General features: G+C 67.4%; 158 protein-coding genes and 3 pseudogenes (1 of these 161 cut by a window edge). 95 read left to right on the forward strand and 66 right to left on the reverse strand.

Annotation, left to right across the window (positions count from 1 at the left end; translation table 11 throughout):
* From LK542_RS18215 to LK542_RS18230, 4 genes are all read left to right on the forward strand, one after another.
* On the forward strand, window positions 1-295 hold the 3' portion of the coding sequence (locus LK542_RS18215) for a winged helix-turn-helix domain-containing protein (RefSeq protein WP_227813012.1). The gene continues 2537 nt to the left of window position 1, outside the view; only the last 295 of its 2832 coding nucleotides appear in the window; the start codon falls outside the window, past its left edge; its stop codon occupies window positions 293-295.
* A 6-nt stretch (window positions 296-301) separates the two neighbouring features.
* The gene (locus tag LK542_RS18220) at window positions 302-3124 is read left to right on the forward strand and encodes an AAA family ATPase (protein WP_227813013.1); all 2823 of its coding nucleotides are present in this window, start codon (window positions 302-304) and stop codon (window positions 3122-3124) included.
* A gap of 71 nt (window positions 3125-3195) precedes the next feature.
* Window positions 3196-6018 (forward strand): winged helix-turn-helix domain-containing protein, encoded by a 2823-nt coding sequence (locus LK542_RS18225; RefSeq protein ID WP_227813014.1) that lies wholly within the window; start codon window positions 3196-3198, stop codon window positions 6016-6018.
* An 81-nt stretch (window positions 6019-6099) separates the two neighbouring features.
* The gene (locus tag LK542_RS18230) at window positions 6100-8292 is read left to right on the forward strand and encodes a TonB-dependent receptor (RefSeq protein WP_227813015.1); all 2193 of its coding nucleotides are present in this window, start codon (window positions 6100-6102) and stop codon (window positions 8290-8292) included.
* Between the two features lie 36 nt (window positions 8293-8328).
* Here the strand turns inward: LK542_RS18230 and LK542_RS18235 are convergent, their stop codons facing one another.
* On the reverse strand, window positions 8329-8877 hold the full coding sequence (locus LK542_RS18235) for a cysteine hydrolase family protein (RefSeq protein WP_227813016.1): 549 nt from the start codon (window positions 8875-8877) through the stop codon (window positions 8329-8331).
* Window positions 8878-8972: 95 nt separating this feature from the next.
* The gene (locus LK542_RS18240) at window positions 8973-9725 is read right to left on the reverse strand and encodes a hypothetical protein (RefSeq protein ID WP_227813017.1); all 753 of its coding nucleotides are present in this window, start codon (window positions 9723-9725) and stop codon (window positions 8973-8975) included.
* Window positions 9726-10031: 306 nt separating this feature from the next.
* On the opposite strand from LK542_RS18240, the gene LK542_RS18245 reads away from it, so the two are divergent.
* The 6 genes from LK542_RS18245 to LK542_RS18270 all read left to right on the forward strand — a co-directional run bounded on the left by LK542_RS18245 (window position 10032) and on the right by LK542_RS18270 (window position 15257).
* Window positions 10032-10736, forward strand: coding sequence for an SDR family oxidoreductase (locus LK542_RS18245; RefSeq protein ID WP_227813018.1), 705 nt, complete (start codon window positions 10032-10034; stop codon window positions 10734-10736).
* A 36-nt stretch (window positions 10737-10772) separates the two neighbouring features.
* The gene (locus tag LK542_RS18250; RefSeq protein WP_227813019.1) at window positions 10773-11738 is read left to right on the forward strand and encodes an alpha/beta fold hydrolase; all 966 of its coding nucleotides are present in this window, start codon (window positions 10773-10775) and stop codon (window positions 11736-11738) included.
* A 25-nt stretch (window positions 11739-11763) separates the two neighbouring features.
* Window positions 11764-13413, forward strand: a complete 1650-nt coding sequence (locus LK542_RS18255; protein WP_227813020.1) for a GGDEF domain-containing protein — start codon at window positions 11764-11766, stop codon at window positions 13411-13413.
* A gap of 93 nt (window positions 13414-13506) precedes the next feature.
* Complete coding sequence (locus tag LK542_RS18260; protein WP_227813021.1) at window positions 13507-14358, forward strand: alpha/beta fold hydrolase; 852 nt, start codon at window positions 13507-13509, stop codon at window positions 14356-14358.
* 159 nt (window positions 14359-14517) lie between these two features.
* A complete protein-coding gene (locus tag LK542_RS18265) occupies window positions 14518-14907 on the forward strand; it encodes a transcriptional regulator (protein ID WP_227813022.1) in 390 nt (129 codons plus the stop codon).
* Window positions 14904-15257, forward strand: coding sequence for a winged helix-turn-helix domain-containing protein (locus tag LK542_RS18270; protein ID WP_227813023.1), 354 nt, complete (start codon window positions 14904-14906; stop codon window positions 15255-15257). The genes LK542_RS18265 and LK542_RS18270 overlap by 4 nt, the downstream gene beginning before the upstream one ends.
* A gap of 10 nt (window positions 15258-15267) precedes the next feature.
* Here LK542_RS18270 and ptsJ read toward each other — a convergent pair whose 3' ends face one another.
* The 4 genes and pseudogenes from ptsJ to LK542_RS18290 all read right to left on the reverse strand — a co-directional run bounded on the left by ptsJ (window position 15268) and on the right by LK542_RS18290 (window position 18770).
* Window positions 15268-16563 carry a transcriptional regulator PtsJ gene (ptsJ, locus tag LK542_RS18275; protein WP_227813024.1) on the reverse strand — a complete coding sequence of 432 codons (1296 nt, stop codon included), beginning with the start codon at window positions 16561-16563 and terminating at the stop codon, window positions 15268-15270.
* A gap of 55 nt (window positions 16564-16618) precedes the next feature.
* Window positions 16619-17786, reverse strand: a pseudogene (locus tag LK542_RS18280) (aspartate aminotransferase family protein).
* Complete coding sequence (locus LK542_RS18285; RefSeq protein WP_227813025.1) at window positions 17783-18028, reverse strand: cytoplasmic protein; 246 nt, start codon at window positions 18026-18028, stop codon at window positions 17783-17785. The pseudogene LK542_RS18280 and the gene LK542_RS18285 overlap by 4 nt, the downstream one beginning before the upstream one ends.
* A 37-nt stretch (window positions 18029-18065) precedes the next feature.
* Window positions 18066-18770: a glutamine amidotransferase gene (locus LK542_RS18290; protein WP_227813026.1), complete on the reverse strand. Its 705-nt coding sequence runs from the start codon at window positions 18768-18770 to the stop codon at window positions 18066-18068.
* Between the two features lie 249 nt (window positions 18771-19019).
* Between LK542_RS18290 and LK542_RS18295 the strand changes: the two genes are divergently transcribed.
* The 7 genes from LK542_RS18295 (at window position 19020) to LK542_RS18325 (ending at window position 24414) form a co-directional block, all read left to right on the forward strand.
* Window positions 19020-19208 carry a hypothetical protein gene (locus LK542_RS18295; protein WP_227813027.1) on the forward strand — a complete coding sequence of 63 codons (189 nt, stop codon included), beginning with the start codon at window positions 19020-19022 and terminating at the stop codon, window positions 19206-19208.
* A 120-nt stretch (window positions 19209-19328) separates the two neighbouring features.
* The gene (locus LK542_RS18300; RefSeq protein ID WP_227813028.1) at window positions 19329-19958 is read left to right on the forward strand and encodes a c-type cytochrome; all 630 of its coding nucleotides are present in this window, start codon (window positions 19329-19331) and stop codon (window positions 19956-19958) included.
* Window positions 19959-20020: 62 nt separating this feature from the next.
* Complete coding sequence (locus LK542_RS18305) at window positions 20021-21235, forward strand: c-type cytochrome (protein WP_227813151.1); 1215 nt, start codon at window positions 20021-20023, stop codon at window positions 21233-21235.
* A gap of 31 nt (window positions 21236-21266) precedes the next feature.
* Window positions 21267-21440 carry a hypothetical protein gene (locus LK542_RS18310; RefSeq protein WP_227813029.1) on the forward strand — a complete coding sequence of 58 codons (174 nt, stop codon included), beginning with the start codon at window positions 21267-21269 and terminating at the stop codon, window positions 21438-21440.
* Window position 21441: 1 nt separating this feature from the next.
* On the forward strand, window positions 21442-22017 hold the full coding sequence (locus LK542_RS18315; protein ID WP_227813030.1) for a cytochrome C oxidase subunit II: 576 nt from the start codon (window positions 21442-21444) through the stop codon (window positions 22015-22017).
* 13 nt (window positions 22018-22030) lie between these two features.
* Entirely contained in the window at window positions 22031-23632 is a 1602-nt protein-coding gene (locus LK542_RS18320; protein ID WP_227813152.1) for a cbb3-type cytochrome c oxidase subunit I, read from the forward strand.
* Complete coding sequence (locus LK542_RS18325) at window positions 23629-24414, forward strand: c-type cytochrome (RefSeq protein ID WP_227813031.1); 786 nt, start codon at window positions 23629-23631, stop codon at window positions 24412-24414. The genes LK542_RS18320 and LK542_RS18325 overlap by 4 nt, the downstream gene beginning before the upstream one ends.
* A gap of 18 nt (window positions 24415-24432) precedes the next feature.
* Here the strand turns inward: LK542_RS18325 and LK542_RS18330 are convergent, their stop codons facing one another.
* From LK542_RS18330 to LK542_RS18365, 8 genes are all read right to left on the reverse strand, one after another.
* On the reverse strand, window positions 24433-25005 hold the full coding sequence (locus tag LK542_RS18330) for a cytochrome b (RefSeq protein WP_227813032.1): 573 nt from the start codon (window positions 25003-25005) through the stop codon (window positions 24433-24435).
* Between the two features lie 77 nt (window positions 25006-25082).
* The gene (locus tag LK542_RS18335) at window positions 25083-25649 is read right to left on the reverse strand and encodes a YceI family protein (protein ID WP_227813033.1); all 567 of its coding nucleotides are present in this window, start codon (window positions 25647-25649) and stop codon (window positions 25083-25085) included.
* A 177-nt stretch (window positions 25650-25826) separates the two neighbouring features.
* The gene (locus tag LK542_RS18340; protein WP_227813034.1) at window positions 25827-26555 is read right to left on the reverse strand and encodes a sensor histidine kinase; all 729 of its coding nucleotides are present in this window, start codon (window positions 26553-26555) and stop codon (window positions 25827-25829) included.
* Between the two features lie 212 nt (window positions 26556-26767).
* Entirely contained in the window at window positions 26768-27394 is a 627-nt protein-coding gene (locus LK542_RS18345; RefSeq protein ID WP_227813035.1) for a response regulator transcription factor, read from the reverse strand.
* A 253-nt stretch (window positions 27395-27647) separates the two neighbouring features.
* Window positions 27648-28247, reverse strand: coding sequence for an NAD(P)H:quinone oxidoreductase (gene wrbA / locus LK542_RS18350; protein WP_227813036.1), 600 nt, complete (start codon window positions 28245-28247; stop codon window positions 27648-27650).
* Between the two features lie 145 nt (window positions 28248-28392).
* Complete coding sequence (locus LK542_RS18355; RefSeq protein ID WP_227813037.1) at window positions 28393-31344, reverse strand: sensor histidine kinase; 2952 nt, start codon at window positions 31342-31344, stop codon at window positions 28393-28395.
* Between the two features lie 300 nt (window positions 31345-31644).
* Complete coding sequence (locus LK542_RS18360) at window positions 31645-33576, reverse strand: EAL domain-containing protein (protein ID WP_227813038.1); 1932 nt, start codon at window positions 33574-33576, stop codon at window positions 31645-31647.
* 117 nt (window positions 33577-33693) lie between these two features.
* On the reverse strand, window positions 33694-34857 hold the full coding sequence (locus LK542_RS18365) for a glycerate kinase (protein WP_227813039.1): 1164 nt from the start codon (window positions 34855-34857) through the stop codon (window positions 33694-33696).
* A gap of 397 nt (window positions 34858-35254) precedes the next feature.
* On the opposite strand from LK542_RS18365, the gene LK542_RS18370 reads away from it, so the two are divergent.
* The 5 genes from LK542_RS18370 (at window position 35255) to LK542_RS18390 (ending at window position 43496) form a co-directional block, all read left to right on the forward strand.
* Entirely contained in the window at window positions 35255-37294 is a 2040-nt protein-coding gene (locus LK542_RS18370) for a PAS domain-containing methyl-accepting chemotaxis protein (protein ID WP_227813040.1), read from the forward strand.
* Between the two features lie 17 nt (window positions 37295-37311).
* Window positions 37312-38643, forward strand: coding sequence for a chemotaxis protein CheW (locus LK542_RS18375; protein WP_227813041.1), 1332 nt, complete (start codon window positions 37312-37314; stop codon window positions 38641-38643).
* Between the two features lie 162 nt (window positions 38644-38805).
* The gene (locus tag LK542_RS18380) at window positions 38806-39633 is read left to right on the forward strand and encodes an SMP-30/gluconolactonase/LRE family protein (protein WP_227813042.1); all 828 of its coding nucleotides are present in this window, start codon (window positions 38806-38808) and stop codon (window positions 39631-39633) included.
* A 142-nt stretch (window positions 39634-39775) separates the two neighbouring features.
* On the forward strand, window positions 39776-41128 hold the full coding sequence (locus tag LK542_RS18385; RefSeq protein WP_227813043.1) for a glycoside-pentoside-hexuronide (GPH):cation symporter: 1353 nt from the start codon (window positions 39776-39778) through the stop codon (window positions 41126-41128).
* A gap of 16 nt (window positions 41129-41144) precedes the next feature.
* Window positions 41145-43496 (forward strand): GH36-type glycosyl hydrolase domain-containing protein, encoded by a 2352-nt coding sequence (locus LK542_RS18390; protein WP_227813044.1) that lies wholly within the window; start codon window positions 41145-41147, stop codon window positions 43494-43496.
* Window positions 43497-43506: 10 nt separating this feature from the next.
* Here the strand turns inward: LK542_RS18390 and LK542_RS18395 are convergent, their stop codons facing one another.
* The gene (locus LK542_RS18395) at window positions 43507-44532 is read right to left on the reverse strand and encodes a LacI family DNA-binding transcriptional regulator (protein ID WP_227813045.1); all 1026 of its coding nucleotides are present in this window, start codon (window positions 44530-44532) and stop codon (window positions 43507-43509) included.
* A gap of 242 nt (window positions 44533-44774) precedes the next feature.
* On the opposite strand from LK542_RS18395, the gene LK542_RS18400 reads away from it, so the two are divergent.
* The 6 genes from LK542_RS18400 to LK542_RS18425 all read left to right on the forward strand — a co-directional run bounded on the left by LK542_RS18400 (window position 44775) and on the right by LK542_RS18425 (window position 54890).
* A complete protein-coding gene (locus LK542_RS18400; protein WP_227813046.1) occupies window positions 44775-45305 on the forward strand; it encodes a gluconokinase in 531 nt (176 codons plus the stop codon).
* 136 nt (window positions 45306-45441) lie between these two features.
* Window positions 45442-48366 (forward strand): TonB-dependent siderophore receptor, encoded by a 2925-nt coding sequence (locus LK542_RS18405; RefSeq protein ID WP_227813047.1) that lies wholly within the window; start codon window positions 45442-45444, stop codon window positions 48364-48366.
* A gap of 114 nt (window positions 48367-48480) precedes the next feature.
* Window positions 48481-49788, forward strand: coding sequence for a GntP family permease (locus LK542_RS18410; protein ID WP_227813048.1), 1308 nt, complete (start codon window positions 48481-48483; stop codon window positions 49786-49788).
* 17 nt (window positions 49789-49805) lie between these two features.
* Window positions 49806-52832 (forward strand): glycosyl hydrolase family 28-related protein, encoded by a 3027-nt coding sequence (locus tag LK542_RS18415; RefSeq protein ID WP_227813049.1) that lies wholly within the window; start codon window positions 49806-49808, stop codon window positions 52830-52832.
* A 249-nt stretch (window positions 52833-53081) separates the two neighbouring features.
* Window positions 53082-53789, forward strand: a complete 708-nt coding sequence (locus LK542_RS18420; RefSeq protein WP_227813050.1) for an SDR family NAD(P)-dependent oxidoreductase — start codon at window positions 53082-53084, stop codon at window positions 53787-53789.
* Window positions 53790-53963: 174 nt separating this feature from the next.
* Window positions 53964-54890, forward strand: a complete 927-nt coding sequence (locus LK542_RS18425; protein ID WP_227813051.1) for a LysR family transcriptional regulator — start codon at window positions 53964-53966, stop codon at window positions 54888-54890.
* 27 nt (window positions 54891-54917) lie between these two features.
* Here the strand turns inward: LK542_RS18425 and LK542_RS18430 are convergent, their stop codons facing one another.
* From LK542_RS18430 to LK542_RS18440, 3 genes are all read right to left on the reverse strand, one after another.
* Window positions 54918-55637: a carboxymuconolactone decarboxylase family protein gene (locus LK542_RS18430; protein ID WP_227813052.1), complete on the reverse strand. Its 720-nt coding sequence runs from the start codon at window positions 55635-55637 to the stop codon at window positions 54918-54920.
* Window positions 55638-55713: 76 nt separating this feature from the next.
* Window positions 55714-56115: a nuclear transport factor 2 family protein gene (locus LK542_RS18435; RefSeq protein ID WP_227813053.1), complete on the reverse strand. Its 402-nt coding sequence runs from the start codon at window positions 56113-56115 to the stop codon at window positions 55714-55716.
* Between the two features lie 160 nt (window positions 56116-56275).
* The gene (locus LK542_RS18440; protein ID WP_227813054.1) at window positions 56276-56962 is read right to left on the reverse strand and encodes a M24 family metallopeptidase; all 687 of its coding nucleotides are present in this window, start codon (window positions 56960-56962) and stop codon (window positions 56276-56278) included.
* A gap of 177 nt (window positions 56963-57139) precedes the next feature.
* Between LK542_RS18440 and LK542_RS18445 the strand changes: the two genes are divergently transcribed.
* Window positions 57140-58216: a DJ-1/PfpI family protein gene (locus tag LK542_RS18445; RefSeq protein WP_227813055.1), complete on the forward strand. Its 1077-nt coding sequence runs from the start codon at window positions 57140-57142 to the stop codon at window positions 58214-58216.
* Here the strand turns inward: LK542_RS18445 and LK542_RS18450 are convergent.
* From LK542_RS18450 to LK542_RS18465, 4 genes are read right to left on the reverse strand one after another with little or no spacing between them, the layout of a single operon-like run.
* Window positions 58102-59457, reverse strand: a complete 1356-nt coding sequence (locus LK542_RS18450) for a DUF3526 domain-containing protein (RefSeq protein WP_227813056.1) — start codon at window positions 59455-59457, stop codon at window positions 58102-58104. The genes LK542_RS18445 and LK542_RS18450 overlap by 115 nt on opposite strands.
* Window positions 59454-60890 (reverse strand): DUF3526 domain-containing protein, encoded by a 1437-nt coding sequence (locus tag LK542_RS18455; protein WP_227813057.1) that lies wholly within the window; start codon window positions 60888-60890, stop codon window positions 59454-59456. The genes LK542_RS18450 and LK542_RS18455 overlap by 4 nt, the downstream gene beginning before the upstream one ends.
* Window positions 60887-61636, reverse strand: a complete 750-nt coding sequence (locus LK542_RS18460; RefSeq protein ID WP_307728982.1) for an ABC transporter ATP-binding protein — start codon at window positions 61634-61636, stop codon at window positions 60887-60889. Before LK542_RS18460 ends, LK542_RS18455 begins: the two co-directional genes overlap by 4 nt.
* Window positions 61637-61647: 11 nt before the next feature.
* Complete coding sequence (locus LK542_RS18465) at window positions 61648-63702, reverse strand: TonB-dependent receptor (RefSeq protein WP_227813058.1); 2055 nt, start codon at window positions 63700-63702, stop codon at window positions 61648-61650.
* Window positions 63703-63908: 206 nt separating this feature from the next.
* Between LK542_RS18465 and LK542_RS18470 the strand changes: the two genes are divergently transcribed.
* Window positions 63909-65153 carry an endonuclease/exonuclease/phosphatase family protein gene (locus LK542_RS18470; RefSeq protein WP_227813059.1) on the forward strand — a complete coding sequence of 415 codons (1245 nt, stop codon included), beginning with the start codon at window positions 63909-63911 and terminating at the stop codon, window positions 65151-65153.
* Between the two features lie 7 nt (window positions 65154-65160).
* Here the strand turns inward: LK542_RS18470 and fliD are convergent, their stop codons facing one another.
* Entirely contained in the window at window positions 65161-66483 is a 1323-nt protein-coding gene (gene fliD, locus LK542_RS18475) for a flagellar filament capping protein FliD (protein ID WP_227813060.1), read from the reverse strand.
* A gap of 125 nt (window positions 66484-66608) precedes the next feature.
* Here fliD and LK542_RS18480 point away from each other — a divergent pair, with 125 nt between their 5' ends.
* Window positions 66609-68546 carry a TonB-dependent receptor domain-containing protein gene (locus LK542_RS18480; RefSeq protein ID WP_227813061.1) on the forward strand — a complete coding sequence of 646 codons (1938 nt, stop codon included), beginning with the start codon at window positions 66609-66611 and terminating at the stop codon, window positions 68544-68546.
* Between the two features lie 45 nt (window positions 68547-68591).
* Here the strand turns inward: LK542_RS18480 and LK542_RS18485 are convergent, their stop codons facing one another.
* Window positions 68592-70040, reverse strand: coding sequence for a Gfo/Idh/MocA family oxidoreductase (locus LK542_RS18485; RefSeq protein ID WP_227813062.1), 1449 nt, complete (start codon window positions 70038-70040; stop codon window positions 68592-68594).
* A 386-nt stretch (window positions 70041-70426) separates the two neighbouring features.
* On the opposite strand from LK542_RS18485, the gene LK542_RS18490 reads away from it, so the two are divergent.
* The 6 genes from LK542_RS18490 (at window position 70427) to LK542_RS18515 (ending at window position 81585) form a co-directional block, all read left to right on the forward strand.
* Complete coding sequence (locus LK542_RS18490) at window positions 70427-73345, forward strand: TonB-dependent receptor domain-containing protein (protein WP_227813063.1); 2919 nt, start codon at window positions 70427-70429, stop codon at window positions 73343-73345.
* A 70-nt stretch (window positions 73346-73415) separates the two neighbouring features.
* Window positions 73416-75236: a glycoside hydrolase family 28 protein gene (locus LK542_RS18495; RefSeq protein ID WP_227813064.1), complete on the forward strand. Its 1821-nt coding sequence runs from the start codon at window positions 73416-73418 to the stop codon at window positions 75234-75236.
* A gap of 15 nt (window positions 75237-75251) precedes the next feature.
* Window positions 75252-77144, forward strand: a complete 1893-nt coding sequence (gene pelA, locus LK542_RS18500) for a pectate lyase (protein WP_227813065.1) — start codon at window positions 75252-75254, stop codon at window positions 77142-77144.
* An 11-nt stretch (window positions 77145-77155) separates the two neighbouring features.
* A complete protein-coding gene (locus tag LK542_RS18505; RefSeq protein ID WP_227813066.1) occupies window positions 77156-78439 on the forward strand; it encodes a DUF1593 domain-containing protein in 1284 nt (427 codons plus the stop codon).
* Window positions 78440-78450: 11 nt separating this feature from the next.
* The gene (locus LK542_RS18510; protein WP_227813067.1) at window positions 78451-79878 is read left to right on the forward strand and encodes a nucleoside hydrolase-like domain-containing protein; all 1428 of its coding nucleotides are present in this window, start codon (window positions 78451-78453) and stop codon (window positions 79876-79878) included.
* Window positions 79879-79998: 120 nt separating this feature from the next.
* The gene (locus tag LK542_RS18515) at window positions 79999-81585 is read left to right on the forward strand and encodes an EAL domain-containing protein (protein WP_227813068.1); all 1587 of its coding nucleotides are present in this window, start codon (window positions 79999-80001) and stop codon (window positions 81583-81585) included.
* On the opposite strand, the gene LK542_RS18520 is transcribed toward LK542_RS18515, so the two are convergent.
* Window positions 81582-82049, reverse strand: a complete 468-nt coding sequence (locus tag LK542_RS18520; protein WP_227802252.1) for an Lrp/AsnC family transcriptional regulator — start codon at window positions 82047-82049, stop codon at window positions 81582-81584. The genes LK542_RS18515 and LK542_RS18520 overlap by 4 nt on opposite strands.
* 142 nt (window positions 82050-82191) lie before the next feature.
* On the opposite strand from LK542_RS18520, the gene LK542_RS18525 reads away from it, so the two are divergent.
* The 3 genes from LK542_RS18525 (at window position 82192) to LK542_RS18535 (ending at window position 86607) form a co-directional block, all read left to right on the forward strand.
* Entirely contained in the window at window positions 82192-85719 is a 3528-nt protein-coding gene (locus LK542_RS18525) for an indolepyruvate ferredoxin oxidoreductase family protein (protein WP_374040175.1), read from the forward strand.
* Between the two features lie 181 nt (window positions 85720-85900).
* Window positions 85901-86152 carry a hypothetical protein gene (locus LK542_RS18530; RefSeq protein WP_227813070.1) on the forward strand — a complete coding sequence of 84 codons (252 nt, stop codon included), beginning with the start codon at window positions 85901-85903 and terminating at the stop codon, window positions 86150-86152.
* Between the two features lie 89 nt (window positions 86153-86241).
* Entirely contained in the window at window positions 86242-86607 is a 366-nt protein-coding gene (locus LK542_RS18535; RefSeq protein ID WP_227802255.1) for a DUF1622 domain-containing protein, read from the forward strand.
* A 7-nt stretch (window positions 86608-86614) separates the two neighbouring features.
* On the opposite strand, the gene LK542_RS18540 is transcribed toward LK542_RS18535, so the two are convergent.
* The 9 genes from LK542_RS18540 to LK542_RS18580 all read right to left on the reverse strand — a co-directional run bounded on the left by LK542_RS18540 (window position 86615) and on the right by LK542_RS18580 (window position 99953).
* A complete protein-coding gene (locus LK542_RS18540; protein WP_227813071.1) occupies window positions 86615-87514 on the reverse strand; it encodes an alpha/beta fold hydrolase in 900 nt (299 codons plus the stop codon).
* Window positions 87515-87602: 88 nt separating this feature from the next.
* Window positions 87603-88208: a redoxin domain-containing protein gene (locus LK542_RS18545; protein WP_227813072.1), complete on the reverse strand. Its 606-nt coding sequence runs from the start codon at window positions 88206-88208 to the stop codon at window positions 87603-87605.
* A 46-nt stretch (window positions 88209-88254) separates the two neighbouring features.
* Window positions 88255-90360: a protein-disulfide reductase DsbD gene (locus LK542_RS18550; protein ID WP_227813073.1), complete on the reverse strand. Its 2106-nt coding sequence runs from the start codon at window positions 90358-90360 to the stop codon at window positions 88255-88257.
* A 117-nt stretch (window positions 90361-90477) separates the two neighbouring features.
* The gene (locus LK542_RS18555; RefSeq protein WP_227813074.1) at window positions 90478-92475 is read right to left on the reverse strand and encodes an LTA synthase family protein; all 1998 of its coding nucleotides are present in this window, start codon (window positions 92473-92475) and stop codon (window positions 90478-90480) included.
* A 194-nt stretch (window positions 92476-92669) separates the two neighbouring features.
* Window positions 92670-93008, reverse strand: a complete 339-nt coding sequence (locus LK542_RS18560; protein WP_227802260.1) for a four-helix bundle copper-binding protein — start codon at window positions 93006-93008, stop codon at window positions 92670-92672.
* A gap of 75 nt (window positions 93009-93083) precedes the next feature.
* The gene (locus tag LK542_RS18565; protein ID WP_227813075.1) at window positions 93084-94319 is read right to left on the reverse strand and encodes an AGE family epimerase/isomerase; all 1236 of its coding nucleotides are present in this window, start codon (window positions 94317-94319) and stop codon (window positions 93084-93086) included.
* A gap of 7 nt (window positions 94320-94326) precedes the next feature.
* Window positions 94327-95310 (reverse strand): LacI family DNA-binding transcriptional regulator, encoded by a 984-nt coding sequence (locus LK542_RS18570; protein WP_227802262.1) that lies wholly within the window; start codon window positions 95308-95310, stop codon window positions 94327-94329.
* Window positions 95311-95319: 9 nt separating this feature from the next.
* A complete protein-coding gene (locus LK542_RS18575) occupies window positions 95320-97623 on the reverse strand; it encodes a GH92 family glycosyl hydrolase (RefSeq protein WP_227813076.1) in 2304 nt (767 codons plus the stop codon).
* Entirely contained in the window at window positions 97620-99953 is a 2334-nt protein-coding gene (locus LK542_RS18580) for a GH92 family glycosyl hydrolase (protein WP_227813077.1), read from the reverse strand. The genes LK542_RS18575 and LK542_RS18580 overlap by 4 nt, the downstream gene beginning before the upstream one ends.
* A gap of 198 nt (window positions 99954-100151) precedes the next feature.
* Between LK542_RS18580 and LK542_RS18585 the strand changes: the two are divergent.
* Window positions 100152-101131, forward strand: a pseudogene (locus tag LK542_RS18585) (IS1595 family transposase).
* Window positions 101132-101184: 53 nt separating this feature from the next.
* Here LK542_RS18585 and LK542_RS18590 read toward each other — a convergent pair.
* From LK542_RS18590 to LK542_RS18610, 5 genes are all read right to left on the reverse strand, one after another.
* Window positions 101185-107340 carry an SdrD B-like domain-containing protein gene (locus LK542_RS18590; protein ID WP_227813078.1) on the reverse strand — a complete coding sequence of 2052 codons (6156 nt, stop codon included), beginning with the start codon at window positions 107338-107340 and terminating at the stop codon, window positions 101185-101187.
* A gap of 120 nt (window positions 107341-107460) precedes the next feature.
* Complete coding sequence (locus LK542_RS18595; protein WP_227813079.1) at window positions 107461-107646, reverse strand: PEP-CTERM sorting domain-containing protein; 186 nt, start codon at window positions 107644-107646, stop codon at window positions 107461-107463.
* A gap of 368 nt (window positions 107647-108014) precedes the next feature.
* Window positions 108015-110441: an ABC transporter permease gene (locus tag LK542_RS18600; RefSeq protein WP_227813080.1), complete on the reverse strand. Its 2427-nt coding sequence runs from the start codon at window positions 110439-110441 to the stop codon at window positions 108015-108017.
* A gap of 10 nt (window positions 110442-110451) precedes the next feature.
* Window positions 110452-111132 carry an ABC transporter ATP-binding protein gene (locus tag LK542_RS18605; RefSeq protein ID WP_227813081.1) on the reverse strand — a complete coding sequence of 227 codons (681 nt, stop codon included), beginning with the start codon at window positions 111130-111132 and terminating at the stop codon, window positions 110452-110454.
* Window positions 111133-111159: 27 nt separating this feature from the next.
* The gene (locus LK542_RS18610) at window positions 111160-112440 is read right to left on the reverse strand and encodes an efflux RND transporter periplasmic adaptor subunit (RefSeq protein ID WP_227813082.1); all 1281 of its coding nucleotides are present in this window, start codon (window positions 112438-112440) and stop codon (window positions 111160-111162) included.
* 230 nt (window positions 112441-112670) lie between these two features.
* Between LK542_RS18610 and LK542_RS18615 the strand changes: the two genes are divergently transcribed.
* Both LK542_RS18615 and LK542_RS18620 read left to right on the forward strand, forming a co-directional pair.
* Complete coding sequence (locus tag LK542_RS18615) at window positions 112671-114014, forward strand: sigma-54 dependent transcriptional regulator (protein ID WP_227813083.1); 1344 nt, start codon at window positions 112671-112673, stop codon at window positions 114012-114014.
* Entirely contained in the window at window positions 114004-115239 is a 1236-nt protein-coding gene (locus LK542_RS18620; RefSeq protein WP_227813084.1) for a PAS domain-containing sensor histidine kinase, read from the forward strand. The genes LK542_RS18615 and LK542_RS18620 overlap by 11 nt, the downstream gene beginning before the upstream one ends.
* Here LK542_RS18620 and LK542_RS18625 read toward each other — a convergent pair.
* On the reverse strand, window positions 115236-116033 hold the full coding sequence (locus LK542_RS18625) for a helix-turn-helix transcriptional regulator (protein ID WP_227813085.1): 798 nt from the start codon (window positions 116031-116033) through the stop codon (window positions 115236-115238). The genes LK542_RS18620 and LK542_RS18625 overlap by 4 nt on opposite strands.
* Before the next feature lie 87 nt (window positions 116034-116120).
* Between LK542_RS18625 and LK542_RS18630 the strand changes: the two genes are divergently transcribed.
* Entirely contained in the window at window positions 116121-117344 is a 1224-nt protein-coding gene (locus tag LK542_RS18630) for an MFS transporter (protein WP_227813086.1), read from the forward strand.
* On the opposite strand, the gene LK542_RS18635 is transcribed toward LK542_RS18630, so the two are convergent.
* From LK542_RS18635 to LK542_RS18645, 3 genes are read right to left on the reverse strand one after another with little or no spacing between them, the layout of a single operon-like run.
* On the reverse strand, window positions 117325-118179 hold the full coding sequence (locus LK542_RS18635) for a hypothetical protein (protein WP_227813087.1): 855 nt from the start codon (window positions 118177-118179) through the stop codon (window positions 117325-117327). The two genes, LK542_RS18630 and LK542_RS18635, sit on opposite strands and share 20 nt — an antisense overlap.
* A 59-nt stretch (window positions 118180-118238) precedes the next feature.
* On the reverse strand, window positions 118239-118607 hold the full coding sequence (locus tag LK542_RS18640) for a hypothetical protein (protein WP_227802275.1): 369 nt from the start codon (window positions 118605-118607) through the stop codon (window positions 118239-118241).
* Between the two features lie 28 nt (window positions 118608-118635).
* The gene (locus LK542_RS18645) at window positions 118636-119028 is read right to left on the reverse strand and encodes a hypothetical protein (RefSeq protein WP_227813088.1); all 393 of its coding nucleotides are present in this window, start codon (window positions 119026-119028) and stop codon (window positions 118636-118638) included.
* A gap of 182 nt (window positions 119029-119210) precedes the next feature.
* Here LK542_RS18645 and LK542_RS18650 point away from each other — a divergent pair, with 182 nt between their 5' ends.
* Both LK542_RS18650 and LK542_RS18655 read left to right on the forward strand, forming a co-directional pair.
* A complete protein-coding gene (locus tag LK542_RS18650) occupies window positions 119211-122990 on the forward strand; it encodes a PAS domain S-box protein (RefSeq protein ID WP_227813089.1) in 3780 nt (1259 codons plus the stop codon).
* Window positions 122991-123077: 87 nt separating this feature from the next.
* On the forward strand, window positions 123078-123476 hold the full coding sequence (locus LK542_RS18655) for a VOC family protein (protein ID WP_227813090.1): 399 nt from the start codon (window positions 123078-123080) through the stop codon (window positions 123474-123476).
* Between the two features lie 12 nt (window positions 123477-123488).
* Here LK542_RS18655 and LK542_RS18660 read toward each other — a convergent pair whose 3' ends face one another.
* From LK542_RS18660 to LK542_RS18675, 4 genes are read right to left on the reverse strand one after another with little or no spacing between them, the layout of a single operon-like run.
* Entirely contained in the window at window positions 123489-124622 is a 1134-nt protein-coding gene (locus tag LK542_RS18660; RefSeq protein WP_227813091.1) for an acyltransferase, read from the reverse strand.
* Window positions 124619-127471, reverse strand: a complete 2853-nt coding sequence (locus LK542_RS18665) for a PAS domain S-box protein (RefSeq protein ID WP_227813092.1) — start codon at window positions 127469-127471, stop codon at window positions 124619-124621. Before LK542_RS18665 ends, LK542_RS18660 begins: the two co-directional genes overlap by 4 nt.
* The gene (locus tag LK542_RS18670; protein WP_227802281.1) at window positions 127458-127940 is read right to left on the reverse strand and encodes a MarR family winged helix-turn-helix transcriptional regulator; all 483 of its coding nucleotides are present in this window, start codon (window positions 127938-127940) and stop codon (window positions 127458-127460) included. The genes LK542_RS18665 and LK542_RS18670 overlap by 14 nt, the downstream gene beginning before the upstream one ends.
* A 55-nt stretch (window positions 127941-127995) precedes the next feature.
* The gene (locus tag LK542_RS18675) at window positions 127996-128391 is read right to left on the reverse strand and encodes an MAPEG family protein (protein ID WP_227813093.1); all 396 of its coding nucleotides are present in this window, start codon (window positions 128389-128391) and stop codon (window positions 127996-127998) included.
* A 148-nt stretch (window positions 128392-128539) separates the two neighbouring features.
* Here LK542_RS18675 and LK542_RS18680 point away from each other — a divergent pair, with 148 nt between their 5' ends.
* Entirely contained in the window at window positions 128540-130453 is a 1914-nt protein-coding gene (locus LK542_RS18680) for a glycosyltransferase (RefSeq protein WP_227813094.1), read from the forward strand.
* Window positions 130454-130455: 2 nt separating this feature from the next.
* On the opposite strand, the gene LK542_RS18685 is transcribed toward LK542_RS18680, so the two are convergent.
* A complete protein-coding gene (locus LK542_RS18685) occupies window positions 130456-131667 on the reverse strand; it encodes a metal-dependent hydrolase (protein WP_227813095.1) in 1212 nt (403 codons plus the stop codon).
* Window positions 131668-131839: 172 nt separating this feature from the next.
* Between LK542_RS18685 and LK542_RS18690 the strand changes: the two genes are divergently transcribed.
* The 6 genes and pseudogenes from LK542_RS18690 to ccoS all read left to right on the forward strand — a co-directional run.
* Window positions 131840-133402, forward strand: coding sequence for a PAS domain-containing methyl-accepting chemotaxis protein (locus LK542_RS18690; protein WP_227813096.1), 1563 nt, complete (start codon window positions 131840-131842; stop codon window positions 133400-133402).
* Between the two features lie 123 nt (window positions 133403-133525).
* Entirely contained in the window at window positions 133526-134518 is a 993-nt protein-coding gene (locus tag LK542_RS18695; RefSeq protein WP_227813097.1) for a hypothetical protein, read from the forward strand.
* A gap of 62 nt (window positions 134519-134580) precedes the next feature.
* Window positions 134581-136062, forward strand: coding sequence for an oxygen-independent coproporphyrinogen III oxidase (gene hemN / locus LK542_RS18700; RefSeq protein WP_227813098.1), 1482 nt, complete (start codon window positions 134581-134583; stop codon window positions 136060-136062).
* Window position 136063: 1 nt separating this feature from the next.
* Window positions 136064-136831 (forward strand): sulfite exporter TauE/SafE family protein, encoded by a 768-nt coding sequence (locus tag LK542_RS18705; protein WP_227813099.1) that lies wholly within the window; start codon window positions 136064-136066, stop codon window positions 136829-136831.
* Window positions 136828-139257, forward strand: coding sequence for a heavy metal translocating P-type ATPase (locus tag LK542_RS18710; RefSeq protein WP_374040173.1), 2430 nt, complete (start codon window positions 136828-136830; stop codon window positions 139255-139257). Before LK542_RS18705 ends, LK542_RS18710 begins: the two co-directional genes overlap by 4 nt.
* 2 nt (window positions 139258-139259) lie before the next feature.
* Window positions 139260-139388 (forward strand): annotated as a pseudogene (gene ccoS / locus LK542_RS18715) (cbb3-type cytochrome oxidase assembly protein CcoS); the annotation flags it as partial.
* A gap of 70 nt (window positions 139389-139458) precedes the next feature.
* Here ccoS and LK542_RS18720 read toward each other — a convergent pair.
* On the reverse strand, window positions 139459-139857 hold the full coding sequence (locus tag LK542_RS18720) for a TraR/DksA family transcriptional regulator (RefSeq protein ID WP_227813100.1): 399 nt from the start codon (window positions 139855-139857) through the stop codon (window positions 139459-139461).
* Window positions 139858-140083: 226 nt separating this feature from the next.
* On the opposite strand from LK542_RS18720, the gene ccoN reads away from it, so the two are divergent.
* From ccoN to LK542_RS18750, 6 genes are read left to right on the forward strand one after another with little or no spacing between them, the layout of a single operon-like run.
* A complete protein-coding gene (gene ccoN / locus LK542_RS18725; protein WP_227813101.1) occupies window positions 140084-141544 on the forward strand; it encodes a cytochrome-c oxidase, cbb3-type subunit I in 1461 nt (486 codons plus the stop codon).
* Window positions 141545-141558: 14 nt separating this feature from the next.
* Complete coding sequence (ccoO, locus tag LK542_RS18730) at window positions 141559-142173, forward strand: cytochrome-c oxidase, cbb3-type subunit II (RefSeq protein ID WP_227813102.1); 615 nt, start codon at window positions 141559-141561, stop codon at window positions 142171-142173.
* A gap of 2 nt (window positions 142174-142175) precedes the next feature.
* A complete protein-coding gene (locus LK542_RS18735; RefSeq protein WP_227813103.1) occupies window positions 142176-142346 on the forward strand; it encodes a CcoQ/FixQ family Cbb3-type cytochrome c oxidase assembly chaperone in 171 nt (56 codons plus the stop codon).
* Entirely contained in the window at window positions 142339-143274 is a 936-nt protein-coding gene (ccoP, locus tag LK542_RS18740; protein ID WP_227813104.1) for a cytochrome-c oxidase, cbb3-type subunit III, read from the forward strand. The genes LK542_RS18735 and ccoP overlap by 8 nt, the downstream gene beginning before the upstream one ends.
* Window positions 143271-144650 carry a cytochrome c oxidase accessory protein CcoG gene (ccoG, locus tag LK542_RS18745; RefSeq protein WP_227813105.1) on the forward strand — a complete coding sequence of 460 codons (1380 nt, stop codon included), beginning with the start codon at window positions 143271-143273 and terminating at the stop codon, window positions 144648-144650. Before ccoP ends, ccoG begins: the two co-directional genes overlap by 4 nt.
* Before the next feature lie 17 nt (window positions 144651-144667).
* Window positions 144668-145186 carry a FixH family protein gene (locus tag LK542_RS18750; protein WP_227813106.1) on the forward strand — a complete coding sequence of 173 codons (519 nt, stop codon included), beginning with the start codon at window positions 144668-144670 and terminating at the stop codon, window positions 145184-145186.
* A 6-nt stretch (window positions 145187-145192) separates the two neighbouring features.
* Here LK542_RS18750 and LK542_RS18755 read toward each other — a convergent pair whose 3' ends face one another.
* Both LK542_RS18755 and LK542_RS18760 read right to left on the reverse strand, forming a co-directional pair.
* Window positions 145193-145924, reverse strand: a complete 732-nt coding sequence (locus LK542_RS18755; protein ID WP_227813107.1) for a ThuA domain-containing protein — start codon at window positions 145922-145924, stop codon at window positions 145193-145195.
* Between the two features lie 68 nt (window positions 145925-145992).
* Complete coding sequence (locus tag LK542_RS18760; protein WP_227813108.1) at window positions 145993-146448, reverse strand: hypothetical protein; 456 nt, start codon at window positions 146446-146448, stop codon at window positions 145993-145995.
* Between the two features lie 169 nt (window positions 146449-146617).
* Between LK542_RS18760 and LK542_RS18765 the strand changes: the two genes are divergently transcribed.
* The 5 genes from LK542_RS18765 to LK542_RS18785 all read left to right on the forward strand — a co-directional run bounded on the left by LK542_RS18765 (window position 146618) and on the right by LK542_RS18785 (window position 152047).
* Window positions 146618-148450, forward strand: a complete 1833-nt coding sequence (locus tag LK542_RS18765) for a DUF885 family protein (protein ID WP_227813109.1) — start codon at window positions 146618-146620, stop codon at window positions 148448-148450.
* Window positions 148451-148458: 8 nt separating this feature from the next.
* Entirely contained in the window at window positions 148459-149835 is a 1377-nt protein-coding gene (locus LK542_RS18770; RefSeq protein ID WP_227813110.1) for a serine hydrolase, read from the forward strand.
* A 91-nt stretch (window positions 149836-149926) separates the two neighbouring features.
* Window positions 149927-150355, forward strand: coding sequence for a VOC family protein (locus LK542_RS18775; protein WP_227813111.1), 429 nt, complete (start codon window positions 149927-149929; stop codon window positions 150353-150355).
* Window positions 150356-150402: 47 nt separating this feature from the next.
* Window positions 150403-151236 carry a metallophosphoesterase gene (locus LK542_RS18780; RefSeq protein ID WP_227813112.1) on the forward strand — a complete coding sequence of 278 codons (834 nt, stop codon included), beginning with the start codon at window positions 150403-150405 and terminating at the stop codon, window positions 151234-151236.
* Window positions 151237-151351: 115 nt separating this feature from the next.
* Complete coding sequence (locus tag LK542_RS18785) at window positions 151352-152047, forward strand: hypothetical protein (RefSeq protein WP_227813113.1); 696 nt, start codon at window positions 151352-151354, stop codon at window positions 152045-152047.
* Here the strand turns inward: LK542_RS18785 and LK542_RS18790 are convergent.
* The 4 genes from LK542_RS18790 to LK542_RS18805 form a co-directional block, all read right to left on the reverse strand.
* The gene (locus LK542_RS18790) at window positions 152044-152967 is read right to left on the reverse strand and encodes a DMT family transporter (protein WP_227813114.1); all 924 of its coding nucleotides are present in this window, start codon (window positions 152965-152967) and stop codon (window positions 152044-152046) included. The genes LK542_RS18785 and LK542_RS18790 overlap by 4 nt on opposite strands.
* Window positions 152968-153025: 58 nt before the next feature.
* Window positions 153026-153784: an AraC family transcriptional regulator gene (locus LK542_RS18795; RefSeq protein ID WP_227813115.1), complete on the reverse strand. Its 759-nt coding sequence runs from the start codon at window positions 153782-153784 to the stop codon at window positions 153026-153028.
* 10 nt (window positions 153785-153794) lie between these two features.
* Window positions 153795-154559, reverse strand: a complete 765-nt coding sequence (fnr, locus tag LK542_RS18800; protein ID WP_227813116.1) for a fumarate/nitrate reduction transcriptional regulator Fnr — start codon at window positions 154557-154559, stop codon at window positions 153795-153797.
* 115 nt (window positions 154560-154674) lie between these two features.
* The gene (locus LK542_RS18805; RefSeq protein WP_227813117.1) at window positions 154675-156330 is read right to left on the reverse strand and encodes a hypothetical protein; all 1656 of its coding nucleotides are present in this window, start codon (window positions 156328-156330) and stop codon (window positions 154675-154677) included.
* 351 nt (window positions 156331-156681) lie between these two features.
* On the opposite strand from LK542_RS18805, the gene LK542_RS18810 reads away from it, so the two are divergent.
* From LK542_RS18810 to pncB, 19 genes are all read left to right on the forward strand, one after another.
* Entirely contained in the window at window positions 156682-158151 is a 1470-nt protein-coding gene (locus LK542_RS18810; protein ID WP_227813118.1) for a cytochrome ubiquinol oxidase subunit I, read from the forward strand.
* A gap of 3 nt (window positions 158152-158154) precedes the next feature.
* Complete coding sequence (gene cydB, locus LK542_RS18815; RefSeq protein WP_227813119.1) at window positions 158155-159162, forward strand: cytochrome d ubiquinol oxidase subunit II; 1008 nt, start codon at window positions 158155-158157, stop codon at window positions 159160-159162.
* On the forward strand, window positions 159146-159307 hold the full coding sequence (locus LK542_RS18820) for a DUF2474 domain-containing protein (RefSeq protein ID WP_227813120.1): 162 nt from the start codon (window positions 159146-159148) through the stop codon (window positions 159305-159307). The genes cydB and LK542_RS18820 overlap by 17 nt, the downstream gene beginning before the upstream one ends.
* A 96-nt stretch (window positions 159308-159403) precedes the next feature.
* Window positions 159404-160093, forward strand: a complete 690-nt coding sequence (locus LK542_RS18825) for a molecular chaperone TorD family protein (protein ID WP_227813121.1) — start codon at window positions 159404-159406, stop codon at window positions 160091-160093.
* A 55-nt stretch (window positions 160094-160148) separates the two neighbouring features.
* Window positions 160149-160352 (forward strand): twin-arginine translocation signal domain-containing protein, encoded by a 204-nt coding sequence (locus LK542_RS18830; protein WP_227813122.1) that lies wholly within the window; start codon window positions 160149-160151, stop codon window positions 160350-160352.
* Between the two features lie 31 nt (window positions 160353-160383).
* Window positions 160384-163203, forward strand: coding sequence for a formate dehydrogenase subunit alpha (locus LK542_RS18835; protein WP_227813123.1), 2820 nt, complete (start codon window positions 160384-160386; stop codon window positions 163201-163203).
* 44 nt (window positions 163204-163247) lie between these two features.
* A complete protein-coding gene (fdh3B, locus tag LK542_RS18840; RefSeq protein WP_229521310.1) occupies window positions 163248-163919 on the forward strand; it encodes a formate dehydrogenase FDH3 subunit beta in 672 nt (223 codons plus the stop codon).
* Entirely contained in the window at window positions 163916-164143 is a 228-nt protein-coding gene (locus tag LK542_RS18845; protein WP_227802314.1) for a hypothetical protein, read from the forward strand. Before fdh3B ends, LK542_RS18845 begins: the two co-directional genes overlap by 4 nt.
* 10 nt (window positions 164144-164153) lie before the next feature.
* Window positions 164154-165245 (forward strand): formate dehydrogenase subunit gamma, encoded by a 1092-nt coding sequence (locus tag LK542_RS18850; protein ID WP_227813124.1) that lies wholly within the window; start codon window positions 164154-164156, stop codon window positions 165243-165245.
* Between the two features lie 8 nt (window positions 165246-165253).
* Window positions 165254-165700: a hypothetical protein gene (locus tag LK542_RS18855; RefSeq protein WP_227802316.1), complete on the forward strand. Its 447-nt coding sequence runs from the start codon at window positions 165254-165256 to the stop codon at window positions 165698-165700.
* A complete protein-coding gene (locus LK542_RS18860; protein WP_227813125.1) occupies window positions 165697-166398 on the forward strand; it encodes a hypothetical protein in 702 nt (233 codons plus the stop codon). Before LK542_RS18855 ends, LK542_RS18860 begins: the two co-directional genes overlap by 4 nt.
* Window positions 166395-166841 (forward strand): DUF3305 domain-containing protein, encoded by a 447-nt coding sequence (locus tag LK542_RS18865; protein WP_227813126.1) that lies wholly within the window; start codon window positions 166395-166397, stop codon window positions 166839-166841. The genes LK542_RS18860 and LK542_RS18865 overlap by 4 nt, the downstream gene beginning before the upstream one ends.
* An 11-nt stretch (window positions 166842-166852) precedes the next feature.
* Window positions 166853-167383, forward strand: coding sequence for a DUF3306 domain-containing protein (locus LK542_RS18870; protein ID WP_227813127.1), 531 nt, complete (start codon window positions 166853-166855; stop codon window positions 167381-167383).
* Complete coding sequence (locus LK542_RS18875) at window positions 167380-169047, forward strand: 4Fe-4S binding protein (RefSeq protein ID WP_227813128.1); 1668 nt, start codon at window positions 167380-167382, stop codon at window positions 169045-169047. The genes LK542_RS18870 and LK542_RS18875 overlap by 4 nt, the downstream gene beginning before the upstream one ends.
* Before the next feature lie 105 nt (window positions 169048-169152).
* On the forward strand, window positions 169153-170832 hold the full coding sequence (locus tag LK542_RS18880; protein ID WP_227813129.1) for an AMP-binding protein: 1680 nt from the start codon (window positions 169153-169155) through the stop codon (window positions 170830-170832).
* Between the two features lie 511 nt (window positions 170833-171343).
* Complete coding sequence (locus LK542_RS18885) at window positions 171344-171556, forward strand: hypothetical protein (RefSeq protein ID WP_227813130.1); 213 nt, start codon at window positions 171344-171346, stop codon at window positions 171554-171556.
* 18 nt (window positions 171557-171574) lie between these two features.
* On the forward strand, window positions 171575-172195 hold the full coding sequence (locus LK542_RS18890) for a hypothetical protein (protein WP_227813131.1): 621 nt from the start codon (window positions 171575-171577) through the stop codon (window positions 172193-172195).
* Between the two features lie 104 nt (window positions 172196-172299).
* Complete coding sequence (locus LK542_RS18895) at window positions 172300-172806, forward strand: SET domain-containing protein (RefSeq protein WP_227813132.1); 507 nt, start codon at window positions 172300-172302, stop codon at window positions 172804-172806.
* Between the two features lie 9 nt (window positions 172807-172815).
* The gene (gene pncB, locus LK542_RS18900; protein WP_227802325.1) at window positions 172816-174009 is read left to right on the forward strand and encodes a nicotinate phosphoribosyltransferase; all 1194 of its coding nucleotides are present in this window, start codon (window positions 172816-172818) and stop codon (window positions 174007-174009) included.
* A 27-nt stretch (window positions 174010-174036) separates the two neighbouring features.
* On the opposite strand, the gene LK542_RS24905 is transcribed toward pncB, so the two are convergent.
* The gene (locus tag LK542_RS24905) at window positions 174037-175623 is read right to left on the reverse strand and encodes a methyl-accepting chemotaxis protein (protein WP_307728984.1); all 1587 of its coding nucleotides are present in this window, start codon (window positions 175621-175623) and stop codon (window positions 174037-174039) included.
* 307 nt (window positions 175624-175930) lie between these two features.
* Between LK542_RS24905 and LK542_RS18910 the strand changes: the two genes are divergently transcribed.
* A complete protein-coding gene (locus LK542_RS18910) occupies window positions 175931-176680 on the forward strand; it encodes a GAF domain-containing protein (RefSeq protein ID WP_227802326.1) in 750 nt (249 codons plus the stop codon).
* An 82-nt stretch (window positions 176681-176762) separates the two neighbouring features.
* Entirely contained in the window at window positions 176763-177179 is a 417-nt protein-coding gene (locus LK542_RS18915) for a DUF4019 domain-containing protein (RefSeq protein ID WP_227813133.1), read from the forward strand.
* Between the two features lie 3 nt (window positions 177180-177182).
* On the opposite strand, the gene LK542_RS18920 is transcribed toward LK542_RS18915, so the two are convergent.
* The 4 genes from LK542_RS18920 to LK542_RS18935 all read right to left on the reverse strand — a co-directional run bounded on the left by LK542_RS18920 (window position 177183) and on the right by LK542_RS18935 (window position 183509).
* Window positions 177183-178253: a major royal jelly family protein gene (locus LK542_RS18920; protein WP_227813134.1), complete on the reverse strand. Its 1071-nt coding sequence runs from the start codon at window positions 178251-178253 to the stop codon at window positions 177183-177185.
* A complete protein-coding gene (locus LK542_RS18925; protein WP_227813135.1) occupies window positions 178250-179476 on the reverse strand; it encodes a DNA topoisomerase IB in 1227 nt (408 codons plus the stop codon). The genes LK542_RS18920 and LK542_RS18925 overlap by 4 nt, the downstream gene beginning before the upstream one ends.
* A gap of 79 nt (window positions 179477-179555) precedes the next feature.
* Complete coding sequence (locus LK542_RS18930; protein ID WP_227813136.1) at window positions 179556-181202, reverse strand: Na+/H+ antiporter; 1647 nt, start codon at window positions 181200-181202, stop codon at window positions 179556-179558.
* A 60-nt stretch (window positions 181203-181262) separates the two neighbouring features.
* Window positions 181263-183509, reverse strand: coding sequence for an ATP-binding protein (locus LK542_RS18935; RefSeq protein ID WP_227813155.1), 2247 nt, complete (start codon window positions 183507-183509; stop codon window positions 181263-181265).
* A gap of 162 nt (window positions 183510-183671) precedes the next feature.
* Between LK542_RS18935 and LK542_RS18940 the strand changes: the two genes are divergently transcribed.
* The 8 genes from LK542_RS18940 to LK542_RS18975 all read left to right on the forward strand — a co-directional run bounded on the left by LK542_RS18940 (window position 183672) and on the right by LK542_RS18975 (window position 192924).
* Entirely contained in the window at window positions 183672-186056 is a 2385-nt protein-coding gene (locus LK542_RS18940; protein WP_227813137.1) for a bifunctional salicylyl-CoA 5-hydroxylase/oxidoreductase, read from the forward strand.
* 23 nt (window positions 186057-186079) lie between these two features.
* A complete protein-coding gene (locus tag LK542_RS18945) occupies window positions 186080-186934 on the forward strand; it encodes an enoyl-CoA hydratase family protein (RefSeq protein ID WP_227813138.1) in 855 nt (284 codons plus the stop codon).
* Window positions 186935-186936: 2 nt separating this feature from the next.
* Window positions 186937-188103 carry an acyl-CoA dehydrogenase family protein gene (locus LK542_RS18950; RefSeq protein ID WP_227813139.1) on the forward strand — a complete coding sequence of 389 codons (1167 nt, stop codon included), beginning with the start codon at window positions 186937-186939 and terminating at the stop codon, window positions 188101-188103.
* On the forward strand, window positions 188103-188495 hold the full coding sequence (locus LK542_RS18955) for a RidA family protein (protein WP_227813140.1): 393 nt from the start codon (window positions 188103-188105) through the stop codon (window positions 188493-188495). Before LK542_RS18950 ends, LK542_RS18955 begins: the two co-directional genes overlap by 1 nt.
* Window positions 188496-188509: 14 nt before the next feature.
* Window positions 188510-189067, forward strand: coding sequence for a lipid IV(A) palmitoyltransferase PagP (pagP, locus tag LK542_RS18960; protein ID WP_227813141.1), 558 nt, complete (start codon window positions 188510-188512; stop codon window positions 189065-189067).
* 141 nt (window positions 189068-189208) lie between these two features.
* Window positions 189209-192052 (forward strand): pitrilysin family protein, encoded by a 2844-nt coding sequence (locus tag LK542_RS18965; protein ID WP_227813142.1) that lies wholly within the window; start codon window positions 189209-189211, stop codon window positions 192050-192052.
* A gap of 11 nt (window positions 192053-192063) precedes the next feature.
* Window positions 192064-192678: a pyridoxamine 5'-phosphate oxidase family protein gene (locus LK542_RS18970; protein WP_227813143.1), complete on the forward strand. Its 615-nt coding sequence runs from the start codon at window positions 192064-192066 to the stop codon at window positions 192676-192678.
* Between the two features lie 30 nt (window positions 192679-192708).
* Window positions 192709-192924, forward strand: a complete 216-nt coding sequence (locus LK542_RS18975) for a hypothetical protein (RefSeq protein WP_227813144.1) — start codon at window positions 192709-192711, stop codon at window positions 192922-192924.
* A gap of 27 nt (window positions 192925-192951) precedes the next feature.
* Here the strand turns inward: LK542_RS18975 and LK542_RS18980 are convergent, their stop codons facing one another.
* The 3 genes from LK542_RS18980 to LK542_RS18990 are packed head-to-tail and all read right to left on the reverse strand — an operon-like array spanning window position 192952 to window position 196728.
* Complete coding sequence (locus LK542_RS18980; protein ID WP_227813145.1) at window positions 192952-194244, reverse strand: sorbosone dehydrogenase family protein; 1293 nt, start codon at window positions 194242-194244, stop codon at window positions 192952-192954.
* The gene (locus LK542_RS18985) at window positions 194241-194804 is read right to left on the reverse strand and encodes a DUF2231 domain-containing protein (RefSeq protein ID WP_227813146.1); all 564 of its coding nucleotides are present in this window, start codon (window positions 194802-194804) and stop codon (window positions 194241-194243) included. Before LK542_RS18985 ends, LK542_RS18980 begins: the two co-directional genes overlap by 4 nt.
* A complete protein-coding gene (locus LK542_RS18990) occupies window positions 194767-196728 on the reverse strand; it encodes an alkaline phosphatase family protein (protein ID WP_227813147.1) in 1962 nt (653 codons plus the stop codon). Before LK542_RS18990 ends, LK542_RS18985 begins: the two co-directional genes overlap by 38 nt.
* Before the next feature lie 171 nt (window positions 196729-196899).
* Here LK542_RS18990 and LK542_RS18995 point away from each other — a divergent pair, with 171 nt between their 5' ends.
* Complete coding sequence (locus LK542_RS18995) at window positions 196900-197223, forward strand: hypothetical protein (protein ID WP_227802341.1); 324 nt, start codon at window positions 196900-196902, stop codon at window positions 197221-197223.
* Window positions 197224-197259: 36 nt separating this feature from the next.
* Here the strand turns inward: LK542_RS18995 and LK542_RS19000 are convergent, their stop codons facing one another.
* Together LK542_RS19000 and LK542_RS19005 are read right to left on the reverse strand one after the other, a co-directional pair.
* Complete coding sequence (locus tag LK542_RS19000) at window positions 197260-199491, reverse strand: xanthine dehydrogenase family protein molybdopterin-binding subunit (RefSeq protein ID WP_227813148.1); 2232 nt, start codon at window positions 199489-199491, stop codon at window positions 197260-197262.
* Window positions 199488-199979: a (2Fe-2S)-binding protein gene (locus LK542_RS19005; protein ID WP_227802343.1), complete on the reverse strand. Its 492-nt coding sequence runs from the start codon at window positions 199977-199979 to the stop codon at window positions 199488-199490. The genes LK542_RS19000 and LK542_RS19005 overlap by 4 nt, the downstream gene beginning before the upstream one ends.
* A 150-nt stretch (window positions 199980-200129) precedes the next feature.
* Here LK542_RS19005 and LK542_RS19010 point away from each other — a divergent pair, with 150 nt between their 5' ends.
* A complete protein-coding gene (locus LK542_RS19010) occupies window positions 200130-202115 on the forward strand; it encodes a diguanylate cyclase domain-containing protein (RefSeq protein ID WP_227813149.1) in 1986 nt (661 codons plus the stop codon).
* 114 nt (window positions 202116-202229) lie between these two features.
* Here the strand turns inward: LK542_RS19010 and LK542_RS19015 are convergent.
* Window positions 202230-202416 (reverse strand): zinc ribbon domain-containing protein (locus LK542_RS19015; protein ID WP_227813150.1); only part of this gene is annotated, 187 nt, incomplete at its 5' end.

A 202416-nucleotide genomic window follows, 5' to 3' on the forward strand; every position in this document is an offset into this window, starting at 1 on the left:
CAGCGGTGAACAGCTGCTCGTGCGCGCGGCTGCCGGGCCCGGGCTGGATGCGCGCGAGGGGGACGAAACCGCCGCCGGCGCCCAAGCCGAAGAACTGTTCCTGCGCGGCCTGGCCCTGGCGCGCCAGCAGGCGGCGCGGGCCTGGGAACTTCGCTGCGCCACCAGCCTGGGGCGCCTGTGGCAAGCGCGTGGGCAGGCAGGCAGGGCACAAGCCTTGCTGGAGCCTATCGTGGGCGCCTATCGCGAGGACCTGTCCAGCGCGGACATGCGCGCTGCCATGCAACTACTGGGGTGAGATGCGATGACGACTGCAAGCCTTGAACGCGATGGGAACCCGGCCGCCGGCGAAGATGAGCGCGAACACCTGGTGATCGGACCCTTCGTCCTGGCGCCCGGGGAGGGCAGCGCGCGCTTCAGGGGGAGGGCGCTGTCCCTGACCCGCGACGAATTCGCGCTGTTCAGGATCCTGCTCGAGCACGCGGGATCGGTCGTGGCCGAGCGCCTGCTGCACGACTGCTGCGCGGATGGCGGCGATTCCAGCCTCCTGTTCGAACGGGTCGCCGGCCTGAATTGCGCGCTGGCGCGCCATGCTCCCGACCTGTACGTGATGCAGGTCGCCAAGGGCTACACGCTGGTACTCCCGGCCGAGCCGGTCCAGGCACCACCAGGGCAAGCACTGATCGGCCGCGAGACAGCGCTGGCCGCGCTCGGCGGCATGCTGGCGAGCCACCGCTTCGTGTCGATCGTCGGTCCTGGCGGAATCGGCAAGACCAGCGTCGCACGCGCGCTCCTTGCAGGACTCGGGGAGCGCTATGCGGACGGCATCCTGACGCTCGACCTGGCTGCAATGTTCGACCCGCGCCAGCTGCTGCCGGCGCTGGCCCAGGCGCTGGGGGTGCCGACCATGGCCAATAGCGAGGCGGGCGACCTGGCGGAGCGCTTCGCCATCCTGCTGGCCCGGCGCAGGCTGTTGGTCCTGCTCGACAGCTGCGAGCACATGATCGAGGCGGCCGGGCAGATGGCCGAAGCCCTGCTTGCCGCACCCGGGGTGTCGGTGCTGGCGACGAGCCGGGAGCCGCTGCGCGCGGATGGCGAGCGGGTCTACCGCCTGGAGCCGATGGCCTTGCCGGCTCGGGGAACGGCGGACGTGCCCAGTGCCCTGGCCTCGGCTGCCGTCAGGCTGTTCGTCGCCCACGCCTTCGGCGCGCGCGGGCTGCAGGCGCAGGATGTCGCCGCAGTGACGCGCCTGTGTCGCGACCTGGATGGCTTGCCGCTTGCCCTGGAGCTCGCAGGCTCGATGAGCGCCAGGTTCGGCCTGGAGCAGCTGGCGTCCCAGGCCGGGCAGCGCCTGCTGGCCGACGGGACTGCGTCCACCGGGGCGCGCGAACGCCACCTGAGCCTAAGTGCGATGCTGGCCTGGAGCTACGACGTGCTGTCCGAGGACGAAAAGACGGTGTTTCGCAGGCTGTCCGTGTTCCGCGGCGGCTTCACCCTCGAGGCTGCTGCCGTGGTGGCCGCCGACACCAGCTTGACCGGCGCCGACGTCAAGGAGATCGTGATCGGCCTGATGGGGAAGTCGCTGGTCAGTGCTGCGCGCGAGCCGGACGGGCGCCACCGGCTGCTCGACACCACCCGCGCCTATGCTGCGCACCTGCATGCGCAGGACGCGGACTGCCTGCAGGTGGTGACGCGCCATGCCGGTTTCCTGTGCGGCCTGCTGGAAGAAGCACAGGTCGCCTGGCTGCACATGCCGCGACGCCCCTGGCTGGCCCTGTATGCGCCCTGGCTCGACGACGTGCGCGCGGCGCTCGACTGGGCCTACGCCGACGGCGAGGGCCGGATCGACAACGGGGTCCTCGGCGCGCACCTGACCGTATTGAGCTTCCCCCTGGCCGATCAGGCCGGCGCGGTACTCGAATTCAGCCGCCACGTGAGGCAGGGTCTGGCAGTACTGGCGCGGATGGACAATCCCCCCCAGATCCTGCGGATGCGCCTGGCGGCCTATGCCCGCGACAATATCGACGAGCCCTTCGGCGACGAGGTGGTCACGATGGCCCAGCTCGACGACGGAATCCGCAAGGCCGAGCTGGCGGGCAATCCGCAATCGATCGTGGCGCCGCTAATGGGTTACTGGTGTTTTTGCTTCGGCGCCGCGAAGTTTTCCCACGCGCTCGAGACTGCCCACCGCCTCTCCGCGACCGCGCGCAGGCTGGATGACGCGACGCTGGCGCTGATCGGCAGGAAGACCACTGCACAGGCACTGCACTTCATGGGCAGGCACCAGGAAGCGATGGGATCGGCAGCCGAGGCGCTGGCCCTCAGCTGGCGCAAGATTCCGTTGAGCTATTCATCGGCCCCTGTCGACATCGCGACCGCGATGCGGCTCCTGATGTCCCGCATCCTGTGGATCCGCGGCGAGTTCGGGCGTGCCTCCGACCTGTGCGCCCAGGCATGCCTGGAAGCCCAGGATGACCGACCGATGGCGCTGTGCCATGCCCTTGCCCTGGCGGCGATCCCGCTGGCCTTGTGGAATCGTGACTTTGGCTCGGCGGAGACGCTGCTGGCGACGCTCGAGCGGCACGTGCAGCGCTATTCCATTGGCCTGTGGCAGACCTGGGCCAGGAACTACCGCGAGGTGCTGGCAGTGCTGGCCGCGGGAGGGGCGATCGCGCCGGAGCGCGCCCTGCGCGTGGCGGCCGGCGTCGCAGGCAGCAGCTGCATGCAGTCCGACCACCTTGCGAGCTTCGACGTCCGCCTGCTTGCGGCGGGGGCGGTCGAGCGTGCCCACAAGGGCGTGGTTGGATGGTGCGTGCCCGAAACCTTGCGTGCGCAGGCGGAAGCCTTGATGGCCTCGGGCGACAGGGATGCGCTCCATGCCGCCGCAGTCCTTCTGGTCAGGGCGCGCACGCTTGCGCATGAGCAGGACGCACGCTTGTGGGAGCTGCGCACTGTCTGTTCGCAGGTGCGGCTGGCCGAACGCCTCGGCAGGCCCGAAGCATTCGTCGCCGACCTCGGCACGCTGGTGGCGCGACTGGGGGAGGGGCGTGAGGTCGCCGACCTGCGCATGGCGCGCGCACTGCTGGCGCGCGACAAGGCGGAGCGTGCAAGCGGTTCACAACATTAAACGTTTTCCTTCCGCGTGTTGCCTATGATGGAAAGATCGACAAGGGTCAAGCACAGCGGTGGAGAGACGGAATGGGCAAGCAAGAGGGACCGGCGTTTTGTGAAACGGGGGGCGAAACGAATGATGGTTCGATCCAGTTCGGTCCCTTCGAGTTGTGGCCGGAGCAGCGCGAGCTGCGGCGTGACGGCGTACTCGTCCAGCTGAGCGCCCGTGCAATCCAGCTCCTGACCATCCTGGTGCAGCGGGCTGGCGAGGTCATCGGACGCCGCGAGCTGGCGGGCCAGCTGTGGCCGGACGGCGGCGTCGACGACAGCAGCCTTCGGGCCCACGTCGCGGCGCTGCGCCGGACCCTGGGCCACGAACGCTACATCCTGAACGTGCTGGGACGCGGCTATACCTTCGTGGGACGCTGCCGGCGGCGCGCCGCCGCGCCGCCGGCGGCGGTGCACGGCCAGCTGTTCCCGGGCGGGGCGCTGCCCGGCGCCGGCACGGTGCTCGGGCGCGACGAGACGATCGCACTGCTGAGCGGGCAGGTACTGCGCCAACGCCTGGTCTCGGTGGTCGGCGCGGGCGGCGTGGGCAAGAGCATGGTCGCGCGGGCGGTGGCACACCGGCTGGCCCAGGACTTTGCCGACGGCGTGTGCCTGGCGGATTTCGCCGCCGTCGTCGACGCCGAGGACGTCGCCCGCACATTGGCGTGCGCGCTCGGCATTGCGACAGTCCGAGGAGATCCGATGCGCGCCGTCTGCGAGGCCCTTGACGGTGCCCGCCTGCTGGTGGTCATGGACAATTGCAGCCATTTGGCGGATGCGGTAGCGGTGCTGGTCGAACACCTGCTGGCGCAAACCCGCGCGCCCCACCTTCTGGTGACCAGCCGGGAAGCCTTGTGCCTGCAGGACGAACGCGTTCATCGCCTGGCCCCGCTGGACACTTCGGATGGGAAGACAGGGCTGGGCTCGGCGGCGGTGCAGCTGTTCCGCCGGCGCGCCGGCGACCTGGGCGTGCGGTTCGATGTGGATGATGAGGCCCGAATCGATCGGATGTGCCAGCATCTGGAAGGCAACCCGCTGGCGATCGAACTGGCGGCCGTCCACGCTTGCGAGCGCGGCCTCGATAGTATCGAAGCGGGCTTCGACTGGCTGTTTACCCCGTCGGAGCGGTGGCGCGGCGGGGATGCTCGTCACCGCAGCTTCGGAAACATGCTCGACTGGAGCGTGGAAATGCTGCCGCCGCAGGAGCGCACGGTGCTGCGCCGGCTTGCCGTGTTCCACGGCAGGTTCACCATGGACTGGGCGGCCGAGGTGTGTTCGTGTACGCACATCAGCCCGGCGCAAGTCGTCGAATGCACGCTGGCGCTCGGCGCCAAGTCCCTGGTCAACGTGGTGTACGATGGCGCAGCCCCGCACTATCGCTTGTCGAACACGACGCGCCTGTACGTGCGGCGGCGCCTGATGCGCAACCTGGAGGCGGCCGACCTGCAGCGACGGCACGCCGCCAGCGTCACGGCGCTGTGTCGACGGGCCCATGCCGAGTTGCTGCACTTGCCTGCTTCGCAGTGGCGCGCCCGCCATACCAGCATCCCCGGCGAACTCGGCGTTGCCCTCGACTGGTGCTTTTCGCCGTCGGGCGACCCGATGCTGGGCATCGAGCTGGCTGCTGCCGCGCGTTTCGTGATGTGTGAACTGGGCAGGGGAGACGAGCATCGGGGCCGCATCCTGCAGGCGCTGCGGATGCTGGACGGCCTGCCTGGCGTGGACGCCAGGCTCGAGCAGCGCCTGCTGATTGCGCTGACCTTGCTCGACTCCCTCTTTCTCGACGATGGTGGACAGGAAGATGCCGAGTGGGCACGCGTACGCCTGCTTGAACTCGCGAGCCGGGATGGCGCCGACGAGCCGCTGGTGTCGTTCCAGGCCATCGCCGGCTGGGGCCTGGGCCAGGGATGCTATCGCGTGGTACTGGAGATGGCCGAGCGCATCGCTGCATGCGCCGGCCGCACGGCGGAGCCGGATGCGGTGGTGCTGGCGACCCGTTTGCGCGCCCAGGGACTGCACTTTCTCGGCAGGCATGAAGAGGCGCAGGCCCAGGCGCGGGCGGCGCTGGATAACGCGCCGACACGGCGTACCGTGCACTACCTGTCGAAGGTCCCGGTACCGGTGTCGATGGGCGTGCTGCAGGCGCGCACGCTGTGGATCCGGGGGCGCCCGGACAGCGCGCTGCACGCGGCGGATGAGGCCCTGGCGCGGGCGGAAGGGCATCATCCGCATGCCCTCTGCATGGCCCTGGGCCTGGCGGCCATCCCGATTGCCCTGTGGCGGGGAGACAGTGGCCTTGCGCAGGTGCTGGCCCAGCGTTTTGCCGGACTGGTCGAGCATGCCGGGATCGCGTTCTGGCAGCCCTGGAGCGACTGCTTCCGCTACCTGCTGGAGCCGGGCCATGCCGCATCCGGACATGCTCCCCTGCCATCGAACAGCGTGCTGCGCGACATGCTGGCGACCTTCGACAGCAGGCTGGTGGACGCTGGCTGCCTGGGGCGCGTGCGCGAGGGACTGGTCGGCTGGAACGCCCCCGAGGTGCTGCGTGCCGATGGGGTGCGGCGCCTTGCCGACCATGGCGCACGCGGCGCGGCGGAGGCGGCGGGCCTGTTCCTGCGCGCCCGGAGCCTGGCGCGCGCGCAGGGAGCGCTCGGCTGGGAGCTGCGCGCCGCCGTGTCGCTGGCGGAGTTGTGGACCAGCGGGGAGCGGGGAGAGGACACACGGCGGGCGCTCGCCGAGTTGTTGGCCCGCTTCGACGAGGGACTGGGGACGGGTGACCTGGTCCGCGCGCGGACGCTGCTGGCCCGCACCCCGCAGCGCCAGCCCGCCGGCGCGCTCTGGTGCTCCACCTTGCTGGACTGAAGCGGGCGGCTTCACAAGTCTTCACAAGCGGCGCGCCTGCGCTCGGCTAGGATGCACATATCGCCCTTCACGCCGAGTCCCATGCTCCCCATCCATGCATATTGCCGCGTCATGCGGCCCGCCAGCCTGGCCGGCGCAACCCTTGCCTGGGCCGCGCTGGCCCCGGCCGCACTGGCCCAGGCCAGCGCCGCAGGCCACGACGAACAGGACGCGCCAGCCATTCCGGAGGTGGTGGTCAGCGCCGAACGCTTCACGTCGCTGGCGCGCACCACCCCGGTATCGGTCGGCGTGATCGAAGCGCGCGAGATCGAGGCCAAGGGCATCGTCGACCTGCACGGCCTGGTCGGCGTGATCGCCGGCGTGGCGGTGCCGAACGGCTTCTCCAACATGCCGCAGGCGGTGGCGATCCGCGGCGTCGGCGCCTCGCTGCCGGCCATGAGCCAGGCGGTCGGGATCTACCTCGACGACGTGCCGCTGCTGCGCGGCTATGCCACTGCGCTCTGGGATTTCCCCGATATCGAACGCATCGAGGTCCTGCGCGGACCCCAGGGCAGCCTGTACGGCCAGAATTCCTCCGGCGGCGCCGTCAAGTTCGTGACCCGCGCGCCCACGCCCGAGCGCCAGGCCTGGTTCGCGCTGGCGGGCGGCAACCGCGGCGCGCGCGAACTACGCGGCTACGTCAACGGCGCGCTGGCCCCCGGATTGTCCGGCAGCCTGGGCTTTTCCCGGCGCTTCAACGACGGCTTCGGCTACAACGCCACCCGCGGCGAGCGCGTCAACCGGCTCGACGTGGCCCAGTTCCAGGGCAAGCTGCGCTGGACCGGCAGGCGCGGGCTCGAGGTGGTGCTGGCGGTCGACGGTGTCGCCGACCGCTCGGACACGCATACCCTGAACTATCCGCTGAACCACCCGCGTGCGGCGCCGCGCATCAGCTTCACCCCGCATGGACCGGGCGCCTTCGAACGGCTCGGCGGCGGCGGTTCGCTGCGCCTGGTCAAAGCGCTCGGCGAAGGACTCGAGCTGCGTGCGATCACGGGCTACCGGCGCTACCGGGACGATCCCTCCGTGGCCGACTTCGGCGGCCTGGAAACCACGCGCATGGTCATCAGCCAGGTGGTCGAACAGAAGGCCTTCTCGCAGGAGCTTCAGCTGCAGGGCAGGGGGGAAGGCCTGGACTGGACCGCCGGTCTGATGCTCGTGCGCGACGAATTCGATTTCCGGCGCCTGACGATGGTCCAGCCTCCGGGGGCGCCGGCGCCGGCCTGGAGCGACGCCCAGACCAGGCAGGAAACGCGCGACCTGGGCCTGTACGCCCAGGGCCGCTACCGGCTCGACGCCGCCACTGGCCTGACCCTGGGATTGCGCGCCTACCAGACGCGCCAGAAAGGCAGGAACGAATTCTGGCGCGCCAGCAGCGCTGGCCTGCGCACTGCCAACGTCTACCTGGCGCCCGGGCTGGAAACGGAAAGTTCCGGCGTGCTCCCGCGCATCGCCCTCGACCGCCAGTGGTCGCCGGCGACCTATTTGTACGCCAGTTATGCGCGCGGCGAGAAATTCGGAGGCTTCAACCGGGCCGCCGAATCGCTGGCCTCGGCGCGCCAGGCGAGCGATCCGGAACGGGTTGCGACGTTCGAGGCGGGACTCAAGGGCCGCTACGCCGGCGGCGCCCTGACCGCCAACCTGGCGCTGTTCCACAACGACTACGACGATTACCTCGCTTCCCTGACCGGCACGCGGATCGGCGGCGTCCAGGTCAACGATTCGGTGCTGATCAACGCGGCGCGGGCCCGCAGCTACGGGATCGACGCCGATCTGGCCCTGGCGCTCGGCCAGCGCACCCGCTGGACGGTGACGCTCGAGGCGTTGCGCTCGCGCTTCGACGATTTCGTCAACCCGAGCGGCGCCGACGCCGCCAACTTCGTCGGCAAGGAATTGCCGAACGCGCCGCGCCTGAGTGCAGGCACCAGCCTGGTACACCTGCTGCCCCTGCGGAGCGGGGCCTCGCTCGGGCTCGATCTCTCGGCCAGCTACATGCGCCGCCATTTCTCGGATGTGTCGAACAACGCAGCGCTGGCGATTCCCAGCCAGGCCTACCTGCACGCGGCGCTGGTCTACCGCAGCCCTTCGCGCAAGTGGAGCCTGTCGCTGCGGGGGCGGAACCTGACCGACAAGGCCTACCCGACCTTGCGTACCCGGATCGCACCGCTCGGCGTCGACACGGCCTACTACAACCCGCCCCGCACCCTCCTGCTGACCCTGCGCTACGATCATTGACCGGGCCGCCGCGGACGCGCGCGGCAGCCCGTCCCGTCAACGCATCACCAGCTGGTCGGTCGAACGCATGTCGGCGTAGGCGAAACCGAGGGCCGCCATGAAAGCCGCATGCGCATGCGCCGCGGGCACCCTGACCCCGTTGAATTCGAGCTCGCGCGAGGCGCAGGCATCGTGCGCCACCGTCACCTTGAAGCCGAAATCGTTGGCGGCCCGGGTGCAGGCATCGACGCACATATGGCTCATGGCGCCGCAGATCAGCACTTCGTCCACCCGTTCGCCCTGGAGCATCGACAGCAAGGGCGTATCGCGGAAGGAGTTGATGTGGTGCTTCAGGACCACCGGCTCGCCCGCGACAGGCGCGGCGGAAGGGTGGATGGCGGCGCCGGGCGACCCGGGCGCGAAGAAGGGCGCGTCCGCTCCCCCGAACTCATGGCGGATGTGGACCACCGGCATGTCGCGCTCCCGCGCATGGCGCAGCAGCCGGCCCACATTGGCGGCTGCCGCATCCATGCCGGACAGCTCCCATTTACCGTCCGGGAAATAGTCGTTCTGGACGTCGATCACAATCAGGGCTTGCTTGCTCATCATGACTCCTTGGTCTGGTGAAGTGTTGCCGGGCTGCGGATGCCGCCCGTGCACTGGCAGCCTGCCGGCGCCGCCCGGGGCGGCGCACGGTGCGGCTACTGGTTGACCTTCCCGGGCAGCGTCAGCTTGCCCGAGGCGATCTTGAAGACGTCGGCCACGCACAGCAGCGGATTGTGGACGCTGGCGTTCACGCGCAACACCGCGGTGACACCGTCGAAGGACGCGCCCTCGACCGCGCCGATGTCGTCGAAGGGCACGCGCACTTCGAGCGACTGTCCCTTGAAGACCGGACTCCAGGCCGGGCTGTCGATCAGGATCGGCAGCCCGGGCCAGGTCTTGGGCAGCCGCGGCTTGGTCCCGGGCGGAATGTCGACGACCTTGAGCGCGTCCTTGCCGCAGGCGTCATCCTTGGTCAGCACCACCCAGTGCGAATGCCACAGGTTGCCGTCGTTGGCGCGGTCGCCATCGCCGTTTTCGTCGTACAGCGGGGTGTCGTCGAAATCGGGGTGGGAAGTCACCGCGAAGGCAAGGATGCCGCTCTTCTGTTCGAAGCCGACCACGTAGGGATCGATGGTGGTCGGCCAGACGTAGGAAAACACGGCGCTGCCGCCCAGCTTGCCGACCTTGGTCGGATAGGACTTGCCCGCCTTCCCGGACACGGCAACGTGGAAGATGGCGACATTGCCCTCGGTCGTGATCTTTGTGTGGAACAGGTCGAAATCGGCTTTCACATGCCTGGTGGCCGGGGTCAGTATGCCGCCCTTGTGTCCTTCGTGCGCTGTCGCGGCAGGCACGAAGGCGGCGGAGGCGGCCGCCAGGGCGATGCAAAGGGTGGTGTGCGCTTTCATGGATTCTCCTGTTGTGGGTGCTGTCGCCATGGACATCGAGGGCAAGCTTAGGCGCGTCGGCGCCGGGTGGATGTGAAGACATGTGAGGAAATGTGCCGCCCGGCCGCTCCCTGGCGCGCGCCGCGCCCGCGGGACCCTGTTCACCGGGCCAGCCGCCTGCTTGACGGGGGCGGACGGCAGCAGCACATGCCAGTCCCTGCAAATCACCAGGCTTCACAAGGATTCACTCACCCTTGTCCGGCAGGGGCCCTAGTATCGAAGCCAGGGCCGGATGTGCCGGCCACCAGCCGATGCGAAGGAGAGCCGATGAACATCAAGGATGCAGTCGTGGTCGTGACGGGAGCGAACCGGGGACTCGGCCTGGCGTGGAGCCGGCTGCTGCTGGAAGCGGGCGTGCGCAAGGTCTACGCCTGCGCACGCGATCCCGGCAGCGTGTTGCAGGCTGGCGCCATTCCGGTAGAACTCGACATCACCCGGCCCGGGCAGGTGGCGCGTGCGGCACAGACATGCGCGGACGCCACCATCCTCGTCAATAACGCCGGCATCGTCAGGGGAGGTGCGCTATTCGGCGGCAATGCCACGGTCAGCCTGCGCCAGGAACTGGACACCAACCTGTTCGGCACGCTGGCGATGTGCGAGGCCTTCGCGCCGGTGCTGGCTGCCAACGGCGGCGGCGCCATCGTCAACGTGCTCTCGGTGCTGAGCTGGATCAGTATTCCGGGCGGCGAGACCTATGCCATGTCCAAGGCGGCTACCTGGTCCATGACCAACGGCGTGCGCAACGCCTTGCGCGCGCAGGGCACCCAGGTGCTCGGCCTGCATGTCGCCTTCATGGATACCGACATGACCGCAGGTATCGACGCACCCAAGGCCTCGCCCGAAGACGTCGTCGCACAGGCGATTCAGGCGCTGGAAGCGGGACGCGAGGAAGTGCTGGCGGACCTGCCGACCCGCCAGGTGAAACAGGGGCTGTCGCTCGACCCGGGCATCTACCTCCAGACCCCGGGATGAGCGGCGCGCACACAACATTTTCATAAGGAGAACATCATGCAGACTGACAGCCCATTCCTCGCCAATCCCATGCGGCGCCAGATCGTGGTCGGCGGCGCCGTCGCCATCGCTTTGCCCCTACTTGGGCTGGGCGGCTGCGCCGCCGTGAACCAGGGCCAAGGGGCTTCCAGGCGCGAAGCGGCCAGCTTCACCACGCGCGACGGTGTGTCGATCTACTACAAGGACTGGGGCAGCGGCCAGCCGATCGTGTTCTCGCACGGCTGGCCGCTCAGTTCCGACAGCTGGGAATCGCAGATGATCTTCTTCGCCAACCAGGGCTACCGCTGCATCGCCCACGACCGGCGCGGCCATGGGCGCTCCAGCCAGCCCTGGGACGGCAACGACATGGACCACTACGCCGACGACCTGGCCCAGCTGCTCGAGCACCTGGACGTCAAGAACGCCGTGCTGTTCGGCTTTTCCACCGGCGGCGGAGAGGTGGCGCGCTACATCGGCCGCCATGGCACCAAGCGGGTGGCCAAGGCCGGCCTGATCTCGGCCGTGCCGCCGCTGATGGTCAAGACCGAGAGCAACCCGGGCGGCCTGCCGATCTCGGTCTTCGACGGCATCCGCGCCGGCCAGATCGCCGACCGCTCCCAGCTCTACCTCGACATCCCCAGCGGCCCCTTCTTCGGCTTCAACCGCCCCGGCGCCAAGGTCTCGCAGGGCCTGATCCAGTCCTGGTGGATGCAGGGCATGATGGGCGGGCACAAGAACACCTACGACTCGATCAAGGCTTTTTCCGAGACCGACTTCCGCGACGACCTGAAGAAGTTCACCATCCCGACCCTGATCATCCATGGCGACGACGACCAGATCGTGCCGATCGATGCGGCGGGCCGTGCTTCGGCCAGGCTGATCCCGCATGCGAAGCTGATCGTCTACCCGGGCGCCCCGCACGGACTGACCGACACCCACAAGGACAAGGTCAACGCCGACATGCTGGCTTTCGTCAGGGGCTGAAGCCTTCCGCACCAAGGCGCCCGCCATGCCAGAGACGGCCCACACCTCCAGCCTGTCGTTCCGGATCACCCGGCTCGTGGTGCTGCTGGCGCTCGCCTCGGCCGCGCTGGCTGCCACAGCCGTGCTGTATCTACTGGACCAGCGCATGCGAAGCGCAGCCGGCGAACAGCAGCTCGCGCTGTTGAAAACGGTCGTGGCCTCGATCGACCTGCAGCTGGAAGCCAGGCGCTCGCTCCTGCGGGTAGTCGCCGAGCGGGTGGCGGCGGATGGCGCGCGCTCGCAGGACAGGGCCGACCTGCTGAAAGACTACCACTCCTTGAGGAGCGAATTTTCCAGCGTGCTGCTGTTCGACGGCGGCGGGCGTGTGCTGTCCAGCCTCGCGCATCCGGATGCCGTCGGACAGCGCGCTACCGGGATGGACAGCCAGCTGCGCGAGCTGTTCAGCAGCGGGACGGGAGCGGCGTCGCGCGTACAGCTGAACGGGAGCGTACGCATGCCTGCGCTGCTGATCCTGGAACCGGTGCGCGGCGCCGGCGGCGCGGTTCGCTACGCGCTGGCCGGCAGCGTCGACCCGCAGGGCGCCCGCATCGGCGGGCAGCTGGACGCACTTGCCCCCGGCCAGCGTGGCTATTTCTTCATTATCGACCTGGCCGGCACGATCTTGCATCACCCCGACAAGCGCCGCATCCTGACGCAAGCGAGCGATGCCTGGCTGCGGGGGGCGTTGACGGGCTTCGAGGGCAGGCGGGAAGGTGTCGACGAGCGCGGCGAGCCGGCACTGCTCGCCTACAAGCGCCTGCGCGACCTGCCATGGATCGTCGGCGCCGTCCATCCGCTCGACGATGCGCTTGCCGGTGCGGTTGAAGCCAGGACCAGCGCCTGGTTCGCGGCAATGCTGGTCGCCATCGGCTCCGGCATCGCAGGCCTGGCCATGGCACTGCGCATTCTGCGCCCGTTCGACGAACTGCACCAGCAGGTCAGCGACATCGAGCGGGGCACGGCCGACGTCGACGAGCTCGACACCCGTCGCCAGGACGAGATAGGAACGCTGGGCCGGGCCTTACATGCGGTCGCGCGCAAATGCGCCGCGGCCGAGGACAAGCTGGCCAGGCTGGCCTTCACGGATGCGCTGACCGGCATTGCCAACCGCCGCATGCTCGAAGAAGCGCTCTCGCATGCGCTGGCCCGAAGCCGCCGCGCCGGGCGGATGGTGGCGGTAGCCTACCTGGACATCGATCACTTCAAATCCATCAACGACACCATGGGCCACCAGGCGGGTGACGCGGTACTGGTCGAATTTGCTGCGCGCCTGACGACCGCCGTCCGGGCCCACGACACGGTGGCCCGGCTCGCGGGCGACGAATTCATGGTCGTGTTCGATGGTGTGGCAGGCGTGGCGGAGGCGGAAGAAGCGGCCAGGCGCATCCTGGACTGCGTCCGGGGGAGCTTCGCCTACGGCAGCCGGAAGCTTCATGTGACTACCAGCATCGGTGTGGCGCTTCAACTGCCCGATGCGGCGCAGGGGGCGATGGAACTGATCGGGCGGGCCGATGCCGCCCTCTACCGTGCCAAGCGCAACGGCCGTAACCGGTACATGATCGACGCGGCAGAGGAAATCGCACCGGCGATCCCACATGCCGCGAGCTCGCGCAAGGTAGCGATGTCGTCGACTTAAGGAATCTGATCGATCAATTTGATCGATACGGGCCCGCATCCTAGCTTTTACCTATGTGCTGCACTCCGCAGCCCTTCACTGAAAGGAAGCATCATGGCCATCTACCAGGCAGACCAGGCGGCAAGCTGTTTCGTTACCGTAGGCGGCGACAGCATCGCTTACCGCAAGATCGGCGCCGGCAGCCCGCTGCTGCTCACCAACCGCCTGCGCGGCACGCTCGATACCTGGGATCCGCTGTTTCTGGAAGGCCTCGCGCAAGAGCACACCGTCATCACTTTCGACTACCCCGGCGTCGGCTATTCCGGCGGCGTCCTGCCGACCGATCTCGACGCGCTCGGCCGCCTGGTCATCGGCCTTGCCGACGCGCTCGGCCTGGACCGCTTCGCCATCGGCGGCTGGTCCTGGGGCGGCATTGTCGCGCAGGTCGTCGTGACCGACCACCCCGAACGCCTGACGCAAGCCGTTATCATGGGCGCCAACCCGCCCGGCAAGAACGAGATCCCGATCCAGCAGGCCTTTCTCGATCGCGCCCTGAAACCGGTGAACGACCTGGCCGACGAGGAAGTGCTGTTCTTCGTTCCGGATTCGCCGCGCAGCGTGGCGGCTGCCCGCGCATCGCACGAGCGCATCCATGCCCGTCCCGGCGTGGTCGACCGGATCCCGTCGACCATGCCCGAGTTCATGCGCTATTTCAAGGCGGTCGAAGGCTTCCGCAGCGATGAGGAAGACCGGCGCGGGGCACTTGCCGGCACGAGCGTTCCCATCCTGCTTCTGTGCGGCGACCATGACATCAGCGCGGCAGCGGGCAACTGGTACCCGATGATCGGAGCGTTCCCCAGAGCCCAGTTGCTCGTGCTGGGGGATGCCGGCCACGCCCCGCAGCATGAATACCCGGAGCTCGCGGCACGCTATATCAACACCTTCCTGGACGCCGGCACCAGCTGAGAACAGGCAAGCCGCGCTGCCAGTGCACGGCCATCACCCATACGCCACCCCCGATCGAGCCTAGCGCGGGTCCGATCCGGCCGCTAAGCTGGTCTTCGAGCCCTCCTTCAATGCCGGCGCTTGCGATGCACCGGCGGGACGGGTGCTTCTAGACGGGGGATGATCATGGCAAGCGGCATGCAACTACAGGGAAGCTACGCCTTCCTGGATTTCGAACTGGTTCCGGCCCGGCGCCGGCTGCTCAAGGGAGAGCTGGCGGTCGCAATCGGCGACCGTGCGTTTGATCTGCTGGTGCTCTTCGCCAGCCGGCCGGGCGAGGTATTGAGCAGCGAAACGCTGATGCGGGCGGTATGGCCGAATTCCGTGGTGGAGGAGGTCAACCTGCGGGTCCAGGTCGCCGGGCTACGTCGACTGCTCGGCGGCGAAGCCCGGCCCTGCATCGCCACCGTTCCGGGACGTGGCTACTGCTTTACGGCGCCGGTACGGCGCCTCGAACCCATGCTTCTGCCCGAAGCGGTGTGCCGGTGGCGGCATGAGGCTCTGGCATGAATGCGGCGGGCATCGAGGCGGTTCCGGACAAGGCGCCGCTGCTCACCTTCGGTCGCTTCCGCCTCGACACCGCGCGCGGACTGCTGTACCGTGACGATGCGCCGCTGGCGCCGGGAGGCCGCGCGCTCGAGCTCTTGCTGGTGCTGACGCAGCGCGCCGGCGAAGTACTCGGCCACCGTGAACTCGAACGCGCAATCTGGGCGCAGGAGGTCGACGCCAGCAACCTGCGCGCGCAGGTGGTCCGGCTCCGCAGGGCGCTCGACGACGGCGCGGAGGGACGGCACTACATCGCCAACGTGGCCGGACGCGGCTACGCCTTTGTCGGCCCGATCGAACGCATTTCCGCCTGAACCAGGCGGTTCAGGCAAGGATGCGCGCCAGATCGGCTGCCAGGCGGCGGCACTGCTCCGGCTCGATCCGGGCGGTGGTGATACGCAAGCCGCCCGCCGGCGCGCCGAGCGCGAACGCATCGCCATGGCGCACCAGCCAGCCCACCCGGGCCAGGGCCTGGGCTGCTTCGCGGTCGCCCGCAGGCATGGGAACCCAGAGGTTCAGCCCATCGCCGTCCCCGGCGCAAGCGATGCCCTCGGCGAGCAAGGCGGCTTCCAGCGCCTGGCGCCGCCGCACGTAGTCGGCGCGCGCGCCTTCCAGCAGGCGGATGTTGTCCGGATCAGTGACGGCCGCTTCCACCACGTCCTGCAGCAAATGGCTGACCCAGTTCGTGCCCGGCGCCAGGCGCTGGCGCAGCTGGCGCGCGCTCGAGGCGTCGCTGGCGACCGCGGCCACCCGGATGTCCGGCCCCAGCAGCTTGGAGAACGAGCGCACCAGTGCCCAGCGGCCCGCATTGCGCGGAAGGACCGAATGGTAGTCGTGCTTCGACAGCAGCGAGAAATGGTCGTCGACGATGACCAGCACGTTCGGATGCCTGGCCAGCACCCGGGACAGGGCCCGCGCACGTTTGCCGCTCAGGCTGCAGCCGGTCGGGTTGTGCGCGCGCGGCGTGAGGATCACCGCCCGCGCCCCTTGCGCAAGAGCGGCTTCCAGCGCCTCCACCTGCATGCCTTCGCCGTCCACGGGTACGCCCAGCGCCCGCAGTCGCGCGTTGCGCAGCAGGTTGATGCTGCTGAGAAAGCACGGGGTTTCGACGGCCACGGGATCGCCCGCCATCAGCTCGAGGGCCAACAGGCGCTCGATGGCATCGACCGCGCCGTGGGTCAGGTCGACCTCGAAAGGCGTGGGACAATCCGGGGCGAACCAGCGGCGGACATGGCTTTCCAGCGTGGGGTTGACGGTCGGGGCGCCATACAGGCGCGGCTGGTAAGGCCGGGCCCCGAGGGCTGCACCGAGGTCGGGCAGCCAGGCCGGGTTCGGATTGCCGTCGGCCAGGTCGACCAGCGGTGTTTCCGCCGCCGCCCCTTCCTGTTCGCCGCCGCGCCACGGATCGCGGATGATGGTGCCGAGCCGCCCCTGGGTGAAGGCGATGCCCGAGGTCACCAGGCGCCGGTAGGCGCTCGCCACCGTATTGCGGTTGACGCCCAGCGCGACGGCCAGCTCGCGCACGGGCGGCAAGGAGTCGCCGGCGCGCAGTTGGCGCGCCTGGATCATGCTGCGCACGCATTCGAAAATTTCTGAGGCAGTCTTGCCTTGGATGTTCATACGCTCCTGTGGCGGGGTGGCTGGGCAGCGCGCATTCTGCCACAGCAGTCCAGGCTCAGCGCAGCAATCGCACCACCCGGCAGCCGATTTCGTCGATTTCCGCCTCGCTGCAGACCAGCGGCGGAAGCAGGCGGATCGTGCTGCCCCGGCTGACGGTGATGAGCAGGCGCTCCTCGTGCAGCGCGCGTTCGACCAGTTCGCTGCAGTTCCGGTCGAGCTCGACCGCGACCATCAGGCCCTGGCCGCGGATGGCGACCAGGCCCGGCGCCTGCGCCAGGCCTTCGCGCAGCCGGGCCAGCAGGCGCTCGCCCAACAGCGCGGCGCGGCAGGTCTTCGCGTTCCATGATATCGATGACCGTGCAGGCAACACGGCTGGCAAGCGGGTTGCCGCCAAAGGTGGAACCATGGGTCCCCGGCGAGAACAGCGCCGCCGCCTCATCCCGCGCCAGGCAGGCCCCGATCGGGATGCCGTTGCCAAGCCCTTTCGCCAGGGTGATCACATCCGGAACGATGCTGGCATGCTGGAAGCCGAACCAGGCCCCGGTGCGGCCCATGCCGGTCTGGACTTCGTCGATCATCAGGAGCCAGCCATGCCGGTCGCACTCCTCGCGCAAGGCGCGCAGATAGTCGGGCGAGGCCGCGCGCACGCCGCCTTCGCCCTGGACCGGTTCGACCAGCACCGCCACGATGTCGGGCGTAGCCTGCGCGGCCGCGCGCACTGCGGCGATATCGTCGTAGGGCACTCTGGTGAAGCCGGGCATCAGCGGCTCGAAACCGCGCTGGACCGCCGGATTGCCCGTGGCCGCCAATGTCGCCAGCGTGCGGCCGTGGAAGCTGTTTTCCATGACCAGCACCTGCGGCTGGGCGATCCCGCGCCGCCCCGCGTGCAGGCGCGCCAGCTTGAGCGCAGCTTCGTTGGCTTCCGCGCCGGAATTGCAGAAGAAGGCGCGTTGCATCCCCGAGATCCGGCACAGGCGGGCGCCGAGACGCTCCTGCCAGCCGATGCCGAACAGGTTGGAAGTATGTAACAGCAGCCAGGCCTGCTCGGCGATCACGGTCGCGATCTCGGGGTGGGCGTGCCCAAGGTTGGTCACCGCGACGCCCGAGATGGCGTCCAGGTATTCGGTGTCGTCTTCGTCCCAGAGCCGCGCCCCGGCGCCGCGTGCGAAGGATACCGCCTGGCGCGCATAGGTCTGCATCAGGTAATGGTCCTGCTTGCTCATCCGAGGTCCTCCAGCGTCGCCGCTTCGAACACCGGCTCGCTGCTGACCAGGCGCATGCCGGCCGGGCCGCTCTCGATCAGGCGGCGTTCGTCGCGGGCAGCGAGATACTCCAGACGGTACTCCCGGGCCGCGCCGAGCAGGGCGGCGAGCTCCCTGGCAGCGTCCCGCGCCCACGGTGTGGCCGATTCGAAATGCCCCAGCAGCTTGCCGTGGCGCCAGATATTGATGCGGTAGACAGACATGATGATTCCTTAAATGAAGAAAAAGTGGCGACTGGGCTCAAGCGGTTTCTGCTTGGTCGAGCCATGCGCTGAAGACGGCACTGGAGCCGGCCGCCAGTCGCGCCTGCGCTGCCTGCGCCGCCTCGCGCAGTGCGCTTGGTGCGATGCCCGCCTGGCCGAGTTCGCAGGCGTGGCCGAGCAGCCAGCGTTCGATGCGGGCGGCGTCCGCCTCGAGGTGGAACTGCAGGCCGAGTACCTGCTTGCCGAGAGCGAAAGCCTGGTTCGGGCAAGTAGCGGTGGCGGCGAGGCGCACAGCGCCTGGCGGAATGTCGAACTGGTCGCCATGCCAGTGGAGCACCGGACAGTCCCCAAGCAAGGCCAGGGGCGAATTCTCGCTTTCCGGCATCAGGGCCAGCGGCGCGAATCCGATTTCCTTGACCCCCATCGGATACACAGGTGCACCGCAGGCGCGCGCAATCAGTTGCGCACCCAGGCAGATCCCGAGCAGGGGACGGCCGCTTGCCAGGCGCGCGCGTACCAGGGCGAGCTCGCCTTCCAGGAACGGATAAGCGTCGTCGTCAAAGGCGCCGATCGGACCGCCGAGGACCACCACCAGCTCGGGTGCGGCCGCTTGCGCTAGCGGCATGGCGTCCACGGCCGGATCGAGGTAGCGCACGGCATAACCGCGCTGCGCAAGCAGCGGCTCGAGCGTGCCGAGGTCTTCGAAATGAAGGTGGCGGATGACGAGTGCGGTCTTGTTCATGGTAGGGCTCCTGGAAGAGGGGGGCGGCGCTGCGGCAAGCAGCAAGGTGCGTTTCGCGAACGGTCTGTAAATGTCCTAGGACAAAAATTATCGCACAGCTTTTCCGATGCTGCTGGCGCAGCTCCATCCGCTAAATGGTGTGAAGAGTGTGCATGGAAGCGTTGCCGGGTGAGCATGGCCCGGCACGTCTGGACTATGCTGCAAGGACAGGCGGCGATCGGCCTGGGGTACAGGATCAGGAGAACCGTGATGAAAAATCTTCAAACAGCCTCACCGGACGACGTCCGCTGGGTTCCTGCGCTGTTGCGCAACAGGGATCAAGGCGAGGACGCCCTCGACGAAGCCCTGAGCGATTCCTTTCCAGCGAGCGACCCGGTCGCACTGTCCATTACGGCGATCGACGTGCGTGCGACGGCCTGCGCGCCACTGGAGGATTGAAGCATGGCCGGTGCCGGCACAGCGGTGCGCGTCGTGCTGTGCGGCTGCGCGCTGGCATGCGCGCTCGCGCCGCCGGTTCGCGCCGCCAGCCAGTCCGCGTCGTCGCGGCTGCCGGATACGATGGAGGCGCGAGTCGCGGCCTGCATTGGATGCCACGGCAAGGCCGGGCGCGGGGTGGCGAACGTCTATTTCCCGCGCCTGGCGGGCAAGCCGGCCGGCTACCTGTATCACCAGTTGCTGGCCTTCCGCGACGGGCGCCGCAAGTACGTGCCGATGAACTACCTGCTCGCCTATCTGCCGGACGCCTATCTCTACAAGATGGCGCAATACTTCGCAGCCCAGGATCCGGGTGCGTTTCCACAGGCCGCACCGGCGCCGTCCGGGCAGGCGCTGGAGGCCGGACGACGCATCGCCACGGGGGGCATTCCCGAGCGCGGCGTACCGGCCTGCGCCAGTTGCCACGGCGACGAGCTGGCGGGACGCGAGCCCGGCATTCCCGGCCTGCTCGGCCTGCGCGCCGACTACCTGAGCGCGCAGCTGGGCGCCTGGCGCTACGGAGTGCGCACCGCGCTCGCGCCCGACTGCATGCAGCTGGTCGCTGCGCGCCTGGACGAGGCGGAAGTGGCAGCCGTATCGGCGTGGCTCGCCTCGCGTCCCGTGACGCGGACGCGCCCGACGCCGCGCACCGGCCGGGCCCTGCCTCTGCCCTGCGGCGGCCAGGACGCGCCGCTGCCGGTGCCGCGGCCGTGACGCGCGTGCGCGGCGCGCTGCGCGCCAGCGTCCCGCTGCTGGCGTTCGCGGTCCTGGCCCCGATCCAGGCGCAGGCGCCGGCGCAGGTCTCGCAAGCCGGGCGGGCGAGCGCCGCCTTGGTCGAGCGCGGCAAATACCTGGCCCAGGCGGGCGACTGCATTGCCTGTCATACGGCGCCGGGCGGCAAAGTGTTTGCGGGTAACCGCGCCATGCCCACGCCCTTCGGCACCTTGTATGCGCCGAACATCACGCCCGACCCGGCGACCGGGATCGGCAGCTGGAGCGCGGACGACTTTTTCAGGATGATGCGCAGCGGCCGCTCGCGCAATGGCGAGCTGCTGTACCCGGCAATGCCCTTCGCCAGCTACACCAAGGTGACGCGCGCGGACAGCGACGCGATCTTTGCCTACCTGCGCTCGGTGCCCCCGGTGCGCCTGAAGTCCCGCGGGCACGAGCTGCGCTTCCCCTATAACAACCGCTCGCTCCTGATCGGCTGGCGCACCCTGTACTTCAAGGAAGGCGAGTACGTCCCGGACAGGACCAGGTCGACCGAGTGGAACCGCGGCGCCTACCTGGTGCAGGGACTCGGCCACTGCGCGATGTGCCACACCCCGATCAACGCCCTGGGCGGCTCGTCCCAGGAGCGCGCCTTCCAGGGCGGGCTGATCCCGATGCAGAACTGGTATGCGCCGTCGCTCACCTCGAACAAGGAAGCGGGGCTGGGCACCTGGGAGATCCAGGACATCGTCGACTTGCTGCAGAAGGGGATCTCCAGGCGCGGCACGGTGTACGGCCCGATGGCCGAGGTCACCTATAACAGCCTGCAGTACATGAGCGATGCCGACGTGCGCGCGATGGCCGTGTACCTGAAGAGTCTGCCTGCCGACCGGCCGGTCAATGCCGACCCGGCCGCGGCGCCGACGCGCGCCAATGTCGCCCAGCAGTTCAGCCGGGGACGCCGGGTCTACGCGGCGCAATGCGCCAGCTGCCACGGCGCCGATGGCCGCGGCATGCCGCCGCACTACCCGCCGCTGGCGGACAACCAGTCGATCACCATGCGCTCGGCCGTCAACCCGATCCGCATGGTGCTCAATGGCGGCTACCCGCCCGGGACGCGGCGCAACCCGATGCCCTATGGGATGCCGCCTTTTGCCCACGAGATGTCGAACGGCGACGTGGCGGCGGTCGTGACCTATATCCGCACGGCCTGGGGCAACCGCGGCGCGGCGGTGACGGCGCAGGAAGTGGATGCGCTGCGCGCCGCCACCGTCGAATGAGATCGAAACACATGGCCTTGGGAGAGACTGCATGATCGTCGAATCGTTGGACAGCGATGGCAGCGCCGACCAGGCGCGCGTGGACGCAGTCGTGGCGCAGGGGCCCTACGGCGCCTTCGCCGTGGCCGGGGCGGCGGTCGTGATCGTGCTGGCGATCTGGCTGGCCTTCTACGTGCTCGTGTTCCTGGCACGGATGGGTGGCTGAGATGGCGGATACGCTGGATCCGGCGCGGCCTGCCGCCGGCGAGACGGTCGCCCACGCCGCCGAGGTGCGCTGGGCCCTGCTGGTGGGGGCGATCATCGCCTTCCTGCTCGGGATGATCGTCTACATGAGCCTGCACTGGGCCGCCATGCCGCCGGTGCGCACCGAAACCATCGATCCCGCCACCCTCCACCTCTCGGGCGAGTTCGTTGAAGCAAACCTGGGAGCGGCGCTGGAGGATGACGGCAGCGTGACGGTCCGCCTGCTGGCCAACCAGTATTCGTTCACGCCATCTTGCCTGCTGCTGCCCGCCGATACGCCGGTGCGGATCCGGGGCACCTCGGCCGACGTGGTGCACGGCTTTTCCATCTCCGAGGGCAACGTCAATGTGATGCTGGTGCCGGGCTACGTGTCGAACTTCGAAGCGCGCTTCGCCCGCACCGGCGAGCACCTCATGCCATGCCACGAATACTGCGGGACCGGCCATGCCGCCATGTGGGCGCGCGTGCGTATCGTCGGCAAGGCGGACTTCGCGCAGCGCGCGCATGGCGGAAGGAGGGTGAGCTGTGTCGGGCAATGAGACGAGAAGGCTGGTGCTGGCCCACTTCTGGGTCGCTTTTGCTGCATTCCTCGGCGCCCTGGTGCTGGGCGAATGGCAGATGTATATCCGCAGCCCGCTGCGCGCATGGATCGGCGCCCCGGAGTTGTACTACCGCGCCGTCACCGCGCACGGCTCGGCGATGGGCTACGTGTTCCCGACCCTGGTGGCCATGGGCTTCGGCTATGCCATCGTCGAGCTGGCGCTGAAGCAGCCGCTGGCGGGGCGGCGCTGGGCCTGGACGGGTTTCTTCCTGGTGGTGCTGGGCACGGTGACGGCCATGGTGCCGGTGTCGCTGGGCCTGGCGACGGTGCTGTACACCTTTTATCCGCCGCTGGTCGGCAATGCCTTCTATTACATCGGGCTGGTGCTGGTGGTGGCCGGGTCCTGGATCTGGGTGGCCTTGATGTCCTTCAACCTCAGGCTGTGGCGCCGGGAGAACCCGGGCGCGACCGTGCCCCTGCCCATGTTCGCCAACCTGGCCGGGGCCTACCTGTGGGCATGGACCTCGCTCGGCGCGGCGATCGAGATCCTGTTCCTGATCCTTCCGGTCGCGCTGGGCTTCAAGGCCAGCATCGACGCCGGCCTCGCGCGTGTGTTCTTTTCCTGGACACTGCACGCGATCGTCTACTTCTGGCTGATGCCGGCCTACATCGCCTATTACACCCTGGTGCCGCGCGCGATCGGCGGGCGCCTCTACAGCGACAAGATGGCGCGCATCTCCTTCGTGCTCTTCCTCGTATTCTCGATGCCGATCGGCGTGCACCACCTGTTCCAGGACCCGCAGGTCGGCGCCGGCATGAAGTTCCTGCACGCGGTCTTCACCGGCATGGTCTCGGTGCCGACGCTGCTGACGATCTTCACGATCACGGCCTCGGTCGAGATTGCGGGAAGGCTGCGCGGCGGCACTGGAGTCGTTGGCTGGGTCAAGCGCCTGCCCTGGAAAAACCCGATGATGCTGGCCATTGCCTTTTCCTTTGTCCTGCTCGGCTTTGGCGGAGCGGGCGGCCTGATCAACATGAGCTATCAGCTCGATTTCGCCGTTCACAATACCCAGTGGATTACCGGACACTTCCACCTGATTTTCGGCGGCGCCATCGTCATCATGTATTTTGCCCTGGCCTATGACCTGTGGCCGCACCTGACCGGCAGGCCGCTGGCGGCGAGCCGCCTGATGCGCATCCAGCTGTGGCTTTGGTTCACGGGAATGATCGTACTGACATTCCCCTGGCACCTCACCGGCATCCTGGGCATGCCGCGCCGGATGGCCTATTTCGACTACGCCCACCCGGCGCTCGCGCCGCAGGCGCTGCCGGTCATCCTCAGCGTCTGCGGCGGCTTGGTGCTGGTGGTCTCGGGCTTCCTGTTCATCCTGATCCTGTTGCGCGGCCATCGCGGCGCGCAGGTCGCGCCACCGGCGTTTCGCTTCAGCCTGCCGGTGCACGCCGCCGGCGTGCTGCCGCCGGCCTTGAACGGCTTCCGCCTGTGGCTGGCGCTGATGGTCGGGCTGTCGCTGGTGAACTACGGCTACCCGATCGCGCAGTTGATGATGCTGGAGCAGACCTCGGTGCCCGCCGTCCCGGTGGGGGCGCCATGAACACCTTCTCCTTGCGCAACCCATGGTTCGTGTGGAGCGTGGCGATCGTGGCGGCCATCGCCTGCGCCGCCGCGCTCGTGGGCATGGTCTGGGTGCCGCGCGCGCATGCGCGCGCCGCCATGGAGAGCTTGTGGGAATCGGTCTGCCGGGCAGCCGGTGTGCCGGCAGCCTACCGTCCGGCTGCGCTGCCGGAGACCGCGCACGGCTACCCTAGCGGCGTCATCGTGCATGCGGCCATGATGGCGGGGCCGCAGGGTGCGTCAAGGGGCAGGGGGGCGACCCTGGCGATGGGCTGCACCATGTGCCATGGTGCGCGCGGCACGGGTTCGGGCGGTGCTCCGCATCTTGCCGGGCAGGCGGCATCGAGCACCTACAAGCAGTTGCGCGACTTCGCATCCGGCCATCGACCCAGCGCCGTCATGGGGCCGCTGGTCCTGGACTTGAGCGACCAGGACATGCGCGACCTGGCCGCATACTATGCATCCCTGGATCGCGAGCATGCCGCGAGGCCGCATGCGGGAGCAGGCGACAGCCCGCGCCTGGTGAAGAACGGCGACCCGATGCGGGCGATCGGCGCCTGTGCCTCCTGCCATGCCGTGAGCGCGGCGCGTCCGGCCACCCCGGTGCTCGACGGCATGCCCGAAACCTACCTGGCCGCCCAGCTGCGCGCATTCCGCGACGGCAGGCGTGGCAACGATCTGCACCGCCAGATGCGCAATGCCGCCCACGGGCTGAGCGACGGAGAGATCGTGGCGCTCAGCCGCTACTACGCTGGCAGGTAGGCGCTGCGTGCGGCGGGATCAGTCGGCCGCGTTACGGGTGGGCAGCATACTTTGCAGAACGCCGTCGCGGTCCACCAGATGGTGCTTCACCGCCGCCGCCACGTGTCCCACGACCAGCAGGCCGATCGTCCATGACAGCCACTGGTGCACCATCTTGGCCAGGCCGTAGAATTCCGGCGCCGGCGCCACCAGGGGCGGTAGCTTGAACAGGCCGAGCAGCATGATCGGCTTGTCGGCCACCGAACTCCACATCCAGCCCGACAGCGGCAACGCGACCAGCGCGAACGCGTACAGCGCGATGTGGGCGGCGTGCGCCGCCTTCCGCATGCCCGGCGACATCGAAGAGGGCAGGGGCGGCGCGGGATGCTTCCAGCGCCACACGATACGCAGCAGCGTCAGGAACACGACCGTGCTGGCAAGCGCCTTGTGCACGATGGTCAGCTCGTGGTGCGCATTGAGCGTGTCGCGGAAATGCACGGCGACGAAGCCGATGATCCAGGCCGCGATCCAGATCAGGGCCATCAGCCAGTGCTGGAACTTGGATACAGGATGGTAGCCTTGGGTGGCAATGCGGCGGGCGGGATGGGACATGGCTGGCGGTTTCGTTCGGAATGCGGGACGGGCCGATGCCGGCGCCCGGTCGCGGCGCCGCGGCATCGGCTGCGGGATTACTGCTTGACGGCTTCGACGGCGATGGTCAGGGTGACTTCGTCCCCGACGTAGGGCGCGTACTTGCCGTTGTTGAATTCGCTGCGCTTGATCTTGGCGATCGCATTCGCGCCGCAGGCGTCCTTCTTCAGCATCGGATGCGGCATGCAGTGGAAGGAGCTGACTTCCAGGCGGACCGGCTTGGCGACGCCCTTGATGGTCAGCGTGCCGTCGACCGAGGCCAGCTTGTCGCCGGCGAAGTTCAGCTTGCTCGACTTGTAGGTGATGGTCGGGTACTTCTTGGTATCGAAGAAGTCCGCCGCCTGCAGGTGCTCGTTGAAGACCGGGAAGCCGGTATTCACGCTGGTGGTGTCGATGGTGACGTCGATCGCGCCGGACTTGGCGGCGCGGTCAATGACGATGGTGCCGCTGGTCTTGTCGAAACGGCTGACCTGGTTCGAGTAGCCGAAGTGGCTGTATTCGAAGCGCGGGAAGGTGTGCGAGCCGTCGATGATGTAGGTTTCCGGCGCGGCCAGGGCAGTCGCGGACATGGCAGCGGTCAGCAGCAGAAGAGCGATTTTTTTCATGATGGGTCCTCGGTGTCGATAGGTGAAGCCGGCGTGTGGTACAAGTTGACCGGGCAAGGACCGCAGTATGCCTTGATTGCTAAGCAGAAAAAAAGCGGAAAATTTACCGTTATATGTTCGAAATTTTCGATTGTTGTTTCGCAGCCAAGCTCAGGGACCCATCGGTGGATCGGCCGTTCATTCATAGGCAAGGTCTGCCGTCAGCCGCAGGCGCCAGCGGGTACCTTGGCCTGGCGCCGTGACCAATAGCAGGATGGCGCCCAGTTCGGCCGCACGCGCGCGCATGCCGGGGATACCCCAATGGCCCGGGCGGCCGTTCTGCAGGCTGGCGCCGATGCCCGCGCCGTCGTCGGCAAGATCCAGTTCAAACTCCTGCTCGCCGTAGCGCAGTAGGACATCGATATGGCAGGCCCCGGCGTGCTGGAACGCGTTGCGTACCGCTTCGCGTCCGATCGCCAGGACTTCGTCCAGCACCGGTGCCCGCAGCTTGCGCGGCTGCCCCTCCACTTTCAGGGAGAACGCACTGGTGTGATGGACGGACAGGCGCCGCGCATGGGAACCCAGCAGGGCGGCCAGGTCCATGTTTTCAACGGAAGAGCGCATGTCGCCGGCCTTGTCCCGGCTTTCTTCCAGCACCTCGGTCGCCAGCGCCAGCGCTTCCTGCATCAGGGGACGGGTCGGGGCATCGTCGGGCGTGCGGAGCGCGATGCGGTGGAAATGCATGATCAGGCCCTGGACCGACTGCAGCACGCTGTCGTGCAGGTCGCGCGCGATACGCTCGCGTTCGGCAAGGCGCGCTTCGAACACGCGCTCGCGGCGCCGCAGCGCAACACGCAGGCAATATCGGTGCAGCGCGACGGCGCCCAGCAATGCAGCCCCAGCCAGGATCCATGCGCTCGCTCTCATGACATGCCTTTCGGGAGGGATCAGGAAGTGCCACCCGGGAAGTCTGGCACATGCGCGGGCATTCTTTGTTAAAGCTTGTGAACTCGCCGGCGCCGCCGACCAGCGCCTTAGAGCGCCTAACAACTCCCCCGATGGCCGCGTTGCATCGTCTCGCCGTACTAGCGTACTGTCTTCGACGATGCGCCTTGCCCTCGGGGTTTTGTTAGGCGCTCTTAGTCGAGTATGCCGCGGCGCAGCGCGATCACCACTGCATGGGTGCGGTCGCTGGCCTGCAGCTTCTGCAACACGTTGCTGAGATAGCTCTTCACAGTCTCCTCTGCGATGCCGAGTTCCTGGGCGACACCGCGGTTGCTGCGCCCCTTGGCCACCAGTGTCAGCACGTCGCGTTCGCGCGGAGTCAGTTGCTCCAGCCGCGAGGCATTCAGCACGTGGGCCAGTTCAGGGGACAGCACCCGGCGACCGTGCAGGGCCGAACGCACGGTGTCGGCGACGCCCGCACACAGCGTACTCTTGAGAACGTAACCGCAGGCGCCGGCTTCCAGTGCGCGCTGCACCTGGCCGTCGCCGGCGTAGGTGCTCAGCGCCAGGATGCAGGCCTGCGGATCGGCCTTGCGGATCGCCTGTATCGCATCGATGCCTCCGCAGCGCGGCATCGCCAGGTCCATCAGGGTCACGTCGGGCCGGTGCTGCCGATATTGCTCCTGGGCGGCAAAGCCGTCGTCCGCCTCGGCCACGACGAGGATGTCGGGCGCCTCCTCCAGCACGCCGACAATGCCGCGGCGCATGAGCGGATGGTCGTCGACGACCAGCACCCTGATCTGCGCAGGCGAGTCGGTCATCGCTCCTCCTTGCCGCTGGATGCGGTCGACACTGTAAAAGCGAAAAAGCTGTTCATGGCAGGGCAGGGCCGAGGATCCCGTGCAGGTTGGCGGTCATCCCTGCATTATGCAGAAACGGCACGGCAAATCAATCCGCCGCCGTCGACACCAGGCATGAAACGGATTGCCTTGGTAAGGAAAAAAACCTGGCCGCGCGAACGTGGCCAGGAAACGCCAACCCAGGAGATCGGCGGGAGACACGATGATCTTGCCGCTAAGCGGACAGGCGCGCTGCGGTCCTGGCGACCAGCTCGCCCTGGTGGCGCGCTCCTTCCAGTTCGTTGCTGCTCGGCTGGCGCTGGCCCTGGCCACCGGCGATGGTGCTGGCGCCGTAGGGGCTGCCGCCGCTGATCTCGTCCAGCGTCATCTGTCCGCCGAAGCTGTAGGGCAGGCCGACCACGACCATGCCGAAATGCAGCAGGTTGGTGATGATCGAGAACTGCGTCGTCTCCTGTCCGCCATGCTGGGTCGCGGTCGAGGTGAAGGCCGCGCCTACCTTGCCGTGCAGGGCGCCGCGCGCCCACAGCGAACCGGTCTGGTCGAGAAAAGCCGCCAGTTGCGCCGGCATGCGTCCGTAGCGGGTCGGCGCGCCGATCACGATCGCGTCGTAGTCAGGCAGTTCGTCGACCGTTGCGACAGGCGCCTGCTGGTCCAGCTTGAAGTGCGCGTTCCTGGCGACGTTCTCCGGGACCGTCTCGGGAACGCGCTTGATGTCGACGCTGGCGCCGCCGGCGCGCGCGCCTTCCGCGATCGCCTGCGCCATCTGCTCGATGTGACCGTAGCTCGAGTAATACAGAACCAGTACCTTCGCCATGCCCGCCTCCTGGAAATGCTGTTGAACACCATGGTTGCCATGCCCAGGCCGCCATGCACTTGTACAGGTGGCGATTGTAGGCAGGCCGACGGAGCCGGGCGAGTGAATGAGTGTGAAGCGGCGTGAATGCTTCCGAGCGTTCTAGTCAGCTGTCGTTCCGAAGCAGCGGCACCTCGAGGGTGACAGTCGTGCCTCCGGCGGCCCCACCCTGGATCTCCAGGCGTGCACCGATGTGGGCGGCACGCTCGCGCATGCCCACTATGCCCCAGTGGCCATCGCGCCGCCCGCTCTGCGCCACCTCGTCAGGCAATCCACGGCCGTCATCACTGACCGTCACGACCAGTGCGTGCCCGGAACAGGAGATCTCGACGAGGATGCGATGGGCCTGCGCATGCGTGAACGCGTTGCGGACTGCTTCGCAAGCGATCGCACCGGCTTCATCGCCGATCGACCGGGGAAGGCCGGAGGTCGTGCCCTTGCTGCGCAAGTCGAATTCCACTTTGGCGTGGAGCGGCAGCAGGCGGTCGGCACAATCGCGCACCGTCTCTTCCAGCGTCCGGGCCGCGTCCGTGCGCAGATCGTGGACCTGGTCGCGCCCTTCGTCCATGACACGCTGGGCCTCGCCCAGGATGCTGCGCAGCTCCTGGCGCGCTTCTTCGTGTTCGGGAAGCTTCCCCTCGAATTTCTTCAGGCGAAGCAGGAGCAGGTAGACCGTCTGCAGGAACGTGTCGTGCAGGGTACGTGCGATGCGCTCGCGCTCGGCCATCTTGATTTCGACGCGTTCGGTGATGCGGCGGGTCAGGTGACGAATGCGCAGGCGGTACAGCAGTCCGAGCAGCGCCACGAGTGCGATCGCCAGGGACAGCTTGAACGGAAGGCTCTGCACCCAGGTCGGCTCGATGGTGATGGGAACGACGGCGTCTTCCTGGCTCATCACGCCATCTTCGTTGAATGCGCGCACCCGGAACACATAGTTGCCTGGGGCGACGTTGGTATAGGAGGTGGTGCGCCGCGTTCCGGCATCGCGCCAGCCGCTGTCGACGCCATCCAGGCGAAATTCGAAACGCGTGCGCCCGGGCTGGCGCAAGGACGGCGCGGTGAAGCGGACCCGGAAGCTCTGCGAGCCCGGAGGCAGCTGCAGCCGCCTGACTGCCTCGTAGCGGGTCTCGTCCGTTGCGATTTCCAGGACCACTGGTCTGGGCGGCGCGGCGTTGCGGCGAAGGTCGGCACTGTCCAGGCCCACGATGCCCCGGGTCGCGATGAACCACATATGGCGGCCATCCGGGCTGAAGGCCGTGGGCCGCCGTCTCCCGATACTGGAACGGCCGGGGTAGCCGTCGGTCACCCCGAATAGTTCATAACGCAGCGGTTCTTCGGGTTGGGCGAGTGCCCGCTGCCAGTCCGCCGCGCGCACACGCACCACGCCGCTGACGCCGTTCAGCCAACGGTCGCCGTCGGCGGTCACGGCGATTCCGGACACGCCGCGCAGCGCATCCGCAGTGGCGCCATGCAGCAGCCGCAGCTTGCCGTTCTTGAGTACTCCCAGGCCGTCCGTGCCGCCAAGCACCAGTTGCTGATCGGGGAAGATGCCAGTGACGACACCGACACCTGAAGCATCGTAACGGGTCGACTTGCCGTCATCGAGGAAAAGCAGTTCGCCGTTGATCAGGGACACCCATAATTGTCCGGGGCCGGCCGCTTCCGAGATGTTGATTCCACTTGGCATACCAAGTTCCCTGGACGATCGCCATTTGCCGTCCGACCATGCGATCAAGCCTGTGTCCGATGCCGCCGTCCAGATCCTTTTTCCATCGTCGAGCATTCCCCACAATTCCCTGTCGACCGGTTTGCCGTCGCGCCCTGGGGGCAAGGGAATCGTTTCGACGATATCGCCGGCCACACGGGTAATGCTGCGTTTGTCCGCCTTCAGCAGGGTGCCGTTACGGTTTCCGGCAACAAGGTGCACCGGGGGGCCTGGTTCGAGCACCGGCACGCCGTCCTCGCCCAACCGCCATAGTTTGCCGCTGAGCGGTTCGGCGATCCACATCCGGCCCGCGCGATCCGCGCCGGCCGTGTAGAAGAAGTCGTCCAGTTCGAGTGCTGGTGACGGAACCAGGAAACGCTTGGGCCGGAACTGGTTCAGGCCGTTGTGGGCACGGATCCAGACATTGCCTTCGCGGTCTTCGAGGATGCTCACCGTTTCCTGCCCGGCGGCGCCTTCGGCGCTGGGCACGCGTTCGTTCGCGACTTCCCCTGTGCGTAGCGGCGTGCCCTGCCATACAGGCTGGTGGACCAGGCAAGCCGTCTCGGGGCAGGCCAACGACCACAGTGTTCCGTCAGCTGTGAACTGGCCAGCCCGACGTGACGTGACTGCCCCTGCCCGGGCAGGCCGTGCTTTGGTCTGGGACTCGGCGAGGCGGATGGAAAGCCCGCCGTCGATCCCGAGCAGCCAGACCTCGCCCGTTGGCCTTACTGCGAGTCCGCCACCGTGTTCGGATACCTTGGTGAAGCGGCCGCGCGCACGATCAAGGAGCCAGACGCCGGTAGGAGCGGCAGCCCATAAGCGATTGTCCTGATCAACGAGCATGCTATAGAAGGCAGCCTTGCTCCAATCGGGGCCAGTCTCCACCTTGGTCCAGCTGCCGTTCGCAAAACGACGAATGCCGTCACCGATCGTCCAAAGCGTATTGTCATGGTCGACGACCATCGAGACAGGAGGCGTGCGCAGGTGTTCCCTGGGCTGGGGAAGCGGCGTGAAGCTACCGTCGCGACGAACGACCGCGACCCCGGCGGGGAAGTAACTGACATAAAGGTCGCCATTGTCGGCAGCATACATTTCGACCACGCGCAGGTGGGCGTATTTGGCGCCGCCAGGCGGGGTGTAAGGCTCGAAGCTCACGCCGTCGAAGCGGAGCAGGCCATCGCCGCTCCCGATCCAGAGCCAGCCGTCCCTTGTCTGCGCCATGCCCGTGATGTCGGTCGGCGCTCCCTGTTGCTGTGTCCAGACGGTGCGCTGGTAGTCCTTCAGGCCACGCGCACTTGCCGGGCCAACCAGGAATGCGCTCGTTATCGCCAGGATGGGCAACAGGCGCAGCATAGTCGAAAGCGATAACATCGGCACACCGGATCGGAATGTAAATACTCGACATTATGTGGCAAGTTAATGTCGCCGTAAAACATCCGAAGGTGCCGATCGCATGCACCAGGTACGCGCGGTGATTGCCGGTCAATAGTCAGAGGAATCCAGAGAGACGATGCGTGAGCGCGTGATTCTCCGGTGGGACCGAACTTTATCGACGTCTGTACTGTGTGCCTGACCGGGTGACGCGCGTACAAGGGGCCCGGGATATGTGGAACTGGATCCCGGTATCTACCGCCTGCTCCCTCCGGGTTGACGTCACCCGCCAGCAGTCTTGCAGATGACCGCCGACGAAAGCGCAAAGGGGTTCGGCACGACCCTGCGGTCCAGCAGTGCGAGCAGCTCCGGCATCGGCATCGGCTTCGCGAACAGGTAACCCTGCATGCCGTCCACGCCACTGGAAGCGAGCAGCGCGGCCTGCTCGCTGGTCTCCACCCCTTCGGCAATCACGCGCAAGCCGAGATGCCCGGCCATCGCCAGGATCGACTGGACGATGGCGGTGGCGCCCGCGTCGCCGGGGGTGTCGCGGATGAAGCTCTTGTCGATCTTGAGCTCGTACAGCGGCAGGCGCTTGAGATAGCCGAGGTTCGAATAGCCGGTACCGAAGTCGTCGATCGACAGCCGGATGCCCAGCGCGGCCAGCTGGTGCATCCGGTCGATCGTCTCCTTGTCATCGACCAGCACGCCTTCGGTCACTTCCAGCACCAGCTGGCTTGCCGGTGCGCCGGTCTCGGCCAGGATCGCCTGCACCTGGTCGACGAAGTCCGGCTGGCGGAACTGCGACGGGCTGACGTTGACCGACAGCGGCAGCGGATGGCCGGCGCGGCCCAGGCGTACCACGCAATCGCAGGCCTGGCGCAAGGCCCACTGGCCCATCCGCAGGATCAGGCCGCATTCTTCGGCGACGGGAATGAACTGGTCGGGCGGCACCATGCTGCCGTCGGCGCGGCGCCAGCGCATCAGCATTTCCGCGCCTGCCGGCATGCCGTGGCGGTCGACCTGCAGCTGCAGGTGCATCGCCAGCTCGCCGCGATCGAGCGCGGCGGCCAGGTCGCGTTCGAGAGACAGGCGCTGTTCGACCTCGGCCTGCATGGCCGTCTCGAACACCGCCACCCGGTTGCGGCCGGCCAGCTTCGCGCGGTACATGGCGGTGTCGGCCTCGCGCAGCAGGTCGTCGGCGCCCTGTCCGGGACCGCGCAGGAAGGCCACGCCGATGCTGGCCGAGGCCATGTAGGACTGGCCGTCGATCTCGAACAGTGTGTCCATGGCGTTCCGGATGTTCTCGGCAGTGGCCAGGGCCCGGGCGTGGACGTTGGCGCTGCCGCGGCCGAGGTCCGCCAGCAGCACCACGAACTCGTCGCCGCCGATGCGGGCCACCATGTCGCCATCGCCGACGATGCTGGAGAGGCGCGCAGTCACGCTTTTGAGCAGGGCGTCGCCGGTCGCGTGGCCGCGCCCGTCGTTGATCTGCTTGAAGCGGTCCAGGTCGATGAACATGAGCGCGGCGCCGCGCCCGCCCTGGCGCGCCTGGCCGACCACTTCGTCGAGGCGCTGCATCAGGAGGCGGCGGTTGGGCAGGCCGGTGAGCACGTCGTAGAAGGCGAGGCGGTGCAGGTCGTCCAGCGATTTGGCCAGGCGCCTGAGCAGGAAGGCGCAGGAAAGCGTCAGGACCGCGCCCACGAACAGGAAGTTCAGGGCCACCGACAGCGCGGCGAACAGCTCGGTGGCGGGCATGCCCACGATCTTCTGGTCCACGTAACCTGTATAACACAGGAGGAACAGGGCAAGGCCGCTGCCGGCCAGGATCCACACCGCCGGCCAGGTGCCGAGCAGGATCGCGGCGAGCACCGGGGCCGCGAACAGGTAGATTTCGCTGATCGGGCCCACCACGACCATCAGCGCGACGCCGATCAAGAGGTTGATGGCGAGGAAGTTGAGTACCCGGACCGTGTAGGACAGGCGACGCCACCACCACAGCACGCCAATCCAGCCCAGCGCGGCGCTGTTAATTGCCGCGACATCCCACATACGCTGGTACAGCAGGATGCCGGTGGTCGGCAGCCAGAGCACCACGCCCAGCACGAGCACGATGGACAGCAGCGAAGCGAAGAGGCGGGCGCGCCAGTGCGCGATGGTGTCGAGCGTTTCCAGGATGTGCCTTTGTCGGTCGCGCCCGGGATACAGTCCCACAGAAGCGCCACGATGAATGGTGCGGCGCACCAATAGATAGACACTATACCACGCCTTACTTGCTCAAGGGCATTATTTGTTTCATTTTTGAAACCTGCAGCGGACCATGTGCTCCGATCAGGAAGCGCTTGCCTTCCCCTGTGCCATGTCGATGCCGATCTTGAGCGCCGCAGCGACGTTGCGCGCCGCCGCCTGCAGGTTCGGCGCGGCTTCCTTCAAGGCCTCGGCCAGCGTGCATGCTCTGGTGACGCTGGCGAAGGCGGCGTCGATGCCGTGGGCGTGCACCTGAGCCGTGTCCGGCGCCAGGCTGCCGCCGATGGCGATTACCGGAACGCCATGGCGGCGGGCGACGCGCGCCACCCCGATCGGGGTCTTGCCATGCACCGTCTGGCCGTCGATACGGCCTTCGCCGGTCACTACCAGGTCGGCTCCCGCCAGCGCCGCATCCAGGCCCACGGCCTCGGCCACGATCTCGCTGCCGGGGCGCAGGCGCCCGTTGAGGAACACTTTCATGGCCGCGGCAATGCCGCCGCCGGCGCCGGCGCCGGGCAGGTCGGCGACGTCCTGCCCAAGGCGACGGGCAATCACCGCGGCGTAGTGGCGCAGGTTGTCGTCGAGCTGGCGCACCATGTCGGGCGTTGCGCCTTTCTGCGGCCCGAACACGGCGGACGCGCCTTGCGGGCCCACCAGCGGATTGGTGACGTCGCAGGCGATGTCGAACACGCAGTCGGGCAGGCGCGGGTCGAGGCCCGCAAGGCCGATGTCGTGCAGGCGGCCGAGCTGGCCGCCGCCGGGGTCGAGCTCAGCGCCCCCTTCATCCAGCAGGCGCACGCCGAGCGCCTGCAGCATGCCGGCGCCGCCATCGTTGGTGGCGCTGCCGCCCACCCCGAGGACGAAACGGCGCGCCCCGGCGTCCAGCGCGGCCTTGATTAGCTCGCCGGTGCCGCGGCTGCTGGTGTACAAGGGATTGCGGAGCAGGGGGGGCAGCTGTTCTAGCCCGCTGGCCGCGGCCATTTCAATGACGGCGGTGGCGCCGTCTCCCATCAGGCCGTAGAAGGCCCGCACCGGTTCGCCCAATGGGCCGCTCACCTCGAGCTCGACCAGCCGTCCGGCGCTGGCGTCGATCAGTGCCTGCACCGTGCCTTCACCGCCATCCGCCATGGGAAGCTTCCGATAGCGGCCCTCCGGAAAGATTTCCCTGAAACCGGCCTCGATCGCATCTGCGACCGCAAGTGCCGACAGGCTCTCCTTGAAGGAGTCTGGTGCGATGACAATGTTCATGAAGCGTTCCTTTCCCGTATCGACGCGCTGCGCTAGCCAGCTGGCAGGCAGGCGCAGCGCCGGCATGATGCTCAACAGTATACAGAGAGCGATGTGCGCGCTGTTGGCCGCACTCTGGCTGCCGTCTGTGTGAGCAGTGTATGCGGCACAAATGAGCCTTCTGTCGAATTTGATGAAATTGCTGCGCACGATTGATAAATACTATCAACTTCTGCGTGAAGTTTAGGTATTCTCTTGGTCTTAATGTTTCCGTACGGAATCAAAGTTAAATTCCAGGCAAGGTGGTCCCTCGTACATCCTTGCTCGTCAATCACCCAAAGCACGCCATTTTCCTCTTCAACCAATGCGAACTCCAATCGACCTCGAATTCCCCCAGACGTCCGAATCACGGCATGACATGGCGCATGCTGCCCTCGATGCGATCCATCGCATCCAGGCCGTCGTCGAATTCGACCTCGCTGGCCACGTTCTGCACGCCAACCAGAATTTCCTGGACGTGATGGGGTACGAGCGGAGTGAAGTGGTAGGGCTGCACCACCGCATGTTCTGCCTGCCCGAATTTGCGGAATCTGAGGCATACCAGGCCTTGTGGCAAGGGCTGTCGAGCGGCCACCCGAGCAGCGGTGAATTCAGGCGTGTCGGAAAAAATGGCCGTCCGGTCTGGTTGCAAGCTTCGTACAACCCGGTCTTCGACATCGAAGGCAAACCGGTCAAGATCATCAAATTCGCCACCGACATCTCCGAGGCGACCTTGCGCAACGCCGAATTCGAGGGCCGCATGGTGGCCCTCGACCGCGCCCAGGCTGTTATCGAGTTCGATCTGGAAGGACGCATCCTGCACGCCAACCAGAACTTCCTCGACACGCTGGGCTACAGCCTCAGCGAAGTCGTCGGCCAGCATCATTCCCTGTTCTGCGACCCGACCTACGGGCGTTCGCACGAGTACCGGGCATTCTGGAAGCATCTCGCGAGCGGCGAATTCCACAGTGGCGAATTCAAGCGCATCGCCAAGGATGGTCATCCGGTCTGGATCCAGGCCACCTACAACCCGATCCTGAACGCGGAAGGCAAGCCCTACAAGGTCATCAAGTTCGCCACCGACGTCACGGGCGCGCGCGCCCGCAATGCCGACTTCGAAGGCAAGATGCAGGCAATCGACCGGGTCCAGGCGGTGATCGAGTTCGACCTGCAGGGCAGGGTGCTGCACGCCAACCAGAACTTCCTGAGCGTGATGGGTTACGCGCTGGACGAGGTGCGCGGACAGCATCACCGGATGTTCTGCGACCCCGCATTTGCGCGTTCGTCCGAATATCTCGCCTTCTGGGAGCGTCTCGGCCGCGGCGAATTCAATGCCGGCGAATACCGTCGCATCGACAAGTCGGGCAAGGAGGTATGGATCCTGGCCTCCTACAATCCCATCCTCGATGCCGAAGGCAAGCCGATCAAGATCGTCAAGTTCGCAACCGACATCACGCGCCAAAAAGCCGCGGATGTCGAGACCCGCGGCAAGCTCGATGCGATCGGCCGCTCGCAGGCCGTCATCGAATTCGACCTGCGCGGCAACGTGCTGTCGGTGAACGACAATTTCCTGCGCACGATGGGCTATGCGGAGGACGAAGTGCTCGGGCAGCACCACAGCATGTTCTGCGATGGCGATCACATCAAGAGTTCGGCCTACCGCCATTTCTGGGCAAACCTGGCCCAGGGGCAGTTCCAGTCGGGCCGCTTCCAGCGTCGGGGCAAGCACGATGCCGAGATCTGGATTCTCGCCACCTACAACCCGATCTTCGACGTCCACGGCAGGCCCTACAAGGTAGTGAAGTTCGCAATGGACATCACCGAGCAGGTACGCCGCGAGGAATCCATTACCGACAAGGTCAAGGCCATTTCGACGGTCCTCGCGGAACTGTCGCAGTCGATCGCTGTCATTGCCCAGGGTTCGCAACAGTCCGCAGGTATCGCAGTCCAGACCCAGTCGGAAGCGGCGGAAGGTAGCAAGCTGCTGGCGCGTTCGAAGCTGGCGATGGAGTCGATCGAGAAGGCGTCGGGCGACGTGCACGAGATCATCGAGACCATCGGCGACATCGCCGGTCAAACGCACCTGCTTGCCTTTAACGCCGCAATCGAGGCCGCCCGCGCCGGCGAACACGGCAAGGGATTCTCGGTCGTTGCCAATGAAGTGCGCAAGCTCGCCGAGAAGTCGGCCCAGGCGGCGCGCGAAATCTCCAAGCTGATCAACGAAACGGTCAGCCGGGTGGGAGAGGGCACCCGCCTGACCGTGGATGTGGAGGATGCCTTCGGCCGCATCGTCCAGTCGGTATCCCGCACCAGCGAATCGATCGGCCAGATCCACGCCTCGACCAGCGCCCAGGCCACCGCCACGCGCGACGTCTCGGCGCTGCTCACCGAACTGGAACGCATCGCGACGGAGCGCTGATCGTGGGGGCTTCCAGCATGGCCAGCGTCCGTCTGGCCGAGGCGCGGATCGGCATGGTCTCCTTAGGGGTACCGATCGAGCATGTCGTCCAGGCGATCGCACCGCCGGCAACCGTGCCCTTGCTGCCGCGGCGCCAGGGCGCCCTGTGGGGCGTGATCGAGCATCTCGGCTCGCCCGTCCCCGTCGTCGAGCTGGGGCGCTGGGTCGACGTCGGCGTACGCCCCGAGAGCGGGGACGATGCACGCATCCTGATCCTGCGCGAGGGTCCGCGCACGATCGGTCTGCGGGTCGATGCGGTCGGCGGCATGGTCGACGTCGCGGCGCATTCGGTGACACGCCTGCACCATGACGACGATCCGGACGAGGTGTTTCAATGCGTGGCGCCGGGCGCCGGCAAGGTGCTGAGCGTGCTGGAAGTGGGAAGGCTGGCGGACCTGGCGGCCGCGTGGACCGCTTGCCAGCCCGAGACGGGCGGACACGCCGCCTCCGGTTCCACTACGCCCGCCGACGCGCCGCCTTCCGGAGGCGCGGATGCGTATGCTGTGCTGCAGGTCGGCGCTGCGCGGCTCGCGCTGCCGTCCGGCAGCCTGGCCGAAGTGATCCCCATGCCGGCGCTCGCGAGCTTTGGCGTGGGCATCGAGGCGAAGTATTGCTGTTGGCGCGGTCGCCACCTGCCGGTACTGGCTACCGGCGTCCTGCAAGACATTGCGTTCGATGCGACGGCCGGCCTGCTGGCCGTGATCGAGCACGAGGGACTTGCCCTCGGCCTGCCGGTAGACGCGGCGCTCGAGCTGCGGAGCTTCGGCGGCCCGGGCCTGGCCATGCCGGACGGATGCACGGCAAAGGTCCTCGACGCGCAAGGGAACGCGGTCTATCTGCTCGATATCGCGACCCTGTTCGCCCGTGTTCCCGAAGCGACGCTCAGCATGCGCGCGGACGATGCCGCCGCGGCGGAGCCTTCGGCTGGCGGACGGGTCGCCGCCACCGAGGCCTACATCGTGTTCGAGGCCAGCGGCCACGCGGCGACGCCGATTTCGGCAGTCCAGCAGGTGCTCGATGCGCGTGCGGATACGGCGGCCAGCGCAAGTATCGAATGGAACGGCGGGGTGATATCGGTGATCGACCTGCGTGCCGGGGCGCAGGTGGAACAGCACGCCCACGGCGTCGTGCTGGTGGTGCAGGGGCCGCGGGGAGCGGTCGGCTTCCTGGTCACGCGTGTGCACACGATGGTGCCGGCCGCTGCCGGCAGCCTGTATCAGGCGGGGACGGTCGCGTTCATCCATACCGGCAATGGCAGCGAGCAGGCCAGCTACCGCATTGCGGATCTCGCGAGCCTGGCGGCCGCATAGCAGGCAAAACGAAATACTTGGCCTTATTTCAAGTATCATGTTTGCATGCCGACCCCATCCAAACCAATGTCTGCCGCCGTAAGGCGCCTCGCTTGCACCTCGCTGGCTTTGTTCGCGACCAATACATTCGCGGCGAGCTGCGGTGCCCCTCCTGCGGGCGAATTGAAGGCCGAGCGCGTCGCCTCGGTGACGCCCTCGCGCACCGAGCCGGGCTTGTACGAAGGCCCGGTGTGGGTCGGGGACGCCCTCTACTTTTCCGACTTCAGCTTCGCCAAGGGCTTCCCCTCGCGCGTGCGCAAGCTGGCGGCCGACGGCACGGTCAGCACGCTGATCGAGGACAGCGGCAGCAACGGCCTGGCCGTGGACGGCAGGGGAGAACTGGTGCTCGCCAGCCACAAGGACAAGGCGCTCGTGCGTCATGACCGGCATGGCAAGCGGGTCACGCTCGCCGGCAGCTTCAAGGGGAATGTCTTCAATTCGCCCAACGATATCGCCATCGCGCGCGACGGCGCCATCTACTTTACCGATCCGGACTGGCAAAAGGCGGCGGCGCCCGGCGGGCAGCCGGTGACCGGCATCTACCGGGTCGGCACGGATGGCGTCGTGACGCTGGTGGACGGTACGCGCCGCAATCCCAACGGGATCGCGCTGTCGCCCGCGGGAGATGTCCTGTACGTGAATGCCAGCGATGGCTTGCTGATGGCCTATCCAATCGTGAAAGGCGAGCCGCAGGCTGGCCGCGCGCTGGTGCGCGACCTGCAGGAAGCGGACGGCATGACGCTCGATTGCCACGGCAATCTGTACGTAACCGAGCATGGATCGAAGCGCGTACGCGTGTTTTCGCCGCAGGGCAGGCAGCTGGCGACCATCCGGGTCGACGCCAATATCACCAACGCGGCCTTCGGCGGCAAGGATGGCAAGACCCTGTACATGACCGGCGCCGGTGCACTCTGGCGCCTGCCGCTGGACGTGAGCGGCATGCCTTACTGAGCCTGGCGGGGACGCCAAAAAATTGTTTGACAAGAATTCGTTGTCGCCCTCATACTGTTTCTACAAATGTTAGCGCTAACAGACTGGCGTCCCTCGTTTCCATGGAACGCTATCGCGGCATAACAATGACAACGGAGACACTGTGACAGCAACTGTTTTGCCTTGGCGCGAAAAGCTGAGCTATGGCGTGGCCGACATGGGGTTCAACTTTTTCTGGACCAATGTCTCGACTTTCCTCCTCATCTTCTACACCGACACCTTTGGTTTGAGCGCCGCCGCGGCGGCGTCGATGATGTTCATCGTGAAGATCATCAATGCCTTCACCGATCCCATCATCGGCACGGCGGCCGACCGCACTACGACGCGCTGGGGCAAGTTCCGTCCTTATCTGCTGTGGGGAGCGCTGCCGCTGGCCGGCGCCGCCGTGCTGACCTACACCACCCCCGACCTGTCCGAGTCCGGCAAGCTGGTCTGGGCCTATGGCACCTACCTCCTGATGATGGTGTGCTACACCTGCATCAATATTCCCTACAACGCGCTCTCCGGGGTCATGTCGAGCGATCCCCAGGAGCGTTCGTCGGTCAACGGCCTGCGCTTCATCTTCGCGTTTGCGGGAAGCACCCTGGTCACCGCCGCCACCCCCTGGCTGGTGCGCACGCTCGGCGCCGGCGATGCGAAGCAGGGCTGGCAGTGGACGATGGTGGTCTGGGGCATCGCCGCCGCCTGCCTGTTCGTGGTCACCTTCTTCAACACGCGCGAGCGCATCGCACCGCCGCCCGGGCAAAAGAACGACTTCGTGCAGGACGTGCGCGACCTCACGCGCAACGGTCCCTGGGTCGTGCTGTTCTTCCTCGCGCTGATCATCATGGTCACCATCACCCTGCGCGGCACCACGGCGGCCTACTACTTCAAGTACTACGTCGGGCGGCCGGAGCTGATCGCCTCGTTCATTCCGGCCTACATGATCGCCGCCAGCGTGGGCGCCGCACTGACCCCGGTGATGACGCGCTTCGTCGACAAGAAGCGCCTGATGATCATCCTGATGAGCCTGACGACCCTGATCTCGTGCGCTTTTTTCTTCATCCCGCCCGACCAGGTGGCGCTGATGTACGTGCTGCAGGTGGCGATGGGCTTCGTGCTCGGTCCGAAGTCGCCGCTGGCCTTCTCGATGTATGCGGATACGGCCGACTACAACGAATGGCGCACCGGCCGGCGCGCGACCGGCATCACCTTCGCCGCGGCCACCTTCTCCCAAAAGCTGGGTACGGCGGTGGCGGTGGCCGTGATCGGATCGCTGTTCACGGCCCTCGGCTACGTGCCGAACGCCGCCCAGAGCGCCGGTTCGCAGGAAGGCATTGTCTGGCTGATGTCCTTCGTGCCGGCCGTGTTTTCCTTCCTGGCCGTGATCTGCATGCTGTTCTACGACCTCGATCAACACAAGCTGGCGCAGGTGCAAACCGAACTGCTGGCCCGCAAATCGGCACATGGTGCCTGACAATGGAGAAAATGAAGTGCTAGGTCCTACCGAAGGCGGCGAACGCTTCGACTTGTACAGCCCGACCGCCATGCCGAATGCCGCCGGCTTCCTGTGGAACCGGAAAATGATGATCCAGGCGACCTGCCGCGGTTATGCGGTCGCCCAGTTCATGCAGCCGGAGCCCGCGAAGTACGCGCATGCCCCCAACCTGCAGGCCAAGTCCTTCATGCAGCCGGAGCAGGCGTACTATGCCCACCATCCGGGACGCTTCGTCTACGTCAAGGACGAAGAGGCGGGGCAGCTGTTCTCGGTGCCGCACGAGCCGGTACGGGCCCAGGCCGAGCGCTTCGTGTTCTCGGTCGGGAAGTCCGACCTGCTGTGGAGTGTCGAGCACCTGGGCCTGCGCGTCGAGCTGCGCCTGAGCCTTTCCCGCGAGGACGTGGCCGAGCTGTGGTCATTGAAAGTCACGGAACTGAGCGGCCGGCCGCGCCGGATCAGCGTCACGCCCTATTTTCCGATCGGGTACATGTCGTGGATGAACCAGTCGGGCGAATACCGCGCCGACCTGGGCGGCATCGTCGCCAGCAGCGTTACTCCCTACCAGAAGGTCGAAGACTATTTCAAGAACCGGCACCTCAAGGACAAGACCTATTTCCTGTGCGAGCACGCGCCGGACAGCTGGGAAGCGAACCAGGCGGTCTTCGAGGGCGAGGGCGGCCTGCACGACCCGAGCGCATTGCAAGCGGAAAGCCTCGGCAATGGCGACGCGCGCTACGAGACACCGGCCGCCATCGTGCAGTACAAGCTGGCGCTGGCGCCGGGCGAAACGGTTGAACGGCGCTTCCTGTTCGGACCAGCGCTGGACGACGCCGAGATCGCGGCGATGCGCGCGCGCTACCTGTCGGCCGAGGCCTTCGCACGCACTGCCCGGGATTACCGCGCCTACATCGCGGAAGGGGAGGGCTGCCTGCGCATCAGCAGTCCGGACAAGGAATTCGACAACTTCGTCAACCACTGGCTGCCGCGCCAGATCTTCTATCACGGCGACGTCAACCGCCTGACCACCGACCCGCAGACCCGCAACTACCTGCAGGACAACATGGGCATGTGCTACGTGAAGCCCGAGACGGCGCGCGGCGCCTTCCTGACGGCGCTGGCGCAGCAGGAGCCGAGCGGCGCCATGCCGGACGGGATCCTGCTGGTCGAGGGGGCGGAGCTCAAGTACATCAACCAGGTGCCGCACACCGACCACTGCGTGTGGCTGCCGGTGGCGCTGCGCGCCTATCTCGATGAAACGGCCGACTGGTCGCTGCTGGACGAGCTCGTGCTTGACCACAGCGGGCAACGGGGCACTGTGGCCGCGCGCATCGGGCGCGCCATGGACTGGCTGCTGGAGGCGCGCGACGCGCGCGGCCTCTCCTTCATCGCGCAGGGCGACTGGTGCGACCCGATGAACATGGTGGGCTACAAGGGCCGCGGCGTGTCCGGCTGGCTGACCGTCGCCGCCGCCCATGCGCTCGGGCTGTGGGCAGGCATCTGCGCAGAACGCGGCGACGACGCGGCGGCGCGCCATTTCGAAGCGGGCGCCGCCGCCATGAACCGGGCCGCCAATGAGCACCTGTGGGACGGGCGCTGGTTTGCGCGCGGCATCACCGACGACGACGTCAAGTTCGGCGTCAAGGAAGACAAGGAAGGGCGGATCTACCTGAACCCGCAGGCCTGGGCGATCCTGTCGGGCGCCGCCGACGCCTCCCAGCGCGCGGCGATGTTCGAAGAGATCGAGGCCCAGCTGCATTCGCCGTATGGCGTCACCATGTTCGCGCCGCCGTACAGCAAGATGCGCGACGATGTCGGGCGCGTGACGCAGAAGCATCCGGGGTCGGCCGAGAACGGCGCCGTGTACAACCACGCGGCCATCTTCTACATCTTCAGCCTGTACACGATCGGGGAGGGCGAGCGCGCTTTCCAGGCGCTGCGCCAGATGCTCCCGGGCCCCGACATGGCCGACTATCTCCAGCGCGGCCAGCTGCCGGTCTTCATCCCGAATTACTACCGTGGCGCGCACCGCGAGTATCCGCGCACGGCGGGCCGCTCCAGCCAGCTGTTCAACACCGGCACCGTGTCCTGGGCCTACCGCTCCGTGATCGAGGGTCTGTGCGGCCTGAAGGGCGATGCCAAGGGCCTGGCCATTGCGCCCCATCTGCCGCGCGGCTGGGACGGCATGCAGGTCGAGCGCCAGTTCCGCGGCGCGCAATTCAGGGTATCGATCCGGCGCGCCGGCGTGGCGGAGGTCCAGGTCTGGCAGAACGGCCGCCAGCTGCCGCAGGCGCGGATTGATGCGGTGCGGGCGGGCGACACCTACGAGCTCGAGGTGCTGGTGCCGTGAGGCCGGCGGCCTAGGCGCTTTCGCGCGGCATCAGGGTAAAGCCCAGGTCGATGTGGCCGACCTGCGGCTGCCGTCCCTCGATCACGTTGCGCAGCAGGGTGGCGGCTTCGAAGCCGACCCGGTAGCGCGGGGTGCTGATCGTGGTCACCGAGGGAATCATCCAGGCCGAGGCCGGAAGGTCGTTGAAGCCGCAGATCGCCAGCTGCTCCGGGACCGCGATGCCGCGCCGCTGGCACTGGTAGATGGCGCCATGCGCCAGGTCGTCGTTGCAGCAGAAGATGGCGTCGCAATCCGGCACCTGGGCCAGCATCCGTCCCAGCAGTTCGGCGCCCAGGCCGATGCTCGACGCATCCGGCACCATCAATTCCAGGCGTTCGTCCGCCAGGCCCGCCTCGACCATGGCGCTGCGATAGCCCGCCGCGCGGGTCAGGGTACGCTCGTCGAGCTGGGCGCCAATGAAGCCGATCCGCTTGTGGCCCTTGTCGATCAGGTAGCGGGTCATCGTGCGGCCCGCTTCGTGCTGCGAGAATCCCACCGACAGCTGCTGGGGATCGGAGGCCAGGTCCATCATCGACACCACCGGCACGCCGGACGACGCCAGCAACTGTTCCACACGCGGACTGTGCGTCAGGCCCGACAACAGGATGCCCATCGGATTGGACTCCAGGTAGATCTTCAGCAGCTTCTCTTCTTCGGCGTCGGAGTAGCGCGTATTGCCGATCAGGAGCTGGTAGTTGGCCGCATCCACCACCTGCTGGATGCCGTCGATGACGGCGTTGAACACGAAGTTCGACAGCGAAGGCACCAGCACCACGATCACGTTGGAATGGCGCGAAGCGAGGGCGCGCGCCGCGCGATTCGGGACATAGCCCAGTGCGGCCACGGCCTGTTCCACACGCAGCCGGACTTCGTCGGACACGAGCTCCGGCTGGTTCAGTGCGCGCGAGGCCGTCATGGCCGAGACGCCCGCGTGCGCGGCGACCGCGGTCAGGGTAGTGCGGCCGCTTGCGCGGCTCTTGTTGGGGCTTTTTGTCATGGTGTGAGTAGGGTTCGGGTGCCGAGATTCTGCCACGGCCGCTTGTCGATTGTCTCAATGCTGCAAAGCAGCACCGATATATATTTACACGCCCTTGATTCTGTGTAGAATGAGTCATGTTAGCGCTAACTAGTCATTCCAGCAACGCACTTGCTGTAATGTCGCACGCGCTCGCGAGTAGAGAGATCGGTTCCCGATATTTTTTTGCCTTGGAATGTTAGCGCTAACTAATGGAAAGCGAGATGAAGCAAACGAGCAAGACAGGGCCCGCCATCCGCTGGGTGGTCATGGGGGTATGTGGATCCGGGAAGAGCACCATCGGTCAACAACTGGCCGACGCCTGCGGTGATGCCTATGTCGAGGGCGATGCCTTTCATCCGCAGGCGAACGTCGACAAGATGTCCGCCGGCCAGCCCCTGGACGACGATGACCGGCGCGACTGGCTGCGTGCGCTGCGCGAACAGATCGTCCGCGCGCGCGAACAGGGGAAGGGACTGGTCGTCTCGTGTTCGGCGCTCAAGCGCAGCTACCGCGACCTGCTGCGCGAAGGCGATCCGGCCTTGCGCTTCGTCCACCTGGATGGGCCGCGCGCGCTCATCGCCGAACGCCTGGCGGCGCGCCGCAACCATTACATGCCGCCCCATCTGCTCGACAGCCAGCTGGCTGCACTCGAGCCCCTGGATGGCGAAGAGGACGGACTGCGGCTGGACATCCGCCAGGCCCCGGTGCAGCTGGTGAACGCCATCCTGGCGAGCAGGGAGGATGCCGCGTAAGCGGACAAGGCACGGACAACCGGTTTCAACAACAGCAGCACTCGCCGGGCTTGACGGAGCCGGCATGGCATCACGGCACGCGCCCCGTCGCAAACCATCGCGTGACCGATAAAACATAACAGACTGGAGACAAGCCATGAATATTCCGCTTCGCAGAAATGTGATGTACTTCGCCGTTGCCAGCGCGTGCTGCTGGATTGCCTCGCCCGGATACGCCCAGGAGCAGGCCGACCCCGCAATCCCGGCTACCCAGCCCGACGGGGACAAGGCGCCTGGCCGGGTCGAAACGGTGACCGTGTCGGGCTCGCGGCTCCCGGCGCGCGGCTTCAGCCAGCCGACGCCGACCACCACGCTGTCCTCCGCCGACCTGGAAAAAAGCGCCAAGCCGAACGTCTTCAACACCCTGGTCGAGCTGCCGGCGCTGCAGGGCAGCACCGGCCGCACCACCGGCGCCTTCAGCACCAGCAGCGGGACGCAGGGTCTGTCCTCGCTGTCCCTGCGCGGCCTGACGCCGATCCGTACCCTGACCCTGCTCGACGGCCAGCGGGTGGTGGGCGCGAATGTCAGCGGCGTGACCGATGTCAGCCAGTTTCCCCAGCTCCTGATCAAGCGCGTGGACGTCGTCACCGGCGGCGCGTCCGCGTCCTATGGTTCGGACGCGGTCGGCGGGGTGGTCAACTTCATCACCGACAAGCACTTCCAGGGTTTCAAGGCGAACCTGGAAGGCGGCCAGACGACATACCGCGACGACGAGCACGGCACCGTGCAGACCGCCTTCGGCAAGGCCTTCATGAACGACCGCCTGCACCTGGTGGGCAGTGCCGAATACGGCCGCGAGAAGGGTGTGCCGAATCCCGGTTTCGGCGGCAAGGCGGCCAATGGCCGTGACTGGTACCGGAGCACCGTGATCACCAACCGCGGCTTCGGTCCCACCACGGACGGCGCGCCGCAGCTGAAGGTGATCGACAATGCGCAGCAGATCCAGTACGGCAAGTACGGCCTGATCACCGAAGGCCCGCTGCGCGGCACCGCCTTCGGCGAGAACGGCGCGCCGACCCAGTTCCAGTACGGGACCAACTGCGTCGGCTCGTTCTGCGAAGGCGGCGACCTGTCGGGCAACGTGGGCGCCGGCACATCGCTCGGCATGAACCTGTCGCGCAAGGTGCTGTATGGCCGCGCCGGCTTCCAGCTCGACGACAACAACGAGATCTACATGACGGCTACCTGGAGCGAGGTCGATGCGACGTTCTCGCCGAACCCGGGCGCGGCCAAGCAGGGCAACCTCACCATGCGCTGCGATAATCCCTACCTGCCGCAGTCGGTGCGCGACCGCTGCGCCCAGGCCGGCATCACCACCTTCCGCTATGGCACCGCGAACGCCAACTTCCCGGAATTCATCGACGTCAACCCGAACCGCAAGATGCAGCGCCTGGTGGCCGGCGCCGAAGGCAAGTTCACGCTGGGCGGCAAGGAATGGGGCTACAACGCCTACCTCACGCACGGCGAAAACGAAATCGAGATCAACGTCGAGAACATGACGCTGAACCGCCGCTACGACCAGGCGATCCAGGCGGTACGCGCGCCGGACGGCTCGATCCAGTGTGCCAATCCGGTGGCCGTGGCCAGCGGCTGCAAGCCGATCAACATCTTCGGCAATGTGCCGATAGACGCTGCCGCCTGGGCCTATATCGCCCCGGCCAACGGGCCGCGCCAGTATTCGAAACAGAAGCAGGACGTTGCCAGCTTCAACATCACGGGCGAGCCTTTCAGCTCCTGGGCCGGCCCGGTGGCAATGGCGGCCGGCGCCGAGTGGCGCAAGGAGCAGTACTACGTGACGGGCGACCCCTACGGCAATGGCGTGTTCGCCGACAGCCCGAACACGCCGGCCTATCCGGCCGACCCGATCCTGAGCCAGCCGGAAGGCAACCACTGGTACGCCGGTAACTATCACAACGGACGTGGCTCCTATACCGTCCGCGAAGCCTACCTGGAAGCCAACATCCCGGTGCTCAAGTCGGCCGGGCTCGGCGAGGTGAACCTGAACCTGGCCGGCCGCAAGACCGACTACAGCACCTCGGGCGGCGTCAAGGCCTGGAAGGTCGGCGCCACCTGGAACACCGGCTTCGACGGCTGGCGTGTGCGCGCCGTGACTTCGCAGGACGTGCGCGCCCCGAACCTGTCGGAACTGTTTGCCGCGCCGGTCGTGGTCAACGCCGCCGTCACCTACAACGGCCAGTCGGTCCAGATCCAGCAGCGCACCATCGGCAATACCAACCTGCGTCCGGAAATCGCACGCAATACGGTGCTGGGCCTGGTGCTGGCCCAGCCATCCTGGCTGCCCGGCTTCTCGGCTTCGCTCGACTACTTCGACGTCAAGGTCGAGGACGTGATTTCGAGCCTGCCGAACCAGACCCTGGTCGACCTGTGCGTGGCCGGCAACCAGGAGATCTGCGCCACCCAGCAGCTGACCGGCCCCGCCGGCAGCAACTTCGTGACCGCCCAGGCGTTCAACCTGGCTTCGCTGCGCAGCAAGGGCTACGACCTGGAACTGGCCTACCGCACCCAGCCGAATCCGCTGGGGATCCCGGGCCGCCTGACCTTCCGCGCCCTGGCCACCCACATGAAGAGCTTCGAGACCCGTTCGGGCATCCCCAACACGATCCCGAGCGAAGGCGCGGGCGTCAACCTGGGCAACACCCCGGACTGGAAAGTGATGGCCTCGCAATCCTGGGACTGGAACAAGTGGAGCGTGAACCTGACCGAACGCTGGATCAGCGATGGGGTGTACAGCCACGAGTTCATCGAATGCCAGACCGGCTGCCCGGTATCGACGCCGAACAACCGCACCATCTTCAACAACCAGATGAAGGGTGCGTTCTACGTCGACATCGGCGCGTCGTACAAGCTGACCAACCAGGTCACCCTGTACGCCAAGATCGACAACGCGGGCAACCGCGACCCGGTCGCCGCGCCGCAGGAAAACCCGAGCTACGCGCTCAATCCCGCACTGTATGACGTGCTGGGACGCATCTACCGCGTCGGCCTGCGCTACCAGTTCTAAGGCAGCCATGCCCGCCAGCGGGCACGGTCGGGATGGGTGTTCGGGCGCGAGGTTCACATGAGTTTCTCTGGTGTTTCGACGGCGTCTTTCGGTGTGGGTCCAGTTGCCTGGTCCATGCTGGCCGTCTTTTTTTCCGTCTTTGTGCTGACCGTCAGCATCGCCTGGGGCAAGGTCCAGCCCCTGATCGCCTTCGTGCTGGTCTCGATGCTGGCCGCGCTGCTGCTCGGCATGCCGTTAGAGGCGATACCGAAGGCGATCGAGAAGGGCATCGGCGACCTGCTGGGCTCACTGACCGTGATCATCTGCGTCGGCGCCGTGTTCGGCAAGCTGATCGCCGACAGCGGCGCGGCCCAGCGCATCGCCGGCTTCCTGATTTCGCTGTTCGGCCAGCGCCGCATGCCGCTGGCCCTGATGATCACCGGCTTCGTGGCCGGCATCCCGCTGTACTACAACGTCGGCTTCGTCCTGCTGGTGCCCCTGGTGTTTTCGCTGGTGTACCAGACCGGCCGGCCCGCGGTGGCGCTGGCGATTCCGCTGGTTTGCGGTCTCTCAATCGCACATGGCTTCCTGCCGCCGCATCCATCGCCGACGGCGCTGGCCGGGCAGTTCGGGGCCGACATCGGGCGCACCCTGCTGCTGGGGATCGTGGTGGGGATCCCGACCCTGCTCATCGCCGGGCCGCTGTTCGCCATGAGCCTGAAGAACATCAAGGGTGTTAGTTCGGCGCTGTTCAAGGCGGAACTGAAGCCTGAAGCCGAACTGCCGGGCGCCTTCAACAGCTTCGCCACGGCCCTGCTGCCGGTCTGGCTGCTGGGCGGCTTCACGGTGCTGATCCTCCATCCGAGCGACAGCGCCGCCGTCAACCGGGTGGTTGCCTTCTTCGCCAACCCCTTGATCATCATGCTGGTGGCACTGGGGGCGGCGGTGGTCACGCTGGGCCTGGCGCGCGGTCGCAGCCTGTCGTCGATCATGGGCGGGGCGGGCGACGCGCTGCGCGATGTAGCGCCGATCCTCCTGGTGATCGCGGGTGCCGGCGCGCTCAAGCAAGTGCTGGTGGAGACCGGCGTCAGCGCGGAACTGGGCCGCTCGCTGGCCAGCCTGCCGGTTCCGCCCCTGGTGCTGGGCTGGCTGATCGCCCTGGTGCTGCGCGTCTGCCTCGGCTCCGCCACCGTGGCCGGGCTGACCGCCGCCGGCATCGTGGCGCCGCTGGTGAACGGCACCGGGCTTGATCCCAGCCTGATGGTGCTGGCCGTCGGTGCGGGCAGCCTGATGTGCAGCCACGTCAACGATTCCGGCTTCTGGATGTTCAAGGAATACATGGGCCTGTCGCTGCGGGACACCTTCCGTTCCTGGACGCTGATGGAAACCCTGGTCGGCCTGTTCGGCCTCTTGTTCGTCATGCTCCTTTCGATCTTCGTTTAACCGCTCGAGGACACATCATGAAACTACGATTGACGCCGGCGCTGCTGGCGGTGGGATTCCTTTGCCCGGCGCTCGCCGCAGCTGCTGCGGCGGCGCCGGCATCCGTGTCGGCCTACCAGAGCATGCCGGACGATCCGCGCGCCATCCAGGTCCGGGCACCAGGCGACGGCAGGACCGACGCGACGGCCGTCATCCAGGCAGCCATCGACGCGGCCGCGAACAAGGGCAGCGGGGGCGTGGTGTTCCTGCCCTCGGGCCGCTACCGCATCACCCGCTCAATCCTGATTCCGCTGGCGGTGCGCGTGTATGGCGTGGGGCCGACCCGGCCGGTGCTGGTGCTGGCCAGGGATACGCCGGGCTTCCAGAAAGGGGTGGGCACGATGGTGGTGTTCATGGGCGGCGACCAGTACAACACCGGCAAGGTGCCGGTACCGGTGGCCAGTGCCGTGCCCTACAGCGAGAAGGTGCGCGACGCCAATTCGTCGACCTTCTATTCGGCGCTGTCGAATGTCGACTTCGAGATCGGCGAGGGCAACCCGGGCGCCGCCGCCGTGCGCCAGCGCACCGCCCAGCACTCGAACCTGTCGCACATCGACTTTCGCATCGGCTCCGGCTTCGCCGGCATCTACAATGTCGGCAACGTCGGCTACAACCTGAAGTTCTACGGCGGCCGTTACGGGATCGTGTCCGAAAAGACCTCGCCGGCCTGGCAATACACGCTGATGGACGCCACCTTCGACGGCCAGCGCGATGCGGCTATCCGCGAACACGAGGCCGGTCTCACGCTGGCGAACACCACCATCCGCAACACCCCGGTCGGGGTCGAGATCGACCGCGGCTACGGCGACTGGCTGTGGGGTTCGGATGTGCGCTTCGAGAACGTGTCCAAGGCCGCGCTGGTCATCAGCAACGAAGACAATGTCTACACCCAGGTCGGCTTCCAGAACGCGATCGCGCGCAATGTGCCGACCTTCGCGCGCTTCCGCGACAGCGGCAGGACCATCGCGGGCGTCGGTGCGAGCTACCGGGTGAGCGAATTCAACTACGGCCTGATGCTGCCCGGTCTTTCCAGCATCGGCAAGTTCGGGACCAAGATGCAGGCAACGCCTCTGGACAGGCTGCCGGAATCGGGCTTGACGGTCATGCGTGCGCTGCCGCCAACCAAGGAATGGGCCAATGTGCGCAGCTTCGGCGCCAGGGGCGACGGCCGCACCGACGACACGGCGGCGCTGCAGAAGGCGATCGACAGTCGGCGTGTGGTCTACCTGCCGCTCGGCTTCTACATCATCAACGACACCATCCGGATGAAGCCCGACACCGTGATCGTCGGCCTGCACCCGGGCCTGACCCAGCTGGTGCTGCCCAACGGTTCGCCAAAGTACGCCGGCGTCGACACGCCGAGGGCAATGCTGGAAAGCGCGCAGGGTGGCGACGCCATCGTGTCCGGCATCGGCCTGGCCAGCGGCGAAGTCAATCCACGCGCGGTGGCACTGCTGTGGAAGGCCGGTGCGAACTCGCTGGTCGACGACGTGCGCATCCAGGGCGGCCATGGCACCGTGCTGTACGACGGCAGCCGCAAGGATCCGTACCAGAAGTCGCCTGACTTCGACCCCACCGCGCACTGGGATCGCCAGTATCCGAGCGTGTGGGTCACCGACGGCGGCGGCGGTACTTTTGTGGGCGTCTGGTCGCCCAGCACCTTCGCCCAGGCCGGCTTCTATGTCAGTAACACCAAGACGCCGGGCAAGGTCTACGAGCTCTCGGCCGAGCACCACATCCGCGCCGAGATCGTGCTCGACAAGGTGGAAAACTGGGAATTTCTGGCGCCCCAGACCGAGCAGGAGGTACGCGACGGCATGGACGCGATCTCGCTCGAAGTGCGCAATTCGCGCAACATCCTGTTCGCGAACTACCACGGCTACCGCGTGACGCGCTCGATCAAGCCGGCCGTCACCGCGGTCAAGCTGCACAATTCGAGCAATATCCGCTTCCGCAACGTGCACGTGAACGGCGAGAGCGGCTTCGCCGGCTGCGACGAGAAGGGCTGCGGCACCTTCCTGCGCGCCAGCAAATTCCCGTTCGAGAACGCGATCGAGGACGTCACCAACGGCGCCTTCGTGCGCGAACGCGAGTTCGCGGTGCTGGACATCGGCGCCAAGCCCGTCATCGGCGCCCCCAGCCCGCTGCAGGCGCGCAAACTCGCGGATGGCTTCTTCTCGATCGCCGGCGCTGTCGCCGACTCCAAGGGCAAGCTGTATTTCGTCGAGCGCAAGTTCAACCGCATCTACAGCTGGACCGAGGGACGCGGGCTCGAGGTGGTGCGCGATGCGCCGCTTGATCCGGTCAACCTGGCGATCGACGCCAGCGGTGCGCTGTTCGTGCAGTCCTCGTTCGGGCCGGAGACCACCGTCTATTCGTTCCGGCCCGAGGCGCCGCATGAACAGCTGACGGTGGTCAAGCCGACGCCGGCGCAGGCGCGCCCCAATGCCCGCACCGTGCTGCCGGTGAACTGGTGGGTGAACGGCGAGTTCCGCGACCAGCTCAATCCCGACACCTACGAGTTCAACACCCTGGCCGAGCTGTTCGTCCGCGAGCTCGGGCAGCCGAAGACCCACGAATACGTGTCGCCGGACGGCAGCCTGGTCATGCCGGCGTTCCGCATCTGGCGCCAGGGACCGCCAGACCACCTGGGCTGGCGCTGGACCGATACGGTGCAGACCCACGGTTTTGTCACCGGCAAGCCGGGCGAGCGCGTGGTCTTCACCAACGGGTCGGAAAACCGCACATTCAGCGGCGTGGTGGGGCAGGGCGGCACCATCAGGGACCTGAAGCTGCTGGCCAACCGGGGCGGCGAAAGCGCGGCGCTGGGGCGCGACGGCAATACCTACGTGGCGAACGGCCAGGTGTTCGTCTACGCGCCGGACGGCAGGGAAGTGGCTCGCATCGACGTGCCCGAGCGTCCGCTGCAGCTGGTGTTCGGCGGCGCGGATGGCCGCACCCTGTTCATCCTGGCGCACCGCGCGCTGTATGCGGTTCAGCGCTAGCGGCCAGGTTCAGGACACGCTGGGCACCAGGTTCTTGCCACCGGACACTTCGGGCTGAACATACGCTCGACGAGCTCAGCGTTTCGCCGAGGCGGCGGGTTCGACAGGGACCAGGCGTATATCCGTCGCCAAATGCTGTTTCAGCAAATATGAATTGCGAGACGGGCGGATTGTTCGCCAAGCTCATGGAACCTACCATTTCTCCTGTCGAGTTTCTTTCGATACCCACATTGTCCTAAGGAGAAAAACATGAGTACGTCCCAAAAAGTAGCCATCGTTACCGGCGCATCCCAAGGCATCGGTGCCGCAATCGTCCAGGCATATCGCAGGCTCGGCTTTCGCGTGCTTGCCACCTCGCGCAGCATCAAGCCTTCCGACGACGCGGACATCGCGACCGTGGCCGGCGACATTGGCGAGCGCGACACTGCGCAGCGCGTCGTCGCCGAGGCGCTGGCGCGCTTCGGCCGCATTGACACCCTGGTCAACAATGCCGGTATCTTCATCGGCAAGCCATTCACCGAATACACGGTCGAGGACTACGACGCCAAGATGAACGTGAACATGGCGGGCTTCTTCCACATCACGCAGCTGGCGCTGAAAGAAATCGAGAAGCAGGGCGCTGGCCACGTGGTCACGGTCAGCGGCAGTATCGATAATGGCGTCAAGGGCTCGTACACGGCGCTGGCGGCGTTGTCCAAGGGCGGCCTGAATGCCGCCACCCGGGCCCTGGCAATCGAGTACGCGGAAAAGCGCATCCGCTTCAATGCTGTCGCGCCTGGCGTGACCAGGACGCCGATGCATGCGCAAGAACGTCACGCATTCCTGGGCAGCTTCCACCCGCTGGGCCGGATCGGCGAGCCGGACGAAGTGGCCGACGCCATCACCTTCCTGGAGAACGCGGGCTTCGTGACAGGAGAAGTTATTCATGTCGACGGCGGCCAGCACGCTGGCCGCTGAACCGGCCGGCAGCGCCGGTTTCTTTGGACGTCATAAAATGATATCCTCGCGGAAATACGAGCGTTGCTCGCCGAACCATTCTGCAGACAAGCTCTGTGCAAAGGAACGCCGTGCACTTGATGTCAACGGTCGTGAACCCAGACTCAACCTACCCATTGGCACCCCACGACCGGTATGCACGTTCAAGCACTGCGCTATTTCCTCACGGTCGCGACGACCGGTAGCTTCCTTGCAACGGCGCGCCATTTCGACGTGCCGGCATCATCGGTGTCACGCTTCATCGCAGCATTGGAGAAGGAAGTCGGGCAGCAGCTCTTTTACCGGAGCACGCGTGCGGTACGCTTGACGGAGCAGGGGCAGCGCTACTATACGCAAGTGCGCGCCGCGGTCGAACTCCTGGACAGCGCCGCGGAGCAGCTCGATCATCGGGCGGTCGGCACACGGGGCCTGGTCAGGATCAATGCGCCCGACTCCCTGGGCAGGCTGCATATCGCCCACCTGGTCAACCAGATGCAGCTCAAGTATCCCGAGCTGCTGGTTGAGCTCACGCTGAACAATACCTACATCGACCCCGTCAACGAGGGTACGGATGTCATTCTCCGGGTCGGACGCCTGGTGGACTCCGGCTTGATCGGCAAGGTCGTCTGCAGCCAGAAATATGTGCTTGCCGCCAGTCCGACCTACCTGGCCGCGCGCGGCACGCCCGAGAATCCTGAAGACCTGCTGCAGCACAGCTGTCTCTTGTATAAAGGACTCACGGAATCGCAGCGATGGCATTTCCGCCGCTCCGCAAACGAAACGTACGAACCCCTGGTGGTCAGTGGTCCATTGCGGAGCAATAATTCCGAAGTACTGATCAACGCAGCCATTGCAGGGCGAGGCATCGTGTTGTTTCCGACCTGGCTCTTCCCTCCTGCGAGCTTCAAGGACGGGCGGCTTGTCAAGCTCCTGGGCGACTGGGACATGTCCGCATATGCCGACGAGCGCTATATCCAGATCCTGTCGCCGGAGAACAGGTTGAGGTCCCAGAAAGTGCGCGATGTGTCGACTTTCCTCGTCGAAGCCATCGGCTCACCGCCTTACTGGGACCAGTGGATCTGACCCGCCGGGGCGCATCGGCTGGTGCGTTCAGTCGGGACGACCTTCGAACACGTCCTTGACGACGCCGAGCGCCGTGAAGACGCTCGACCATCCGGAATAGAAAGCAATATGGGTCATGAGCTCGGACAGCTCTGCCCGCGTGACGCCATGGTCCAGTGCCCGATTCAGGTAAAAGGCCAATTGGGCAGTCTGCGCCGTCGCGATCACAGAACTGATCGTCACCAGACAGCGGTCCCTCGGCGTCAGTTCTGGTTGCAGCCACAGGTCCTGGAACAGTACCTCGTGCGTCAGCTGAACAAGTCCGGGCGCGAGCTCGCCGAATTTGCGCGAGGTGACCGTGTGGCGCCTTTGTTCGCCGGTCTGGTCCAACGGGAAGGGCTCGGCATCGGGCGTCGCCAGGGCTGCCGCTCCGATGCCGCGCCTCGCGAACACGGGCTGTACGATTTCCGTGGCTGCGATCGCGTTCGCCCAGCCTGAGTAAAAAGCGAGGTGGGTGATCAAGCCGGACAGCTCGCTGGCCTTGACGTCGTTATCGAGCGCCATGTCGACGTAATACGGCAGACGTTCACTCTGGTTGCGCGCGACCAGGACCGACAATGTGATGAGGCTGCGGTCCCGTACGGATAGTTGTGGACGCTTCCATACCCCGCCCAGCAAGACGCGGTCGGTATACGCTTCGAGCGAAGGCGCCACCAGGCGCACACTGTCCGGGAGTCCGTTGGGCGAAGGGCAATCCGTATGATCCATCGTGGATGTCACCAGGTGTTGTTTCGCAGGGCGGGCGAATAGCGAAACAGCCAGCCCTGCCTTGGGGGAAACGGCCTCAGGCCGCCACGAGGCGCATCGCCTGGAAGCCGAGCTTTTTCGCGAAGATCTCCTGTACCTGCACGGCAGCCGGCAGCGAACGCCATGCCACTTCGATGTGATCGATCCGGCCGTTTTCATCCAAGTGCAGATGTTCGTTTCCCTTGACGGTGATCCCCTGGCACGAGAAGCTGAAGAAGACGGCGACGTCGCGGCCTGAGGCGAAGCTGAGATTTACTTCGAGCGAGTCGATCGTATCGAGAAAGCCTGCCAGGACCTGGACGACCGCTTCCTTTCCTTCAGTCGGTTCTGGAAAAATGGGACCGAGCAGGACGATGTCGTCGGCGAGGTGCGGGATGATGCCTTGTTTATCTTTGTTGCTCAGTGCCTTGAAATAGGCGTCTACGTGCTTGGTATCCATTGCTTGCTCCTTGAAGTGGTTGATATCGATAAGAACTCGACTGGAGAAATCATAGGTTTGTCTGGCCACCGGAACAATCCATCGGGACGGCAATTCATTTTTGCTGAAACAGCATGCGAGCGCGGTATCCATTTGCCGCGGACAGTGCGGTGCCGGGCCTTCACGCTTCATCCCTGACGTAGTGCTGATCGTCCAGGAGCATGTCTTCGAAGAATGCGCCAAAGCGCCCTTGCGGATCGGTGAGGTGGATCTCCAGGATCCAGCGCATGCTGGATGGATGCGCCGTGTAGTCCGCAAGCGACCCGGTATGGATCGCGGCGTGTGGGAAATCGGATACGCGATGACCGGGAAGATCGGGATTGAGACGCCATCCCATCTCACCTGCGCGTTGCGCGGCGAAGTCGTACAGCTGCTGGCCGGTCCAGGCGTGGGCACGCCACATCGCGCGCACTTCATGAAACAGGCGCTCCGCGTCCGCGGCGCAGCGGGCATACTCGGACGCATGACCGACAACGAAGGCAGCGCCGCCGTCGCCTTCCCAATCGTCCACGCGTGGCGCGATGTCGATGAAGAAAATGTCGTTCTCGCCCAATACGATGCCGGGCGCCGAAGCCTGTTTCATCGGCTTCATCGTATTCGCGCCAAAGCGTACCCGGGTCGGGTGCCAGCTCAGTGCGTGCCCTTGGGCGCGGATGATCTCCTTCGCCATGTCCACCGCATCCTCCTCGATCATGCCTGGCCGGATACGGGCCGCGATTTCCTTGATCGCCTTGCGGGTCTCTGCGCGTGCGCGCATCATGCCGTCTACCGAAAATGCCGGGCCAACGCGTTCTGCCGTGTTGCTCATTCCTGTTCCTTTCACATCGCGAGCGGGACGATTCCCGTGTCCAGATTGTGCAGGCAGGGTGTCCCGGCGGGCATGCGGTCAGCGGCGGGAATCTGCCAATAACGTGCGAAATTCGGCCATGTCGCTGTCTAGAGCATCACGTCGCGCTATAGTGGGAACTCGTCTTCAGGAGTCTTTGTGCCAATCGTCGCCATCCTTGCCTTTCCCGGAATGCAGTGCCTTGATCTCACGGGGCCGATGGATGTCTTTGCCGAAGCCAACAGGTTTCTGGAGCCTCCGCAACACTACGTGCTGAACGTGATCGGCCAGCAAGCCGTGCCGATGCAGTGCTCAAATGGTCTTACGGTTCAGCCGCATCACGCCTGCCCGGAATGGAAGGGCCCCATGGACCTGTTGATCGTTCCTGGCGGTCCGGGCCTGGCCAACCAGGCCCGGGACGAGACGCTGAGCCGATGGTTGAAGGCAGCGGCGGCGCAGTCGGCAAAGCTCGCATCGATCTGCAACGGCGCCTTCCTCCTGGCGCATGCTGGACTGCTGGACGGTTTGCGGGTGACGACGCACTGGAACGACGCGTCGAAACTGGCCGCGCGATTTCCGCAGCTGCAGGTCGAGCCGGACCGCATCTTCCTGCGTCAGGGGCAGGTGTACACGTCGGCAGGCGTCACCGCAGGGATCGACCTGGCCTTGCATCTCGTATTCGAAGACCATGGACCCGAAGTCTCCCTGAACGTCGCCAAGCGACTGGTGGTCTTCAGCCAGCGCAATGGCGGACAATCCCAGTTCAGTCCCTACCTGACGCCGTACGTAGGAAATGCGTCAGCGGTCGATACGGTGCGCGAGTATGTGCGCGGGCACATCGGCGAGGACCTCAGCGTTGAATGCCTGGCGGGCATCGTCTCGATGAGCGTTCGGAACTTCGCGCGTGTGTTTGCCAGGGAGGCACAAATCACGCCCGCGGAGTTTGTGGAGCGGTGCAGGGTGGATGCGGCGCGCGTGCTGCTGGAATCGGAAGCCCTGCCGCTGAAGACGATCGCGCACCGCAGCGGATTTGGCACAGCCCTTCGTATGCGCGCCGCGTTTGCCAGACACCTCGGCGTGACCGCCCAGCAGTATCGGCAGAACTTCGGCGCGTTCGCGACTCAGGACACCGTGCCGAGCCTGCGCAGCCCGAGCGCGGCCGCAGCAAACGCAAGCACGGCCAGTGCGGCGAGCGAGCCGGCCGGCAGGGTGCCCGGGGCAGCCCGCGACTGGTAGGCTGGCATGCGCGCGAAATCCTCTTTCCCGAACGGACGCTCGTTGAAGAAATAGGGATAGAAGAAACGCCGCAGTTCGCCATGGAAGTGCGCGATGCGCTGCTGATAGTCGAGCTGGGCGCGCAGGTCGGTGTCCGCCAGACGGTGCAGCATCACCTGTACATTGACCGGCGCGAGCAGCAGGCCGGCGCTCGCGGTCCACGCTTCGCGCGCCAGCAGACTGGCGCGGTACTGCGCCACTTGCGCCGCCACGGCCTCGTCACCGACCTGGTGCATCGCGTAATACCACTTCCAGTGGAAGCGTCCGGTGACGGGCGGGGTGTCCTTCCACTCTGGATGCGTGCGGAAGAACTTCTGGAAGGTGGCGGGCTTGGGCAGGTCCCAGCCGCCGTGTACGGCCTGGCGCTGGGCCAGCGATAGTTCCACGCCTTTCGACACCGGCACCGCACGGCCGATGGCAGCGTCGATTGCGGTCGGCAGGATGATGGCGAGGCCGACCAGGCAAGCCAGCAGGATCGCGGCGCTGCTGCTCGAGGTGAGCGCGCGGCCTGCCACCCAGGCGGCCAGGCCGAACCAGAATAGAAGATAGAGCGACGCCACCAGGGCCACCTGTCCGAGGGCGAGCACACCGGCGCTGGCCAGCGCAGCGCCGGCGGCGAAGGGCAGGAGCAGGGCAAGCCAAACCAGCGCGTAGCGCAGGCCGACGCGGCGCCGCCACAGCGCGCCGCTGCGCTCCGGGAGGGACGATAGCAGGCGCAGGCGGCCCGCTTCGCGTTCGCCGGTCACCAGGTCGTGCATCAGGGCGATGATGAACAGCGGCGCCAGGTAGACCAACAGGAAGGAAAAGTCGAAGCGGCCGGCCATCGCCAGTTCCGGATTGATGGTCTCGGACTCGTACAGTTGCGAATGCAGGCCGAGCAGGCGCACCCGCAGCGCGGCCGGCTGCAGGTCGCGCTGGCCGATGGCGGCAAAGGCCAGGGGCGAGGGCGGGTTCACCGTCAGGTGCGGCAGGTAATAGGCAACCGAGCCGGCGTCGGCGCCGCTCGCGTACTTGTCGCGCATGGCCGCCACTTCGGCGTGGTGGCTGGCGGCCACCCTCGCCAGCGCGTCCCTCTGGGCGGCGACGGCCTGCAGGCCGCTCCACACCGCCAGCGAGGACAGGACCAGCAGCAGGGCGAGCGCGCCCAGCGCCAGGCGCGATTGCAGCACCAGGCGCAGTTCGAACTTCAGATTCTTGATCATTTGCCAGTCCTTTCGAGGCGTCGGGCGATCGGGCGGGCCGCGATGCACAGCGCCAGCAGCCAGCCGCCCAGCAGGCCCAGCGCCGGCCAGGCGTGGCGCGCCGCTACCGCGTCGAACGGTTCCGGCGCATAGCCGAAGCGCGGCGTGTCGTCCCAATGGCTGCGGTCGACGCGCTGGTCGCGGTCGTTCTCGTACTTGACCGCGGTGGCGTGCAGGCGGTTGAGCGACTGCACGAAGGCGTAGCGGTACTTCTCGCCTTCGAACAGAAAGCGCGCGTGGCTGTCGAGATTCGTGCCGGCCAGCGCGGTCGACATGCGGCGCAGTGCAATCACCGGGCTGGCCAGCGCGGCGCGCTGGACGACGGCATTCTCGGCCAGCTGGCGCTCGTAATCGGCCTGCATGAACTGCGCGAACAGTTCGCTGGTCAGGCGCTCGCCCTCCTGCATCACGAGGCCGCCGTAGTTGACGGGCAGGTCTTCGACGCGGCTTACCCCGTACTGGGCCAACACGCGCTGCTTGAAGTGCTTGAAATAGGGGTCGTCCGGATTGTGGCTGTCGCCCAAGGCCTTCAGGCGCTCGTGGATCGCGACTTCAGTCTCGATCCGGGTCGGACGTGCGGTGCCGGCCAGGGCCAGGTCGGGCATCACGCGCGGCAGCAGGATGGTCGTGACGATCCAGGCCCCCACCAGCACCAGGAGGGCGTCGCGTGCGCGCGGCAGCATGGCCGAGACCAGCACCGCGCCGACGGCCCACAGCAGCAGGTAGAGCACATAGGCCAGCAGCAGCGCCAGCGCTTCGGCGGCGACGGCGCCGTGCAGCGCGGCGATGAGGCCGAGCGCCACAAAAGCGGGGGCGGCCAGCAGCAAGGCGATCGCGGCGTGCGCCGCCAGCTTGCCGGCCAACAGGGTGCCTCCCCGGACGCCCTGCGTGAGCTGCAGGCGCAACTGGCCGCGCTCGCGTTCGCGCGCCACGCTGCCGAAGGCCAGGAACACGATCAATAGCGGGGTAAGCACCTGCAGCACGAAGGCCGGCGTCAGCTGGCCGAAACGCAGCAGCACCGAAGACTGGGCGGCATCGCTGAAGTTGGCGCTGTTCTGGCGGTGGCCTTCGAGGAACAGCGTGTTGCCGGTGAAAGGATCGACACCGAAATCGAAGAAGGCGAGGGGACTCAGCGGCCGGAACACGTAATGCCCGTAGTGGACCACGCGGTGAGGGTGGCGGTCCGGCTGGTCCTGCCACTGGGTGTCGGCGCTGGCCTGGAAACCTGCGCGCTCTGCGTTCACCGCGCGCACCCGTTCATGGCTCACGAGGATGGCGGCCAGCGTCAGGCCCAGCATGAGCAGGGCGGCGGCGAGCGCCACCTGGTTACGCAGCAGGGCGCGCCACTCAGTCGCGGCAATGGCGGTGACGGTGCGGCGAAAGCGGACGCTCATGTGGCCACCCCGGCCGCCTCGCGCGCCCCGGCATAGCGCCGGTACAGCTCGCGTACGTCGAAGCGTTCCTCGCCACTGGCGGAAAACTCGTGCGTAATGCGGCCGCGGTCGAGGAAGCCGATGCGGTCCGCCACCTCGGCTGCTCCCAGCAGGTCGTGGGTCACCATGAAGATCGCAGTTCCGTCGGCGCGCAGGTTCTGCAGCAGGGTGTTGAATTCGGCGGTCGCATGCGGGTCCAGGCCGCTGGTCGGTTCGTCCAGCAGCAGCACCGGCACCGCGCGCGCCACGGCCAGGGCGATCGCCACCTTCTGGCGCATGCCTTTCGAGTAGGCGCCGAGGCGGCGCGCCCACGCCACCTCGTCGAGGAGAACGGCGTGCAGGGCGTCCGAAATCGACTCGGCGCTCCAGGCGCTGCCCGCCAGGCGCAGGAAGTACTCGATGTTTTCGCGGGCGTCGAGATGGTCGTACAGGGCCACGTTCTCCGGCACATAAGCCATCTGCGCGCGTGCGCCCAGCACGTCGGCGCCGACGTCGATGCCGCAGACACGCACGCTGCCGGCGTCGGGACGGGCAAAGCCCAGGAAGGTGTTCAGCGTGGTCGACTTGCCCGCGCCGTTCCCGCCCAGCAGGGCATAGATTTCGCCGCGCCGCACCTGCACGCTCAAGCCGCGCAGGACCGGATTGCCGTGATAGGCGACGCAGACGCCGTCCACTTCGAGCGCCAGGGTGGATGCTTGCATGTTCATGTGCGTGGGCCTCAGAGTTTGACGTTGAGCGAGAGGTAGGCCGCGCGCCCGGTGCCGGGCGAGAAGCTGGCTTGGGCCTGGGCCGCTGGCCAGAAGAAGTTGTCATACCAGACATACTCGTACTTGCGGTCGGCGAGGTTCTTGACCTGGAAGTCGATGCTGGTGCGCGGCGACAGCTGGTAGCGGACATTCGCGTCGAACAGCACGAAGCCGCCGTACTTGCCCTGGCTATTCGCGTTGTCGATGTAGTAGTTGCCCTGCGCACGGCCCTGGAGGCCGAAGCGCCAGCTGCTTGATGCGCGGTACTCGACACCGGCGTTCGAGATATGACGCGGCGTGGAAAACACCTCCTTGCCGGCCAGCGATTCGCCGCTGGCGCTGAAGGCCTTGACCACCTCGGCCTTCTGCAGCGAGTGCGCGGCCCACAGCTGCAGCCTTTCGGTGAGGCGGGTCGATACCTGCAGGTCGAGGCCCTCGCGGCGCGTCTCGCCCAGGCCGACCGTGGTGCCAGTCGCGGGCATGTTTGCCACCTCGTCGGTCGCGTCCTGCCGCCACACTGCCAGCCGTACATCGGTACGCGCGCCCGGCTTGAACTTCACGCCCAGCTCCTTGCCGGTATTGATCGACGGTTGGAAGGCGGTCTGGCCCGGCATCAGGTAGGCCGGTGCGCCCGAGCCGGTCAGGACCTGGAAGGTCCGGCCCCAGTTGGCGTACACGCTCAGGTTCTGGGTCGGGCTGTAGACCATGCTCAGCTTGGGCTGCTCGATCCAGCCCGTGTCCTGCAGGCCGGCGCTGATCCCGGTGAGTCCGTTGCGATTGCTGCCGGTGAAGCGGTCCACCCGGAAGCCGGGCACGATCCTGAGCGCCTCGAAGGGCTTGAAGATCGCCTGGACGTAGGTGCCGACGTTGTTGAAATCGTAGTCCTCGTCATTCTGGGTAAAGGCAGGGCGGCTGAAGTCGGTGGGGAGCGCGTAAGTGAAGCGGTAGCGGCGGTAGCGGTTGTCCTGGCGCTCCGTATTGGCGCCCGCCTCGAACGTGAACCGGTCGTCCATGCGCCAGGTGAGGGTGCTGAGGAAACCGATCTGGTCTTCGTTCCACAGGCGGCGCTGGCGCGGCGCGTGGCCGGCCGGATTGCTGGTGAAGCTCACGCGGCGATCGTCGTCGTAGCTGTTGAAGTACAGCTTGTTGCTCCAGAACGTGTTCGGGTTGATCTGCCAGTCGAGATGGGCGCTCGCGTGCTGCATATCGCGGTCGCTGGCGTCGTTGGCATTCTTCGCTGGCGACTGGCGGCGGTCGGCGCGCAGCTCGTCGGCCGTCAGGAAGCCCGGTTCGCCAGCCTCGTGCCGGTAGGCGCGCAGCACCAGGCCGCCCCTGAGCGAGTTATCGGCCGAGCTGAGGAACCATTTCGCGCCGAGCGAATACTTGTCCGAGCCGCTGCCGCGGTATTCGTCGGAATCCTGTTTCGCCACAAAATAGTTCTGGGCGAAGCCGTTCGCTTCGCGCCCCATCGCCAGCTGCACTTCGCGGGTATCGAAGCTGCCGTAGGTGAAGCGCCCGTCGAGGTAGTTGCCGCCCTGGCGGGTGCCGAAGTTGATGTTGCCGCCGATGTTGTGCAGGCCGTAGCGCGGGTCGTTGGTGCCCCGTACGACTTCGATGTAGTCGACCTCGAGCGGGAAAACCATGTCGATGAAGCGCTGGTTGCCGCTGTTGACGTTGCTCGGAATGCCATCGATCAGCACCTTGATGCCGTTGATGTAGCCTTCGCCATTGAAGGCGCGGAAGGTCGCCTTCCCGGATTCGGCGCCCATGCGGGTTTCGGTGAGCTGGATGCCCGGCAGCTGGCCGATCAGCTCCCAGCTGTTCATCACGTTCTTGTCCTCGACCTTGTCAGCGCCCAGTACATCGACCGAGGTCAGGATGCGGTTGCTGACCAGAGGACCGGCGCTGCGCGCCGCATTGACACGCACCTCACCCATGACGATCACGGGATCCTCGTCGGCATGCACATGCTGGCTTGCCAGGGACGTGGCCGCGGCGACCGAGGCAGTCAACAACGTTCGTTTCATTTTTCTGAACCTTTCCGAGTACTTGTGACGACATGAGGATGGACTTGCACTTTGATAATGATAACGCGTTATCATTTGGAATCGCAAGTGGCCAGTCGATGCCGCCCGCTACCGGCATTGCCGCGATGGCCAGACTCCGCGATAATCCGCTTGCTGTTTCGGCCGCTCCCTCTCAACAGCCCAGTCGCCCGTCGACAGGCTCAACCATGAAAGACCCGATGTTTACCTCGAAGCCCCTGTCGATCGCCATGCTGGCAACGCTGTTCGCCGCGCCGGCCGTCCATGCGCAAGCTCCTGCGCAGCCGTCCCCGACCCAGTTCGGCGTCGCCTCCTTCAACATGGCCTGGGCCGGTTCGCAGCAGGACTTCGACCGCCAGAACGCCGTCTGCAAGACCGTGTCCTGGTGCGATACCCGCCCGCGCCGCGAGCCGGGCCAGGCATCGATCACCGAGGAAGCGAATCGCGTGGCGCGCCAGTGCGCGGCCGATACCGAGCGCCTGGCCGGCGGCCCCGCGCAGCAGGCCATGATGGCGCCCTGTAATGCCTACCAGGGCCGCGGCGCACCGGTCGAGCTGACCAGCGCCGATTACGCCGCCAAGCTGGCCGGCCTGCAGGCCACCATCGACGGCCTGGTCGACAAGCATGGCGTGCGCGTGCTCGCCTTCCAGGAAGTGCGCTCGGCGGAGGTGATCAAGCAGGTGCTCGGCAAGCATGCCGGCCGTTTCGGCGTATGCGACGCCGCGCACGAGGGCTTCCAGACCTTGGCTTTCGCCTGGGACCGCAGCCTGAGCGCGAAACCCGCCGTCTGCAGCGTGGAGCGCGGCCTGGAAGTGACCGATAACCCGGCCGACCCGCTGGCGCGCAAGGTGCGTCCGGGCCTGGCGCTCGAGCTGGAGCTGCCGGGACGGCGCGTCGCTTTCCTTAACGTGCACCTGAAATCGGGTTGCGCCAACATCGTGCCGACGCCGACCTACCAGGCGCGCCTGCTCGACGACCGTGCCGGCGCCTGCCAGACACTGAACCGCCAGGTGGCGCCGCTCGAGCGCTGGCTCGACAGCGTGGGCAAGCAGAGCCCCGAGTACGTCCTGCTGGGCGACTTCAACCGCCGCATCGACGAAGAAGCCGCGGCCGCGATCAAGCCGGAACAGGTGCGCACGGACGGCAGCAACCCGGCCGGCGTGCCGGTCGCGAACGCGGACGGGAAGGTGGCGACGCGCTACCTGTGGCAGGAGCTGAACGACGGTTCGCGCACCCTGCAGCAGGTGCCCTTGAGCAGCGTCGAAGCGGGTTGCCGCGGCTTCACGGGCCTGGACCACATCGTGCTGAGCGGGGCGCTCGCGGCGCTCCAGCCGGCGAACCTCGGTTCGCGCAAGACGGCGGTGGTACAGCTGCCAGGCCAGCGCATCGAGACCAGCGACCACTGCCCGCGCAGCGTGACGCTGAGCTTCTGAGCCTGCCTCAGGCCATGAAGTCGAACAGCGACAGCGGCTTGTTACCGGTGAGGCCGAACAGCGAGCTGCCACCGGTGCCGCCCAGCGCGTACTGCTGCGCGAGCAGGGCGGCCTGGCGCTCGATGATCGCGCTCACCTCGACCTTCTGGGCGCTCAGTTTGTCGACATGAGCCTGCACCACGGCGGCCTGGTCGGCCAGGATGCCGCCTTGCGACATCTGCCGGGTGACGGCCTTGGCGAAGCCGCCGGCCAGGCCGGTGTCGGGCTTGCCGATCAAATCGGTGACTTTGCCGGGATCGGCCGCGATGGCAGCGTCCAGCTTCTTCGTGTCGAGCACCAGCTTGCCGTCCTTGCGCGCGATGCCGATGTCGGCCAGCGCCTTCGGGTCGGCGCTGTCGAGGACGCGGGCGAGCTCGCTCCTGACGCGGGAGAGCAGGGCATCCTGGGCGGGGTCACCGGTCTTGAGGCCGTCCAGGCTAGAGCCCAGCACGTTGAAGGCTTCCACCAGCTGCTTGACGTTGCCCGCCACGGCGGCCGGGTCGCGCGCGAGCTTGATCTCGCTTTTGCCCAAGGCGTCCAGGCTGAGGGACAGGCCGGGGATGGCCTTGTCCAGGGTATTGGTCGATGAGGTGACGGCCTTACCGTCCACAAGCGCACGCGCATCCTGGGCGGCGGCCTGCTGGACCATGCCGCCGGCGGCGCCGCTGCCGTAGGAGAGCAGGGCGCCCAGCGCCGCGTCGCCCTCGACCGTGATGCGCATCGCGTTGGCGGCGCCCGGCTTGCCGTTGAGACTCAGGGCGTATCCCTTGCCGTCGTCGAGCACCTTCGCATCCAGACCGGCGTCGCGCATCGCCTTGGCGATGCCCTCCAGCGTATTGTTGCCCTGCTCGATGCGCACGGTGACGCTGCTGGCGTCCTTGCCGCTGCCGGTCTCGATGCGCACCAGCGCCGGCGCCCCGCTGCCGATCGCTGTGTCCTCGTACGCCAGCGCGCGCGTGGCCAGCTTCTGTGCCTGCGCCAGCTGCTGGACCTCGACCGTGTGCGTCCCCGTGGCCGGACCCGTCAACTGGGCGCTGACGGCCTTGCCGGTCACGTTCAGGGCGGTGCCGAGATTCTCGCCCGCCAGGCCGTTGGCCCGGGCGCGGAAGGCGTCGAGCGCCAGCGCCATGCGGCCGATGGCGGACAGGCGCGCCGTATCGCGGCTCAGCTGCGCATCGAGCGTCTTCAGGCCCGGGTGACGGGCCAGCAGCGACTGCGTCGCCGATGTGGTCAAATCCGGCTGGCCGAGGAGGCCCGCCAACTGGGTGGAAGAAGAGATGGATGTGCTCATGCCGAAATTATGCCCGCACAAATCTCCGGGATTGTCATCAATTGTCGCCGCTGCCCGAGATCCTCATTGATCGTGCTCTATCAATACCGGATAATGCCGGGCTTTCCCGACCTGCGAACACCTTCATGCTGAAACTCCCCGGTTCGACCATCCTGCTGGCCATGCTGGCTGCCCCCGCTGTCGCGCAGACCCTGGTCCCCGCGCAGGGGAGGACCGACGAAAACGCGGTGCGCCAGGCCGAGGATGCCTTCGGCACCAGCGTCGGCCGCGAGACCATCGGCCTGTACAACGCGTCGAGCGTGCGCGGGTTTTCGCCGATCGCGGCCGGCAATGCCCGCATCGACGGGCTGTACTTCGACCAGGCCTGGGGACCGTCGGCGCGCATCCGGCGCTCGACCACGATCCGGGTCGGCATCTCGGCCCAGGGCTATCCCTTCCCGGCGCCGACCGGCATCGTCGACTACAGCCTGCGCAAACCGGGCGAGGCCAGGAAACTGGCCGTGCTGGCGGGCGGCGACAGTTACGGCGCGGCCTATCTGGAAGCCGACGGCGAACTGCCCCTCGGCGAACGGGCGCTCAGCCTCGGCATCGGCGCCGCCCTGGGGACCAACGAGTACCCCAACGGTACCGATTCGCGCTACCGCAACGCCGCCCTCAGCCTGCGCTGGCGCCCGCTGGCGGCGCTCGAGATCGTCCCGTTCTGGAACCGGATGGAGACCTACGACGACGAGAAGGCGCCCAGCTACCTGCCGGCCGGCCCGGTGCTGCCGCCGCGGATCACGCGCCGGCGCTTCCTGGGCCCGGACTGGGCCGACTACCGCAGCACCGGGATGAATGTCGGGATGCTGGCTACTAGGCAGGCGGGCGCCGGCTGGACGCTGCGCGCGGGCCTGTTCCGTTCGCAGTACGAGGACCACAGCGCCTTCACCCACCTGCTCACCGAACTCACGCCGGACGGCCGCGGCAGGCGCCGCCTGATCGCCGACCCGCCCTCCGGGACCATGTCCACGAGCGGTGAGCTGCGCGCGACGAAAGTGCTCGCGGAAGGTCCGCGCCTGCACAGCCTGCACCTCAGCCTGCGCGGGCGCGACCGCGAACGCCACTACGATGGTTCGCAGGCCTTCGACCTGGGCCCGAGCGCGATGGATGCTCCGGTCTCCCTGCCGAAACCGGAATTCCGCTTCGGTCCCCAGACGCGCGACCGCACTCGCCAGACCACGACCGGCGTGGCCTACGAGGGCCGCTGGCGCGACCTGGGCGAGATCGGTTTTGGCCTGCAGAAGACCGACTACCGCAAGGCGCTGCACAAGCCCGGCCTGGCGGGAGCGACGGCGCGCGACCAGCCCTGGCTGTACAACGCGACCGCGGCGCTGCCGTTCGGCAGCGGCCTGGTCGCCTTCGGCAGCTTCACGCGCGGGCTGGAAGAGAGCGGGGTCGCGCCCAGCAATGCGGTCAATCGCAACGAGCTGCTGCCGGCGATCCGCACCACCCAGGGCGACCTCGGGCTGCGCTATGCGCTCACGCGCGACATGAAGCTGGTGGGCACCGTGTTCGACCTGCGCAAGCCCTACTTCAACTTCGACGCGGCAAACCGCTACGCGCAGCTGGGCGACGTGCAGAACCGCGGGCTGGAGCTGTCGCTGGCGGGGCCGCTCACGCCGCGCCTGAACCTGGTGGCCGGCGCCGTGCTGTCGCGGCCGCGCGCCACGGGCGAGGGCGTGCGGCTGGGGCGGGTGGGACAGCAACCAGTGGGCATGAGCCGGCGCAGCGTCGAACTCAATCTCGACTGGCGCACGCCCTGGCTGGAAGGCCTGTCGCTCGACATGAGCGCGTCGCACAGCGGCGCCCTCATGGCCACGGTCGACAACCGCGTTGCGATTCCCGCCCGCACCCTGGTGTCGCTCAGTAGCCGCTATCGATTCAGGCTGCTCGAACGTCCGGCATCGCTGCGAGTGGCGCTCAGCAACCTGTTCGACACCTACGGCCTGGAACTGCGCGGGGCAGGGGCCTATGACGTCATCAACGGGCGGCTCGTTCAAGCCTACCTGTCGGTCGACATCTAAAAAAGCCGTAGGGTGGGCGGGTGTTCCCGCCCACGCGGTCAAGTATCAGGGAATCTTGATCCGGATCGGCATCGGTACCGGCGCGCGGCGGTCCGGCATGGGTGCACGGTCCGGCGCGGTCAAGCCGGTGACCAGGTCGGGCACGCGCACCGTCTGGCCGGTCTCGAAGCATTTGTTGGCCGCGATGCCGACCAGCGCCGACCAGGCGCCGGCGCGCTCGTCCGACTTGCGCATGTACTTGTCGCCCGGGTCGGTGCCGAAGATCTCGTTGAGCATGACGTCGTCACCGCCGCCATGGCTGCCCTTGCCGATGATCGGGGCGATGTCGCGCGGCTGGCCGCGCATCGGGACCACGCGGATCGACACGTTCTCGCTGCCGCTTTGCACCTTGGCCGCGCCGGCCGCGCCGCCCGATTCGACGATGCGGTGCTCGATGCGGCCCTTGGTGCCGTTGAAGGCGATGTGGTAACCCTCCCAGGCGTCATAGGCCGACAGCGCATAGTTCAGGTGCGCGCCGTTGTTGTAGCGGACCATCACGTTCATGGTGTCCTCGATGTTGATCTCGGGGCGCCACACGCACTGGTCGCGGAAGTAGCCGTCGTATTTCTCGTTGTCGAGGTACAGGGCCTTCAGGCCCGGGTCGGAAGCCAGGTCGAAGTAGAAGTTGCACTTCTGTTTTTCCGGGCAGGTCAGGCAGCGCTCGTGCGGGCCGGACAAGCCCATGCGGCGCGCCGTCTCCGGCGTGTAGAACTGGCGCGAGCCGAAGGCGTGCACGGTTTCCGGCTCGGCGCCCAGCCACCAGTTGACCAGGTCGAAGTGGTGGGTCGACTTGTGCACCATCAGGCCGCCCGAATTGGCCTTGTTGCTGTGCCAGCGGCGGAAGTAGTCGGCGCCGTGCACGGTATTGAGCAGCCAGGTGAAGTCGACCGAGATCACATCGCCGATTTCGCCCGACATCAGGAGTTCCTTGATCTGGGTGCGCGGCGGCGAATAGCGGTAGTTGAAGGTCACGCGGATGTGGCGCCCGCTGCGCTTGACGGCGTCGAGGATGCGCTGGGCCTTCTCGGCGGTGGTGGTCATCGGCTTTTCGGTGATCACGTCGCAGCCCGCGTCGAGCGCGCGCACGATGTAGTCATCGTGGCTGGCGTCGGTGGTGGTGACGATCACGTACTGCGGCTTGGTCTCGCGCAGCATGCGGTCGAAATCGGCGGCGCTGTAGGCGCGCGGCTGGCTGGCGCCGGTGTCGCTGATGACCTTCACGGCGCGCGCCAGGCGGCCGGCATTCCTGTCGCAGACCGCCACCACTTCGCTGGTCTCGCGGAAGGGGCCGGTCATGGCATTGGTGAACATGCGGGCGCGCGAACCGACGCCGACCACCGCATAGGTTTTACGCGGCGTGGCCGCCCAGGCTCCCGTTGCGGCCATCAGGCCTGCCGCACCGGCGGCCTTCAGTACCGTGCGGCGATCGAATCCCCCACCATGTTTATCGTTCATTCTGTGTCTCCATGCTTGTTGTGGTGTGCCTATGGTGGCGTGAAGCAGAGCAATTGGCAAGACCAATTTACCGATTGGTTGGACTGCGTCGATGGAGGGAATATCGCGAAAAGATGGCAGTCCTGCATTTGCAAGTCTCCCTGAAACGTCGAAAAGATTACCCGATCCGGGTGGATTTCAGGGGCGCAAACGATTGACTGATGTATTACGGGAACATTTCTGCACTTTTTTCCAAAAAAGTGGACAGACCAGTTTATGATGTGGTCATATCAATTCTTGCAATGCTTTACTGAAAGAGTAGGAGTTGAAGGGAGGGCCGGGAAGAGTGGCCTGACCAAATAGTAGTGTGGTCATATCAATTCTTACAAAAATATTAAGGAGACAGAATGAACCCGTACTTTGTTCAAACCCCACGCCGCGCCACCATCGCCAGTGCGGTCAGCCTGGCGCTGTTCCAGCTGGCGGCCCAGGCCCAGGCACAGACCTCGGATGCACCGCAAGCGACCGCCGCTCCCCAGGCGGTGGTGGTGACCGGCTCGCTGATCCGCCGTGTCGCCGACGAGGGCACTACCCCCGTCACCACGGTCAAGGCGGCAGAGCTGGAAGCGCGCGGCCACACCGAACTGAAAGACTTCGTGCTCGAGCAGCCGCAGTCGCTGTCGTTGGGCACCAACACCGGCGCCGCCGGTCCGGTGACCAACCTGCGCGGCCTCGGCCCGATGCGCACGCTGTCGCTGCTCAACGGCCGCCGCCTCGCCAACGAGCCGCTGCAGGACCAGTACATCTCGGTCAACGTGATCCCGCGCATGGCCCTCGACCGCGTCGAGACCCTGAACGGCGGCGGCGCCTCGATCTACGGCGCCGACGCTATCGGCGGCGTGCAGAACTACTGGACCAAGCGCGGCTACAAGGGCGCCTCGATCAAGGCCGAATACGCGCGCCCGGAAATGAGCGGCGGCGGCACCACCAAGAGCATCGGCGCGATCGCCGGCTTCGGCGACCTGGGTCAGGATGGCTGGAACGCCTACATCGCGGTCGACCACCAGAAGAAGGATGCGCTGTTCCAGGGCGACCGTCCGGAACAGCATGACCCGGCCGTGCTGCGCAGCCTGGGCCTGGGCATCACGCCGGACGCGCGCAACCCGAACCCGCTGGCCAACTTCGGCTTCGCCCGCAACGCCAACTCGAACTACAACCCGAACTTCGCCACCGGCTGCGCCTCGCCGTACTCGCTGCCGACCCTCGGCAACAACAGCCTGGCCAACCCGCCGGTCTACGCGCCGGGCTGCATCCGCAATCCGCTGTTCTGGACCGCCGTGACCGACGGCAGCGAGATCACCACCGTCAGCGGCCGCGCCAGCTGGAACATCGCCGGCGGCCACAAGATCGACCTCGACGTGCTGCACTCGGAATTCACCGTGCAGAAGTTCCGCGGCATGCAGGTGCCGGGCGCGAGCCAGCCCTTCACCACTTATTCGCTGGCATCGACCAGCAAGTTCTACCCGGGCAAGGGCATCACGCCGGTGCCGAAGGTCGTCGGCAGCAACACCGGCGCCAACACGCCGACGATGTACATCGACCCGACCAAGACCCCGGGCGCAGTCAGCGACCTGAACCTGAACAACCGCACCATCTACTTCCAGTGGGGCCCGGGCGAACTCGGACCGGCCTACCGCAACGACGAACAGAGCAACGACCGCATCGTGCTGTCGGCCGAGGGCGAAGTGGCGGGCTGGGACTACCGCGCCGGCTTGAACTACGGCGAATCGAAGCGCGACACCCGCGCCGGCGAAGGCTACATCCTGTACTCGAAGGCCCAGGAAGGCTTCGACAAGGGCATCCTGAACCCGTTCGGCCCGCAGGACGCGGCAGGCATCGAATACCTGCGCAGCATCCAGGCCGAGGACTACACCTATCGCCTGAACAAGGCCTTCAACAAGAGCGTCGACCTGACCATCACCCGTCCGGTGTGGGACCTGGGCGGCGGCGAGCTGGTGCTCGCGATCTCGGGCGAACTGCGCGAAGACTCGGCCCGTACCTTCAACGCGCCGCTCGACTACGTGCTCAAGAAGGCCGACGGCAGCTATAACATCGACGCTTCCGGCAACGTGGTGCAGACCGACCTGGTGGGCGAAGTGCCGCAGGGCGTGGCCAAGAAGCTCAAGCGCCAGATTTCCTCGCTGGTGCTGGAAGCCGACGCGCCGCTCACCAAGACCTTCACCGTCAACGGCTCGGTGCGCGCCGACCATTACGACGACCTGAAGCAGACCACGGTGAACCCGGCGCTGGCGACCCGCTGGACCCCGAACGACATGCTGCTGCTGCGCGCCTCGGTCTCGAGCGGCTTCCGCGCGCCGTCGATCATGGACATCCAGAACCCGACGCCGGAAGTGCGCACCCAGGTGATGGACGATCCGCAGCTGTGCCGCAGCTCGCAGCCGCTGGTGGCCGGCACCGGCACGCCTTCGAACGGCTTCACCGCCGACCAGGTCTGCAACGTGCTGACTTCGTACTGGACCAAGTCGCCGAACAACACCTTCCTGAAACCGGAACGTTCGCGCGGCTTCAACTTCGGCGTGGGCTTCGAGCCGGTCAAGAACCTGTCGCTGACCGTCGACTACTGGGGCCTGAAGCTGAAGGACGTGCTGGGCGCGGTCTCGATCGCCGAGATCCAGCAGAACCCGGAGAAGTACAACGACTTCATCCTGCGTCGTGCGGACGGCACCATCGACCACATCGTGGCGAGCCAGGCCAACCGTGGCCAGACCCGTATCCGCGGCGCCGACTTCTCGGCCAGCTACCGCTTCCCGAAGACCAGCATCGGCACCTTCGACGCGAAACTGGATGCGACCTGGTACCACAAGTACGAGTTCCAGAGCGAGCGTAACGGCCCGTGGATGAGCAACGTCGGCATCATCACCAACGACGGGCGCTTCGGCCAGACCGGTCCGAACTCGGGCCTGGCGGGTGCGCCGCAGGTCAACCCGCGCTGGAAGTACACGGCGCAGGTGAGCTACAGCACCGGCGACTGGAGGGCGACCCTGTCGCAGCGCTTCAACACCGCGCTGACCGACCTGACGCCGCGCGCCGGCTCGACCCTGACCAAGGTGGAGGAGTACAGCCAGTTCAACCTGAACGTCCGCTACACCGGGATCAAGAACACCACGATCTCGCTGGGCGTGAACAACATCACGGAAGAATGGCCGCCGCTCACCGCCAACTCCACCTACGGCGGCGGTTACCTGACCAGCCTCGCCGACATGATGGGCCGGGTGTACCGCGCATCGGTCGAGTACAAGTTCTAAACATACTCGCCATGTGAACGCAGGCGGAAGCCACGCTCCGCCTGCCGTTTTTCACCTGCATGGAAAACGTATGAAGAATCCGCAGTCCTTCAGCGCGCGACGCCGCGCGCTGATGCAGCACATGGCGGCCGCCGGCACCCTGGCGGCCACCAATCTCCCCGGCCTGTCGTTCGCCGCCTCTTCCCCCGATCCCTGGCGCCATGCCCGCCGCATCGACGAGCAGCTGTCGCGTCCGATGCGCTTCCCCGAGCGCGATTTCCCCATCACCGGATTCGGCGCCAGGCCCTGCGCGCTGGTGCAGGTCGAGGGTTGGGTCGAGATCACGGTCAGGGGCAAGCTGCCGACCCCGGCGCCCGATTCTCCCGACAGCTATCCCGCAATCGGCGCGGCGATTGCCGCCGCCCATGCGGCAGGAGGAGGGCGGGTGCTAATCCCGGCCGGGAACTGGTATTGCAAAGGCCCGATCGTGCTGCGCTCGAACGTGCACGTGCACCTGGCCTCAAACGCCCATGTCTTTTTCAGTGCCGATCCGCGCGACTTCGCGCGCGACGGGGACTTCGACTGCGGCGCGAACGGCAAGCTGGTGCTGTCGCGCTGGCAGGGCAACGACTGCCTGAATTTCTCGCCGATGGTGTACGCGCGCGGCCAGAAGAACATCGCGCTCACCGGCGCCGACTGGACCAGCATCCTCAACGGCCAGGCCGGCGTGCCCTTCGAGGACGGCAGCGGCAGGACCTGGTGGGGCATGAACCGCAAGGGTGCGCGGCCGGGCGAGCTGCACCAGGACCTGCCGAATCCGGCCAACGCGCCGCTGGAAACGGTCGCGCCGGAGTTGGACGCGGCAAGCCGCGCGCGCATCCAGGGCGAGGGCGACAAATGGCGCAGCGATGCGCGCTACCTGCCGGCCCTGTCCGAGGCGGGCGTGCCGCCTGAGCGCCGGGTGTTCGGCCTGGGCCACTTCCTGCGTCCGTCGATGATCGAGTTCGTCGACTGCAGCGACGTGCTGATGCAGGGCTACCAGGTGACGCACACGCCGTTCTGGATCCATCACCCGGTCAATTCGCGCAACATCAGGTTCTCGAAGGTGCGCATGGACAGCATGGGGCCGAACTCCGACGGCTTCGACCCCGAGTCCTGCGACACGATCCTGGTCGACGGCTGCCTGTTCAATACCGGCGACGACTGCATCGCCATCAAGTCAGGCAAGAACCGCGACAGCCAGTACGGCCCGACCAGGAATGTCGTGATCCGCGACTGCATCATGAATTCGGGCCACGGCGGCATCACCCTCGGCAGCGAGATGTCGGGTGGGATCGAGCACGTCTACGCGGAACGTATCGAATTCCGCAATGCCTTCTGGGCCACGAATCCGCTCGGCACCGCGATCCGCATGAAGACCAACATGAACCGCGGCGGCTTCCTGCGCCACTTCTACGTGCGCGACGTGCAGCTGCCGAACGGCGTCAAGACCCAGCTCGGACGCTACAAGCCGATGCCGGGCACCGGCATGGAAGGGAAGGTCGCATCGACCAACGGCGGCGCGATCGTCACCATCGACTGCGACTACGCCCCCTCCGACGACAGCGTGCGTTCGCGCCCGCCCGTGGTCGAACACGTGCACATCTCGAACCTGCGCGCCGCCAACGTGAAGACGGCGGATGGCGAGTTCTCCTGCTACCAGGCGGTCGTCGTGCTGGGGCCGGTGGCGGGCAGCTTCAACGGCGCGCCCGGCACGCCGATCCCGCCGCTGTCGAACATCACGATCAGCGATTCCGACTTCGGCCGTCCGCGCGCCGCGGACGGGCCCTGGTTCGCCCACCATGTGCGCGGACTGAAGCTGAGCAATGTGCGCGTCGCGGGCAAGCTGGTCACGACCAGCATCGACGCCTAGCGGGAAAGGCGACCCATGCGACACTTCGTACTTTCCTGTGGCGCCCTATGGCTCGCGCTGCCCGCCATCAGCCTGGCCGCGGTCCTGGGCAGCATGACCCCGGCCCAGCCTGTGAGCGAGGCCCGGATTGCGGCGCTGCCCCTTGAACAGCGCGCCCCGTGGCTGGCCTACCTGGCGCGCTCGCGCGCGCTGATGGAGGCCGACAAGGGCGCCCTGGCGGCGGAGCAGCTTGACCCCGCCGCCGCGGCAGGGCGGCCGCATGTCAGCGGAGACGGCGGCATGCCGCTGCGCAAAGCGGCGGCCTGGTACGGCACGCCCGAGGCGCTGAGGGTCGCGGACACGATCCTCAGCTTCCAGACGCCGGCCGGCGGCTGGGGCAAGAATGCCGACCGCAGCGGTCCGCCGCGCCGGTCGGGCGAGTCCTGGTCGCCCCCGGACGGCCCGCAGCGGAAAAGCGCCTGGAGCTACGTCGGCACCATCGACAACGGCGCCACCACCTCCGAGATGCGCTTCCTGGCGCTGGCAGCAGCGCAGCTGGGAGAGCGGGGCGAAGTGTATCGCGCCGCCTTCCTCAAGGGCCTGCGCTATCTCCTGAATGCGCAATATCCGAACGGTGGCTTCCCCCAGATCTATCCGCTGCAGGGCGGCTACCACGATGCCGTGACCCTGAATGACGACGCGATGGTGAAGGTCCTCGACCTCCTGCTGGACGTCGGGCAGGGGCGCACCGGCTATGGCTTCGTGCCGCCCGCAGAGAAACAGGAAGCGCTGGCCGCCGTGCGGCGCGCCACCGCAATGCTGGTAGCGACACAGCAGAAGAGCGGCGGCAGGCGCACCGGATGGGGCCAGCAGTACGACGCCCTGAGCCTGGAGCTCGCCGGGGCGCGCAACTTCGAGCCGGCCGCCCTGGCAAGTAGCGAGAGCGCGGGCGTGCTGCTGTTCCTGATGCGCCTGCCCGATCCTTCACCGGAAGTCAGGGAGGCGGTGCATGCGGGCGTGGCATGGCTGCGTGCGACGGCGCTGCGCGATGTCGCCTGGGCCGGCGATGGGCCCGAGGGCAGGCGCCTGCAGCCGGCGCCCGGCGCGCCTGCGCTCTGGTCGCGCTACTACGATGCGCGCACCGGCAAGCCGGTGTTCGGCGATCGCGATCGCAGCATTCATGACGACGTCAAGGAGATCGACCCGGAGCGCCGCAACGGCTACGCGTGGTACGGCGCCGTTCCGGCGCGAGCGATCGCACGTTACGAGGCCTGGTCGCAGCCGGTCAAACCAGCGCGCGTGATCCTCGTCGGCGACTCGACCATGGCGCCGAACGGCGGCTACGGCGACGCCCTGTGCCGGCGCCTGGCGCCGCGTGTCGCCTGCGTCAACAAGGGGCGCGCCGGCCGCAGCACCAGCAGCTACCGCGCGGACGGGTATTGGGAAGAAGTCCGCAGCCTGCTGGACGACAAGCGCGATTTCAGCCAGACCTATGTGCTGATCGGGTTCGGCCACAACGACCAGCCGGGCAAACCGGGGCGCTCGACCGACCTGAAGACCGAGTTCCCCGCGAATATGGGACGCTACGCCATCGAGGCCGCTGCCGCGGGCGCAGTGCCGGTCCTGGTCACGCCGCTGGCGCGTCGCACTTTCGAGAACGGCAAGCCCGCCGATACGCTGGCGCCCTGGGCCGCCGCCACCCGCGCGCTCGCGCGCGAGCGCCAGCTGCCGCTGGTCGACCTGCACCCCGCGAGCATGGCGGCCTTCGCCGCGCTGGGCGAGGCCGAGTCCCGTACCCTCGGCCCCGTACCGAAGCCGGACGCCAAGGGCCCGGACCTGACCCACCTGAACGACAAGGGCGCGGAGATCGTCGCGCCGATCGCGCTGAAGGAACTCGCCAGCGCAATTCCATCGCTGACCTCACCATGAAGAACATCGCCATGAAGCGACGCCGCCTGCTTGCCCTGCTCGCCATCTCCCTGCCGCTGTCCGCCGCCGCGTTCGCGCCGCCGGCCGCGGGATCCAAGCCCCGTGTCATCGTCTCCACTGACATCGGCGGCACCGACTACGACGACTTCCAGTCGCTGGTGCACCTGCTGCTGTATGCGGACATGATCGAGCTGGAAGGCATGATCGCCTCGCCCTGGGGCGAGGGACGCGACCGCAAGCGCCATCTGCTGAGCATCATCGATGCCTACGAAAAGGACTATCCGAACCTGAAGACCTGGTCGAAGGACTACCCGACCCCGGCCCGCCTGCGCAGCATCTCGAAGCAGGGCGGCCTGGACCTGGCCGTGCCGCCGGGCTGGGGCCGGCCGACCGAGGGCTCGAACTGGATCGTCGAGCGCGCCCGCCAGCCGGACGCGCGTCCGCTCTGGGTCCTGCTGTGGGGCGGTTTCGAGGACCTGGCCCAGGCCCTGCACGACGCGCCTGACATCAAGCCGAAGCTGCGCGTGTACATGATCGGCGGTCCCAATAAGAAGTGGTCGAACGCCGCCTACGATTACCTGGCGCGCGAACATGCGGACCTCTGGATGATCGAGAACAATTCGACCTACCGCGGCTGGTTCAGCGGCGGCGACCAGGCGGGCGACCTGGGCAACGCCGCCTTCGTGGAGCGCCACATCAAGGGTGCCGGCGCACTGGGAGCCTACTTTGCCGGCATTGCGCCCAAGATCAAGATGGGCGACACGCCTTCGCTCACCTATGTGCTGGGCGCGAACCCCGAGAACCCCGCCGCCGGCGGCTGGGGCGGGCGCTTCGTGCGGGCCTGGGAGCGGCCGCGACACGTGTTCGACGCGCCGCCGCCGCCCGACACCGTGGTCGAGGCCTTCGCCATCATGGAACTGGTCTACCGTCCTGCCGGCACGGCGCCGGCCAGCCCGCGCGCCAGCCTGGTGGTCGACAAACAGGAATTCCCGGGCGATCCGCAGCCCGACGGTTCGTGGCGCTTCCGCTTCTCGCCGAAGGAAGCCAAGGCCTGGAGCTACCGCATTGCCAGCAACCATCCGGGACTGGACGGGCAGCAGGGGAGCTTCAGCTCGCGCAATCCGGCGCCGGAACGCGCGCGCCAGCCGTCGAGCCGCTATCCGAACTGGTGGACCGACGACCCCGATCCGGCCCTGAGCGAGGGCCCGGACCAGGGCGCCAGGACGGTAAGCCGCTGGCGCGAAGCCTTCCTGCGCGACTTTGCCGCCCGCCTGCGCAGGACCCAGCCGCGATGAGGACGCGCGGCGTGAAACTGGCAAAAGGGGCCATCCGCGTCCTCGCCCTGAGCCTGGCCTGCATGGGCTTGGCCCAGGCTGCGGACAAGCCGCGTGTGATGGTCCTGACCGACATCGAGAACGAGCCGGACGATGCGATGTCGCTGGTGCGCTTCCTCACCTATGCCAACCAGTTCGAGATCGAAGGCCTGGCCGCCACCACCTCGACCCACCAGAAGGCGCGCGTCGCGCCCGAGCGCATCCGCAGGATCGTGGGCGCCTACGCCAGGGTGCGCAACAAACTGGAATTGCACGAGCCGGGCTTCCCGGCGGGCGATACGCTGCTGGCGCGCGTCACCGAAGGCCTGCCCGTGTACGGCATGCAGGGTGTCGGCGCCGGCAAGGATTCGCCCGCCTCCGAGCAGCTGATCCGCGCGGTCGACCGCGACGACCCGCGTCCCCTGTGGGTGCCGGTCTGGGGCGGCTCCAACGTGCTGGCCCAGGCCCTGTGGAAGGTGAAGGCGACACGCTCGGCAAAAGAGCTGGAGCGCTTCGTGGCCCGCCTGCGCGTACATGCGATCTCGGACCAGGACGACAGCGGACCCTGGATCCGCCAGAACTTCCCGAACCTGTTCTACATCGTCAGCCCCGGCATCAATGCCAGCGGCGGCTACCACCACGCGACCTGGGCCGGCATCGCGGGCGACAACTTCCATGGCCGCTTCGCCGGCGCCGACAGCACGCTGGTGTCGAACGAATGGCTGGAGCAGAACGTACGCAAGAAGGGGCCGCTGGGCCTTGAATACCCGCACTGGGAATTCATGATGGAAGGCGACACGCCATCCTTCCTGAACCTGGTGAATAACGGCCTGGGCGAGCCGGAACGTCCGGACTGGGGCGGCTGGGGCGGGCGCTACGAGCTGTACACGCCGCGCAAGGAGCGCTGGTTCGTGCAGGAAGAGACGCGGCCGATCTGGACCAATGCCCAGGATGAGGTGCCGGGCGTCGACGGCAAGTGGCACACCAGCAACCACGCGACGATCTGGCGCTGGCGTAGCGCCATGCAGAACGACTTCGCGGCGCGCATGGACTGGACCGTCAAGCCCTACGCGCAAGCCAACCACCCGCCGGTGCCACGGGTCGCGCAGGCGAGCATCACGGCGCGGCCCGGCCAGCGTGTCGACCTGAATGCGGAGGGCAGCCTCGATCCCGACGGCGACGCGCTGAGCTACCAGTGGTTCTGCTACTGCGAGGCCGGCACGCTGGTGGCATCGAGCGGCAAGTCGGGCCAGCCGCTGGACATCACGGGCGCCGACCAGAAGCAGGCCTGGTTCACCGTACCGACCACGCGCGTGCTGCCGCCAGGTCTCGGCACCATGCACATCATTCTGGCCGTGACCGACCACGGCACGCCGCGCCTGACCCGCTACAAGCGGGTGATCGTGGACGTCGTCCGCTGAAGAGCGTGACCCGGAGCTGACCCGCGTTGCGGCGAGCTGCGCCACCGTGGGATGGGTCTATACTGGCGACACCGGGCGCTGCCGTGTTCGATGCTGCGCCGGCTCCTGCCAGGAATACGCATGCGCATTCGGCTCATCCTCGGGACCTCGATCCTCGTCGCGCTGGCAGCGGCCATGCTGCTGCCCTGGCTCGCCTGGCGCGAAGCGCAGCGCCAGGCCTTCGAGGCGGCGGCCGACATGACCCGGTCCTATGCGCGCGCCGTCCTGCATCGGGCCGACAAGACGAGCATGCAGGGCGCGGTCGCGATCCGTGAACTGGTCCGCCAGCCGCATGCGCCATGTTCGCCCGACTCGCTGGCGCTGATGCGGCGGCTCGACCTGAGTTCCACTTATATCCAGGCTGTTGGCTTCGTCCGTGGCGGGGTGGTGGTGTGCTCGTCGATGGGGACGGATCCGCTCCCCCTCGGCAGGCCTTCGCTGCGTACCTCGACAGGCTATGCCATCTATCCCCGTGTCCCGATCGCAGTGCTGGGCCCCTCGCCCTTGATGGCGCTGGAGCGCGCCGGCTTCGTCGTGCTGGTGCACCGCGACCTGCCGCTCGACATCTCCACCGCGATTCCGGGTGCCGCGCTGGCGGTGCTGCACCTGGAGGCGGCTCCCGGCAGCGCTCCCGAACTGGCCAGGGGCCTTGTCGAGCGCGGCTGGCTGGCGAGACTGGGGGCGCAGCGCGAAACCAGTTTCAGCGACGGGAAGCGCCTGATCGTCCTGAGCCGCTCGCGCCAGTTCCTCACGGTCGCGGTCGCGGCGGTGCCGATCGCCTATGTGCAGGAGCGCGCCGCCGCCATCGCCTGGCGGCTGGTGCCGGCGGCCGCCGTGGCCGGGCTGCTGGTGGCGGCCGCCGTGCTGACGCTCGCACGGCAGCAGCGCTCGATCCCGGCCGCGCTGCGCCACGCCTTGCGCCACAACGAGTTCTACCTGCACTACCAGCCCATCGTCGAGCTGGCGAGCGGGCGCTGCGTCGGCGTTGAGGCGCTGCTGCGCTGGAAGCGCGCCACGGGCGAACAGATCGGCCCCGACCTGTTCATCCAGGTGGCAGAGCAATCGGGCATCATCACCCGGCTGACCGAACGGGTGTTCGCGCTGGTCGAGGCCGATGCGGGCGCCTACCTCGGAGCGCACTCGGATTTTCACGTGGCCATCAACCTGTCGGCCGCCGACCTGCAATCGTCCGCCATCGTCGACCTGGTCGACCGTTTCCTGCACAAGAGCGGCGCGCGGCCTTCCAACCTGATCCTCGAGATCACGGAACGCGGCTTCCTCGACATGGACAACGCGCTGCGCATCCTGGCGGCGCTGCGCGCGCGCGGCATCGAGGTGGCGATCGACGATTTCGGCACCGGCTATTCGAGCCTGTCCTACCTGGAAGCGCTCGAGCTGGACTTCCTGAAGATCGACCGTTCCTTCATCGAGGCGATCGGCACGAAAGCGCCGACCAGCCAGGTGGTCGGGCATATCATCGCCATGGCGCGCACCATGGGACTGCGCATGATCGCCGAGGGTGTCGAGAGCCAGGTCCAGGCCGACTTCCTGAAGGGGCAGGCGGTCCAGTATGCGCAGGGCTGGCTGTTCGGCCGGCCGATGTCGTTCGCGGAGGCGGTCCGGCTGGCGGCGGCGCACCAGGAGCGTGCGGCCGGCGTCCATGCCTAGAGCGGCAGCGCGGTCTCGTACTTCACTTCGCGCAGCGCCACGCTGGTGTTCAGCTGCGAGACGCCGGGCAGCTTGAGCAGCACGTTGTGCAGCAGGTCGTGGTAGGCGTCCATGTTGGCGACCATTACCTTGACGATGTAGTCCGAGGTGCCGGTCACCTCATAGCATTCCATCACTTCGGAGCAGGCCTTCATCTGGGCCTCGAAGGTCTCCACCACGCCCGCTTCGTGGCGGGTGAGGGAGACGTGCAGCACGCACACCAGGCCGAGGTCGAGCTTGCGCCGTTCGAGGATGGCGGCGTAGCGGCGGATGTAGCCGTTCTCCTCCAGCTCCTTCTGGCGCCGCCAGCAGGGCGAGGCCGACATGCCGACCCGCTCGGCCAGCTCGTTGACCGACAGCCGGGCGTCCTGCTGCAGTTCGCGCAGGATGCGCATTGACGCAGCGTCAAGGTTAAATTTTTCCATCCAAGTATCAAAAGAGAAATAATTTACCTATTCTGCCTCAAGCCTCGGCAAGTTAGGCAAGTTATTTCTTGAGCCGAGACCTATCATTTCGCTATTAACAAGCCCTGCAGGGCTGGCATAGCGGAGACAGCAGATGGGAACGATGCACGAGAAGGTGGGAACGGCGCTGGTCGATCCCGCCTATCGCCTGGACGACAACCTGACGCGGCAGCAGGGCCGGGTATTCCTGACCGGGACCCAGGCCCTGATCCGCCTCACCGTGATGCAAAAAGCGCTCGACGAGCGCGCCGGCCTGAACACGGCCGGCTTCATCTCGGGCTACCGCGGCTCGCCGCTGGGCGCGGTCGACCAGGAAGTCTGGCGCGCATCGACCATCCTGAAGCAGAACGCGATCGAATTCCTCCCCGCGATCAACGAGGAACTGGGCGCCACCGCCGTCCTCGGCACCCAGCAGGTCGGGGGCGATCCGAACCGCCTGGTGGATGGCGTATTCGCCATGTGGTACGGCAAGGGCCCGGGCGTGGACCGCGCCGGCGACGCCCTCAAGCACGGCAACGCCTATGGCTCCTCGCCCCTGGGCGGGGTGCTGGTGATTGCGGGCGACGACCATGGCTGCGTGTCCTCCTCGATGCCGCACCAGAGCGACCACGCCTTCATGGCCTGGGGCATGCCGGTGCTGAACCCGGCCAACATCGAGGAATACCTGGAATTCGGCCTGTATGGCTGGGCCCTGTCGCGCTTCTCGGGCGCCTGGGTCGGCTTCAAGGCGATCTCGGAAACCGTGGAAGGCGGCGCCGTGGTGGAGCTGCCGGAGCCGCCCGTGTTCCAGGCGCCGCAAGGCTATGTTCCACCCGCCGACGGCCTGCATTACCGTTGGCCCGACCTGCCCAGCCTGGCGATCGAGCAGCGCGTCGCCGACAAGCTGCAGGCCGTGCACGCCTTCGCCGGCGTGAATTCGATCGACCGCCTGGTGGTTGCGGCGCCGGGCGCAAAGCTGGGCATCATCGCCGCCGGCAAGGCCTACCTCGACCTGCTGGAGGCGCTCGAACGGCTCGGCATCGGCGTGGACAAACTGGAGCAACTCGGCGTGCGCCTGTACAAGCCGGGTTTGACTTACCCACTGGAGCGCACCCGCCTGCAGGCCTTTGCCGCGGGCCTGGCGCAAGTGCTGGTGGTGGAAGAGAAGGGCGACGTGATGGAAGGGCAGCTGAAAAGCCTGCTCTACAACCTGGCGCCGCAGCAGCGTCCACAGGTACTCGGCAAGACTGACCTGGAAGGCAATCCGCTGCTGTCGCAGCTGGGCGAACTGCGTCCCTCGCGCATTGCGCCAGTGCTGGTGCGCTGGCTGGCGCCCGCCTTCCCACAGTTGCGCCTCGAAGAATTCCTGCCGCAATTCTGCCGCGCCGACGCCCTGTCCAACGGCGCCGATGCCATCAAGCGCACGCCGTACTTCTGTTCCGGCTGCCCGCACAATACCTCGACCCGGGTGCCGGAAGGCAGCCGCGCGCTGGCCGGCATCGGTTGCCACTTCATGGCCAGCTGGATGAAGCGCGATACCGTCACGCTCACGCAAATGGGCGGCGAGGGCGTGCCCTGGGTCGCGGCCTCGCGCTTCACGCGCGAAAAGCACGTGTTCCAGAACCTGGGCGACGGCACCTATTACCACTCGGGCTACCTGGCGATCCGCCAGGCGATCGCGGCGCGCACCAACATCACCTACAAGATCCTGTACAACGATGCGGTAGCCATGACCGGCGGCCAGCCGGTGGACGGCACGCTTACCGTGCCGCAGATCCTGCAACAGGTGCTGAGCGAAGGCGCGGCGCTGGCGGTGGTCGTCACCGACCAGCCGGAGAATTATCAGGGCATCACCCTGCCGGCGGGCGTCACGGTGCACCACCGCAGCGAGCTCGATGCGGTGCAGCGCCGCCTGCGCGACATCCCGGGCGTGACGGTGCTGGTGTACGACCAGACCTGCGCCGCCGAGAAGCGCCGCCGCCGCAAGAAGAACAAGCCGGACAACATCGTCTTCCCCGACCCGCCGCGCCGCATGGTGATCAATCCGGCCGTGTGCGAGGGTTGCGGCGATTGCGGCGTGCAGTCGAACTGCCTGTCGATCCTGCCGCTGGAAACCCCGCTGGGCCGCAAGCGGCAGATCGACCAGGCTTCCTGCAACAAGGATTACTCCTGCGCTGAAGGCTTTTGCCCGAGCTTCGTGTCGGTCATCGGCGGGCGCCTCAAGAAGCCGGCCGCCGCCACCCTCGAGCTGCGCCAGCTGGAAGAGATGCTGGCGGCCTACCCGCTGCCGCCCGAATACGGTTTCGCCAAGCCCTTCGAGATGCTGGTGGCGGGCGTGGGCGGCACCGGCGTGGTGACGGTCGGCGCCCTGATCACGATGGCCGCCCACCTGGAGGGCAAGGGCGCTTCGACCCTGGACTTCATGGGCTTTGCCCAGAAGGGCGGGGCGGTGATGTCGCACGTGCGGGTGGCGCCGTCGCCGAAGGATTTGCACCAGGTGCGCATCGACCTGCAGCAGGCCGACGCCCTGCTGGCCTGCGACCTGGTGGTGGCCGCCATGCCGGACGCGCTGGCGGTGATGCGCCGCGGCCATACCCAGGTGGTCGCCAACGAGAACGACACTCCGACGGCCGAGTTCACGCGCGATCCGGACGCCGACATCCGCAAGGACGACTTGCTGGCCAAGATCACGGACGCCGGCGGCCCGGCCCTGCGCCTGAACGCCCAGGGCGTGGCGAGCAGCGTGCTGGGCGACCCGATCGGCGCCAACATCCTGATGATGGGCGCTGCCTGGCAGCTGGGACTGGTGCCGGTGAGCCTGGAAGCGATCATGCGCGCGATCGAACTGAACAACGTGGCGGTCGAGATGAACAAGAAGGCCTTCATGCTCGGGCGCCTGGTCGCGGCCGACGAGGCGGCGGTGAAGCGCCTGGGCGCAGTCGGCTCACAATCGGCCCGGGTGGTGCAGTTCACCCCGCCGGTCTCGCTCGAGGAGCTGGTCGCCTTCCGCGTCGACTGGCTCACGCAGTACCAGGATGCCGCCTACGCCGAACGCTATCGCGCCGCGGTGGCGCGGGTGGAGGCGCGCGAAGTCGCTATCGAAGGGCCGGCTTCGAAGCGCGCAGTGGCCAAGGCGGTGGCGCGCTCGCTGTTCAAGGTCATGGCCTACAAGGACGAATACGAGGTGGCGCGCCTGCATACCCAGACCGGTTTCCTCGACGGCCTGCAGGGCCAGTTCGAAGGCGAGTTCCGGGTCGAATACCATCTGGCGCCGCCGCTGCTGGCGAAGAAGAAGCCAGGTACCGACGTGCCGGCCAAGATGCGCTTCGGTCCCTGGATGCGCACGGCTTTCCGTGGGCTTGCACCGCTGAAGGTCCTGCGCGGGACCGCATTCGACCCCTTCGGCTACACCCACGAACGCCGCGCCGAGCGTCAGCTGCGCGAGGATACCTTCGCCCTGGCCGATATGCTGGCGACCGAGCTGAAGCCGGAGAACCGTGCGGCGGCCCTGAAGCTGGCCCAGGTGCCGGAAACCATCCGCGGCTTCGGCCACGTGAAGGCGGCCAACATGGAGCGCGCCAAGGGGGAAACGGCGCGCCTGCTGCAGGAGTTCAGGCAGCCAGTGAAGGAAGTTGCGCTGGTGCGGATGTAAGCTTGAAACCGCGCAAATATGTTGTGGCGCATGCACGCGAAGATGGCGTGGTGATGCCGCTAAGCAATTCCGGGTTATAATGCACTGCAACATAACCTGACCAATCGCCGGCCTTTGCCGGCGATTGTCATTTCTGGCATCCGACTTTCAATTCCATCATTGCCAACTTGAGAATACCATCATGGGCCACGACATCAAGACCATCAAGGAAGCCCTCGCGCTGCTGCACAGCGTGTGGGGCGAAGCATCCGGATTTTTCCTGAGCATCGAGCTTTGGCTGATGGTGCTGGTAGCTGCCAGCACCGTCGCCGGCACCTGGCTGGCGGTCATGGGCGACGGCTGGAGCCTGGTCGCCTTCACCTTTGCCTTCGGCTACGTGGCGGCGCGCACCGTCCTGCACCTCAAGCGCATCCTGGCCTGGCCCTTCATCTGATCCTCTCCTTGTGCTGACCCGGCAATTGGGCGAGCCGGGCGGCGCGGATTCGCTATGCTGTGCTCCAGCATGGACGATGGGGAGGCAGCGTGTTCGAACAGGTCGAAGAGCAGGTCCGCGCGAGCGTCGAGTGGCTGCGCCTGATGGTCGAGGCGCTGGGCGCGCTGGTGATCGCGGCCGGGCTGGTGGTGGTCGTGCTGGCGCTGGGGCGCCACCTCCTGACGGCGCGCGGCGGCAGCTTCACCCCGATCCGGCTGGCCTTCGCCCGCTACCTGACCCTGGCGCTGGAACTGCAGCTGGCCGCCGACATCCTGTCCACCGCCGTCGCCCCGACCTGGGACCGGATCGGCAAGCTGGCGGCTATCGCCGTCATCCGCACCACGCTCAACTACTTCCTCAGCAAGGAGATCAAGGAAGAGAGCGCGGGCGAACAGGGCGCGCCGGCGGGCCGCTGAAGGCTGCTCAGGGCGCGCCCAGGAAGGCCTTCACTTCGTTCTGGAAGCGCTGCGGCTGGTCCCACATGATGAAGTGGGCGCTGTCCGGGATGCGTTTCAGGGTCAGCGACTTCACCGGCGCATACGCGCTCTTGTAGACGTAGTCGAACTGCTCGGCCGGGATCGGCACGCTCTTCGGCTGCACATACAGCACGGTTACCGGCTTGGTGATCTTCGGCAGTTCCGGGATCAGGTTGGTGACGATCAGCTCGCGGTAGGCGCGGCTGCTCACGTCCGGGTCGCTGGCGGCGGAGTCCGCAATCGCCCCGGCGCGCATCGATTCGGTGTTGACCATGCCGGCGATGGTGGCATTGGTATTGGCTGCGCGCTCTTCGGGAGTGAAGCTGCGGATGCCTGCCATGGTGGCGTCGGCGACCGCGGCGACCCTTTCGGGTGGCGCATTCGGGCCAGCGAAGAAGGTGCCGAGGTAGGGATACATGTCGACCACCATCAGCTTCGACAGCGCATCCGGATGGCGCGCCGCCAGCATCATGCCCATGGTGCCGCCCATCGAGTGGCCGATCACGGCCGGCTGCTTCAGGCCCGCCTCCTTGATGTAGCGCGCGATCTCGTCGGCCACCGGGGCCGCCACATTGCCTTCCCGGTTGCCGCCCGCGGGCTGGCCGGCGAAGCCCGACACCTGCACCAGGTGGTAGCGGTAGCCCGGCAGCGCGGCCACGGTCGAGGCCCAGGCGCGCGGCGAGGAATTCAGGCCGGGGATCAAGACCACATCGGGGCCGGAACCCTCGGTGCGCACGCTGATGCGGCTGGATTCGAAAGGCGCCGCCAACGCATCGGACAGCGGCAGGATGGCGGCGCAGGCCGCCGCGGCGAGCAGGCTGCGGCGGGAAAGCAGTGTATGACGCATTCGGATCCCCTGGTTGTTGGTGGGAATCATCATAGCAGCGCCCGTCCGCACCGGCGGACCGGGCGCCAAATTATCCAATGAGCATGGATCAGCTGTACTTGACCGAGCAGCCGTAGGGCTTGGTGACTGCCTGGCTCAGGGTCTTGCCAGCCAGGGCTTCGTCGATCGCCAGCGTCATGTAATTGGTGGCGCCCTTGATGTCGGACGGGTTGGCGGTCGGCTTGCTGTCGATCGCACCGGCGTACACCAGCTTGCCGGCCGGGTCGATCAGGTACATGTGCGGCGTGGTGCGTGCGCCGTAGGCGCGGCCGATGGCGCCGCCGGTATCCATGATGGTGGCGGTGGGCATGGCCTTCTTGGCCTTGACCCAGTCGTTGATGGCGGCCGACTTCTTGCTGTTGTCGCCGTCGGCGCTGGTGCTCACGGACAGCCACACCACACCTTTGTCGGCGGCATACTTCTGGGTGACCGGCATGTTGCCGCTGTCGTAGTGCTTCTTGACGAAGGGGCAGTCCGGGTTGACCCATTCCAGTACCACGTACTTGCCCTTGTACTGGTCCAGCGATACCGGCTTGCCGGCCGCGTCGACGCCCTTGAAGGCTGGCGCCTGCTGGCCGACCACGGCCTCGGCGAGGGCGCTGCCGTTCAGTGCGAGGCCGGCGGCGAACAGCGAAAGTGCGATGGTGCGCTTCATGTGATCCTCCTGTGGTTGGTCTGCTTGGTCTGCTTCCTCGTTCCCGTCAGGGCGCTGCAAGCGCCTGCCGGACTTCGTCCACGCTCAGCAGCTCGGACAGCAGCGTGGGTTGCGCGGCATCCTTGCGGTACAGCGCATACACCGGCACGCCGCTGCGTCCGAGCTCCTTGAGTGCCTGCGTGATCGTTTCGTCGCGTCGGGTCCAGTCGGCGCGCATCAGCACGACGCCCCTGGCCTTGAAATCTTCCATCACGGCCGGATCGGCCAGGGCGGTGCGCTTGTTGTACTGGCAGGTGACGCACCAGGCAGCCGTGAAGTCGACGAACACCGGCCGGCCCTGGCCGCGTGCTTCGGCAAATGCCTGCGGCGACCAGGCCTGCCAGGCGCCTGAAGCCTGCACCGCGGGCGTCTCGGCCTGCGCGTACCGGAAAGCCGGCCAGGCCCAGGCGGCCACGGCGCCGATCGCCAGCACGGCGGCCCCGATCGCCCCCGCGCGCCCGGCCGCGCCGCGCGCCGGGATGCCCAGCAGCCACCAGCCAAAGGCGGCCGCCACGACCAGGGCGAGCAGGGCCACGACCGCGTCGATCCCGGCCTGCTGGCCGAGCACCCACAGCAGCCATACGACGGTGGCGAACATCGGGAAGGCCATGAAGGTCTTGAAGCGCGCCATCCAGGGGCCCGGGCGCGGCAGCAGGCGCGCGACGCCGGGGAACAGGCTGGCGGCCAGGTAGGGCGCGGCCATCCCGAGTCCCAGCGCCGCAAACACCGACAGCGCCTGGGGCGCCGGCTGGGACAGCGCGGCGCCGAGGGCGGCGCCCATGAAGGGTGCGGTGCAGGGCGAGGCCACGGCCACGGCCAGCACGCCGGTGAGGAAGTCGTCCGCCACCGGGTTGCGGGCGCGCGCGTTGAGCAGGCGATCGGGCAGCATGGCGCGGAACTCGAACAGGCCGGCCAGGTTGAAGCCGATCAGGGTAAACAGGATCGCCAGTGCGGCAACGAAAGGCGGCGACTGCAGCTGGAAGCCCCAGCCCAGCCCCTCGCCGCTGGCGCGCAGGGCCAGCAGCAGGGTGGCCAGCAGCAGGAAAGAGAGGACGACGCCCGCGGTGTAGGCAAAGCCGCCGGCCACGATGCGCCGGCGCTCGCCCCCGTGCTGGGCAAAGCCAAGCACTTTCAGGGACAGCACCGGGAACACGCAGGGCATCAGGTTCAGGATGGCGCCGCCGAGGAAGGCCAGGCCCAGCACCACCAGCCAGGGGCGGTCGGCAGGCGCCGGCGCGCTGGCCGGCGCCGCAGCCGCCGGGGCAGCCGGCGCGGCCGCACCCGGTTGCGGCCATGCACCGGCGATGGCGAATCCGATGCGGATGCCGGGCGACCCGTGCGCCGCCGTGAGCACCGCATCCATCGCCGCCGGGCTCTCGCTGCGCTGGGCCGACAGGGGCGCGCGCAGCAGCAGGCGCTCGCCCTCCCACGACTGGCCGAGCGGGGCCGGGTGGTCGAGCACCGCGCCGTTTTCCGGGAACAGCTGCACGGGCTTGCCGCGCCAGCCGGCCGGCAGGCCGGCGACCTCGATCACCAGGGCCTGGCCGTCCAGCCGTGCACTGGCTTTAGCGCCGGGTTCAGTGCGCGGCGCCGCGGCGAAGGCGCGCTCGAACAGGGCGGCGTGGGTCGTTTCCGGGCCGGCCTTCAGGACGAGATCGAGTTCGGCGAATTCGGGAATGCAAACGTCTTCACAGATCAGGAAGTCGGCGCGCAGCCTGAGCGGCAAGTCGCCGCCCGCATAGCCGGCGGGCACGGTGAGGCGAACCGGCAGCAGCAGGTCGCCGTCGTAGCCGTAGTTCATCAGGGGACCGAGCGGCAGCTGCTTCGGCGTCGGCCAGGCGATGTCGCCGGCGGCGAAGCCGGACGGCAGGGTCCAGGACAGGGTGGTCGGCAGGCCGGAGTCGCCGGGATTGCGCCAGTAGGTGTGCCAGTGAGGCTGGTGTTCGAGGCGCAGGCCGAGCCAGACCGTGCTGCCTGGCTTGACGCCGTCCGGCGCATGGGCCAGCAGGCTGGCGCGGGCGTGGCCGGTCTCGGCCGATGGCGCGGCATGCAGCCAGCCCGTGATCAGGGCGCAGGTGAAGGCCAGCAGCAGGCGCACGAGTGGTGCAAGCATCTTGTCGTCCCCGGTTGGATGGCAGCGACAATAATATTAGCAGAAACTCAAGACGAAAAATCGGCGGAGGCCGCCGACTTTGTTGCAGCTTTGTTTCGAATGTTTCGCGACTGACTCTTACGGCGCCGGGCGGTAGCGCTGCTCACGGTACAGCAGCGACGGCAGCATCACGTGCGCCATGGCCTGCTCGACCTGGGCCTGGCTTGGCTTGCCGGCATACGGATCGAGCACGCCGCTGGCGGCGTCGTAGCGGCCCAGCAGGGCAGGCTTGCCCGGGCGCAGGATGGTGGCCGAGGAACCCTCGAGCCAGGTGAACAGGTTGTCGAACTGGATCAGGGCGCGGCCCGGGCTGCTGCTGTCGCGCGCAAAGTCGCGGCCGATCATCGGGTGCGTGCTCGACACGCCCAGCAACGACAGCAGGGTCGGCGCCAGGTCGACCTGGCTGGCGATGGTCGAAATGCGCTTGGGCTGCACGTCGGCGCCCAGGATCAGGCCGGGAATGTGGAACTTCTTGATCGGCACCAGGGCATTGCCATAGACCCGGTTGTCGTGGTCGGCCACGATCAGGAACACGGTGTCCTGCCAGTAGTCCTGCTTCTTCGCCTCACGGATGAACTTGCCGAGGGCGTAGTCGGCGTACTTGACGGCATTGTTGACGGTCTGCTTCTTCGGATCGTGCAGTGCGATCTTCCCGTCCGGGAATTCGAAGGGCTCGTGGTTGGACGAGGTGAAGATCAGGCTGAAGAAGGGTTTCTTTTGCTGGTGCAGGGCCTTGAGGCGCTCGAGCGATTTGTCGAACAGGTCTTCGTCGGAAGCGCCCCAGCTGCCCACGAAGGCCGGGTTCATTTCCTTGATGTCCACCACCTTCTGGAAGCCATTGCCCGTAAAGAAGCTGCGCATATTGTCGAAGTGCGCCTCGCCGCCGTAGACGAATTCCGTGTGGTAGCCCTGCTGGCCCAGGCCCGCAGCCAGGGTGTAGAAATTCTGCTGGGCCAGCGAGAGCTTGACCACGCTGCGCGCCGGCGTCGGCGCATAGCCGGCCACCACCGCCTCGATGCCGCGCACCGAGCGGGTGCCGGTGGCGTACAGCTGCTCGAACCACCAGCCTTCATTCTTGAGCTTTTCCAGTTCCGGCGTCACCGGCAGGCCGCCGAGCGACTCGACAAAGGTCGCACCCAGGCTTTCCTGCAGCACGATCACCAGGTTCAGCGGACGTTCGCGGGAAATCGCGGCCTGCTGGCGGTGCAGGGTCGGCAGTTCAGGATTGTCGAAGCGGGCGCCCTGCAGCCAGGGGGCCGCGCGGACTTGTTCGAACACCTTGGCGCGCGGGATCTTGCCGTAGATTTCGGAGGACACGGCTTCCTTGCGCATCGAGCCGATCGCGTCCAGCACCGACCAGCCCGAATTGATGATCAGGGAATTCACCATCGAGTCACCGGTCAGGGCGAACAGGGCCGGGTTGGCCGGGCGGTGGCCGGTGGTCGAGCGCACCTGCATGAACACGACCAGGCACAGCACGGGCCAGAGCAGCAGCAGGCGGCGCGCCGGCCACATGTTCATGCCGCTCGAGGCGCGACGCAGCAGGCGGTACAGCAGCACGGCGAGGACGAGGGTCAGTCCCAGGCCCAGCAGCAGGGCGGTGCGAAAGCCGTTCCACAGGGTTGCGAACACTTCGCGCGGATAGGCCAGGTATTCGACGAACAGGCGGTTCGGACGCACGTCGTATTGCATGATGAACTGCGGCGACGACAGTTCCATGAAGACGATGAAGACCAGGGCGAAGGTGCCCCAGGCCACCGTCGCGATGCGCCAGGCGGTGGATGAGGCGCGGTGCGCGAGCAGCGGCGCCAGCAGCAGCGGGAAGGCGAGGAAGTAGCCGAGCAGGATCAGGTCGGCGCGCAGGCCCTGCAGGAAGAAGGCGCTGGTGATGCCGGTGGCCTGCACCCGGTCCCATTGCCAGGCAGCCAGGCCCACGCGCGACAGGCTGAGGATCGCCAGGCCCAGCAGCAGCATCTGCAGCATGCCGGCATACGGTCCCGCCCACAGGGTGAAGCGGGCCAGGAGTGCCGAGGGAGTCTTTTTTTGATGGGGAATGCCGGATGCCGCTGTAGCCATGAAACGCTTGTTTCGCCTGAGTGACGTGGAAAGACATCGCCAGGCGATGCGCCATCGGCGCGGGGGAAAAACGAGCCACCGCGACCCAACCTGCTTACCCGCAGATCATAAGCGATGCTAATAGGCAATGGCTCAGTCGAGCGTTACTCAGGCGTTAAAATCGCGTTAAACCGACGTACATACAACGAAACGTCTCAGATGTGGCGCTCGCGCTGATGCTTGTCGCATTCCGCGGCGCAGCGCTCGCAGGCGGCCTGGCAGGCGGCGCAGTGCTCGTGCATGGACGCGTGCTTGGCGCACTCGGCCGCGCAGGCCCGGCAGATATGGGCGCACAGGGCGCAGAAGTCGCCGTGATGGGGCGAGCCGCGCGACAATACGTTGAGGGTAGCCGTGCAGATGTCGGCGCAGTCGAGGTTGATCGCGATGCAGGCCAGGTTGCCGTCGCGGATATCGCCCGCGACGCAGGCCTGGCAGGCCCGCAGCGCTTCTTCGCAAGCCTGGATGCAGGATTGTACGTTTGCCATTTCGCCCATGATCGCCTCCTCGCAAGTGAAAGGGCCATGCTAGCGGAATGCCTGTCCGGCAAGCGTCCGATTCCGAGGCGAAACTTAGCGCTGCGCGGACGACCGGCGCTGGGCCAGGGCCGGGATGATGTCCCAGCAGGCGCCCATGGTGTGGTAGTCGACCTTGCCGGCGGGGCTCTTCTCATCCGAATACTTGCGGTTGTCCGCAGTGAGGATGCGGTACCAGGCGCCGTGCTCGTGGTCGACGAAATGCGCCCAGCAGTAGCGCCACAGGCGCTCGTAGTCGACCCAGTAGCGCTCAGCGCCGGTACGCGCTCCCAGCAACGCGGCCGCCGCCAGGGTTTCGGCCTGCACCCAGAAATACTTGTCGGCGTCGCACACGCTGCCGTCCGGGGCGAAGCCGTAATGCAGGCCGCCGTGCCTCGCGTCCCAGGCATGGCGCAGCGCCTTCGCGTACAGGTCCTGGGCGGCGGGCAGCAGCCAGTCGCGCGGCCCCGCCAGGTGCTGGCCCTGGCCTTCGAGCTGCAGGAGCAGCTTGGCCCACTCGGTGAAGTGGCCGGGCTGGTAGCCCCAGGGGCGGAACAGGTTGGCCTTGTCGTGCAGGTTGAATTCCCAGTCCGGCTGCCAGTCCTGCTGGTAGTGCTCCCAGATCATGCCGCCGGCGCGGCCGGCCTGGCGCTGCGTGATGTTGCGGGCCAGGAGCTCGGCGCGGTGCAGGTAAGTCTGGTTCCCGGTGGCGCCGAAGGCCGCGAGCAAGGCTTCGCAGGCATGCATGTTGGCGTTCTGGCCACGGTAGGGATCGAGCACGCGCCAGTCGGCGCTGGCCTGGTCGGCGTACAGGCCGTGTTCTTCCTGCCAGAAGTGGCGCTCCATCAGCTCGAAGGTCTCGAGGATCCAGGCGCGCGCTTCCTCCACGCCCGCGCTCAAGGCATGGGCATAGGCCAGCAGCACGAAGGCCAGGCCGTAGCAGTGGTTGTCGGCGTCGCGCACGGTGGCGACGCCATTGTCCCAGTCGAGCTGCCAGGCATAGCCCCCCGTGTCCGGGTTGCGGTGGGCGCGGCGCAGGAAGTCGACGCCGTGGCGCACCATGCGCTGGTAATCCGGATCCTGGACGTGGCGCCAGGCCTTGGCGTACACGAACACGAAACGGGTGCTCGAGACCAGGTGGCGCGCGCGGCGTTCGTAGATGCTGCCGTCGTCGCGGAAGTAGTGGTAGAAGCCCCCGCTCGGGTCGAGCGCGCGCGGATGGTAGAAGGCCAGGGTGTGGGCCACGTGGCGGGCGAGCACATCGGGCGAGAAGAAGTCGGGCGTCTGGTCCATGGTGTCCTCAATCGTCGTTGCTGCTCTCGCGCACGACCAGCTGCACCGGCAGCGTGCGCTCGAGCGCGGGAAGCGGATTCTTTTCCAGCAGGAGCTCGATGCCCAGCGCGCCGAGCGCCTCCTTGTCGATGGCGATGCTGCTCAGCGGCGGGATCGCACTGGCGGCGGCCTGGATGTCGTCGAAGCCGACGATCGCCAGGTCGTGCGGGATCTTCAGCCCGCGTTCGAGGCAGTGCTGCATGGCTGCCAGCGCGGTGCTGTCGTTGTAGCAGAACAGGGCGTCCGGCGGCTTCGGCAGCGCGAGCAGGCTGTCGACCGCCCGCTGCACGTTGGCGAGCGGATCGCCCACGCCGGGCAGCTGCACTTCGAGCGCCGGATCGGCCAGCATGCGCGCCTCGAACAAGGCCTTGCGAAAGCCGCGGCTGCGCTCCAGGATGCTGTGGTGGGCGAGCGAGCCGCACAGCATGGCGACGCGCCGCCGTCCCAGCCCCAGCAGGTGGCGGGTGGCCAGGTAGCCCCCCAGCTGGTGGTCCGGGTTGACCGAGCAGAAGCCCGGCAGGTGCATGTCGAGCAGCACCAGCGGCTTGCCGGAGTCGCGCAGGGCGCCCAGCAGCTCGGGCTCGAAGAAACCGGCGCACAGCAGGGCGTCGGGCTGGTGCACGCGCACCAGCTCCATCACCGGTTCGGCCGGGCCCACCACGACGAAGGACAGCGCAATGCCGCGCCGGCGGCAGGCTTCCTCGGCGCCGTGCAGCACCGGCAGGTAGAAGGCGCTGGACGAGCGGGTGTCATGCTGGCGGTGCAGCAGGAAGGCCACGCGCCGCAGCTCGCCCTGGCGCAGCTTGCCCAGGTCGTAGCCCAGCTCGCGCGCCACGGCGTGGATGCGGGCGCGCGTCTTTTCGCTCAGGCCGTCCTGGTTCTTGAGCGCGCGCGAGACCGTGCCGATCGAATAGCTGGTGGCCTTGGCGATGTCGCGGATCGTGACCGGCATGGTGCTGTCTTACTCCCCCAGGCCTGCCGGGCGGGCCGGATCGCGTGAGAACGAATAGGGCGCGTCTTCTTCGCGTGTGCCGCGGCGCGTGTTCGGGCGCGTCGACATGCTGAAGTCGAGGGTGGCGCCCGCCGTGAGTTCGGCGTGGCCCAGCCAGTTGCGGCTGACAGGCTTGCCGGCGATGCGCAGCGCGTCGACATAGCGGCCCTGGCCCCTGGCCCTGACCGTCAGGGTGCGGCCGTTCTCCAGCTTCACGCTCGCCTTCGGGAACAGCGGGGCGCCGAGCACGTACTGGTTCACCCCGGGCGTGACCGGATAGAAGCCGAGGCTCGAGAACACGTACCAGGCCGAGGTCTGGCCGTTGTCCTCGTCGCCGCAGTAGCCATCCGGCGTCGGCGCGTACATGCGGTCCATGGTTTCGCGGATCCAGTGCTGGGCCTTCCACGGGGCGCCGGCGTAGTTGTACAGGTAGATCATGTGCTGGATCGGCTGGTTGCCGTGCGCGTACTGGCCCATGTTCGCGATCTGCATCTCGCGGATCTCGTGGATCACGGCCTTGTAGTAGCTCTCGTCGAACACCGGCGGCAGCGTGAACACGGTGTCGAGCTTGTCGACAAAGGCCTTGCGCCCGCCCATCAGCCGCACCAGGCCGTCGACGTCGTGGAACACGGACCAGGAATAATGCCAGCTGTTCCCCTCGGTGAAGGCGTCGCCCCACTTGAAGGGATTGAAGGGCGATTGAAAGCTGCCGTCCCGGTTCTTGCCGCGCATGAGGCCTGTCTCCGGATCGAACAGCTTGCGGTAGTTCATGCTGCGCCTGGCGTAGATGTCGATCTCGGCGGCCGGCTTGCCCAGCGCTTTTCCCAGCTGGTAGATGGTGAAGTCGTCGTAGGCGTATTCGAGCGTGCGCGCCGCATTCTCGTTGATGCCGACGTCGTAGGGCACGTAACCGAGCTCATTGTAGTACTTCACGCCCTTGCGGCCCACCGCCGACATGGGTCCCTCATTGTCCGCGCCGTGCTTCAGGGCCTGCCACAGGGTCTCGATGTCCTGGCCGCGCACGCCCTTGATGTAGGCATCCGACACCACCGAGGCCGAGTTATTCCCGATCATGATGTCGGCATAGCCGGGGCTGGACCACTCGGGCAGCCAGCCGCCCTCCTTGAAGGCGTTGGCCAGGCCTTCCTGCATCTCGCGGTTGATCGATGGGTAGACCAGATTCAGGAAGGGGTAGAGGGCGCGGAAGGTGTCCCAGAAGCCGGTGCCGGCAAACAGGCGCCCGGGCAGGACCTGGCCGTTGTAGGGACTCCAGTGCACCGGCTTGCCCGCAGCATCGAGTTCGTACATCTTGTGCGGGAACAGGACCGTTCTATACAGCGAGGAATAGAAGGTCCGGGTCTGGTCGACCGTGCCGCCTTCCACCGCCAGCCTGCCCAGCACGCCGTTCCACAGCGCCTTCGCCTTGGCTTTCGTGGTGTCGAAGTCGTCCCGGCCAAGCTCGCGGCGCAGGTTCAGTTCGGCCTGCTCGAAGCTGATGAAGGAAGACGCGACCCGCATGTGGACCTTCTGGCCCCTGGTCGTCGCGAAGCCGAGCAGGGCACCGCTGTGGGTGCCTGCGTTTTCCAGCTTGCCTTCCTCGAGCTTGTCGCCCTGCCAGGTGTCGGTGGACGTGAAGGGCTGGTCGAACTCGATGACGAAATAGTTGCGGAAGTTGGCCGGCAGGGGCCCGCGCCGGTGCAGGGTGCTGTAGCCGATGACGCGGCGCTGCTCGGGCAGGATCTTCACCCAGGAGCCCATGTCGAAGGCATCCACCACGACATAGCTGGCATCGGACTTGGGGAAGGTGAAGCGGAACTGGGCCGCGCGCTCGGTCGGCGCAATCTCCGTGGTGACGTCCGCGTCGGCCAGGTAGACGCTGTAGTAGTAGGGCTTCGCGGTTTCGGACTTGTGCGAGAACCAGCTGGCGCGCGCGTCCTGGTTGAAGCGCTTCGATCCCGTCACCGGCATGATGGCGAACTGGCCGTAGTCGTTCATCCAGGGCGAGGGCTGGTGGGTCTGCTTGAAGCCGCGGATCTTGTCGGCGTCGTAGGTGTAGGCCCAGCCGTGGCCCATCTTGCCGGTCTGCGGCGTCCAGAAGTTCATGCCCCAGGGGACGGCGATCGCCGGGTAGGTATTCCCGTTCGAGAGTTCCGGCTTGCTGGCCGTGCCCATCAGGGGATTGACCCATTCCACCGGGTCGCCTACCTTGCCGACGGTCTGGGCCTGCGCGGCGCAGGCGGCGGCCAGCAACAAGGCGGCTGCGAGCCCCTTCATGGCTGGTAGGCGGTCTGGGTGTAGGGGCGGGCAGTGCGTTCCTTGCCCCAGTCCTTGTTGGGCGTCGCTCCCATGGTGAACACCAGTTCGCCGCCGGCCACGATGTCTTCGTGCTTCAGGTAGCTGCGCGCGAGCGGCTTGCCGTTGAGTAGAACGCGGCGGACATAGCGGTTCGCCTCCGACAGGCCCTCGGCACGCACCGTGAAGCGCTTCCCGTTCGGCAGGTTCAGCTGGGCGCGTTCGAGGAAAGGGCGGCCGATCACGTACTCGTTGCTCCCCGGCGCCACCGGGTAGAAGCCCAGCGCCGTGAAGGCGAACCAGGCGGACATCTGGCCCAGGTCGTCGTTCCCCGACAGGCCATCCGGGCGGTTGTAGTACTGGGTCGCCATGATGTGGGCCAGGCGTTCCTGGGTGCGCCAGGGCGCGCCCGCGTAGTTGTATAGGTAAGCGACGTGGTGCGAGGGCTCGTTGCCGTGCGCGTAGTGGCCGATCAGGCCCGAGATGTCTTCCATGTGGGCGTAGACATTGTCTTCCACCTTGGCGTCGAACACCTGGTCGAGCTTGGCCGACAGGGCCGCGTCGCCGCCCAGCATCGCGATCAGGCCGGCGTTATCGTGCGGCATATACCAGGAGTACTGCCAGGCGCTGCCCTCGGTATAGTCGCTGCCGAAGTTCGACTGCACCGGGTTGAAGGGCGTGCGGAATTCGCCGGTCGACTTGCGGGCCCGGATGAAACCGGTCTCGCGGTCGAACACGTTGCGGTAGTTCTGGGCCCGCTTGTAGTAGGTGGCGGCGATCTCCTTCTTGCCCATCTTCTCGGCCATGCGTGCGATGGTCCAGTCGTCGAATGCATACTCCACCGTCTTGGACGCGGCTTCCGGCTCGCGGTCGATCGGCACGTAGCCGAGCTTCATGTAGTGTTCCAGGCCGCCGTAGGGGCCGTACTCGGCGGACGCCGTCATCGCGGCCAGCGCCTTGTCGGCGTCGAAGCCCTTGATGCCCTTCAGGTAGGCGTCGGCGATCACCGGCACCGCGTGGTAGCCGATCATGCACCAGGTCTCCAGGCCGTGGAAGGACCATACCGGCAGGATGCCGTGGGAGCTGTGCTGCTGGGCAGCGATCAGGGAGTTCACGAAGTCGGCGTTGCGCTTTTCCGGCGCCACCAGGGTGAGCAGCGGGTGCAGGGCGCGGTAGGTGTCCCACAGCGAGAAGGTCGAGTGGAAGTTGAAGCCCCTGGCCTGGTGGACCTGATTGTCCGGACCGCGATAGCGGCCGTCGCGGTCCATGAACAGGGATGGCGCCAGCATGCTGTGGTAGAGCGCCGTGTAGAACATGGTGCGCATCGGCTCGGGCGCCTCGGCCTGTACCTTCGACAGCGCCTCGTTCCAGGCCTGCGATGCGCGGGCGCGCTCGCCCTCGAAATCCCAGCCCGGCATCTCTTCCAGGTTGGCCAGGGCATTGTCTTCGCTGACCGGCGACAGCGCCACCTTCACCAGCAGGGTGTTGTCGCTCGAGGAACCGAACTCCAGTGCCGCCACCAGCGCCTTGCCCTCGACCAGGACCTTGTCCGCCGGGGTCTTGCCGGGCGCCGCGAAGCCGCGGTACTCGACCGCTTCCTCGCGGTTGTGCAGCTGGCGTGCACTCATCGGGCGCGAGAACTTCACCGCGAAGTAGAGCTGGCGGCCCGGCGCCCAGCCGCGCGTCTCGCGCATGCCGGTGAGCGTGGTGGCATCGCGCACCCGCAGGCGCGACCACAGGTTCTTGCTGCTGTAATCGTAGATGCTCTGGCGCAGGTCGAGGATCAGCTTGGCGGATGCGTCTTTGGCGAAGCGGTAGCGGTGCAGGCCCACGCGCTCGCTGGCGGTCAGTTCGACGTCGACCTCGTTGTCCTTCAGGCGCACCGCGTAGTAGCCCGGTTCGGCCTTTTCCTCGTCGTGCGAGAAGCGCGAGCGGTAGCCCGAGAAGGGCCGCTCGGGATACCCGGGCTCCAGCTTGGTCTCGCCGCTGGTCGGCATCAGGAGCACGTCGCCCAGGTCCGAGTGGCCGCTGCCGGAGAAGTGGGTGTGCGAGAAGCCGAGGATCGACGTGTCCTCATAACGGTATCCGGCGGCCCAGGGATAGCTCTGGCGGAAGTGGCGCACCTGGGTGTCGGGGCTGAGCTGGACCATGCCGAAGGGGCGGGTCGCACCGGGGAAGGTATGGCCGTCGCCGCCGGTGCCGATGAAGACGTTCACGGCCGCTGCCGGTGAGCCCGGCGCCGCTGCCTGGGCCAGCGTGGCCGCCGCGAACAGGGATAAAGAGAGGACAGCGCGGATGGGACGGACGGTCATGGGGTCTCCAGCAGTGGCGGCAAACGCATTCTTGTCTCGCTTATATATGCCGAGTTTGCCTTCAGGGCAACAATGCGATGGTAACTCAGCCATTGTTTAGCGCGTTTACTAAACAAATGGCGCTGTCACCGCTGAGTGTGGAAATTGAACTGCTGAGCCGAACGGATGTCCAACCTGCCTCGATGACCAGGAGGGACCATGAATGCCGCGGGCTTTCGTCGTTTGCTGCAACAGGCTGGCTTGCTCAGCCGCCAGCAACGATCGCTGCTGATCGAATCCTTGCGCCCGGCGCTTGGCCTGGATCAGGTGTGCGAAGTCATCGATGGGGCCCGGCCTGCTCCCCTCTGTTGTCCCGGCTGCAGCGGCACCCGGCATTATCGTCACGGTATCGTTCGAGGCCTGCAGCGCTACCGCTGCCGCGCTTGCAGCCGTACCTTCAGCGCCTTGAGCGGCACGCCCCTCGCCAGGCTGCGCCACCGATCCAAATGGCTCGACTACCTCAGGGACATGCTCGACTCGCGAAGCGTGCGCGCGGCGGCCAAGCGTATCGGGGTGCACCGCAACACCAGTTTTCGCTGGCGCCACCGTTTTCTTGACGGGGTGCGGCGCGACCAGCCCGAGCGCCTCATCGGCATCGCAGAAGCAGACGAGATGTTCATCCTCGAATCGCAAAAGGGATCGCGCCGCCTGGATCGGCCGGCCCGCAAGCGTGGGGGCCATGCCCGTACCCGCGGCATCAGCCGCGAACATGACTGCATCCTTGTTGCCCGCGACCGCGGCGGCCAGACCTGCTCCTGCGTGACCGGACGGGCTGCGGTCACAGTCAGGCAGCTGCACCGGCACCTGCTGCCCGTGCTCGACCCCGACGTGCTGTTGGTGACCGACGGGCATGTTGCATACCGGACCTTCGCGCGCGAGGCTTGGATTGCGCATGCGTTTGTCAACCTGCGGACGGGTGAGCGCATGCGCGGCGCCGTGCACCTCCAGAACGTGAATGCCTACCACCAGCGCCTGCGTGGCTGGCTGTCGCGCTTTCACGGCGTTGCTTCGCGCTATCTGCCGAATTACCTTGGTTGGCGCTGGGCGCTGGATGAAGACCGGATGAACGTCCCCGAGCACCTGCTGCAGACGGCAATCGCTATTTTCCACACCAAACGGTGACAGCGCCAAACAAATAATGAAAAAGGCCGGGCACCCTGGGCGCCCGGCCTTTGCTGTGCCACGAAGCGGCTTACATCACCGGCAGCGGCTGGCCTACCACGGCCACCGGCAGCGCCGCATCCTGCTCCAGGCTGTCCAGCAGCTCGGCCAGGGTCGGCGCGCCGTCCAGCGCATCGCGGGCGTCGATCGCGAAGTAGACGTCGGTCATGTCGGCCACGGCGCCGGAGGCCAGGCTGGCGCTGCTGCGCTCGAGGTGCAGGTTGCCCTGGGCGTCGACGAAGGGCAGTTCGACGTAGGAGACCTTCAGCGACACCACGCCCGCCTGCGCCAGCGTCATCAGCTCGCCGGCATCGGTGCTGTGGCTGCCGTTGGCGTCGCGCCAGATCCGCAGGTCGCCGAAGGCGGCGTCCTGGGCGTCCACCACGCCATCGCGGTTGCTGTCGTAGGCGGCGAGCTGGCTGAAACCGGCGCCCCTGGCCGCGCCGCCGAACAGTTCGGCGATGCCGTCGATCGTGCCATTGCCGTTGGCGTCGACGGCCAGGAAGCCGTCTTCACCCGACAGCCAGCCGGACGCGATCGCGCGGCCGTTGCCGAGCAGGTCGAAGCTGGCGTCCGAGCTTGCCCTCGCCACGGTCTGCACGCCGTCGCCGTTCAGGTCGATCACGATCGGGGTGATCGCCGCATCCCAGCTCATGTCGTTCTCGCCCGAGCTCAGGGTGATGTTGTCGGTGCGGGTCACGTTGGTCTTGGCGACGCCGTCGCCGTTCACGTCCGAGTCGATCGCATCGTTGCTGCCGATGTTCTTGCTCGCCCACATCCAGTTGTCCATGTTGATGCCGTTGTAGATGACATCGTTCTTGTCGAACTTCAGGTAGTAGGTGCCCGGATCGAGGTTGCTGAACTTGTAGTTGCCGGTGCTATTGGTCTTGGTGGTCGCGAGCAGGGCGCCGGCGGCCGTGTACAGCTGGACCGTCACGCCGGCAATGCCGCCTTCGCCCGTGTCCTGGATGTCGTCGTGGTCCTTGTCTTCCCACACCTTGTCGCCCAGCGAAGCCTTGCGGTACAGGCCCGCATCCCAGCTCAGGTCGTTCTCGCCCTGGTCGAGGGTAATCAGGCCGCTCCGGCCGGCACTGGTGTCGATGTCGGAATCGACGGCATCGTTCGTGCCCTGGTTCTGTTTGGTGACGAAGTAGCCGCTCGGCTCGGCCACCTCGATGCGGTAGCTGCCCGCGTTCAGGTTATCGAACAGGTACTTGCCGTAGCTGTCGGTGACCACCGTCTCGAGCACCTTGCCGGTCGAATCGAGCAGGCGCACGGTGACGCCCTTGATACCGGCTTCGTTGCTGTCGCGGATGCCGTCGAAGTCGAGGTCTTCCCACACCGTGTCGCCGATCGAGCCGCGCTTGACCGCCACCGGGGTGGGCAGCTTGATGTCGTCGATGTCGGTCGCACTGTTGTTGTTCGGGTTGGTGTCGACGAAGCTCGAGGGCGGCGCCACTTTGGCCGTGTTCGCCAGCTGCGCAGGCACGGTGCCGGCCTTCCACACCAGGAAGTCGTTGTTGCTGCCGTTCGGGTTGCTGCCGGCGACGAAGAACACGTACTTGGCGTCGGCATTGAAGCTCGACGGGCGCAGGCTCAGGATGTCGCCGCTTTCCGCGCCCACGCCGAAGTCGCCGTACTTGAAGCTGAACTTGGTGGTGAGGGTGGCGAGGTCAGGCACCGGATTGTCCGACCAGTACAGGGTGCCGATCTCGGCGCCGCCGGAACCGTTTGCATCCAGGTTCGACACCCACAGCGAGCTCCATTGTGCGTCATCGCCCTTGGCCAGGCGAATGACGTCGGTGTTCTTCTGGTTGCTCACACCGGTGACGGCTTCGCCGCCAGCCGCATCCTCGTAGCGCGACAGCACGCCGATGCCCTTGTCGTCGCCGGCATTGCGGCCCCACAGGGTGGCGCTGCCAATCACGCCGGACGCGATGTAGGCCGCGTCGGCGGTGATGCCGTTCACGGTCTTGCTGCTGCCGACGGCGCCGTTGGTGGCGAGGGTGCTGAAGTCGGCCACCGTTTCCAGGGCCGCCAGCGAGGCGACCTTGGCGGTCACGGTGTAGGTGATGCTGGAGCCGCCGTTCAGGGTCACCGTGTCGTTGATGCTGCCGGTGCCCGACAGCTGGTTGCCGCTGGCGCCGGAGCTCGCGCTGCTGGTCCAGGTGACGTTGGTCAGGGTCGACGGGATCGCGTCCGTTACCACGGCGTTGGCCGCGATCGCAGTGCCGGTGTTGGTGACCACGATCTTGTAGGTGATGGTCTGGCCAGGCGTCACCCAGCTCAGGCCGTCGGTCTTGGTAATGGCCAGGTCGCCGGTGACGTTGACCACGCCCGCATCGATGGTCCTGTTGTTTTCGCCGGAAGCCAGGGTCACGACCTGCGACAGGCCGGTGGCCGCATTCGCGTCCGAATCGAGCGCGTCGTTGCTGCCTGCATCGGCAGTCGCGTAGACGTGGCCGGTCGGCTTGCTGAACTTGACCTGGTACTGCACGCCCGGGGTCAGGTTGCTGAAGTTGTAGACGCCGTCGGTACCCGTGACCGTGGTGACGCTGGTATTGTCGCCGGTGGTCGCCAGCAGCCCGTCAGCGCCGCCGCCCAGCAGGGTGATGGTCTGGCCGGCGAGGCCGGTGGCGCCGTCGTCCTGCAGGCCGTTGGCATTGGTGTCGACCCACAGGCGGTCGCCCAGGCTGGCAGTGGCGTAAACACCGGCGTCGATGCTGTCGTTGTACTCGCCCGATGCCAGGGTGACGACCTGGCTCTTGCCGGTGGCGGCGTCCGCATCCGAATCGGCGGCGTCGCTGCCCACGTCCTTCCTGGTGAACAGCATGTCGGCCGGCTTGCCGAAGGTGACCTGGTACTGCGTGCCCGGGGCGAGGTCCTTGAACAGGTAGTTGCCGCCAGCGTCGGTGGTGGTGGTCACGACCGTGTTGTCGGCCGTGGTCGCGACCAGGCCATCGAGACCGCCGCCCGTCAGGGTGACGGTCACGCCGGCGACGCCGAGTTCGCCGGCATCCTGCTGGCCGTTGGCGTTGGCGTCAACCCAGACACGGTTGCCCAGGCTTGCCGGGTTGTAGATGCCGGCATCGATGGTCGCATTGTGCTCGCCCGAGCCGAGCTTGAGGACCTGCGACAGGCCGTCGGCGCCGGCGTCGGAGTCGGACGCATCGCTGCCCGTGTCGCGGGCGGTGAACATGCTGCCTGCCGGCTTGTCGAACCTGACCTGGTATTCCATGCCCGGCGCCAGGCCTTCGAACTTGTAGGCGCCGCTGGCATCGGTGGTGGTGCTCACGACCGTGTTGTCGGCCGTGGTCGCGAGCAGGCCATCGAGGCCGCCGCCGATCAGGCTCACCTTCACGCCGGCCACGCCCAGTTCGCCGCTGTCCTGCTGGCCGTTGGCATTCGCGTCGAGCCAGACGCGGTCGCCCAGGCTGGCCGGCGCGTAGAGGCCCGCGTCGATCGTGGTGTTGTTCTCGCCGGAGGCGAGGGTGATGACCTGGCTCAGGCCATTGCTGCCGGCGTCCGAATCGCTGGCGTCGTTGCCGCTGTCGGCGCGGGTGAAGACGCTGCCGGCCGGGGCGTTGAACTGCACCTGGTATTCGACGCCCGGGGTCAGGCCGTCGAACCGGTAATGGCCGCTGGCGTCGGTCGTGGTCTCGACGTTGGTATTGTCCCCCGTGGTGGCCAGCTTGCCATCCGCGCCGCCGCCGATCAGGCTCACCCTGGCGCCGGCGACGCCGGTTTCGCCATCCTCCTGCTGGCCGTTGCCGTTGGCATCGAGCCAGACGCGGTCGCCCAGGCTGGCGCTGCGGTAGAAACCTGCGTCGATGGTGGTGTTGTTCTCTCCCGATGCGAGGCTCACGACCTGGCTCAGGCCATTGCCGCCGGCGTCCGAGTCGCCGGCATCGTTGCCGGCGTCCTGCCTGGTGGCGAGCATGCCCTCCGGGGTCCCGAACTGCACCTGGTATTCGGTCGCCGGCACCAGGCCGTCGAAGCGGTACTTGCCGTCGGCGTCGGTCAGGGTATCGACGGTGGTGTTGTCGGCCGTGGTGGCCAGCTGCCCGTCGGCGCCGCCGCCGACCAGGGTCACCTTGACGCCGCCGATCCCGCCTTCGCCCGCATCCTGCTGGCCGTTGGCGTTGGCGTCGTGCCAGACGCGGTCGCCGAGGCTGGCCGGCATGTAGACGCCGCCGTCGATGCTCTTGTTGATTTCGCCCGATGCGAGCACCACGACCTGGCTGGTGTTGGCGCCGTCGGCATCGGAATCCGCTTCGTCGTCGCCGGCGTCGCGGCGGGTCAGGATGCTACCGGCCGGCATGTCGAACGCGATCTGGTATTCCACGCCGGGGGCCAGGCCGGTAAAGGCGTAGCGGCCGTCGGCGTCGGTGCTGGTGGTCGCCGTGGTGTTGTCGCCCGCGGTCGACAGCAGGCCGTCGGCGCCGCCGCCGTGCAGGGTCAGCCTGACGTTGGCGAGGCTGGTTTCGCCGGCATCCTGCCGGCCGTTGGCGTTCGCGTCGAGCCAGACACGGTCGCCCAGGCTGGCCGGCGCATACACGCCGGCGTCGATGGTGCTGTTGTTCTCGCCCGATGCAAGCTTGACGACCTGGGACAGGCCATCAAGGCCGGCATCGCTGTCGAGGCTGTCGTCGCCGATGTCGGCGCGGGTGAACACGCGGCCGTCCGGGGCGCTGAATTTCACCTGGTATTCCGCGCCTGGCGTGAGGCCGTCGAACTTGTAGTTGCCGTTGGCGTCGGTAACGGTATCGACACTGGTGTTGTCGCCCGTGGTCGCGAGCAGGCCATCGAGGCCGCCGCCGACCAGGGTGACTTTCGCACCCGCCACGCCCGCCTCGCCCGCATCCTGGCGTCCGTTGCCGTTGGTATCGAGCCAGACGCGGTCGCCCAGGCTGGCCGGCGCATAGATGCCGGCGTCGATGCTCGTGTTGTTCTCGCCCGATGCGAGGGTGACGACCTGGCTCAGGCCCTGCGCGTCGGCGTCCGAGTCGCTGCTGTCCACGCCGCTGTCCTGGCGCGTGAAGACGCTGCCGGCCGGTTTCTCGAACCGGACCTGGTATTCCACGCCCGGTGTCAGGCCGCTGAACGCGTAGTTGCCGTTGGCGTCGGTGTTGGTGCTGACGGTGGTGTTGTCGGCGCTTGTCGACAGCTTGCCATCGAGGCCGCCGCCGAGCAGGGTCACCTTCACGTCGCCGACGCCGGTTTCGCCCGCATCCTGCTGGCCGTTGGCATTGGCGTCGAGCCAGACACGGTCGCCCAGGCTGGCGCTCTTGAAGAAGCCGGCGTCGATGCTGGTGTTGTTTTCGCCCGGCGCCAGCACCACCACGCTGGACAGCGCGGCGTCGCTGTTCGCGTTGGAGGCGGGGCTGCCATCGGCCTGGCGCGGGCTGACGCGGTCGTAGCCGGCGGGCAGCGAGAAGCTGACCTGGTAGTTCAGGCTCGGGGTGAGGCCCTTGAACACGTAGTTGCCGCCGGCGTCGGTCGTGGTGGTGCCCAGCTGTTCGCCGGCGTCGTCGAAGTCGCCGTCCAGGTTCTGGTCGCGCACCAGCTTCACGGTGGCGCCGGCAATGCCTTCTTCGCCCGCGTCCTGGATGCCGTTGGCGTTGACGTCGTGCCAGACGCGGTCGCCCAGCGAGGCGGCCTTCATCTCGACGATCAGCGGCTGGAAATGGGTGCCGGCCGCCATCGGGTCGACGACCACGCCGATGGTGTCGCCGATGCCCGGCACGTAGCCGTCGTGCTGCAGCGCCTGGGCCACCAGGGCGTCGATGTTGGCGGCGCTCTGCGGGCCGACATAGTTGCTGATCGGGTTGCTGCCCATGAGCTTCCAGATCGCGCCCTGGACGTCGCCGTCGGTGGCGTTCAGGCGCTTGTAGTTGTTCAGCAGCCAGTTGATATTGTCGAGGTTCTGCAGCTGGATCCGGTTCGCCAGGCCCGGCACCGCCTGCAGGTTCGCCAATTCGTAGGACGAGTAGATGTTGGCGGTGTAGGTCGCTTCGATCGGCAGCGAGATGTCGCGCACCAGGCACCACGGGTCATACAGGGTGCCGCCGCTTGGCGCGCCCGGATTGAGCGGGGTGACGCCCTTGATGTAGAGGCCGACCAGCCAGTAGTGGTCGGGGTTTCCGTATTCTGCAACGAAGGTGATGACGCTCGGCGTGGCTGACATGGTCGTCCTTGACAATAATTTTGGCAAACAGGTGCCCATGCGGGCCCTCGCAGGCCAGCGCCGGGTTCACTCTTTCGGGAAAAGGGCGATGCGCGCCGGAGGGCGCGCATCGCAGTCCGCTTACTTCTTGCGGATCTTGGCGACCAGGGCGATCACGCCGAGGGCGCCGAGGAACAGGGCAGGGGTGCTCGGCTCCGGCACCTGGCAGTCGCCGAAACGGCCGCCGCAGGTTTCCGCTGCCGCGTCGCCGATGAGGAGCAGGAGTGGCGCGCTCGCCAGGACCAGGTGTTTCACAACGTTTTTCATGTTTTTCCCTTGTTTTCGTTATTGAACCAGTGTTCGCATGATGCCAATGTTGCTCCCCTAGCAACGCATGTTTCCTTTTTGCACCATGTGAGCCGTGATATTCTCATGATAATTATCTTTTATCAAGAGAATTGTTGAAGTTGTAAGTGTTATGCAACGCGGAAAGTATTGAATTTGCCGTAGGGAATCGTATTTGCGACTGGGCTGACGTTAAATTCCCGTTAGGAAACATATCTCAGCAATCGAAATCGTCAAATCAAGGGGGAGGGAAGCGAGAGGGGCGCGTGGCGGAATGCCGAAAGGAGTTGCATGAACTGCATGATCTTGCAGGATGGGGGCGCCGGTGCGGCGCCCCCGTATGGTCGAGGCTATTCGCGCAGGGCATGCGCCGGACGGATCTGCATCGCCGCCACCGCATGGCGCACGGTCGAGCCCATTGCCACCAGGGCGGCCACGACCAGGGCCGCCGCCAGGGTCCAGGCGCCCACCGGCGCCCGCTCGGTGAAGCCGGCCAGGTAGCGCTGCACCGCGACGAAGGCGACCGGCAGTCCGAGCAGGGCGCCGATGCCGATCAGTGCCACGAACTCGCGCGCGACCAGGCGCCCGATGGCGGCCCGGCCGGCGCCGTACAGCTTGCGCAGCACGATTTCGCGCGCCTTGCGCTGCACGCTGTAGGCCGCCAGCACGTAGATGCCGAAGGCGGCGATGGCGGTGGCGATCACGCTCGATGCCGCCAGCAGCTTGGCCAGGCGCAGGTCGTCCGCGTAGTTGAGCGCATACAGGGAGGCCATGCGCTGCACCTCCAGGACCTCATTCGGGAAGTAGCGCGGCCATAGCGCTTCGATCGCTTGCTGCACCGGCTTCTGCTCGCCTGCGCTGCGTACCGTGAGGGTCCCGGTACGTTCGCCGAGGTAGTAGACGGTGGGCTGCATCTGGGCGCGTGCCGAACGGTGGCGGATATCCGGCAGCACACCCACCACCTGCATTGGCGGCTCGCCATCGCCCGAGACGATTGGAGAGCTGATGAACTTGCCGACCGCGTCGCGGGGGTCGGCGAAGCCGAACTTGCGTGCGCCGGACTCGTTGATGACGATCTTGTTCTCGTCCTGCGGCCGGTCGCGCGCCGGGTCGTATAGCCGGCCCGCGACCGGCTTCAGGCCGTAGACCTGGAAGAACTCCGGACTCACCCAGAAGACGTTGATCTCGATCGGGCTGCCGCCGGCGCGCTGGAGCGCGGTGCTGTTGCGATTGACCGTCACCGGCGCGTCGCTGACGGCCACGCCGCTCACGCCCGGGATGCGCGCCAGGGCGTCACGGAAGGCGCGCACATTGGGGCTGCGCATGTCGTCGTCGGTGGGCACGATCAGCAGCGGCGCCGCATCGAAGCCGGGATCGAGGCTGCTGGCGTGGCGGGTCTGCCAGGCTACCGCCAGGGTCAGGCCGGTCAGGCCCATCGCGGTGGCGAACTGCAGGACGGTGAGGACACGGCGCAGGCGCAGCCCGCCCACGGTTTCGCTGTTGCCGCGGCCGGCCAGCGCCGCGGTGGGGCGTACCGCGATCGCGGACCAGGCCGGGTAGGCGCCGGCCAGTACGCCGAGCCCGACTCCCAGCAGCATGCTCAGGCCCAGCGACAGCGGGGTGAACATGCGGTCCAGTTCGCGCTGCACCAGGTCGGAGAACACCGGCAGCAGCAGCCAGGCCAGCAGCAGGCCGATCGCGGTCGCGACCAGGCAGACCAGTACCGACTCCGCCAGGAAGTGGCGGCTGAGCGCCCCGGTGCCGGCGCCGAGCACCTTGCGCACCGCGATCTCGCGCTGGCGCCGGACGGTGCGCACGGTGGCCAGGTTGACGTAGTTGGTGGCGGCCAGCGCCAGGATCAGCACCCCGACCGCGGCCAGGCCGAAGATGGTGCGGCGGTCGCCGTGGGTCGGGGACTGTTCCTTGATCAGCGGGTCGAGATAGGCGTCGGCGAGGGGCCCGAGACGGAATTCGATCAGGTCGCGGCCGTTGAGCGAGGCCACCTGCTCGGGGCTCATGCGCTGGATGAAGCTCGAGGCCCGCATGCTGCGTCGTAGCGCATCGAGGGCGGCCTGGGCGCTCCCGCCCGGCAGCAGCTTGACGTAGACGCCGCCGTGCGACGAGCCCCAGTTGGTGGTCACAAGCTCGCGGTATTCCTGCTTCCAGATCGCGGTCCTGCTGCCGGCCAGCGCGGCGTAGGGCAGGGTGGTGGCGGCAGGCTGGTTTTCCAGCACTGCGGCGATGCGGTAGGGCTGCCCCGCGACCAGCACGGTCTTGCCAACGACGTCCGTGCTGGCGAACAGCTGGGTTGCGGTGTCGCGGGTCAGGGCCAGCGTATCCGGACGCTCCAGCGCCTCGGCCAGGTCGCCGGCCAGCACGGTCGGGTTGAAGATCTGGCGGAAATCCGGATCGACGACCGTGAGGCTGATGCTGCGTATCTCGGCGCCGACCCGTACGTCGATGCTGCTCTCGATGAAGCTGCTGGCCAGCAGTGGCGTGCCGCTGGCGACGATGGCGTCGCGCGCGGGCAGGCTGGCGGCATCGCCCCAGTTGCCGCTGCCGCTGGAAATATTCCACTTCTGCATCAGGCGATAGATGCGGTCGCGCTCGGGGATATGGCGGTCGTAGGAGAGCGAGTGGGCCACGTAGCCGAGCAGCAGGAAACAGGCCGCAAAGCCGACGGCCAGCCCCAGCACCACGACGGCCGAGTAGCCGGGTTCCTTGACCAGCAGGCGCCAGCCGATGCGGAAGTCACGAAAAGCGTCGCGCAGGATCATCGATGGCTCCTCATGCTGCCTGCAGGGCGTCGACCACCACGCGGCCGTCCACCAGGTGCAGGGTGCGCGAAGCCTGGGCCGCGTGCGCCGGCGAGTGGGTCACCATGACCACCGTCGTGCCCTCGGCATTGATGTTGCGCAGCAGGCGCATTACCTCGTCGCCGTGGGCGGTATCCAGGTTGCCGGTCGGTTCGTCGGCCAGCAGCATCGCCGGCTCGGCCACCAGGGCGCGTGCGATCGCCACGCGCTGCTGCTGGCCGCCCGACAGCTGCGAAGGACGGTGGCGCGCCCGGTGCGCCACCCCCAGGCGCTCGAGCATCGCGTCCACCCGGCGGCGGCGCTCCGCGGCCGGGGCGCCGGTATATTCCAGCGCCAGCTCGACGTTCTCGTACACGCTCAGTTCCTCGATCAGGTTGAAGCTCTGGAAGATGAAGCCCACGCGTCCGCGCCGCAGCGCGTTCAGGCGCGCCTCGCTCCAGCCGGCCACGTTCTGGCCTTCGAAGAAGTATTCGCCTTCGTTCGGCACGTCGAGCAGTCCGAGCACGGAGAGCAGGGTGGACTTGCCGCAGCCCGAAGGCCCGGTAATGGCGACGTATTCGCCGGCCGCGATGTCGAGGTCGACGCGGTCGAGGGCGCGGGTCTGGACTTCGCCCGCCTGGTGGATCTTGGAGACACCCCTGAGTTTCAGCATGCTGCTTCCTTTCTTGTTTATTTCAGTTTAGTTCAGCTGGAGCTGCTCGGCCTTGCCGAACGGTCCGTAGCTGGAAATGATGACCTGCTCGCCGGGGGCCAGACCCGACAGGACCTCGACCTGGCTGTTGTTGCGGCGGCCGAGGCGCACCGCGCGCTTTTCCGCGCGGCCGCTGGCCTTGTCGACCACGAAGACCCAGGCGCCGCCGGTATCGTTGACAAACGCGCCGACCGGCAGCAGCAGGGCCCTGGCCGCCTGGCCCAGGGTCAGCTGCGCGTCCAGGCTCTGGCCCGGGCTGATCACGGCCGGCTGGTCGCCGGTGAACACCATCTCGGCGGTGAAGCGGCCTTCGCGGATCTGCGGGAACACGGCGCTGACCTTGAGCGGATAAGCCTTGCCGTCCTGTGTCACGCTCCCGAGCAGGCCGCGCGTGACCCGGCTCAGGTAGAACTCGTCGATTTCGACCTTCAGCTTGAAACGCTTCGGGTCGTCGATGCGTCCGATGTTCTGGTTGGGCTGCACGGTCTGGCCCACCTGCAGACGAAAGTCGGTCAGCATGCCGTCGCTGGGCGCGCGCACCGCGAGCGCGTCGACGGTGGCGCTGACCAGCCGCAGGCCGGACTGCAGGCCGTCGATCGCGGTTTCCATCTGCTGCAGGCCGCGCTGGCGCACCCCTTCCTCGGTGTCGATGCTGCGCCGCTCGTCCTCCAGCGCGCGGCGCTGCTGCGCCAGCTTGTCCGCGGATTCTTCCAGCGCGACGGCAGAGATGAAGCCCTGCTGGGCCAGGCGGACATTGCGGGCATGCTGCTTTTCGGCCTGCTGCACGTCGAACTGCAGGGTCGAGTAGCGCCGCCGGTGCTCGCTGCGGCCGGCTTCCTGGGCCACGCGCAGGTTGGCCAGGTTGGAGATCTGCTGCGCGTGCTCGGCCTGGCGTTCCAGCAGGGCCAGGTTGCGCTGCGGGTTGGACAGGCGGAACAGCAGCTGGCCCTTGCTCACGGTCTGGCCGTCCTCGACCAGCACTTCCTCGACGCGGCCGGATTCGACCGAGTCGAGCATGATGGAGTTGAGCGGCTGCGCGCTGGCGCGCACCACGATGTCGTCGCGGAAGATGCCGTCGGCAGCGGCGGCCACGCGCACGTCGGCGCTTGCCACCTGCAGGCCATGCGGCATGAACTGCCAGGCACCGGCGCCGAAGGCCAGCAGGAGTGCGGCGGTCGCGCCGGCGCGCAGGTAGAGGCGGCTGCGGCGTTGCGGCACCACCGCGTCCATGGCGGCGCCGGTCACGGCTTGTGGAGGGAGTCTGTCCATGAGGCTTGTTTTGCTTCGCTAGGGTGGATACGGGTTTGCACGCTGTCGTCGCAACTTCCGTGCCACCACCTTTTCGCCCCTTGCAGACGGCTTGTCCGGCGAAACTGTCCGGATCCGGACAGGTATGCATGTTCGTATGCGGACAGGTGTCCGCCGGACCGTCCGCAGGGCGTATCCGCCGCCATGTGGCGCTGCTAGAATGCCCTTGTTCTCATCCTGGCAAGCCGCGCATGTCCCCATCGACCGCATCCATCCTGATCCTCGACGACGACGAGGACGTCGCCTGCGCCGCGCAGATGCTGCTGCGCCGGCGCCATGGGCGGGTTGCGACGCTGTTCGACCCGCGCGCCCTGGACGGGCTCCTGCAAACCGAAACGCCGGACCTGGTCCTGCTGGACCTGAACTTCACCCCGGGGCGCATCGACGGCGCCGAGGGGCTCGCGGTGCTCGACCGGCTGCGCGCCCAGCCACGGGCCCCGAGCGTGATCGCACTCACCGCCTACGCTGACATCCCGCTCGCCGTCGAAGCGCTCAAGCGCGGCGCGAGCGACTTCATCACCAAGCCCTGGGACAATGCGCGCCTGGTGGCCGCGGTCGAGGGCGCACTGGCGCGCAGGGCAGCCGCTCCCGCCGGTACGGTGGCGTCGACGCTGATGGGCGAGTCGACCCCGATGCGCGAGCTGCGCGCGATGATCGCCGCGGTGGCGCCGACCGAGGCCAATGTGATGGTGCTGGGCGAGAACGGCGTCGGCAAGGAACTGGTGGCGCGCGCGATCCACGCGGCCTCCAGGCGCGCCGGCGGCACCTTCCTGGCGGTGGACATGGGCGCGCTGCCGGAAAGTACCTTCGAGAGCGAACTGTTTGGCCACCGGCGCGGCTCCTTCACCGACGCGCGCAGCGACCGTCCGGGACGCTTCCAGGCCGCGCGCGGCGGCAGCCTGTTCCTCGACGAGATCGGCAACATGCCGCTCGGCGCCCAGGCCAAGCTGCTCACCGCGCTGGAACGGCGCGAAGTGACCCCGCTCGGCGCCGACCGCGCGGAAGCGATCGACGTGCGCGTCGTCAGCGCCACCAACCTCGATGAAGCCCGCCTGTTCGATCCGTCCGTATTCCGGCCCGACCTGCTGTTTCGCCTGAATACGATCGTGCTGCGCGTGCCGCCGCTGCGCGAGCGGCAGGACGACATCCCGCAGCTGTTGCACCACTACCTGTCGCTGTACGAACAGCAGTACGGGCGCCCGGTGCGCGAGCTGGCGCCCATCGCGCTCGAGCAGCTGTGCGCCTGGCCCTGGCCGGGCATCGTGCGGGCGCTGCGCCACGCCTGCGAGCGGGCGGCCATCCTGGCCGGGCAGCCGGAATACCGTTTCGATGACTTCGGCCTGGGCGCCCCGGCGCCGGCTGCGGCGCCGGCGCAGCCTGCCGCGGCCGCCGAAGAGTTCAGCCTCGGGGCGCTCGAGCGCGAGACCATCGCCGCCGCCCTCGACAAGGCCAAGGGCAATATCAGCCTGGCGGCGCGCATGCTGGGCCTGTCGCGGGCCGCGCTGTACCGCAAGCTGGGCAAGCATGGCATCTGAGGCGCGGCTCAAGGCGGCCGTCCTGCTGTGCATGGCGGGCGTGGCAAGCCTCGCATTCGGGGCCGGCATGGTGAGCGGCTCGCCGCGCCTGGTGGTCCTGTGCGGCCTGGCGGCGTTGCCGCTGCTGTGGACCGCGTGGGGCCTGCTCACCCGGCTGGCGATGCTGCGCCATCCGAAACCGCCGGAGGCAAAGGTGGTCCTCAGCATCGAACAGCAGCATCTGGTCGACAGCGCGCTGGCGCTGGAGACCAGCCTGGAACACGCGCCGATCGCGCTGTTCCGCATCGAGGGCGCAGGCGGAGAGGGCGTGGTCAAGCCCCTGAACGGCAACGCGCGCAAGCTGGTGGCGCCGGGCCGGGCCAGCGACCCGCAGGCGCTGTACCGCCAGCTCGCCGCGCAGCCGGGGGAGCAGCGCAGCATCATTCAGTTCGATACCGAGCGCGGCGTCGAGCGCGCGCTGCTGGCGCTGTCGACGCTGTCCTTGCAGGACAGTGCGCAGCGCCTCGCGGCCCTGATGCCGGTCGAGAGCGAGCTGGAGGCCGAAGCCCTGAACGCCTGGCGCCAGCTGGTGCACGTGCTGACCCATGAAATCATGAATTCGCTCACGCCGGTGGCCTCGCTGTCGCGCACCGCGCGCGACATGCTGGAAGAATGCCGGCCCGCGCTGCCGCCCGACATCGGACACGACCTGGTCACCGCGCTGGACGCCATCAGCCGCCGCGCCGACAGCCTGGCCGATTTCGTAGCGAGCTACCGCAGCCTGTCGAACGTCCCGGCCGCGCGTCCGGAACGGATCCGGGTGAGCGCCCTGTTCGAGCGCGTGCGGGCGCTGGTGGCGCCGCTCTGGCGCGCACGCGGCGGCGAGGTCCGGTTCTCGGTCGAGCCGGCCACGCTGGAACTGGTGGCCGACCCGGGCCAGCTGGAACAGGCCTTGATCAACCTGCTCAAGAATGCCTTCGAGGCCAGCGCCGCCGTGGAAGGGGCGCGTGCCCAGGTCAGCGCGCGCCTGGTGCGCGGCGGGCGGCTGCGCATCGAGGTGGCGGACGAAGGCCCGGGCGTGCCGCCGGAACTGGTGGCGCATATCTTCACGCCTTTCTTCACGACGAAGAAGCAGGGCGGCGGCATCGGCCTGGCCATGGTGCGCCACCTGGTGCACGAGAACGGCGGCACGGTGCGCTACGCGCGCCCGGTCGGCAGCGGCGCGCGCTTCGTGATCAGTTTCTAGCTGCGCGTCTTCTCGCCGGCGAAAAAGCCCGATGGCGTGCTGCCGAATGTCTTCCTGAACATGGCGGTAAAGGCGGACTGGCTGGCGTAGCCGAGCTGCTGCGCCACCTGCCACAGCGGCAGGCCGCGCGCGATCAGCGAGGCCCCATGCGCCAGGCGCACCTGCTGGCGCCACTGGCCGAAGCCCATGCCCAGCTCGCGCTCGAACAGGCGCGCCAGCGTGCGCTCGGAGGCGCCGGCCTCTTTGGCCCAGTCGGCCAGCTTGCGGGTGTCGCCGGGCGCGTCGATCAGCGCTTCGCACAGGCTGCGCAGGCGCTTGTCCATCGGCAGCGGCACCCGGATCGGGCGCGAGCGCGCGCGCGCCAGCTCGTCCAGGATCAGTTCTCCCAGCAGGGTGGCGCGGACGGCTTCGCGCGGCTGCTCGCCGAGTTCGAGGGCCGCGATCAGCTCGCGCAACAGGCTGCTCACTTCCACCACGCGGCAGTGCTCGCCCCCGAAGGGATTGCGCGAGGCATGGATGCGCAAGGGACTGAGGCAGGCCGCTTCCAGCATCGTGACTTCGTGCACCACGTGCGGCGCGATCCAGATCGCGCGCTGGGGCGGCACGATCCAGCTGCTGTTTTCCGCGCTGACCCGCATCATGCCGTTGTGGGTATAGGTCAGCTGGCCCCATTCGTGGCTGTGGGCGCCGACCGAGACGTCGGCCGGCAGTTCGCGCGACCACAGGCTGACCGGGCGTTCGCCGGTCGGGCCCGGGCCCTGGGTCGGCGGCAGGATGGCGCGGATGGCTTGCATGGCAGGTTCTCGACAAATCTTGACGCCCTATCTTAAATCTGACGGCGCGACTTTGCTTACACTGGCCTTTTCGACAAGGACGGCGGGATGGACACAGAGAACAACAGCTTCAAGCGCGACGCGCGCGTGATTTGCCTGGTCGGCCTGGCGCACGGCACCTCGCACTTCTACCACCTGATCCTGGCGGCCCTGATCCCCTGGCTGAAGCCCGCCTTCGGCCTCAGCTACACGGAACTCGGCCTCCTGATGACGGTGTTTTTCGTGGTCTCGGGCGTGGGCCAGGCCCTGGCCGGCTTCGTGGTTGACCGCTTCGGCGCGCGCGCCGTGCTGTTTTCAGGCATTGCGATGCTGGGCGTGTCGGCGCTGGTGCTGTCCGGCGCCGCCAGCTATGCAGGACTGGCGCTGGGCGCGCTGCTGGCCGGCTGCGGCAACGCCGTGTTCCACCCGGCCGACTACACCCTGCTCAACCAGCGTGTCTCGCGCGAGCGGCTGGCCCACGGCTTCTCGGTGCACGGCATCAGCGGCAACATCGGCTGGGCGGCCGCGCCGATTTTCCTCACCACGATCGCAGCAGCCCAGGGCTGGCGCGCCGCGCTGCTGTGGGCGGCCGCGCTGCCGGTGGCGGTGCTGGCCCTCCTGGTGCTGAACCGCGGCGTGCTGTATCCGGATGCGCGCCTGCACCAGGCTGCCGGCGCGCAGGGCGGGACGCTCGGTTTCCTGAAGCTGCGCGCGGTGTGGCTGTGCTTCGGTTTCTTCCTGCTCACCGCGGTGGCACTGGGCGCGATCCAGAGCTTCGCCACGATCAGCCTGGAAGCGCTCTATGGAATCTCGCATGCGCTGGCGACCAGTTCCTACACCGCCTATATGCTGGCCTCGGCGCTGGGCATGGTGGCGGGCGGCTTCCTGGGCGCCCGCTCGAAGCAGCACGACCGGACCGTGGCGCTGGCCTTTGCGCTGGCGGCGCTGCTGGCGCTGGTGCTGGCCGCGGGCGCCGGCCCCTCCTGGATGGCATTGCCGCTGATGGGCCTGATCGGCCTGTGCTCGGGCGTGGCCGGTCCCTCGCGCGACCTGATGATCCGCGCCGCGGCGCCGCAGGGCGCGACCGGGCGCGTGTATGGCGTGGTGTATTCGGGCCTGGACAGCGGGCTGGCGATCGGACCCTTGCTGTTCGGCCTGGTGATGGACGCCGGACGTCCCGGCTGGGTGTTCGCCGGCGTGGCGCTGTTCCAGGCGCTGGCGATCGCCACCGCGGTGGGCGTGGGCGGCAGCACCCGCGCACGCCAGGACGGGATCAAGGGCCAGGCTGCCTAGGAGTGGCTGCGAGCGCAGGCAGGGAAGCGCTGGTATGCCCGAGCTCGACCACGTGGGTGTAGGCCCCGCCGCGCTGGGGTGCACGCGCGATGACCGGGACCGCCAGCGCGGGGCCGGCTTCGTCTTCGCCATGCACCCGGCAGTCGGGCATGCAGCTGAAGGAGGCGCCGCGGCTCAAGAGATTGCCGATCGTGGCCGGGCCGAGGTCGCGCAGCAGCACGCCCATCGGCGTGTCGATGCGCATCGGCATGCCTGCCATCTCGGATGGCGAGGGCGGCGCCAGGCGGTTGTGCATGTTGCCAGTCAGGGCGATCACGACCAGTTCCGGCGCCGCCGTCGAAGCGTGGCGTACGCGTGCGGCCATGTGCTCGTCGCGGGTGCCGGGTGCGCCCCGCGGCTTGTCGATCGCGATCAGTCCGACCGGCAGGCCGTGTTCGCGCCAGCGCCGCGCCTGTTCGATCAGGGCCAGCACCGCCATGCTCGAGCGCCCGTCGCGCACTCTTTCCCAGAAGCGCGAGCCGGAGGTGAGAACGGCGCGCGCGCTGTCGCCGCCGCTTGAGGCCATGTAGGCATCCAGCCGCGCTTGCTGGTCCAGCGGGATCTCGAGCGCCAGCGTCACCGGCCGGCCGCCGTCCAGCGCCGCGCAGGCAAGGCGCGCGGCCAGCGCCGGATACTCGCGGGTGCCGTGGATCTCGCCGACCAGGATGATGCGCGCACTGCGCGCCAGCCCCTCGGGGTCGTTCAGCGGTCCGCAGCCGTCGGGCACGGCTGCGGTTGCCGCCAGCGGCGCCAGGGCTGTCACCAGTAGACTGCACAAGTTCAAGAATGCGCGCATGCTTTCTCCCTCGTGTGTGATATGGACGAGGAAGTTTAGCGCGCTGAACCGCCGGAAATCTATCTGATTGTCATGTCCGCCGCAGGCTGCTGGGCATCCGGTGGCGGCGCCGCAACAAGCTCCTGTGCGTCGCGCATCACCGTCAGGATGGTGCGCACGCAGGCCAGGGTAGGCACCCCAGTCTGGGCGTCGGCGCCCTTGGCATAGGCGCGCGCGATGCGGGTGGCGGCCGGGGCGCCGCCCGGCACCTGTTCGCGGTACAGGCGGATCAGGGTAACGACCGTCTCGTGCAGCGTGTGCTGCCCGGCCCGGGTGATGTTGCGTCCGTTGCCGGGCTCGCGTATCGAGTCGGCAACGATCTGTTCCAGTTGCCGCTCGGCCCTGCCGATGAGCATGGCGACCTGGCCGGGTGTGAACGTGATGCGCATTGCGTCTACCTCGTCTTCCGTGATGTTGTCATGCCGCCTCCGTGGCGCAGGCTGCGTTGCCGGACCCCGCGCGCGGCATGATGCGCGAAGGCCTTACCCGTGGCGGCGGCGGGGGCGGGGCGAAGGGCCTGATCTGGGTCAGGGTGCCGCTGAAGGGCGCCACCGTGTCGTCGATCTCCCGCCCCTCGGCGCTGAAGTCGGCATCGCCCGCCAGATACTGGGCGATCGCGATTCTGACAATCGTTCGGTTGGTGAGTTCGGCCGACAGTCCGACTTTCCGGCTGTGGTGGAGGAAGGTGGCGGTGCCGCCTTCCGGTCCCGTGATCTCGACCTTCTTCGGCAGCGAGAAGCCGTAGCGTCCGCTGGCCCAAAGCTTGACCAGGCACGCGCCGCTGGATGGAGTTGAAAAACTGAAGTTCATGAACAAATCCTAATAGCGGCTGAGCGTATGCACGATTCGAAATTGTTCCAAACCGTAACGGGCGAAACATTCATTTCCTGTTATCACCGAAACAAGTCACGAAGCTTCCCGGTGGGCTATACTGTCCGCCGACCTCAACCAGACTCCGCGCTGCCATGCTAGCTGCCGATTGCGACAAACCGATGTCCACCCCGGCAGCATTCCTCGCCGGCGGCGGCGAGATGGGCGCTCTCATGCGCGCCCACGACTGGGCCAGCACGCCGCTGGGCGCGCCCGCACTGTGGCCGGCCACGCTCCAGACCACGCTGCGGCTGCTTCTCGGCTCGCACCACCCGATGTTCATCTGGTGGGGACCGGAACTGGTCCAGTTCTACAACGATGCCTACCGGGCCACGCTGGACGAGCGGCGCCATCCGTCCGCCCTGGGCCAGCGCGGGAAGGAATGCTGGGAGGAAGCCTGGCCGATCATCGGACCGCAGATCGAGCAGGTGATGCGCGGTGGTGGCGCCACCTGGAACGAGCACCAGCTGGTGCCCTTGCTGCGCAAGGGTGTCCTGGCCGACGCCTGGTGGACCTATGGCTTCAGCCCGATCGAAGACGAACTGGGCGTGCGCGGCGTACTGGTCATCTGCAACGACGTCACCGAAGAGCACCGCAACCGCATCGCCCTGCAGGAACTGAACCGCTCGCTCGAAGAAGAGGTGGCGCAGCGCCGCCGCGCCCAGACCGAGCTGGCGGCGGCCAAGATGCGCAGCGACGTGGCGCTGGCCGTCTCCGAGCACCAGATCGAGCGCCAGCTCGACGACTGGCAGCAGCTGCATGCGATGACTGAGCGCCTGCTGGACGTGCGCACGCTGGCCGAGCAGTTCGACATCGTGCTGCGCACCGTCACCAGCCTGCACGGCTGCCGCCAGGGCGCCATCGCGCTGTTCGACGAGGGCGCAGGCGGCCTGCGTGTCCAGGCCAGCCAGGGCGTCAGCGCGGCGGGCCTGGCGGCGCTTGCCTGCGTGCCTTCCGGCGCCGGCGCCTGCGGCACCGCCTTCCGCGACGGGCGGCGCGTGGTGGTGGCCGATACTGCCACCGATCCGCTGTATGCCGCCTACCGCGGTTTCGCGCGCGACGAAGGAATCAAGGCCTTGTACAGCACGCCCTTCTTCGGCAACGACGGCCGGGCGCTGGGCGTCATCAGCGTCTATTTCGGCGAGCGCCGCGTGCCAGACGAGCGCGAGACCCAGCTCACCGACATCTGCACGCGCCAGATCGGGCCGCTGGTCGAGCGCGAGCGCGCCCAGGCCCGGCTGAACCTGGAACAGGAGCGCAGCCACCACATCCTGCAGACCCTGCAGGATGGCTTCGTGCTGATGGACCGCGATTTCCGCGTGCTCCAGATCAACGCCGTCGGCCTCGCCATGGAAGGGCGGCCCGCGGGCGAGATCGTCGGACGCACCCACTGGGACGCCTGGCCCGGCTCGGAGCAGCAGCAGGCCGGCCTGCTGTACCAGCGCGTGATGCGCGAGCGCGTCGCCGCCAGCATGCCGCTGGCGTACGAGCGCAATGGGCAGACGCGCTGGTTCAGCGTGCACGCCTACCCGTATGACGACGGAGTCGCGGTGCTGTACCGCGACATCACCCAGCAGCGCGAGACCGAACGCGAGCTGGAGGAGCTCGGGCGCCAGTCCGAGCAGCGCCGCCGCCTGTACGAGACCTTCCTGTCCAATACGCCCGACCTGGCCTATGTGTTCGACCTGGAGCACCGCTTCACCTATGCCAACGAAGTGCTTCTGAAGATGTGGGGCCGCAGCTGGGAGGAGTCGATCGGCAAGAACTGCCTGGAGCTCGGCTACGAACCCTGGCACGCCGAGATGCACGGGCGCGAGATCGACCAGGTCAGGGCCACCCGCGCGCCGATCAAGGGCGTGGTGCCCTTCAACGGCAGCTTCGGGCGCCGCATGTACGAGTACATTTTCGTACCCGTCATCGGCCCCGACGGCGAAGTCGAGGCGGTGGCCGGCACCACCCGCGACATCACCGAACGCCTGCAATCGGAACAGTCGATCCGCGAGAACGAGGAGCGCTTCCGTTCGCTGATCGTCGCCACCACCCAGGTGGTCTGGCACTGCGGTCCGGACGGCGCCATGGAAGCGGACTCCCCGACCTGGCGCGCCTATACCGGCCAGAGCTACGAGGAGTGGAAGGACTTCGGCTGGGTCGACGCCATCCATCCGGACGACCGCGCCGCTTCGCTCGCGCACTGGCGCCAGTGCGTCGCCGAACGCCGTCCCTACGAGTCGGAACAGCGCCTGCGCACCGGCAACGGACGCTACCGCTGGACGGTGGCGCGCGCGGTGCCGATCGTCGGCCAGGACGGCGCCATCCGCGAATGGGTCGGCACTACCAGCGACATCCACGACCGCCGCCAGACCGAACTCGAGCGCCAGCGCTTCGTCACCCTGGCCGAGCGCAGCGAGGATTTCATCGGCATGGCCGGCCTCGACCTGAAGCCCTTCTTCCTGAACCCGGCCGCGGTGCGCATCGTCGGCGCAGGCTCGCTGGAAGAAGCGCTGGCCACGCCGGTGCCCGAATTCTTCTTCCCGGAAGACCGCGACTTCATCGCCAACACCTTCCTGCCGCGCGTCGCGTCCGACGGCCACAGCGAGACCGAACTGCGCATGCGCCACTTCCGCAGCGGCGAAGCGATCTGGATGATCTACACGGTCTACGTGATCCGCGACCAGCATGGCCAGCCGGAAGGCTATGCCACGGTGAGCCGCAACATCACCGAGCGCAAGCTGGCCGAGGAAAGGCTGCGCCAGGCCACCGTGGAACTGGGCGACGCCAACGACCGCAAGACCCGCTTCCTGGCCACCTTGGCGCACGAGCTGCGCAACCCGCTGGCGCCGCTGCGCACCGGCCTGGACCTGATGCAGCTGCCGGGCAGCAGCCCGCAGGCCCTGGCGCGCGCGCGCACGATGATGGACCGCCAGCTGCGCCAGATGGTGCACCTGATCGACGACCTGATGGACATCGCCCGCATCGACAGCGGCAAGATCGAGCTCAAGCGGGAGCAGGTGACCCTGCACCAGGTCGTCACCATTGCCGTCGAAGGCATGATGCCGATCATGGAAGCGGCAGGGCACCGCCTGGAAGTGGCGGTGCCGGACGAGACGGTGTGGCTCGACGCCGACCCGACCCGGCTGGCCCAGGTCCTGACCAACCTGCTCACCAACGCCTGCAAGTACACGCCGCCGGGCGGCGTGGTGAGCTTGTCAGGCCGCGTAGAAGGCGCCGAGGTCGTGGTCGCGGTGCGCGATACCGGCATGGGCATCCCGCCGGACGCGCTGGAGAGCGTGTTCGACATGTTCAGCCAGGTGTCGCAGAACATCGGCCGTGCCCAGGGAGGACTGGGCATCGGCCTGGCGCTGGTGCGCAGCCTGGTGCAGATGCATGGCGGTTCGATCCTCGCCGACAGCGCCGGGGTCGGGCAGGGCAGCACCTTCACCCTGCGCCTGCCGCTGGCGGCGCAGCCGCACGCCGCTCCGGCGGCGCCGGCGGCCGAGGCGCCGCAGCTGGGTGCGGCCGGCCTGCGCATCCTGGTCGCGGACGACAACGTCGACGCCGCGACCATGCTGGCCGCCGTGCTGGGCGCGCGCGGGCATGGGGTGACGCTGGCGCATGACGGGCGCGCCGCGCTGGCGCTGGCGCAACAGCAGAATTTCGAGCTCCTGATCCTCGACGTCGGCATGCCGGGCCTGTCCGGCTACGAACTGGCGCGCGAGGTGCGCAAGCTGGCCCACCTGGACCGGGCGCTGCTGGCCGCCCATACCGGCTGGGGCGCGGAGCACGACCGCGCCGAGGCGCGCGCGGCCGGCTTCGACGCCCACCTGACCAAGCCGGCGGGCCTGGACGAGATCGACGCATTGCTGGCCCGGTTGCCCGCGAGGCCGGCACGGGACCGAGCTTGAGCTGACCGGCGCGTGTCGAATCCGCGAGCGCTCGTTCGTCGTGGGGATGCAGCAGCCATCATCCCTTTCACACGACACGAGGACCGCATGAACAAGCAGATCATCTTCAACCTGCCCGTCAGGGACCTGAACAAGTCCCGCGACTTCTTTTCCGCGCTCGGCTTCCGCCTCGATCCGCAATACAGCAGCGAGAATGCGGCCTTCATGGTCGCCGTGGAGGACTGCGTCCAGGTCATGTTGATGACCGAGGATTTCTTCCGGTCGTTCACCAACAAGCCGGTCGTGCAGGCACTGGCGGCGAACGAGGTCATCATCTGCCTGAGCTGCGAAAGCCGCGAAGAGCTGAACAGCCTGATCGCAAAAGCGGCCGCCGCCGGCGCGCGCATCCCCCATCCGCTCGAGGACCACGGCTTCATGGTCGACCAGGGCTTCGAAGACTTGGACGGCCACCTGTGGAACCTGGTCTGGGTGGCGCCCCAGGCGTGAAGGCAAGCCGCGCTAGCGCGGCAGGGTGGCCCCCGCCGTACGCCCTTGCCAGCCGAGCAGCCGCTCGATGGCGCGGCGCAGCAGCGGCTCGCCATGCATGGCGATCAGCCAGGCGGTCGCGCCAATGACCGGTAAGGCCGCGAGCAGGGCGCCCGCCGGCCCGAGTCCGCGCTGCTGGGCCGCATGCAGGACGGTCGCGCCCAGGATCTCGTGGATCAGGTAGAACGGGTAGGTCAGCAAGCCAAGGCTGCGCACCGTGCGCGCGACGGCGGGGCCCGGCACCCAGTCGCGGGCGTGGCGCAGCGACAGGTAGATGATGGCGGCCAGCACGGCGAAGATCGCCAGCGCGCCGCTGACCAGGAAGCCGACACTCATGGGGCCCGCCGGGCCGGGGGCGTAGCTGCCGACGATCTGCATCGCGCGCGCGAAGATCTCCAGGCCTGCGCCCAGCAGCGCCAGGGCAAGCAGGACGCGGTCGAGGAGCGCGAGACGGCGCTGGCTGTTCAGGAGCCAGAAATACATGCCGATTGCAAAATAGATCCCATGGCGCAGCAGGAACATGTTTTTCGGACCGTAGCCGAACTCGAACCAGCCCAGTTCGAAGTCGGCCACCAGCGAACGGCTCAGCAGGATGCAGTAGGGGACGCTGGCCAGCACCAGCAGACGCGCCACCGGCAGGAAGCGCCGCACGCCGCCGCCGAAGATGGCCAGCAGGATCAGTCCATAGAAAGCCAGCTCGATCGGAAGGGTCCAGTAGGCGCTGGTGAGGAAGGTGGTGCCGCCCAACACCAGCGAATACCAGAGGGCCCTGGACGTCGGGTCGACCCACACGCCGGCCGCGCCGAACACCGTCAAGGGCACCGACAGCAGCAGTCCGAAGTTGACCACGGCCGCCAGCCAGGCTGCCGGATACAGGCGCAGGAAGCGGCTTTTCAGGAACTGCAGCGGGCTGGCCCGGGCCGCGGAATTGGCGATGACGACGCCCGAGATCACGAAGAAGACCTGGACGCCGATCCAGCCGAAGGGCATGGCCGTGACCATCTCGGCCTTGTGCCAGCTCAGGTGGAACACGCACACCATCAGGGTGCAGGCGAAGCGGACCAGGTCGAGTCCAACCACGTAGGAAGAAGGTCGTTCGGTGCTCATGCGGTTCCGGATGCTGATGCGCGTTCGATGACTTGCGCGAGGGCGGCGAGGTCGACCGGCTTGACGAAATGGTGGTCGAAGCCGGCGGTCCTGGCCAGCACGCGATCGTGGGCCTGGCCGTAGCCGGTGAGGGCGACCATGGTCGCGCCGGCCGTGGCGCTGTCTGCGCGCAGCCTGCGCGCCAGGGCGTAGCCGTCGATGTCGGGCAGGCCGATGTCGAGGATATACAGGTCGGGACGGTCGGCCTGGGCCCGGGCCAGCGCGGCGTGGGCGTCGTGGACGGCGGCGACCCGGTGCCCGAGCGAGCGCAGCAGCTCGGCCAGCGACAGGGCGGCGTCGACGTTGTCGTCGACCACCAGGATGCTGCGCCCGGCGCGCGCGGCGACAGGCAGCGCCGCCTGCGCTTCGCCGGCACCGGCCGCGCCGGGCGCATCGGCGCCGGCAAGCGGCAGGGTGACCGTGAAGGTGCTGCCCATGCCCAGTCCTTCGCTGTGGGCGGCGACTGCGCCGCCGTGCAGCTGCACCAGGCTCTGGACCAGCGCCAGGCCCAGTCCCAGGCCGCCCTGCGAGCGGTCGGGGGTGCGTTCGGCCTGGGTGAACAGTTCGAATACATGGGGCAGCATGGCGCGGCCGATGCCGATGCCGTTGTCGCGCACCGCGATCGTCACGCCGGCGGCGCCGGTGTCCACCGACAGCGCAATCGAGCCGCCCTGGGCGGTGTACTTGGCCGCGTTGTTAAGGAGATTGACGATCACCTGCACCAGGCGGATGCGGTCGCCGACCACCCAGCAGCGTCCCGGCGTCAGGTGCTGGTCGAGCGCATGGCCGCGTGCCTCGATCAGCGGGCGGGCCTGTTCCACCGCGCTGGCCACGACCGACTTGATGTCGACCCGTTCGCGTTCCAGTTCCACCAGCCCGCGCGTGACCCGCGAGACGTCGAGCAGGTCGTCCACCAGCGAGGTCATGTGGCGCACCTGGCGGATGATCACGTCGCTCGACTGGCGAACGCGCTGCGGGTCGTGGGTGGCCATGGCCAGCAGCTGGGCCGCGTTGCTGATCGGCGCCAGCGGATTGCGCAGCTCGTGCGCCAGCATCGCCAGGAACTCGTCCTTGCGGCGCGCCTGAGCGCGCAGCTCGTCCTCGCCGGCCTTCTTGTCGTGAATGTCGGTCAGGGTGCCCATCCAGCGCGTGGCCTTGCCCGAGGCGTCGCGCGAAACGAGTGCGCGGTTCAGCATCCAGCGGTAGTCGCCCGAATGGTGCAGCAGGCGGTGCTCGATCTCGTAGGGCGCGCCGGTGGCGAGGCTGGTGTCCCAGGCGGCCAGCAGGCCTGCGAGGTCGTCGGGGTGGATCACGACCGACCAGCCGGTGCCGGCGATTCTCTCCGCCGGCACGCCGGTGAACTCGGTCCAGCGTGCGTTCAGGTAGTCGTTGGTGCCGCCGGCGTCGGCCGACCACACCAGTTGCGGGATGGCGTCGGCGATCAGGCGGAACTTGGCTTCGCTTTCCTGCATCGCCCGTTCCGCCTCGACCTGGGCGGTGATGTCCATGTTGGCCGCCACCGCGCCCACCATGCTGCCGGCGCGGTCGCGGATGGCGGCCGCGCGCACCAGGATCGTGCGGCGCGTGTCGGGGGCGCCGAAGGGCTCGATCTCGAACACGCCGCCCACCAGGTCCTCGCCGCCCAGCACGCGCGCGATCGGCCACTCGTAGGACTGCACGCGCTGTCCTGCGCGCTCGGCGCCCGCCGGCCACCAGCCTTTCCACTCGGCGTATTCGTCCACCGCGCCGGGCATCGGGTGCGCACCCCAGATGCGGCGGTTCGAGGCGTTGGCCAGCTGCAGCTGGCCGGCGGTGTCGGCATAGACGATGCCGACCGGCGCGGCGTCGAGCAGCACGTCCAGGCGGCGCGCGCTTTCGTCGGCGCGCAGGGATGCGGCGATGGCCTCGCGCTCGCTGTCGATGCGGGCCTGCTCGGCGCGCTTGCGCTCGGTGATGTCGACCGCGATTCCGGCGAAGCGGCGGGCGCCGCTCGCGGGGTCGGCAAACACCTTGCCGCGCGCGTTGACCCAGACGTCGGCGCCGGAACGCTGCGGGATCCGGTACTCGATGTCGTACAGGCTCTCGGTAATGACCGCGCGGTCGATCGCCTCCAGCACGGCGGGGCGGTCGTCCGGGTGGATCATGTCGGTGAAGCGCACCAGCTCCGTGCCCTCGCGCGCCAGCGCGGCGTCGACCTGGAACAGGCGGGCGAAACGCTCGTCGACGTAGGTGGCGGCGGTGTCGAGGTCGTAGGCCCAGGTGCCGATGTTGCCGGAGGCTTCCAGCGACAGCGCCAGCCGCTCCTCGGCTTCCTTGTGGCGGGCCACCGCGCGCACCTTGTCGCTCACTTCCATCACGGTGCACAGCACGCCGCACACCAGGCCGGCGTCGTCGCGCACCGGGCTGTAGGAGAACGTGAACCAGGCCTGCTCGCGGTAGCCGTGGCGTTCCAGCGTGGTCGCGAAGTTCTCGAAGAAGAAGGATTCGCCGCCGAGCACCCGGTGTGCGTAGGGAGCGATCGCATCCCAGACCTCGTTCCAGACGTCGGGCAGCGGCCGCCCGAGCGCGTCGCCGGCCTTGTTGCCGAGCAGCGGGAGGTAGGCATCGTTGTGGAACAGGTCGAGCCGCGCGCCCCAGGCGAGGAAGCTGGGGAAGGACGAGCCCAGGATCACGCCCAGCACCGTGCGCAGCGCCGGCGGCCAGTCGGCGATCGGCCCGAGCGGATGCGCGCTCCAGTCCTGGGCGTGGATGCGCGCTCCGGTGGCGCCGCCGTTCGACAGGAAGGCCGGCACCGGCTCAGTCGGCGCCATGCGCATCGCTATTGGCAGGGGCATCTCCGGTGGCGTGCAGGCCGCTGTCGACCACTGCGCGCATGGTGGCCAGCAGCTGGGCGCTCTGCTGCGCGCCGAACTGCTGGTCGAACCTGGCCTGGGCGCGGCGCCAGGCCGGCAGGATGGCCTCGACCTTCTCGCGGCCGGCGTCGGTGAGCGCGATCACGCGCTCGCGCCGGTCCTGCTCGCTCGGAGTGATCTGCACCAGCTGTTCGCGCACCAGCGGCTGCAGGTTGCGCGCCAGCGTGGTGCGGTCCATCACCATGCTCTGCGCCAGCTGGGTCACGGTGGCGGCGCGCGCGCGCAGCCGCGACAGGATCGCGAACTGGGTCACGCGCAGGCCGGACCCGGACAGCATCTGGTCGTAGAACGAGGTCACGTAGCGCGACGCCTGGCGCAGCGAAGAACAGTAGCAGGCGGTGTCGGGGAGGGGCTGGTCAAGATCCATGCCGCGAGTATAGCCTTAGCCGCCGCGCCGCGCCGCGCTTTCCCCCTCGCGCGATTCAAGCGCCCAGGATCGCGGCCAGCACCATGACCAGTCCGGCGAGGGAGACCGTCCACACCAGGCTGCGCAGCACCGGGATACCGGCGGCGTACAGCGGCAGGTAGACGAGGCGCGCGCCCAGGTAGAGCCAGCAGCCCCACAGCGTCAGCGCGCCTTCGCGGCCAGCCACGTGCGCCACCAGCACCGCGGCGGCGAACAGCGGCAGGGTCTCGAACAGGTTGGCCTGGGCGCGCTGCAGGCGCGCGGTGACCGGACGCGCCGGCGGCGCGGCGCCGTCGCGCGCACTCATGTTGTAGGCGATGCCGGTCTCCTGGTTGCGGAACATGGCCGGCAGCAGGATCTGCACCAGCGCCAGCACCAGGGTCCAGCCCAGGATCGTCAGTTCGGTCGTCATGTGGTTCTCCCGTTCGCGGCTTGCCAGGTTGGCAAGCTTCGCCCCCATCATACCCGCGATACCGCGACCCGCGCACCCCTGAGCTGGCGCAAACGGCCGGCGGCCGTGGCTTCTAAGCTGGCCCGGTCAGCCACCACCACCGAGCACCATGGCCAGCGCTTCTACACTGCCCCTGCCGCGCGTGAGCGTCATCATGCCAACCTTCGAACAGGCCGCCTTCATCGGACGCGCCCTCGGCAGCCTGTGGGCGCAGAGCTTCGGCGATTGGGAACTGATCGTCGTCGACGACGGCTCGCGCGACGGCAGCGCCGCCGTGCTCGCGCCCTGGCTCGCTGACCCGCGCGTGCGCTACCTCCGCTTCGACAGCAATGGCGGCCTGGGCCGCGCCATCAACGCCGGCCTCGAGCTCGCGCGTGGCGAATTGGTGGCCTACCTGCCCAGCGACGACCTCTGGTATGCCGGGCACCTGGCGCAGCTGGTGGCGGCCATCGACGGCGCGCCCGGCGCGGTGCTGGCCTATGCCGGCGTGCGCCACCACTACAAGCGCAGCGCGCCCGGCATCATCCCGGGCGAATGCCTGCAGCTGGTCCAGTGCCTGCACCGGGCCAGCCGCCTGCGCTGGCGCGAGCGCGCCGAACTCGAAAGCGACGACCTCGACCGGCTGTTCTGGGACGCGCTGCGCGCTTGCGGCCCCTTTGTGCCCAGCGGCGACCTCAGCTGTGAGTGGGTCGACCACCCGGACCAGCGCCACAAGCGCATGCGGGAGCCAAGCGGCGGCATCAATCCCTTCCGCCAGATCTACCGGGTGAGCGGGCCGCTGCGCTTCCACACCAGCACCGGGAATGCGATCGACGAGGAGCGGCTGTACGCCCAGGTCCGCGCCGCCGCTACGGACCGGCCCGATGCAGCCAGACGCGGCCTCAAGATCGTGCTGGCCGGCGAGCTGGCCTACAACGCCGACCGCGTGCTGGCGCTGGAAGCGCTGGGACACCGGCTCTACGGCCTGTGGACGCCATCCCCGTACTGGTACAACACGGTCGGCCCGCTGCCCTTCGGCCATGTGGAAGACCTGCCGCGCCAGGGCTGGCGCGAGGCGCTGGCGCGCATCGAGCCCGACCTGATCTATGCCCAGCTCAACTGGCAGGCGGTGCCCTTCGCCCACGAAGTCATGAGGGCCGTTCCTGACATTCCCTTCGTCTGGCACTTCAAGGAAGGCCCCTTCATCTGCATCGAGAAGGGCAGCTGGCCGCTGCTGGCCGACCTGGTGCGCCTGGCCGACGGCTGCATCTACAGCAGTCCCGAGATGCGCGACTGGTTCGCCACGGCCATTCCCAGGATGCGCGCCGGCCGGCCGGACCACGTGCTGGACGGCGACCTGCCGCGCCGCGCCTGGTTCCTGCGCGAGCGCGCGCCGCTGCTCTCAGCGGCCGGCGGCGAGCTGCACACGGTGGTGCCGGGGCGCCCGATCGGCCTGCATCCGCCCACGGTGGCCGAACTGGCCCGGCACGGCATCCACCTGCATTTCTACGGCGACTTCACGCAGGGCCAGTGGCGCGAATGGATCGCCAGGGCGGGCGCGCTGGCGCCCGCGCACCTGCACCTGCATGCGAACGTCGATCACGACCGCTGGGCGGAGGAGTTCTCGCAGTACGATGCCGGCTGGCTGCACGTGTTCCGCAGCACGAATGGCGGCGATGTGCGCCGTGCCGACTGGGACGACCTGAACCTGCCGGCGCGCATGGCGACCCTGGCCGCGGCGGGGCTGCCGATGATCGGCTTCGACAACCGCGGCGCGGTGGTGGCCGCGCAGGCGCTGGCCGAGCGCCTCGGCGTCGGCCTGTTTTTCGAGAGCATCGAGGGCTTGGCGCGTCGGCTGCACGCCCGCGACGAGATGGCGGCGCTGCGCGAACGCGTGTGGCAGGTGCGCGACCAGTTCTGCTTCGACCTGCACGCGCCTGCGCTGGTGGACTTTTTCGAGCGCGTCATCGCCAGCTGCGGCAAGCCGATGCGCCCCCAGGCCTGGCGAGGCCCGCGGCAGGGCAGGTCGCCAGCGTCCTGCTGAGCCTATTTCCAGCCGAGCAGGTCGGCGCGCGGATAGCCCCAGCCTGCCAGCGGCGCCGGGCAGGGGGCAAGGGCGCGCGCGGCGTAGGGCAGGGTCGAGAAGTTGGGCTGGTCCGGGGCGCCGAAGCGCAGGTCGGTGGCCACGCCATCCACCAGCGAGGGCACGCGCGCAAAGCGCAGCCAGGCGTCGACATGGCAATTGGTCCGCTGCAGCGCCCGGATCGCCGCCAGGCTGCCGTTCTCGAGGTATTTCCAGGCCAGCGCCGGTGCCGGGTTGCCGGGTTCGCCGCCGAAACGCACCGGACAGGCGGATACCGGCGTGATGCCCGGTGCGAGGCTGAGCACGCCGACCCGCACGGCATAGCTGTCGGCGCCGGGTCCGGTGCTGACGGTGGCGAAAGACCAGCATAGCGGATTGGCCGGGAAGGAAGACAGCGGGATGTCGAGAACGCGGCTGCCAGGTGCGACTTGCGCCAGCGCGGCGCGGATCTCGCTACGGGCGGCGCTGCCAGCCACGGCCTGCACGCCGACGAAGCCGGCGCAGGCCAGCAGGGCCGCAGCCAGCGCGCCCCGGGCGCCGAGCCGGGCGCGGGCCGCGCCCACCGCCAGCCCCAGCAGTGCCAGGCCGGCCAGCGAGCCCCACTGCAGGAAACCGAGCCAGGTGAAGACCACCGGCATGGCTGCAAAGAAGGCCAGGCCGAACCAGCGCCAGGCGCGGTTGTGCGCGGCCAGCGCCAACCCGATCCCGAGCGCGGTCCAGAACACCGGCTCGACGATGAAGACAAGGTCGCCGTAGATCCAGCGCGAATCCACCGGGTGGAAGGGGTGGACCCCGTAGACGTTCAGTGCGTCGAAGGACAGGTGCAGCACCATGCCGAGCACGGCGGTGCCGATCACGGCCCGGCGCGCGGCGCGATCCTCGTTCAGCAGCCGGCGCGCGGCCGGCCACAGCAGCCAGGTCAGGGCCAGCAGCAGGGCGACCTGTGGCAGCGCGTACAGCAGGGTATGGGTGTGGCCGCGGTGGTGGATCAGGTAGCCGAGCGGGGCCGGAAGCAGCGGCGTCAGGACCAGGTCGAGGTCGGGGAAATTGCTGGCCAACAGGCCGGTGAGCAGCAGCGCGCGGCGCCGGGTGCGGCCCTGGGCCGGAGTGCTTGGGGCGGGCAGGGCGCGCTCGACCAGCTCTCCCAGGACCAGGCCGACGAGCGAATGGGTCATGTTATCCATCCCGACAGCTTACACCAATGGCAACATTTAATGAAAATCAACCCTTGTGCGGAAAGAATAGCCAGATGAGTCCGCCAAATTTGATCCAAGTCAAAAAATTTCGACATTCGCATTGCTAGAATCGCCGCTGGAAATTTGCCCATAGGCAACTAGGAGAAGCGTCTTGCGTAGCAATCTGCCGGTCACCGGCATCGAATACCTGTTGAAAGAAGGCCAGTCGATCGTGTCGAAGACCGACACCAAGGGCCGTATCACCTATGTCAATCCGAGCTTCGTCGAAGTGAGCGGCTTCAGCCCCGAGGAACTGCTCGGCAAGGCCCACAACATCGTGCGCCACCCGGACATGCCGCCGGAGGCCTTTGCGGACTTGTGGGCCACGCTGCAGCTCGGGGAACCCTGGACCGGGCTGGTCAAGAACCGCCGCAAGAACGGCGACTTCTACTGGGTGGTGGCGAACGTGGTGCCGGTCAAGGAAGGCGGGCGCGTAACCGGCTACATGTCGGTGCGCACCGCCCCGACCCGCGAGCAGGTGGAGGCGGCAAGCGAGCTGTACCGCAAATTCCGCGCCGGCGAGGCCAGGGGCCTGGCGATACGCCGCGGTGTCGCCGTGCACCTGGGCTGGCGCGCACGCCTCGGCGCGCTGCGCACGCTGCCGCTGTCGCGCCGCCTGGGCATCATGATGGCCGCCCAGTCGTGCTTGATCGCCGGCCTGGGCCTGGCGGTCGACGGCCCCGTGTGGAAGGTGCTGGCGGGCGCCGGCGTGCTCGCCACGCTCGCGGCCTGGGCCGAACTGCAGCGTACCATCGCGCGCCCATTGGTCGAGGCGACCGCCGCCGTGTACGCGCTGGCGGGCGGCGACCTGGCCCATCCCTGTGCAGCGGGGCGCAACGACGAGATCGGCCGCCTGCAGCTGGCGCTGCGCCAGCTGAACGTCAATCTGAAAGCCATCGTCGGCGACGTGCGCCGCAACGTGGCCTCGATCGAGCACGCCACGCGCGAGATCGCCGCCGGCAACGGCGACCTGGCCAGCCGCACCGAAGCCCAGGCCGCCAGCCTCGAGCAGACCGCCAGCAGCCTGGCGCAGATCGCGGCCGCGGCCGGCCACAATACCGACAGCGCGGTGCGCGCCGACGGGCTGGTGGAGGCCGCATCGAAGGTGGCCGGGCGCGGCGGCGATGCGGTCGGCCGGGTCGGCGACACCATGGAGCGCATCAGCGCCTCGGCCACCCGGATCGTCGACATCATCGGGCTGATCGACGGGATCGCCTTCCAGACCAATATCCTGGCGCTGAACGCGGCCGTGGAAGCGGCCCGCGCCGGCGAGCAGGGGCGCGGCTTTGCCGTGGTGGCGGGCGAAGTGCGCAGCCTGGCGCAGCGATCGGCGGCCGCCGCCAGGGAGATCAAGGCCCTGATCGAGGCCTCGGCCCGCCACGTTGGCGAAGGCAATGTGCTGGTCGGCGACGCGGGGCAGACCATGCGCCAGGTGGTCGACGCGGTACGCGAGGCGGCCACCATCATGGGCGGCATCACCGGCGCCAGCCGCGAGCAGGGCAGCGGCATCGCCCAGGTGAATGCGGCCATGGCCCAGCTCGACCAGATCACGCGCGAGAACGCGGCCCTGGTCGAGGAATCGGCGAACGCCTCCAGCAGCGTGGCTGACGACGCCCGCCATCTGGTGCAGGCGCTGTCGGTGTTCAAGCTCGAGGATCGTCCGGGCGGCCGCTGACAGGAGGCCGCCGGCATAGGCGGTTTGATATCGGTCAAGCTTGACCGGGATGTTCCTCCCTACACTGCGTGCTGCTGGGGCCGCTTTGCACTTCCGCAAAACGGCGCCTGCAGGAGTCGCTACATGCACGCACATGTCCCCCATCCCGGCGCCGTTCCCTTCGGCTTCAACGATTACCTCGACGCCGTCGCCCGGCTGCCTGCAGTCGATGCGCGCCCGCTCTCGCTCAGGCTGCACTTTCCCGCGGACGCCAGCAGCCAGGGGCTGGCCCGCTACCTGGTCTACCTGAAACGCGAAGCAGCCATGCAGGCGGTCCTGCTGTCCGGCCTGAGCACGGTGCGCCAGCTGGGATTCGAGGGCCTGGCGCCGGCGCGCCTGGACGAGTGCCAGCTCGCGGATCTCCTGCGCTGCCTGCGCGAGCACTTCCGTTTCATGCGCGATGAGCTTGGCGACTACGAGGTGGTCCTGGGCCTGGACGGTCTGACGCCGGAACGCCTGTGGAAGCTGCGGCGGCAGGGCTTCAACCGGCTGCGCATCGAACTGGCCGGCGTGCATGGGGATGCGACGCCGCTGCGGGCGGCGGCGGCGGCGGCGCGCGCTGCCGGCTTCCGCTCGGTCGGGGTGGCGCTCGGCTACGGCATGCCGGACCAGGGCTTTGCCGACCTGCGGCGAATGCTCGATGTGGCCCTGGCTGCCGGGCCCGACCTGGTCCTGCTGTGCCACCGGCCGGGCGCCGGTCGCGGGCAGGACGCCACCGTACATGGCGCCATCGCCCAGCGCATGCAGCGGCTGGGCAGCGACCGCCTCGACATGGCCGGCTACACCAGCGCGGGACCCGAGCGCTTCGCACTGCTGCCCGGCGCTTCGGGCAGCAGGCCGGAAAAACGGCCTTCACCGCTGGACGGCACCCACCTGGTGGGCTGCGGCGTGGCGGCATGCGGCGACCTCGGCGCGGTGCGCTGGCTGAACGAAACCGACTTGCACGAATACTATGCGCGGCTGGACCGCAACGAGGTGCCGGTGGCGCACGGGCGGCACATCCCGCAGGCTACATTCGCTGGGCAGACTCGACCGTATTTGATGCAAGTCAAGGATTTCCAAGACGCTGATCAATAGACTGCTTGCTATTCGAACCGCTTTGCATTTCCGCAAACCGGGAGCAGCAGGAGTTTATTGAAATGCAAGCAACAGCCTTCCCGGCCGCGGCCAAGCCCGTGATTTCCATCGCCACCCAGCCGGCGGCCTGCCAGGCGGTGGCGCCGAGCGTCGATTTCGACGCCGGCCTGCTCAAGCGCCTCGGCAAGAATGGACCACGCTATACCTCCTATCCGACCGCCGACCGCTTCGGCGGCGAGTTCGGCTACCGCGACTACCTGCATGCGGTGGCCGGCCTGCGCACCCGCGGCGGCGCCCGCCCGCTGTCGCTGTACCTGCACATCCCGTTCTGCGACACGGTCTGCTACTACTGCGCCTGCAACAAGATCGTCACCAGACGGCGCGAGAAGGCGGCGACCTACCTGGCCTACCTGAAGCGCGAGATCGCCATGCAGGGCGCCCTGTTCGCGGGCATGAACGAGGTCGAGCAGCTGCACTTCGGCGGCGGCACCCCGACTTTTCTAGCGGACGCACAGATGGACGACCTGATGGCCCACCTGCGCCGCAACTTCCGTTTCGCGCCCGACGACAAGGGCGAATATTCGATCGAGGTCGACCCGCGCACCGTTTCCGCCGAGCGCGTGCACACCCTGCGGCGCCAGGGTTTCAACCGCATCAGCCTGGGCGTGCAGGACTTCGATCCCGAGGTGCAGCGCGCCGTCAACCGCGTCCAGCCGGAAGAAGAAACCCGCGCCGTGATCGACGCCGCCCGCGCCGCCGGTTTCCGTTCCGTCAGCATCGACCTGATCTACGGCTTGCCGAAGCAGACCCTGGACACGATGCGCCAGACCATCGACAAGGTGATTGCCGCCAGCCCGGACCGCATCGCCGTCTACCACTATGCCCACATGCCGCAGCTGTTCAAGCCGCAGCGCCGCATCGTGGAAGCCGACATGCCCTCGAGCGACACCAAGCTGCAGATGCTCCAGCTGTGCATCGAGCGCCTGGGCGCGGCCGGCTATGTCTACATCGGCATGGACCATTTCGCCAGGCCGAACGACGACCTCGCGGTGGCCCAGCGCCAGGGCCGCCTGCACCGCAACTTCCAGGGCTACTCGACCCATGCCGACACCGACCTGGTGGCCTGCGGCGTGTCGGCCATCGGCGCGGTCGGCGCGACCTACAGCCAGAACGTCAAGACCCTCGAGGAATACTACGACCTGATCGACCAGAACGAGCTGCCGGTGGCGCGCGGCATCCGCCTCGGCATGGACGACGCGCTGCGCCGCAGCCTGATCCAGAAGCTGATGTGCCAGTTCGAGGTGTCGATCCCGGCGCTGGAACAGGCTTTCCCTATCGTGTTCAGCAAGTACTTCGCCGACGAGCTGGCGCAGCTGCGCCAGATGGAACAGGACGGCCTGGTGCACATCGGCCCGGACTGGCTGACCGTCACCATGAAGGGGCGCCTCCTGATCCGCAACGTGTGCATGGTGTTCGACCGTTACCTGGCGGCGCGCCAGGAGCAGCCGGGCGCGGAGCGCATCCGTCATTCGCAGACCGTCTGACATGGCGACCATCAGCCTGTTTCCCGTGTTCCTGGTCGGCCTGGCCGGCAGCGTGCACTGCGCCGGCATGTGCGGCGGCATCGTCGGCGCCATGTCGGCACCGAGCCGTCCCGCCTTCCCGCTGCCGGTGCGGACAGTGTCCGCTCCCGCATTCGCTCCCGCCATCGCCCACGTGGCGGCCTATAACGCCGGACGTATCGCCAGCTACGCCGGCGCCGGCGCGCTGGCAGGCGGCCTGGCCGGCGGCGCCGCGCGCCTCGGCCTGCCGGCCCTGCAGTCGGGCGCCTATGTCGCGGCCAACCTGATGCTGGTGGCGCTGGGCCTGTACCTGATGGATGCCTGGCGCGGCTTGGCCCGGCTCGAGCAAGGCGGGCAGGCGCTGTGGCGCCGCATCGCGCCGTTGCTGCGGCATGTCAAACCCGGCGCGACGCCAGGCCGCATGTTCGCCGCCGGCGCCCTGTGGGGCTGGCTGCCGTGCGCAATGGTGTACAGCATGCTGGTGACCGCCATGCTGAGCGGTTCCGCCGCGGGCGGCGCCGCCGTCATGCTGGCCTTCGGCCTGGGCACGCTGCCGATGCTGGCCGCGATCGGCCTGGCCGGGTTGCGCCTGCGCGCGCTGTTCCAGCAACCCGGCGTGCGCCTGGCCTGCGGGCTGCTGGTGCTCACGTATGGCCTGCTCGGCCTGTGGCGTATCGCCGGCGGCTTCGCCGACGGGATGCCGCACCACTGGCTCGATGTCCTGTGCGCAGTGCCTGGAGCGGAGGCGTGAGCGCGGTGCTGGCCGGACTCAGGGCCCCGCCGCTCGCCTCTGCCGCTTCCGACGAAGGCTGCTTCCACTGCGGCTCGCCGGTGCCGAACGACAGCCGCTGGCAGGCCCAGGTCGACGGCGAGTCGCGCAGTATGTGTTGCCCCGGCTGCGCCGCCGCGGCCGAAGCGATCGTCGCCGGCGGCTTCGCCGACTACTACAACGCGCGTACCGAATATGCCGCCGCCGTCAGCGCCGACAGCGAGGAACCCGAGCTGGCGCTGGTCGACCAGCAGGGTATAGAAGGCGAGGGCAGCTTCTCGATCGACGGCGTGCGCTGCGGCGCCTGCGTCTGGCTGGTGGAGCGCCGCCTGGGCCAGCTGGCCGGGGTGCAGGAAGTATCGCTGAACGTCGCCCTCGGGCGCGTGTTCGTGCGCTGGGACCCGGCCCTGTGCCGCCCAAGCAGCATCCTGCGCGCGCTGCGCGCGATCGGCTACAGCGCTTCCCCCTACGACGTCCAGCGCCACGACGAGCGCATCGAGCGCGCGCGCAAGCGCCTGTTCCGCCAGCTGTTCGTGGCCGGCCTGGCGATGATGCAGGTGATGATGTATGCGGTGCCGGTCTACCTGGCCGACGACGGCACCATGGACGCCGACATGGCGGCCCTGATGGGCTGGGCCTCGTTCGCGCTGACGCTGCCGGCAGTCTGCTATTCCGCGTTGCCGTTCTTCCAGGGCGCCTGGCGCGACCTGAAGCGCCGCGTGCCGGGCATGGACGTGCCGGTGGCGCTGGGCATCCTGGCCGCGTTTGCCGGCAGCTGCGCGGCGCTGCTCGCGGGGCGGGGCGACGTCTACTTCGACTCGATCACGATGTTCATCTTCCTGCTGCTGGGCAGCCGCTACCTGGAGCTGGGCGCACGGCGCCGCGCCACCCAGGCCCTCGATGCGCTGCGCCGCGGCGTGCCGGCCTCCGCCCTGCGCCTGCGCGGCGACCCGGCCCTGCGCGACACCGAACTGGTAGCGGCCGTGCAGCTGGAAGTGGGCGACCTGGTGCTGGTCAAGCCGGGCCAGGCGGTGCCGGCCGACGGCATCGTGCTGGAAGGCGCGACCGAACTCGATTATTCCCTGCTTACCGGCGAGAGCCACCCGCGCCCCGTCAAGCCGGGCGACGCGCTGCCCGGCGGCGCCGTCAATGGCGGCCAGGCGGTCGTGCTGCGGGTGCGCTCTGCCGCGCGCGACTCTACCCTCGCCATGCTGGTGCGCCTGGTCGAGCGGGCCGGCCTGGGCAAGCCGGCGATGGCCTTGTGGGCCGACCAGGTCGCCGCCTGGTTCGTGCTCGGCCTGCTGCTGCTCACCGTGGTCGTCTACCTGGTCTGGAGCCAGCTCGACCCGGCGCGCGCCTGGCAGGCGGCAGTGGCGGTGCTGGTGGTGTCCTGCCCCTGCGCGCTGTCGCTCGCCACCCCGACCGCGCTGGCCGCCGCCACCGACCGCCTGCTGCGCCGCGGCGTGCTCGCGGTCGCCCCGCACACCCTGGAAACCTTCGAGCGCGCCACCCACGTGGTGTTCGACAAGACCGGCACCCTGACCCTGGGGCGTCCGGTGCTGCGCCAGGTGCTGCCGGTCGGCTCGCTCGACAGCGACCTGTGCCTGCGCATCGGTTCCGCGCTGCAGGCCGAGAACTCGCATCCGGTCGGCATCGCGATCCGCACGGCGATGCAGTCGCACGGGCTGGTGGCGCGCCAGCTGCGCGCCGACATCGGGCGCGGTTTCGAGGGCGTGATCGACGGCGTGGTCTACCGAATCGGCACCGCCGAATTCGTGCAGGGCATCGCCGGGGGCGTGGTGCGCTCGGCGGCCCCGCCCGGCACCAGCTGCTGCTGGCTGGCCTGCGAAGGCCAATGGCTGGCGCGCTTCGACTTGGCCGACAGCCTGCGTCCGGAGGCGCGCGAGGTGGTGCGGCGCTTCCAGGAATCCGGCAAGACCGTGATCCTGCTCAGCGGCGACGACCAGACCGCGGCCGCCGCGGTGGCGCGCGAACTCGGCATCGCGAATGCCTTCGGCGGCCGCCTGCCGGCCGAGAAGCTGGCCTTCGTGCGCGAGCTGCAGCAGGATGGGGCGGTGGTGGCGATGGTGGGCGACGGCAGCAACGACGCGGCCGTTCTGCGCGGCGCCGACGTCTCGTTCGCGATGGGACGCGGCACCGAGCTGGCCCAGGTGCATGCCGACGCCGTGCTGCTGGGAGACAGCCTGGCGCCCCTGAGCGACGCGGCCCGTACCGCGCGCCGCACCATGGCGGTCATCCGCCAGAACCTGGTGTGGGCCTCGGTCTACAACCTGGCCGTGATCCCGGCCGCCGCCAGTGGGCTGCTCAACCCCTGGCTGTCCGGAATCGGCATGGCCGCCAGCTCGGCCATCGTGGTGCTCAACGCACTGCGCCTGCGAAAGGATTGAAGATGGAAGCGCTGTATTTGCTGGTGCCCCTGAGCGTGATCCTGGTCGCGCTGGCGGTGTGGATTTTCTTCGGGGCGGCTGAGAGCGGGCAGTTCGAGGACCTGGAAGGGCCGGGTGTGCGGATCCTGTTCGATGATGACAGTGCCGACAACCCGGCTGTTCGGTCGGGAGTTGAACGCGCCGTCGGCGGAGCCGGCCACCCTACATCGACGGGCCGCGCCCGGTATGCTGGTCTTTCTCGAGCTGTTCCTGGCAGCCGATGCACAGGCGGACCGTCGGCGTCGCCAGCAGGCGGTCCTCGGGGATGTCGCGGCCGCAGGATTCGCAGATGCCGGCGCCGCCCGATGCGAGCTTGCCGATGGCGACGTCGATCTCGTGCAGCAGGTTCGATTCGTGGTCGGCCAGGTGCTGTTCGTTGTGGCTGATCATTTCGGATTGCGGCGCATCGTCGGACTGCCCCTGGTGGGCCAGCGGGCCGATCGATGGCGCTTCGTCGCCCTGCGGACCGGTGCGCGAGCGCACGGTTTCCAGCAGGTCTTCACGCGCCTGGTGCAGGCGCTCCCTCAGTTGTTCCGATACCGATTGCGATAGAGGCGGCATAGTGTTTTCCTCCCATCCGAGTGTGGCGGGCCGTCTACGAAGGAAGCTTGATTGAGCTCAAAGTAGCATCGCTGATTATGCGGGACGACGCGCTGTGCACTCGGACGCAACAGTCTTCCCCGTAGCTCATCTGATGCTGAACAATTTGATTCACATCAAGGATTTTTGCTGTTCGAAAAACGACACTCCTGACTGTCATCCATCTAGGAATTTTCAGGAGAGCATCTTGGACAGCAGTCTAAACTATAACTACAAGATCGTGCGCCAGTTTGCCATCGCGACCGTCGTGTGGGGCGTGATCGGCATGGCCGCAGGCGTCTTCATCGCGGCCCAGCTGGCCTGGCCCGCGCTCAATTTCGACATCGCCTGGCTCAGCTACGGACGCCTGCGTCCGCTGCACACCAACGCGGTCATCTTCGCCTTCGGCATCTGCGGCCTGTTCGCTACCTCCTACTACGTGGTGCAGCGGACCTGCCAGGTGCGGCTGTTCTCGGACAAGCTGGCTGCCTTCACCTTCTGGGGCTGGCAGGCGGTGCTGGTCTCGGCCGCGATCTCGCTGCCGATGGGCTTCACGCGCGGCAAGGAGTACGCCGAGCTGGAATGGCCGATCGCGCTCCTGATCACGGTGGTGTGGGTGGCCTACGCGGTGGTCTTCTTCGGCACCATCATCAAGCGCCGCGTGCAGCACATCTACGTGGCCAACTGGTTCTTCGGCGCCTACATCCTGGCGGTGGCCGTGCTGCACGTGGTGAATGGCGCCGTGGTGCCGGTGTCCGCGATGAAGTCCTACTCCGTCTATGCCGGCGTGCAGGATGCGATGATCCAGTGGTGGTACGGCCATAACGCCGTCGGCTTCATCCTGACCGCCGGCTACCTCGGCATGGTCTATTACTTCATCCCGAAACAGGCCGAGCGCCCGGTGTATTCCTACCGCCTGTCGATCGTGCACTTCTGGGCCCTGATCTTCACCTACATGTGGGCCGGCCCGCACCACCTGCACTACACCGCGCTGCCCGACTGGACCCAGTCGATCGGCATGGTGTTCTCGCTGATCCTGCTGGCGCCCTCGTGGGGCGGCATGATCAACGGGATGATGACCCTGGCCGGCGCCTGGCACAAGCTGCGCTCGGACCCGATCCTGAAGTTCCTGATCGTCTCGCTGTCGTTCTACGGCATGGCCACCTTCGAGGGCCCGATGATGTCGATCAAGACCATCAACTCGCTGTCGCACTACACCGACTGGACCGTCGCCCACGTCCACGCCGGCGCCCTGGGCTGGGTCGGCTTCATCACGATGGGCTCGATCTACTACCTGATCCCGCGCCTGGCCGGCAAGAAGGAGATGTGGAGCGTCCAACTGATTGATGCGCATTTTTGGGTAGCCACCATCGGCATCGTCCTGTACATCGCCTCGATGTGGATCGCCGGCGTGATGCAGGGCCTGATGTGGCGCGCGGTGAACCCGGACGGCACCCTGACCTACACCTTCGCAGAGAGCGTCAAGGCGACCTATCCGTACTACGTGATCCGCTTCACGGGCGGCTTCCTCTACCTGTCGGGCATGGCGATCATGGCCTTCAATACCTGGAAGACGCTGAGCGGCACACAGAGCGTGGACGCGAAGATCCCGACCGGTCCGAACAGGCCGCACCTGAACATTGGCAAGCCTGAAGCGGCCCACGCCTGAACCCGGAGGTCACAATGAAATTCACGCATGAATGGATCGAGAAGAACCCCTGGCTGCTGATTGGCCTGGTGCTGCTCGTGATTTCCTTCGGCGGCCTGGTCGAGATCGTGCCGCTGTTCTTCCAGAAGTCGACCACCGAACCGGTGGCCGGCCTGAAACCCTACTCGCCGCTGCGCCTGGCCGGCCGCGACGTCTACATCCGCGAAGGCTGCTACAACTGCCACTCGCAGATGATCCGTCCCTTCCGCGCCGAGACCGAGCGCTATGGCCACTACTCGGTGGCGGGCGAGTTCGTCTACGACCACCCGTTCCAGTGGGGCTCCAAGCGCACGGGGCCGGACCTGGCGCGCGTGGGCGGCCGCTACAGCGACGAATGGCACCGCACCCATCTCGACAACCCGCGCGACGTGGTGCCGGAATCGAACATGCCGGGCTACCCCTGGCTGGCCAAGGCCAAGCTGAACCCGGCCGAGATCATCCCCAAGATGCGCGCCATGCGCCGCATCGGCGTGCCCTACAGCGATGCCGAGATCGCGGCCGCACCGGACGAGGTGAGCGGCAAGACCGAGCAGGACGCCCTGATCGCCTACCTGCAGGGCCTGGGCACCCAGATCAAGACGAGGAATTAATCATGGCACTCCAACACATCTTTGACAACGCCAGCAGCGTGATGACGGTGGTCAGCTTCACGACCTTCCTTGGCATCGTCGGCTGGACCTATGCGCTGCGCAAGCGCAGCGACTTCGATACGGCCGCACAGCTGCCGTTCGCGGACGAAGCAGGGGAGAGCGACCGTGGCTGATTTCTTCAACGAGTTCTGGCACTGGTACGTGGCCGTCATCACGGTGCTGGGCATCGTCGGCTGCGGCATCCTGCTGTGGTCGCAGTCGAGCTACCGCGTCAAGCTGGGCGCCGACGGCAAGCCGGAGAAAACCACCGGCCACGTCTGGGATGAAGACCTGACCGAGCTGAACACGCCGATGCCGCGCTGGTGGATCGTGCTGTTCTGGCTCACCATCGTGTTCAGCATTGCCTACCTGGTGCTGTACCCGGGCCTGGGCAGCTATGCCGGCAAGCTGGGATGGAATTCCAGCGGCGAGTACAAGGCGGAGCTGAAGCAGGCCAGGCTGGAGTTCGGCCCGGTGTTCGCCAAGTATGCGCAGCAGGACCTGAAGGCGGTGGCGGCCGACCCGCAGGCCCACGCCATCGGCGAGCGCCTGTTCCTGACCTACTGCGCCCAGTGCCACGGCTCGGACGCACGCGGCAGCAAGGGCTTCCCGAACCTGGCCGACCGCGACTGGCTGCACGGCGGCGAACCTGCCGTCATCAAGCAGAGCATCATGCAGGGCCGGGTCGGCAACATGCCGCCCATGGGCGCGGCGCTCGGATCGGACAAGGACATCGAGAGCGTGGCGCATTACGTGCGCAATCTCTCGGGGCTGACCGCCGATCCGATCAAGGTCGCCTTCGGCAAGCCGAAGTTCGCCGCCTGCGTGGCCTGCCATGGCGTCGAAGGCAAGGGCAATCCGCTGCTCGGCGCGCCCAACCTGGCCGACAAGACCTGGCTCTACGGCGGCAGCCAGGAGACCGTGATGGAGACCATCCGCAAGGGTCGCAGCAACAGCATGCCCGCCTTCGGCGAGTTCCTCGGCGAAGAAAAGGTGCACGTGCTGGCGGCCTACGTCTGGAGCCTCTCGAATGAACCTGTCGTGATGGCGCAAGCAAAATGAACGTACCGAAAGAGGCCGTGATCCGCATGTACGCGGCGCGCGAGGAAATCTACCCGCGCGAGATCAAGGGCCGGTATGCCTCGCTGCGCTGGGCCTGCGTCTGGCTCACCCAGCTGCTGTTCTACGGCCTGCCCTGGATCGAACTGCACGGCCGCCAGGCGGTCCTGTTCGACCTGGCCAGCCGCAAGTTCTACCTGTTCGGCCTGGTGCTGTGGCCGCAGGATTTCATCTACCTGGCCGCATTGCTGATCCTGTGCGCCTACGGGCTGTTCCTGGTGACGGCTGTGGCGGGGCGGGTATGGTGCGGCTTCGCCTGTCCGCAGACGGTATATACCGAAATCTTCCTGTGGATCGAACGGAAGTTCGAAGGGGCGAGAAGCGCCCGCATCCGCCTCGACCGCCTGCCCTGGACGGTCGAGAAGATCGCGCGCAAGGGCGGCAAGCACGCGGCCTGGGGCCTGGTGGCGCTGTGGACCGGCTTTACCTTTGTCGGCTACTTCACGCCGGTGCGCTCCCTCGGCGGCGGCATCGCCTCCTTCGGCCTCGGTCCCTGGGAGACCTTCTGGGTGCTGTTCTACGCGCTCGCCACCTACGGCAACGCCGGCTGGCTGCGCGAGCAGGTCTGCAAGTACATGTGCCCCTATGCGCGCTTCCAGAGCGCGATGTTCGACAAGGACACCCTGATCGTCACCTACGACACCAAGCGTGGCGAGCCGCGCAGCCCGCGCATGGGCAGCAGCGGCGCCGGCGACTGCATCGACTGCAGCATGTGCGTGCAGGTCTGCCCGACCGGGATCGATATCCGCAAGGGCCTGCAGTACGAATGCATCGGCTGCGCGGCCTGCGTCGACGCCTGCAACAGCGTGATGGACAAGATAAACCGCCCACGCGGCCTGATCCGTTACGCGACCGAGAACGCGATCACCGACAAGCTTCTACCTGCCCAGGTGCGCCAGCGTGTGCTGCGGCCGCGCGTGATGATCTACACCACCGTGCTGGCCATCCTCGGCATCGCGATGGTGGCGTCGCTCGCGCTGCGCAACCCGCTCAAGCTGGACGTGATCCGCGACCGCGGCTCGATGGGGCGCGAAGTGGAAGACGGCATGATCGAGAACGTCTACCGCCTGCAGCTGATGAACACCACGGAAGAACCGCAGCGGCTGCGCATCACGGTCGACGGCATTGCCTCGATCAGGGTGGTGGACGAGGACGTCGTCGAGATCGCGGCGGCCAGCACCCGTGCCTTCCCCGTGCGGGTGCGCATCGCGGGCGGCGACGGCAAGCCCGGCTCGAACCGGATCGCCTTCACCCTGGCGTCCGAGCAGAGTGTCGCGCTGCAGGTGACGGAAGAAGCGGCATTCATCGTGCCCAAATGAGGAAGGAGGAGAAGCACATGCACACCAATCCAAGCCTGCTGCCGGCCGCACCCTGGTACCGGCACCGCTGGCCCTGGTTCCTGATGATCGGTCCCGCCCTGGTGCTGGTCGGCGGCTTTGTGATGATCTGGCTGGCCACGAGCCGTCCGGATGCGATGGTGGTGGGCGACTACTACAAGCAGGGCAAGGCCATCAACCAGGAGCTTGGGCGCGACCGCGCTGCCACCCGGCTCGGGCTGCGCTTCGAGGCCGGCTACGACGCCGCGGCCGGACGCATTATCGGCAGCCTGCAAAGCCACGGGGAACCGGTGCGCGCACCCTTCCATATCCGCCTGGCCCACCCCACCCAGCCGGAGCGCGACCGCATGCTGGAAGCGCTGCCGGACGCGCAGGGCCGCTTCGTGGCCGCGGCGCCGGCGCTGGAGCCGACCCACTGGCAGGTGGTGGTCGAAGGCGCCGCACGTGACTGGCGCCTGGCGGGCAGCTGGAGCTGGAACAAGCAGGCGCAGCTCGCGATCGCCGCCGACGCAGAGTAAAAAAACCTACTCGGCGCGGAAGCCCCTTCCGGTCGCCGCCCAGTAGATGCCGCCGTACAGGTGATGCAGGAAGACCGGATCGCGGTAGGTGGCCGCCTGGTGGCCCAGGGCGGTGTAGAAGGCGCGCCCGCCCTCGTAGGGCTGGTACCAGCTGACCGGGTGGAAGGCGCCCATGCCCTTGCCCTCGCGGTCAGGCCATTTCGCCTCGGGCTTGTAGGTAGTCTCGTCGACCGTGAGCAGGTAGGTCAGCTTGCCGGAGGTGGCCGGGCCGAACTCGTACCACTCGTCGGTGAACAGGCTGCGCGGGGCGAAGCGCTCCATGCCCGGGAAGTTGCGCTCGCGGACCTGCAGCACCGCGGTCTGTACCGCCGGGTGCACCTTGAACATGTGGCCCACCATCTTCGTGTACCACGGCCAGTCGTATTCCGTGTCGGAGGCGCTGTGCACGCCCACGAAGCCGCCGCCCTTGCGAATGAACCGCTCGAAGGCGGCCTGCTGGGCCTCGTCCAGCACGTCGCCGGTGGTGAGGAGGAAGATCACGGCCTGGTACTTGGACAGCTCGGCGTCGTTCATCACGCGCTTGGGGTCGGCGCTCCAGAACACACCGAAATCGTGCAGCCGGCCGAGTTCCTGCACGGCGCTCACGCCCTCGTGCACGGCGTCGTGGTGCCAGCCGGCGGTCTTGGTGAACAGCAGGACCTTGAACTGCTCGGCCGATGCAAGCGGGGAGATCAGCATGCCTGCTGACACGAGGAAGGAGCTAATGAAAGAAAGTTTCAAGAGTACCCTTTAAATGAAATAATATTTCAGTGCTGCGGCAGGCTCGACGGCGACCACAGCGGCGGCAGTACCTGGTCGGGCACGCTACTGAAGCTGCGCGGCGCGGCTGTCCACTTGAGCAGCCGCTGCGGGGGTGGGGCAGCCTGGCCGACCTCGACCCAGGCATCGTCCTGCCTGCCGAATTCGACGTTGCGGGATCGGGGGCCGGTGATCCCGCCCTGTTGTTCGAACCGGACCCGCACCGCGTCCGGACCCACCTCGGCCCACAGCAGCCGCGCCCCGAAGCTGCCCGGTGCACGTGTACACCATCCGCTGAACGGTCCGTCGACATCGGCCATCTCGCCATAGCGGCGTTCGAGCAGATCGCGCACCTGTTCCGGCAGCCCGGCCATGGTGGTCGGGTAGGCAGGGTCTGCTGCGCGGGCATCGACGCCCGCCAGCAGGAGGACAAACAGGGCAATCGGTATCCGGGGCGTGCGCATGGGGTATCTCCTGCTGGGTCTGTCGCAGTCTAGCATTGTCACCGCGAGCCGTGTGTACGTACAGCTGACGCATTGTTGACTTGACCTTTTCCATGTTAGATTCCTCGACGGCAAACACGGCGCCCGGCGCCGTCCAATCCCACCTACAACGACAAGGAACGAGACCACGATGCCATCCCTCCGCCAGCGCAGCCTGCGCGCCGCCATCGGCGCACTGTTCATCCCCGCCGCCATCGCCGTCGCCAGCCTGCCCACCGCGGCGCTGGCCGCACCGGCAGCGAAAGCCGCCGCCGCCAAGCCGAACAAGGCCTTCGACACCTGGGCCGAGAAGTTCGCCGAGGACTGGGTGCGCATGAACCCGCAGCTGGCGACTTCCACCCAGTACTTCAGCGGCGCCGAGCAGGCGCGCCTGGACCGCGAGCTGACCCCGCTGACCAGGGCGCAGCGCGCGAAGATGCGGGCACTGGCGCAGACCGGCCTGACTCGCCTGGACAAGTGGATGGCCGGCCCGCTGGACGAGAACCAGCGCACTTCCGCCGCCGTGATGCGCTGGTCGCTGCAGAACGTGATCGCCAACGAGCCCTTCGAGGACCACTCCTTCATCTTCTCGCAGTTCAGCGGGGTGCAGGTCGGCCTGGTCAATTTCATGACCACCACCCACCCGCTGCGCAACCCGCAGGACGTCGACAGCTACCTGGCGCGCCTGGAGCAGATCGGCACCCGCATGGACGAAGCGCTGGCGCGCGGCCGCGAGGCCGCCGCCAAGTCGCTGATCCCGCCGCGCTTCATCCTCGATCGCGCCAAGTTCCAGGTCGACAGCTTCCTCAAGCCGGCGGCGGGCGAGAACGTCCTGGTGACTTCGCTGGCCCAGCGCACCGAGAAGATGGAAGGCTTGACTCCTGACGCGCGCAACGCCGCGCTGGCGCGCGCCGCCCGCATCGTCGAAGAGCGCATCCGTCCCTCGTACAAGCGGGTGCAGGACTTCATGGCGGAACTCCACCCGCGCACCGGCGACGTGGCCGGCATCTCGCGCCTGCCGAACGGCGCCGCCGCCTACGCGCGCGCGGTCGAGAACTTCACCAGCACCAAACTCACCCCGAACGAGATCCACGAGATCGGCCTGCGCGAAGTGGCGCGCATCGAAGGCGAGATGGACAAGCACCTGCGCTCGCTCGGCCTCGTCGAAGGCAACATCGAAGAACGCATGAAGCAGCTCGACGCGCGTTTCCAGCCGAAGGGCGAGGGCGATCCACGCCCCGCCATCCTGGCCAGCTACGCCGAGATGGTGAAGGACGCCGAGCGCAGGAGCGCTTCGCTGTTCAACCTCAAGCCGCGCGCCCCGGTCGAGGTGCGCCGCGAGCCGCCGCTGACCGAACCGTCGGCCGCTGCCCACTACTCGCTGCCGGCGCCGGACGGCACCCGTCCCGGTATCTTCTGGGTGCCGATGCGCGGCCCGACCTTCGACATGATCCGCATGCGCAGCCTGTCCTACCACGAGGCGGTGCCGGGCCATCACTTCCAGCTGGCGATCCAGCAGGAACTGACCGGCATCCCGAAATACCGCAGCCAGCGCATCTTCAGCGGCGGCAGCGCCCACGCCGAAGGCTGGGCGCTGTACACCGAGCGCCTGGCGGTGGAGCAGGGCTGGTACGAAGGCGACGTCCCCGGCCTGCTGGGCGCGCTCGGCTCGGAACTGTTCCGCGCACGCCGCCTCGTGGTCGACACCGGCCTGCATACCAAGGGCTGGACCCGCCAGCAGGCGATCGACTACGGCATCGGCGCCCAGGAAGTCGAGCGCTATGTCGCCTGGCCGGGCCAGGCCAACGCCTACATGATCGGCATGTTGCGCATCATCGACCTGCGCGAGAAGGCGAAGAAGGAATTGGGCGGCAAGTTCTCGCTGCCGGCCTTCCACGACCTGGTGCTGGGCGCAGGCTCGGTGCCGCTGGACGTGCTGGGCGAGCTGGTGGAGGGCTGGATCGCGAAGCAAAAGAAGGCTTGATCGGCCGGATGAAGCTCAAGGCACTGCTGACGATGGCGTCCGTTGTGACCCTGGCGCAGTCGGCCGCTGCGGCGCCCCTGTCGCCACCGCAGGCCGACGCCTTGAGCCGCCAGCTGCAGGCCATCGTCGACGATCCGGCCATGCCGCTGCCCGGCCTGTCGGTGGTGGCGATCCGCGCGGGCGAGACCGTCTACAGCCGCCAGTTCGGGCTCAAGCGCTCGGCCACGGCCACGGCGCCGGCGCGGCCGATGGATGCGGACACCATGTTCCGCATCGCCTCGATCTCGAAATTCGTGGCGACCCTCGGCGCCATGAAGCTGGTGGAGCAGGGCGTCCTGACGCTGGACGCCGATGTCAGCGACTATCTCGGCTACAAGCTGCGCAATCCGCACTTCCCGGACCAGCCGATCACCCTGCGCATGCTGCTCACCCACACCTCGTCCCTGCGCGACGATGGCGGCTTCAGATGGGCGCCCGACGTCAATCTCAAGGATGTGCTGCAGCCGGGAGGACCCTTGCACGGCAGCGGCGCGATGTGGTCGAGGGACCACGCGCCAGGAAGCTGGTTCGAATACGTCAACTTCAACTACGGCCTGGTCGCCACCGTCATGGAGGCGGCCACCCGCGAACGTTTCGACCGCCTGATGCGGCGCCTGGTGTTCGATCCGATGGGCCTGAAGGCGGGCTTTTATCTCGCCGACTTCGCGCCTGCCCGCATCGACGACGTTGCGACCCTCTACCGCAAGCGCGAGAAGGACGGCGCCGAGCGCTGGGACCCGCAGGGACCGTGGATCGCGCAGTCGGACGACTTCCACATCCAGCCTCCGGTGGCGCCCGCCGGCATGGAGCGCTACATTGTGGGGACCAACGGCACCCTGTTCGGCCCCCAGGGCAGCCTGCGCACCTCCACAGGCGAGCTGGCGCAGATCATGCTGATGCTGATGAACGAGGGACGCCATGGCAGCACGCAGATCCTCAGGCCTGAAACGGTCAGGACCATGCTGGCGCGCCAGTGGACGATCCAGGAAGGCGTCAACGGCAGCGCGAGCGGCGACGGCGGTACTTTCCACGGGCTGTACGGGGCCTGGGGGCTGGGTACCCAGCATTTCGTGGACGCCAGCAGCGTCAAGGACGGCCGGGCGCGCGGCGACCGCCTGGTCGAGGGCGGCGGCTTCACCGGCGTCGGCCATCTCGGCTGGGCCTGGGGGCTGAACGCGCTGTTCGTGTTCGACCCGCGCACGAAGAACGGCATGATCTATGCCGCCAGCGGCGTCGGCGCCGATCCGGAAACGCAGCCGGGGCGCTTCTCGTCCGAGTCGCGCTTCCAGGAACGCATCACCGACGCGCTGTACCGCGGCGCGATCGCGCCCGGCGCCGGGAAGTAGCCAGCCAACAAGCGTTGCCCGCACCCGGCTTTGGCTCTACACTGCCCGGCCACTGTCAGTATTTCATGAAGGTCTTTCACAGGAGAGCAGCATGGAAACACAGGAAATCTACCGCGGACGGCTCATCGACCACATCCAGCTGGTGGTGCGCGACCTGTCCGCATCGCGCAGGTTCTACACGGCCGTGTTCGAGGTGCTGGGCATTCCGCTCGGCGGCTCGGGTGACGATTACTTCTGGGCCGACGAGCTGTTCATCTCCAGCCGCGATAGCGAAGCGGCGCAAGGCGTGCTGACCGGACGCCACCACCTGGCCTTCCAGGCGCGTGACCGCAAGATGGTGAACGCCTTTTACTTTGCAGCGCTGGCCGCCGGCGGCCGGGACAACGGCCGTCCCGGCGAGCGCGCCTACCACCCGGGCTACTACGGCGCCTTCGTGCTCGACCCGGACGGCAACAACATCGAGGCGGTCTACCACGGCGTGGCGAAGGCCAGCGCACCCTACGTGCGCATCAGCTTCTAGCAGGGCCGGCGCAGCGCACGGCCGAAAGCCGCTATACTGCGCCGACCATGCGTATCCAGCTTTTCTCCGACCTGCACCTCGAACGCTACCCGCACTTCGTCCCGGACATCCGCGAGGATACCGATGTGATCATCCTGGCGGGCGACATCGGCTCCTACCAGCAGGGCTCGCGCCTGCTCGATCAGGACTTCGGCCTCGGACGCTTCTCGCCGCTGCGCCCTGGCGCGACGCGGGCCCGGGTCCTCTACATCCCCGGCAACCACGAATTCGACGGCCTCGACTACGAGCAGGCATATAGCCGCCTGCAGGCCACCTGCGCCGAGCTGGGCATCGAGTGGCTGGACCGCGAGACGCTGGTGATTGGGGACGTGCGCTTCATCGGCACCACCCTGTGGAGCGACTTCGATGCGCTGGCGGTGCAGGAAACGGACCTCACCAAACAGCTGCAGCGGCGCGAGAAGGCCTTCCGCGCGGCCAACTACTACCTTTCGAAGAACACCACGCTGAAGAACGGCGAAAAGGTGCTGGCCGAGGGCATCCGCGCGATGTCGCTCGATTGCCAGGACTGGCTGCGCGGCGCCCTGGCCGCTCCTTTCGCGGGCAAGACGGTAGTGGTGACCCATTTCGCACCGAGCCTGCAAAGCGCCGATCCGCGCTATGGCCTGACCCCTGGCACGGCGGGATTCTGCAACGCGATGGATGCGCTGTTCCCCCGCGCCGACATCTGGATCCACGGCCACCTGCACTGCGCGAACGACTACGTGATGACGGGCAGCGAGGATGGCCGGCCCTGGTCTTGCCGCGTGGTGGCCAACCCGCTCGGCTACCTCAGCAAGGGTGAGCAGGAAGCCTTCCGGCCGGAGCTGGTGATCGAGCTCTAGGCAGGGAGCGCAGCGCGGTACCGGCAAGGCCGCGGGGCGCTACCTCGGCAATACGGCTCGCGCGAAGCGGAAGGCTGCGGCAGGATGCGCAGGTCCCGACTTTCATCGCCTCGCCATGACCCTGCTTTCGCGCCGCCTGTTTGCCATCCTGGCCCTGTGCCTGCTGCCCGCCTTCGCCCAGCCCGCACCGGACGTGCCGGCGCCCTTCGAGCGCCTGGTGCCCCCAGGCTTCGCCGATGGCCTGCTTCTCGTCGAGTTGCAGGCGCGCGACCGGGATGCGCCGCCGTGGCGCATGATCGAATGGAGGCCAGGCGATGCAGGCACTCCGGCACGGCGCGAGAAGGTCTCGGTGCGCGAAGCGATCAAGGCCATGTATCTTTATCCGGGCAGCGACTACTTCGCCAACGTCAAGATCGAGACCAGCATGCCGGGCATGTACGAGCAGGACAGGGCGCTCGTGATCGAGGCCCTGGAGCACAATGTGCGTCGCGACCGCGCTCTCGTGGGCGCTTATCTCGCTGCCAATCCGGAGGCGTGCGCCAAGGTGGCCGCGCGCACGCCGCCGGGAAAGGACACGATCGTGTTCGAGCGCGAGACGGTGAACGGCATCGAGGTGGTCGGCTACACCGACAACGTGCTCGGGCTGAGGGGCGGCACCATCAGCCAGATCCACTTCTTCGTCACCGCCCGCGAGACCATCGTCACCGCCTACCTGCTGAATCAGAAACGCACGAAGTTCAGGGACATCGACGAGTTCCTGCGCCTGCGCGCCGCCTTCATCCAGGGATATACCGCTTACCTGGCGCGCTAACTGCGATGGGCGGCGGCGCAGGACGCCACGCCGGCCAGCAGGAGCAGCAGCGCGGCGGCTTCCAGTCCGTTCGGCCAGCGCCCCTCCCACAGGAATCCGTACAGCGAAGCGAACACGGTCTCGAACACGATCATCTGTCCCATCAGGGCCATCGGCAGCGCGCGGCTGGCGTAATTCCACAGGGCGTTGCCGACTACCGAGCAGAAGATGCCGACGGCGCTCACGACGCCGAGGAACTGCAGCCACTCGGCGCCGCTGTGCGCCGCCGCGCCGGGCTGGAAAGCCGGCACCGCCAGCAGCAGCGCCTGGGCGCCCGTCATCACACCCACCAGCAGGCTCCACTCCTGGCTGGAGACGCCTTGCAGGCGCGCCAGCCAGCGCCGGTTGACCACGGCATAGACCGTCCACGACACCAGCGCGCCGAGCGCGCACAGCAGGCCCAGGGCCGAGCCGCCCGCCGCCCGCAGCGCATCCCAGCTGATACAGGCCAGCCCGGCGCCGCCCAGCAGCAGCGAGGGCGCCAGGCGCCGCAGCGGCACGGCGCCATGCTCGCGCAAGCCGGCCAGGGTGACTGCGAGCGGCAGCAGGCCGATCACGATCGAGGTCATGGCCACGCCGCCCGACTGCACGGCCTGGGCCACGAACAGGTAGTACACGATGTTGCCGAGCAGGCTGAGTCCCGCCAGGCCGCGCCAGTCGGCCCAGCTCAGGTTGCGCACCAGGCGTGGCCAGGAACGCGCGATCAGCACGGCCGCCACGAGCCCGTAGGCGAGGTAGCGTCCGGCCGACAGCTGCAGCGGCGAAAAGCCGGGCGTGAGTTCGGGCGCGAGGAAGACCAGGCCCCAGAAGGCGCCGGCGGTGATGCCGGCGCCGATGCCGAGCTGGGCCTGGCTGGATGTGGTGTGAATCTGCGACAGCATGGCAATCTCCTTTGATGGGAGATTGTCGGCGGGGCGCTGGGAGAAAGCTTGACCGGGCCTACTGCGTTTTTGACCTGGTCTCGCGCCGTGCGCGGCGGTAGGCGGCGGGCGTGGTGTCCATGGCGCGGCGCATGGCGCGGGTGAGAGCGCTCTGCTCGGAAAAGCCGGCCGCCAGCGCGATCTCGGCCACCGGGCGCTCGCTTCCCGCCAGCCAGTCGCAGGCGCGCTGCAGGCGGCAGCGCAGCAGCCAGTCATGCGGTGTACTGTCGTGCTCTTCGCGGAACAGGGCGTGCAGGCGGCTGACGCTGACGCCGGCCGTGCGCGCCATGCTGTCGGTGCTCCAGGGCAGGCCGGGCTCGGCCTCGATGCGCGCCAGGAGGGCGGCCAGGCGCGAGGCCGGCTGGCCAGCGCCGAGGGTCAGGGTGTCGAGCAGCAGCGGCGTCCAGCCCTGCAGCACCGACGGGGCAGGCGCCCCGCCGGCGGCCAGGATGCCCATGAACTCGACCAGCTTGCGCGCCGCCGGGCCGATGGCAGTAAAGGGGCGTTCAAGCAGCTGCTGCCAGGGCCCCTGTTCGAAGCCCGGCATGCCGACGTCGAGGATCAGCGAGCGGTTGGCAACGGACGAGTATTGCGAATGCCAGGCGCCGGGCGCCACGAATGCGGCGTGCAGGGGATCGAGCCGTCCAAAGCGCCCCTCGATCTCCAGCGCCACTTCGCCGCTGACCGGCAGCACCACCTGGGCAAAGCTGTGGCGGTCCGCTTCCCGGCTCTCGCCATAGCTGCGCACATGCAGGTCGAGCAGGGGCGCGCTTGCCATGGGGCCCGCCTCAGCCCATCGGGCTGCAAACGTCGGTTCCGGCCGCCAGCGCCTTGAGCTTGGCCGGGTCGAGCAGGGTGACTTCGCGCTTGTCGACCTGCAGCCAGCCCTGTTTCTTGAAGCGCGACAGCAGGCGGCTGACGCTTTCGATGGTGAGACCGAGATAATTGCCGATGTCTTCGCGCGACATGCGCAGCTGGAAGCTGTTGGGCGAGTAGCCACGGGCGGCGTAGCGCGCCGACAGGTTCACCAGGAAGACGGCGAAGCGCTGCTCGGCGCGCATATTGCCGAGCAAAAGCATGACGTTCTGCTCGCGCGTGATTTCCTGGCTCATGATGCGGTGGAAGTGGCGCAGCAGGGCCGGCACCTGGCCGAACAGTTCTTCCAGGCGCGAGAACGGGATCTCGCACACTTCGCTGTCTTCCAGCGCCACGGCGTCGCAGTGGTGGGTGCCGCTGATCGCGTCCATGCCCAGCAGTTCGCCGGCCATCTGGAAACCGGTGATCTGGGCTTCGCCCGCGGCGTTCACCTGGTAGGTCTTGAAGTGGCCGAAGCGCACCGCGTACAGGTTGCGGAAAGGTTCGCCCATCGCATACAGGCGCTCGTCGCGCACCAGGCGCCGGCGCCGTCCGATGATCTGGTCGAGGCGGTTGATGTCGGCGTCCTCGAGCCCCATGGGCAGGCACAGCTGGTGCATGCTGCAGGCGCTGCAGCTGGCCTTGATGACTTGCAAGTTCAGGGGCGATGCGCCCGGCATCGACATCGGTTGGTTCATGGCGCAAAACGGAAAGCTGATGGGGCCATTATAGACCGCTGTCCAGCTCAGGGCATTCCATTTTCCAAAAGCAATACTGCCGGGGCATGGCCCCGGCAGTCGTGCTACGGGAGTCTTACAGGTGATGGCGCTGTTCCGTCTTCATCCGGTAGTACTCCTTGCGGCCCTGGCGCAGCACGGTGTCCGCGATCTGCCCCGCTTCGCCGGCTGCCTGGTTGACCGAGGCAAAGGCGTTCGGGTCGCGCTTGAGGGCCTCGACGGTCCGGCGGGCTTCCTCGGCGCCGGCCAGCGCCAGGCCGAAGGTCGCGGACACCGCCAGCTCGGACGCCAGCGTCTCGAGGCTCGGCGCCACCACGTCCTGGCCGGCCCTGGCCGCCAGGGCCTTCTCCGCGCCCGCCTGCGGCGCGGCCAGCGAGCGCGCCAGTGCGATGTCGCTCGCGACCCTGGCCAGGAAGTCCACCGCCAGCCTGCTGCCCGAGCGGTTGGCCAGGTCGCCCAGGCGCAGCAGGGCGGCGTTCTTGGCGTTGAACACGGCGCGCCCGGCGCGCGTGCTGTGCACGAAGTCGATCAGCGGCTGGGCGGCGATCTCGCTGCCGATGTAGCCGAGGGTGGCCACGATCTGCGGCAGGAATTCCTCGTGCTTCTCCGGCTCGCCCACCAGCCAGTCGAGCAGCTTGCCCGCATCGGCTTCGCCGTACTGCGAGGCCAGTTCGTAGGGCACGCCCTCGATCCAGTGCTGCGATACGAAGTCGCGCACATCGAGCAGCGCCTTCATGTCGCCCAGGTCGCAGTTGCAGCCGCTCGCGGCCAGCACCTTGCCGGTGACGGCGGCGGGTCCGGCCAGGAAAGCAGACGACTCGGCGGCATTGACCACGTTGTGGTCGACCCCGACCGACGGATACATCACCGCGCGCGGGTCGTCGGTGCGGTGCGGCAGGCCGCAGTTGTGCCCGTACTCGTGTACCCAGATCAGGCCTTCCTGGTCGGCGGTGAAGCGTACCGCGGCCACATTCACCGTGGTGCTGCCGACCGGCGCGCAGCCGATGATGTTGTCGCCAGGGCCGCCGCACCAGCGGATCGCCTGCACGATCTTGATGCCGGAACCGGCGCTCAGCAGCGCATTCAGGTCGGCCGCCGTCTGGATCGTGCCCGGGACCGTGGCCGGCAGCAGCCGCACCGCGCCGTTGCGGACGAACTGGACCGGGGTGGCGACGTCCGGACCGGTATCGTCGCGCTGGAGGATGGTGCCCATGTCGGCCAGGATGCGGTCGGCCTCGGCGTCGCTCAGGGCGACGCTGCTGTGGCGGTGCACCGTCACCGATACCGAGCGCGGGCCGCTGGGCACCGGGTTGACGACCAGGTAATCGACGTAGAGGGCAATGTCCGAACTCCACTCGATGTTGACCCAGATGTCGACGCCGCCGGCGCGCGGCGCCACGTTGTGCACCGTGTAGCGGGCCGAGCCGATGAACTTGCCGGCGTCCGGGCCGCCGGCGGCGCCTTCGCCGATGGCGACGAAGACCTGGGAACGGGCGTTGACTTCCGACCAGTTCAGACGCAGCACCCACTGGCCGCGCCGTGCGCCCCAGTTGTGGCGGTAGGTGAAGCCGTTGCCCTGCAGTGCGGGCTGCACCTTGCCCGGGTCCGCCTGGACGTCGGCCTCGGCCTCGGCGTAGGGAGCCTGGTTGGCCGAGGAGGGCGGCGCATCGGCGCTCCAGGGGCGGTCGAGGGTGAGGGCTGCGTCCCGGTCGAGACGGTCATTTGGCGACATGCTGTTCTCCTTGTGCTCAGGGGTTGACGACGAGGTCATCGACGTAGAGCGCGATGTCGCTGCTCCATGCGATGTTCACCCGGATATCGAGCTGCCGGGCCCGAATCGTCAGCCAATATAGACGAGCACAAGCGGTCGCCAGAGGCGATCTGAGCGGTCATTAATATGGATCAGTGGACTCCGGTTTTCTGACGGCGTGAAAGATTTTGGAAGTGAAACATGGCCTGCTGTGCCGCCGTCACAGTCCGGCCATTTAATCGCCCTCGCCAAGCGTGCGCACCCGGCGCCCGTGCTAGATTCTGGACACGGCACTGGCATAGAGGACGCAGTACAACGACCACAGGAGAGCGCATGTTCGGTTTGTCGGCTTTGGATCTGGCGCGCGTGCAATTCGCGTTCACGATGTCTTTCCACATCCTGTTTCCGGCCATAACCATCGGCATGGCGAGCTACCTGGCGGTGCTCGAACTGTGCTGGCTGCGCACCGGGCGCCAGGTCTACGTCGACCTCTACCACTACTGGCTCAAGATCTTCGCCGTGTGCTTCGGCATGGGGGTGGTGTCCGGCATCGTGATGGCCTACCAGATCGGCACCAACTGGAGCTACCTGTCCGAATTCGCCGGCAGCATCATGGGACCGATCCTCTCCTACGAGGTGCTGACCGCCTTCTTCCTCGAAGCCGGCTTCCTGGGCGTCATGCTGTTCGGCTGGAACCGGGTCGGCCCCGGCCTGCATTTCGCCGCCACCTGCGCGGTCGCTGTCGGCACCCTGATCTCGGCCACCTGGATCCTGGCCGCCAACAGCTGGATGCAGACCCCGCAGGGCTATGCCATCGAGGGCGGGCGCATGGTCCCGGCCGACTGGCTGGCGATCGTCTTCAACCCCTCCTTTCCCTACCGCCTGCTGCACATGGTGATCGCGGCCTACCTCAGCACCGCCCTGATCGTCGGCGCCTCCGGGGCCTGGCAGCTCCTGAAGGGACGCGACAACCCGGCGGTGCGCAAGATGCTCTCGATGGCGATGTGGATGATCCTGCTGGTCGCGCCGATCCAGGCGGTGGTCGGCGATTTCCACGGCCTGAACACCCTCAAGCACCAGCCGGCCAAGCTGGCGGCGATGGAAGGGCACTGGCAGAACGAGGGCGAGCGGGCGATTCCGCTGCTGCTGTTTGGCATCCCGGACATGGAAGAAGAGCGCACCAAGTACGCGGTCGGCATTCCCCACCTGGGCAGCCTGATCCTCACCCACAGCTGGACCGGCCAGATCCCGGGACTGAAGGAGTTCCCGCGCGAAGACCGGCCGAACTCGCTGATCGTGTTCTGGAGCTTCCGCCTGATGGTCGGCCTGGGCCTGCTCATGATCGCGCTCGGGGCCTGGAGCCTGTGGCTCAGGCGTGGTGGGCGAATATGGAACCAGCGCCTGTTCCTGCGCTTCGCCCTGTTGATGGGGCCGGCGGGGCTGGTCGCCATCCTGGCCGGCTGGACCACCACCGAGGTGGGGCGCCAGCCCTGGGTCGTGTACGGGGTGCTGCGCACGGCCGACGCGGTCTCGCCGCACGGCGCCGCCGCGCTGGCGCTGACCCTGGCGCTGTTCGTGGTGGCCTATATGTTCGTGTTCGGCACCGGCACCGTCTACCTGCTGCGCATGATGCGCAAGGGGCCGCAGCGCTTCGAGCTGAACCGTCCGCCGCAGGGCGGGCCGGGCGAGGAGCGCACGCCGATGCGGCCGCTGTCGGCAGCCGACGTGGCGAACGACGACAATGTGGACGACGAACCCGGCCCGGAAGGACCCGGGCAGGACGACGGCAAACGGGGGAGCTAGGCCATGGGCATCGACACCACCGTCATCTGGGCGGTCATCATCTTCTTCGCCGTCTTCATGTACGTGCTGCTGGACGGCTTCGACCTGGGCATCGGCCTGCTGTTTCCGTTCACGCCGAAAAAGCGCGACCGCGACGCCATGATGAACACGGTGGCGCCGGTCTGGGACGGCAACGAGACCTGGCTGGTGCTGGGCGGGGAAGGGCTGCTGGCGGCCTTCCCGATAGCCTATTCGATCATCCTGTCGGGCCTGTACCTGCCGCTGATCTTCATGCTGGTCGGCCTGGTGTTCCGGGGCGTGGCCTTCGAATTCCGCTTCAAGGCCAAGGAACACGAGCGCCACCTGTGGGACAAGGCCTTCATCGGCGGCTCGGTGGTGGCAAGCTTCTTCCAGGGCGTGGCGCTGGGCGCCTTCCTGGACGGGATCACGGTGTCGGGCCGCAGCTACGCCGGCGGGCCGCTCGACTGGATCGCGCCCTTCCCGCTGCTGGCCGGCGTCGGCGTGATGATCGCCTACACCCTGCTGGGCGCCACCTGGCTGGTGATGAAAACCGAGGGCGAGCTGCAGGCGCGCATGGTGCAGGTGGCGCGCCCCTTCGCCCTGATGCTGCTCGCGGCCATCGTCATCGTCAGCATCTGGACCCCGCTGCGCGACCCGGCGGTGGCCGACCGCTGGTTCAGCTTCCCCAACATCGTGCTGCTGGCGCCGGTGCCGGTGCTGGTGCTGGTCTTCATCGTACTGCTGCTGCGCTCGCTGACGCGCGATCCGCACCGGGTGCCCTTCGTGGCTGCGCTGGCACTGATCTTCCTGGGCTACTCCGGCATGGCGATCAGCATCTGGCCGCACATCGTGCCGCCCGCGATCTCGATCTGGGAAGCGGCGTCGCCCCCGGCCAGCCAGGGCTTCGCGCTGGTCGGCACCCTGTTCATCCTGCCCATCATCCTGATGTACACCGGCTGGTCCTACTGGGTTTTCCGGGGCAAGGTGAAGGCCGATGCGGGGTACCACTGAAATGGCCACGCGGCGTCGCGTGACGCGCCGTGAGTGGATGCGGCGTCTCGGCTGGATGGCCGCCCTGTGGCTGGGCGGCGTGTTTACGCTGGCGGCGGTGGCCTACGTGATTCGGGTGCTGATGCAGGCGCTGGGGATGCGCTAGCGGCGCCGCCCGGGAAGCGGCCCGACCAACCGTGCGCGGCATGGCGCTATGGAGGAATACACTTCTTATAAGCTTTGTTAACAGGAGTGCAGCACCGTGTCCCTTCCAGAGGCGCCCCAGATCGACCGTCCTTCCGCTTCCGCCGCGCCCGTCGCAGTACCGCTTCCGCTGTCCGGCGAGGACCAGGCGCGCGCCGACCTGTACGCCTTGCTGTCGCGCCTGCTGCTGGCCGCGCCCGATAGCGCGCTGCTGGATGCCCTGGCGCATGCCGACCCCATCCTTTCCGAAGGGGGCGATCCGGCGCTGGAACAAAGCTGGGAAGCCTTGACGCTGGCCTCCGGCGTCATGGACCCGGAGGCGGTCGCCGAGGAATTCGACACGCTCTTCGTCAGCGTTGGCACGCCGCCGGTCAATCCCTACGGTTCGCGCTACCTGTCCGGCTTCATGAACGATACCCCGCTGGCCGAACTGCGCGCCGACCTGGCGCGCTTCGGCATCGGGCGCGTGCGCGGCGTCGGCGAGTTCGAAGACCACCTGGGCGCCCTGTGCGAGACCATGCGCGTCCTGATCATCGGCGCGCCCGGCATCGCGCGCCAGCCCATCGAGCGCCAGCAGGCCTTCTTCGAGGTCCACATCGCGCCCTGGTACGAGCGCTGCCTGGCTGATATCGGGGGAGCGGAAGGATCGAATTACTACCGGCTGGTCGCACGGCTGGCCGGCGCCTTCCTCGCCATCGAGGCACAAGCCTTCGTGGTCGCGGAAGCGCTCGAAGAGACACCGGTTTAACCAAAGAGGCACAGGCATGGAACAGCTACCGCAAGGGAATCAACAGGAACAGGACGTGAAACGGGAAGCCGGTCAACCGGACCACACCCGACGCAGCTTCCTGAAAGCCGCGCCATTGGGCGCACTAGCCGTGGTCACCGGCAGCGCCCAGGCCGAGGAGGCGCCGGCCGCCGCGCCAGCGCCGAACCCTGAGGTCAAGCGCGGCTACCACGAGACCGAGCACATCCGCCGTTACTACCAGACCGCCGCCTACTGGTGACGGTACCCATCAGCACAATCGGAGAGCCAGCATGTCCCTTGTGAAGACCGTCCGCGACAGCGGACTCAAACGGCGCCGCTTCCTGGTCGGCGCAGGCGTCGCCGCCGGCGCCGGCGCCCTGGCCCGCCAGCTGCCGCTGAACGTGATCGAACCGGCCAAGGCGGACCAGGCCCCCGGCGCCCCGGTCCCCACCGAAATCAAGCGCACCGTCTGCAGCCACTGCTCGGTGGGCTGCTCGGTGGACGCGGTGGTGGCCAACGGCGTCTGGGTGCGCCAGGAGGCGGCGTTCGACTCCCCGATCAACATGGGTGCGCACTGCGCCAAGGGCGCCTCGGTGCGCGAGCACGCCTTCGGCGAGCACCGCCTGCGCTACCCGATGAAGCTGGTGAACGGCAAGTACCAGCGCATCTCCTGGGACCAGGCCATCAACGAGATCGGCGACAAGCTGATCGAGATGCGCCAGAAATCCGGCCCGGATTCGCTGATGGTGATCGGCTCGTCCAAGCACAACAACGAACAGGCCTACCTGCTGCGCAAATGGGTCTCGTTCTGGGGCTCGAACAACTGCGACCACCAGGCCCGCATCTGTCACTCGACCACGGTCGCCGGCGTGGCCCAGACCTTCGGCTACGGCGCGATGACGAACTCCTTCAACGACTTGCACCACAGCAAGGCGGTGATGTTCATCGGCTCGAATCCAGCCGAAGCGCACCCGATCTCGATGCTGCACTTCCTGCACGCCAAGGAGCTCGGCGCGAAGATGATCGTCATCGACCCGCGCTTCACCCGCACCGCGCGCTTCGCCCACCACTATGTGCGGGTGCGCCCGGGCACCGACATCCCGCTGGTGTGGGGCATCCTGTGGCACATCTTCCAGAACGGCTGGGAAGACAAGGAATACATCGCCCAGCGCACCTATGGCATGGACGACGTGCGCAAGGAAGTCGCCAAATGGACGCCGGACAAGGTCTCGGACATCACCGGCGTGCCTGAAGCCTCGGTCAGGCTGGCCGCCGAAATGCTGGCCAAGAACAAGCCCTCGTCGGTGGTCTGGTGCATGGGCATCACCCAGCACCACGTCGGCACCGCCAACGTGCGTGCGCTCTCGATCCTGCAATTGGCCTTGGGTAACATCGGCATCCCGGGTGGCGGCGCCAACATCTACCGCGGCCACGACAACGTCCAGGGCGCCACCGACGTCGGCCCCAATGGCGACTCGCTGCCCGGCTACTACGGCATTGCCGAAGGCGCCTGGAAACACTTCGCCAACGTCTGGGGCGTGGACTACAACTGGATCCTGTCGCGCTTCGGCTCCAAGGAGCTGATGGAAAAGCCGGGCATCACGGTGTCGCGCTGGTTCGACGCGGTCAACGAAGACAACCAATACATCGACCAGCCGAGCAACCTGCGCGCGGTGTTCTACTGGGGCCACGCCCCGAACAGCCAGGTGCGCCTGCCGGACATGAAGGCGGCCATGCAGAAGCTCGACATGCTGGTGGTGATCGACCCCTATCCGAGCATGACGGCCTCGATGCACGGCCGCACCGATGGCGTCTACCTGCTGCCGGCCGCGTCGCAGTTCGAGACCCAGGGTTCGTGCACGGCCTCGAACCGCTCGATCCAGTGGCGCGAACGGGTCATCATGCCCTTGTTCGAGTGCAAGACCGACCACGAGATCATGTACCTGTTCGCCAAGAAATTCGGCTTCCATAACGAACTGTGCAAGAACATCAAGGTCGTGATGAACGAACCGGTGGTCGAGGACATCCTGCGCGAGATCAATCGCTCGTGCTGGACCATCGGCTACACGGGCTGTTCGCCGGAGCGCCTGAAACTCCACATGGAGAACAAGCACACCTTCAACCCGACCACCATGCGCGCCGACGACGGTCCCTGCAAGGGCGACTACTACGGCCTGCCGTGGCCGTGCTGGGGCACGCCGGAGCTGAAGCACCCGGGCACGCCGATCCTGTACGACATCAACAAGTCGGTGGCCGAGGGCGGCCTGCCGTTCCGCGCCAACTGGGGCGTCGAGCACAACGGCGTGTCGCTGCTGGCGGCGGACGGTTCGACCAACAAGGACAGCCAGCTGGACACCGGCTACCCGGAATTCGACCACGTCTTCTTGAAAAAGCTGGGCTGGTGGGCCGAGCTCACGCCGCAGGAACAGGCGATGGCCGAGGGCAAGAACTGGAAGACCGACCTGTCGGGCGGCATCATCCGGGTCGTCATCGCCCACGGCTGCGCCCCCTTCGGCAATGCCCGTGCGCGCTGCAACGTGTGGAACTTCCCGGACCCGGTGCCGACCCACCGCGAACCGCTGGCCTCGCCGCGGCGCGACCTGGTCGCCAAGTACCCGACCTACGACGACAAGGCCAATTTCTGGCGCCTGCCGACCCTGTACAAGTCGGTGCAGGACGTCGATTACTCGAAGGATTTCCCGCTGATCATGACCTCCGGCCGCCTGGTCGAGTACGAGGGCGGCGGCGAGGAAACCCGTTCTAACCCCTGGCTGGCCGAGCTGCAGCAGAACATGTTCGTCGAGATCAACCCGCGCGACGCGGCCCAGATCAAGGCCAAGGTCGGCGACTACGTGTGGGTCGAGACCCCGACCGGCGCGCGCCTGAAGATGATGGCGATGGTCACCGAGCGGGTGCCGATCGGCCTGGTCTGGGCACCCTTCCACTTCGGCGGCTGGTGGATGGGCGAAGACCTCGAGCGTCATTACCCCGAGGGCGGCGCGCCGACCGTGCGCGGCGAGGCCATCAACACGGCCTGGACCTACGGTTATGACGCCGTGACGATGATGCAGGAAACCAAGGTATCGCTGTGCCGGGTCGTCAAGGCCTGAAGCACGCTTAGAGAACAGCAGAGGAGGGTGGCATGGCTGCGAGGATGAAATTTATTTGCGATACAGAGCGCTGCATCGACTGCAACGGCTGCGTAACCGCATGCAAGAACGAACACGAACTGGCCTGGGGCATCAACCGGCGCCGCGTGGTGACCATCAACGACGGCATCCCGGGCGAGCGCTCGGTGTCGGTGGCCTGCATGCACTGCACCGACGCCCCCTGCCTGGCGGTGTGCCCGACCAATTGCATTTACCACACCGAGGATGGCATCGTCCTGCACAGCAAGGACCAGTGCATCGGCTGCGGCTACTGCTACTACGCCTGTCCGTTCGGGGCGCCGCAGTTCCCGGAGACCGGCATCTTCAACCACCGCGGCAAGATGGACAAGTGCACCTTCTGCGCCGGCGGCCCGGAACCGGACACCTCGGAAGCGGAATTCAAGAAGTACGGCCGCAACCGCATCGCCGAAGGCAAGCTGCCGGCCTGCGCCGAGATGTGCGGCACCAAGGCCCTGCTGGGCGGCGAAGCCGAGCAGATCGCCGACATCTACCGCCAGCGCGTCGAGACCCGCGGCTACGGCCCCGAACTGTGGGGCTGGAAGATCGCCTACGGCCGCCCGAAACGCGGCGGCGAAGTCAAGGCCAAGGGCGACCTGCCGCGTGTCAACCAGAACATCGGCGACGTGCAGAACGAGCCAGGGAGGTTCCCGCAATGAACAAGCTCCGCTCTCATCTGCGTTACCTGGTACTGGCGCTGCCCGTGCTACTGGCCGGCTGCCTCGAAGTCGACCAGCATCCCGAATGGCTGCACGGCCAGTATGCCGGCAAGGAAGACAATCGCCATTTCCAGACCCGCTTCCACAACGACCGCCTGGCCTGGTCGGCCACGATCCAGAATCGCGGCATGAAGCAGAACGAGTACAACCGGGCCAACCCGTAAGGAGCCGACGATGCGAACCACATCCATGCGCATCACGCTGGCCCTGATCGCCGCCCTCGTACTGGCCCTGCTGCTGCCCTCCGCCTGGGCGGGCGTGCCCAACAAGAAAGCCGAGCCCGCCTATGCCGAGGAGCAGACCATGCTCCAGATCGAAGGCGACTCGGTCGTTCCTGAGCCGGGCCTCACCAACCCGTCTTCCGGCCGAGTCCACATGGACCGCCACTTCCTCGGCCAGTACGGCGCCACCGAGGCCAACGTCATCGTCCAGCGCGGCGGCAACACCTGGCGCCACCTGCGCAACGGGCCGCTGGCAACCATTGCCGGCTTCATCCTGCTCGGCGTGCCGCTCCTGATTTTCATCTTCTACAACACGATCGGCCCGGCACGCCAAGAACCGGCCTCGGGACGCCGCATCAAGCGCTTCACCAACTGGGAGCGCAAGGTGCACTGGGCCACGGCCTACACCTTCATCGCGCTGGCGATCACCGGCATCATCATCATGTACGGCAAGAAGATCATGCTGCCCTGGATGGGACACGACCTGTTCTCCTGGGTCGCGATCATCTCCAAGTACCTGCACAACTTCGTGGGGCCGGTGTTCATCATCTGCTCGGTGCTGATGTTCATTACCTTCTTGCGCCGCAACTTCTTCAACCGGGTCGACTGGCAGTGGGTGAAGCAGGGTGGCGGCCTGGTGTCGCACAAGCACGTGCCGGCCGGCTTCTTCAATGCCGGCGAAAAGGCCTGGTTCTGGCTCGGCGTGACCCTGCTGGGCATCGTCATGTCGATCACCGGCCTGATCCTGGACTTCGTCACCTTCGGCCAGACCCGCTGGGTGCTGCAGGTGGCCAACTACCTGCACATCGCCGGCGCCGCCTTCTATATCGCCGCCGCCATGGGCCACATCTACATCGGCACCTGGGGCACCCCGGGCGCCTACCAGGCCATGCGCGAAGGCACGGTGGACGAGAACTGGGCCGCGGCGCACCACGCCTTGTGGTACGAGCAGGTCCAGAACGGCAGCGCCACGGACCCGGCGAACCGTCCCCTCCCGGACAGCGCGCCGGTGCGGCCGACGCCGCGCCCCGGCCCGGCGCATTGAGGAGCACCATGAAAGCATCGACCATCCTGATCTCCGCCATGGCGCTCGCCGTGCTGGCCGGCTGCGACCGCGGCCGCAACCCGAGCGTGGGCGGCATCGAACAGACCAAGTATCCGGGCCAGGTCTCGGCCGGCGGGCGCACCAGCGGCGCCATCATCGCCAGCACCGCCAAGCCCGTGACCGACGCCACCTATGCCGGCGGCACCCCGGGTATTGCGGGGGGCTCCGGCGGGACCACCTCGGGCGCCGCCACCGGCGGCACCGTCCAGGAAACCGGGCAGGGTCCGACCTCGGGCGTGACGCCGCCGTCCGGCGCCCAGCCGGGCACCCAGACCCAGCCGGGCGACCATGGCCGCACCGTGGCCCCGGCCCCGGGCAGCGTGGAAGCCCCGGCGGCCACCAATACTGCCCCGCAGGGCGCCGCGGCGCCCGGCACACTGGGAGCCAAGCAATGAACAGGCACATCCGACTCAGCTGCCTGCTGGCCGCCATGCTGGCCGGCAGCGCATCTTCCCAGGCCGCGCTGCCCAAGCCGGCCTTGACACCCGCCCAGCAGCAGGAAGCCGCCGCCAAGAAGGCGGCCGCCGACGCCAAGGCGGCGAAGGAAAAGGAAGCGCTGTTGGCGTCCATGGACGCCCTCAGCAACCGCTGGCGCGCCCAGGCTCCAGCGAAGGGCTGGCGCGTCAACCCGCCGGTCGCGATCGCCGCCGCGCCGGCCGCGGCGCCGGCCGGGGCGAATGCGGCCTCGGTCGGCACGCCGCCCCCGGGTGCGGCCGGCATTGCCGGCGCCGGCACCATGGCGCCGGGCGCCGTCGCCAATCCGGTGCAGCCCGGCGCAGCCGCCCCGGGCGCAGCACGCGCCGCCGCCTCGGCAGGGATGGTGCCGCCGGGCGTCACGCCGCCGAACGCCGGCATGCCGGCCGCGGCGCCGGCCAATGCCGCGCCAGGTTCGGCTGCGGCGGCGCCCGCCACCGGCGCCGCGCCGCACAGCCGCCAGGCGCTGAACGCCGCGAATGTCCCGATCAAGAGCGAGAAGCTGGGCACCGCGGCGCCCAGCGAAGACGTCAAGAAAGGGCCGACGAAAGCCGTGCCGAAAGGGGTCGCGCCTGCGGTAGAGAAGGAACACACCCCCAAGACGGCGAACAAGCAATGAAGATGGGCAGCATGCCGATCGCGGTGATCATGCAGCGGCGCACCGTGCAGCACCGCTGGGCCGACGAGGCCTGGGAGGCGGTGGGCGTCGTGCCGGACCGCGGCGAACTGCCGCGCCTGCAGGTGCTCAGCAGCAGTCCGGAGCGCGACTACTACCTCGTCTCCGGCCTCGAGCTCGAGCTGTACACCGACGAGAACGACGGCTACTACGAGAACTGCATCGCGCCCGAGTCCAAGGTCTTCGTGCTGTGGCGCATGGAGGAGGGCAAGGCGATCCCGGTGCGCGCCTCGGTCAGCTATGTCGAGGGCACCCGCATGTTCGACTCGGGCGAGCAGGCCGACGGCGTGGCCATGCCGGCCGAGATCTACGCCTGGGTGGCCGGCTACCTGCGCGAGCATTACCAGCCCAAGGCGGGACGCCGCCGCGGGCGCGAGCACGGATGAGCGGAGCCACGATGTCGGAAGAAGGATTCCTGCGGCGCTGGTCGCGCCTGAAATCGACCGGAGGCGAAGCCGAGCCCGCTCGGCCCGCACCCGCACCCGCACCCGCATCTGTACCGGTGGCGGTCCCGGAGCCGGTGGCCGCCAGGCCGGAGTCCGTAGCGACGCGGTCGGCGCCCTTGCCGACCATGGACGACGTCGCCCGGCTCACCCCCGACGCCGACTTCTCCGCCTTTGTCGCGAAAGGCGTCGACAAGTCGGTCCAGCGCCTGGCCCTGAAGAAGCTGTTCACCGATCCGCACTTCAACGCGATCGACGGCCTCGACATGTACATGAACGATTACAACAAGGCGGCGCCGCTCCCGCCCGGCATGCTCGCTTCGCTCAAGCATGCGCCGGGCGTGCTGTCCCGGCTGTTCGAAGAGCAGCCGGAGCATCCGGAGGCTGCAGTAGCCCGGGAGCTGGCCGCTGAGCAGGCTGCCGAGCAGGCCACGGAGCCCGCGACCGGGCAGGCGCCGCCGTCCACACAACAAGGGAACGCATGAACATCCGCTTTACCGACACACCCCCGATCGACCCGGTCCAGGAAGGCCGCAATGCAGAGGCGCGCAGCGCCGCCATCCTGGCCGTGGACGCCATTCCCGTTTTCGAACCCACGGTCACGGTCGACTACCGCTCCAGCGGCCGCACCCTGGTAGTCGGCTCCGCCGAGCAGGCGCTGCCGTGGGCCGACCGATTGGCCACTGCGCTGCCGGTCACTGTCCTGCTGCTCGACAGCCAGGACACGATGCCGGTGCGCCCCTATCCGGTGCACGTAGCGCGCACCGTCGCCGTGGCTGGCTGGCTGGGGGCCTTCGAGGCGCGCTGGCAGGCGCCCGGGCAGCCGGTCCAGCAGGGCCGCTACGACCTGGTGCTCGACCTCAGCCCGAGCCGCCTGATCGCCAGCCACCAGCGCCCGCACGGCTATTACGCACCCGGCTATGACGAGGCGGCGCGCGCCCAGGCCGTGGAAACCATGCTCGACATGGTCGGCGACTTCGAAAAGCCCAAGTATTTCTCGTACAAGGAGCGCACCTGCGCCCATGGCCGCAACGGGCAAAAGGGCTGCAGCGCCTGCATCGAAATCTGCTCGGCCCAGGCCATCATGGACGACGGCGACAAGATCAAGGTCAATCCCTACCTGTGCGCCGGCTGCGGCGCCTGCTCCACCGTCTGCCCGACCGGCGCCATCAGCTACGCCTTCCCGCCGGCCTCGCTTACCGGCAAGCGCATGCAGGCGGCGCTGCGTTCCTACCGCGAGGCGGGCGGGGAGCAGCCGGTGTTCCTGCTGCACGACCCGGAACAGGGCGCGGCACTGATTTCCCGGCTCGGCGACACCGTCCCCGGACGCGTCATTCCGCTGGCGCTGCAGCACACCGCCTCGACCGGCATCGACGTCTGGTTTGCCGCCGTGGCCTATGGCGCAGCGGGCGTCGCGATCCTCCTGACCGGCCAGGAGGCGCCGCAATACGTCGCCGCGCTCGACCAGCAGATGGAGATCGCCCAGGCGGTGCTGGATGGCCTCGGCTATGAAGGCCCGCATTTCCAGCTGCTGCGCGTGGGCGCGCCGGAAGAACTGGCGGTGGCCCTGCGCCATGCCCCGCGTGGCGCCGTGCCGCTGGAGCCCGCGCTGTTCCACCTGGCGAACGACAAGCGCAACAGCCTCGACTACGCACTCGAGCACCTGCACCGGCACGCGCCGCAACAAGCCGAGCAGGTGGCGCTGCCGGTCGGCGCCCCCTTCGGCGCCATCGAGGTGAACAAATCGGCCTGCAGCCTGTGCATGTCCTGCGTCGGCGCCTGCCCGGCGGCCGCGCTGCAGGACGGGCAGGGCGCGCCGCTGCTGCGCTTCATCGAGAAGAACTGCGTGCAGTGCGGCCTGTGCGCTGCTACCTGTCCGGAGAACGCGATCACGCTCGTGCCGCGCCTCTCCTTCATGGAATCGCGGGGCCAGGCCGTCGTGCTCAACCAGTCCCAGCCCTTCCACTGCATCCGTTGCGACAAGCCCTTCGGTACCCTGCAGATGGTGGAGAACATGCTGGCACGCCTGGCCTCGCACCCGGCCTTCAGCGGTCACCTCGACCGCCTGCGCATGTGCGGTGACTGCCGCGTGATCGACATGATGGAGCCACAGGGAGAGATGCGGGTGACGGCCCTGCGCCGTGACTGATGACAAGGGTGCCCACGGGCGCCCGAACGGTGGCAAAATGGTCAGGACAACAAGGAAGGCGCCGCCCCGGCGGCCGCCCCGTCCAACACGCGACCAGGAGACCCCATGACCCCGACCCAGCGCTTCATCCAGGCACGCGACTTCCTGCTGCAGCACCGCCTCGACTACGACACCGCCTACGCCGGCTACCAGCCGCCCCAGCTGGATGCCTTCAACTGGGCGCTCGACTACTTCGACCAGATGGCGAAGGATAACCACGCGCCGGCACTGTGGGTGGTCGAAGAGGACGGTTCGGAGCAGAAGATCTCGTTCGCCGACATGGCCTCGCGTTCCTGCCAGGTGGCCGAATACCTGCGCCTGTGCGGGGTCAACCGCGGCGACCGCGTGCTCCTGATGCTGCCGAACCGGGTCGAGCTGTGGGAGATCATGCTGGCCGGGATCAAGCTCGGCGCCGTGCTGGTGCCGACCACCATGCTGGTCTCCGGCGTCGACCTGCAGGACCGGCTCGAGCGCGGCCGCGTGAAGCACGTGATCGCCCAGGCTTCCGAGGCGGCCAAGTTCGAGGGCATGGCAGGCAGCTTCACCCGGATCGCCGTGGGCGGCAAGCCGGACGGTTGGCGCGATTATGCGGCTAGCCACGACGTGCTGTCGGTGTTCACGGCGCAAGGCGAGACCCGCGCCACCGACCCGCTGCTGCTCTACTTCACCTCCGGCACCACGGCCAAGCCCAAGCTGGTGCTGCACAGCCACCAGAGCTATCCCGTCGGCCACCTGTCAACCATGTACTGGATCGGCCTGCAGCCGGGCGACGTCCACTGGAACATCTCGTCGCCGGGCTGGGCCAAGCATGCCTGGAGCTGCTTCTTCGCGCCCTGGAATGCGGGCGCCACCATCTTCGTCTACAACTACGAGCGATTTTCAAGCAAGGCGGCGCTCGATACCATTACCCGCTGCGGCGTGACCTCGCTGTGCGCGCCGCCGACCGTGTGGCGCATGATGATCAAGGAAGACCTGAGCAGCTGGCGTCCGCCGCTGCGCGAACTGGTGGGCGCCGGCGAACCGCTCAACCCCGAAGTCATCGAGCAGGTGGAACGGGCCTGGGGCATCCGCATCCGCGACGGCTTCGGCCAGTCGGAAAGCACCTGCCAGATCGGGAATTCGCCCGGCCAGCCGATCAAGCCCGGTTCGATGGGGCGGCCGCTGCCCGGTTACCGGGTGGCGCTGCTCGACATCGACGACCAGCCTGCAAGCGAGGGCGAGATCGCGCTGTCCCTCAATCCGGCCCCGCTGGGACTGATGATGTGCTACGAGGGCGACGAGGAAAAGACGGCAAGCGTCATGCGCGCCGGCCACTACCACACGGGCGACACCGCCACCGTCGACGAAGACGGCTATTACTTCTACGTCGGCCGCAACGACGACGTGTTCAAGTCCTCCGACTACCGCATCAGCCCCTTCGAGCTCGAAAGCGTGCTGATCGAGCACGCGGACGTGCTGGAAGCGGCGATCGTGCCCAGTCCCGATCCGCTGCGGCTGTCGGTGCCCAAGGCCTTCATCACGCTGCGCCAGGGCGTCCTGCCTTCGCGCGAGGTGGCGGCCTCGCTATTCGCTTTTGCGCGCGAGCGCCTGGCGCCCTACAAGCGCATCCGCCGCATCGAGTTCCGCGAACTGCCCAAGACCATCTCGGGCAAGATCCGGCGCGTCGAGCTGCGCAAGGAAGAAGCGGGGCGCAAGGATCAGGCCGGAGAGGGCCTTGAATACCGCGAGGAAGATTTCGCTGGCTAGGCCCGGGTTGACGGAAAAAACAGGTGGGCTATACTGCCCATGACTCCACCTCATGACTACACCAGGCATGCGCTGCATTTCTTCCTTCGGTACCGGCATTTCCTCGAGCGTGCGCGCAGCGCGCGCCAGGGCCGATGCCCCCGCCGCGCGCAGCCCCCATGTTCCACTCTCGTTCGGGCTGAGCGTCTTCCACGCTCGCCTCGCGCAACGTTCCACGCGCGATCTCGCCTGCCTTCACTAGGCTCGGCGAGAACCATCCGGTTCTCCCGAGCCCCATCCACAAGCATTGCTTGACGTGCCGCGGCAACCGCCGCGGCCCATGATCCATTCTTGTTGACCAGCCTGGCGTCGGGCTGGGAAAGGCATGCCATGTGCACTACCACCACATTCAGTCAGCATGACCTGGCTGTCCTGACACGCCTCCTGCAGGCTGGTACGACAGCCGCATCCCGGCCGCCAGGGCGCCAACAATGAACGGCGCCTGGCTACCTGAAGAAGCAAAGGAGAAAGCATGAAACGCAATCGAATCGAGATGATGGAAACCGACGCCGCCCTGCAGGTGCGGCGGCGCATGGCGGCGCGCGGAAAGCGCCGCCTCGTGAAGCGCATCCTGGAACGCAATGCGCAGTGGCGGCGCGTGGTCGCCGGGGCCATGGCGGCCGGGACGGCGGCGCTGCTGGCCAGCCTGGCAGTACTGGGCGAGGCCGCGGCCATGGTGGCGTAGAACGGGGAGGGACGATGCGTGTTCGAGAACTGCAATCCGATGCCGCGCCCGCGCGCGGCCGCGGCTGATATCCTGGCCCTCGGCTGGCGCGCGCACCGCTGCTGGCCGGCCTGGCGGAACATGCGGCGGGCGCTGGCCGCCCTGCGCGAGGGAGGCCGCGCTGTGCTGTTGGTACGCGCCGCGGCGGCGCGCCCCTATGGGAACGCGCTGTTCCCGACCGACCTCTCGCCTGCCTCGCTGGAGAGCCTGCGGTGCGCGCTGGCCACGCTGCCGCGCATGCGCTTCACCCTGCTGCATGTGTGCCGCATCGCCGGGGAAGGGCACATGCGCGCGGCCGATGTGGGCGACGCCGCGCTCGACGAGTGCCGCCGTCGGGTCGCGCGCAGGGCGCGTGCGGCCGGCCAGCGCTTCGTGGCGCAGGCCCCGTCTTGCGACGCGCGGCTGGTGCTGCGGGTAGCGCGCCAGCCCTGGGCCGTAACGGTCGCCGCGCATGCCGCTGCGGCGTCTCCGGATGTACTCGTACTGGCCGGCGTGGGCGGCGGATTGCTGGAAGACTGGCGCCGCCGCGCGGACCTGTGCACGCTGCTGCGCCGGACCACGTGCGACCTGTTGCTGCTGCCGCGTGCGCATGCGGCCTGATGTTGCGCACCATCCTTGCGCGCGGCGCTAAGTGTGCGGCATCGTGGAGGCGATTGGTATCATAATGGCAATCGCTTCCACAACCTGCCCACGATCCCACCGCGATGACCACGACCGCCGCCAAGTCCAGCCCTGCCTACGAAGTCAGGAAGTCCCCCGTCCACGGCAACGGCGTCTTCGCGCTCAAGCCCATCGGCGCCGGGGAACGCATCATCGAATACCGGGGCGAGCGCATCACCTGGGAGGAGGCAACCGAGCGCGCGGCCAGGGCGGGCGGTCCGATCAACCACACCTTCTACTTCACGCTGGCCGACGGCCGCGTGATCGATGGCGGCAGCCGCGGCAACGCGGCGCGCTGGATCAACCATGCCTGCAGTCCCAACTGCGAAGCCTTCGAAGAGGACGGGCGCGTCTACATCCACGCGATGCGCGACATCGACGCGGGCGAAGAGCTGAACTACAACTACGCGCTTATCTACGACGAGCGCCATACGCCGGCCCTGAAAAAACTGTTCGCCTGCCGCTGCGGCACGCCGGGCTGCACCGGCACCATGCTGGCCCCGAAAAAGCGCGTCAAGAACCGCGCGCCGAAAAGTGCCGCCACCGCCTGAAGGAGCCAGATGAAACCCGTCGTCCGCAGCCTGCTCGAAACCGACCTGTACAAGTTCACCATGTGGCAGGCGCTGCTGCACAGCCATCCCGACGCGGTCGGCGAGTACGAATTCCTGTGCCGGAACCAGCCGGCCTATCCGCTGGCCGAATTGAAGGAGGAGGTCGAGCGCGAGCTCGACCACCTGTGCTCGCTGATGTTCCAGGACCACGAAGTGGCCTACCTGCGTAGCCTGCGGTTCATCAGGAGCGATTTTGCCGACCTGCTGACCCTGTTCCGCTTCCAGCGCAAGTTCATCAAGGTGGAGACTGATGGCCCGCACCTGCGCATCAAGGCCACCGGTCCGCTGGTGCATGTGATGGGCTTCGAGATCTTTGTGCTCTACATCGTCAACGAACTGTACTTCCGCCGCTTCGACCAGGACGCGGCGCTGGCGGAAGCACGGGTGCGCCTGCGCCAGAAGATCGAGGAATTACGCGCTTTCGAGCAGGAGCCGGCGCGCGCCACGCCCTTCGAATTCTTCGACTTCGGGGTGCGCCGGCGCTTCTCGGGCGAATGGCACGACGAAGTGGTGGCCACCCTGGCGCGCGAGCTGCCCCAGTTCTTCAAGGGCACCTCGAACGTCTACCTGGCGCACAGGTACAACCTGGTGCCGATCGGGACCATGGCCCACGAATACCTGCAGGCCTACCAGGCCTTCGGGGTGCGCCTGCGCGACTTCCAGAAGGCGGCGCTGGAAGACTGGGTGCAGGAATACCGTGGCGACCTGGGCACGGCGCTCACCGACGTGGTCGGCATGGATGCTTTCCTGCGTGACTTCGACCTGTATTTCGCCAAGCTGTTCGACGGGCTGCGCCACGATTCGGGCGACCCGGTGGAGTGGGGCGAGAAGGCGCTGGCGCACTACGCGCGCCTGCGCATCGACGCGCGCACCAAGCGCATGGTGTTCTCGGACGCGCTCACGGTGCCCAAGGCGCTCTCGCTGTACCGCCACTTCGCCGACCGCACCATGCTCGGCTTCGGCATCGGCACCAAGCTCACCAACGACACGCCCCACCAGGCCCTGAACATCGTCATGAAGCTCACCCACTGCAACGGGCAGCCGGTGGCCAAGCTGTCGGACACGCCGGGCAAGTCGATGTGCACCGACGAGACCTTCCTGGCCTACCTGCGCCAGGTGTTCGAGCACCCGGGCGAGGGCTGATCCCCGCCCGTCCTCGCATTGGGCCGTTCAGGCCAGCGCCAGGCGGCGTGGCGTGCGGCCGGCCGGCTCTTCCAGCTGGAAGGTATTGACCACCGCCGCCAGTTCCGCGGCCTGGGTCTGCAGCGACTGGGCCGCGGCGGCGGCTTCCTCCACCAGGGCGGCATTCTGGATCGTCATTTCGTCGAGGCGGACGATGGCTTCGTCGACGCGCTCGATGTCGGCGCGCTGGGTGCCGGTCGCGCTGCTGATCTGCTCCATGATATCGGTGACACGGTGCACGCCCTCGACCACCTGGCGGATGGTGTCGCCGGCCTGGCCGACCAGGGTGGCGCCGAGGCCGACCTTTTCCACCGAGTCCTCGATCAGGGCCTTGATCTCTTTCGCCGCCGCGGCCGAGCGGTGCGCCAGGTTGCGCACTTCGCTCGCCACCACCGCGAAACCGCGCCCCTGCTCACCGGCGCGCGCCGCTTCCACTGCCGCGTTCAGCGCCAGGATATTGGTCTGGAAGGCGATGCCGTCGATGACCGCGATGATGTCGACGATCTTCTTGGACGACGCATCGATCAGCTGCATCGTGGTGACGACTTCGTCCACCGCGGCGCCGCCCTTGACCGAGATGCTCGAGGCATTGCCGGCCAGGCTGCTCGCCTGGGCCGCATAGTCGGCGTTCTGGCGCACCGATTCGATCAGCTGCTTCATCGAACTGGCCACCTGGGCCAGTGCGGCGGCCTGGGTCTCGGTGCGGCTTGACAGGTCGAGGTTGCCCGACGCGATCTCGGACGAGGCCGAGGCGATCGCATCGGTCCCGCCGCGCACCTTGCTGACAATGGCGCTCAGGCCGTCGCGCATGGCGCTCATGGCAAACAACAGGCTGGCCGGACGGGCGCGGGCGGTATCCACCCGGTGCTGCAGTTCACCCTCGGCAATCGCGCGCGCCACGCTCGTGGCGTAGGCCGGCTCGCCGCCGAGCTGGGACACCAGGCTGCGCACCAGCACCAGCGCCACCACGACACACAGCACCACCGCCAGCACGCTCAGGCCCGTGATCCAGTAGCGCGCGCTGGATGCCTCGCTCGCCGACGTGGCCATGGCATCCGAAGTATGGACCTGCAATTCCTTGAGCAGCACCTCGATGTCGGCCACGATCTGGCGTCGCAGCGGAGTGCATTCGTTCACGAGGAAGGTTCCGAAGCCTTCCATGTCGCCGCTACTGCGGTAGGCGCGGGGACGCTCCAGTTCGCGCGCCATCGCCCCCATTCCGTCGCGGACCTTCTTGTACTGGGGATTGTCGGCGAGGACGGGGTCGAGGCGGGCGAGGGCGGCCAGGTACTGGGCCTTCTGGCTGTCGACCAGGTCGAGCTCGCGCCGCGCCGCGGCCTCGTCCTTGAAGATATAGGCGTTGCGCGCCGCGATGCCGGTCTGGGCCAGCGCTTCGCGCGCCGCGTACAGGGGTTCGAGTTCGGCCTCGCGTACCGTGTCGGCCGTACGCAGGGCTTGTTCGATGTTGTTGATGCGGGAAACCGAGAACACCGCCAGGATGAGTGTGACCGCCAAGATCAGGGCAAAGGCCGCGACCATTTTTGTGGCGATGCCCATCTGCTTGAAGAAGTTCATATTATTTCTTTTCATTGTAAGAACTACGGTTGACGAACTGAAGACTTGGTAAGCCTGAGCTACCGTCTGTCGATTTTATTTTGTTTAATCAACATTCTTATGAGCAAGTTCATATCGTGCGCGTCTTTGTCCCGCACTTGACCAGCTAATTGAATTTGTTCAAATCGATTAATTGAACTTGTTCAATTTCTTATTATCAATATTATTTGACGGAATTGTGTATATCAGAAGCCAAGATTTAACACAAGGCCCGAGGATGAGAATTTTCGGCAAATCGGCTATACTCTCGGAATCTATAGGACCGCTAATGCAGAGCAAGTTCACCGAAGAGGATCCGATCCTCACCACCAGTGCCGCGGCAAGAATGCTGGGTGTCGCGACCAGTACTGTTCAGCTGTGGATGGAAAGCGGCGCCATCCCCTCGTGGAAAACCCCGGGTGGCCACCGTCGCACCCGGCAAAGCACCATCCAGGCCATGCTGGACCGTGCGGGCCCCTTGTCGGGCGCGCTGTCCGGCGAGACCCTGGTGCAGGCGCCGACCGATCCCGAATTCCTGCTGGAAGGCGGCGAGACCTATCCGACCCACCCGGACGAGGCCCGCCGCCTGGCCGTGCTCGCTGCATCGGGCCTGGTCGACAGTCCACAGGAAGAGCGCTTTAACCGCATCGTGCGCCTGGCGGCGACCGTCACCGGTTCGCCGATCGCGCTGGTCTCGCTCCTGACCGCACGCCGCCAGTGGTTCAAGGCGCGTGTCGGACTGGGACCGCAGGAAACCCCGCGCGAGTGGGCCTTTTGTTCGCACGCGATCCTGCAGGACGCGCCCTTCATGGTCGAGGACGCGGCTACCGACGAACGCTTCCGCGAAAACCCATTGGTGCTGGCCGAGCCGCACATCCGATTCTATGCGGGCGTGCCGCTGCGCGACCGCTCCGGTATGCCGATGGGCACGCTCTGCGTGATCGACCGCGAACCGCGCCGCCTGCGCACGGCCGAGCTGCAGGCGCTGTGCGACCTCGCCGATATCGCCTCGTCCGAGTTCCAGGCGAAGACGGCCTAAGCTCACGCAACAATCCGCGATAAAGTCGCAGCCGCTTTCCGGTATGCTGGACAGTATTGTCCATTCACTACCGGGAGCTTCCATGCGATTTGCCGCCGCCATCCTGCTGTCCACCGCCGTGCTGGTCCACCCTGCCCGCGCGCAGGACACTGCCGCCGCCACGCAGGCGGCTACCAAGGTCGCGGAGACCTGGCTGACGCTGACCGATACCGGCAATTACGCGGAGAGCTGGAAGCAGGGCGCGGCCCTGTTCCGCGGCGCCGTGACGCAGGAGCGCTGGGCCGAAGCCTTGCGCGCGGCGCGCGGCCCGCTCGGCGCCGTCAAGTCGCGCATGCTGGCGCGCACGCAGTACACGCGCACGCTGCCCAATGCTCCCGAAGGCGAATATGTGGTGATCCAGTACCAGACCGAATTCGCCGGCCGTTCCGCCACCGAGACCGTGGTCCCGATGCGCGAGGCCGACGGCAGCTGGCGCGTATCCGGCTACGTCGTCCAGTAAGCCTTAGAAGCCCCCGCCGGCCAGCTTCCACAGCTGGGTTGGCAAGGCTGGGGGCGCATCCGGCTTGAAGAAGGCCGAATCCTGGATGTGCGAGGTGGTGACGTAGACCGTGCCGTCCGGACCCTGGGTAAAGGTGTCGGGCCAGCGCAGGCGCTCGTCCTGCACCAGCACTTCCGGCTGTCCGGACGGGCCGGCGTCGAGGTCGCGCACTTTGACCGCATTGTCCTCGACCGCGCTGAGCAGCATTTGATTGGTGCCGCGCGGGATCAGGAGGCCGTCCGAGACGCCGTTCTTGCCGAATTCCTCGACCTGGCCGCCGACGTCTTCCCCTTGCATGCCCTTGCCGGTCAGGACTGCGGTCTCGATCCGGTACAGGGTGTCGCCCTTGATCGCCTGCCAGTACAGCCAGCGCCCGTCGTCGGACAGCGCGATGCCGTCGGCCGAGAACTCGACGCCGCGTCCGTCCGGGCGGCGCAGCTCCTTGCCGTCGGCCTTGACGTTCAGGCCCTTCTTCATCTGGGTCGACGGATGGCCGTCGAGCAGGCGCACGGTCTTGCCGGCGGCCAGGTTGATCACCAGGATGGCGCCGACCACGCCCGAATCGGTGATGAAGGCGTATTTGCCATCGTTCGAGAAGCGCACGTCGTTCAGGTAGGAGCCCTGCGGTGCGGCTTCTTCGTCGAAGGCGATGCTGCGCACCACCTTATTGCCGGCCAGGTCGATCTGCACCAGCTTGGCGCCGCCGGACACCAGGTGGGCCTGGGCCGGCGCCGCCGGGTCCAGCACCCACAGGCTGCCGCGGCCGTCGGCCACGATGCTCTGCACGCATACCCAGTGCTCGCCCGGCTCCAGTTCATCCTTGCGCGCGTTGCGCCAGGCGTTCCAGGTGGCGTCGGGGTAGGGGCGCAGGCTGCCATCCTTGCCCAGTTCGGCGACCGATACCGCCGTGTCCTCGGTCCAGCGCGGGAAGTTGACGAAGATGCGATTGTCTTCCGAGACCGAGACCCCAGTCACCTGGTGCTCGAAAGCGGCGACCTGTTCGATGCTCCACTGCGATGCCTGATCCTTGCTCATGCGGCTCCTCTCATTGTCTGGTTGGCGGCCTGGCGGCGCGGGGCGCGCGCGGCCTTTTTCGTGACTTTGGCGGACTTCGCGGCGGGCGCGCGCTTGCGCTCTTCGTCGCGCAGGCGTTCCGCCTCCTGTTCGTGGCGCAGGCGTTGCTGCAGCATGGCCAGCACCGCGGCTTCTTCCGGTTGCAGCGCGTGCAGGTCTTCCGTCAACTCCTGCTCGGTGCGCTCGCGCAGGGTTTCAAGCACGGCGCCGTCCAGGTAGGCGTCGAGCACCACCGGGTGCACGTAGCACTTGCGGCAGACCGTGGGGGTGTTGCCGAGCTTTTCGGCCACCGATTCGATCGCGCGCACAATGTTCTTCTTGGCCTGGGCTTCGGAATCGAACTTCTCGAATTCCTGCAGGGCCAACGCCGCCAGCACCGTGCCCGACCAGGTGCGGAAATCCTTGGCCGTGTAGTCTTCGCCCGTGATCGAGCGCAGGTAGTCGTTGACGTCGCTCGAGTCGATGCTGTGGGTCTGGCCTTCTTCGTCGATGTACTGGAACAGTTCCTGGCCGGGCAGCTCGCGCGAGCGGCGAATGATGCGCGCCACGCGGCGGTCGTGCACCTGCACCTTGTGATAGACCCCGCTCTTGCCGCGGAAGCGGAACTCGACGTCGCTGCCGTCCACCTTGACGTGGCGGTTGCGCAGGGTGGTCAGGCCGAAGGACTTGTTGGTGCGCGCATACTCTTCATTGCCGACCCGCATCATGGTCGCTTCCAGCAGGTAGACGATCGTGGCCAGCATTTTTTCGCGCGGCATGCCGGGCAGGGACAGGGCGCGGTCGACTTCCTTGCGGATGAGCGGCAGGGCCTGGCCGAAATTGAGCATGCGCTCGTACTTCACCTCGTCGCGCACGGCGCGCCACTTCGGGTGGTAACGATACTGCTTGCGGCCGCGCGCATCGCGCCCGGTGGCCTGCAGGTGGCCGTTGGCCTGGGGGCAGATCCAGACATCCGTCCAGGCCGGCGGAATCACCAGCGACTTGATGCGCCCCAGGGTGGCGTCGTCGGTGACCGGATCGCCGCCCGCGTCGAGGTAGCGGAAACCCTCGCCCTGCTTAGTTTCCAATTTCTCGCGCCGGATGCCGGGGCGGTCGTCGTGGACGTAGCGCAGCCCGGCCGCCTTGGCGGCGGCTGGCGGGTCGCTGAGCGGGTTGTCGGCGCTGGCCTGGTCTTCGCTATGCATATCGGTCCCCTGAATTCTCTTCGCCCGATCCTACGCCGAACCGCACACAGGCGCCGTTCGGGACTTAACCCAAGTAGGCCTAATGGGCGTCGGCCGAACGGTAGCGCGCCTCGACCAGGTCGATTTCCTGCACCAGCCGGCGCGCCGTCTCGTCGGACAGCTGGCCATGGCGCGCCATCTGCTGCAGCACCTTGCGCTCGGCCGCCAGCGCCGCCAGCCGGTAGTGGCGTTCCGCTTCCTCCGCCACCCGCACCCGCGCCGGATGGGTGCCGTCGCCCCCGCCGCCCAGGCGGTGCTGGTACAGCCCGCGCACCTGTTCCGCGGCGCTGGCGTGGATGTCGGCGTCCTTTTCGTCGTAGGGGTCGGGGTGGCCCGCCGTGTCGATGGCGCCGAGCGCCGCCAGCGCCGCCGCCTGGCGCGCCCGCTCTTCCTCGATCTCGGCGGCGGTCTCCGGCGGCAGCTCGAGCCCGCGCAGTACGCCGGGGAGGCCGATGCTGGCCACCACCAGCGACACGACGATCACGGCGCTGGCCAGGAATACGGCCAGGTCGCGCCCGGGGAAGGGCGCGCCGCCCGGCAGCGCCAGCGGCAGGGTCAGGATGCCGGCCAGGGTGATGGCGCCGCGCACCCCGGCCAGCGAGGTGGCAAAGATCAGGCGCTTCCTCGGCATGATGCCTTCGCGGCCGGCGCGGCGCGCGGCCATGCGCGACAGTTGCAGCGAGATCCAGACCCAGCTGAGTCGCAACAGGATCAGCCCGAGGCTGATCGCCAGCGCATTGCCGGCCAGCCACCAGATATCGCGCGGCACCGGCAGGTCGGGGCCCTGCAGCGCGGCGCGCACGATGTCCGGCAGCTGCTCGCCCAGCAGCACGAACATCACGCCGTTGAGCGCGAACTGCACTGTGTCCCATACCACGTTGCGGCGCACCCGCGTAGTGGCCAGCGCGCGCCCGCCCAGTTCCACGTAGCTCATGGTGATGCCGGCGGCAACCGCGGCCAGGATGCCCGAAGCTTCCAGCCGCTCGGCCGCCATGTAGGCGCCGAAGGGCAGCAGCAGGTTGAGCAGTATCGAGGCGCCCGGTTCCTCGCCGAAGCGCTTGGCCAGCAGGCGCTGGATGCTGGCCATGCCTACTGTGAGCAGGACCCCGGTCGCGATGCCCGCCAGCGCCACCCACAGGAAGGTCAGGGCGGCGCTGCCCAGCGAGAAGGAGCCGGTCAGGGCAGCCGCCACCGCGAAGCGGAAGCACACCAGGCCGCTGGCGTCGTTGAGCAGGGATTCGCCTTCCAGGATGTGCATCAGGCGCGGCGGGATCGGTACGCGCGCCGCGATCGAGCCCACCGCCACCGGGTCGGTCGGGGCCAGGATCGCGGCCAGCGCAAACGAGACCGCCAGCGGCAGTTCGGGAATCAGCCAGTGGATCAAAAAGCCCGCGCCCACCACGGTGAACAGCACCAGGCCGAGCGCCAGTTCCAGGATCACGCCCTTGTCGCGGAACAGCCCGACCTTGGGGATGCGCCAGCCGTCCAGGAACAGCAAGGGCGGCAGGAACAGGATGAAGAAGGTGTGCGGCTCCAGCCGAACCGGATGCCAGCCGAGGCTGGCGATGGCCACGCCGAGCCCGATCTGCACCAGGGGCAAGGGCAGGGCGACCGGCAGCACCCGCACCACGTAGCCGCTGGCCACCACGGCCAGCAGCATTGCCAGTACCACCGCGACTTCACCCATGCGTGCTCCCCGGTTTTGGAAAGCCCGATGATATGCCAGGCGCTGGCGCGGCGGCGTCGGCTAGCGCGCTGCGCCGGCGCCCGCTTCGGCCAGCAGCTCGCTCAGCTGCACCGTATTGACAGGCTTGACCATGTAGTGGTCGAAGCCGGCTTCGCGCGCGGCGTCACGGTCTTGCTGGCGGCCGTAGCCGGTGGCGGCGATCAGGGTCGCGTCGCGCGTCTGCGGCAGCTGGCGCAGGCGGCGTGCCAGCTCGGTGCCGTCGAGGTCCGGCAGGCCGATGTCGAGCAGGCAGACCTGGGGCGCGAACACCTTGGCCATCTCGATCGCGTCGAGCGCGTTGTAGGCGATTTCGACCCGGTGCCCGCCCGCCGCCAGGAACAGGTTGAGGGTATGGGCGGCGTCCAGGTTGTCGTCCACCACCAGCACCCGCAGCGGCGCCTGTGCTTGGGCAGCGTGGCGCACCGCCTCGGCCACCGGCGACTCGGCTTCGTGCTCGAAGCGCGGCAGGCGCACGCTGAAGCTGCTGCCCTTGCCCAGGCCCGGACTGGCGGCGCTGACGCTGCCGCCGTGCAGTTCGACCAGGCTGCGCACCAGTGCCAGGCCCAGGCCCAGGCCGCCCTGGGAACGGTCGGGCGTGCGCTCGGCCTGGGTGAACAGGTCGAACACGCGGCCGACCAGGGCCGGTTCCATGCCGATGCCGTCGTCCGCCACTTCCAGCGTCCAGCCCGCGCCATCGGCGTCCTCCAGCAGGCGCAGCGTGATGTGGCCGCCCTCGGGGGTGTACTTGGTGGCGTTGCCCAGCAGGTTGGCCACCACCTGCACCAGGCGCTTGTGGTCGCCCTTGACCCGGGCCGGGCCTGGCGGCAGGTCGAGCACCACCTTGTGGCGGCGGGCGTTGAACAGGGGGCGGACCTGCTCGGCTGCGTCGTCGACTACCTTGCGCAGGTCCAGCACACCGGTCGAGAGCGAGACCAGGCCGCGCGTGACGCGCGAGACGTCGAGCAGGTCGTCGACCAGGCTGGTCATGTGTTCGACCTGGCGCGCGATGATGGCGCAGGTCTGGGTGATCTGGGCATTGTCCGAGTGGAGCAGCTTGAGCAGGTGCGCGCCGGTACTGATCGGCGCCAGCGGGTTGCGCAGCTCGTGCGCGAGCATCGCCAGGAACTCGTCCTTGCGCTGGTCGGCCGCGCGCAGCTCGCGCTCGGCCTGGCTGCGCGCCGCTTCCTTGGCCTGCAGCGTGGCCGCCATCTCGTCCAGGGCCGCGGCCAGGCGCCCGATTTCCTCGTTGCCGTAGCTGATGCCCGAGCGGGCCTGCAGCTCGCCGGCGGCGATGCGGCGCGCCGTCTCCATCAGCTTGCGCACCCGCTGCACGATCAGGATGTCGCCCGCCAGCCAGGCCGCCAGCAGGGCCAGCAGGGTGGTCAGGCCCAGGCCCAGCAGCGACATCAGCTGGGCGTCGCGCGCCGCCGCCGTGATGGTCTCGACCGGCACCCCGATGGTCACCGTGTATTCCGACAGCGAGGGGCCGCCCACGCGGGCGAACGCGTGCAGGCGCTCGACGCCGTCCTCGCCGCGCAGCACCAGCGGGTGCTGCGCCGGATGGCGCATGGCGGCCAGCAGGTCGGGCGCGATCTTCTTGCCGAACCAGCGCTCCGGGTCGGGCCGGCGCGAGATGAGCAGGCCGCCCGAGTCGGCCGTCTCGAGGATGGAACCGGGCGGCAGGTTGATGTCGTTCACAAAAGTGTCGAGCCCGGCCAGGTCCATGGCCGAGAACACCACCGCCACCACGCGGCCAGCGCGGTCGGTCACAGGGTAGGTGAGGTTGATCGTGTGCCGGCGGATCACGCGTCCGAACACGTAGTCGCCGGCGATGAAGCGGCGCTCGGCGATGGCGCGCCGGAAGTGGCGGCGGTCGCCCAGGTTCACCGGGTGCAGCATCGGCACCGCGCTGCAGGTGACTTCGCCGTCGAGGCGGATCAGGCCGAAGTTGACATAGCCCTCGTTGCGGTCGAGGACGTCGGCCAGCAGCGCATTGCAGCGCGCGGTCGGGCCCATCAGGTCGGGGACGCTGACCAGGTCGACCAGGATCTGGCGCGCGCGCTCGAGCGACTGCGCTTCGTTGGCGGCGGCCAGGCCGGTGAGGCGCTGCAGGTTTTCCTCGGACGCGCGGATGGCCGCTTCGCGCTCGCGGATGCCGCCCAATACCGTCATGATGGCGATCGGCGTGATCGCCAGCGCAACCAGCAGCATCAGGCGGCTGCGCAGGCTGTTCAGTCCCAGGCGCTGCAATAGTGGATTCTTCAACATCTCGGTGAACTCGGCGTTGGCGCGCACCGATATGGTGCAACGTTTCCGTATTGTACTAAATGGAGAGGCGGCATTGCTCGAACATGGTTTAGGCGGGGGGATTAGTTGACACTTAAAGTATCTGTCCATGTAAGATGTCGGCAACACAGAATGGGAGCCTGAATGAAGATCGTGTGCGTGGGCGGCGGCCCGGCAGGCCTGTATTTCGGGCTATTGACGAAGCTGCGCCATCCGGACTACGCCGTCACCGTGGTCGAGCGCAACCGGGCCAGCGACACCTTCGGCTGGGGCGTGGTGTTTTCCGACCAGACCCTCGGCAACCTGGCTGCGGCGGACGAAGCGAGCGCGCGCGCCATCCTGCAGTCCTTCAATCATTGGGACGATATCGATGTCCACTTCAAGGGACGCACGATCACCTCCAGCGGCCACGGTTTCTGCGGCATCGGCCGCAAGCGCCTGCTGAACATCCTGCAGGAACGCGGCGCGCTACTCGGCGTGGAGCACGTGTTCGAGCACGAGGTGCGCGACGACGCCGAGCTGGCGCGCGCATTCGGCGCCGACCTGGTGGTGGCCTGCGACGGCGTCAACAGCGCGGTGCGCCACCGGTATGCCGACGTGTTCCAGCCTGAAGTCGAGCGCCGCCACTGTCGCTTCGTGTGGCTCGGCACGCGCAAAAAATTCGACGCTTTCACCTTTGCCTTCGAAGAGACCGAGCACGGCTGGTTCCAGGCCCACGCCTACCAGTATGACGGCGATACTTCGACATTTATCGTAGAGACGCCCGAGGACACATGGCAGGCCGCCGGCCTGGAAGCCATGAGCCAGGAACAGGCGCTGGCCTTCTGCGAGCGCCTGTTCGCACCCTACCTCGACGGCCAGCCGCTGATGGCGAATGCCGCCCACCTGCGTGGTTCAGCCATGTGGATCCGCTTTCCCCGCATCGCCTGCCGCCAGTGGATCCACTGGAACGACATCGATGGACGCCGGGTGCCGGTGGTGCTGATGGGCGACGCCGCCCACACTGCCCACTTCTCGATCGGCTCGGGCACCAAGCTGGCGCTGGAAGATGCGATCGAGCTGGCGCGCTGTCTCGAGGATCCCTCCGTCAGCATGGAAGAGGCGCTCGGCAAGTATGAGGAAGCGCGGCGGGTCGAAGTGCTCAAGCTGCAAAGCGCGGCGCGCAATTCGATGGAGTGGTTCGAGAACGTCAGGCGCTACACGGCGATGGAGGCCGAGCAGTTCGCCTATTCGCTGCTGACGCGCAGCCAGCGCCTGTCGCACGAAAACCTGCGCCTGCGCGATCCGGAGTACGTGGCCGGCTTCGAGCGCTGGTTCGCCGAGCGGGCCGCGCAGCAGGCGGGCGTGCCGGCTCCTGCTAGTCCCACGCCGCCGATGTTCACCCCTTACAAGGTGCGCAGCGTACTGCTGAAGAACCGCGTGATCGTCTCGCCCATGGCCCAGTATTCGGCAGTCGACGGCACGGTCGGCGACTTCCACCTGGCGCACCTGGGCGCCCGCGCGCTCGGCGGCGCCGCGCTGGTGATGGCGGAGATGACCTGCGTGTCCGCCGACGCCCGCATTACGCCCGGCTGCCCGGGCCTGTACACGGCGGAACACACGGCGGCCTGGCGCCGCATCAATGACTTCGTGCACGCGAACTCGGACGCGAAGATCGGCGTGCAGCTCGGCCACGCCGGCGCCAAGGGCTCGACCCGGCCGATGTGGGACGGCATCGACCAGCCGCTCGACGAGGGCAACTGGCCGCTGGTGTCCGCGTCCGAACAGCAGTACCTGCAAGGCGTGTCGCAGCTTGCGCGCGCGGCGAGCCTGGACGACCTGGAGCGCATCAAGCACGACTTCGTGCGTGCCACCGAAGCCGCCGCGCAGGCCGGCTTCGACTGGCTGGAACTGCACTGCGCCCACGGCTACCTGCTGTCGAGCTTCATCTCACCGCTCACCAACCGCAGGCAAGACGCCTACGGCGGTAGCCTGGAAAACCGCTGCCGCTATCCGCTCGAGGTGTTCGCGGCGATCCGCGCTGTGTGGCCCTCTGCGCTGCCGATCAGCGTGCGCCTGTCGGCCCATGACTGGGTCGAGGGCGGCATCACGCCCGACGATGCGGTCGCCATCGCGCGCCTGTTCAAGGACGCGGGCGCGGACATGATCGACTGTTCCTCGGGCCAGGTCAGCAAGGAAGAGAAACCAGTCTTCGGCCGCATGTTCCAGACCCCGTTCGCCGACCGCATCCGCAACGAAGCGGGCATCCCGACCATCGCGGTCGGCTCGATCTATGAGGCTGACCACGTCAACGGCATCGTCTCGGCCGGCCGCGCCGACCTGTGCGCCGTCGCCAGGCCGCACCTGGCCAACCCGGCCTGGACCTTGATGGAAGCGGCGCGCATCGGCTACACGGGTGCAAGCTGGCCGCGCCAGTACCGCGCCGGCAAGCTGCAGCTCGAGCGCAATCTCGAACGCGAACGCCAGATGCAGGCGGCCGGCAGCGGCCTCACGCCGCAGCAGATCGCGGCGCGCCTGCTCGAAGGCTGAACCTACCAGACAGGAGTCAACGCATGCATTACCTCCCGGGCGAAACGCACCGGCTGCCGGGCAGCCGCGCCAGCCTTGCCGCCTACCAGGCCACCCACTTCCAGTACGCGGTCCAGGACCGGGTCGCGACGATTACCCTCAACCGGCCGGAGCGCAAGAACCCGCTCACCTTCGAATCCTATGCCGAGCTGCGCGACCTGTTTCGCGCCCTGGCGTATGCCGACGACGTCAAGGCGGTCGTGGTCACCGGCGCGGGCGACAACTTCTGCTCGGGTGGTGACGTGCACGAGATCATCGGGCCGCTCACGAAGCTCGACATGCCGGGGCTGCTGGCCTTTACCCGCATGACGGGCGACCTGGTCAAGGCCATGCGCGCCTGTCCGCAGCCGATCGTCGCCGCCGTGGATGGCGTGTGTGCGGGCGCCGGCGCGATCCTGGCCTTGTCCTCCGACATCCGCTATGGCACCGCCCGCAGCAAGACGGCATTTCTCTTTACCCGCGTCGGCCTGGCCGGCTGCGACATGGGCGCCTGCGCGCTGCTGCCGCGCGTGATCGGCCAGGGCAGGGCGGCGGAGCTCCTCTACACCGGCCGCGCCATGAAGGGCGAAGAAGCCGAGCGCTGGGGTTTCTTCAACCGGCTGTGCGAGCCAAGTGCGGTACTGGCCGAAGCCCAGGCCTTTGCCGCCATGCTGGCCGGCGGTCCGACCTTCGCCCATGGCATGACCAAGAAGATGCTGCAGCAGGAATGGAACATGGGCGTGGATGAAGCCATCGAGGCGGAAGCCCAGGCCCAGGCCATCTGCATGGCCACCAACGACTTCCACCGGGCCTACCACGCCTTCGTGGCCAAGGACACGCCACGCTTCGAGGGAGACTGACAATGGCCGACCGCGATTACCTCGACTGGCCCTTCCTGGAGCCGCGCCACCGGGCGCTGGCGCTGGAACTGGACGCCTGGGCAGCGGATCATCTGAACCCGGCGCACGGCAAGGACGTCGACGCCGCCTGCCGCGCCCTGGTGAAAGAACTGGGCAGCGGCGGCTGGCTGCGCCACGCCATTGGCGGCGCCGGACAGGCCATCGACACACGGGCCATCTGCCTGATCCGCGAAACCCTGGCCCGCCACGCCGGCCTGGCGGATTTCGCTTTTGCGATGCAGGGCCTGGGCAGCGGCGCCATTTCGCTGTTCGGTTCCCCGGCGCAGCAGGAAGCCTGGCTCCCGCGCGTAGCTAGCGGTGAAGCCATTGCAGCCTTTGCGCTGTCCGAGCCCCAGGCCGGCTCCGACGTCGCCGCCATGCAGTGCGCCGCCCGGCGCGAGGGTGACGAGTATGTGCTGGAAGGCGAAAAGACCTGGATCTCGAACGGCGGCATCGCCGATTTCTATGTCGTGTTCGCGCGCACCGGCATTGGGGGTGGCGAGGGCGGCCGCGGTTCGAAGGGCATCTCCGCCTTCATCGTCGAAGCCGGCACACGCGGTTTCGAGATCGCCGAACGCATCGACGTAATCGCGCCGCATCCGCTGGCGCGCCTGCGATTCTCAAACTGTCGGGTGCCGGCATCGAAGCGCATCGGCGAAGAGGGGCAGGGCTTCAAGGTGGCGATGGCCACGCTCGATGTGTTTCGCACTTCGGTGGCGGCCGCCAGCCTGGGCTTCGCCCGCCGCGCGCTCGACGAAGCCTTGGGGCGCGCGTGTGAACGCGCGATGTTCGGCAAGACCCTGGCCGACTTCCAGCTGACCCAGGCGAAGCTGGCCCAGATGGCCACCGGCATCGACGCCGCGGCCCTGCTGACTTACCGCGCGGCCTGGATGCGCGACCAGGGAAAGAAGGTGACGAAGGAAGCCGCGATGGCCAAGCTGACCGCAACCGAGACTGCCCAGCAGGTCATCGACGCGGCGGTCCAGCTGTTCGGCGGCCAGGGCGTCGTCAGCGGCGAGACCGTCGAGACCCTGTACCGCGAAATCCGCGCGCTGCGCATCTATGAAGGCGCGAGCGAGGTGCAGCTTCTCATCATCGCGCGCGAACTGCTTGCCTCGGGAGGGCACTGATGGACATCCTGCAACCGCCGGGTTGGGTGCGCCCGAAGGGCTATTCGAACGGCGTCGCCGCGCGCGGCCGCCAGGTGTATGTGAGCGGCATGATCGGCTGGGATGCGGAAGGGCGCTTCCACACCGACGACTTCGTCGGCCAGTGCCGCCAGGCGCTGGAAAACGCGCTGGCCGTGCTGCGCGAAGCCGGAGCGGGGCCGGAGCACATCGTACGCATGACCTGGTATGTGCTCGACCGCCGTGAATACCTTGAGGCCGGTGCCGAACTGGGCGCCGCTTACAGGGACGTCATCGGACGTCATTACCCGGCCATGAGCGCGGTGCAGGTGGCGGCGCTGATGGAAGACCGGGCACGGGTCGAGATCGAAGTAACGGCAGTCATTCCGGACTGATCGAGCCAATCTGTGTGAAACGACTTCTGCTTACCGTGCTGCTCGCCATGAGCAGCGCAGCGCAGGTATTCGCGACAGAATCGGACGCGAACTCTTCGTTCAAAAGCGCTGCGGCTTCAGAACTTGCACGCATCTGGAATGAGGGCGACACCGATCTTTATCTGCCGCTGCACACGCACCACCTGCGGCGGGCTTACAGCCCACAATTGCTGGCGTCCTTCAATGAGGCCACCTTCGGCCTGGGCTATGGCCGTAGCTTCAAGGATGCACAAGGCTGGTGGCACGGACTCTATGCGATGGCCTTCAGGGATTCGTATTCCAAAGTCGAGCCAGTTGTAGGCTATGCCCGGCTTTATTCGCTTGCCCGGGTGGGCGAAGCATCATTCAGTGTTGGCTACACTGCATTCATCACGGCCCGCCACGATGTGGGACGCTACGTACCTATTCCCGGAGCGCTTCCATTGATGTCCGTTGAAGTCGGCCGCTTATCGCTAATGACAACGTTCGCGCCCGGTAGGCGCAATACAGGAAACCTCTTCTTCATTTTTGGGAAGGTCAGGTTCCCTAGGTGATCATTCTCTCGGCAATTCTATACGATCGTCAGCAGGTCTCCGGAAGCACGCTTTTTCGTTGTAGCAATTGGGGAATTGCAATACCATCCAGAACGTTACGGCGCGCCGCGCCGACCTTCGATCGATTGTAAGGACCCACGCATGAAGATGTCTCCCTTGCCCCTCCTGCTGGCCGCGTGTTTTGCGTCCACCGCCTTGACCCCGGCCCACGCCGCTGTGAAACCCGCAGCTGCCGCCCCGAAGGCGCAGCTGAAAGTGGACTACCAAAAGTTTACGCTGCCCAACGGCCTGGAGGTGATCTTCCACATCGACCGCTCGGATCCAGTGGTGGCGGTGAACCTGACCGCGCACGTTGGTTCGGCCCGCGAGAAGGCCGGCCGCACCGGCTTTGCCCACCTGTTCGAACATCTGCTGTTCCTAGAATCGGAAAACCTGGGCAAGGGCGGTCTCGACAAGATGACGGCGCGCATCGGCGGCTCGGGCGCGAACGGGTCGACCTCGACGGACCGCACCAACTACCTGCAAACCGTGCCGAAGGATGCGCTGGAAAAGATGATCTGGGCCGAAGCGGACAAGCTCGGCTGGTTCATCAATACCGTGACCGACCCGGTGCTGGCCAAGGAAAAGCAGGTCGTCAAGAACGAGAAGCGCCAGGGCGTCGACAATGCGCCGTACGGCCACACCCGCTACGTCATCAACAAGGCGCTGTATCCGAACGACCACCCCTACAACTGGCAGGTGATCGGCTCGCTGGACGACCTGCAGAACGCAACCCTGGACGACGTCAAGGAATTCTTCCGCCTGTGGTACGTGCCGAACAACGTGACCCTGGTGCTGGCGGGCGACTTCGATCCGGTGCAAGCGCGCAAGTGGGTTGAGAAGTATTTTTCGGAGATCAAGCGCGGCGAGCCGGTCAAGGCCATCGCCAAGCGTCCGGGCGTGGTCAAGCAGACCGTCAAGCTGGCGCATGAAGACAACTTCGCCAAGCTGCCCGAGCTGACCATGGCCTGGCCGACCGTCGAGGACCTGCATCCGGATTCGTATGCGCTCGAAGTGCTGGCCGAATACCTGTCCCAGACCAAGCGCGCACCCTTCTACAAGGTGCTGGTGGAAGACAGCAAGGTGGCGCCGAACGTCCAGATCTATAACCAGAGCGCCGAGATTGCCGGCCAGTTCATGCTGCGCGTGCGTGCCTTTGAGAACAAACCTCTCGATGAAGTCGCGGGCGAAGTCGACAAGGCGTTCGCGAAATTTGAGAAGGAAGGCATCCCGGAGCGCGACCTGAACCGCATCAAGGCGGGCCTGGAGACGCGCTTCTACAACTCGCTGTCGAGCGTGCTGGGCAAGTCGGCGCTGCTGGCCGAATACAACTACCTGAACGGCAACCCGGGCACTATCTCGGACAGCATCAAGAAAACCCTGGCGGTCACGCCGGCGGACGTGCGCCGTGTATATGACACCTATATTAAGGGCAAGCCGTACGTCGCGACCAGCTTCGTCCCGAAGGGCAAGCTCGCGCTGGCCCTGAGCGGTTCAAGCAAGGCCGACGTGGTCGAAGAGAAGGTGGTGCAGGGCGCCGAAGCGGCGGTCGATCCGACCGTCAATGCGCAGTACGCGAAGACGCCGTCCAGGTTCGACCGCAGCAAGGAACCGCCCTATGGTCCGACCCCGGCCGTGAAAGTGCCGCAGGTGTGGGACACCACGCTGGCCAACGGCATGCGCGTGCTCGGCATCGAGAACAAGGAAGTACCGCTGGTCCAGTTCGACATCGCGATCGACGGCGGCCTGCTGCTCGACAAGGCCGACAAGGTGGGCGTGGCCAACCTGCTGGCGCGCATGCTGACGCAGGGGACGGCGAAGCGGACCCCGCAGGAACTGGAAGAAGCGATCCAGCAGCTGGGCGCCTCCATCAATGTGTCGGCACGCAGCGAAGACATCCGCATCAGCGTGAACACGCTGGCGCGCAACTTCCAGGCGACCGTCGACCTGGTCGAGGAAATGCTCCTGCAGCCGCGATGGGACGAGAAGGAATTCGCCCTCATCAAGCAAAGCGTACTGAGCCAGATCCGCCAGCAGGACGCGGAACCGAATGCCATCGCCAGCCGCCATTTCGCCAAACTGGTCTATGGCAAGGACGACCCGCGTTCGCGCAACATCCTCGGCACCGCCGACAGCATCAATGCGATCACCATGGACGATCTGAAGGCCTACTACGCGGCCAATGTGTCGCCTTCGGTCGCGCGCATGCACGTGGTCGGCGCCTTGCCGAAGGCGGGCGTGTCCGCGTCGCTGGCCGGCCTGGGCCGCTCTTGGCGTGCCAAGCCGGTTGCGCTGCCGGCCGCAACGAGCACGGTAGGCGCGCCGGCCCCGGCGAAAGTCTATTTCGTCGACGTGCCGGACGCGAAGCAGTCGGTGCTGCAGGTCGGCTACCGCGCGCTGGCCGTGACCGATGCGGATTACTACCCGGCCACCGTCACCAACTATATCCTGGGCGGTGGCGGCTTCGCCTCGCGCCTGACCCAGCAGCTGCGCGAGGGCAAGGGCTATACCTATGGCATCAATTCGAGCTTCGGCGGCAGCAAGAGCTCAGGCCCCTTCGTGATCGCCAGCGGCGTACGCAGTAACGTGACGCTGGAATCGACCCAGCTGGTCAAGCAGATCCTGCAGGACTATCCGCAGACCTACTCGGAAGCCGACCTGGAGACCACCAAGAACTTCCTGATCAAGAGTAATGCCCGCGCCTTTGAAACTGCCGGCGCCAAGCTGGCCATGCTCGACAACATCAGCAAGTACGGCTGGCGTGCCGACTACATCAAGGAGCGCGAGCGCATCGTGCAGGGCATGACGCTGCCGCAGGTCCAGGCGCTGTCGACCCGGTACCTCGATCCGTCGAAGATGGTGTGGCTGGTGGTGGGCGATGCCAAGACCCAGCTTCCGCGCATGAAGGAGCTGGGCTTCAACGAGCCGGTGCTGATCGAGAAATAAGGAGTAGCAGGATGGCCGAACATCGCATTACCGACCTCGCGGCGCTGGAGGCGCTGTTCGGCGCCGTCGCGCCGCCTTCGATCGCCAAGGAAACCGACCGCCTGCATCCGGTCTACGCGCGCTGGATCGCACAGTCGCGCTTCGCGCTGCTGGCGACCAGCGGCGCGGGCGGGCTGGACGTGTCGCCGCGCGGCGACGCCGGGCCCTTGGTGCGCATCCTGGATGCGCAGACCCTGCTTCTGCCCGAGCGGCGCGGCAACAACCGCATCGACAGCCTGCGCAACTTGATTGCCGACCCGCGCGTCGGCCTGCTCTTCATGATTCCGGGCGTGGGCGAGACCCTGCGGGTGCGCGGCCATGCCGACATCAGCGTCGAGCCAAGCTTGCTGGCTTCTTTTGCCGTGGACGGCAAGCAGCCGCTGTGCGTGCTGCGCATCGCGGTCGAGAAGGTGTTCTTCCAGTGCGCCCGTTCCATCCTGCGCTCGCGCCTGTGGCATCCGGAGGAGCATGAGCGCTCAGGTGTGCCGACGCCGGGAACGATGCTGGCCGCGCTCACGCAGGACGGCTTCGACGGCGAGGCCTACGACAGCACCTTGCCGCAGCGCCAGCGCGACACCTTGTACTAGCCCGGATCGAGGCATGTCGTGCTGGAGCTGATGATCGACGTCGCAGGATGGATCTGCCGGGTCCTGGTGCTTGAATTGCTGGCCAGGGCGATCGAAAAGCTGTTTTATTGGCCAGGCTGGGCCTTGCTCCGCGTCCTGTCCTTCGGCTACTACCCACCGGCACAAAGCACCAGACACAATCGCTTTGCAGTGGCCTTGTTCGCCGCGATCAGTGTCATGTCCGTGATACTGATCCCGTTCAACTAGCGCGGCGAACGAGCCACTTGCGTAGTGCTAGGGCTGCCGCACCACCCGCCACACGGTATTCGCCAGGTCGTCTGCGACAATGAGCGCCCCGCGCGGATCGACCGTCACGCCCACCGGCCGCCCGCGGGTTTTTCCTTCGCCATCGCGGAAGCCCGTTACGAAGTCGATCGGCTGTCCGGCCGGGCGTCCATTCTTGAATGGCACGAAGATCACCTTGTAGCCCACCGGGTTCTGGCGATTCCAGCTGCCGTGTTCGCCCACGAACACCCCGTCGGCATATGCGTCGCCCATGGCCGGGATCGAGAAACTCAGGCCCAGCGCGGCCACGTGCGAGCCCAGGCTGTAATCCGGCTTGACGGCGGACGCGACTTTCTTCGGATCCGGCGGCTGCACCCGCGTATCGACGTTCTGTCCCCAGTAGCTGTAGGGCCAGCCGTAGAAGGCGCCTTCGCGCACCGAGGTCAGGTAGTCCGGCACCAGGTCCGGCCCGATTTCGTCGCGTTCGTTGACCACGGCCCACAACTGGCCGCTGCCGGGCTGGATCGCCAGCGCCGTCGGGTTGCGCAGGCCGGTTGCGTAGGGCTTGTGGGCGCCTGTCTGCGCGTCGATCTGCCACACCATGGCGCGGTCGACTTCGGCCTCCATGCCGCGCTCGGTGATGTTGCTGTTCGAGCCGATACCGACGTACAGGAAGCGGCCATCCGGACTGACGGTCAGCGCCTTGGTCCAGTGGTGGTTGATTTCGGAGGGCAGCTTGGCGACCGAGGTAGGCGCGCCGCTGGCCTTGGTCTGGCCTTCCTGGTAGTCGAAACTGACCAGCTCGCCCTGATTGGCGACGTAAAGCTTGTTGTTGGCGAAGGCCAAGCCGTAGGGGGCGTCCAGGTTCTCCGCAAAGACGGTCTTCAGCTCGTACTTGCCATCGCCGTCCGCGTCACGCAGCAGGGTCAGGCGGTTGCCGCCCTTGACCTTGGTGTTGCCCTTGGCCTTGATGTAGCCGGCGATGACATCCTTGGGCTTGAGCTTGGCCGCCTTGCCGCCACGACCCTCTGCGACCAGGATGTCGCCATTCGGCAGCACCAGGGTCTGGCGCGGAATGGCCAGGCCGGTGGCGATCGCGGTGACCGTGAACCCCTTGGGCACGGTCGGCGCCGCATTGCCCCATGGCGTGGGCTCGGCGATCTTCATGCTGGGCAGCATGCCGCGTTCCGGGGCCGGCAGCTTCGGATCGGCCCCGAACGCCTGGCCGCTGTTTTCTTCGTTGGAGCATGCGGATACCAGCAACGCCGTGCTCAACAGTGTCAATGTGCCGAGTCGCTTCATTGCGGGCCTCCCGAACGCTGTTTCAGACCGATCCAGGCCGTGATGATGATGAGGACGGTGACGATGATGGACATGACCAGGCCGGCCGGCATGACTGCCCAGGCATCCTTCGCATGTTGGAAGGAATTGATCAGGCCAAGCACCCAGGTCACCAGGAGCAGCAGGAAGTAGGTCAGGGGCGGCCCCGACTTGTGGCGGGCGCGCAGCAGATTAATCAGCGCAAACAGCAAGGCCAGTCCGCTGAAGAGTTCGGCGCCGGCAAGCAACCATGAGGCGAAGTTGCTCCACTGAATCTGGTGACTCTGGTAATAGGCGTAATCGCTGAGCAGTGCGCCCAGGAACAGGGGCACCGATCCGCCAAGGAGGATTGCGTGGAATGGGCCTGGCCGGATTCCATGGACCGGGCCAGCGTTGGCTGGAGCATGCATAGGATAGTCCGTCGTCGTGGTGATGTTGACCAAATCATATCGACGAACGGAATGGACCGGCGCATTGTTGACCTGGAGCGCCGCCACGAACGGCTCAGTGCTCCGTGAAAGCCTGCCCGGATGTTGTTGCACGGGAAGCTTCCTCCTCCGGCGCCAGGAAACGGGTCGAGTACCCGCCATCGGCGTTATGCTGCACGATGCGCAGCGGCCGCCCCTGTGCGTCGAGCCACACCTGGCCGATGCCGGCGCCATTCCAGACGCGCTCGCCATGCTTGCGCCGGTCGGGCAGGTAGGGCGTGAGGGCGAGATCGCGGCGCTGGGTGAACCAGTTTAGCGGCGAGCGCGGCGAATACAGCCAGCGGTTGAGGCGATCGAGCCATTCGAGCAGACGGGGCGGGAATTCGTTCTTGATGCCGCTGCTGGTGATCTGCCAGACATGGGGCGAGCGATCCGTGTCGGGTGCCTCGCGCTGCTCGCGCAGTTGTATGTCGTAGGCGAACGAGTAGTGCACGTCGCCCGACAGGACCACGTAATTGCCCGGCGTGCGCGAGTGACGGAAGATATTCAGCATGCTGCCGGCCGCACCGCGATGCGCCATCCAGTTCTCGGCGTCGACGGTCAGGGCCAGGCCGGCGAAGGTGGCAACCCGCTGCACCACCTCGATCAGCTTGACCCCGAACATGGGTGTCGGCGAGACGATGACGGCCGCCGTTTCGTCCAGCAGTTCGTGCTGCAGCTCGGTCAGCGATTCCCAGTCCATCAGGCCCGATGGATGGCCGGGCCGGCGCCGGTTGCGCCAGCGCCGGGTGCGCGTGTCGAGCACGATCACCGTGGGCTTGGTGCGCAGCACGACATCCCATTGGCGGAACGACAGCAGGCGCGTGATCAAGGCGTCCTGCACGGGCGCGTCCAGCCGGTCATCGAGATCGGCCGTGGCAGTCATCGCCGCCAACTCGTCCAACGCCGCTGCGAACACCTCGGGGCGGTTGCCCCATCCCTGGCACAGCATGTAGGCGACCAGCGCATTGCCGACGATGCGGCGCGAGAAGGGGTGCTGGTAGGCGGTGGTTTCCCACTTGGCCGACAGGTTCCAGTCGTCGGTGATGTCGTGGTCGTCGAAGATCATCAGGGTCTGCACGTGCGCCAGCAGCCGCGCGCAGCCGGGCAGGTCGCGGCGAAAGCCGGACAGCGCCTCCGACTCGCGCCGCCAGCGTTCTGCAAACCTGGGCTCGAGTAGAGGCGCCGGCGCGTCCGCCACCAGCTGCCATGGCACGGGCGACCAGGCCAGCAGGTACATGGCCAGCACCTCGGCCAGGGTCACCAGGTGGTTGTGCGCATTCGCCGTGGTGAAGATCGGCTTTTCGCTGCCACCGAAGAAACGGTCGCGCAGCGCGTCGTTGGACCTGATCGCAGGCAGCAGCTCTTCGCGCCGGTAATAGCTTGCCCGATGGCGGTACAGGGCGTCGCTGTCGACCACCACTGCGCCGTCGAGGCATTCGCCATACAGGCCGAGGCGTCGGATCAGCGCGTGGATCGCTGCGAGCATCGGGCCGGCCACGTCGTCGGCATACACCTGGTCGCCGCACAGCATGAGCATGGCGGGCCGCTCATCGGCCCGTTCGAGGTGCTCGGCCAGCAAGGCGTCGGCGCGCGCCAGGCCGTCGGGCGCGGGATGATGCGGCTTGCGGCAGGAACCGAACAGGATATTGTCGCTGCGGCTGCGCAGCACCAGGTTCGGCCGCGACTCGCCCCGGTGGAGCAGGTGCGGCGCCCAGTGGGCGATGCCGGCCTCGCCGCCATCGGGGAGCTCGACCAGCAGGTCGTACTCGATGAGCGTGTCCTGCGGCAGCGGTTCAGGCAGTGCGACGTCGATCAGGTGCACCCAGGCGTGGCGACCGACCCGCAGCGCACGGCAGGAGCGCCCATCCAGGACCAGGCGCCGGGGCGGGCCGGACGCCGGCGCCAGTGCCAGGCTCAGCTGGAGTGGCGCACTGCCGACCAGCCATAGCACCAGCCGGCCCGGCTCGAGACGGCGCAGTATTGGGCCGGCAAGCACGGGAGGCAAAGCAGCGGGAGCGGGAATCTGGGTCAATCGGGCACGATGCGGATTTGATGAACAAACCAGTGTAGCAGACAGGGGCAAGCGGGCCGGACACGCGCATGGCGCCTGCGCCGGTCACGGCGCATTTCTGGTACGGTGGCTCCAACAGGAATCGAAGGAGGCAGCATGAACAAGCAGATCGTACGCGTAATCGACAATGTCCAGGACGCCGAACGGGCACGCCAGGCGCTGCTGGACGCAGGCTTCGAGCGGGACGGCATCGAGATCAGCCATACCGGCGACGAAGCCGGTCCTTCCGAGGCCAATTTCACGGTCGGCGATTCGCCGGGAGTAAAAGGCGGGACCGACTACAAGGATGTGTATACGCCGGGGCTGGAAATCGGCAAGTGCGTGGTCACCGTGACCGCCGACGAGTCGCGGCTGGACAAGGCGGCGTCGATTCTCGACTACCACGGCGCCAAGGACAACGATCCCGCGCACCGCCATTGAAGCGGGGCGGGCGAGAAACCCCGCCCGCCTTGGTCCTCAGCTCCAGCTGAGATCGGTCTTGCTGAGCGGCAGCTGACGCACGCGCTTGCCCGTCGCGGCGAAGATCGCATTGCACACGGCCGGCGCCAGCGGCGGCAGGGCAGGTTCGCCCAGGCCCGTCACCGGGTTGTCGGTCTTGATGAAGTGCGTTTCGATCCTCGTTGGGGTGTCCGGCATGCGCAGCAGCTGGTAATCGTGGAAGTTGCTCTGCACGATGCGGCCCTTCTCGATGTTCAGTTCCGGGAACATCATGGTCGACAGGCCGTCGATGACCGAACCTTCCACCTGGTTTTCCGCGCCCGACAGGTTGACGATCTGCGCGCCGACGTCGGCCGCCACCACCACCCGGTCCACCTTCAGCTTGCCTTCGCGCGACACCGTCACTTCGGCCACCTGCGCCACGTAGCCGCGATGGCTGAAGTGGAAGGCGATGCCCTGGCCCTGGCCGCGCGCGAATTGCTTCTTGCCCCAGCCGGCGCGCTGCGCCACTTCGACCAGCACATTGCGCATGCGCTTGACGTCGTAGGGCAGGCCGCGTTCGCTGCTGGTCGGCATGAAGTCCTTGTTGCCCAGCAGTTCGAGGCGGAATTCCAGCGGATCGCGTCCGCCCGCATGCGCCAGCTCGTCGATGAAGCTGTGCAGCACCCAGGAGAACACGCAGCTGCCCGGTGCGCGCCACGGCCCCATCGGGATGCGGCATTCCAGCACGGTCTGTTCGAACAGGCAGGTTTCTAACCAGCGGCCCGGGAACTCGTCGGCAAACAGGTTGCCGCCGCTGCCCGGCTGCAGTACGCTTTTTCCCTCGCGCTCGACGCGGTTGGCGAAGGTCACGAAGTGGTTGTGCCAGGCGACCGGCTTGCCAGATGCATCGACGCCGCCGCGCAGGAAGTGGAAGCCACCCGGGCGGAAATGGTCGTGCTGGAGGTCGTCTTCGCGGGTCCAGGTCAGCTTGACCGGCGCCGCCACCTTCTTCGCAATGGCCGTTGCCTCGACGATGAAGTCCGAGCTCAGGCGCCGGCCGAAGCCGCCGCCGCTGCGGATGATGTGCAGCGTAATCTTTTCCTTCGGGATGCGGAAGGTGGTCGTCACCAGCGCCTGGCCGGAACCCGGGTTCTGCGTCGGCGCCCACAGCTCCAGGCTGCCGTCTTCCTTGACCCAGGCGGTGCAGTTCTGCGGCTCCATGCTGGCATGCGAGATGAAGGGGTAGCTGTAGGCGCCTTCGACCACCTTGCTCGCCTTGGCGAGGGCTGCCGGTACGTCGCCGTCCTTGCGGACCGTCGCCGCGCCTGCTTTTTTAGAGGCGGCCTGGGCCTGGGCCGTGAAGTCGGCCCAACTGTGGCCGGCGCCTTCGCCTTCGTCCCATACCACCTCTAGTGCCCGACGCGCGCGCATCGCCGCCCAGGTCGAGGTGGCGACGATGGCCACGCCCGGACGCAGGCCGTTCAGGTTAGCGGTGCCTTCGACGATGAAGGCATCCTTCACGCCCGGCATCGCCTTGATCGCTTCCAGGTTGGCGCTCACCGGCTTGCCGCCGAACACCGGACACTTGGCGTACACGGCGTACAGCATGCCCGGCAGGCGCACGTCGATGCCGAACAGCGGCTTGCCACTGACGATGGCGGCGTTGTCGACGCCGCCGATGCGGGTGCCCAGCAGCTTGTAGGTGGACGGGTCCTTCAGCACGATTTGGCCAGCTTCCGGCACCGGCAGTTTCGCGGCGGCGTCCACCAGCGCGCCGTAGCCGAGACGGCGCTTGCTCGGGCCGTGCACGACCGCGCCGTTGCGGGCGGCGCATTCGGAGACCGGGACGCGCCAGGTGTTGGCCGCGGCCTGCACCAGCATCGTGCGCGCGGCGGCGCCGAGGCGGTGGAAGTTCTCGTAGTTGGTCGGGGTCGAGGTCGAGCCGCCGGCGCCCTGTGGGCCGTACTGGGCGGTATCGAGGTCGCCCTGGACAATGCGCACGTCCTTCCAATCGACCTCGAGCTGTTCGGCGATGACCATCGGCAGCGAAGTCTTGATGCCCTGGCCGATTTCCGGCTGCTTGGAGATCAGGGTGACGCGGCCGTCGCGGCCAATGCGGATAAAGGCGTTCGGCGTGAAGTCCGGGCCGGATGCGGCGCGCGCGGTTGCGGCCAGGGCGCCTTCGGCCGACATGCCGAGCATGAAGGCGCCGCCGACGGCGCTGGTGCGCAGGAAGCTGCGGCGGGAAGCGGAGAGCGGAGCCGTCATTTCTTTCCCTTTCCATTGGCGGCGGACTGTGCAGCGATATCGGCCGCGCGGTGGATGCCGGCGCGGATCCGGGTATAGGTGGCGCAGCGGCACAGGTTGCCCGCCATCGCTTCGTCGATCTGGGCGTCGGTCGGCTTCGGGTGCTGCTTCAAAAGGTGGCAGGCGCTCATGATCTGGCCAGCCTGGCAATAGCCACACTGGGGCACGTCGAGTTCCTGCCAGGCTTGCTGCAGCGGGTGCTGGGCTTTCGCATCGAGGCCCTCGATGGTCGTGATCTTCTGCTGGCCCAGGCTCGAGACCGGGGTCAGGCAGGCGCGCGCCGGCACGCCGTCGATGTGCACGGTGCAGGCCCCGCACTGGCCGAGGCCGCAGCCATATTTGGTGCCGACGAGGCCCAGAGTGTCGCGCAGAGCCCACAGCAAGGGCGTGTCGGGTTCGACGTCGACGGCCTGCGCCTTGCCGTTGATGTGCAGCGTATATTTACTCATGGGGCCTCGTCATGACGGAGAAGGGAATGCAACATGCTAATCGAATCAACCGCTCTCAACAATATTGACGTTTCTTTGAAGTATGAGACAGGGTGGCAAGCAGAAATATGTAATACTTTGTAATTCTGCTGATCAGTTTCATCATATTTCATGAGCAATCGAGCTGTGCGCCTGGCGTCGGCGAATCTCAAGCTCCGGCTGGCCTCCGTGGCAGCCGTGCTGGTGTTCGCCGCTACGCTGCTGGTCACGCTGTCGACCCTGTCGGTGTCGGAGCGCGGCATGAAGTCCGTGATCGGCGACCAGCAATACACCCTGCTGTCGGGCGCCGCTTCGTTCATGGACGATCGGCTGGCGGCGCGCCTGGGCCAGGTCGAGGCGCTCGCCGCCGGCATCCCGCCGCGCCTGCGTACCGACTGGGCCGCGCTCAAGCCCTTCCTGGCCGACCAGGTGCGCCTGTGGGGCGCCGACGAGTACCTCAACCTGGTCGTGTTCGACGCCGCCGGCGAGATGCAGCTGTCGCTGCGCGAGCTGCCTGGGCCGACGGTCCTGAACGCGCGTGGCTCCGATTACTTCGAGCGTGCGCTCGACAAGCGCAAGGGCACGATCTCGCGGCCGATCCGCAGCCGCCTGACCGGCAACCACATCGTGGTGTTCAGCGCGCCCGTGCTGGATGCGGCAGGCAAGGTGGCCGCGGTGCTGACCGGCAGCGTGGACCTGCGCCGCTCCGGCTTCCTGCGCCAGATCAGCACCCTCAAGCCGGGCAAGACCGGCTACCTGTTCCTGATGACGGCGGACGGCGTGATCATCGATCACCCGGACGAATCGCGCCTGTTCCAGCATGTCGGCAGCACCCCGGGCGTGAATCAGGGCACCGACCGCGCCCTGGCCGGATTCGAAGGCTGGCTGGAGACGCGCAGCAAGGACGGCAGCGACTCCATCTACGCCTACAGGCGCCTGCGCACGACCGGCTGGATCCTGGCGGCGCGCTACCCGAGCGCGGAAGCCTTTGCGCCGATGGATGCGATGCGCCGCAACGCCTTCTTCAGCGCCGGCGGACTGGCGCTGGCGGCCGGCCTGCTGGCCTGGGTGCTGGTGTTCCGCCTGCTGGCGCCGCTGCAGGACCTGAGCGACAGCGTCGCTGCGATCCGCCACGACGGCGCCGGGATCGAGGTGCTGCGCGACGGACGGCACGACGAGATCGGCGAGCTGGGACGCGCCTTCCACGCCCTGATGGCCGAGCGCGAGCAGGCCGACCGCGACCGCGCCGCCAGCGAGAAGCGCCTGCGCATGATCACCGATAACCTGCCGGTCCTGATCTCGTACATCGACCGCGAGCACTGCTACCGCTTCGGCAACGCCACCTATGAAAAGTGGTTCGGTGTCGACCCAAAGAAGCTGATCGGCATGCCGCTGGCCCGGCTGGTGGGGCCTGACGCGGCGGCCGACATCTCGCCGCACCTTGAGCAGGCTTTCGGCGGCCAGTCGGTCACGCACGAGCTGCGGATTCCCGTACGCGGCGAGCCGCGCATCCTGCAGGCGACCTACATCCCCGACCACCAGCCGGACGGCAGCGTGGCGGGCGTGTACTCGCTGGTGCACGACATGACCCACGTGAAGGAAGTCGAGGAGCAGCTCTTGCAGCTGGCCCGCGTCGACACCCTGACCGGGATCGCCAACCGGCGCATGTTCGGCGAGACCCTGCAGCACGCACTCGACCGCGCGCGCCGGAGCCACAAGCCGCTGGCCCTGGCCTACCTCGACATCGACCACTTCAAGCGCATCAACGATACCCACGGCCACGGCGTGGGGGACGAAGTGCTGAAGGAATTCGCGCGCCGCCTGACGGTGGGCGTGCGCGCCACCGACACCCCGGCGCGCCTGTCGGGAGACGAGTTCGTGGTCATCCTCGAGGAGATCGGCACGCGTGTCGAAGCGGAGCGCACCGCGGCCAAGATCGTCGAGGCGATGCGCGTGCCCTTCCGCACCAGTGCGGGGCTGGTGCAGTCCTCGACCAGCATCGGCGTGGCGATGTCGCAGCCGCGGCAAACGCAGGAGCAGTTGCTGGCGGCGGCCGACAGCGCGCTGTATGCCGCCAAGGGGAAGGGGAGGAACGGGTATGCGGTCTTCGAGGTCTGATCTGGTCCGGTGGACCAGGGTGAGCTGGTCCGGTGGACCAGGTGAGCTGGTCCGGTGGACCAGCTCACAATCTCCTGGCCTCGTCACAAACCGTTCCTCCAAACTTACGCAAAGTTATGCAGAGCAGGCTTTGCTGTTGGATTCCTGCTTCACCGGGGCCGGTTTCGCCTTGTTCTCACGCCCAAGGCCAGCGCCTTCCCCTTCACAGGCAGCGACGGTGGAACTCACCGCCATGTTCTTCAGGTTGATGGCCGCATTGATGTCGCGGTCGTGTTGCGTCTTGCAACCCGGGCAGGTCCAT

It is taken from the genome of Massilia sp. IC2-477, from assembly GCF_020707265.1.
Taxonomy (GTDB): Bacteria; Pseudomonadota; Gammaproteobacteria; order Burkholderiales; family Burkholderiaceae_D; genus Telluria.

Coding starts and splice junctions, on each gene's coding strand:
- LK542_RS18805 (WP_227813117.1), bottom strand. CDS start 156,330: ATGTCGCCAAATGACCGTCTCGACCGGGACGCAGCCCTCACCCTCGAC.
- LK542_RS18615 (WP_227813083.1), top strand. CDS start 112,671: ATGTCCCCATCGACCGCATCCATCCTGATCCTCGACGACGACGAGGAC.
- LK542_RS18915 (WP_227813133.1), top strand. CDS start 176,763: ATGCGATTTGCCGCCGCCATCCTGCTGTCCACCGCCGTGCTGGTCCAC.
- LK542_RS18495 (WP_227813064.1), top strand. CDS start 73,416: ATGAAGAATCCGCAGTCCTTCAGCGCGCGACGCCGCGCGCTGATGCAG.
- fliD (WP_227813060.1), bottom strand. CDS start 66,483: ATGAGCACATCCATCTCTTCTTCCACCCAGTTGGCGGGCCTCCTCGGC.
- LK542_RS18395 (WP_227813045.1), bottom strand. CDS start 44,532: ATGACAAAAAGCCCCAACAAGAGCCGCGCAAGCGGCCGCACTACCCTG.
- LK542_RS18750 (WP_227813106.1), top strand. CDS start 144,668: ATGCACACCAATCCAAGCCTGCTGCCGGCCGCACCCTGGTACCGGCAC.
- LK542_RS18625 (WP_227813085.1), bottom strand. CDS start 116,033: ATGCAAGCCATCCGCGCCATCCTGCCGCCGACCCAGGGCCCGGGCCCG.
- LK542_RS18935 (WP_227813155.1), bottom strand. CDS start 183,509: ATGTTGAAGAATCCACTATTGCAGCGCCTGGGACTGAACAGCCTGCGC.
- LK542_RS18485 (WP_227813062.1), bottom strand. CDS start 70,040: ATGAACGATAAACATGGTGGGGGATTCGATCGCCGCACGGTACTGAAG.
- LK542_RS18530 (WP_227813070.1), top strand. CDS start 85,901: ATGGGCCACGACATCAAGACCATCAAGGAAGCCCTCGCGCTGCTGCAC.
- LK542_RS18660 (WP_227813091.1), bottom strand. CDS start 124,622: ATGAGCACCGAACGACCTTCTTCCTACGTGGTTGGACTCGACCTGGTC.
- cydB (WP_227813119.1), top strand. CDS start 158,155: ATGGGCATCGACACCACCGTCATCTGGGCGGTCATCATCTTCTTCGCC.
- LK542_RS18910 (WP_227802326.1), top strand. CDS start 175,931: ATGCAGAGCAAGTTCACCGAAGAGGATCCGATCCTCACCACCAGTGCC.
- pelA (WP_227813065.1), top strand. CDS start 75,252: ATGCGACACTTCGTACTTTCCTGTGGCGCCCTATGGCTCGCGCTGCCC.
- LK542_RS18365 (WP_227813039.1), bottom strand. CDS start 34,857: ATGAACATTGTCATCGCACCAGACTCCTTCAAGGAGAGCCTGTCGGCA.
- LK542_RS18340 (WP_227813034.1), bottom strand. CDS start 26,555: ATGAGAGCGAGCGCATGGATCCTGGCTGGGGCTGCATTGCTGGGCGCC.
- LK542_RS18335 (WP_227813033.1), bottom strand. CDS start 25,649: ATGAAAAAAATCGCTCTTCTGCTGCTGACCGCTGCCATGTCCGCGACT.
- LK542_RS18940 (WP_227813137.1), top strand. CDS start 183,672: ATGAAGATCGTGTGCGTGGGCGGCGGCCCGGCAGGCCTGTATTTCGGG.
- LK542_RS18775 (WP_227813111.1), top strand. CDS start 149,927: ATGGAAACACAGGAAATCTACCGCGGACGGCTCATCGACCACATCCAG.
- fnr (WP_227813116.1), bottom strand. CDS start 154,559: ATGAACCAACCGATGTCGATGCCGGGCGCATCGCCCCTGAACTTGCAA.
- LK542_RS18895 (WP_227813132.1), top strand. CDS start 172,300: ATGACCACGACCGCCGCCAAGTCCAGCCCTGCCTACGAAGTCAGGAAG.
- LK542_RS18480 (WP_227813061.1), top strand. CDS start 66,609: ATGCTGAAACTCCCCGGTTCGACCATCCTGCTGGCCATGCTGGCTGCC.
- LK542_RS18980 (WP_227813145.1), bottom strand. CDS start 194,244: ATGAAGCGACTCGGCACATTGACACTGTTGAGCACGGCGTTGCTGGTA.
- LK542_RS18540 (WP_227813071.1), bottom strand. CDS start 87,514: ATGCGTCATACACTGCTTTCCCGCCGCAGCCTGCTCGCCGCGGCGGCC.
- LK542_RS18295 (WP_227813027.1), top strand. CDS start 19,020: ATGAAAAATCTTCAAACAGCCTCACCGGACGACGTCCGCTGGGTTCCT.
- LK542_RS18450 (WP_227813056.1), bottom strand. CDS start 59,457: ATGATCAAGAATCTGAAGTTCGAACTGCGCCTGGTGCTGCAATCGCGC.
- LK542_RS18460 (WP_307728982.1), bottom strand. CDS start 61,636: ATGAACATGCAAGCATCCACCCTGGCGCTCGAAGTGGACGGCGTCTGC.
- LK542_RS18440 (WP_227813054.1), bottom strand. CDS start 56,962: ATGAGCAACACGGCAGAACGCGTTGGCCCGGCATTTTCGGTAGACGGC.
- LK542_RS18640 (WP_227802275.1), bottom strand. CDS start 118,607: ATGCGCATCACGTTCACACCCGGCCAGGTCGCCATGCTCATCGGCAGG.
- LK542_RS18310 (WP_227813029.1), top strand. CDS start 21,267: ATGATCGTCGAATCGTTGGACAGCGATGGCAGCGCCGACCAGGCGCGC.
- LK542_RS18870 (WP_227813127.1), top strand. CDS start 166,853: ATGTCGGAAGAAGGATTCCTGCGGCGCTGGTCGCGCCTGAAATCGACC.
- LK542_RS18400 (WP_227813046.1), top strand. CDS start 44,775: ATGAAGCAAACGAGCAAGACAGGGCCCGCCATCCGCTGGGTGGTCATG.
- LK542_RS18250 (WP_227813019.1), top strand. CDS start 10,773: ATGCAGACTGACAGCCCATTCCTCGCCAATCCCATGCGGCGCCAGATC.
- LK542_RS18245 (WP_227813018.1), top strand. CDS start 10,032: ATGAACATCAAGGATGCAGTCGTGGTCGTGACGGGAGCGAACCGGGGA.
- LK542_RS18525 (WP_374040175.1), top strand. CDS start 82,192: ATGCACGAGAAGGTGGGAACGGCGCTGGTCGATCCCGCCTATCGCCTG.
- LK542_RS18430 (WP_227813052.1), bottom strand. CDS start 55,637: ATGGATCATACGGATTGCCCTTCGCCCAACGGACTCCCGGACAGTGTG.
- LK542_RS18810 (WP_227813118.1), top strand. CDS start 156,682: ATGTTCGGTTTGTCGGCTTTGGATCTGGCGCGCGTGCAATTCGCGTTC.
- LK542_RS18285 (WP_227813025.1), bottom strand. CDS start 18,028: ATGTCTGTCTACCGCATCAATATCTGGCGCCACGGCAAGCTGCTGGGG.
- LK542_RS18655 (WP_227813090.1), top strand. CDS start 123,078: ATGAACAAGCAGATCATCTTCAACCTGCCCGTCAGGGACCTGAACAAG.
- LK542_RS18950 (WP_227813139.1), top strand. CDS start 186,937: ATGGCCGACCGCGATTACCTCGACTGGCCCTTCCTGGAGCCGCGCCAC.
- LK542_RS18835 (WP_227813123.1), top strand. CDS start 160,384: ATGTCCCTTGTGAAGACCGTCCGCGACAGCGGACTCAAACGGCGCCGC.
- LK542_RS18705 (WP_227813099.1), top strand. CDS start 136,064: ATGGCGACCATCAGCCTGTTTCCCGTGTTCCTGGTCGGCCTGGCCGGC.
- LK542_RS18570 (WP_227802262.1), bottom strand. CDS start 95,310: ATGCCGGTCACGATCCGCGACATCGCCAAGGCCACCAGCTATTCGATC.
- LK542_RS18235 (WP_227813016.1), bottom strand. CDS start 8,877: ATGAGCAAGCAAGCCCTGATTGTGATCGACGTCCAGAACGACTATTTC.
- LK542_RS18580 (WP_227813077.1), bottom strand. CDS start 99,953: ATGACCGTCCGTCCCATCCGCGCTGTCCTCTCTTTATCCCTGTTCGCG.
- LK542_RS18520 (WP_227802252.1), bottom strand. CDS start 82,049: ATGGAAAAATTTAACCTTGACGCTGCGTCAATGCGCATCCTGCGCGAA.
- LK542_RS18415 (WP_227813049.1), top strand. CDS start 49,806: ATGAAACTACGATTGACGCCGGCGCTGCTGGCGGTGGGATTCCTTTGC.
- LK542_RS18675 (WP_227813093.1), bottom strand. CDS start 128,391: ATGACGACCGAACTGACGATCCTGGGCTGGACCCTGGTGCTGGCGCTG.
- LK542_RS18470 (WP_227813059.1), top strand. CDS start 63,909: ATGAAAGACCCGATGTTTACCTCGAAGCCCCTGTCGATCGCCATGCTG.
- LK542_RS18635 (WP_227813087.1), bottom strand. CDS start 118,179: ATGCGCGCATTCTTGAACTTGTGCAGTCTACTGGTGACAGCCCTGGCG.
- LK542_RS18410 (WP_227813048.1), top strand. CDS start 48,481: ATGCTGGCCGTCTTTTTTTCCGTCTTTGTGCTGACCGTCAGCATCGCC.
- LK542_RS18465 (WP_227813058.1), bottom strand. CDS start 63,702: ATGAAACGAACGTTGTTGACTGCCTCGGTCGCCGCGGCCACGTCCCTG.
- LK542_RS18720 (WP_227813100.1), bottom strand. CDS start 139,857: ATGCCGCCTCTATCGCAATCGGTATCGGAACAACTGAGGGAGCGCCTG.
- LK542_RS18265 (WP_227813022.1), top strand. CDS start 14,518: ATGATCATGGCAAGCGGCATGCAACTACAGGGAAGCTACGCCTTCCTG.
- LK542_RS18970 (WP_227813143.1), top strand. CDS start 192,064: ATGGCCGAACATCGCATTACCGACCTCGCGGCGCTGGAGGCGCTGTTC.
- LK542_RS18645 (WP_227813088.1), bottom strand. CDS start 119,028: ATGAACTTCAGTTTTTCAACTCCATCCAGCGGCGCGTGCCTGGTCAAG.
- LK542_RS18300 (WP_227813028.1), top strand. CDS start 19,329: ATGGAGGCGCGAGTCGCGGCCTGCATTGGATGCCACGGCAAGGCCGGG.
- LK542_RS18455 (WP_227813057.1), bottom strand. CDS start 60,890: ATGAGCGTCCGCTTTCGCCGCACCGTCACCGCCATTGCCGCGACTGAG.
- LK542_RS19010 (WP_227813149.1), top strand. CDS start 200,130: ATGAGCAATCGAGCTGTGCGCCTGGCGTCGGCGAATCTCAAGCTCCGG.
- wrbA (WP_227813036.1), bottom strand. CDS start 28,247: ATGGCGAAGGTACTGGTTCTGTATTACTCGAGCTACGGTCACATCGAG.
- LK542_RS18885 (WP_227813130.1), top strand. CDS start 171,344: ATGAAACGCAATCGAATCGAGATGATGGAAACCGACGCCGCCCTGCAG.
- LK542_RS18780 (WP_227813112.1), top strand. CDS start 150,403: ATGCGTATCCAGCTTTTCTCCGACCTGCACCTCGAACGCTACCCGCAC.
- LK542_RS18560 (WP_227802260.1), bottom strand. CDS start 93,008: ATGGGCGAAATGGCAAACGTACAATCCTGCATCCAGGCTTGCGAAGAA.
- LK542_RS18765 (WP_227813109.1), top strand. CDS start 146,618: ATGCCATCCCTCCGCCAGCGCAGCCTGCGCGCCGCCATCGGCGCACTG.
- LK542_RS18370 (WP_227813040.1), top strand. CDS start 35,255: ATGGCGCATGCTGCCCTCGATGCGATCCATCGCATCCAGGCCGTCGTC.
- LK542_RS18565 (WP_227813075.1), bottom strand. CDS start 94,319: ATGGACCAGACGCCCGACTTCTTCTCGCCCGATGTGCTCGCCCGCCAC.
- LK542_RS18955 (WP_227813140.1), top strand. CDS start 188,103: ATGGACATCCTGCAACCGCCGGGTTGGGTGCGCCCGAAGGGCTATTCG.
- LK542_RS18550 (WP_227813073.1), bottom strand. CDS start 90,360: ATGCTTGCACCACTCGTGCGCCTGCTGCTGGCCTTCACCTGCGCCCTG.
- LK542_RS18665 (WP_227813092.1), bottom strand. CDS start 127,471: ATGGCGCCGACTGAGCCGGTGCCGGCCTTCCTGTCGAACGGCGGCGCC.
- LK542_RS18590 (WP_227813078.1), bottom strand. CDS start 107,340: ATGTCAGCCACGCCGAGCGTCATCACCTTCGTTGCAGAATACGGAAAC.
- LK542_RS18505 (WP_227813066.1), top strand. CDS start 77,156: ATGAAGCGACGCCGCCTGCTTGCCCTGCTCGCCATCTCCCTGCCGCTG.
- LK542_RS18435 (WP_227813053.1), bottom strand. CDS start 56,115: ATGGATACCAAGCACGTAGACGCCTATTTCAAGGCACTGAGCAACAAA.
- LK542_RS18630 (WP_227813086.1), top strand. CDS start 116,121: ATGGACACAGAGAACAACAGCTTCAAGCGCGACGCGCGCGTGATTTGC.
- LK542_RS18555 (WP_227813074.1), bottom strand. CDS start 92,475: ATGGCTACAGCGGCATCCGGCATTCCCCATCAAAAAAAGACTCCCTCG.
- LK542_RS18795 (WP_227813115.1), bottom strand. CDS start 153,784: ATGGCAAGCGCGCCCCTGCTCGACCTGCATGTGCGCAGCTATGGCGAG.
- LK542_RS18605 (WP_227813081.1), bottom strand. CDS start 111,132: ATGCTGAAACTCAGGGGTGTCTCCAAGATCCACCAGGCGGGCGAAGTC.
- LK542_RS18315 (WP_227813030.1), top strand. CDS start 21,442: ATGGCGGATACGCTGGATCCGGCGCGGCCTGCCGCCGGCGAGACGGTC.
- LK542_RS18790 (WP_227813114.1), bottom strand. CDS start 152,967: ATGCTGTCGCAGATTCACACCACATCCAGCCAGGCCCAGCTCGGCATC.
- LK542_RS18855 (WP_227802316.1), top strand. CDS start 165,254: ATGAAAGCATCGACCATCCTGATCTCCGCCATGGCGCTCGCCGTGCTG.
- ccoO (WP_227813102.1), top strand. CDS start 141,559: ATGAAATTCACGCATGAATGGATCGAGAAGAACCCCTGGCTGCTGATT.
- LK542_RS18255 (WP_227813020.1), top strand. CDS start 11,764: ATGCCAGAGACGGCCCACACCTCCAGCCTGTCGTTCCGGATCACCCGG.
- LK542_RS18620 (WP_227813084.1), top strand. CDS start 114,004: ATGGCATCTGAGGCGCGGCTCAAGGCGGCCGTCCTGCTGTGCATGGCG.
- hemN (WP_227813098.1), top strand. CDS start 134,581: ATGCAAGCAACAGCCTTCCCGGCCGCGGCCAAGCCCGTGATTTCCATC.
- LK542_RS18240 (WP_227813017.1), bottom strand. CDS start 9,725: ATGAAAGCGCACACCACCCTTTGCATCGCCCTGGCGGCCGCCTCCGCC.
- LK542_RS24905 (WP_307728984.1), bottom strand. CDS start 175,623: ATGAACTTCTTCAAGCAGATGGGCATCGCCACAAAAATGGTCGCGGCC.
- pncB (WP_227802325.1), top strand. CDS start 172,816: ATGAAACCCGTCGTCCGCAGCCTGCTCGAAACCGACCTGTACAAGTTC.
- LK542_RS18545 (WP_227813072.1), bottom strand. CDS start 88,208: ATGAAGCGCACCATCGCACTTTCGCTGTTCGCCGCCGGCCTCGCACTG.
- ccoG (WP_227813105.1), top strand. CDS start 143,271: ATGAACGTACCGAAAGAGGCCGTGATCCGCATGTACGCGGCGCGCGAG.
- LK542_RS18680 (WP_227813094.1), top strand. CDS start 128,540: ATGGCCAGCGCTTCTACACTGCCCCTGCCGCGCGTGAGCGTCATCATG.
- LK542_RS18760 (WP_227813108.1), bottom strand. CDS start 146,448: ATGCGCACGCCCCGGATACCGATTGCCCTGTTTGTCCTCCTGCTGGCG.
- LK542_RS18965 (WP_227813142.1), top strand. CDS start 189,209: ATGAAGATGTCTCCCTTGCCCCTCCTGCTGGCCGCGTGTTTTGCGTCC.
- LK542_RS18345 (WP_227813035.1), bottom strand. CDS start 27,394: ATGACCGACTCGCCTGCGCAGATCAGGGTGCTGGTCGTCGACGACCAT.
- LK542_RS18695 (WP_227813097.1), top strand. CDS start 133,526: ATGCACGCACATGTCCCCCATCCCGGCGCCGTTCCCTTCGGCTTCAAC.
- LK542_RS18860 (WP_227813125.1), top strand. CDS start 165,697: ATGAACAGGCACATCCGACTCAGCTGCCTGCTGGCCGCCATGCTGGCC.
- LK542_RS18995 (WP_227802341.1), top strand. CDS start 196,900: ATGAACAAGCAGATCGTACGCGTAATCGACAATGTCCAGGACGCCGAA.
- LK542_RS18595 (WP_227813079.1), bottom strand. CDS start 107,646: ATGAAAAACGTTGTGAAACACCTGGTCCTGGCGAGCGCGCCACTCCTG.
- LK542_RS18735 (WP_227813103.1), top strand. CDS start 142,176: ATGGCACTCCAACACATCTTTGACAACGCCAGCAGCGTGATGACGGTG.
- LK542_RS18290 (WP_227813026.1), bottom strand. CDS start 18,770: ATGAACAAGACCGCACTCGTCATCCGCCACCTTCATTTCGAAGACCTC.
- LK542_RS18515 (WP_227813068.1), top strand. CDS start 79,999: ATGCGCATTCGGCTCATCCTCGGGACCTCGATCCTCGTCGCGCTGGCA.
- LK542_RS19000 (WP_227813148.1), bottom strand. CDS start 199,491: ATGACGGCTCCGCTCTCCGCTTCCCGCCGCAGCTTCCTGCGCACCAGC.
- LK542_RS19005 (WP_227802343.1), bottom strand. CDS start 199,979: ATGAGTAAATATACGCTGCACATCAACGGCAAGGCGCAGGCCGTCGAC.
- LK542_RS18375 (WP_227813041.1), top strand. CDS start 37,312: ATGGCCAGCGTCCGTCTGGCCGAGGCGCGGATCGGCATGGTCTCCTTA.
- LK542_RS18685 (WP_227813095.1), bottom strand. CDS start 131,667: ATGACCCATTCGCTCGTCGGCCTGGTCCTGGGAGAGCTGGTCGAGCGC.
- LK542_RS18355 (WP_227813037.1), bottom strand. CDS start 31,344: ATGCTGCGCCTGTTGCCCATCCTGGCGATAACGAGCGCATTCCTGGTT.
- LK542_RS18225 (WP_227813014.1), top strand. CDS start 3,196: ATGGGCAAGCAAGAGGGACCGGCGTTTTGTGAAACGGGGGGCGAAACG.
- LK542_RS18330 (WP_227813032.1), bottom strand. CDS start 25,005: ATGTCCCATCCCGCCCGCCGCATTGCCACCCAAGGCTACCATCCTGTA.
- ptsJ (WP_227813024.1), bottom strand. CDS start 16,563: ATGAACATCCAAGGCAAGACTGCCTCAGAAATTTTCGAATGCGTGCGC.
- LK542_RS18325 (WP_227813031.1), top strand. CDS start 23,629: ATGAACACCTTCTCCTTGCGCAACCCATGGTTCGTGTGGAGCGTGGCG.
- LK542_RS18755 (WP_227813107.1), bottom strand. CDS start 145,924: ATGCTGATCTCCCCGCTTGCATCGGCCGAGCAGTTCAAGGTCCTGCTG.
- LK542_RS18920 (WP_227813134.1), bottom strand. CDS start 178,253: ATGAGCAAGGATCAGGCATCGCAGTGGAGCATCGAACAGGTCGCCGCT.
- LK542_RS18490 (WP_227813063.1), top strand. CDS start 70,427: ATGAACCCGTACTTTGTTCAAACCCCACGCCGCGCCACCATCGCCAGT.
- LK542_RS18845 (WP_227802314.1), top strand. CDS start 163,916: ATGAACAAGCTCCGCTCTCATCTGCGTTACCTGGTACTGGCGCTGCCC.
- LK542_RS18670 (WP_227802281.1), bottom strand. CDS start 127,940: ATGGATCTTGACCAGCCCCTCCCCGACACCGCCTGCTACTGTTCTTCG.
- fdh3B (WP_229521310.1), top strand. CDS start 163,248: ATGAAATTTATTTGCGATACAGAGCGCTGCATCGACTGCAACGGCTGC.
- LK542_RS18925 (WP_227813135.1), bottom strand. CDS start 179,476: ATGCATAGCGAAGACCAGGCCAGCGCCGACAACCCGCTCAGCGACCCG.
- LK542_RS18820 (WP_227813120.1), top strand. CDS start 159,146: ATGCGGGGTACCACTGAAATGGCCACGCGGCGTCGCGTGACGCGCCGT.
- LK542_RS18575 (WP_227813076.1), bottom strand. CDS start 97,623: ATGAAGGGGCTCGCAGCCGCCTTGTTGCTGGCCGCCGCCTGCGCCGCG.
- LK542_RS18650 (WP_227813089.1), top strand. CDS start 119,211: ATGTCCACCCCGGCAGCATTCCTCGCCGGCGGCGGCGAGATGGGCGCT.
- LK542_RS18270 (WP_227813023.1), top strand. CDS start 14,904: ATGAATGCGGCGGGCATCGAGGCGGTTCCGGACAAGGCGCCGCTGCTC.
- LK542_RS18880 (WP_227813129.1), top strand. CDS start 169,153: ATGACCCCGACCCAGCGCTTCATCCAGGCACGCGACTTCCTGCTGCAG.
- LK542_RS18770 (WP_227813110.1), top strand. CDS start 148,459: ATGAAGCTCAAGGCACTGCTGACGATGGCGTCCGTTGTGACCCTGGCG.
- LK542_RS18405 (WP_227813047.1), top strand. CDS start 45,442: ATGAATATTCCGCTTCGCAGAAATGTGATGTACTTCGCCGTTGCCAGC.
- LK542_RS18420 (WP_227813050.1), top strand. CDS start 53,082: ATGAGTACGTCCCAAAAAGTAGCCATCGTTACCGGCGCATCCCAAGGC.
- LK542_RS18425 (WP_227813051.1), top strand. CDS start 53,964: ATGCACGTTCAAGCACTGCGCTATTTCCTCACGGTCGCGACGACCGGT.
- LK542_RS18230 (WP_227813015.1), top strand. CDS start 6,100: ATGCTCCCCATCCATGCATATTGCCGCGTCATGCGGCCCGCCAGCCTG.
- LK542_RS18850 (WP_227813124.1), top strand. CDS start 164,154: ATGCGAACCACATCCATGCGCATCACGCTGGCCCTGATCGCCGCCCTC.
- LK542_RS18945 (WP_227813138.1), top strand. CDS start 186,080: ATGCATTACCTCCCGGGCGAAACGCACCGGCTGCCGGGCAGCCGCGCC.
- LK542_RS18785 (WP_227813113.1), top strand. CDS start 151,352: ATGACCCTGCTTTCGCGCCGCCTGTTTGCCATCCTGGCCCTGTGCCTG.
- LK542_RS18975 (WP_227813144.1), top strand. CDS start 192,709: ATGATCGACGTCGCAGGATGGATCTGCCGGGTCCTGGTGCTTGAATTG.
- LK542_RS18600 (WP_227813080.1), bottom strand. CDS start 110,441: ATGATCCTGCGCGACGCTTTTCGTGACTTCCGCATCGGCTGGCGCCTG.
- LK542_RS18930 (WP_227813136.1), bottom strand. CDS start 181,202: ATGGGTGAAGTCGCGGTGGTACTGGCAATGCTGCTGGCCGTGGTGGCC.
- LK542_RS18260 (WP_227813021.1), top strand. CDS start 13,507: ATGGCCATCTACCAGGCAGACCAGGCGGCAAGCTGTTTCGTTACCGTA.
- LK542_RS18610 (WP_227813082.1), bottom strand. CDS start 112,440: ATGGACAGACTCCCTCCACAAGCCGTGACCGGCGCCGCCATGGACGCG.
- LK542_RS18875 (WP_227813128.1), top strand. CDS start 167,380: ATGAACATCCGCTTTACCGACACACCCCCGATCGACCCGGTCCAGGAA.
- LK542_RS18220 (WP_227813013.1), top strand. CDS start 302: ATGACGACTGCAAGCCTTGAACGCGATGGGAACCCGGCCGCCGGCGAA.
- LK542_RS18865 (WP_227813126.1), top strand. CDS start 166,395: ATGAAGATGGGCAGCATGCCGATCGCGGTGATCATGCAGCGGCGCACC.